At 67.2% G+C, this 223906-nt stretch carries 205 protein-coding genes, 9 tRNA genes, 1 other RNA gene and 1 pseudogene (2 of these 216 running past the window's edge); 91 read left to right on the top strand and 125 right to left on the bottom strand.

Annotated elements, in window-relative coordinates; all coding sequences use genetic code 11:
- From EJE94_RS13360 to EJE94_RS13345, 4 genes are all read right to left on the bottom strand, one after another.
- On the bottom strand, positions 1-101 hold the beginning of the coding sequence (locus EJE94_RS13360; RefSeq protein ID WP_121242901.1) for an MFS transporter. 1606 nt of this gene lie to the left of the window's left edge; only the first 101 of its 1707 coding nucleotides appear in the window; the start codon lies at positions 99-101; its stop codon lies off the left edge, out of view.
- Positions 98-1339: an amidohydrolase family protein gene (locus EJE94_RS13355; protein ID WP_121242899.1), complete on the bottom strand. Its 1242-nt coding sequence runs from the start codon at positions 1337-1339 to the stop codon at positions 98-100. Before EJE94_RS13355 ends, EJE94_RS13360 begins: the two co-directional genes overlap by 4 nt.
- Positions 1339-3480: a bifunctional acyl-ACP--phospholipid O-acyltransferase/long-chain-fatty-acid--ACP ligase gene (gene aas, locus EJE94_RS13350; RefSeq protein WP_370685666.1), complete on the bottom strand. Its 2142-nt coding sequence runs from the start codon at positions 3478-3480 to the stop codon at positions 1339-1341. The genes EJE94_RS13355 and aas overlap by 1 nt, the downstream gene beginning before the upstream one ends.
- 100 nt (positions 3481-3580) lie before the next feature.
- A complete protein-coding gene (locus EJE94_RS13345; protein WP_121242895.1) occupies positions 3581-3892 on the bottom strand; it encodes an ArsR/SmtB family transcription factor in 312 nt (103 codons plus the stop codon).
- A gap of 116 nt (positions 3893-4008) precedes the next feature.
- On the opposite strand from EJE94_RS13345, the gene EJE94_RS13340 reads away from it, so the two are divergent.
- Positions 4009-5784 (top strand): SulP family inorganic anion transporter, encoded by a 1776-nt coding sequence (locus EJE94_RS13340; protein WP_121242893.1) that lies wholly within the window; start codon positions 4009-4011, stop codon positions 5782-5784.
- A gap of 8 nt (positions 5785-5792) precedes the next feature.
- On the opposite strand, the gene EJE94_RS13335 is transcribed toward EJE94_RS13340, so the two are convergent.
- Positions 5793-7571 carry a SpoIIE family protein phosphatase gene (locus EJE94_RS13335; RefSeq protein ID WP_121242892.1) on the bottom strand — a complete coding sequence of 593 codons (1779 nt, stop codon included), beginning with the start codon at positions 7569-7571 and terminating at the stop codon, positions 5793-5795.
- 298 nt (positions 7572-7869) lie between these two features.
- Here EJE94_RS13335 and EJE94_RS13330 point away from each other — a divergent pair, with 298 nt between their 5' ends.
- Positions 7870-8151, top strand: a complete 282-nt coding sequence (locus tag EJE94_RS13330; protein WP_121242888.1) for a hypothetical protein — start codon at positions 7870-7872, stop codon at positions 8149-8151.
- On the opposite strand, the gene EJE94_RS13325 is transcribed toward EJE94_RS13330, so the two are convergent.
- The 4 genes from EJE94_RS13325 to EJE94_RS13310 all read right to left on the bottom strand — a co-directional run bounded on the left by EJE94_RS13325 (position 8152) and on the right by EJE94_RS13310 (position 11282).
- Positions 8152-8868, bottom strand: coding sequence for a M15 family metallopeptidase (locus EJE94_RS13325; protein ID WP_121242886.1), 717 nt, complete (start codon positions 8866-8868; stop codon positions 8152-8154).
- A gap of 78 nt (positions 8869-8946) precedes the next feature.
- Positions 8947-9023: transfer RNA gene (locus tag EJE94_RS13320), tRNA-Met, on the bottom strand.
- A gap of 65 nt (positions 9024-9088) precedes the next feature.
- On the bottom strand, positions 9089-11167 hold the full coding sequence (locus tag EJE94_RS13315) for a transporter-like protein (RefSeq protein WP_121242884.1): 2079 nt from the start codon (positions 11165-11167) through the stop codon (positions 9089-9091).
- A gap of 39 nt (positions 11168-11206) precedes the next feature.
- Positions 11207-11282 (bottom strand) — tRNA-Thr (locus tag EJE94_RS13310).
- Positions 11283-11349: 67 nt separating this feature from the next.
- Here EJE94_RS13310 and EJE94_RS13305 point away from each other — a divergent pair.
- The 4 genes from EJE94_RS13305 to EJE94_RS13290 all read left to right on the top strand — a co-directional run bounded on the left by EJE94_RS13305 (position 11350) and on the right by EJE94_RS13290 (position 13920).
- Complete coding sequence (locus EJE94_RS13305) at positions 11350-12885, top strand: sensor histidine kinase (RefSeq protein WP_121242882.1); 1536 nt, start codon at positions 11350-11352, stop codon at positions 12883-12885.
- A gap of 14 nt (positions 12886-12899) precedes the next feature.
- Entirely contained in the window at positions 12900-13541 is a 642-nt protein-coding gene (locus EJE94_RS13300; protein WP_121242880.1) for a response regulator, read from the top strand.
- A 57-nt stretch (positions 13542-13598) separates the two neighbouring features.
- Positions 13599-13675: transfer RNA gene (locus EJE94_RS13295), tRNA-Arg, on the top strand.
- A gap of 56 nt (positions 13676-13731) precedes the next feature.
- Positions 13732-13920, top strand: coding sequence for a hypothetical protein (locus EJE94_RS13290; RefSeq protein WP_121242878.1), 189 nt, complete (start codon positions 13732-13734; stop codon positions 13918-13920).
- Here the strand turns inward: EJE94_RS13290 and EJE94_RS13285 are convergent, their stop codons facing one another.
- From EJE94_RS13285 to EJE94_RS13280, 3 genes are read right to left on the bottom strand one after another with little or no spacing between them, the layout of a single operon-like run.
- On the bottom strand, positions 13921-14718 hold the full coding sequence (locus EJE94_RS13285) for an inositol monophosphatase family protein (protein ID WP_207855974.1): 798 nt from the start codon (positions 14716-14718) through the stop codon (positions 13921-13923). It abuts the gene before it with no gap.
- Positions 14715-15650: a hypothetical protein gene (locus EJE94_RS14790; protein WP_207855973.1), complete on the bottom strand. Its 936-nt coding sequence runs from the start codon at positions 15648-15650 to the stop codon at positions 14715-14717. Before EJE94_RS14790 ends, EJE94_RS13285 begins: the two co-directional genes overlap by 4 nt.
- A 16-nt stretch (positions 15651-15666) precedes the next feature.
- Complete coding sequence (locus EJE94_RS13280) at positions 15667-16938, bottom strand: O-acetylhomoserine aminocarboxypropyltransferase/cysteine synthase family protein (protein WP_121242876.1); 1272 nt, start codon at positions 16936-16938, stop codon at positions 15667-15669.
- 206 nt (positions 16939-17144) lie between these two features.
- On the opposite strand from EJE94_RS13280, the gene EJE94_RS13275 reads away from it, so the two are divergent.
- Complete coding sequence (locus EJE94_RS13275; protein WP_147435840.1) at positions 17145-17897, top strand: secretin N-terminal domain-containing protein; 753 nt, start codon at positions 17145-17147, stop codon at positions 17895-17897.
- Positions 17898-17907: 10 nt separating this feature from the next.
- On the opposite strand, the gene EJE94_RS13270 is transcribed toward EJE94_RS13275, so the two are convergent.
- A complete protein-coding gene (locus EJE94_RS13270; protein WP_121242872.1) occupies positions 17908-18372 on the bottom strand; it encodes a tetratricopeptide repeat protein in 465 nt (154 codons plus the stop codon).
- Between the two features lie 114 nt (positions 18373-18486).
- Here EJE94_RS13270 and EJE94_RS13265 point away from each other — a divergent pair, with 114 nt between their 5' ends.
- Both EJE94_RS13265 and yoaA read left to right on the top strand, forming a co-directional pair.
- Complete coding sequence (locus EJE94_RS13265) at positions 18487-19206, top strand: transposase (protein WP_121242870.1); 720 nt, start codon at positions 18487-18489, stop codon at positions 19204-19206.
- 6 nt (positions 19207-19212) lie between these two features.
- Positions 19213-21150: a DNA repair helicase YoaA gene (yoaA, locus tag EJE94_RS13260; protein ID WP_243642618.1), complete on the top strand. Its 1938-nt coding sequence runs from the start codon at positions 19213-19215 to the stop codon at positions 21148-21150.
- Here the strand turns inward: yoaA and EJE94_RS15005 are convergent.
- Complete coding sequence (locus tag EJE94_RS15005) at positions 21140-24064, bottom strand: HD domain-containing phosphohydrolase (RefSeq protein ID WP_121242868.1); 2925 nt, start codon at positions 24062-24064, stop codon at positions 21140-21142. The genes yoaA and EJE94_RS15005 overlap by 11 nt on opposite strands.
- An 89-nt stretch (positions 24065-24153) precedes the next feature.
- Between EJE94_RS15005 and EJE94_RS13250 the strand changes: the two genes are divergently transcribed.
- The 5 genes from EJE94_RS13250 to moaE are packed head-to-tail and all read left to right on the top strand — an operon-like array spanning position 24154 to position 27697.
- Positions 24154-25281, top strand: coding sequence for a hypothetical protein (locus tag EJE94_RS13250; protein WP_121242866.1), 1128 nt, complete (start codon positions 24154-24156; stop codon positions 25279-25281).
- A complete protein-coding gene (gene mobB, locus EJE94_RS13245; RefSeq protein ID WP_121242864.1) occupies positions 25278-25772 on the top strand; it encodes a molybdopterin-guanine dinucleotide biosynthesis protein B in 495 nt (164 codons plus the stop codon). The genes EJE94_RS13250 and mobB overlap by 4 nt, the downstream gene beginning before the upstream one ends.
- Positions 25769-26983 (top strand): molybdopterin molybdotransferase MoeA, encoded by a 1215-nt coding sequence (locus EJE94_RS13240; RefSeq protein WP_121242862.1) that lies wholly within the window; start codon positions 25769-25771, stop codon positions 26981-26983. The genes mobB and EJE94_RS13240 overlap by 4 nt, the downstream gene beginning before the upstream one ends.
- Positions 26980-27228, top strand: coding sequence for a molybdopterin converting factor subunit 1 (gene moaD, locus EJE94_RS13235; protein ID WP_121242860.1), 249 nt, complete (start codon positions 26980-26982; stop codon positions 27226-27228). Before EJE94_RS13240 ends, moaD begins: the two co-directional genes overlap by 4 nt.
- A gap of 4 nt (positions 27229-27232) precedes the next feature.
- Positions 27233-27697: a molybdopterin synthase catalytic subunit MoaE gene (gene moaE / locus EJE94_RS13230; protein ID WP_121242858.1), complete on the top strand. Its 465-nt coding sequence runs from the start codon at positions 27233-27235 to the stop codon at positions 27695-27697.
- Positions 27698-27879: 182 nt separating this feature from the next.
- Here the strand turns inward: moaE and EJE94_RS13225 are convergent, their stop codons facing one another.
- The 3 genes from EJE94_RS13225 to EJE94_RS13215 all read right to left on the bottom strand — a co-directional run bounded on the left by EJE94_RS13225 (position 27880) and on the right by EJE94_RS13215 (position 33317).
- On the bottom strand, positions 27880-28389 hold the full coding sequence (locus tag EJE94_RS13225) for a phasin family protein (RefSeq protein ID WP_121242856.1): 510 nt from the start codon (positions 28387-28389) through the stop codon (positions 27880-27882).
- Between the two features lie 123 nt (positions 28390-28512).
- Complete coding sequence (locus EJE94_RS13220; RefSeq protein WP_121242854.1) at positions 28513-29418, bottom strand: diguanylate cyclase domain-containing protein; 906 nt, start codon at positions 29416-29418, stop codon at positions 28513-28515.
- Complete coding sequence (locus EJE94_RS13215; protein ID WP_121242851.1) at positions 29415-33317, bottom strand: PAS domain-containing protein; 3903 nt, start codon at positions 33315-33317, stop codon at positions 29415-29417. The genes EJE94_RS13220 and EJE94_RS13215 overlap by 4 nt, the downstream gene beginning before the upstream one ends.
- A 133-nt stretch (positions 33318-33450) precedes the next feature.
- Here EJE94_RS13215 and clpB point away from each other — a divergent pair, with 133 nt between their 5' ends.
- The 3 genes from clpB to EJE94_RS13200 all read left to right on the top strand — a co-directional run bounded on the left by clpB (position 33451) and on the right by EJE94_RS13200 (position 37490).
- Positions 33451-36057 carry an ATP-dependent chaperone ClpB gene (clpB, locus tag EJE94_RS13210; protein ID WP_121242849.1) on the top strand — a complete coding sequence of 869 codons (2607 nt, stop codon included), beginning with the start codon at positions 33451-33453 and terminating at the stop codon, positions 36055-36057.
- 98 nt (positions 36058-36155) lie between these two features.
- Positions 36156-36998 carry a TlpA family protein disulfide reductase gene (locus EJE94_RS13205; RefSeq protein WP_165904843.1) on the top strand — a complete coding sequence of 281 codons (843 nt, stop codon included), beginning with the start codon at positions 36156-36158 and terminating at the stop codon, positions 36996-36998.
- 33 nt (positions 36999-37031) lie between these two features.
- On the top strand, positions 37032-37490 hold the full coding sequence (locus tag EJE94_RS13200) for a c-type cytochrome (protein WP_121242845.1): 459 nt from the start codon (positions 37032-37034) through the stop codon (positions 37488-37490).
- Between the two features lie 100 nt (positions 37491-37590).
- Here the strand turns inward: EJE94_RS13200 and EJE94_RS13195 are convergent, their stop codons facing one another.
- The 18 genes and pseudogenes from EJE94_RS13195 to EJE94_RS13110 all read right to left on the bottom strand — a co-directional run bounded on the left by EJE94_RS13195 (position 37591) and on the right by EJE94_RS13110 (position 57118).
- Entirely contained in the window at positions 37591-38217 is a 627-nt protein-coding gene (locus EJE94_RS13195; protein WP_124962465.1) for a cytochrome b/b6 domain-containing protein, read from the bottom strand.
- A 4-nt stretch (positions 38218-38221) separates the two neighbouring features.
- Positions 38222-39865 (bottom strand): tetrathionate reductase family octaheme c-type cytochrome, encoded by a 1644-nt coding sequence (locus EJE94_RS13190; RefSeq protein WP_121242182.1) that lies wholly within the window; start codon positions 39863-39865, stop codon positions 38222-38224.
- A gap of 26 nt (positions 39866-39891) precedes the next feature.
- Complete coding sequence (locus EJE94_RS13185) at positions 39892-40437, bottom strand: DUF302 domain-containing protein (RefSeq protein WP_121242181.1); 546 nt, start codon at positions 40435-40437, stop codon at positions 39892-39894.
- Between the two features lie 132 nt (positions 40438-40569).
- A complete protein-coding gene (locus EJE94_RS13180; protein WP_121242180.1) occupies positions 40570-41160 on the bottom strand; it encodes a DNA-3-methyladenine glycosylase I in 591 nt (196 codons plus the stop codon).
- On the bottom strand, positions 41139-41525 hold the full coding sequence (locus EJE94_RS13175) for a DsrE family protein (RefSeq protein WP_121242179.1): 387 nt from the start codon (positions 41523-41525) through the stop codon (positions 41139-41141). Before EJE94_RS13175 ends, EJE94_RS13180 begins: the two co-directional genes overlap by 22 nt.
- On the bottom strand, positions 41522-41953 hold the full coding sequence (locus tag EJE94_RS13170) for a glycine cleavage system protein H (RefSeq protein WP_121242178.1): 432 nt from the start codon (positions 41951-41953) through the stop codon (positions 41522-41524). The genes EJE94_RS13175 and EJE94_RS13170 overlap by 4 nt, the downstream gene beginning before the upstream one ends.
- A complete protein-coding gene (locus EJE94_RS13165; RefSeq protein ID WP_121242177.1) occupies positions 41953-42471 on the bottom strand; it encodes a superoxide dismutase family protein in 519 nt (172 codons plus the stop codon). Before EJE94_RS13165 ends, EJE94_RS13170 begins: the two co-directional genes overlap by 1 nt.
- A 23-nt stretch (positions 42472-42494) precedes the next feature.
- Positions 42495-42590, bottom strand: a tRNA-Sec gene (locus EJE94_RS13160).
- A gap of 8 nt (positions 42591-42598) precedes the next feature.
- The gene (gene selB, locus EJE94_RS13155; RefSeq protein WP_121242176.1) at positions 42599-44515 is read right to left on the bottom strand and encodes a selenocysteine-specific translation elongation factor; all 1917 of its coding nucleotides are present in this window, start codon (positions 44513-44515) and stop codon (positions 42599-42601) included.
- 10 nt (positions 44516-44525) lie between these two features.
- Positions 44526-45932: an L-seryl-tRNA(Sec) selenium transferase gene (gene selA / locus EJE94_RS13150; RefSeq protein ID WP_121242175.1), complete on the bottom strand. Its 1407-nt coding sequence runs from the start codon at positions 45930-45932 to the stop codon at positions 44526-44528.
- A 60-nt stretch (positions 45933-45992) separates the two neighbouring features.
- Entirely contained in the window at positions 45993-48152 is a 2160-nt protein-coding gene (locus EJE94_RS13145) for a xanthine dehydrogenase family protein molybdopterin-binding subunit (RefSeq protein ID WP_121242264.1), read from the bottom strand.
- 10 nt (positions 48153-48162) lie between these two features.
- On the bottom strand, positions 48163-48636 hold the full coding sequence (locus EJE94_RS13140) for a (2Fe-2S)-binding protein (RefSeq protein WP_121242174.1): 474 nt from the start codon (positions 48634-48636) through the stop codon (positions 48163-48165).
- 65 nt (positions 48637-48701) lie between these two features.
- The gene (fdhE, locus tag EJE94_RS13135) at positions 48702-49643 is read right to left on the bottom strand and encodes a formate dehydrogenase accessory protein FdhE (RefSeq protein ID WP_121242173.1); all 942 of its coding nucleotides are present in this window, start codon (positions 49641-49643) and stop codon (positions 48702-48704) included.
- 63 nt (positions 49644-49706) lie between these two features.
- Entirely contained in the window at positions 49707-50327 is a 621-nt protein-coding gene (locus tag EJE94_RS13130; protein ID WP_121242172.1) for a formate dehydrogenase subunit gamma, read from the bottom strand.
- Positions 50324-51211 (bottom strand): formate dehydrogenase subunit beta, encoded by an 888-nt coding sequence (gene fdxH, locus EJE94_RS13125; protein ID WP_165904842.1) that lies wholly within the window; start codon positions 51209-51211, stop codon positions 50324-50326. The genes EJE94_RS13130 and fdxH overlap by 4 nt, the downstream gene beginning before the upstream one ends.
- Before the next feature lie 9 nt (positions 51212-51220).
- Positions 51221-53683, bottom strand: a pseudogene (gene fdnG / locus EJE94_RS13120) (formate dehydrogenase-N subunit alpha); the annotation flags it as partial.
- Positions 53684-53695: 12 nt separating this feature from the next.
- Positions 53696-54283 carry a molybdopterin-binding domain-containing protein gene (locus EJE94_RS15045; RefSeq protein ID WP_121242169.1) on the bottom strand — a complete coding sequence of 196 codons (588 nt, stop codon included), beginning with the start codon at positions 54281-54283 and terminating at the stop codon, positions 53696-53698.
- Between the two features lie 147 nt (positions 54284-54430).
- Positions 54431-57118 (bottom strand): bifunctional acetate--CoA ligase family protein/GNAT family N-acetyltransferase, encoded by a 2688-nt coding sequence (locus tag EJE94_RS13110; RefSeq protein WP_121242168.1) that lies wholly within the window; start codon positions 57116-57118, stop codon positions 54431-54433.
- Positions 57119-57279: 161 nt separating this feature from the next.
- Between EJE94_RS13110 and EJE94_RS13105 the strand changes: the two genes are divergently transcribed.
- The gene (locus EJE94_RS13105) at positions 57280-57843 is read left to right on the top strand and encodes a class I SAM-dependent methyltransferase (protein ID WP_121242167.1); all 564 of its coding nucleotides are present in this window, start codon (positions 57280-57282) and stop codon (positions 57841-57843) included.
- Here EJE94_RS13105 and EJE94_RS13100 read toward each other — a convergent pair.
- The 3 genes from EJE94_RS13100 to mnmH all read right to left on the bottom strand — a co-directional run bounded on the left by EJE94_RS13100 (position 57827) and on the right by mnmH (position 61374).
- The gene (locus tag EJE94_RS13100) at positions 57827-59293 is read right to left on the bottom strand and encodes an MBL fold metallo-hydrolase RNA specificity domain-containing protein (protein WP_121242166.1); all 1467 of its coding nucleotides are present in this window, start codon (positions 59291-59293) and stop codon (positions 57827-57829) included. The two genes, EJE94_RS13105 and EJE94_RS13100, sit on opposite strands and share 17 nt — an antisense overlap.
- Positions 59294-59685: 392 nt before the next feature.
- Positions 59686-60213, bottom strand: coding sequence for a hypothetical protein (locus tag EJE94_RS13095; RefSeq protein WP_165904841.1), 528 nt, complete (start codon positions 60211-60213; stop codon positions 59686-59688).
- 72 nt (positions 60214-60285) lie between these two features.
- Positions 60286-61374 (bottom strand): tRNA 2-selenouridine(34) synthase MnmH, encoded by a 1089-nt coding sequence (gene mnmH, locus EJE94_RS13090; RefSeq protein ID WP_243642617.1) that lies wholly within the window; start codon positions 61372-61374, stop codon positions 60286-60288.
- Between mnmH and selD the strand changes: the two genes are divergently transcribed.
- The gene (selD, locus tag EJE94_RS13085) at positions 61367-62401 is read left to right on the top strand and encodes a selenide, water dikinase SelD (protein WP_121242164.1); all 1035 of its coding nucleotides are present in this window, start codon (positions 61367-61369) and stop codon (positions 62399-62401) included. The two genes, mnmH and selD, sit on opposite strands and share 8 nt — an antisense overlap.
- On the opposite strand, the gene EJE94_RS13080 is transcribed toward selD, so the two are convergent.
- Positions 62388-63020 carry an arylesterase gene (locus EJE94_RS13080; RefSeq protein WP_121242263.1) on the bottom strand — a complete coding sequence of 211 codons (633 nt, stop codon included), beginning with the start codon at positions 63018-63020 and terminating at the stop codon, positions 62388-62390. The genes selD and EJE94_RS13080 overlap by 14 nt on opposite strands.
- Here EJE94_RS13080 and EJE94_RS13075 point away from each other — a divergent pair.
- Genes EJE94_RS13075 through EJE94_RS13065 form a run of 3 tightly spaced genes read left to right on the top strand, consistent with a single transcriptional unit; the run spans position 63019 to position 64843 of the window.
- Positions 63019-63687: an ABC transporter ATP-binding protein gene (locus EJE94_RS13075; RefSeq protein ID WP_243642616.1), complete on the top strand. Its 669-nt coding sequence runs from the start codon at positions 63019-63021 to the stop codon at positions 63685-63687. The two genes, EJE94_RS13080 and EJE94_RS13075, sit on opposite strands and share 2 nt — an antisense overlap.
- A 23-nt stretch (positions 63688-63710) precedes the next feature.
- Positions 63711-63911, top strand: a complete 201-nt coding sequence (locus tag EJE94_RS13070) for a hypothetical protein (protein ID WP_121242162.1) — start codon at positions 63711-63713, stop codon at positions 63909-63911.
- Positions 63911-64843, top strand: coding sequence for a hypothetical protein (locus EJE94_RS13065; RefSeq protein WP_121242161.1), 933 nt, complete (start codon positions 63911-63913; stop codon positions 64841-64843). Before EJE94_RS13070 ends, EJE94_RS13065 begins: the two co-directional genes overlap by 1 nt.
- Here EJE94_RS13065 and hpnE read toward each other — a convergent pair.
- The 3 genes from hpnE to hpnC all read right to left on the bottom strand — a co-directional run bounded on the left by hpnE (position 64828) and on the right by hpnC (position 67851).
- The gene (gene hpnE / locus EJE94_RS13060) at positions 64828-66120 is read right to left on the bottom strand and encodes a hydroxysqualene dehydroxylase HpnE (protein ID WP_121242160.1); all 1293 of its coding nucleotides are present in this window, start codon (positions 66118-66120) and stop codon (positions 64828-64830) included. The two genes, EJE94_RS13065 and hpnE, sit on opposite strands and share 16 nt — an antisense overlap.
- A gap of 70 nt (positions 66121-66190) precedes the next feature.
- Entirely contained in the window at positions 66191-67024 is an 834-nt protein-coding gene (hpnD, locus tag EJE94_RS13055) for a presqualene diphosphate synthase HpnD (RefSeq protein WP_121242159.1), read from the bottom strand.
- Complete coding sequence (gene hpnC / locus EJE94_RS13050; RefSeq protein WP_121242158.1) at positions 67021-67851, bottom strand: squalene synthase HpnC; 831 nt, start codon at positions 67849-67851, stop codon at positions 67021-67023. Before hpnC ends, hpnD begins: the two co-directional genes overlap by 4 nt.
- A gap of 36 nt (positions 67852-67887) precedes the next feature.
- Between hpnC and EJE94_RS13045 the strand changes: the two genes are divergently transcribed.
- From EJE94_RS13045 to EJE94_RS13015, 7 genes are all read left to right on the top strand, one after another.
- Positions 67888-67972: transfer RNA gene (locus EJE94_RS13045), tRNA-Leu, on the top strand.
- 43 nt (positions 67973-68015) lie between these two features.
- The gene (gene tig / locus EJE94_RS13040) at positions 68016-69329 is read left to right on the top strand and encodes a trigger factor (RefSeq protein ID WP_121242157.1); all 1314 of its coding nucleotides are present in this window, start codon (positions 68016-68018) and stop codon (positions 69327-69329) included.
- 8 nt (positions 69330-69337) lie between these two features.
- Entirely contained in the window at positions 69338-69976 is a 639-nt protein-coding gene (clpP, locus tag EJE94_RS13035) for an ATP-dependent Clp endopeptidase proteolytic subunit ClpP (protein ID WP_121242262.1), read from the top strand.
- Between the two features lie 126 nt (positions 69977-70102).
- A complete protein-coding gene (gene clpX / locus EJE94_RS13030; protein WP_121242156.1) occupies positions 70103-71392 on the top strand; it encodes an ATP-dependent Clp protease ATP-binding subunit ClpX in 1290 nt (429 codons plus the stop codon).
- A 186-nt stretch (positions 71393-71578) separates the two neighbouring features.
- A complete protein-coding gene (gene lon / locus EJE94_RS13025) occupies positions 71579-73918 on the top strand; it encodes an endopeptidase La (RefSeq protein WP_370685665.1) in 2340 nt (779 codons plus the stop codon).
- Positions 73919-73982: 64 nt separating this feature from the next.
- Positions 73983-74058 (top strand) — tRNA-Val (locus EJE94_RS13020).
- Positions 74059-74116: 58 nt separating this feature from the next.
- Positions 74117-76018 carry a SurA N-terminal domain-containing protein gene (locus EJE94_RS13015; RefSeq protein ID WP_121242155.1) on the top strand — a complete coding sequence of 634 codons (1902 nt, stop codon included), beginning with the start codon at positions 74117-74119 and terminating at the stop codon, positions 76016-76018.
- 199 nt (positions 76019-76217) lie between these two features.
- Here EJE94_RS13015 and fabI read toward each other — a convergent pair whose 3' ends face one another.
- Positions 76218-77018 carry an enoyl-ACP reductase FabI gene (gene fabI / locus EJE94_RS13010; protein ID WP_121242154.1) on the bottom strand — a complete coding sequence of 267 codons (801 nt, stop codon included), beginning with the start codon at positions 77016-77018 and terminating at the stop codon, positions 76218-76220.
- Between the two features lie 59 nt (positions 77019-77077).
- Between fabI and EJE94_RS13005 the strand changes: the two genes are divergently transcribed.
- The 4 genes from EJE94_RS13005 to EJE94_RS12990 are packed head-to-tail and all read left to right on the top strand — an operon-like array spanning position 77078 to position 83425.
- Positions 77078-79192: an ABC transporter substrate-binding protein gene (locus tag EJE94_RS13005; protein ID WP_121242152.1), complete on the top strand. Its 2115-nt coding sequence runs from the start codon at positions 77078-77080 to the stop codon at positions 79190-79192.
- Positions 79192-80169, top strand: coding sequence for an ABC transporter permease (locus tag EJE94_RS13000; protein WP_121242150.1), 978 nt, complete (start codon positions 79192-79194; stop codon positions 80167-80169). The genes EJE94_RS13005 and EJE94_RS13000 overlap by 1 nt, the downstream gene beginning before the upstream one ends.
- Positions 80166-81506 (top strand): ABC transporter permease, encoded by a 1341-nt coding sequence (locus EJE94_RS12995; protein ID WP_121242148.1) that lies wholly within the window; start codon positions 80166-80168, stop codon positions 81504-81506. The genes EJE94_RS13000 and EJE94_RS12995 overlap by 4 nt, the downstream gene beginning before the upstream one ends.
- Positions 81503-83425, top strand: coding sequence for an ABC transporter ATP-binding protein (locus tag EJE94_RS12990; protein WP_121242146.1), 1923 nt, complete (start codon positions 81503-81505; stop codon positions 83423-83425). The genes EJE94_RS12995 and EJE94_RS12990 overlap by 4 nt, the downstream gene beginning before the upstream one ends.
- A gap of 12 nt (positions 83426-83437) precedes the next feature.
- Here the strand turns inward: EJE94_RS12990 and EJE94_RS12985 are convergent, their stop codons facing one another.
- A complete protein-coding gene (locus EJE94_RS12985; protein ID WP_121242144.1) occupies positions 83438-84478 on the bottom strand; it encodes a M48 family metallopeptidase in 1041 nt (346 codons plus the stop codon).
- A 142-nt stretch (positions 84479-84620) separates the two neighbouring features.
- Here EJE94_RS12985 and EJE94_RS12980 point away from each other — a divergent pair, with 142 nt between their 5' ends.
- Complete coding sequence (locus tag EJE94_RS12980; RefSeq protein WP_121242142.1) at positions 84621-86987, top strand: DUF3141 domain-containing protein; 2367 nt, start codon at positions 84621-84623, stop codon at positions 86985-86987.
- A gap of 10 nt (positions 86988-86997) precedes the next feature.
- A complete protein-coding gene (locus tag EJE94_RS12975; RefSeq protein ID WP_124962463.1) occupies positions 86998-87456 on the top strand; it encodes a DUF4124 domain-containing protein in 459 nt (152 codons plus the stop codon).
- A 55-nt stretch (positions 87457-87511) separates the two neighbouring features.
- On the opposite strand, the gene EJE94_RS12970 is transcribed toward EJE94_RS12975, so the two are convergent.
- Both EJE94_RS12970 and gloB read right to left on the bottom strand, forming a co-directional pair.
- Complete coding sequence (locus EJE94_RS12970) at positions 87512-88894, bottom strand: transglycosylase SLT domain-containing protein (RefSeq protein WP_121242138.1); 1383 nt, start codon at positions 88892-88894, stop codon at positions 87512-87514.
- Between the two features lie 62 nt (positions 88895-88956).
- Entirely contained in the window at positions 88957-89724 is a 768-nt protein-coding gene (gene gloB, locus EJE94_RS12965; RefSeq protein ID WP_306307960.1) for a hydroxyacylglutathione hydrolase, read from the bottom strand.
- Positions 89725-89739: 15 nt separating this feature from the next.
- On the opposite strand from gloB, the gene EJE94_RS12960 reads away from it, so the two are divergent.
- From EJE94_RS12960 to EJE94_RS12945, 4 genes are read left to right on the top strand one after another with little or no spacing between them, the layout of a single operon-like run.
- The gene (locus tag EJE94_RS12960; protein ID WP_121242135.1) at positions 89740-90471 is read left to right on the top strand and encodes a class I SAM-dependent methyltransferase; all 732 of its coding nucleotides are present in this window, start codon (positions 89740-89742) and stop codon (positions 90469-90471) included.
- Complete coding sequence (rnhA, locus tag EJE94_RS12955; RefSeq protein ID WP_121242133.1) at positions 90468-90920, top strand: ribonuclease HI; 453 nt, start codon at positions 90468-90470, stop codon at positions 90918-90920. The genes EJE94_RS12960 and rnhA overlap by 4 nt, the downstream gene beginning before the upstream one ends.
- Before the next feature lie 4 nt (positions 90921-90924).
- On the top strand, positions 90925-91623 hold the full coding sequence (gene dnaQ / locus EJE94_RS12950) for a DNA polymerase III subunit epsilon (RefSeq protein WP_121242130.1): 699 nt from the start codon (positions 90925-90927) through the stop codon (positions 91621-91623).
- Complete coding sequence (locus EJE94_RS12945; RefSeq protein ID WP_243642615.1) at positions 91605-92258, top strand: HEAT repeat domain-containing protein; 654 nt, start codon at positions 91605-91607, stop codon at positions 92256-92258. The genes dnaQ and EJE94_RS12945 overlap by 19 nt, the downstream gene beginning before the upstream one ends.
- Before the next feature lie 38 nt (positions 92259-92296).
- Here the strand turns inward: EJE94_RS12945 and EJE94_RS12940 are convergent, their stop codons facing one another.
- From EJE94_RS12940 to EJE94_RS12925, 4 genes are all read right to left on the bottom strand, one after another.
- On the bottom strand, positions 92297-92623 hold the full coding sequence (locus tag EJE94_RS12940) for a DUF3301 domain-containing protein (protein WP_121242128.1): 327 nt from the start codon (positions 92621-92623) through the stop codon (positions 92297-92299).
- Positions 92624-92629: 6 nt separating this feature from the next.
- On the bottom strand, positions 92630-92857 hold the full coding sequence (locus EJE94_RS12935) for a hypothetical protein (protein ID WP_121242126.1): 228 nt from the start codon (positions 92855-92857) through the stop codon (positions 92630-92632).
- Between the two features lie 172 nt (positions 92858-93029).
- Positions 93030-93917, bottom strand: a complete 888-nt coding sequence (locus EJE94_RS12930; RefSeq protein ID WP_121242125.1) for an AEC family transporter — start codon at positions 93915-93917, stop codon at positions 93030-93032.
- A gap of 38 nt (positions 93918-93955) precedes the next feature.
- Entirely contained in the window at positions 93956-95455 is a 1500-nt protein-coding gene (locus tag EJE94_RS12925; protein ID WP_121242122.1) for a CoA-acylating methylmalonate-semialdehyde dehydrogenase, read from the bottom strand.
- 107 nt (positions 95456-95562) lie between these two features.
- Here EJE94_RS12925 and EJE94_RS12920 point away from each other — a divergent pair, with 107 nt between their 5' ends.
- The 6 genes from EJE94_RS12920 (at position 95563) to EJE94_RS12895 (ending at position 102501) form a co-directional block, all read left to right on the top strand.
- Complete coding sequence (locus EJE94_RS12920) at positions 95563-96342, top strand: IclR family transcriptional regulator (protein ID WP_124962462.1); 780 nt, start codon at positions 95563-95565, stop codon at positions 96340-96342.
- Between the two features lie 108 nt (positions 96343-96450).
- Positions 96451-97602: a TRAP transporter substrate-binding protein gene (locus EJE94_RS12915; RefSeq protein WP_121242118.1), complete on the top strand. Its 1152-nt coding sequence runs from the start codon at positions 96451-96453 to the stop codon at positions 97600-97602.
- A 61-nt stretch (positions 97603-97663) separates the two neighbouring features.
- On the top strand, positions 97664-98305 hold the full coding sequence (locus EJE94_RS12910) for a TRAP transporter small permease subunit (protein ID WP_121242116.1): 642 nt from the start codon (positions 97664-97666) through the stop codon (positions 98303-98305).
- Complete coding sequence (locus EJE94_RS12905) at positions 98302-100308, top strand: TRAP transporter large permease (protein WP_243642614.1); 2007 nt, start codon at positions 98302-98304, stop codon at positions 100306-100308. The genes EJE94_RS12910 and EJE94_RS12905 overlap by 4 nt, the downstream gene beginning before the upstream one ends.
- Before the next feature lie 31 nt (positions 100309-100339).
- Complete coding sequence (locus EJE94_RS14775) at positions 100340-101512, top strand: YjbE family putative metal transport protein (protein ID WP_121242114.1); 1173 nt, start codon at positions 100340-100342, stop codon at positions 101510-101512.
- Positions 101513-101520: 8 nt separating this feature from the next.
- A complete protein-coding gene (locus EJE94_RS12895; RefSeq protein WP_121242257.1) occupies positions 101521-102501 on the top strand; it encodes a 2-hydroxyacid dehydrogenase in 981 nt (326 codons plus the stop codon).
- Positions 102502-102549: 48 nt separating this feature from the next.
- On the opposite strand, the gene ssb is transcribed toward EJE94_RS12895, so the two are convergent.
- Both ssb and EJE94_RS12885 read right to left on the bottom strand, forming a co-directional pair.
- Positions 102550-103017, bottom strand: a complete 468-nt coding sequence (ssb, locus tag EJE94_RS12890; protein ID WP_121242112.1) for a single-stranded DNA-binding protein — start codon at positions 103015-103017, stop codon at positions 102550-102552.
- A gap of 24 nt (positions 103018-103041) precedes the next feature.
- The gene (locus EJE94_RS12885; RefSeq protein ID WP_243642613.1) at positions 103042-104226 is read right to left on the bottom strand and encodes an MFS transporter; all 1185 of its coding nucleotides are present in this window, start codon (positions 104224-104226) and stop codon (positions 103042-103044) included.
- Between the two features lie 92 nt (positions 104227-104318).
- Between EJE94_RS12885 and uvrA the strand changes: the two genes are divergently transcribed.
- Together uvrA and EJE94_RS12875 are read left to right on the top strand one after the other, a co-directional pair.
- Complete coding sequence (uvrA, locus tag EJE94_RS12880; protein ID WP_121242109.1) at positions 104319-107201, top strand: excinuclease ABC subunit UvrA; 2883 nt, start codon at positions 104319-104321, stop codon at positions 107199-107201.
- Positions 107198-107536, top strand: a complete 339-nt coding sequence (locus tag EJE94_RS12875) for a hypothetical protein (RefSeq protein ID WP_121242107.1) — start codon at positions 107198-107200, stop codon at positions 107534-107536. Before uvrA ends, EJE94_RS12875 begins: the two co-directional genes overlap by 4 nt.
- Positions 107537-107633: 97 nt before the next feature.
- On the opposite strand, the gene EJE94_RS12870 is transcribed toward EJE94_RS12875, so the two are convergent.
- Positions 107634-108044 carry a tetratricopeptide repeat protein gene (locus tag EJE94_RS12870; protein WP_121242105.1) on the bottom strand — a complete coding sequence of 137 codons (411 nt, stop codon included), beginning with the start codon at positions 108042-108044 and terminating at the stop codon, positions 107634-107636.
- A 462-nt stretch (positions 108045-108506) separates the two neighbouring features.
- Positions 108507-108581 (bottom strand) — tRNA-Val (locus EJE94_RS12865).
- 109 nt (positions 108582-108690) lie between these two features.
- Here EJE94_RS12865 and gltX point away from each other — a divergent pair.
- Positions 108691-110082 (top strand): glutamate--tRNA ligase, encoded by a 1392-nt coding sequence (gene gltX / locus EJE94_RS12860; protein WP_121242103.1) that lies wholly within the window; start codon positions 108691-108693, stop codon positions 110080-110082.
- 52 nt (positions 110083-110134) lie between these two features.
- Entirely contained in the window at positions 110135-110977 is an 843-nt protein-coding gene (locus EJE94_RS12855) for a M48 family metalloprotease (RefSeq protein WP_121242101.1), read from the top strand.
- 47 nt (positions 110978-111024) lie between these two features.
- Here the strand turns inward: EJE94_RS12855 and EJE94_RS12850 are convergent, their stop codons facing one another.
- The 3 genes from EJE94_RS12850 to lysS all read right to left on the bottom strand — a co-directional run bounded on the left by EJE94_RS12850 (position 111025) and on the right by lysS (position 115232).
- The gene (locus tag EJE94_RS12850; protein ID WP_207855970.1) at positions 111025-111753 is read right to left on the bottom strand and encodes an outer membrane lipoprotein; all 729 of its coding nucleotides are present in this window, start codon (positions 111751-111753) and stop codon (positions 111025-111027) included.
- A gap of 105 nt (positions 111754-111858) precedes the next feature.
- Positions 111859-113727 (bottom strand): bifunctional tRNA (5-methylaminomethyl-2-thiouridine)(34)-methyltransferase MnmC2/FAD-dependent 5-carboxymethylaminomethyl-2-thiouridine(34) oxidoreductase MnmC1, encoded by a 1869-nt coding sequence (mnmC, locus tag EJE94_RS12845; RefSeq protein WP_121242099.1) that lies wholly within the window; start codon positions 113725-113727, stop codon positions 111859-111861.
- Positions 113724-115232: a lysine--tRNA ligase gene (gene lysS, locus EJE94_RS12840; protein ID WP_121242097.1), complete on the bottom strand. Its 1509-nt coding sequence runs from the start codon at positions 115230-115232 to the stop codon at positions 113724-113726. Before lysS ends, mnmC begins: the two co-directional genes overlap by 4 nt.
- A 135-nt stretch (positions 115233-115367) precedes the next feature.
- On the opposite strand from lysS, the gene EJE94_RS12835 reads away from it, so the two are divergent.
- Positions 115368-116951 (top strand): peptide chain release factor 3, encoded by a 1584-nt coding sequence (locus EJE94_RS12835; RefSeq protein ID WP_121242095.1) that lies wholly within the window; start codon positions 115368-115370, stop codon positions 116949-116951.
- 2 nt (positions 116952-116953) lie between these two features.
- Here EJE94_RS12835 and EJE94_RS12830 read toward each other — a convergent pair whose 3' ends face one another.
- The 6 genes from EJE94_RS12830 to EJE94_RS12805 form a co-directional block, all read right to left on the bottom strand.
- Positions 116954-117280: a hypothetical protein gene (locus EJE94_RS12830; RefSeq protein WP_121242093.1), complete on the bottom strand. Its 327-nt coding sequence runs from the start codon at positions 117278-117280 to the stop codon at positions 116954-116956.
- A 46-nt stretch (positions 117281-117326) separates the two neighbouring features.
- The gene (modC, locus tag EJE94_RS12825; protein WP_243642612.1) at positions 117327-118409 is read right to left on the bottom strand and encodes a molybdenum ABC transporter ATP-binding protein; all 1083 of its coding nucleotides are present in this window, start codon (positions 118407-118409) and stop codon (positions 117327-117329) included.
- Positions 118406-119086: a molybdate ABC transporter permease subunit gene (gene modB, locus EJE94_RS12820; protein WP_121242089.1), complete on the bottom strand. Its 681-nt coding sequence runs from the start codon at positions 119084-119086 to the stop codon at positions 118406-118408. The genes modC and modB overlap by 4 nt, the downstream gene beginning before the upstream one ends.
- Positions 119087-119090: 4 nt before the next feature.
- Positions 119091-119855, bottom strand: a complete 765-nt coding sequence (modA, locus tag EJE94_RS12815) for a molybdate ABC transporter substrate-binding protein (protein WP_243642611.1) — start codon at positions 119853-119855, stop codon at positions 119091-119093.
- An 89-nt stretch (positions 119856-119944) separates the two neighbouring features.
- Positions 119945-120310: a winged helix-turn-helix domain-containing protein gene (locus tag EJE94_RS12810; protein WP_165904840.1), complete on the bottom strand. Its 366-nt coding sequence runs from the start codon at positions 120308-120310 to the stop codon at positions 119945-119947.
- 197 nt (positions 120311-120507) lie between these two features.
- The gene (locus tag EJE94_RS12805; protein ID WP_121242087.1) at positions 120508-121506 is read right to left on the bottom strand and encodes a catalase family peroxidase; all 999 of its coding nucleotides are present in this window, start codon (positions 121504-121506) and stop codon (positions 120508-120510) included.
- Positions 121507-121732: 226 nt separating this feature from the next.
- Here EJE94_RS12805 and EJE94_RS12800 point away from each other — a divergent pair, with 226 nt between their 5' ends.
- The 3 genes from EJE94_RS12800 to EJE94_RS12790 are packed head-to-tail and all read left to right on the top strand — an operon-like array spanning position 121733 to position 125829.
- A complete protein-coding gene (locus EJE94_RS12800) occupies positions 121733-123250 on the top strand; it encodes a DUF4118 domain-containing protein (protein WP_121242085.1) in 1518 nt (505 codons plus the stop codon).
- Positions 123247-123936: a response regulator gene (locus EJE94_RS12795; RefSeq protein WP_121242083.1), complete on the top strand. Its 690-nt coding sequence runs from the start codon at positions 123247-123249 to the stop codon at positions 123934-123936. The genes EJE94_RS12800 and EJE94_RS12795 overlap by 4 nt, the downstream gene beginning before the upstream one ends.
- Positions 123937-123951: 15 nt before the next feature.
- Entirely contained in the window at positions 123952-125829 is a 1878-nt protein-coding gene (locus EJE94_RS12790) for a potassium transporter Kup (RefSeq protein ID WP_121242081.1), read from the top strand.
- Positions 125830-125899: 70 nt separating this feature from the next.
- On the opposite strand, the gene prfB is transcribed toward EJE94_RS12790, so the two are convergent.
- The 5 genes from prfB to EJE94_RS12765 form a co-directional block, all read right to left on the bottom strand.
- A protein-coding gene (prfB, locus tag EJE94_RS12785; protein WP_121242078.1) for a peptide chain release factor 2 occupies positions 125900-127004 on the bottom strand; the annotation gives its coding sequence in 2 pieces (ribosomal slippage) (positions 125900-126922 and positions 126924-127004; 1104 coding nt in all).
- 105 nt (positions 127005-127109) lie between these two features.
- Positions 127110-127457, bottom strand: coding sequence for a hypothetical protein (locus EJE94_RS12780; protein WP_121242076.1), 348 nt, complete (start codon positions 127455-127457; stop codon positions 127110-127112).
- Between the two features lie 99 nt (positions 127458-127556).
- Positions 127557-130223, bottom strand: coding sequence for a cation-translocating P-type ATPase (locus EJE94_RS12775; protein WP_121242074.1), 2667 nt, complete (start codon positions 130221-130223; stop codon positions 127557-127559).
- Between the two features lie 24 nt (positions 130224-130247).
- Positions 130248-131939 (bottom strand): single-stranded-DNA-specific exonuclease RecJ, encoded by a 1692-nt coding sequence (gene recJ / locus EJE94_RS12770; RefSeq protein WP_121242072.1) that lies wholly within the window; start codon positions 131937-131939, stop codon positions 130248-130250.
- 118 nt (positions 131940-132057) lie between these two features.
- On the bottom strand, positions 132058-133059 hold the full coding sequence (locus EJE94_RS12765; RefSeq protein WP_121242070.1) for a hypothetical protein: 1002 nt from the start codon (positions 133057-133059) through the stop codon (positions 132058-132060).
- A 107-nt stretch (positions 133060-133166) separates the two neighbouring features.
- On the opposite strand from EJE94_RS12765, the gene EJE94_RS12760 reads away from it, so the two are divergent.
- Together EJE94_RS12760 and lolD are read left to right on the top strand one after the other, a co-directional pair.
- Positions 133167-134429, top strand: a complete 1263-nt coding sequence (locus tag EJE94_RS12760; RefSeq protein ID WP_121242068.1) for a lipoprotein-releasing ABC transporter permease subunit — start codon at positions 133167-133169, stop codon at positions 134427-134429.
- Positions 134422-135099 carry a lipoprotein-releasing ABC transporter ATP-binding protein LolD gene (gene lolD / locus EJE94_RS12755; protein WP_121242066.1) on the top strand — a complete coding sequence of 226 codons (678 nt, stop codon included), beginning with the start codon at positions 134422-134424 and terminating at the stop codon, positions 135097-135099. The genes EJE94_RS12760 and lolD overlap by 8 nt, the downstream gene beginning before the upstream one ends.
- A 16-nt stretch (positions 135100-135115) precedes the next feature.
- On the opposite strand, the gene EJE94_RS12750 is transcribed toward lolD, so the two are convergent.
- Together EJE94_RS12750 and EJE94_RS12745 are read right to left on the bottom strand one after the other, a co-directional pair.
- A complete protein-coding gene (locus tag EJE94_RS12750) occupies positions 135116-136741 on the bottom strand; it encodes a mechanosensitive ion channel family protein (protein ID WP_121242064.1) in 1626 nt (541 codons plus the stop codon).
- A gap of 49 nt (positions 136742-136790) precedes the next feature.
- Positions 136791-137330 (bottom strand): DUF2062 domain-containing protein, encoded by a 540-nt coding sequence (locus EJE94_RS12745; protein ID WP_121242062.1) that lies wholly within the window; start codon positions 137328-137330, stop codon positions 136791-136793.
- A 49-nt stretch (positions 137331-137379) separates the two neighbouring features.
- Here EJE94_RS12745 and EJE94_RS12740 point away from each other — a divergent pair, with 49 nt between their 5' ends.
- The 7 genes from EJE94_RS12740 (at position 137380) to recR (ending at position 144113) form a co-directional block, all read left to right on the top strand.
- Positions 137380-139722 carry a DNA internalization-related competence protein ComEC/Rec2 gene (locus EJE94_RS12740; RefSeq protein WP_121242060.1) on the top strand — a complete coding sequence of 781 codons (2343 nt, stop codon included), beginning with the start codon at positions 137380-137382 and terminating at the stop codon, positions 139720-139722.
- 3 nt (positions 139723-139725) lie between these two features.
- Positions 139726-140607, top strand: coding sequence for an alpha/beta fold hydrolase (locus tag EJE94_RS12735; RefSeq protein WP_207855969.1), 882 nt, complete (start codon positions 139726-139728; stop codon positions 140605-140607).
- Positions 140608-140618: 11 nt separating this feature from the next.
- Positions 140619-140717, top strand: an RNA gene (ffs, locus tag EJE94_RS12730) — signal recognition particle sRNA small type.
- A gap of 137 nt (positions 140718-140854) precedes the next feature.
- Entirely contained in the window at positions 140855-141469 is a 615-nt protein-coding gene (locus tag EJE94_RS12720; protein WP_133372256.1) for a Spy/CpxP family protein refolding chaperone, read from the top strand.
- Between the two features lie 94 nt (positions 141470-141563).
- Positions 141564-143174, top strand: a complete 1611-nt coding sequence (dnaX, locus tag EJE94_RS12715) for a DNA polymerase III subunit gamma/tau (protein ID WP_121242053.1) — start codon at positions 141564-141566, stop codon at positions 143172-143174.
- A gap of 11 nt (positions 143175-143185) precedes the next feature.
- On the top strand, positions 143186-143512 hold the full coding sequence (locus EJE94_RS12710) for a YbaB/EbfC family nucleoid-associated protein (RefSeq protein ID WP_121242051.1): 327 nt from the start codon (positions 143186-143188) through the stop codon (positions 143510-143512).
- Positions 143513-143516: 4 nt separating this feature from the next.
- Entirely contained in the window at positions 143517-144113 is a 597-nt protein-coding gene (gene recR, locus EJE94_RS12705) for a recombination mediator RecR (RefSeq protein WP_121242049.1), read from the top strand.
- Here the strand turns inward: recR and EJE94_RS14675 are convergent.
- Positions 144107-144277, bottom strand: a complete 171-nt coding sequence (locus EJE94_RS14675) for a hypothetical protein (RefSeq protein ID WP_165904838.1) — start codon at positions 144275-144277, stop codon at positions 144107-144109. The two genes, recR and EJE94_RS14675, sit on opposite strands and share 7 nt — an antisense overlap.
- A gap of 120 nt (positions 144278-144397) precedes the next feature.
- On the opposite strand from EJE94_RS14675, the gene petA reads away from it, so the two are divergent.
- The 5 genes from petA to EJE94_RS12680 all read left to right on the top strand — a co-directional run bounded on the left by petA (position 144398) and on the right by EJE94_RS12680 (position 148183).
- Complete coding sequence (gene petA, locus EJE94_RS12700; protein ID WP_121242047.1) at positions 144398-144988, top strand: ubiquinol-cytochrome c reductase iron-sulfur subunit; 591 nt, start codon at positions 144398-144400, stop codon at positions 144986-144988.
- A 3-nt stretch (positions 144989-144991) separates the two neighbouring features.
- Positions 144992-146293 carry a cytochrome b gene (locus EJE94_RS12695; protein WP_121242045.1) on the top strand — a complete coding sequence of 434 codons (1302 nt, stop codon included), beginning with the start codon at positions 144992-144994 and terminating at the stop codon, positions 146291-146293.
- Complete coding sequence (locus EJE94_RS12690) at positions 146290-147000, top strand: cytochrome c1 (RefSeq protein WP_121242043.1); 711 nt, start codon at positions 146290-146292, stop codon at positions 146998-147000. The genes EJE94_RS12695 and EJE94_RS12690 overlap by 4 nt, the downstream gene beginning before the upstream one ends.
- 102 nt (positions 147001-147102) lie before the next feature.
- Positions 147103-147699: a glutathione S-transferase N-terminal domain-containing protein gene (locus EJE94_RS12685; protein WP_121242252.1), complete on the top strand. Its 597-nt coding sequence runs from the start codon at positions 147103-147105 to the stop codon at positions 147697-147699.
- A gap of 52 nt (positions 147700-147751) precedes the next feature.
- Complete coding sequence (locus tag EJE94_RS12680; protein ID WP_121242041.1) at positions 147752-148183, top strand: ClpXP protease specificity-enhancing factor; 432 nt, start codon at positions 147752-147754, stop codon at positions 148181-148183.
- A gap of 2 nt (positions 148184-148185) precedes the next feature.
- Here EJE94_RS12680 and EJE94_RS12675 read toward each other — a convergent pair whose 3' ends face one another.
- From EJE94_RS12675 to EJE94_RS12660, 4 genes are all read right to left on the bottom strand, one after another.
- Positions 148186-150501, bottom strand: a complete 2316-nt coding sequence (locus EJE94_RS12675) for a GAF domain-containing protein (protein WP_121242039.1) — start codon at positions 150499-150501, stop codon at positions 148186-148188.
- Positions 150502-150510: 9 nt separating this feature from the next.
- Positions 150511-151188, bottom strand: coding sequence for a coiled-coil domain-containing protein (locus EJE94_RS12670; RefSeq protein WP_124962461.1), 678 nt, complete (start codon positions 151186-151188; stop codon positions 150511-150513).
- An 89-nt stretch (positions 151189-151277) separates the two neighbouring features.
- Positions 151278-153278 (bottom strand): acyl CoA:acetate/3-ketoacid CoA transferase, encoded by a 2001-nt coding sequence (locus tag EJE94_RS12665; RefSeq protein WP_121242035.1) that lies wholly within the window; start codon positions 153276-153278, stop codon positions 151278-151280.
- 27 nt (positions 153279-153305) lie between these two features.
- Positions 153306-153381 (bottom strand) — tRNA-Arg (locus EJE94_RS12660).
- A gap of 104 nt (positions 153382-153485) precedes the next feature.
- Between EJE94_RS12660 and EJE94_RS14670 the strand changes: the two genes are divergently transcribed.
- The 6 genes from EJE94_RS14670 (at position 153486) to dnaB (ending at position 156878) form a co-directional block, all read left to right on the top strand.
- Positions 153486-153662, top strand: a complete 177-nt coding sequence (locus EJE94_RS14670) for a hypothetical protein (protein WP_165904837.1) — start codon at positions 153486-153488, stop codon at positions 153660-153662.
- Positions 153663-153805: 143 nt separating this feature from the next.
- Positions 153806-154201: a 30S ribosomal protein S6 gene (gene rpsF / locus EJE94_RS12655; protein ID WP_121242032.1), complete on the top strand. Its 396-nt coding sequence runs from the start codon at positions 153806-153808 to the stop codon at positions 154199-154201.
- Positions 154198-154566, top strand: a complete 369-nt coding sequence (gene priB, locus EJE94_RS12650) for a primosomal replication protein N (protein ID WP_243642610.1) — start codon at positions 154198-154200, stop codon at positions 154564-154566. Before rpsF ends, priB begins: the two co-directional genes overlap by 4 nt.
- The gene (rpsR, locus tag EJE94_RS12645) at positions 154520-154798 is read left to right on the top strand and encodes a 30S ribosomal protein S18 (protein WP_121242030.1); all 279 of its coding nucleotides are present in this window, start codon (positions 154520-154522) and stop codon (positions 154796-154798) included. Before priB ends, rpsR begins: the two co-directional genes overlap by 47 nt.
- Positions 154799-154810: 12 nt before the next feature.
- Positions 154811-155260 carry a 50S ribosomal protein L9 gene (rplI, locus tag EJE94_RS12640; RefSeq protein ID WP_121242028.1) on the top strand — a complete coding sequence of 150 codons (450 nt, stop codon included), beginning with the start codon at positions 154811-154813 and terminating at the stop codon, positions 155258-155260.
- Positions 155261-155477: 217 nt separating this feature from the next.
- A complete protein-coding gene (gene dnaB, locus EJE94_RS12635; RefSeq protein ID WP_165904836.1) occupies positions 155478-156878 on the top strand; it encodes a replicative DNA helicase in 1401 nt (466 codons plus the stop codon).
- A gap of 194 nt (positions 156879-157072) precedes the next feature.
- Here the strand turns inward: dnaB and EJE94_RS12630 are convergent, their stop codons facing one another.
- The 21 genes from EJE94_RS12630 to EJE94_RS12530 all read right to left on the bottom strand — a co-directional run bounded on the left by EJE94_RS12630 (position 157073) and on the right by EJE94_RS12530 (position 175775).
- Positions 157073-158554, bottom strand: coding sequence for a PhoH family protein (locus EJE94_RS12630; RefSeq protein WP_207855968.1), 1482 nt, complete (start codon positions 158552-158554; stop codon positions 157073-157075).
- Between the two features lie 101 nt (positions 158555-158655).
- Positions 158656-159126 carry a peroxiredoxin gene (locus EJE94_RS12625; RefSeq protein WP_121242022.1) on the bottom strand — a complete coding sequence of 157 codons (471 nt, stop codon included), beginning with the start codon at positions 159124-159126 and terminating at the stop codon, positions 158656-158658.
- A complete protein-coding gene (locus EJE94_RS12620; RefSeq protein ID WP_121242020.1) occupies positions 159123-160058 on the bottom strand; it encodes a lysylphosphatidylglycerol synthase transmembrane domain-containing protein in 936 nt (311 codons plus the stop codon). The genes EJE94_RS12625 and EJE94_RS12620 overlap by 4 nt, the downstream gene beginning before the upstream one ends.
- A complete protein-coding gene (locus EJE94_RS12615) occupies positions 160055-161029 on the bottom strand; it encodes a glycosyltransferase family 2 protein (RefSeq protein WP_121242018.1) in 975 nt (324 codons plus the stop codon). Before EJE94_RS12615 ends, EJE94_RS12620 begins: the two co-directional genes overlap by 4 nt.
- Before the next feature lie 280 nt (positions 161030-161309).
- Positions 161310-161618 carry a HigA family addiction module antitoxin gene (locus EJE94_RS12610; protein WP_121242016.1) on the bottom strand — a complete coding sequence of 103 codons (309 nt, stop codon included), beginning with the start codon at positions 161616-161618 and terminating at the stop codon, positions 161310-161312.
- An 11-nt stretch (positions 161619-161629) separates the two neighbouring features.
- Entirely contained in the window at positions 161630-161899 is a 270-nt protein-coding gene (locus tag EJE94_RS12605; RefSeq protein ID WP_121242014.1) for a type II toxin-antitoxin system RelE/ParE family toxin, read from the bottom strand.
- Between the two features lie 31 nt (positions 161900-161930).
- Positions 161931-162392 carry a PGDYG domain-containing protein gene (locus EJE94_RS12600; protein WP_121242012.1) on the bottom strand — a complete coding sequence of 154 codons (462 nt, stop codon included), beginning with the start codon at positions 162390-162392 and terminating at the stop codon, positions 161931-161933.
- Between the two features lie 9 nt (positions 162393-162401).
- Entirely contained in the window at positions 162402-164303 is a 1902-nt protein-coding gene (locus tag EJE94_RS12595; protein ID WP_121242010.1) for a B12-binding domain-containing radical SAM protein, read from the bottom strand.
- A complete protein-coding gene (locus EJE94_RS12590; RefSeq protein WP_124962460.1) occupies positions 164300-164851 on the bottom strand; it encodes a hypothetical protein in 552 nt (183 codons plus the stop codon). Before EJE94_RS12590 ends, EJE94_RS12595 begins: the two co-directional genes overlap by 4 nt.
- Positions 164848-165960: a sialidase family protein gene (locus tag EJE94_RS12585; protein WP_165904835.1), complete on the bottom strand. Its 1113-nt coding sequence runs from the start codon at positions 165958-165960 to the stop codon at positions 164848-164850. The genes EJE94_RS12590 and EJE94_RS12585 overlap by 4 nt, the downstream gene beginning before the upstream one ends.
- Positions 165957-167579 (bottom strand): ArnT family glycosyltransferase, encoded by a 1623-nt coding sequence (locus EJE94_RS12580; RefSeq protein WP_121242004.1) that lies wholly within the window; start codon positions 167577-167579, stop codon positions 165957-165959. The genes EJE94_RS12585 and EJE94_RS12580 overlap by 4 nt, the downstream gene beginning before the upstream one ends.
- A 79-nt stretch (positions 167580-167658) precedes the next feature.
- Positions 167659-168570 carry a polysaccharide deacetylase family protein gene (locus EJE94_RS12575; protein ID WP_121242002.1) on the bottom strand — a complete coding sequence of 304 codons (912 nt, stop codon included), beginning with the start codon at positions 168568-168570 and terminating at the stop codon, positions 167659-167661.
- 151 nt (positions 168571-168721) lie between these two features.
- The gene (locus tag EJE94_RS12570) at positions 168722-169765 is read right to left on the bottom strand and encodes a bifunctional UDP-4-keto-pentose/UDP-xylose synthase (RefSeq protein WP_121242000.1); all 1044 of its coding nucleotides are present in this window, start codon (positions 169763-169765) and stop codon (positions 168722-168724) included.
- A 16-nt stretch (positions 169766-169781) separates the two neighbouring features.
- On the bottom strand, positions 169782-170699 hold the full coding sequence (locus EJE94_RS12565) for a formyltransferase (protein WP_207855967.1): 918 nt from the start codon (positions 170697-170699) through the stop codon (positions 169782-169784).
- Positions 170696-171634, bottom strand: a complete 939-nt coding sequence (locus EJE94_RS12560; RefSeq protein ID WP_121241997.1) for a glycosyltransferase — start codon at positions 171632-171634, stop codon at positions 170696-170698. The genes EJE94_RS12565 and EJE94_RS12560 overlap by 4 nt, the downstream gene beginning before the upstream one ends.
- Before the next feature lie 16 nt (positions 171635-171650).
- A complete protein-coding gene (locus EJE94_RS12555) occupies positions 171651-171986 on the bottom strand; it encodes a type II toxin-antitoxin system PemK/MazF family toxin (protein ID WP_121241995.1) in 336 nt (111 codons plus the stop codon).
- Complete coding sequence (locus EJE94_RS12550; protein ID WP_121242250.1) at positions 171983-172165, bottom strand: antitoxin MazE family protein; 183 nt, start codon at positions 172163-172165, stop codon at positions 171983-171985. The genes EJE94_RS12555 and EJE94_RS12550 overlap by 4 nt, the downstream gene beginning before the upstream one ends.
- Before the next feature lie 115 nt (positions 172166-172280).
- Entirely contained in the window at positions 172281-173402 is a 1122-nt protein-coding gene (locus EJE94_RS12545; RefSeq protein WP_121241993.1) for a DegT/DnrJ/EryC1/StrS family aminotransferase, read from the bottom strand.
- The gene (locus EJE94_RS12540; protein WP_121241991.1) at positions 173399-173770 is read right to left on the bottom strand and encodes an SMR family transporter; all 372 of its coding nucleotides are present in this window, start codon (positions 173768-173770) and stop codon (positions 173399-173401) included. Before EJE94_RS12540 ends, EJE94_RS12545 begins: the two co-directional genes overlap by 4 nt.
- A complete protein-coding gene (locus EJE94_RS12535; protein ID WP_121241989.1) occupies positions 173767-175407 on the bottom strand; it encodes a phospholipid carrier-dependent glycosyltransferase in 1641 nt (546 codons plus the stop codon). The genes EJE94_RS12540 and EJE94_RS12535 overlap by 4 nt, the downstream gene beginning before the upstream one ends.
- Positions 175404-175775, bottom strand: coding sequence for an Mth938-like domain-containing protein (locus EJE94_RS12530; RefSeq protein WP_121242249.1), 372 nt, complete (start codon positions 175773-175775; stop codon positions 175404-175406). Before EJE94_RS12530 ends, EJE94_RS12535 begins: the two co-directional genes overlap by 4 nt.
- Positions 175776-175876: 101 nt before the next feature.
- Between EJE94_RS12530 and EJE94_RS12525 the strand changes: the two genes are divergently transcribed.
- The 5 genes from EJE94_RS12525 to EJE94_RS12505 all read left to right on the top strand — a co-directional run bounded on the left by EJE94_RS12525 (position 175877) and on the right by EJE94_RS12505 (position 181835).
- Positions 175877-177103, top strand: coding sequence for a pyridoxal phosphate-dependent aminotransferase (locus EJE94_RS12525; RefSeq protein ID WP_121241987.1), 1227 nt, complete (start codon positions 175877-175879; stop codon positions 177101-177103).
- Between the two features lie 16 nt (positions 177104-177119).
- Positions 177120-178430: a homoserine dehydrogenase gene (locus tag EJE94_RS12520; protein WP_121241985.1), complete on the top strand. Its 1311-nt coding sequence runs from the start codon at positions 177120-177122 to the stop codon at positions 178428-178430.
- 175 nt (positions 178431-178605) lie between these two features.
- Positions 178606-179733 (top strand): hypothetical protein, encoded by a 1128-nt coding sequence (locus EJE94_RS12515; protein WP_165904834.1) that lies wholly within the window; start codon positions 178606-178608, stop codon positions 179731-179733.
- A 39-nt stretch (positions 179734-179772) separates the two neighbouring features.
- On the top strand, positions 179773-181206 hold the full coding sequence (gene thrC / locus EJE94_RS12510) for a threonine synthase (RefSeq protein WP_121241981.1): 1434 nt from the start codon (positions 179773-179775) through the stop codon (positions 181204-181206).
- Positions 181203-181835: an SAM-dependent methyltransferase gene (locus EJE94_RS12505; protein WP_207855964.1), complete on the top strand. Its 633-nt coding sequence runs from the start codon at positions 181203-181205 to the stop codon at positions 181833-181835. Before thrC ends, EJE94_RS12505 begins: the two co-directional genes overlap by 4 nt.
- Here EJE94_RS12505 and EJE94_RS14665 read toward each other — a convergent pair.
- The 9 genes from EJE94_RS14665 to EJE94_RS14985 form a co-directional block, all read right to left on the bottom strand.
- The gene (locus tag EJE94_RS14665) at positions 181832-181969 is read right to left on the bottom strand and encodes a hypothetical protein (protein ID WP_165904833.1); all 138 of its coding nucleotides are present in this window, start codon (positions 181967-181969) and stop codon (positions 181832-181834) included. The genes EJE94_RS12505 and EJE94_RS14665 overlap by 4 nt on opposite strands.
- Before the next feature lie 178 nt (positions 181970-182147).
- Positions 182148-182822, bottom strand: coding sequence for a hypothetical protein (locus tag EJE94_RS12500; protein WP_121241979.1), 675 nt, complete (start codon positions 182820-182822; stop codon positions 182148-182150).
- A gap of 16 nt (positions 182823-182838) precedes the next feature.
- The gene (locus EJE94_RS12495) at positions 182839-184419 is read right to left on the bottom strand and encodes a phospholipase D family protein (protein ID WP_121241977.1); all 1581 of its coding nucleotides are present in this window, start codon (positions 184417-184419) and stop codon (positions 182839-182841) included.
- Between the two features lie 18 nt (positions 184420-184437).
- Positions 184438-184528 (bottom strand) — tRNA-Ser (locus EJE94_RS12490).
- Positions 184529-184584: 56 nt separating this feature from the next.
- Positions 184585-185433, bottom strand: a complete 849-nt coding sequence (nadC, locus tag EJE94_RS12485) for a carboxylating nicotinate-nucleotide diphosphorylase (protein WP_243642609.1) — start codon at positions 185431-185433, stop codon at positions 184585-184587.
- A 109-nt stretch (positions 185434-185542) separates the two neighbouring features.
- Positions 185543-186478, bottom strand: coding sequence for an exopolyphosphatase (locus EJE94_RS12480; RefSeq protein ID WP_121241973.1), 936 nt, complete (start codon positions 186476-186478; stop codon positions 185543-185545).
- Between the two features lie 32 nt (positions 186479-186510).
- Positions 186511-187380: a DMT family transporter gene (locus EJE94_RS12475; RefSeq protein WP_121241971.1), complete on the bottom strand. Its 870-nt coding sequence runs from the start codon at positions 187378-187380 to the stop codon at positions 186511-186513.
- Positions 187381-187390: 10 nt separating this feature from the next.
- The gene (locus EJE94_RS12470; RefSeq protein ID WP_121241969.1) at positions 187391-188866 is read right to left on the bottom strand and encodes an NAD(P)H-hydrate dehydratase; all 1476 of its coding nucleotides are present in this window, start codon (positions 188864-188866) and stop codon (positions 187391-187393) included.
- Positions 188863-192468 carry an EAL domain-containing protein gene (locus EJE94_RS14985; RefSeq protein WP_121241967.1) on the bottom strand — a complete coding sequence of 1202 codons (3606 nt, stop codon included), beginning with the start codon at positions 192466-192468 and terminating at the stop codon, positions 188863-188865. Before EJE94_RS14985 ends, EJE94_RS12470 begins: the two co-directional genes overlap by 4 nt.
- 177 nt (positions 192469-192645) lie before the next feature.
- Between EJE94_RS14985 and EJE94_RS12460 the strand changes: the two genes are divergently transcribed.
- Positions 192646-193830, top strand: coding sequence for a M20 aminoacylase family protein (locus tag EJE94_RS12460; protein ID WP_121241965.1), 1185 nt, complete (start codon positions 192646-192648; stop codon positions 193828-193830).
- Here the strand turns inward: EJE94_RS12460 and EJE94_RS12455 are convergent.
- The 5 genes from EJE94_RS12455 to EJE94_RS12435 form a co-directional block, all read right to left on the bottom strand.
- Positions 193820-194575 (bottom strand): fused MFS/spermidine synthase, encoded by a 756-nt coding sequence (locus EJE94_RS12455; protein ID WP_121241963.1) that lies wholly within the window; start codon positions 194573-194575, stop codon positions 193820-193822. The two genes, EJE94_RS12460 and EJE94_RS12455, sit on opposite strands and share 11 nt — an antisense overlap.
- Positions 194572-195441: an Hsp33 family molecular chaperone HslO gene (gene hslO / locus EJE94_RS12450; protein ID WP_306307958.1), complete on the bottom strand. Its 870-nt coding sequence runs from the start codon at positions 195439-195441 to the stop codon at positions 194572-194574. The genes EJE94_RS12455 and hslO overlap by 4 nt, the downstream gene beginning before the upstream one ends.
- A gap of 150 nt (positions 195442-195591) precedes the next feature.
- Positions 195592-195945 carry an ArsC family reductase gene (locus EJE94_RS12445; RefSeq protein WP_207855962.1) on the bottom strand — a complete coding sequence of 118 codons (354 nt, stop codon included), beginning with the start codon at positions 195943-195945 and terminating at the stop codon, positions 195592-195594.
- A gap of 25 nt (positions 195946-195970) precedes the next feature.
- A complete protein-coding gene (locus EJE94_RS12440) occupies positions 195971-197179 on the bottom strand; it encodes an MFS transporter (RefSeq protein WP_121241957.1) in 1209 nt (402 codons plus the stop codon).
- A gap of 16 nt (positions 197180-197195) precedes the next feature.
- Entirely contained in the window at positions 197196-198095 is a 900-nt protein-coding gene (locus EJE94_RS12435) for a helix-turn-helix domain-containing protein (RefSeq protein WP_121241955.1), read from the bottom strand.
- Positions 198096-198261: 166 nt separating this feature from the next.
- Between EJE94_RS12435 and EJE94_RS12430 the strand changes: the two genes are divergently transcribed.
- From EJE94_RS12430 to EJE94_RS12420, 3 genes are read left to right on the top strand one after another with little or no spacing between them, the layout of a single operon-like run.
- A complete protein-coding gene (locus EJE94_RS12430; protein WP_121241953.1) occupies positions 198262-199425 on the top strand; it encodes a cytochrome P450 in 1164 nt (387 codons plus the stop codon).
- A 39-nt stretch (positions 199426-199464) separates the two neighbouring features.
- A complete protein-coding gene (locus EJE94_RS12425; protein ID WP_121241951.1) occupies positions 199465-199788 on the top strand; it encodes a 2Fe-2S iron-sulfur cluster-binding protein in 324 nt (107 codons plus the stop codon).
- Complete coding sequence (locus EJE94_RS12420; protein ID WP_207855961.1) at positions 199785-201002, top strand: NAD(P)/FAD-dependent oxidoreductase; 1218 nt, start codon at positions 199785-199787, stop codon at positions 201000-201002. Before EJE94_RS12425 ends, EJE94_RS12420 begins: the two co-directional genes overlap by 4 nt.
- Here the strand turns inward: EJE94_RS12420 and EJE94_RS12415 are convergent, their stop codons facing one another.
- The 11 genes from EJE94_RS12415 to EJE94_RS12365 form a co-directional block, all read right to left on the bottom strand.
- Positions 201003-202238, bottom strand: a complete 1236-nt coding sequence (locus EJE94_RS12415; protein ID WP_207855960.1) for an MFS transporter — start codon at positions 202236-202238, stop codon at positions 201003-201005. It lies immediately after the preceding gene.
- A 13-nt stretch (positions 202239-202251) separates the two neighbouring features.
- Positions 202252-203085: a class III extradiol dioxygenase family protein gene (locus EJE94_RS12410; RefSeq protein WP_121241946.1), complete on the bottom strand. Its 834-nt coding sequence runs from the start codon at positions 203083-203085 to the stop codon at positions 202252-202254.
- Positions 203086-203167: 82 nt separating this feature from the next.
- Entirely contained in the window at positions 203168-203521 is a 354-nt protein-coding gene (locus EJE94_RS12405; protein ID WP_121241944.1) for a protocatechuate 4,5-dioxygenase subunit alpha, read from the bottom strand.
- Between the two features lie 10 nt (positions 203522-203531).
- Positions 203532-204485, bottom strand: a complete 954-nt coding sequence (locus tag EJE94_RS12400) for a Gfo/Idh/MocA family oxidoreductase (RefSeq protein WP_121241942.1) — start codon at positions 204483-204485, stop codon at positions 203532-203534.
- A complete protein-coding gene (locus EJE94_RS12395; RefSeq protein ID WP_121242246.1) occupies positions 204482-205336 on the bottom strand; it encodes a class III extradiol dioxygenase subunit beta in 855 nt (284 codons plus the stop codon). Before EJE94_RS12395 ends, EJE94_RS12400 begins: the two co-directional genes overlap by 4 nt.
- A gap of 359 nt (positions 205337-205695) precedes the next feature.
- Positions 205696-206148, bottom strand: coding sequence for a protocatechuate 4,5-dioxygenase subunit alpha (gene ligA / locus EJE94_RS12390; protein WP_121242245.1), 453 nt, complete (start codon positions 206146-206148; stop codon positions 205696-205698).
- 2 nt (positions 206149-206150) lie between these two features.
- Positions 206151-207065 (bottom strand): amidohydrolase family protein, encoded by a 915-nt coding sequence (locus tag EJE94_RS12385; RefSeq protein ID WP_121241940.1) that lies wholly within the window; start codon positions 207063-207065, stop codon positions 206151-206153.
- 3 nt (positions 207066-207068) lie between these two features.
- Positions 207069-207752, bottom strand: coding sequence for a 4-carboxy-4-hydroxy-2-oxoadipate aldolase/oxaloacetate decarboxylase (gene ligK / locus EJE94_RS12380; RefSeq protein WP_121241938.1), 684 nt, complete (start codon positions 207750-207752; stop codon positions 207069-207071).
- Position 207753: 1 nt separating this feature from the next.
- On the bottom strand, positions 207754-208782 hold the full coding sequence (locus tag EJE94_RS12375; RefSeq protein ID WP_121241936.1) for an amidohydrolase family protein: 1029 nt from the start codon (positions 208780-208782) through the stop codon (positions 207754-207756).
- Between the two features lie 25 nt (positions 208783-208807).
- Positions 208808-209497, bottom strand: a complete 690-nt coding sequence (locus EJE94_RS12370) for a substrate-binding domain-containing protein (RefSeq protein ID WP_207855959.1) — start codon at positions 209495-209497, stop codon at positions 208808-208810.
- Positions 209498-209571: 74 nt separating this feature from the next.
- Complete coding sequence (locus EJE94_RS12365) at positions 209572-210489, bottom strand: LysR family transcriptional regulator (protein ID WP_121241934.1); 918 nt, start codon at positions 210487-210489, stop codon at positions 209572-209574.
- A 146-nt stretch (positions 210490-210635) separates the two neighbouring features.
- Here EJE94_RS12365 and EJE94_RS12360 point away from each other — a divergent pair, with 146 nt between their 5' ends.
- From EJE94_RS12360 to EJE94_RS12345, 4 genes are all read left to right on the top strand, one after another.
- Positions 210636-211184: a TRAP transporter small permease gene (locus EJE94_RS12360; RefSeq protein WP_121241932.1), complete on the top strand. Its 549-nt coding sequence runs from the start codon at positions 210636-210638 to the stop codon at positions 211182-211184.
- Positions 211185-211284: 100 nt separating this feature from the next.
- On the top strand, positions 211285-212610 hold the full coding sequence (locus EJE94_RS12355) for a TRAP transporter large permease (protein WP_121241930.1): 1326 nt from the start codon (positions 211285-211287) through the stop codon (positions 212608-212610).
- A 26-nt stretch (positions 212611-212636) separates the two neighbouring features.
- On the top strand, positions 212637-213674 hold the full coding sequence (locus EJE94_RS12350) for a TRAP transporter substrate-binding protein (protein WP_121241928.1): 1038 nt from the start codon (positions 212637-212639) through the stop codon (positions 213672-213674).
- Between the two features lie 286 nt (positions 213675-213960).
- Complete coding sequence (locus EJE94_RS12345; RefSeq protein ID WP_121241926.1) at positions 213961-214734, top strand: HD-GYP domain-containing protein; 774 nt, start codon at positions 213961-213963, stop codon at positions 214732-214734.
- Positions 214735-214792: 58 nt separating this feature from the next.
- Here the strand turns inward: EJE94_RS12345 and EJE94_RS12340 are convergent, their stop codons facing one another.
- Genes EJE94_RS12340 through EJE94_RS12330 form a run of 3 tightly spaced genes read right to left on the bottom strand, consistent with a single transcriptional unit; the run spans position 214793 to position 216725 of the window.
- The gene (locus EJE94_RS12340) at positions 214793-215524 is read right to left on the bottom strand and encodes a hypothetical protein (protein ID WP_121241924.1); all 732 of its coding nucleotides are present in this window, start codon (positions 215522-215524) and stop codon (positions 214793-214795) included.
- Between the two features lie 17 nt (positions 215525-215541).
- On the bottom strand, positions 215542-216369 hold the full coding sequence (locus EJE94_RS12335; protein WP_121241922.1) for an FTR1 family iron permease: 828 nt from the start codon (positions 216367-216369) through the stop codon (positions 215542-215544).
- 5 nt (positions 216370-216374) lie between these two features.
- Entirely contained in the window at positions 216375-216725 is a 351-nt protein-coding gene (locus tag EJE94_RS12330; RefSeq protein WP_121241920.1) for a cupredoxin domain-containing protein, read from the bottom strand.
- A gap of 452 nt (positions 216726-217177) precedes the next feature.
- On the opposite strand from EJE94_RS12330, the gene EJE94_RS12325 reads away from it, so the two are divergent.
- On the top strand, positions 217178-218155 hold the full coding sequence (locus tag EJE94_RS12325) for an MBL fold metallo-hydrolase (protein ID WP_165904832.1): 978 nt from the start codon (positions 217178-217180) through the stop codon (positions 218153-218155).
- Between the two features lie 29 nt (positions 218156-218184).
- Positions 218185-219213: a fumarylacetoacetate hydrolase family protein gene (locus EJE94_RS12320; RefSeq protein WP_121241916.1), complete on the top strand. Its 1029-nt coding sequence runs from the start codon at positions 218185-218187 to the stop codon at positions 219211-219213.
- 31 nt (positions 219214-219244) lie between these two features.
- Here the strand turns inward: EJE94_RS12320 and EJE94_RS12315 are convergent, their stop codons facing one another.
- The gene (locus EJE94_RS12315) at positions 219245-220255 is read right to left on the bottom strand and encodes a helix-turn-helix domain-containing protein (protein WP_121242243.1); all 1011 of its coding nucleotides are present in this window, start codon (positions 220253-220255) and stop codon (positions 219245-219247) included.
- Positions 220256-220493: 238 nt separating this feature from the next.
- Between EJE94_RS12315 and EJE94_RS12310 the strand changes: the two genes are divergently transcribed.
- The 3 genes from EJE94_RS12310 to EJE94_RS12300 all read left to right on the top strand — a co-directional run.
- A complete protein-coding gene (locus tag EJE94_RS12310; RefSeq protein ID WP_165904831.1) occupies positions 220494-222335 on the top strand; it encodes an arylsulfatase in 1842 nt (613 codons plus the stop codon).
- Positions 222336-222383: 48 nt separating this feature from the next.
- On the top strand, positions 222384-223385 hold the full coding sequence (locus EJE94_RS12305) for a transporter (protein ID WP_165904830.1): 1002 nt from the start codon (positions 222384-222386) through the stop codon (positions 223383-223385).
- A 61-nt stretch (positions 223386-223446) separates the two neighbouring features.
- Positions 223447-223906, top strand: partial view of a tetratricopeptide repeat protein gene (locus EJE94_RS12300; RefSeq protein WP_207855958.1) — the 5' portion only. 1865 nt of this gene lie beyond the right edge of the window; the window shows 460 of its 2325 coding nt (coding positions 1-460); it begins with the start codon at positions 223447-223449; its stop codon lies beyond the right edge, outside the window.

The following is a 223906-nucleotide window of genomic DNA, read 5'->3' as shown; positions in this document are numbered from 1 at the left end:
ATGGCGTTCTTCAGCACGTTGTCGTTGAGTGCGCCGAGGAACTGGGTGACGAAGAGGGGCAGGAAGCGGCGGGCGCGGAGGAGGCGGGTCTGGGAGCTCATGCGAGTTCCGGGGCGAAGAAACGACGGGTTTCGAAAATGCCGACGGGCAGGCTGCGGCCGCCGGCCTTGAGGTGGCGCTTGAGCACGAAGTCGAACAGCAGCGGGTTGTGGCCGTGGAGTTCGTCGAGCACGGGCACGACCTCGTCGGACAGCATGCCGGCGCGGGCGAACTCGGCCGGTGCGAACAGCGGCATCACGCCCGGCAGCGGGTAGTCGGAGCCGTTGAGCAGGCGCCCGTGCCAGTCGTCGTGCTCGACGATGGTACGCACCACTTCGAGCGGACGGTTGCGCTGGGTGATGGCGGAGATGTCGGCGAACAGGCGGCCGCGATGCGAGGCATCGGCCATCATGCGCGAGAACAGTTCGAGGCTCGCCACGCGCTTGCCGCCGCGGTCAAGGTCGGCATCCTCGCCGATGGAGGCGCAGTGGGCGAGCACCACGCGCACGCCGATGTCGAGCGCGCGGCGCAGCTTGAGCGGGTTGCCGAACTCGGGCCGGCCGGCGCCATGCACGGCCTTCTCCTCGCCGGCGTGGCTGATCAGCGGCAGGTCGAGTTTTGCCATCGTGCGGTAGAACGCATCGCAGCGCGGCGATGCCGGATCGATGCCCATCGCCGGCGGCAGCCACTTCACCGCCCGCGCGCCCTCGGCCTTGGCGCGCTCGAGGGCGGCAACGGCGTCGGGGCGATGGGGATGGATGGAGGCGACCCACTCGAAACGCTGCGGATACTTGCGCGCGAGGTCGCGGGTGTAGTCGTTGGGCACGTAGAAGGCGCTGCGCTCGGGCAGCGCGGTGCCGGCCTCGTCGTGGGCGCGGTCGAAGGCGAACAGCATGAGCTTGACGCCGGGGCGCATGCCTTCGAGCAGGTTGTGCATGCGCTCGACGTAGCTCTGGTCCACGCGGCCGGGGGCGTCGTGGGCGCAGCCGGCATTGAGGTAGAACAGGCGCTGGGCGAACTGCACCGGATGCAGCAGGCTGTTCATTTCCTCGGCGACGACGATGCCGCTGCCGGAGTCGCCGGTGCCGGCGATGTGGGCGTGGCAGTCCCAGACGCGGGCGGGATCGATGCCGTCCCAGGCGGCGCGGACCAGCGGGTGGTCGGCGAGCTCCGGCGGCAGGCTGGCATGGCAGGGGTTCCACACCCGCGGCACGGCGCGGGCGGCCGAGTAGAGGCCGGCGGCGAGCGCGCCGGCGCCGAGGCTGGCGAGCAGCAGGCGGCGCTTGCGATCGATGGCCATCAGGCGCTTTCGGCCAGACGCTTGAGCGTCACGTAATCGATCTTGCCCGTGCCCAGCAGCGGCAGCGCCTCGAGGAAGACGATCTTGCGCGGCACCGCCAGTTCCGGATAGCCGAGTTCGCGCGCCTTGTGTTGCAGCATCTCGCGCACCAGCGCCGCGTCGGTCGAGAACAGGACAAGCGCCTCGCCCTTGGCGGCGTCGGGCTGGCTCGAGGCGGCATGCGGTTTGTCGGGCGAGGCCGCGGCGGCGAGCTTTTCCACCGACTCGAGGCTGACCATCTCGCCGGCGACCTTGGCGAAGCGCTTGACGCGGCCGACGATGCGGACGAAGCCGTCGGCGTCGATATCGACGATGTCGCCGGTCTCGTACCAGCCTTCGCCCTCGCTCGATGAGGGCGGCTGCAGCACGCCGGGCTGCTCGAACTTGAGATAGCCGGCCATGAGGTTGGGGCCGCGCACGTGCAGCAGGCCGCCGCGTTCTATGCCGGGAACCGGCACCAGGCGCGGCTCGATGCCGGGAAGGAACTGGCCGACCGTGCCCGTGCGGTAGGCCATGGGCGTGTTCACCGCCAGCACCGGCGCGGTCTCGGTGGCGCCGTAGCCTTCGAAGATGCGCTGGCCGAATTTCTCGAACCAGAGGTTGCGCACGGGCTCGGCCAGCTTCTCGGCCCCGGCGATGACGTAGCGCAGGCGGAAGAAATCGTAGGGGTGGGCGAACTTGCCGTAGTTGGCGAGGAAGGTGCTGGTGCCGAACAGCACGGTGCAGCCGCGGTCGTAGGCCAGCTCGGGAATCACGCGGTAATGCAGCGGCGAGGGATAGAGGAAGAGACTTGCGCCGTTCAGCACGGGCAGCAGCGAGCCGGCGGTGAGGCCGAAGGAATGGAAGATCGGCAGGGCGTTCAGCACCTTGTCGTCGGGCGAGAAGTCGATGACCGCGCGCACCTGGGCGATGTTGGCGAGCAGCGCGCGGTGCGGCAGCACCACGCCCTTGGGCTTGCCCTCGGAGCCGGAGGTGAACAGCACCACCGCGGCGTCCTCGGGCGAGGTCGGCGCTTCGAAGGCGCGCGGGAACCAGAGGGCGTAGCCCATGAGCCAGAGCTTGTCGGCCAGCGTCACGGCTTCCCGCAGGTCCTCGAGGTAGACGAGGCGGACCCCCTTGAGGCCGGCGAGCTTGTCGGCCAGCTTCGCCTGCTCGACGAAGCCGCGCGAAGTGACGATGACCTTGACGGTGGCGGCGGTGCAGGCCGCCTGCATGCCCTCGGTGCCGGCGGTGTAGTTGAGCATGGCGGGCACGCGGCGGCGGGCCGAGAGGCCGAAGACCAGGGCCAGCGTCGGCGCGAGGTTGGGCAGCAGCAGGCCGATGCGCTCGCCGGATTTCACTTCCGGCGCCGCGCGCAGGATCAGGCGCGTGAGCATCAGCGCCATTTTCAGCAGGTCCTGGTAGCTGTACTCGATCTGCTTCATGTCCTCGACCAGCCGGTGGCCGCGGCCGTGGATCTCGACTGCATCGCACAGCGCCGAGTAGAGGGTCTGCTGCGGCCGCGAGGTGAACAGCATGTCCTGCATCAGGCGGCGCATGGCCTCGCCGGCCAATCGGCGGCGCTGCTTGGCGGTCGCGGCTGTCGGCATGTCGATGCGCGTCGGCGGCAGGACGGTGATGGTGATTCGGGGGAACAGCCGGCGCGGTGCCTTGCCGGAGACGCGGGCGAAATAGGTGCGGGCGGTGCCGTCGAGACGCACCGGGACGATGGTGGCGGCGGTCTTCGCCGCGACGAAGGCCGGGCCCTCGTACACCTTCATCAGGCTGCCGGTGACGGTGATGCGGCCTTCGGGAAAGATCATGACGGGGCGGCCCGATTCGAGCAGGCGGATGACTTTCTTCATGGCCATCGGACTGGTCGGGTCGACCGCCAGATAATCGACCTGGGAGAGGATCAGGCGGAAGTACCAGGAACGGGCGATGCCGGTATGGACGACGAAGACCGGATCGACCGGCAGGTAGAGGCCGAGCAGCAGGCCGTCGAGGAAGGACTCGTGGTTGGCGACGATCAGCAGCCGTTGGGCGGACAGGGCCTGCAGGTCGCCCTTGATGCGGACGCTGAAGAGCATCGACGCCAGTCCGCGCAGGATGAAATGGATCAGGGCACGCATCAAAACTTTCTCCCAGGCTGCATCTCTCTAACTTTCGTCATAATCACGCAACTACTTATATCGACGGGTGTCTCAAAAAAACGAACGCCAATCACGTCGTTTCGGAAATGTACTCGATAACGTTGCCGAAAACCGCGAGCAGCCAGTCCCGGTCGATCCAGAACCACACTTCCTTGCCGATCTTCTCCGAACGCAGCACGCCGGACTCGCGCAGCACCTTGAGGTGGTGGGAGACGGTGGAGCGGGTGAGGGTGGAGACCTCGGCGATCTGGCCGACGTTGAGTCGTTCGCCGGGCTCGAACAGCAGCAGGATGCGCTGGCGGTGCTCGTCGCCGAGGGCCGTGAACACCTTGGACATGGCGCGCCAGCGGGCGGGAATGGCGCGGCGGTAGTCTTTTCTCATGTCGATAATCTTAGTTGCGTCGTTTTGTCATGTCAACGCCTTATTGCCGGGGCATGGCAGGCGCAGACCGCGGTGGTATGCTCGCCGCAGCTATCGGAATGACAGGAGGCGTTCGCATGGATTCGCCGCTGCTCCCTCCCGAGCAGGGCCGCGTGCCGCGCCCGCAGCGCGTCGGCGACGGCTGGTCGCGCTGGGTGCCGGGGATGCAGGTGCTGCGCGCTTACGAGGCGGCATGGCTTCGCCACGACATCGTCGCGGGGCTGGTGCTGGCGGCGATGCTGGTGCCGGCGGGCATCGCCTATGCGGTGGCTTCGGGCGTGCCCGGCATCTACGGCCTCTACGCCACCATCGTTCCGCTCCTCGCCTATGCGGTGTTCGGGCCGAGCCGCATCATGGTGCTGGGGCCGGACTCGGCGCTGGCGGCGGTGATCCTCGCCGTCGTGCTGCCTCTCTCCGGCGGCGATCCGCTGCGTGCCATCGCGCTGGCCAGCATGATGGCCGTCGTTTCGGGCACGATCTGCATCGTCGCCGGCCTCGTCAGGCTGGGCTTCGTCACCGAACTGCTGTCGAAGCCGATCCGCTACGGCTACATGAACGGCATCGCGCTGACGGTGCTGATCAGCCAGCTGCCGAAGTTGTTCGGTTTCTCGATCAAGAGCGACGGGCCGATCGAGAGCATCGTCGGCATCGGCGTGGCGATCGCCGAGGGGCGGACGCACTGGGCGACACTTCTTGTCGGCGCCGCCACGCTGGCCTTGATATTCACTTTCAAGAACCTGCCGCGCGTCCCGGGCGTGCTCGTCGCGGTGATCGCCGCCACGGCGATCGTCGGCATATTCGAACTGGGGCAGGCCGGGGTGAAGGTGTTGGGCAGCCTGCCGCAGGGCCTGCCGGCCTTCGCCATTCCCTGGATCACGAAGGAAGACATCGGCCCGGTGCTGCTCGGCGGTTGCGCCACGGCGCTGGTCGCCTTCGCCGACACCAGCGTGCTGTCGCGCGTCTATGCGGCCCGCTCGCGCACCTACGTGAACCCCAACCAGGAGATGGTGGGCCTGGGCGCGGCGAATCTCGCGGCCGGCTTCTTCCAGGGTTTCCCCATCAGCAGCAGCTCCTCGCGCACGCCGGTGGCCGAGGCGGCGGGCGCCAAGACGCAGCTGACGGGGGTCGTCGGCGCGCTGGCCGTCGCCCTGCTGCTCGTCGCGGCGCCGGATCTCCTCAAGAATCTGCCGACCAGCGCCCTGGCGGCGGTGGTGATCGCGGCGGCGATCGGCCTCATCGAGATCACGGATCTCAAGCGCATCTACCGCATCCAGCGCTGGGAGTGCTGGCTGTCCATCGTCTGCACCATCGGCGTCTTCGTCCTCGGCGCGATTCCGGGCATCGGCCTGGCCATCATCATCGCCGTGATCGAATTCCTCTGGGACGGCTGGCGGCCGCATTCGGCCGTGCTCGGCCGGGCCGAGGGCGTCAAGGGCTACCACGACATCAAGCGCTATCCGCAGGCGCGCCTCGTTCCGGGGTTGGTGCTGTTCCGCTGGGACGCGCCCCTGTTCTTCGCCAATGCCGAGCTGTTCCACAACCGGGTGCTCGACGCCATCGCCACGTCGCCGACGCCGGTGAAGTGGGTCGTGGTGGCGGCGGAGCCGGTGACCAGCGTCGACGTCACGGCTGCCGATGTCCTCGCCGAGCTCGACGAGTTGCTGCAATCGGCCGGGATCGAACTGTGCTTCGCCGAGATGAAGGACCCGGTCAAGGACAAGCTCAAACGCTTCGGCCTGTTCTCGCGGCTCGGCGACGACTCCTTCTTCCCCACGATCGGCGTCGGCGTCAACAGCTATCTCGAAAAGTACGCCGTAGACTGGGTCGACTGGGAGGACCAGCCGCCGCGCTGAGGCTGTGCTCAGGCCGTGCGCCGCAGGACCAGCAGCGTGACGTCGTCCTGGCGCCCGTCCGCGCGATAGGCATCCACGTCGGCGACCACCGCGCGGCAGATCGACTCCGCCGGCTGCGACGCCGCGTCCTGCAGCAGTGTCGCCAGACGGGCTTCGCCGTAGAGCGTCCCGCCGGCATCGTGGGCCTCGGTGACACCGTCGGTGTACAGGACGAGTGCATCGCCGGGTTCCAGGCGTGACTCGCCCATCTCGTAGCGCGCTTCCGCGAACACGCCGAACAGGCCGCCATGCGACGGCAGGCGGGCGACCTCGCCATCGCTGCGGACCAGGCAGGGCGGCGGATGGCCGGCGCCGGCATAGCGCAGTGCGCCGCTCGCCAGGTCGTAGTGCGCGAGGAACAGGGTCACGAACATGCCTTGCTCGTTCTCGGCGACCAGCGCCTGGTTGGCGGCCTCGAGCACCTGGGCCGGCGATAGCCCCGGCCGGCCGAGATTGCGCAGGGTGGTGCGCGCCACCGCCATGAACATCGCCGCCGGCACGCCCTTGCCGCAGACGTCGGCGATGAGCAGCACCAGCGTGTTCTCGTCGAGCAGGAAGAAGTCGTAGAAGTCCCCGCTCATGGACAGGGCCGGGTTGCATATCGCGTAGAGCTCGAATTCGGAATGGTCGGGAAACGGCGGAAAGACATGGGGCAGCAGGGATCGCTGGATTTCCAGCGCCACCTTGAGTTCGCTTTCCACCGCCTGCCGCGCCGCGGCTTCGCGGATGCGGGCCGCGGTCGCCGCATCGAGCTCGTCGAGCATGCGGTTGAACACCGTCGCGAACCGGCCGATTTCGTCGTGGCCGGAGACGTCCTGAGCCCGTGCCGCGAGGTTTCCGCCGGCCACCTGCCGCGCGGTCTCGCCGAGGCGGACGAGCGGCCGCGTGATGCGCACCGTGGTCAGCAGCAGTATCAGCAGCACCAGCACCGCGCCGGCCAGCGACACCAGCAGCTGGCGCTGCAGGCGTTGATTGACCTGGGCCAGCACCTTTTCTTCCTCGACCAGGGCCATGAGCGACCATCCGGTGGACGCGATCGGCGCGTACACCAGCCAGCTCATGCCCTCGCCGTCGTTGGGATCGAGCAGCCGCACCACGCCGCTCCTGCCCGACGCCATGTCCGTTGCGGCAGCCGCCAGTTCCGGCAGATCGAGCTTTGCGGCGACGCCGGCCACGCTTTCGTGCATGACCATGTCCGGCCGCGGGTGGGAAAGGAAGACACCGCGACGGCTCGCGAGCGCGACGAAGCCGTTCGGCACTTCGACCCGGGACATGTCCGCGCGCAGCCTTTCGAGCGAGACATCCACCGTCAGCACTGCCCTGAACTGTCCTTGTCGCGACAGGGGCACGCCATAAGTGACCATCAGCACGTTGCCGGCGCCCTTGTCGAAATAGGGCTCCACCCATACCGGCGATCCGGCTTCGCGCGGCAGGCGGAACCAGTCCCAGCTTGTGTAGTCGTAGGCATCGCGTCCGATGTCCAGTCGGCGCAGCGAGGTTTCGCCGCCGGGGCGATAGAGGTAGGGGGCCACACGCCGGAGTCCGGGGTCGAAGGCGATCGCGGAGCCGTAGATGAGTTCGCTTTGTGCCAGCGTGCCCTGCAGTATCCGGTCGAGCGCGGCCTGGTCGTCGGGTGCGACGCCGTCGAGCTGCCAGGCGGACGAACGGGCCGCCTGGGCCAGCACCGAAAACTCGCCGTCGATGCGCGCTGCCCGGTGCCGGGTCAGTTCGCGCAGATATACCGCCATGTCGGCGATCGCCTCGGCCTTGCCGACCAGGTATTCCTGGGTCAGCAGGACGCCATGGATCGCCAGCAGTGGCAGGCCGATGGCGAGGATCAGCTTCGCACGGAGCGAATGGAGGCGGAGGGAGATCAGCGTTGCACCTCAGGTCGCGTTTCAGGGCAGAACGGCAGTATCTCCGAATACTGAACGAAGTGTGCGGACACCGGCATCGGCATATCATTGCGCACCGCCGGGATGGCTCCCGCCGACCGGATTCAAATGCGACAGGAATGGACATGACCCGCAGACTGAGGCATCGCCGATGAACCGGCCCGACGAACCCGGCCCGCTCGGAAAGCTGCTCGGCGTGGTCGCCGGTGCGGCGCTGCTCGTCCTGGGCGTGATGTTCTCGGTGGTACTGCTCGCAGTCCTCGCCGTCGCCGGACTCGCGGCCTGGGGCTACTTCTGGTGGAAGACGCGGAAACTGCGCAGAACCTTGCGCGAACGGCCGCCGGGAGGACAAGTGATCGAGGGCGAGGCGGTGATCGTCGAGGAACACCACGCGGCCGAGTACATCACCCTGCCGCGCAGTCGGGACGAGTGATCACCGGGCCCGGCCGAAAATGGCCGCGCGCTCGCCCCGCGCCCACGCCCACATCTGGTCGCCGAGCGAAAAGTGCCACCACTCGTTGGCGTGCCGGTTGAACCCGGCCGAGGTCATCACGTCGTGCAGCAGCGTCCGCCGCTCGTGAAAGCCATGTAGCTCCGGCGTGGTCGCGCCGGCATAGTGGTCGGGATAGGCGCGCTCCGTCGTCTCGTCGATTGGGCAGCCCATGTCGACCTCGTGCCCCGCTGCGTCCTGCAGCGTCAGGTCGACGGCCGCGCCGGTGCTGTGCGGCGGTGGGGTGCGCGGATCGTCGCTGGGGATGCCCCAGAACTCGAACACCGTGGCCGCCAGCGCCGCGTGGAGTTCGGGTTCCCGCACCTCCAGTTCGGCCGGGTTGCGACACGGCGCCAGTGAACGACCGGCCCGTTCGGCCTGGAGGCCGAACTCCCGCCAGACCATGAATGCCTGCACCGGCAGCGGCCGGTAGGCGTCGAACAGCTTCAGCCGCCAGCCCGGCCTGCGCGCGTGCAGCGCGTCGGCGGCCTGCAGCAGCGCCGCGAGGACGCGCCGCCGCAGCATCCAGGGCGATGCGTCGCCATAGGGCGCGCCGAGCAGGACGTAAGGGTGGGGCCGGGTGAAGGCGAAGGGCTCAGCCGGGATGCCGACCAGCGGATCCTTGCATTCCTCGATGGGGATGGAGCGGTAGCTTTGCATCGACAGGGGGAACTGTTCCGCTATGCCAAAGCAATAAGGCCAACCACCGCTAAGTGATTGGCCTTATTGTCTTTTTGTTGGTTGCGGGGGCAAGATTTGAACTTGCGACCTTCGGGTTATGAGCCCGACGAGCTGCCAGACTGCTCCACCCCGCGTCAGAGAACGGCATTCTAAAGCGAGGGCGAAGATGCGTCAACAAGGATCGCCCGAAATGTGGCGGTCAGCGCCGGGGTTTCCCGGTCTGCGCAGCGGCGGCCGCTTCGCCGGTTCGCAGCGGAAGCAGGAACAGCGCCGGACGCGACTTGAACAGCAGCCACAGCCGCCGCAGCAGTTCGCGCGTCTGGGTGAATTCGACGCCGCGGGCGCGCAGCGCCATCCACAGCGCCAGGGCGAAGCTCACGGCGAGATTGGTGAAGCCGATCAAGGCGACGCCCAGCCCGGCCCAGAGCAGGGTGCGCAGCGGCAGGGCGTAGTCGAAGGCCTGCCAGGCATAGCCGAGGTTGGCGGAGGCGAAGGCGATGTGGCGGATGTCGACGGGCAGGCCGAGGATCTGGCCGATGGTGCCGGTGGAGCCGAGCATGCAGCCGAAGAGGAAATTGCCCATGAGGCCGCCGAGATGGTTCTCGAGATAGCTGCCCGCCGCCTCGGCGCGGTCGCTGCCGAACATGGCGCGCAGCCAGCGCAAGCGGGCCACGCGGGCGCCGATCTGGGCATAGCTCGCCTTGTTGTCGAAGTAGCCCGAGATCAGGCCCGACAGGAAGAGGAAGACGCCGGCCACGGCGGCATGCGGAATGGCCCAGCCGAGTGGGTCGAGGTCGTCGAGCAGGTGCGCGGCCTTGCCCGGGTCGATGATCGGCGAGCCGGCGGCCCGGTTGAGGGCGTAGGCGATCAGCAGTGCGGCGGGCATCGCCAGCATCACGTTGCCGAGAATCGCCGCGAGCTGGCTGCGCGTCACCGCGGCGACGAGTTCGACCACGCGGTCCAACTCGGCGACGCGCCCCTGGCTCGCGCTGCCGAGGTAGCCGGCGATGGTCTGCGCCGTCATCGCCGGCTGTTTGGTGGCGACGGTCAGGTGCAGCATGTAGATGACGACGAAGCCGAGGCCGTAGTCGAGGCTGTAGAGCAGGGCGTAGCCGGCCGGCGCGAGGTCGAGCTTGCTGCTGAATATCTTCAGCAGCGCCATCGCGGCGATGATCACGCCGGCGCCGGCGGCCGCGCGCCACATGCCTGCGTACTGTGCCGGCGTCTCGGCGATGTAGTGCTCGCCGGTCTTGGCGGCATTGTCGGTGACGCGCAGCGCCAGCATCTCGATGCCCGAGCGGATGTGATGGGTGGGGCTGTTGCGCCGCGAATCCATGCGCAGGGCGTCGCGCGCCACCGTGCTCCAGGCGGCGAGCACGCCCGCTTCGCGCCCGGCGCCGCCGGCGTCGCCAAGCAGCCGGCTCAGCTGCTCGATACGGTCGAGGGTCTGGCGCGAGCGCTGCAGCACGTAGGTGAGATGAAGGCTGGTGCCGCGTCGCAGAGCGATGCGGTGGGCGTCGTCGAGGGCTTCGCGCGACTGGTCGAGCATGACTTCGAGATCCTTGATCTCGCCCTCGAGATCGCGGGGTTCGACCTGGTGGCGCCGCCAGGCGTCGGCGAAATACTGGGCGGCTGCCGCGGTGGCATGGAAGCGCACCGTATGGCGGGCGAAGCTCGGACCGAGGCGATCAAGCTCGGGCTCGGAACCGAGCGCTCCGATGCGGTAGGCCAGTACCAGCAGGGCGTCGAGGATCTCGCCGGTGACGTACTGGAACGCGGGCTTGAACTCCGCCAGCTCGGCCGGAGAGGCCGGCGCGAGCGAGCGCCAGAAGCGCTGGGTCAGCTCGGGGGGGATCGCTTGCAGCCAGAGCCAGTCGTCGGGACGGTGGAAGATGCGGTGCAGGCAGCCGCGGAAATCGCTGTCGTCCGGCACCTCGGGCAGCAGGCGGCTGGAAACGATGCGGCCGAGCTCGCTGAAGAAGCCCGTCGCCGGCAGGATGCCGCTGTCGGCGAAGAAGCGCAGCAGCCGTCGGCTGGTCAACAGGATCTGCAGCTGGCCGTGCGCGGCCTTGGCGAGCGCGCGGTCGGCCTCGAAGTGCTCGACCACGAAGACGTAGTTGGCCAGCGCACTCTCGAGGTTCCTGCTGCGCCGTGGTCGCACCGCGTCGAACAGCGCGACGAAGAGGTCGAGGGCGCGATCGGGGTCGGCCGCTGCCGCGGCGGCGTCGGTGAATCCGCGCAGGGCCGATAGCAGCGCCTGGGTCGTGGCGGGGGTCATGTGCGGCCCTTCGTGGCGGGTGCGGATCCTTGATCGGGATGGTGCCGACAGTCTGAATCGAACAGACGACCTACCGCTTACAAGGCGGTTGCTCTACCAGCTGAGCTATGCCGGCCCTTTGTCACAACAGCGGCGAAGTATATCGGATCAAGCTGCGGCCTCGATTTAGAATCGGCCATTCCATGACGCACACTTCGCACGATGCCTCCGTCAGTCTGCTGGTGATCGCGGCCGCCGACGAACGTGTCGCGGCCGTGTCCGGACGGCTGGCGCAGTCCGGCATGGCAGTCCGGGTGATGCGTGCCGCGACGCCGACGGCGCTGCGCGCCGCGCTGCGCATGCAGACCTGGGATGGCTGCCTTTATCTTTACGGCGAGACGACGCTGAGCGCGGCGGCGGTGCTGAAGGCGATGCACCAGCAGAACCTCGACATTCCCTGCGTGATCGTGGCGGCTCCCGCGGACGAAAAGGCGGCGATCCGTGCCATGAAGGCCGGCGCCCACGACGTGGTGTCGAGCGACCGCCTCGACCGTCTGGCACCCGCGCTGGAGCGCGAGATCCGCGAGGCCCGCCATCGGGCCGAGCACCGCGCCGCGCTCGAGATGCTCAAGGACAGCGAGGCGCGCTTCCGCGCCATGGCGTCGAGCCTGCCCGGCATGGTCTTCCAGCTGCTGCGCGACGGTGGCGGCGAGTTTCGATTCCTCTTCGTCGGCGACGGCTGCCACCGCCTGCTCGGCATCAAGCAGCACGAGATCGTCTATTCGGCGCGGCGCTTCTTCGACGCCTTCGAGGCCGCCGACCGGCGCCGGCTCGAGGATGCCATCGCCGCTTCGGTGCACTCGGGCGTGCCGCTGGAGTGGGAGGGAAGGCTCAAGGGCCGTGCCCGTGGCCGCTGGATCAGCCTCTCCGCGACGTCGCGCCACCTTGGCCACGTCGACAATGGCGACACGGTGTGGCAGGGCATCGCCTCCGATGTTTCGGAAAGCAAGGAGATCGAGGCCCAGCTGCGCCGCTCGCGCGAACAGCTGTCGGAGTTGTCGTCGCACCTCGAGGTGGTGCGCGAGGAGGAACGCGAACGCATCGCCCGCGACATCCACGACGAGATCGGCAGCCTGCTCGTCGCGATCAAGATCGAAACCAACCTGCTGACCGCCAAACTGCCCGCGACGCCCGCCGGCCTGCGCGACAAGGCGCAGGCGATCGGCACGCTGCTCGACCAGGCCATGGCGACGGCCAGCCGCGTCTCGCGCGAACTGCGGCCGGGCATCCTCAAGGAGTTCGGCCTGGCCGAGGCGGTACGCTGCCAGGCCGACGACTTCGCCAAGCGCTTCGGCATCACCTGCCGTGTCCACTGCGACGACGAGGGCATCGAGCCCGACGCCGACACCTCGCTGGCGCTGTTCCGCATCGTGCAGGAGGCGCTGACCAACATCGCCAAGCACGCCTACGCCTCGCTGGTGGTGCTGCGCATGCGCCGCGAAAACGGTAGTATCTCCCTCGAAATTCGCGACAACGGCCGCGGCATTTCCGAAGGCGATCTCGCCAAGCCCAAGTCCTTCGGCCTGCGCGGCATCCGCGAACGCGTGCACAGCCTGGCCGGTGCCTTCAACGTTGCGAGCGGGGAAAGCGGCGGCACCCATATCGCGCTGCAGGTGCCCGAGCGGCGCGGGGCCGAGCCGTCCCGTGACGAGGAAGAGTTGCAGCGCAATCTGTTCTGATACCCGAAAGACCCATGGCCACCAAGATTCACGTTCTCATCGCCGACGATCACGCCATCGTTCGTCAGGGCCTCAAGCAGATCCTGTCGGAGACCGACGACCTCGTCGTCGCCGGCGAGGCGGACGACGGTGCGGATGCGCTGCAACTGGCGCGGCAGCAGCAGTGGGACGTCTTCCTGCTCGACGTCACCATGCCCAACCGCAACGGCATCGACACCCTCAAGCAGCTCAAGAAGGAATTCCCGCGGCTGCCGGTGCTGATGCTCTCGATGCACCCCGAAGAGCAGTACGCGGTGCGCGCCATCAAGGCCGGCGCCTCGGGCTACCTGACCAAGCAGAGCGCGCCGGAACTGCTGGTCACGGCGATCCGCCAGGTGGCGCAGGGCAAGAAATACCTGAGCCCGACGGTGGCGATGCAGCTCGCCGACGCCATCGCCAGCGACAGCGAGAAGCCGCTGCACGAACTGCTCACCGACCGCGAGTTCGAGGTCTTCCGCCTGATCGCCGTCGGCCGGCCGCTGACCCAGATCGCCGACGAACTCAATCTCGCCGTCGCCACCATCAGCACCTTCCGCGCCCGCATCATCGAGAAGACCGGCCTGCGCAGCAACGCCGAGATGATCCGCTACGGCCTCGAGCACGGCCTCGTCGAGTAGCGACGGCACGGCGCGCGGCATGAAAAAGTTCTGTTATACTTCGCGCCCTCAAGCAAGGCGCCCGTAGCTCATCTGGATAGAGTACTTGGCTACGAACCAAGGGGTAGGGAGTTCGAATCTCTCCGGGCGCGCCAACAAATTCAAGGGCTTAGATCGAAAGATCTAGGCCCTTGCCACATACGGGGTCGCCATGCGCGCGCTAGTCGTGGGTCTGCTGTCAATGCCGATTCTGAGCGCCTGCTCGGCCATCATCGTGGCGGCCGACGTCGCCGTCTCGGCCGGCGTCGCGGTGGTGGGAACCGCCGCGGATCTGACCGTCGCGGGGGTCAAGGCCGTGGCGGGCAGCGGTGGCACCGCAGAGGAAAAGAAGAAGAACTGATCAGCCGCTGCGCAGGTAGCGGCACCATTCTTCGAACAGGCCCCTGTCGGCGGCGCATACCGCCGAGCGCGGCGCCAGCGTCGGTGGCGCCGGGGTGCCATCGAGCGTGTCGGAGAAGCCGCCGGCCTCGGCCAGCACCAGGCTGCCCGCCGCGTAGTCCCAGAGCCGTTGCCGGCCATGCAGGTAGAGATGGAAACGGCCGGCCGCAACCCAGCACCAGTCCAAGGCCACCGAACCGATAGAGCGTTGCGAGGAATAGGGCGGGGTCGCCGCGATGCGGGTGGCGAGCTGCGGCGGCAGGCGCTTGAAGTCGATGCAGGCCGTGGTCTTGGCGATGGGGATGCCGGCCGGCCTGGCGTGCAGGGCCTCGCCGTTCAGCGTGGCGCCGCCGCCGAGGGTGGCGGCGAAGGATTCGTCGTGCATGGGGTCGTAAACGATGCCGGCGACGATGCGGCCTCCCTGCAACAGGGCCAGCGAGACGCCGAACAGCGGGATGCCGGCGGCGAAATTGCTGGTGCCGTCGAGCGGATCGAGTACCCAGATGCCGGAACCACTGCTGTCGTCCAGCAGGCGTTGCTGCTCGCCTGCCTCCATCTCTTCGCCGAGAAAGCCGATTCCGGGGTGGCGTGCCGCCAGCGCCGACTTTACGCGATCCTGCATCGCCAGGTCGGCCTCGGTGATCCAGCTGCCGTCGGCCTTCTCGTGGCGGGAGGTGCGGCGGAAGCGCGCAACGAGTTCGTCGCGCGCGGCTTCGCGGATCAGGGTCTCGAGAGGGGCGAGCTCGACCGGGGCCGTCACGCCAGCATCGGCACGAAGACCTTGGGGTGCCGGCGCAGCAGGGCGTAGTCGTGCGTGGCGAGGACGTTGCCCAGATGATCCAGGTTGCGCTGGATCGCATCGTCGTAGGGGCTGGCGCCGTCGAAATGGTGATTCATGAAGCGGCGGACGTTGCCGAAGTCCTCGTCGAGGCGCTTGGCGATGAAACCGCTGTAGAAGCCCGGCGTCTTCTGCAGCAGCGTCTCGCGATCGGGATAGGGGCTGTCGTCGGTGCCCGCGAGACCGATGGCGCTGAACTCGAGGAAGAGGAAATCGCGGCACTTCTCCAGGTAGCAGCGGTCGGCCATTTGGCTGAGGAGGTCCGCCGTCGCAATCATGCTGGCAAGCTTCTGGTGCAGGGCGGGCCATTCGGCGGGAATCCTGAAGATCAGCTTGGTCGGCATGATCAGCTCGGCCTTGTGGGCCAGCGCGGCCAGCGAGGTTCCGCTGAGGTAGTTCTGCAGGAACTCGACGCCGCGCTCCTCGTGCACCGGCGTCAGCGACGCGCCCCAGAGATCCGCCTCATGGCTGCGGCGGAGCAGACCGATGTCGTGGTAGAGGGCAAGGATGATGCCGAACAGGGCGTGGGTGCGGTCGATGCGCGGCTCCGCCTCCGGTCCGCTCATGCTGGCCTCGCCTGCAAGCAGGCGAGCCATGGTCAGCCCCGTCTCGAGCGCGTGGCGCAGGTCGTGGTAGAGGGTGTCGCAGCGCAACAGCCCGGGATAGTCGCCGCGGAAGGCGCGCACGAGGTCGTCGATGGCGCGCGTCAGCAATCCCGGATCGGGACAGCCGCCGGGCATGCCGTCGAGGATGGCGCGGATCGCCCCCTCCACTGCGCGCGGCGACTCGAGGTCGACGCGGCCCGTCGGGTCGCGTTGCGACAGTTCGGCGAGGGTGGGGCTGCTCAGATTCATGAGGTGACGGTTGCGTTCAGGCGGCCTTGAGCGCCTGGTCGAGGTCGGCGATGAGGTCGTCGATGTGCTCGATGCCGATCGACAGGCGGATCATGTCTTCCGACACGCCGGCCTTGGCCATTTCCTCCGGGCCGAGCTGGCGGTGGGTGGTCGTGGCCGGGTGGCAGGCCAGCGTCTTGCAGTCGCCGATGTTGACGAGGCGCGTCACCAGACTGAGCGCATCCTGGAACTTGCCGCCGGCCTCGCGGCCACCTTTGACGCCGAAGTTGAGGATGCCGGAGGCTTTCCCGCCCATGTACTTCTGCACCAGCGGGAAGTCCTTGTGGTCCTTGAGGCCGGCGTAATTGACCCAGCTGACCTTCGGGTGGGACTTGAGGAACTCGGCGATCTTCACCGCGTTGTCGCAGATGCGGTCCATGCGCAACGCCAGCGTCTCGACGCCTTGCAGGATGAGGAAGGCGTTGAAGGGCGAGATCGCCGCGCCCATGTTGCGCAGCGGCACCACGCGCGCGCGGCCGATGTAGGCGGCCGGGCCGAGCGCTTCGGTATAGACGACGCCGTGGTAGGAGACGTCGGGCTCGTTGAGGCGCTTGAACTTGGCCTTGTGCTCGGCCCAGGGGAACTTGCCGGAATCGACGATCATGCCGCCGATGGAATTGCCGTGGCCGCCGAGATACTTGGTCAGCGCGTGCACCACGATGTCGGCGCCGTGCTCGAAGGGACGGCAGAGGTAGGGCGAGGGCACGGTGTTGTCTACGATCAGCGGCACGCCGTGCCTGTGCGCGACTTCGGCCAGCTTCTCGAAGTCGGTGACGTTGCCCAGCGGGTTGCCTACGGATTCACAGAAGATCGCCTTGGTCCTGCCGTCGATCAGCTTCTCGAAGGCGCCCGGGTCGCGGTAGTCGGCGAAGCGCACCTCGATGCCGTATTGCGGCAGGGTGTGCGCGAAGAGATTGTAGGTGCCGCCGTAGAGCGTCGAGGCCGAGACGATGTTGTCGCCGGCTTCGGAAATCGTCTGGATCGAGTAGGTCACCGCCGCCATGCCCGAGGCCAGCGCGAGGCCGGCGACGCCGCCCTCCATCGCCGCGACGCGCTTCTCGAGCACGTCCTGCGTCGGGTTCATGATGCGGGTATAGATATTCCCCGCGACTTTCAGGTCGAACAGATCGGCGCCGTGCTGGGTACTGTCGAAGGCGTAGGAGGTGGTCTGGTAGATCGGAACCGCCACGGCCTTGGTGGTCGGATCGGGGCTGAAGCCGCCATGGACTGCAATGGTTTCAAGTTTCATAAGCTTTTTCTTATTTTCCTGTAGGGGAAGACATTTCAATATAGGTCATCGCCCTGACGCTTGTCTTGCATGGTTCCGACTGGCGGCGGCGTTGTGCCGATCGATGGTCGGCGGCGGTCGCTGCGTGCCAGACGCCAGCATTGGGGCGCATGCTATCGTTAAAAAATGGAGGGAATATGAAGCGAGCCGCCTTAATTGCCATCCTTGTGACATTCGTCACGACCGCCTGGGCGCAGGCACTCGATGTCATCTCGCTGCGCCATCGCACGGCGGAGCAACTCCTGCCGCAATTGCAGCCGCTGCTCGAGCCGGGCGGCATGCTGACGGGGACGGGCGACAAGCTGTTCCTGCGCGCCTCGCCCCGCAACCAGGCCGAGATCCGCCAGGCGCTCGACGCGCTCGACCGGCCGCTGCGGCGGCTGATGATCACCGTGCGCCACGGCGGCGCGGCCGAGGGCGAAAAAGTCGGCGTCGGCGGCACGGTGGTTCTCGCGCCGGGCGACAGCAGCGTGCGCGCCCGCGCCGGCGAGCGTCACACCAGCAGCCGCGAAAGCATCTCGCAGCAGGTGCAGACGGTGGAAGGCGGCCGCGCCTTCATCAACGTCGGCCGCGAGCTTGCGATCCCCTTCCGCGAGGTCGTGCTGACACCGGCCGGTGCGGTAGTGTCGCGCGGCATGACCTGGTACGACGTTGGCACCGGCTTCGAGGCCGAGCCGCGCGTCGCCGGCGAAACCGTCACCCTCGACATCAGCCCCCGCCATGACACGCAAGGCCCGGTCCCGGGCAGCGCCAACGTGCGCCGGCTGTCGACCACCGTCTCTGGGCGCTTGGGCGAATGGATCAGCCTCGGCGGCACCAGCCGCGAAAGCGCCGGCCAGAGCGTCGGCACGGTGCACTACGGCACCCGCAGCGGCCGGGAAACGCAGGAGGTCTGGCTGAAGGTCGACGAGATCAGGTAGCCCGCAGCGGCTACCGGGGCGGCTTCGCCTTGTGGTCGGCGATGGCCTTCTTCAGGTCGTCGTACTCCGGGCAGCCGAAGCGGCAGAGCCCGTCCAGGATCTTCAGGTGCTCCTCGGCCTTGGCGACGTTGCCGGCCATGAGGTAGGCTTCGCCGATGTATTCGTGCGCGCCGCGGTGCTTCGGGTCCAGGCGCAATGCCTCGCGGTAGTTCTTGAAGGCCAGGTCGAGATTGCCCGACTTGCGGTAGGCGAAGGCGAGATAGTTGTAGGCGCCGGCGTTTCCCGGCTCCTTGGCCACGACCCGGCCGAAGGCGTCGATCGCGGACTTCCAGTCCCGAGCCTCGGCCGCCCGCTTGCCGGCGGCGTAATCGGCGCTTTCGATCGCTGTCGGCGGGCTGCTCCAGCTGTCGCCGTCGGCAAACGCCGGCGCCGCGTTCAAAGCCAGGGCGAGAAACAGAGCGGTCAGCAGTTGCATGAGCCTTCTCCTGTTCGTTGCGGGTGAGGACAGTATGAACGTTCTTAAACGGGGACAGACCACGTTTTCCTGATATTCTTTCGGTCGTTCCGTTCCCCTTCAACCTACCCCCCCATGCCGCGCCGCGCCCGCATCGCCCTTCCTGGCGTTCCCCTGCACCTGATCCAGCGCGGCAACAACCGGCAGGCCTGCTTCTTCGCCGAGGACGACTGCCGGTTCTATCTCGACTGGCTGGCCGAGCACGCGCCGCGCAGTGGCTGCCAGGTGCATGCCTGGGTGCTGATGACCAACCATGTGCATCTGCTGCTGACGCCCGAGGCGGAGGACAGCGCCGGGCGGCTGATGAAGGCGCTGGGGCAGCGCTACGTGCAGTACGTCAATCGCACTTATCGCCGTTCCGGTTCGCTGTGGGAGGGACGCTTCCGTTCCTGCATCGCCGGCGAAGAGTCTTACGTGCTGGGCTGCCAGCGTTACATCGAACTCAACCCGGTGCGCGCCGGCATGGTCGAGCATCCGGCGGAATACCCGTGGTCGAGCTACCGGGCCAATGCGCGCGGCGAGGCGGGGCGGGTGCCGCTGACTCCGCATCCGCTGTATCTCGCGCTGGGTCGCGACGACGGCGAGCGTCGCGCCGCCTACCGCGAGCTGTTCCGTTACGAACTGGAGCCGGGGCTGGTCGACGAGATCCGCCGGGCCACCAACGGCAATTTTGCGCTCGGCAGCACTGCCTTCCAGCAGCAGGTGACGGCGATGCTCGGGCGGCGCGCGAGTCGCGGTGCGCCGGGACGGCGCAGGCACGGCGCGGACCCTGAATCCGGCGACCTCTTCGGGTAGAAAAACGTGGTCTGTCCCCATTTAGAGGAAGTCTTCGCCGCGGAGGGTCCGCTGGCCACGGCGATTCCCGGCTACCGCGTGCGGCCGCAGCAGCTGGAGATGGCGCAGCGCATCGAGGCGGCGATCCGCGACAACCGGGTGCTGGTGGCGGAGGCGGGCACCGGCACGGGCAAGACCTTCGCCTATCTGGTGCCGGCGCTGCGCTCGGGCGGCAAGGTGATCGTGTCGACCGGCACCAAGACGCTGCAGGACCAGCTCTTCAACCGCGACCTGCCGATGGTGCGCGACGCCCTCGGGCTGCCGATGAGCATCGCGCTGCTCAAGGGCCGCGCCAACTATGTCTGCCACTACCACCTCGATCGCGCGGCGAGCGAGGGGCGCTTCGCCAACCCGGCGGAGGTCGGCCACATCCGCACCATCGCCAAATTCGCCAGGGCGACGAAAACCGGCGACAAGGCCGAGCTCTCGGCCGTGCCCGAGGATTCGGGCGCCTGGGCGCTGGCCACCTCGACGCGCGAGAACTGCCTCGGCCAGGACTGCCCGCATCATGCGGAGTGCTTCGTACTGGCGGCGCGGCGCGAGGCGATGGTGGCCGACGTCGTCGTCGTCAATCACCATCTCTTCTTCGCCGACGTGATGCTCAAGGACGAGGGCATGGCCGAGCTGCTGCCGGCCTGCAACACGGTGATCTTCGACGAGGCGCACCAGATCCCCGACGTCGCCGGGCTGTTCTTCGGCGAGGCGGTCGGCTCGGGCCAGCTGATCGACCTCGCGCGCGACACGCGCATGGAGGCCATCGCGGGCGCCAAGGACTACGCGCCGCTGCAGGAGGCCACGCGGCTGCTGGAGAAGGCGGCGAAGGACCTGCGCCTGGCGCTGCCGCGCGAGGGGGCGCGGCTTTCGGCCGCGCAGCTCGCCGACCGCAGGCATTTCGTCGAGGCGCTGGCGGCGCTGGAGAAGGAACTCGCCGACTTCGCCCGCCATCTCGAGTCGCAGGCGGTCCGCTCGGAGGGCCTGGCCAACTGCCTCGCGCGCACCCACGAGCTGACGCTGCGGCTCAAGCACTGGCAGGCCACGGACGAGGACCCCGAGAACCCCAACATCCGCTGGGCCGACGCCGGCCAGTACGCGATCACCCTCAACCTCACGCCGCTGTCGGTGGCGAAGATATTCAGGCGGCAACTCGAGGGCCATCCGCGCGCCTGGATCTTCACCTCGGCGACGCTGGCGGTCGGCAGCGACTTCAGCCACTACCGCGGCGAACTTGGGCTCGACGACGCCGACAGCGGCTGCTGGGGCAGCCCCTTCGACTACGAGGCCCATGCGCTGCTCTACAGCCCGCAGCACCTGCCCGACCCCAACGATCCGCACTACAACGAGGCCGTGGTCGAAGCGGTGTGGCCGGCGATCCAGGCGTCGGGCGGCCGCGCCTTCGTGCTGTGCACCTCGCTGCGCGCGATGCGCCGCATCCACGAGTTGCTGAAGGAGCGCATCGACTTCGACGGCGCCGACATGCCGGTGCTGCTGCAGGGCGAAGGCTCGAAGACCGAGCTGCTCGAGCGCTTCCGCCGGCTCGGCAATGCCGTGCTGGTGGCGAGCCAGAGCTTCTGGGAGGGCGTGGACGTGCGCGGCGAGGCGCTGTCGCTGGTGGTGATCGACAAGCTGCCCTTCGCGCCGCCCGACGACCCGGTGCTGGCCGCGCGCATCGAGCACCTGAAGCAGCAGGGCCGCAACGCCTTCTTCGAGTACCAGTTGCCGCGCGCGGTGATCAGCATGAAGCAGGGCGCCGGCCGGCTGATCCGCGACGAGACGGACCGCGGCGTGTTGATGATCTGCGACCCGCGCCTGGTCGGGAAGTCCTACGGCAAGCGTGTCTGGCGCTCACTGCCGCCGATGCGGCGCACGCGCGAGATCGGCGACGTCGAGGCCTTCTTCAAGGATTGAGCGGCGTGTCGCCGGCGCCGAGGTAGGGCGCGATGTCGACCGCGTCGATCTGATCCGGCCGCAGGAATTTCTCCGCGTATTCGCGGTAGACGCCGGCGCGCAGGAAGAGGTCGAAGAGATCGGGGTCGATGTGCTGCTTGCGCTTCATGTCGGCCATGATCGCGATCGCCTGCGACAGCGTCTTGCCCTTCTTGTAGGGACGATCGATGGCGGTCAGCGCCTCGAAGATGTCGGCGATGGCCAGCATGCGCGCCATCGGGCTCATCTGCTCGCGCGTCAGGCCGCGCGGATAGCCGCTGCCGTCCATCTTCTCGTGGTGGCCGCCGGCGATTTCCGGCACCTGCCGCAGGTGTTTGGGGAAGGGCAGCTGCGAGAGCATGACCAGCGTCTGCACGATGTGCTCGTTGATCTTGTAGCGTTCCTCCTCGCTCAGCGTGCCGCGCTCGACCGCCAGGTTGTGGAGCTCGCCGCGATCGTAGAGCAGGCGCGGCACCTTCATGCGGAAACCCCAGCGCGGGTCCTCGCCGATGCGATCCTGCGGCTGCCGCTCGATGGCATGGTCGGGCCGGTCCGCCAGCAGCGGCTCGATCGCCGGCGGCGCGGCGGGCGGGGTGCGCGCCTTGCGCTCCCTCTCCTCGTGCGAGAGGCCGATGCGGTCGTCGAGCGTGCGCGTCCAGGTGCGCGCGGCGATGGCCGCGAGGCGCGCGACGGCGTCGGACGCGAGGAATTCGCCGCCCTCGTTGCAGGCGGCGAGGAAGGCGAAGTCGTCGTCGAGCGCCTGGTGCTCGGCCGCCATGCGGTCCCGCGCCGCCGGGGCATCCGCGCCGGATGCGATCGCCTCGAGGCAGGCGATCTCGGCGTCGCGCTTGAGGACCTCGAAGCGCATGCGCACCTCGTGGATGCGGTCGCTGATGGTCTCCAGCTTGGTCGCCTTGTCGACCACGTAGTCCGGGGTGGTCACCTTGCCGCAGTCGTGCAGCCAGGCGGCGACATGCAGGGCCTCCCAGCCCTTGTCGTCGAGGCGGAAATCGGCGAAGGGACCGCGGGTCTCGGCGCAGGCGGCGGCTGCCAGCATCTTGGCCAGTTCGGGCACCCGCGCGCAGTGGCCGCCGGTGTAGGGGCTCTTGGCGTCGATCGCGCCGGCGAGGAGCTCGATCAGGGCCTGGAACAGTTCCTTCTGCGCCTTGATCAGCTCGCGCGCTTCGAGCGAGGTCGCGGCCGAGCCGGACAACGCGCTGACGAAGGAGAGCTGATCGTCGCCGATCGGCGCGTGGCGCAGCAGCAGCATCACGCCTACCAGGTGACGCTGGCGGTTCAACAGCGGCACGGCGACGGCGTGGCGCGCGGTGGTTTCCTGCAACACGCCGTCGAGCCCAACGCCAGCGATGTCCGCGGCTTCGAGCACGCCGACCTGCGCCGCGCCGGAGCGCACTGCGCGGCCGATCAGCGGGCCGGCATCGGCGCGCGACAGTGGCAGCAGCGTGTCCATGAGACTGGTGCCGTCGGCGCGCGCTGCCGCCACCGGGATGAGGCCGTCGCGGTCGCTGAGGTAGAGGACGGCGGCGTCGGCAGTGGCGGCGGCCAGGGTTTCGCCGAGCAGCATGGGCAGCAGCCGTTCGAAGTTCTCCTCGGCGGCGACGGCCTGGCTCAGGTCGAGGAAGCGGCGGATGGCGCGCCGCATCGCATCCATGGTGAGGCCGAGCGCATTGACTTCCGCGATCGGCGAATCGGCCTGGACCGCATGCGAAAAATCGAAGCGCCGGATCGCCTCGGCCTCGCCGGCGAGGGCGCGCAGCGGCCGCGAGACGATGCGGGCGAAGCCCCAGGCGATGGGGATCGCCAGCAGCATGACGAGGCCGGCGACGAGCAGCGTCGTCCGGCGGAGTTCGAAGGCGGCGGCGAGCAGCTCGCGGTCGGGAATCGCCGTCACCAGGCAGAGGGGCGGCGCCCCTTCGACTAGCACGGGAATCAGGGTCACGCGCCAGTCGCCGTCCGCCAGCTCCAGGTGCAGCGTGCGCGGCTCCCTGCCCGTCATGCGCTCGATTTCCGGGCCGAGTCCGGCGACCGCCGGCAGGCCCAGGTCCTGCATGTGCATCAGGCGGGCCGTGCCGTCGGCCGCGACGGCCACGGGGCGCTCGATGCCGTCGTGGGCGATCACCAGGCCGCGCGGGCTTACCAGCATCACGCGGCTGCCCGGAGTCACCTTTTGCCGGGCGAGGCTCGCATTCATCGTCTCCAGCAGGATGTCGCTGGCGGCCACCGCGCGGCCGTTGGGCGAGCGCATCGCCAGCGTCGTGCCGACCTTCTGGGTGGAAAAGAAGAGATAGGGCGGGCTGATCACCCGGCCCCGCGCCGACGCCATGGCCTTGGCGAACCACTCGCGGCTGCGCGGATCGTAGCTCGCGGCATAGTCCGGACGATCGTCGTCGCGCAGGACCTCGAGCGTCGGGCCAAGGTAGAGGAAGCGGCCGCGTCCCGCGCTGCGCTCGATGCTCTGCAGCAGGTAGGCGGCGTCGTCCGGCGCGTCGGTGGCGCTGCGCGCGGCGGCATCGTGCAGCCGCCGCAGCAGAAAGACGTCGCCCGTGTCGTAGCCGACATAGAGCGCGGACACGGCATCCGAGTTGCTCAGCATCTCGCGCATCAGGGCCAGCCGCTGCCGGCGTTGCGCCAGGGTCGTGGCATCGCCCAGGGCGTCGAAGGCGAGCATGGACACGGCCATTTCGGCAGGGCCGACGATGCGCTGCAGTTCGCCCAGGGTTTCGCGGCCGATGCGCTGCGTGAGTTCGACGGCGCTGGCCTCCAGCAACTCGCGCGCCGCCTTGTAGCCAAAGGCCCCGATGAGCCCGCCGGCGAGCAGGATCAGCAGCAGGGACAGGGTCGCGATGTAGAGGTGCAGGGGGAACTGGCGTTTCATGGCAAGGCGCTGCAAGCCGTGGATGTCCCGGTCGGCAGCCCCATCTTAGCCGAGACCGAAGCCGCGGGCGCGGGTTAAACTTGGCCGCGATGATCACATCCTCCTTCCTTCCCGAGGCCCTGCTGGCCGAGCGTCCGCATCTGTTCTCCGCTGCCGCGGTGCCGGTCGCGGCCGCCGATCTCGCCCGCATGGCCGAGCTGATCGCCGCCGTCGAGCGCGTGGTGGCGCTGCCGCAGTGGCGCGAACGTGCGGCAAATATCGGCACCCCAGGGGTACTTCCTGCGGGGCGCGGTGGCGACACGGCGGCAGGCGTCTTCATGGGCTACGACTTCCACCTTACCGACGCCGGGCCGCAACTCATCGAGATCAACACCAACGCCGGCGGCGGCCTGCTGGCCGTGGCGCAGGCCGGTGGCGACGAGGTGCTCGATGCCTACGTCGCGATGTTCCGCGCCGAGTGCGGGGCGAAGGCGCTCAAGGCGCTGGCCATCGTCGACGAGCGACCGGAGACGCAGTACCTCTATCCCGAGTTCCTCGCCTTCCGCGAGCTGTTCGCGCGCCACGGCATCGCGGCCGTGATCTGCGATCCGACCGACCTGCTGCTCTGCCACGGCAGCCTGTGGCACGAGGAGACGCGCCTCGACCTCGTGTACAACCGCGTCACCGACTTCGCGCTGGCGCAGGACGCCAACGTCGTGCTGAAGGAAGCCTGGTTGCAGGGTGCCGCGGCGGTGACGCCGAATCCTCGCCACCACGCGCTCTACGCCGACAAGAGGAATCTCGTCGCGCTGACCGACGATGGCCTGCTCGCGGGCTGGGGCGTCGATGCCGACACCCGCCGCGTGCTCGCCGCCGGCATCCCGCGCACCGAGATCGTCGAAGCCGCGCGCGGCGAAGACTTCTGGGTGCGGCGCAAGCAGCTGTTCTTCAAGCCGGCCGCCGGCTTCGGCTCGCGCGCGGCCTACCGCGGCGACAAGCTGACCAAGCGCGTGTTCGAGGAGATCCTCGCCGGCGACTACGTCGCCCAGGCGCTGGCACTGCCGTCCGCGGTGGCCGTCGAGGTCGATGGCGAAATGACCGAACTCAAGGCCGACATCCGCAACTACGCCTATCGTGGCGCCGTGCAGTTCGTCGCCGCCCGGCTCTACCAGGGACAGACCACGAATTTCCGCACGCCCGGCGGTGGTTTTGCCCGGGTGGTCGAGGCTTCGCGATGAAAGTTTTCGGCTTTGCGGGCTACTCCAACGCGGGCAAGACCACGCTGATCGAGGCGCTGATCGCGCGCTTCGTCGCGCGGGGGCTGCGTGTCTCGCTCATCAAGCACGCCCATCACGGCTTCGACATCGACCGTCCGGGCAAGGATTCCTTTCGCCACCGCGAGGCGGGGGCGGCCGAGGTGATGCTGGTCTGCGACAAGCGCTGGGCGATCATGCACGAGCTGCGCGACGAGCCGGAACCCGACCTCGAGCAGCAGCTCGCCCGGCTCGCCCCCTGCGACCTGGTGCTGATCGAGGGCTACAAGAGCAATGCCGTGCCCAAGATCGAGGTGCATCGGCCCGCCAACGGCAAACCCTTCATCTGGCCCGAAAATCCGAGTATCGTCGCCGTCGCCAGCGACGTGGCCGTGGCCGGGCCGCTGCCCTGGCTCGATCTCAACGACCGCGCGGCGATCGCCGCCTTCGTCCTCAACGCCACCGGACTGTCATGAACAAGAACCTGCTGAGTTTCGACGAAGCCCTGGAGCGCCTGCTCGCCGCGGCGCGGCCGGTCGCCGAAATCGAGCAGGTGCCGCTGCTCGAAGCCGACGGTCGCGTGCTCGCCGCGCCCCTGGTCGCCACGCTCGACGTGCCGCCGCTCGACAACAGCGCGATGGACGGCTACGCGCTGCGCTGTTCCGACGTGCTGGCCGCCGGCGCGCGGCTGGCGGTGACGCAGCGCATTCCCGCCGGCAGCGTCGGCCACCGCCTCGAGCCGGGCACCGCCGCCCGCATCTTCACCGGCGCGCCCGTACCCGAAGGCGCCGACGCCGTGGTGATGCAGGAACGCTGCGAACGACACGGCGACGACGTCGTCGTCAACCACGTGCCGCGCGAGGGCGAGAACATCCGCGGCCGCGGCGAGGACATCGCCGCCGGCAGCACCATCCTCGCCGCGGGCACGCGCCTCACGCCGCAGGCGCTGGGGCTGGCCGCCTCGATCGGCTTGCCGCTGGCGCCGACTTTCCGCCGTTTGCGCATCGCGCTGTTCTTCACCGGGGACGAACTGGCCATGCCGGGCGAGCCGCTGAAGCCCGGCGCGATCTACAACTCCAACCGTTACGTGCTGCGCGCCGCGCTCGAGCGGCTCGGCTGCGCCGTCACCGACCTCGGCATCGTGCCCGATACGCTGGTGGCCACGCGCGAGGCGTTGCGGCGGGCGGCCGCCGTGTCGGATCTCATCGTCACCTCGGGCGGCGTCTCGGTCGGCGAGGAGGACCACGTCAAGCCCGCGGTCGAGGCCGAGGGCGAACTCGGCCTGTGGAAGCTGGCGATCAAGCCGGGCAAGCCGCTGGCCTTCGGCCGCATCGCCACGGACGGCGGCGGTGCCGACTTCATCGGCCTGCCGGGCAATCCGGTGTCGAGCTTCGTCACCTTCCTCATCCTGGTGCGGCCCTTCATCCTCAAGCGCATGGGCGCGACAGAGTGCCTGCCGCAGCGCATCGCGTTGACGGCAGGCTTCGACTGGCCGCGGCCGGATGCGCGGCGCGAGTTCCTGCGCGTCAGGCTGGCCGCGGACGGCCGCCTCGAACTCTTCCCCAACCAGGGCTCCGGCGTGCTGACATCGACGGTCTGGGCCGGCGGCCTGGTCGACAATCCGGCCGCGCATGCGGTGCGACCCGGCGACACGGTGCAGTACATCCCCTACGGAGACATCCTGTGAAGGTGCTCTATTTCGCCAGCCTGCGCGAGGCTCTCGGTACTGGCGGCGAGGATCTCGCGCTGCCGGCGGGCATTGCCACCGTCGGGGCGCTGCGCGACCACTTCGCCGCGCGCGGCGGCGCCTGGGCCGCGCTGACGCAGACGAAGAACCTGCGCTGCGCCGTCAATCAGCGCATGGTCGGCTTCGATGCCGCGGTGAGCGACGGCGACGAAGTGGCGTTCTTCCCGCCGGTGACCGGAGGCTGATGCCATGACGGTTTCCGTCCAGCAGGCCGACTTCGACGTCGGCGCGGAAATTGCGGCGCTCGGCGGAGACGGCATCGGCGCGGTCGCGAGTTTCGTCGGCCTGGTGCGTGCCGACAAGGTCAGTGCGAACGATGCGGACGCGGTGCGGGCGATGACGCTCGAACACTATCCGGCCATGACGCAAAGCGCGCTCGAGGACATCGTGGCGCAGGCGCGCGCCCGCTGGGACCTGCTCGGCGTGCGGGTGATCCACCGCGTCGGCCGCCTGCTGCCGGGGGATCGCATCGTCTTCGTCGGCGTGGCCTCGAGCCATCGCCACGACGCCTTCGCCGCCTGCGAGTTCATCATGGACTACCTGAAGACCCGGGCACCGTTCTGGAAACGCGAGGAAACTGCCGGCGGCGCGCGCTGGGTCGATGCGCGCGAGTCGGACGACGCCGCGCTGGGCCGCTGGAGCAAAGGCGAATAAACCGCGGCAGCTTCGCCGCCGGGTCCCGCCAGGGGACTTCCTCCGGTCGCCGCCCCAAGGCGAAGCGGTGGGCCCGCAAAGCGGGCATCCGTGACGAAACTTGCCCGAAGCGCCCCATAACGATCGAGCGGAGCGAGCACGCGGGCTCCCCCGCCGGAGGGCGGGGGCGGGGGGTGGGAACCTTACTTCTTCTTGCCGCCCTTGGCCGCGTCGTTCATGGTGGTGAACGAGGCCGCCGAGGCCTTGGCGATCTGGTCGAAGGCGCTGTTGGCCGTGGCCATCGCCTGCTGCATGTTCTCCATCACGTTGGCGTTCTGGCCGGGCAGGGCCTTGAAGAAGGACTGGAAGGCTTCCATCAGGTCGTGGCTGCCCGAGGCCAACTGCTCGGTCAGCATGCGCGAGAACTCGGTGCGGGCCTCGTTGCCAACCTCGGCGATCCGTTGTGCGGTTTCCATCATGCGCTGCGCCGTTTCCTGCGCGTACTGGGTGCGCAGGCCGAGAACCTCCTGCGGCACCTTGGCCGTGCCCTGCGCCTTGGCATTCTCGACGCTGCTCTGGAACAGCTCGCGCGCCAGCTCCGACTGCAAGGCCATGATTTTCTGAGAATTTTCTATTGAAAGCTGGGCCAGTCGCATGGCTGCTTCCATGTTCTTGCGGTGCAATTCACTGAACTGCTCGACTTTATTGCTCATAACTCCCTCCCGTCTTGGCCGTTTCCAAAATTGGAACTTAGCACCGATCACTTACGGCGCTCTGACCCATGTCAAGCATTTTGCCACTTTGAAGCGGCTGGCGGTGGCGCGAACGCCGTTCGCTCAACTGCAGACCCGGTTGCGTCCGAGCGTCTTGGCATCGTATAGCTTGCGGTCGGCGGCCGCAATGAGTTCGGCGACGTCGGCCCGCTCGTCGGGGACGCGGCCGGCCACGCCGGCCGACAGGGTGACGATGCTGCTGTCGTCACCGGTCGCCTGGGGTATGCGCTGTTCGGCCAGGGCCTCGCGCATGCGCTCGGCGATCCGGACGGCACCGGCGGGGTCGGTTTCCGGCAGGATGACCGCGAATTCCTCGCCGCCGTAGCGGGCGACCAGGTCGCCGGGACGCGAGAGATTGGCGGCGAGCGTGGCGGCGATCGTGATGAGGCAGATGTCGCCTGCGCCGTGGCCGAAATGATCGTTGAAGGCCTTGAAGTGATCGACGTCGATCATGATCAGCGACAGCGGCAGGCCGCTGCGCTGGCAGCGGCGCCATTCGGCGGCGAGTTTCTCGTCGAAGCGGCGGCGGTTGGAGATGTCGGTCAGGCTGTCGATGTTGGCCAGCGACTCGAGCAGGTCCGCCTTCAGCTTGAGCGCCAGGTGGTTGCGCACGCGCGCCCGCACCACGGGCAGGTTGAAGGGCTTGGCGATGTAGTCGACGGCCCCCAGCATCAGGCCGCGCTCCTCGTCGGCGACATCGTCCTTGGCCGTGACGAAGACGACCGGGATGTGGCGCGTGGCGGGATTGGCCTTGAGCCGGCGGCAGACCTCGAAACCATCCATCGCCGGCATCATCACGTCGAGCAGCACCAGGTCCGGCTGGGGCCAGGCCTGGGCGACGGCGAGCGCGTCGCGGCCGTTGGTGGCCACCTTGATCCGGTATTGCCTGCGCAGGGCCTCCGCCAGCACCTGGATGTTGGTGGGGACGTCGTCGACGATCAGGATGGAGGCTGGCGTGGTTTGGCTCATGGCTTCGCCTCCAGCGCCTGCTGCAGCTCCTGCAGCAACTGGCATGCGCGCGCGTAGTCGTAGCGCATGAGGGCGCTCTCGAATTGTCCGAACGGCGCCAGCGCCGGTGCGGGGATGATCCCGCGCAGGGAGGCGAGTTCCTCGACCGGGATGAATTCATGTTCGGCCAGCCGTTCCTCGAGCCGGCGCAGCCGCTCGCCGAGGCGGGACAGCTGCTCCGCCGTCGGCGGCGCGCCCGCCTCGCCGGGCAGGGCGTCGCGGCGGATCCAGCGTCGCAGCATCTCGATCAGCGTTACGGGGTCGAGCGGCTTGGCCAAGTGATCGTTCATGCCCGCGGCGATGCAGTCGTCGCGATCCTTGACCATGGCCGAGGCGGTGAGGGCGATGATCGGCAGCCGGGCCCAGGCCGGGTTCCGGCGAATGCGGCGGGTGGCGGCCAGGCCATCCATCTCCGGCATCTGCAGATCCATCAGGATCAGGTCGAACTCCGACCGTTCCAGCTGCTCGAGCGCTTCGCCGCCATGACCGGCGACGGTGCAGGCGATTCCGGCTTTGTCGAGGAAGCCCTTGGCGACCTGCCGATTGACCGGGTTGTCCTCGACCAGCAGCACGCGTGCGCCGGCCACCGGCCCGGCGATGGCCGCCAGGTCGACGTTGCCGGCGGCGTTTCTCGGCAGCGGCGACACGGTGACGCCGGGCGTATCGAAGCAGATCTGCACGCGGAAGGTACTGCCCTGGCCGGGGATACTCGCGACCGTGATGTCGCCATGCATGAGATGCACTAGGCTGCGACTGATCGACAGGCCCAGGCCGGTGCCGCCGAAGCGGCGGGTGATCGATCCGTCGGCCTGGACGAAAGGCTGGAACAGGTGACGCAGCTGATCCGGCGCGATGCCGATGCCGCTGTCCGTCACCGAAAGTTCGAGCCGGGCGCATTCGCCATCGCGTCCCTGCAGGCGTGCACCGATACCCACGCTGCCGCTGCCGGTGAATTTGACGGCGTTGCCGACCAGGTTGTTCAGTATCTGGCCGAGCCGTACCGGATCGCCGAGGAGCCGCAGCGGCACGTCGGCGGCGATGTCGAGCGTGAGCGCCACGCCCTTGGCCTCGGCGCCGCTGCGATAGAGTTCGAGCGTGCTTTCGAGCACTTCGTCGAGCCGGAATTCGGTGCGCTCGATCTGCATCCGCCCGGCCTCGATCTTCGAGTAGTCGAGGATGTCGTTGAGGATGGCCAGCAGCGACCGCGAGGCGCCGAAGATCTTGCGCAGGTAGTCCTGCATCCCGGGGTCGCGCGCCTCGTCCAGGCCGAGCTGCGACAGGCCGATGATCGCGTTCATCGGCGTGCGGATCTCGTGGCTGACGTTGGCGAGGAAGTCGCTCTTGGTGCGGTTGGCCGCTTCGGCACCCTCCTTGGCCAGTTCCAGCTCGGTGACGTCGACGCGGAAGCTGACGATGAAATTGTCCGGCGTCCTGTGCTCGATCACCTTGAGGAAGCGCCCGTTGTCGAGTTGCTGCACCGGACTGATGTCGCTGCGGCCGTGCGCGGCCAGGCGCTCCGCCACCCAGGCATCGATGCGGCCGATGGCGTCGGGGTAGAGGCCGCGCTCGGCGCCGCCGCGGATGATCTGCTCGAAGCGGGCGCCCTCGACGATCAGGTCGGCGGAGCTGTCGTAGATCTCGCGGTACTTCTCGTTGCAGAACACCAGGCGATCGTCGGCGTCGTAGAGCGCGAAGCCCTCGTCGATGGCGTCGATGGCGGTGCGCAGGATCTGTTCGCTCTGGCGCTGCGCTTGCTCGGCGCGGATGCGGGCGGTGATGTCGGCGGCATAGATCACCGCGCGGTCGATCTCGCCCCGTTCGTTGCCGAAGGGGAAGATCGAGACGTCGAAGGCGTAAGCGCCGCGGCGGTCGCTGAAGGCGACCGGCCGGCCGCCATCGATCGCCGCCGCGATCCGCTGCATGCGCCTGGCACCGCGATCCTCCGGCACGATGTCGCGCAGGCTCTTCCCTTCCATGGTGCTGCGCGTGAGGCCGAGGCGGCGGCAGGCCGTTTCGTTGGCGAGCAGCACCGTGCCGTCGCGATGTACGATGATGAAGCTCTCCTGCACCGAGTCCAGCGCCGCCAGCAGGTTGCGCTGCACCTCGCCCAGCGTGCGCTGCGTGTCCACCCGCTCGGTGATGTCCTGTACCGTGCCGAGCGCGCTGACCGCCTGGCCGTCGGCCGCGAAGGTCAGTTCCGCCCGCTCGTGCACCCAGCGCGTCCGTCCCTCGGCGACGATGCGGTGCACGATGTCGTAGGGCGCGCCGGCGATGGCCTTCTGCCAGCGGTCGAGCACGCTCTCGCGATCGTCCGGATGCAGCACGGCGACGAAATCGTCGAGCGTCAGCGTCTTGCCCGGCGGCACGCCGAAGATGCGGTAGGTCTCGTCCGACCAGCGCAGTTCGTTGCCGGGAATGTCGAGCGACCAGCTGCCGACATGGGCGACCTCCTGCGCCTTCTTGAGGTCGCGGGCGGTGCGCTCGCGTTCCTGTTCCGCCGCCACCTGCGCGCTGATGTCGGTATGGGTGCCGATGAGGCGTACGGGCCTGCCGTCGCCATCGCGCTCGATGACCATGCCGCGGTCGAGAATCCACAGATAGTGGCCGTCCTTGTGACGCACGCGGTGGCGGCTCTCGTAGACCGGGGCGCGGCCCTCGATGTGATCCGCCACGGTGGCCAGGGTCTCATCGAGGTCGTCGGGGTGGACGCGCGACTTCCATTCATCGAGGCCGTCGCCGATCTCCTCGTCGGCATGGCCGAGCATGGCCTTCCAGCGGTGGGAGAAGAAGACCCGATCGCTGCGCACGTCCCAGTCCCAGACGCCCTGGGCCGAGCCCTCGAGGGCGAATTCCCAGCGCTGTTCCGACTGCGTCAGCGCGGTCAGGGCCCGTTCCGACTCGCGGCGGCGGCGCTGGGCGACGACGAGCAGATAGGCGACCAGCAGGGTGGCGATGGCGAGGAGGTTGCCGCGGATCGCCAGGAGGCGATGCCAGACCGCCAGGACCTCGTCGGCCCGGCGGGAGACGATCACAGACAGGCCGGTATCGAGCACACCGCGGAAGACGGCGTAGCGGTCCGCGCCGTCGATCGGCGAGACATGCCGGCTCCTTGCGGTGGCCTGCATCGAGTCCACGTAGGTGCGGAAGGCGCCGGAATTGGCGTCGATGGCCGGCACGTCCTGCAGCGGCAGGCTATGCAGCACGTCGCCGTGCGTATTGACCAGCGCCGCGCTGCCGCTGTCGCCGCTGGGCAGGATGCCGCGCAGCAGGGTGTCGAAGTAACGTGGGTCGATGGTCGCCGCAGCCACGCCGGTGAAGTTCCCGCGTTCGTCGTAGGTGGCGCGCGAGAGGACGATGACGCGGGCGCCGGTGACGCCGATGAAGGGGCGCGAAATGAAATAGCGGTTGCGTTCGACGCTGTCGCGGGGCAGGGTGAAGTATTCGCGGGAGGAGGCGTCGAGGTGCTTGATCGCGTGATCGGTCACGGCGTCGACGTGGCCGCTCGCGTCGATGCTCAGCAGCACGCGGATCTCGGGAAAGGGGCGCATGCGCGCGGCCATCGCCTGCTCGAGGTCGACCAGCCGGGCGGCGCCGGGTCTGGCGGGCAGGGCGCGTCGATCCTCGCCGACCTGCTGCAGCACCAAGTCGATCAGGCGCAGCGACGACAGCAGCTGGGATTCGGCGCTGCGCGCCTGGTCGTCGAGGTGGCGGTATTCCTCGCGGCTGATCCTTTGGTACTGGTCGACGGTATCCCAGGCCAGGAAGATCACGACGGAGACCAGCAGCAGCGTCGACACCGCCCACAGCGGGGGCTGCCGGCGGGCAAGAGTGGCCGGCGGAGTCTGGGGGGACGTGGTCACGGGCGGGCTTCTGGACTGGCGTCGGGGGTAGCGCCAAACATATCACTTTCGGCCTAGGCGGGGGCGTCGATGGCTTGAAATTGCCCACCATCGCCCAACCTAGGTGAAAACGCTAACGCGGAAAGGGTTTTCCATGCGCTTCGACAAATTCACCACCAAGTTCCAGCAGGCCGTCGCCGACGCCCAGAGCCTCGCCATCGGCCACGACAACCAGATGATCGAGCCGCAGCACCTGCTGCTGGCGCTGCTCAACCAGGACGACGGCGGCACCGCCTCGCTGCTCGCCCGGGCGGGCGTCAATGTCGCGCCGCTGAAGAAGGCGCTCGACGCCGCCATCGACCGCCTGCCGCAAGTGGAGGGCACCGGCGGCGAGGTCACCATCGGCCGCGACCTGGGCAACCTGCTCAACCTCGCCGACAAGGAGGCGCAGAAGGCGGGCGACGCCTTCATCGCCTCCGAGATGTTCCTGCTGGCGCTGACCCAGGACAAGGGCGAGACCGGGCGCCTGCTCAAGGAGCACGGCCTGTCGCGCCCCGCGCTGGAGCAGGCCATCGCTGCCGTGCGCGGCGGCCAGAACGTCGGTTCGCAGGAGGCGGAAGGCCAGCGCGAGGCGCTCAAGAAGTACTGCCTCGACCTCACCGACCGGGCCCGCCAGGGCAAGCTCGACCCCGTGATCGGCCGCGACGACGAGATCCGCCGGGCCATCCAGATCCTGCAGCGCCGCACCAAGAACAACCCGGTGCTGATCGGCGAGCCCGGCGTGGGCAAGACCGCCATCGTCGAGGGCCTCGCGCAGCGCATCGTCAACGGCGAGGTGCCGGAGACGCTGAAGGACAAGAAGGTTCTCGTGCTGGACATGGCGGGCCTGCTGGCCGGCGCCAAGTACCGCGGCGAGTTCGAGGAGCGGCTGAAGGCCGTGTTGAAGGAGGTTGCCCTCGACGAGGGCCGCATCATCCTCTTCATCGACGAGCTGCACACCATGGTCGGCGCCGGCAAGGCCGAGGGTGCCATCGACGCGGGCAACATGCTGAAGCCCGCGCTGGCGCGCGGCGAACTGCACTGCATCGGCGCCACCACGCTGAACGAGTACCGCAAGTACATCGAGAAGGACGCCGCGCTCGAGCGCCGCTTCCAGAAGGTGCTGGTGGACGAACCCAGCGTCGAGGCGACCATCGCCATCCTGCGCGGCCTGCAGGAAAAATACGAAATCCACCACGGCGTGGACATCACCGACCCGGCCATCGTCGCCGCGGCAGAGTTGAGCCACCGCTACATCACCGACCGCTTCCTGCCGGACAAGGCCATCGACCTCATCGACGAGGCGGCGTCCCGCATCAAGATGGAGATCGACTCCAAGCCGGAGGCGATGGACAAGCTCGACCGCCGCCTGATCCAGCTGAAGATCGAGCGCGAGGCGGTGCGCAAGGAAAAGGACGAGGCTTCGAAGAAGCGCTTCGAGCTGATCGAGGAGGAGATCGCCAAGCTGGCGAAGGAATATTCCGACCTCGAAGAAATCTGGAAGGCCGAGAAGGCGCAGGTGCAGGGCACGCAGCACATCAAGGAAGAGATCGAGAAGCTGCGGACGCAGATTGCCGACCTGCAGCGCAAGGGCCAGTACGACAAGCTGGCCGAACTGCAATACGGCAGGCTGCCGCAGCTCGAAGCCCAACTGACGGCCGCCGAAAAAATTTCCGAAGGAACGCAGAGCGCCGGCGCCGGCGATGCGGCGAAGCCCAACAAGCTGCTGCGCACCCAGGTCGGCGCCGAGGAGATCGCCGAGGTGGTGTCGCGCGCTACCGGCATTCCCGTCTCGAAGATGATGCAGGGCGAGCGCGAAAAACTGCTGAAAATGGAAGACAAGCTGCACGGCCGCGTGGTCGGGCAGGACGAGGCCGTGCGCCTGGTGGCCGACGCCATCCGCCGCTCGCGCGCCGGGCTTTCCGACGAAAACCGTCCCTACGGCTCCTTCCTCTTCCTCGGCCCGACGGGCGTGGGCAAGACCGAGCTGTGCAAGACCCTGGCCGAGTTCCTGTTCGACTCGGAGGAACACCTGATCCGCATCGACATGAGCGAGTTCATGGAGAAGCACTCGGTGGCGCGGCTGATCGGCGCGCCGCCCGGCTATGTCGGCTACGAGGAGGGCGGCTACCTGACCGAGCAGGTGCGCAGGAAGCCCTACAGCGTGATCCTCTTCGACGAGGTGGAGAAGGCGCACCCGGACGTGTTCAACGTGCTGCTGCAGGTGCTCGATGATGGCCGCATGACCGACGGCCAGGGCCGCACCGTGGACTTCAAGAACACGGTAATCGTGATGACCTCGAACCTCGGTTCGCAGATGATCCAGCAGATGAGCGGCGACGACTACCAGGTCATCAAGCTGGCCGTGATGGGCGAGGTGAAGACCCATTTCCGCCCCGAGTTCGTGAACCGCATCGACGAGATCGTGGTGTTCCACGCGCTCGACGAGAAGCACATCGCCAGCATCGCGAAGATCCAGCTCGGCTATCTCGAGAAGCGCCTGGTGCGCATGGACATGACGCTGAGCGTGGACGACGCGGCGCTGGCGAACATCGCCGCGGCCGGCTTCGACCCGGTGTTCGGCGCGCGGCCGCTGAAGCGGGCGATCCAGGAGCGCATCGAGAACCCGCTGGCGCGGGCCATCCTCGAAGGCCGCTTCGCCGCCAAGGACCACATCAAGGTCACGGCAAAGGCCGGCAGGATCGAGTTCGCCAAAGGCTAGGCGTTGCCGTTGCCGGGGGGCTTGTCCGGGGGCGCCCGCGTAGAATGCAGTCTTCACGAACGCCGCATCCACCCCTTGCCGCAAGGCCCTCACCGATCATGAGATTCGCCCGCCTGCTGACCGGCCTCGTCTTCGCCACCGTGGTGCCAGCGCCGACTTTCGCGGCCGCGCCGACCCTGCCGCCGCAACTCGATGCCGATGGCCAGGCCGAGTATCGTGCCTTCCTCGAGGCGCCGGCGCATCGCGCCTTCGCCGTCGCCCCTGGCAGCGCCTTCGGCTGGTCGGCCGAGAAGGGTGCCGCTACCGAGGCCGAGGCCGAGGCGCTGGCGCGTTGCCAGACCAATACCCGGCAGAAGTGCGTGCCCTACGCCGTCGACAGCCAGACGGTGTTCGATGCCAAATCCTGGCCGAAGCTGTGGGGGCCGTATGCGACGGCCGAGCAGGCGAAGCGTGCGCCGGTCGGCCGCGAGGTCGGCCAGCGTTTTCCCGATCTGGCCTTCGCCGCGGCGGGCGGCGCGAAGAAGAGCGTCAGCGGGCTGCGCGGCAAGGTGACCATCCTGCACTTCTGGGGCTCGTGGTGCGGCCCCTGCCGGCGCGAGATGCCCGACCTGCAGAAGCTCTACGAGCGCATCCATTCCCGCAGCGATGTCGCGCTGGTGCTGCTGCAGACGCGCGAGCGCTTCGACGTGTCGCAACGCTGGGCCAGCGGCCAGAACATCAAGTTGCCGCTGTTCGATTCCGGCTCGACCGGCGAGGGCGACGACCACTTCCAGATCGCCGGCGGCGCGAAGATCCGCGACCGCGAGATCGCCGCGCGTTTCCCGACCACCTACGTCGTCGACAAGAACGGCGTGGTGGTGTTCGCCAACGTCGGCCCGGTGCACGACTGGCGCCAGTACGAGCCCTTCATCCTCGACGCGGCGGCACGATCGGGCAAGTAGGGCGCTGCAAACCATCCGCAAGGAGGCGTGACCATGAAGACACCGAAGACATCGCTGGTTGCCGTGCTGCTGGCGCTGGCCGTGCCACCGGCCGTGGCCGGCGGCTCGCTGGCGGACTACGATCCGCCGCTGACCCCCGAACTGCGCGAACGGCTGGCGCAGGCGGATCTGGCGGCGGGGGCGCGATTTTTCGAGCGCAAGTGTTCGCAGTGCCACGACGGCACCAGGGACGGCGCCCACGCCAAGGGGCCCCTCCTGTGGAACGTGTTTGGGCGCAAGGCCGGCACGATCGCGGGCTTTGTGTTTTCAGACGCGATGCGCAAGTCGGGTCACACCTGGAACTTCGCGACGCTCGACTATTACCTGGCCGATACCGAGGTCGCCGTTCCGGGCAAGGCCATGGACTTCGTCGGCATCCCGGACGCGAAGCTGCGCGCCGCGGTGGTCGCCTACGTGCGCACCCTGAACGACGCGCCACCGCCGCTGCCCTAGGGCGGCGGACAACAAGGCGAAAAAAACGGCCCCGGGGGTTTCCCGGGGCCGCTTCGAGCATCCGGGGGCCAGAGTCCCCGGAAGTGCCGTCCTCCTCTTGTTATTTCTTCTCCTCGGCCTCAACCTCTTCCCAGCCGGTGATCATGGCCTTGATGTGGGCGAGCGGGGTGTGGCCGGTGGTGGTCAGATAGACGTGGGCGATCAGGAACAGCAGCATCATGAACGCGGCGATGGTGTGGAAGAACGCCACCCATTCCAGGCTCAGGTACTTGTCCCAGCCCCAGGCGTGCCACTTGTCGAAGAAGATGTAGAACCAGCCGGTGAACCAGATCAGCGGGCCGATGAACAGCATCACCCCGAGATAGGCCAGCCGCTGCAGCGGGTTGTGCTTCTTCAGCGTGGTCAGGCGGAACGGATGCGGCGCATTGACGAAGATGCCGAACAGGTAGTACTTGGCCATGGCATCGACCTTCGCCAGCGTCGGGATGTACTGCTTCCATTCGCCGGTGGTGAAGTGCCAGAAGATGGCGAACACCCACAGCCCGACCAGCGACCAGGCGGCGATGGTGTGGTAATTCACCGCCTTCTCGAAGCCGAAGTTGGCGTAGCTGCCGTGCACCTCGAAACCGGTAATGAGCAGGAAGATGATCAGTCCCGCCTGCGACCAGTGCCAGATGCGCTCGAAGATCTTGAAGACGTAGAGTTTCTGCATTGCGTGTGCGGACATGTTCTTACCCTTTCCGGCCGAGGTAGGTGCGCAGGCCGCCATGAATCAGCACGCCGGCGAGCGTCGCGGCGGCGAGCAGCCAGCCGATGATGTCGAGCATGCCGTTGGCGTCGCGACGCGGCATGTAGACACCCTTGATCGAAGCCAGCCGGCCGTTCTTGGCGTGGCACTGGGTGCAGGTCAGGGCATCGGCCTTCGGCGCGACCATGTGGGTGATCGGCCAGCTCATCTCGGTGGAGACGAAGTCGAACTTGCCGCTGAAGGGCTGTCCGGCCGCCGCGGCGCCCGCCTTGAGGGCGGCGTCCCACTTGTAGTTGGCCCAGAAGCCGCTGTCGTCCTTTTCGCCGTAACCGACGGCGGTGTGGGGCACCAGCAGCGACTTGGTTTCGAGGTCGTAGGGCTGCTTGCCGCGGAACACCTTGAGCGGCCAGATGCGCGACTGGCCGTCGGTCGGGCTGCCACCGTACTCGTTGATCTTGGTCACGCCCTGCGTATTGACCGGGTCGCCGAGCAGGGTGTATTTCACCTTGCCGTTGAGCCAGGCGTACTCGGGCACGACGTCGCTCTCGTAGGTGAAGTTGCCCTTGATCGAGTCGTACTTGTCGTGGTGACCCGAGGCATCCGGGATCTTCATCCGCTTGCCGTCGGGCGTCAGCTTGCCGGCGGTGGACCAGTCCCAGGTCATCTTGGTCGGCTGGGCGCGGGCGAACTGCGGCACGTGGCAGGTCTGGCAGGCGATCTTGTCGGTGTGGCTGTTGAGACGCTCCTTGGCCTTGTGCGGTGCGCTGCCGTGGCAGGACTGGCAAGAAGCAGGGTTGCCCTTGTTTTCCTTGCCGCGCATGTGGGCCGCGTCCTCGGCCTTGCCGGTCGGGGTGTAGCGGCTGCCCGGGATGTTGTGGCCTTGCGTCGCGTGGCAGGTGGCGCAGCTGAAGTTCAGGCCCTTGGCGTCCATGTGCACGTCGAGGTACTTCGCCGGCTTCTTCAACGAACTGTCGAGGTCGCCGTGCTTGACCGCGTCGCCGCCGCCGCCGAAGAAGTGGCAGGCGCCGCAGGTGTCGCGGCTGGTCTTGCCGACGGCCTGCGCGATCTTGGGCAGGTCGACCGCCTTGGCGATCTTGCCCGAGCCCGGCGGGAACTCGATGTCCTTGTAGGTCGGGTGACCGGCAAGGCCCGGCAGCTTCTTGTAGGCACCGGTGGTGTCATGGCAAACCAGGCAGTCGACATTCGTCTCGGACGTGTAGTCGAAGGTCTTGGCGTTTTCCATGCCGTAGCCGACGTGGCAGGACGAGCAGAACTTCTCGTTCGAGGCCGTCGCCGTACAGAAGTTGTTGATGACGTTTTTCTTGCCGAGCTTCTGGTTGTTCTCCGGGTTGACCCACTCCCAGGTCCAGTGCTTGGTCTTGTGGATCTGCTTGGCCGCCTCGGTGTGGCAGGAGAGGCAGGCCTTGGTGACTTCGGGGCCGGACTTGAAGCTCTGCTGCAGTTCCTTGAACTTGCTGTGGTCGGCCGTGCTGCTGAGCATCTTGGCCGGCGCGGCGGGGGCCGCTGCCGCTGCCGGCGCTGCCGGAGCAGCGGCCGGGGGCTCGGAGGCGCCGGCGGCAAGGCTCAGCCCCGCCAGGGCCGCCAGAAGGATATGCGTGATTCTCATGGTGAACTCCTCTGTGTGGTCGGGGATCAGCAACCGCTACCGCCGCCGCCACCGCCGCCACCGCCGCCAGCCGCCTTGGGATAGATGATCTGCGGCGTGGGCTTGGACGGATCCATGATGATGAACTTCGCCTGGTCGGCGGCCACCTTGCTCATGATGTCGCCCACCAAGGGGCCGAACATGGGACCCAGCAGGCCGGCGTTCATGGCGCCGATGTAGGTCTTGCCGTCGTTCTTCTTGTAGACGGAGATCTTGCAGGGCATCAGGATGGAGAGGAAGCGCACGCTGTCCTCGTTGAGGATCGGGCCGGAGTACTTGGTCGAGCAGGCCTCGACCATCATCACCGGCAGTGCGTTGCCGCCGTCGGCCTTGACCGCGGCTGCGGGGTTGCGCAGGCCCGAGAGCGACCAGCCGTTGCCGGCGGCTTCGATGTTGTGCTGGATGCGCGCCACCGTCTCCTCGACGCCGAAAGGACTGAGGTGTTCGTGGAACATCATTCCACCCATCATGTTCCAGCCGAGCACGCCTGTGAATACGATGCCTAATACGAAGCTACCGACGATCTTGAGCATGGCAAATCTCCCCTAGTGAATCTAGTAAATAAGAACGTGCTTATTCTCTTATAAGTCCGGACACGGATGTTGACCATTATCAAACAAACCTGCCTTCTTTTCTGGTCCATAAGTAGGACCGGCAGGGCTTACTTATGGGCTATGGCGGACCGGCGCATGCCGGAAACAGCCCGCCAGATGGTCGTTGACGAGGCCGACCGCCTGCATTAGCGCGTAGCAGATGGTCGAACCGACGAATTTGAAGCCGCGGTGCCTCAGATCCTTGGACAGGGCATCGGATACCGCGGAGGTCGCCGGCAGGTCGCCCATCGATTGCCAGACATTGCGGACCGGCCGGCCATCGACGAAGCCCCAGAGATAGGCGTCGAAGCTGCCGAATTCCCGCTGCACCTCGAGGAAAGCGCGGGCGTTGGCGATGGCGGCGGCGATCTTGAGGCGGTTGCGCACGATGCCGGGGTCGGCCAGCAGCCGCGCGACGTCGGCATCGTCGTAGCGCGCCACGCGTGCCGGATCGAAACCGTCGAAGGCCTTGCGGTAGTTGTCGCGCTTTCTCAGGATGGTGAGCCAGGACAGCCCGGCCTGGGCGCCTTCGAGGATGAGGAACTCGAAAAGGACGCGCTCGTCGTGCTGCGGCACGCCCCATTCCTCGTCGTGGTAGGCGACGTAGAGCGGATCGTCGCCGCACCAGGGGCAGCGCGGCTTCAGAAGACCAGCGTCGCCCATTCGGGATCCAGGGTGCGCAGGACGAAGTCGGTGGCGCTGGCCGTGGCGGCATACTCGGGAATGTAGGCTTCGCCCTCACGGATGTTGGCCTGCAGCGCCATGGCGCAGCCGATGAAGCGCACGCCGAGGTTGGCGGCCTCGCGCATGAAGGCGTAGATGGACTTGCTGCCGCCGGCCGCCGCGAACAGCCGCTCGGCCTCGCCGGCGACGAGCAGGCGGGTGGCACGGCCGCTGAAGTGGATCTCGACCTCGCAGTCGAGCGCTGCCGCCGCCGTGGCGTGCACGAAGGGCGTCGCGCAGAGCTCGGGCCGCTCGGGCGTCGCGGCCCAGAGCAGGATGGCGAGCCGGGTGCGGTGGGTGCTCATGTGATCTCCGCGTCGGGTTCCATCGCCAGCACGTGGTGGCGGTAGGTCGCGCCATCGACCAGCGCGGTGCGTTCCCGTTCCCAGTCGCGGGCGTGGCCCCGCACCATCCAGCCGCGGCCGTAGGGGTCGCGGTTGATCAGCGCCGGTTTCTCCTCGGCGTCTTCGTTGGCTTGCGTCAGCACGAAGGAAACCGGTGCATGCACCGCCAGCACGGTCTTGGCGCACTCGACCGTGCCCAGGCCACGGCCGTTGTCGACTTCGGCGCCGCGCGGCTTGGCGGTGAAGGCGATGATCTCCCCGGCATGGAAGATGCCGAGGCTGGTGGCGCCGATCACGACGTCGTCCCCATCCACGCGCACCCACATGTCGTGGCGGGTGTCGTAGAGGAGACCGTCGGGAACGGCGCCACGGAAGACCTCACGCGCCATCAGCGCAGCCGGATGGTGCCGCAGGCGACGCGCTTGCCGGAATTGCCCGCCGGCTGCGAGCGGTAATCGTCGGGATCGGCGTGGATCACGACGCTGCGCCCGAGGATGCCGCTGGAACCTTCCGCCAGCGACAGCTGGCTCAGCTCGGCGACGAGATTGGCGTTGCCGGAAGCGTCGGCGACGAGATTGGGCATGTCGCCGGCGTGGTGCTCGCTGCCTTGATGGCCGTGCGCCTTGCCTGCCGGGTTGAAATGGCCCTTCGCGCTGCTGGCGTCGGGCGCGCTGCAGTCGCCGGATTCATGGATGTGGAAGCCGTGATCACCCGGCGTCAGGCCGCTGACGCGGGCCTCGACGCGCAGCTTGTCGTCGTGGGCGACGAAGGTCACGCTGCCGGCGACCTGGCTGCCGGATCTCGGCTCGAGCGTGGCCTGGGCGGCCGGGCCGCCACCTGTCGTGCCGGCGCAGGCGTTCAGAAGCAGGGCCGCGGTGGCGGCGGAAAGCATCGTTGTGGTTTTCATGGTCTCTCTCCTTCAGGGGTGATTGGCGGAAGAGAGAGGGAGTCGAACCCACCCGGGACCGCATGGCGGCCCCTGCCGGTTTTGAAGACCGGCCGTCCCACCGGGGAACGTTCTCTTCCGTTGTTCTTCATCGGGTTTGCCACTCCGGTGCCGCGCCGGCCTGTCTCAGGGCATGCTCGTCGCGGACGCGGCGAGTGTAGCCGATGCGGTCGAAGAACTCGAGGATGTGGATCGCCACCTTGCGGCCGCCGCCGATGGCGTCGCGCAGGTCGGCGGCGCGCGCGCTGCCGTGCTCGGCGCAAAGCCGGGCGACGATGGCCGCGAGCTCGGCCACGGCCTCGGCCGTGAAGTAGTGGTCGTGCGCCACGGGGTAGAGCTCGCCGGCGCGCGCCACGCGGCGGAACAGCTGGCGCACGGTGTCCTCGGCGGTGCCGGAGGCCTTCGCCACGTCGCGCACGCGCGGCGGGCCGCAGGGCGCGGCATCGAGCAGCGGCTTGAGCACGGCGAACAGGTCGCGGTCGGCGGGCGAGACGCTGGCCTGATGCGACGGCAGGTGCAGCCAGGCGCCGCTGCCGCGGATGGCGTCCTCGCGCAGCAGTTCCGCCACCAGCGCGTCGAAGGCCGGGCGCGGCAGCGGCGCCAGCGTCATGCGCCGCAGTCGTTCGCGCTCGACGCCGACCATGTCGGGTGTCCGTTCATGGTCGCGGGCGAGGGCGTCGAGCAGCCGCCCGCGCAGCGTCTGCCAGGCCGCCGCATCGAAGCCGGCGCGGCCGCTGCCGTCGGCGACCACGCGCAGGCCCGCGCCGCGCCAGAGCGCCTCGGCCGCAGCGTCGGCCAGATTCCAGTTGCCGGCGAAGCGCGCAAGGTCGACGCCGGCGGGCGACTGCGCGGCGAGCAGGGCCAGCGTGGCCGCCGGATCGTCGTCGCGCATGGCGGCGAGCAGCGCCAGCCGCTCGGGCTTGCGCTTGTGCCGCGATGGCGGAAAGACGTCGAGTGCGCGTCCCCCGGCGACCGTGCGCTGCGCGCCGGCATCGCGCAGGACGAAGCGGTCGCCGTGTACCGCCAGTGTCTCGCGTTCGAGGATGATCTCGGCGAGGGCGTTCCCGCCCGGCGCGAGTTCGTCGCCTTCGAGCAGCGCCACGCGGCCGAGGATGTCGGCCGCGCCCAGATGCAGATGCACCGCCGTCCAGTGCTTCAGCGCGGGCTGGCCGGCGGGAACGCGCAACTCGGCGTGAAAGCGCGTCAGGGGCCGGGCGGCCGCCGGTTCGACGACCCACATGCCGCGCTCGATGTCCTTCTTCTCGAAGTCGCCGGCCAGCGCCAGCGCGCAGCGCTCGCCCGCCCGCCCGGCTTGCGCGGGCCGGTCCTGCACGTGCAGGCTGCGCACGCGCGCCTTGAGCCCGGGGGGCGAAATCGTCACCGTGTCGCCGACGCCGACTTTTCCCGAGAATGCCGTGCCGGTGACGACCGTGCCGACGCCGGCAAGACTGAAGCAGCGGTCGATGGCGAGGCGGAAGCGCCCCTCGGCGGCGCGCGCATGATGGGTCGCGGCGGCCGCTTCGAGGTGCGCGCGCAGCGCGGGCACGCCTTCGCCGTTGCGGCCGGACAGCACGAAGATCGGGCTGCCCGCCAGCGCCGTGCCGTCCAGCAGCGCCTCGATTTCGCCGCGCGCCGCGGCGAGTCGCGCGGTATCGACGGCATCGCATTTGGTCAGCGCCACCGCGCCGTGGGCGAGGCCGAGCAGGTCGATCAGTTCCAGGTGCTCGCGGGTCTGCGGCATCGGCCCGTCGTCGGCCGCGATCACCAGCAGCACGAAGTCGATGCCGGTGGCACCGGCCAGCATGTTGTGGATCAGCTTCTCGTGGCCGGGCACGTCGATGAAGCCGAGCACCGAACCGTCGGCCAGCGGCGCGTAGGCGTAGCCGAGGTCGAGCGTGATGCCGCGCGCCTTCTCCTCGGGCAGGCGGTCGGCATCCACGCCGGTGAGCGCCTTCACCAGCGTGGTCTTGCCGTGGTCGATGTGGCCCGCCGTGCCGACGATCATTTGCCGACGATCATGGGTTGCGCTCCAGTCCTGCCAGCGCCGCGGCGAACTCGCCTTCTTCCTGCGGCTGGAGGCAGCGCAGGTCGAGCAGCAGCGCGCCGTCCTCGATGCGGCCGATCGCGGGCCGGGCGAGACCGCGCAGGCCTTCCTCGATGCGATTGAGCACGCCGCTGCGCCTGCCCTGGGGCCGCACGGCGAAACCGGCCGAGGGCAGGCGGTCCACGGGCAGCGAACCCGAGCCGATCTGCGATTTCAGCGCCACGATTTCGACGGCGACCGGCAATCCGGCCAGCGCCGTTTTCAGCACTGGCAGCAGGCGTACGGCGGCGGCGCGGATGTCGGCCTCGGGCCGCGTGAGTTGGCGCAGCGCGGTCAGCCGCAGGTGCAGGCGGTCGGGGTCGCGGTAAAGCCGCAGCACGGCCTCGAGCGCGGCCAGCGTGAGCTTGCCGACGCGCAGGGCGCGCTTGAGTGGATTCCTCTTGATCTTCGCGATCAGCTCCTTGCTGCCGACCAGCAGCCCGGCCTGCGGGCCGCCGAGCAGCTTGTCGCCGGAGAAGGTCACCAGGTCGGCGCCGGCGGCGATGGCTTCGCGCGGCGTCGGTTCGTGGGGCAGGCCCCATTGCGCAAGGTCGGTCAGCGTGCCGGAGCCGAGATCGACCACGAAGGGCAGGCCGTGGCGGTGCGCGAGTGCGGCCAGCTCGCTTTCCGGCACGGCGTGGGTGAAGCCCTGGATCGCGTAGTTGCTGGTGTGCACCTTCATCAGCATTGCCGTACGCGTCGGCGCTTCCTCGACGGCGGCGGCGAAGTCCTTGAGGTGGGTGCGGTTGGTGGTGCCGACCTCGACCAGCTTCGCCCCGGCACGGCTCATCACGTCCGGAATGCGGAAGGCGCCGCCGATTTCCACCAGTTCGCCGCGCGAGACGACCACGCGCTTTCTCTGCGCCAGGGTGTTGAGCAGCAGGAACACGGCGGCGGCATTGTTGTTCACCACCGTCGCGGCTTCGGCGCCCGTCAGTTCGCGGAGCAGTTCGGCGACCACGTCGTCGCGGTCGCCGCGCCCGCCGGAATCGAGGTCGTATTCGAGGGCGCAAGGCGAGCGGGCCGCCGCGACCAGCGCCTGCACGGCCTCTTCGGGCAGCGGTGCGCGGCCGAGGTTGGTGTGCAGCACGGTGCCGGTGAGATTGAACACTGGCCGCAGCTTCGGCGTCGCCTTCGCCGTCACGCCGGCGCCGACTTTTTCGACGAGCCGGTCTTCGCCGGGAAGCGGCGCGCCGCCTTTCACCGCTTCGCGCGTCGCCGCCAGCATCGCCCGCACTTCCGTGGTGACGAGGCTGCGGCCGTGGGATTCGATCAGTGAGGCGATCGCGGGGTGGGCAAGCAGGCGATCGACGGATGGCAGGCGGTGCAGTTCGCTCATGGTTTCACCCGTACCGGGCAGAAACGAAGATGGGTTGATTCTATCGTGGCCAGCGGGGCGTCATGCCTTGCGCAGATCGTGATGCTTCAGCGGCAGGGAACGGATGCGCTTGCCGGTGGCGGCGAAGACGGCGTTGCAGACGGCCGGCGCCAGCGGCAGGATCGCCGGCTCGCCGTGCCCGCCCCAGAAGCCGCCGCTCGGGACCAGAACGGTTTCCACCTTCGGCATTTCCGCGATCTGCGGCAGGCGGAAGTTCTTGAAGTTCGTCTCGACGATGCGTCCGTTCCTGACATTGTTATCCTGGTAGAGAATCGGTCCGAGTCCGTAGATGACGTTGCTCTCCGCCTGCGCGCGGCAGTTGTCGGGGTTCACCACGTGCCCGGAATCGATGGCGACGACGATGCGCAGCACCTTGACCTCGCCCGCCGCGTCGATCGTGAGTTCCGCCACCGTGGCGGCGAAGCTGCCGAAGCCTTCGACCACGGCAACGCCGCGGAACGCGCCTGCGGGCAGGGTGGCGCCCCAGCCTGCGGCCTTCGCGACGGCCTCGAGCACGCGGCGGTTCTTGTCGCCCGGGCTCATCATGGCGAGGCGATACTCGACCGGGTCCCTGCCCGCAGCGGACGCCAGTTCGTCGATGAAGCACTCGCGGTAGAAGCCGTTCTGCTGTCCGGGCGCGCGCCAGAAGCCGACGGGCACGTGGCCGTTGCGCTGGGCGTAGTCGACCTGCTGGTTCGGCACGGCGTAGGGCATGTCGCTGAAGGTGCGCACCGCCGTGAAGTCGATGCCGTCCTTGCCGAGGGCCTGCGGCATCAGGACCTTGAGGATCGAAGGGCAGGCGATCTTCGTGTGCATGGCGACGATGTTGCCGCGGGCGTCGAGGCCCGCCTTCATGCGCACGATGCTGGCGGGCCGGTAGAAGCCGTGCTGCATGTCCTCCTCGCGCGACCACATCAGCTTCACCGGCGTGCCTGCCATCGCCCGGGCGATCTTCACGCCCTGGATGACGAAGTCCTGCGGTCCGCCGCGGCGACCGAAGCCCCCGCCGAGCATCATCTTGTGCACCTCGATCTTCTCCAGCGGCAGGCCGGAGGCCTCGGCCGCGGCCGCCATCGAGGCCTCGCCGTTCTGCGTCGATGTCCACACTTCGAGGGTGCCGTCCGGCTTGAACCAGGCGGTGCAGGTCATCGGCTCCAGCGTGGCATGGTTGAGGTAGGGCGACCGGTACTCTGCCTCGATCACCTTCGCCGCCGTGGCCAGGGCCGCGTGCGCATCGCCGGACTTCTTCGCCTGCGGCAGGTCGGGGGCGGCGAGACCGTCGCGCAGCATGGCGTCTATCGTCTCGTTGCTCGCCCTGCCGTGGTCGCCGACGTCCCACTCGATGCCGAGCTTGCCGAGCGCCTCGTCGGCCCGCCACCAGCTGTCGGCGACGACCGCGACGAAATCGTTCTCGCGTACGATTTTTTTCACCCCGCGCATTTTTTCGGCCACGCGCGCATCGACGCGCGCGACCTTGCCGCCGAACACCGGGCATTGCGCGATCGATGCATGCAGCATGCCGGGCAGCGTGACGTCGACGCCGAAGACGGGCCGGCCCAGGACCTTGTCGGGGATGTCGAGGCGCCGAATCGACTTGCCGGCGATCTTCCAGTCCTTCGGGTCGCGCAGCACCACCTCGGCTGGCGGCGACAGCCTGGCGGCGTCGGCGGCCACCTCGCCGTAGCGCAGCGTGCGGCCGCTCGGGCGGTGGGTGATCACGCCAGCAGCGGCCGCGCATTCCGTGGCGGGAACCTGCCAGCGCGCGGCCGCCGCCCGCGTCAGCATGTCGCGGGCACTGGCGCCCGCCTTGCGTACGTAGTCCTGCGACGAGCGCACGCCCATGCTGCCGCCGGTCGACATCGAACCCCAGATGCGGTTGCGCCGGATATGCTCGTTGGGCGAGGCGAACTCGGTGCTGACCCTGGCCCAGTCGCAGTCGAGTTCCTCGGCGACGAGCTGGGCGAGCGCGGTCTGCGTGCCCTGTCCCATCTCGGAACGGGCGATGCGGATGACGACCCGGTCGTCCGGGTGGATCACGATCCAGGCGTTGACCTCGGGCACGGCCTTGCCCGGCGTCGCCGCGGCATTGCTTGCGGCGGGGAAACTGAACTCGAGGGCGAAGCCGCCGCCGATCGCGGCGGAGGCCTTGAGGAATTCGCGGCGGGAGAGGGCGGCAGTCATGGCGCTCTCCTCACGCCTTCTTCGCGGCGGGCCGGCCGGCGAGGGCATGGATCGCCTCGCGCACCCGGGCGTAGGTACCGCAGCGGCAAAGGTTGGTCATGGTCGCGTCGATATCGGCATCGGAAGGTGAGGGATTCTTCGCCAGCAGCGCGGCGGCCGACATGATCATGCCGGTCTGGCAGTAGCCGCACTGGGGCACCTGGTGGTCGATCCAGGCCTGCTGGATGCGATGCAGGCCCGCCGCACCCTTTGGCGACAGCCCCTCGATGGTGACGATGGCCTTGCCGACGGCCTTGGATGCGGGCAGGGAACAGGCGCGTACCGCCTGGCCGTCGATATGCACCGTGCAGGCGCCGCAGACGTTGATGCCGCAGCCATACTTGGTTCCGAGCAGGCCGAGGTGGTCGCGCAGCACCCACAGCAGCGGCATCTCGGGCTCGACATCGACCCGGCGGATGGTGCCGTTGATCTTGAGTTCAAGCATCTGGTCCCCTCTGTCGAAAAGCCCGGCCTGACCGGTACGGTATAGGCACCCGGTACGACAGGCTGCTAGCCGCCCGGCACCAGCAGCAGGTTGGGGCCGGCGCGGGCGTAGCCCGCTTCGTCGACCAGGATGTCCAGCGCCAGCGTGGCGAGGTCGTCGGCGACCGGATCGACGCCGCCCTTCTCCTGATAGACGACCTTCAGGTAACTCTTGCAGGAATCGCAGGTCTCGGCGCGCACGGCTCCCGGCCGCTTCACCGCGTCGCCCGCGAGTTCGCGGTAGGCGATGCCTTCGGTGGCATCGCAGGCCGCACACTTGACGCGCACCAGGTTCCACTCGGTGTTGCACAGCGCGCAGTGCAGATAGCGCAGGTTGGCCACCGTGTTTTCGCCGGCGCCGGCGTTGCGCACGACCGAGGCGACCGGCAGGAAGCCGCAGCAGGGGCAGACGCCGGGCACGTCGAGCGCGGCGATGCCGCGCGAGGCGCCGAGCTGTGCGGCGGCGCCGGTCCATAGCACCTGCAGCGCCGCGCCGACGTAGGGCAGCAGCGCGGCGTCCGCGCCGTAGAGCTCGGTATGCAGCACGCGTTCGGCCGGCGCCTCGAGGTCGGCGGGTGGCAGGGCCGCGAGGCGGGCGAGGTCGCCGCGGGCGGATTCCGGCGCGGCCGGAGTGACGGTCTCCACCAGCTGGCGCAGCACGGCGTGCCAGGCGGCATCGCGCGGCCACGACTGGGCGGGCAGGGGCGGCATGCGGTGCTCGCGGGCGCGCGCCAGTGCCGCCGCATCGGGCAGCGGCAGGGCCGGCAGCGACTGCAGCGCGGCATGCTGGGCGCGGGTAAGCGTCGCCAGGAATTTCAGCCAGTCGGCCAGAACATGGCCGTCGGCGAGTTGTTCGAAGCGCCGGGCGCGGGTGGCGAAGACGCTGCCGGCGTCGGGGGCGATGACCGCAGGCGGCTCGGCTGCGGACTTGATCTGAATCGTGGGTGTCGTTTGGATGCTTGGCGTCATGTCGAAAAACGGCCCGCGAACACTGCTTCGAGTGCCCGCGGGCCGCGCGGATGTGGATGAAGGCTACTTGCCCGTGACCTGGCGATACCAGGCGCGATGGTGCTGCTTGGCCCAGGCGCGCGTGACCGTACCGTACCACATGGCGCGGACGGTGCCCTTCACCCAGATCGCGGCGTAGATATGCACCATGATCAGCGCGATCATCACGGCGGCGGTGGCGGCGTGGATCACGGCGCCGAAGCGCACCAGTTCGACCGGGAAGCCGAAGTAGGCGCGCCACAGCAGGACGCCCGACACCATGAGCAGCAGCATGCACAGGGCGAGCGCCCAGAACATCATCTTCTGGCCGCCGTTGTACTTGCCCTGTTCCGGCATGTCGTGGTCATTGCCATCGACCATTTCCTTCGCTCGCGACAGCCATTCCCTGTCCGTCGGCGTCATCACGTTCAACGACCTGAAGCGGAAGAAGATGGACAGGAACGACAACGCCATCAGCACCCCGAGGAAGGGGTGCAGGATGCGCGCCCAGACGCCGCCGCCGAACAGCTGCGTCATCGGCCAGAATGCCGGATGGAAGAAGGCGAGTCCGGAGATGGCGAGCAGGATGAAGCTGATGCCCACCACCCAGTGGTTCGCCCGCTCCTGCGCCGTGTAGCGCTTGAGGTCCTTCGGGTTGCGGATCATTGTGCATCCTCCTTCTCAAGCTCGTCTTCCAGTTCCTTCGACACCTCGTTCGGCCCCTTGGTGACGTAGTGGAACAGGCTGCCCAGCGCCACGGCCGCCAGCGCGACGTTGGCGAGCGGCTTGGCGAAGCCTTTCCACAGCGAGACCAGCGGGCTGATGCCGGGATCGTTGGGCAGGCCCTTGTAGAGCTCCGGCCGGTCGGCGTGGTGCAGCACGTACATGACGTGCGTGCCGCCGACGCCTTGCGGATCGTAGAGCCCGGCCTTGTCGTAGCCGCGCGACTTGAGGTCGCCGATGCGCTTGTCGGCGTAGTCCTTCATCTGCTCCTTCGAGCCGAACTGGATCGCGCCGGTCGGGCAGACCTTGGCACAGGCCGGTGCCTGGCCCACGGCCACCCGGTCGGAACACAGCGAGCACTTGTAGGCCTTGCTGTCCTCCTTGGAGATGCGCGGGATGTTGAAGGGGCAGCCGGTGATGCAGTAGCCGCAGCCGATGCAGTTTTCCTGGTGGAAATCGACGATGCCGTTGGCGTACTGGATGATGGCGCCGGGGGCCGGGCAGGCCTTGAGGCAGCCCGGGTCGGCGCAGTGCATGCAGCCGTCCTTGCGGATCAGCCACTCCAGCCTGCCTTTCTCTTCCACTTCGGCGTAGCGCATCACGGTCCACGACTTGGCGGTCAGGTCGGCCGGGTTGTCATAGACCCCCGAGTTCGTCCCCACCTCGTCGCGGATGTCGTTCCACTCCATGCACGCCGCCTGGCAGGCCTTGCAGCCGATGCAGGTGGACACGTCGATCAGCTTCGCCACTTCCGTTGTTTCGCGCACCGCCGGCGGCGGCGTGGTCGTGGCCGAGCGGCGGGCGATATCTAGCGATTGCAGTGCCATGATCTCTCCTTATGCCTTCTCGATGTTGACCAGGAACGCCTTGAACTCCGGCGTCTGCGAATTGGCGTCACCCACGAACGGCGTCAGCGTGTTCGTGATGTAGCCCGGCTTGGCGACTCCCTTGAAGCCCCAGTGCAGCGGGATGCCGACGGTATGCACCTTCTTGCCGTCGACGTCGAGCGCCTTGATGCGCTTGGTCACCACCGCGACGGCCTTGATGAAGCCGCGGTTGCTGCGCACCTTCACCTTGTCGCCGTTGGCTATGCCCTTCTCCTTGGCCAGTTCCTCGCCGATCTCGACGAACTGCTCGGGCTGCAGCACGGCGTTGATCCTGGCGTGCTTGGTCCAGAAGTGGAAGTGCTCGACCAGGCGATAGGTCGTCGCGACGTAGGGGAAGTCCTTGGCCTTGCCGAACACCTCCATGTCGCCCTTGTACACCCGCGCCGCCGGATTGCTGACGGCCTTGGGGTTGTTGGGGTGGAAGGGGTTCCGGTCGAGCGGGGTCTCGAAGGGTTCGTAGTGTTCGGGGAACGGGCCTTCCGCCAGGGCCGGCGCGAACAGGCGGGCAACGCCCTCGGCGGTCATGATGAAGGGCATCACGTTCTCGTCGGGCGCCGCATCCGGCCGCATGTCGGGCACGTCGTTGCCGCCCCACGCGGTGCCGCTCCACTTGATCACCGCCCGTTTCGGATCCCAGGGCTTGCCCGAGACGTCGCAGGAGGCGCGGTTGTAGAGGATGCGCCGGTTGGCCGGCCAGGCGTAGCCCCAGTTCAGCGTCTGGCCGAGGCCGGACGGATCGCTGTTGTCGCGCCGCGCCGTGAGGTTGCCCGCCTGCGACCAGCAGCCGCCGTAGATCCAGTTGCCGCAGGCGGTCGAGCCGTCGTCGCGCAACTGGGCGAAGCCGGCCAGTTGCTCGCCGGGCTTGGCCAGGACCTTGGTCTTGTCCTTGGGATCGAGCACTTCGCCCAGCGCCTTGCCGGAGATCTCCATGAGGAGTTCCTCGGGCGAAGGCTTCGCCGCGATGCGGTGCGGCCAGGTCAGGTTGAGGATGGGCTCGGGCAGCTTGCCGCCATCCTTGGCGTACATCTCCTTGAGCTTGAGGAACAGGCCGGCCATGATCTCGATGTCGCCCTTCGATTCGCCCGGACCGTCGGCGGCCTTCCAGTGCCACTGGATGACGCGGCCGGAGTTGGTGAAGGAGCCGCTTTCCTCGGCGAAAAGATTGGCCGGCAGGCGGAACACCTCGGTCTGGATCTTCGCCGGGTCGGCCTCGTTGAACTCGCCGTGCGGCTTCCAGAACTCGGACGTGTCGGTCGCCAGCGGGTCGATGACCACCAGGTACTTCAGCTTCGCCATGGCGTCGCCGACCTTCTTCTTGTTCGACACCGAGGCCAGCGGGTTGAAGCCCTGGCAGAGGAAGCCGTTCATCTTGCCCTGGTGCATCCGTTCGAAGATCGCCAGCACGTCGTAGGCTGCGTCCTTCTTCGGCAGCCAGTCGTAGGCGTAGTCGTTCTTGTCGGTCGCCGCCGCGCCGTACCAGGCCTTCATCAGGCTGGTGGCCCACTTCGAGAAGTTCTGGCCGTAGTTCATCTGGTTCGGCCGCAGCGTCTTCGGCGTGCGTTTGTCGACGAACTCGGCCCAGTTCTTGTCGGCGTCGGTCGGCGCGGCCAGGTAGCCGGGCAGCACTTCCGAGTAGAGGCACATGTCGGTGATGCCCTGCACGTTGGCGTGGCCGCGCAGCGCGTTGATGCCGCCGCCGGCCATGCCCATGTTGCCGAGCAGTAGCTGGATCATGGCCATGGTGCGGATGTTCTGCGAACCCACCGAGTGCTGTGTCCACCCCAGGGCGTAGCAGATGGTCATGGTCTTGTTGGGCGCCGCGGTTTCGGCGATGTGCTCGCAGACCTTGAGGAAGGCATCCTTCGGCGTGCCGGTGACCTTGCTGACCAGTTCCGGCGTGTAGCGGCTGTAATGCTGCTTCATGAGCTGGAAGGCGCAGCGCGGGTCCTGCAGCGTCGGGTCGACCTTGGCGTAGCCGTCCTTGTCCGTCTGGTACTTCCAGGTGTCCTTGGCGTAGCTGCGCTTCTCCGGGTTGTAGCCGGAGAAGAAACCATCCTCGAACTTGTAGCCCTCGTCGATCAGGAAGCTGGCGTTGGTATAGGCCTTGACGTAGTCGTGGTGGATCTTGTCATTGGTCAGCAGGTAGTTGATGACGCCGCCAAGGAAGGCGATGTCGCTGCCGGAACGGATCGGCGCGTAGTAGTCGGAGACGGCGGCGGAACGCGTGAAGCGCGGGTCGACCACGACCAGCTTGGCCTTGCGGTCCTTCTTCGCTTCGATCACCCACTTGAAGCCGCAGGGATGCGCTTCGGCCGCATTGCCGCCCATGACCAGGACGAGGTCGGCATTCTTGATGTCGACCCAGTGGTTCGTCATCGAACCACGCCCAAATGTCGGACCCAGACTGGATACCGTGGGGGCGTGTCAGATGCGGGCTTGCGTGTCGAGCGCTACGGCTCCCAGGCCGCGAAGGATCTTGACGGTGAGATAACCGGCTTCGTTGCCGGCGGCGGAGGAAGCCAGGAAGCCCGTGGTGTTCCAGCGGTTGACCGTCACGCCCTCGGCATTCTTCTCGACGAGATTGGCGTCGCGGTCCTTCTTCATGTGGGTGGCGATGCGGCTGATCGCGTCATCCCACGAAATGCGCTTCCACTCGCTGCTGCCGGGCTCGCGCACTTCCGGCCACTTGAGCCGGTTGGGGCTCTTGACCATGTCGAGCAGGCCGGCGCCTTTCGGGCACAGCGTGCCGCGATTCACCGGATTGTCCGGGTCGCCCTCGATGTGGATGATGTCCGCTTTCGCGTTCTTGGACTTGTCGCCCGTGGTGTAGATCAGCACCCCGCAGCTCACCGAGCAGTAGGGGCACATGTTGCGGGTTTCCGTGGCGCGGGCGAGCTTGAAGCTGCGCACCTCCGCCAGGGCCGGCGCGGGCGAGAATCCCATCAGGGCAATGCTCGAACCGCTGAGTCCGGCGCCGCAGACCTTGAAGAACTGCCGCCGTGTGACTTGCATGACTCCTCCTTTTATATCAGGCGGTTAGCCTGCTATGGGCGCAGCCGGAGCACGGCCGCTCGGAGGATGGTACCTTCAGTCATCAAGCATTTCAATGTATGGATGGATAAATAATTTGGTATATCTGCTATGCGAAAAATGCCGTGATCAGTCGAGCGTCAGCACGCCGCGCTTCAGTCCCGAATCCTCGGGGTGGGGCGACATGACGAAGCCCAGGCTCTGCACGAAGGCGAGCATGCGGCCGTTCTCCGAGAGGAAGTCGCCGTTCATGTACTTGAGGCCGCGGCTGCGCGCCGTCTCGATCAGCACGCCCATCAGCCGCCGCGCCAGGCCCTTGCCCTGCCAATCGTCGGCGACGACGATGGCGAACTCGCAGGATTCGCCGTCCGGGTTGGTGGCGTAGCGGCAGACGCCGATCTCGACTTCCTCGCCATCTTTCTCGGCCACGGCGATGAAGGCCATCTCGCGATCGTAGTCGATCTGCGTCAGGCGGATCAGCTGCGACTGGCCGAGTTCGCGAATGGTGTTCATGAAGCGGAAATACTTGGTTTCCGCCGACAGCTTGCGCACGAAGTCGCTTTCGATATCGGCGTCCTCGGGCTTGATCGGGCGGATGGTCACCGTCCTGCCGTCCTTCTGGTAGCTGGTGACCAGGTGCGAGGGGTAGGGGTGGATCGCCATGTGATCGTAGCGGCTGGCGGTCAGCGGGATGTTCTCGATGGCGATGCGGGCATCGACCGCCACGGCGCCCTGCTCGTCGACGATCAGCGGGTTGATGTCGAGTTCGCTGATCCACGGCAGTTCGCAGACCATCTCCGAGACGCGCAGCAACACGGCCTCGAGCGCCTCCTGGTTCACCGCCGGCATGTTGCGGAACTCGCCCAGCCGCGCCATGTCGCGCGCCGACTCGAGCAGGTCGCGCACGAGAAAGCCGTTGAGGGGCGGCAGCGCCACCGCGCGGCGGCTGCGCCCGGTCTCGACGTCGGTGCCGCCGCGGCTGAAGACGATGGTCGGCCCGAAGATCTCGTCCTTGACCATGCCCACCATCAGCTCGCGGCCGTTGGCCTTCTGGATCATCGGCTCGATGGCGACGCCGTGGAGGATCGCGTCGGGGCGATTCTTCTTCACGTCGTCGAGGATCTCGTTGTAGGCGTCGCGCACGGCGGCCAGCGAGTTGAGGTTGAGTCGCACGCCGCCGGAGTCGGTCTTGTGGGTGATCTGCGGCGAGTCGATCTTCATCACCACCGGCAGGCCGATCTCCTCGGCCAGCACCATGGCCTCCGAGGGCGAGCGCGCCACCACCGTCTGGGCGATGGGGATGCGGAAGGCGGCGAGCAGCGCCTTCGACTCCATCTCGTTGAGCATCTTGCGGCCTTCGGATAGCGCGGTCTCGATCACCAGCTTGGCCGACTCGAGTCGCGGCGGCACGTGGTCGGCAATGGCGGCCGGCGTCTGCATCAGCAGCTGCTGGTTGCGGTAGTAGGCCGAGATGTGCGAGAACAGTTCGACCGCCGGCTCGGGCGTGCGGAAGGTCGGGATGCCGGCGCCCTTGAACAGCAGCCGCGCCTCGTGCACCTGCGCCTCGCCCATCCAGCAGGTCACCAGGGGCTTGTCGGTCTTGACGGCGATGTCGAGCAGCGTGCGCGCCACCTGCGTCGGATCGGTCATCGCCTGCGGCGTCAGGATCGCCAGCACGCCGTCGACGCCGTCGTCCTCGATGCAGGCCGTCAGCGCGGCGGCGTAGCGCTGGGGATCGGCGTCGCCGATGATGTCGAGCGGATTGGCCTTGGACCAGGTTGGCGGCAGCAACTCGGTGAGCTTCTTGGTGGTGGCGTCGGAAAGCCTGGCCAGCGGGATGCCGATGTCCGCGGCGTGGTCGGCCGCCATCGCGCCGGGGCCGCCGCCGTTGGTGATGATGGCCAGGCGGTTGCCGCGCGGGCGGAAGTGCGAGAACAGCGCCGAGGCGGCGGCGTACATCTGGCCGACGTTGCCCAGGCGCACCACGCCGGCGCGGCGCAGCGCCGCGTCGAAGACGTCGTCGGCGCCGACCAGCGAGCCGGTGTGCGACAGCGCGGCTTTTTCGCCCGCCGCGTGCTTGCCGACCTTGATCAGCAGCACTGGCTTGCAGCGCGCGGCGGCGCGCAGCGCGCTCATGAAGCGGCGCGGATTCTTGATGCCCTCGATGTAGAGGAAGATGTTCTCGGTCTTCGGGTCGGAGACCAGGTAGTCGAGGATCTCGCCGAAATCGACGTCGGACGATCCGCCCAGCGATACCACGGTGGAGAAGCCGACGTTGTTCGGTTGCGCCCAGTCGAGGATCGCAGTGCACAGCGCGCCGGACTGCGAGACGAGGCCGATGGTGCCGGGATTGGCGCCGCCGTGGGCGAAGGTGAGGTTGACGCCCGCGCCCGGGCGCATGATGCCGAGGCAGTTGGGGCCGATCAGGCGCACGCGGTGTCGGCGCGCGGTCTCGATCACGGCGCGCTCGAGCGAGGCGCCGCGCGGCCCGGCCTCGGAGAAACCGCCGCTGATCACGATGACGTTGCGCGTGCCGGCGCGGCCGCAGGCCTCGACGATGGCGGGCACGGTCTCGGGCAGGGTGCAGATCACGGCGAGGTCGAGCCGCTGCGGGATGCTCTCGACCGAGTCGTAGCTCTTCATGCCGAACACGGTCTCGTGCTTGGGATTGACGCAGAAGAGCTTGCCCTTGTAGGCGCCGTCCAGCATGTTGCGCACGAGGACCGTGCCGACGGTGCAGGGAGTCTCCGAGGCGCCGACGATGGCGATCGACTTCGGCTCGAAGAGCGAGGTGAGGTAGTGCTGTTCGTAGTTCATGGTTCGCCCTATGGTTGATCTGGGCAGTTTGCTGCAACGCAGCATAGCACAGGGACGCCAATCCGGCTATGCGGAAATCGGTCAAAACGAAGTTTCAGCGAAGGCTAACGTCGGCTTCATCGACGTTAATCGAAGCGGCCGTAGCTACAATCCACGGCCATATGAGCGAAACGTCCTTCCAGCCGCAGGCTCCCGCCACCGCCCCTTCCGCCTGGGTCCGCCGCTTCGCGCCGCTGATTCCGGCAAGCGGCGAGGTGCTCGACCTCGCCTGCGGCGGCGGCCGCCACACCCGGCTGCTGCACGAACTCGGCTACGGCGTCGAGGCCGTGGATCGCGACGCGGCGGCGCTGGCCGAACTGTCCGGACTGCCCGGCGTGACGACGCGCGCGGCCGACCTCGAGGGCGGCCCCTGGCCCTATCGCGGCCGCGCCTTCGCCGGCATCGTCGTCACCAACTACCTCTGGCGGCCGCTGCTGCCCGCGCTGCTCGACGCGCTGGGCGAGGAGGGCGTGCTGATCTACGAGACCTTCATGCTCGGCAACGAGCGCTTCGGCAAGCCGAGCAACCCGCAATTCCTGTTGCGCCCGGGCGAACTGCTCGAGATGGTTCAAGGAACACACTTCTCGGTGATCGCCTTCGAGCAGGGCGAGGTCGCCTCGCCGCGGCCCGCCGTGATCCAGCGCATCTGCGCACGGCGCGGCGGGCCGCTCAGGCTGCCGCCGTAGTCGCCGCCAGTTCGACGCGACTTCCCGCTTCCGGCGCCTCGGCGGCCCAGCCCAGCTTTTCCTCGATCAGCGTCGCGAATTCGGTGGCGGTCTCCGCTTCGCCGTGCACGACGAAGGTCTGCCGCGGCGGTGCGGTGAAGTTGCCCAGCCAGCCGAGCAGCGCGGCCTGGTCGGCGTGCGCCGAGAGGCCGCCGATGGTGTAGATGCGCGAGCGCACCATCACCTCGTCGCCGAAGATGCGCACCATGCGCGCGCCATCCACCAGCCGCCGGCCTAGCGAACCCTCGGCCTGGAAGCCGGTGATGAGCACGCCCGACTCGGCGCGCGGCAGGTTGTGGCGCAGGTGGTGCTTGACGCGGCCGGCGTCGCACATGCCGCTGGCCGAGACGATGATGGCGCCGCGCACCTCGTTGAGCGCCATCGAGTCCTCGACGTTTTCGGTGTAGCGGATGTTCGGCCGGTGGCTGCGGCTCTGCGCCTGCCAGGCGGCGAGGCTGCGCGCCTCGATGTCGGTCAGCGCCTGGTGGCGCTGCGTCACCTCCGTTGCCGCCACGGCCATCGGCGAGTCGACGTAGATCTCGATGTCGCGGCGGATCAGGCCGCGGCGCAGCAGGTCGCCCAGCGCGTAGAGCACCTCCTGCGTGCGCCCGACGGCGAAGGCCGGCACGATCAGGTTGCCCTGGCCGCCGGCCGATTTCGCCCCGATGGTCTCGTCGATGGCGCGCACCAGTTCCTGCTCGCTCTCCTCGAAGGTCTTGTGCAGGCGGTTGCCGTAGGTCGATTCGACCAGCAGGGTGTCGGCTTCGGCGATCGGTGTCGGGTCGCGCACGATCGGCCGCCCCGGCTGGCCGAGATCGCCCGAGAACACCAGCTTGCGCGTGGCGCCGCGCTCCTCGACCCACAACTCGATGATGGAGGCGCCGAGGATGTGCCCGGCATCGCGCAGGCGGCAGCGCATGCCGCGCGCCGGCTCGAACTCGGTGTCGTAGTCGATGCGCTTGAGCTGGCGCAGGCAGTCGTGGGCCTGGGCCACGGTGTAGAGCGGCGCGCTTTCCTGCGCCGAGCGGCGGTAGCTGCCGTCGCGCGCGTCGGCGTGGCGGGCGCGGTGGCGATGGCGGTTCTCGCGCTCGGTTTCCTTCTCCTGGATGTAGCCCGAGTCGGGCAGCATCACCGCGAGCAGGTCGCAGGTCGCCGGCGTGGCGTAGATCGGCCCGCGGTAGCCCAGCGCCACCAGCCGCGGCAGCAGGCCCGAGTGGTCGATGTGGGCATGGCTCAGCAGCACGAAGTCGATGCGGCGCGGATCGAAGGCCAGCGCCGCGCGGTTCTTGCCGCGCGCCTCGCGCCCGCCCTGGAACATGCCGCAATCGACGAGGAAGCGGCTGGTCGCGGATTCCACCAGATAGCAGGAGCCGGTGACCTCGCGCGCCGCGCCGAGAAAGCTGATGTGCATGATGTCGCTGCGGCGACGCGGCCGCAGCCTCTGTCGTTGGTGCTGTCATTGTCCGGCAGCGGCGGGGCGGGGGCAAGGTGCCGTGCTATCGGCCGCCTAGGAAAAGTCGGCGCTGGCGGGACGGTGATTGCGTTGGGCGCGGCGGCGTGGCATGCCGGGCCGACGCCTCATGCGCTCCCGCCCTGCGGGTTCCCTTGCGCCGGAGCGCCCGCCAGCCGGGCTCGAAACTCGCGGCTGCGCCGCTCAGACAACGAGCCCGGACTTCCCCGGCGGCCGCCCCGTCGCCGCGGCGTTCGCGAAATCGGCGCCGACCCGGCATGCCGCGCCGTTTTGCGGTGACTGCTACGTTTGAGGTATCGGATCCTTGTTGGCCGAGAGGTTAGGCCTCGGTATCAAGATGAATGATTCCACCATAGGGTTGCACCCTGGGCTTCGACATGGAACGCGCGGACGCGAATAGTTCTTCCATGCCAGTCCATGAACAAATCTTTGGGTGACGCAGCATCCTTGGTTTCTGCGTTGACGAAATCCACCTCCAATGACACCGAATGTTCTTCGCTTGGAACTTGAAGTCGAATCACCTCAATTGCTCGGCCTTCGGGGGCACCTTGGAATCTCTTCAGATTTGTGACGGGGTTCGACACCACTCTTATCCAAGGCAGAACACCTTCGGATTGGACAACGAGATCCACCATCAGGAGGCCGGAAAATAATTCTGCTTCGCCATTTGCTCGTAGGTGATAGTAAGCCGCGGGGTGGAAAGTGAAGTGAGGATTGGAAATTGCCACGTTTCCGTGGGCAGCCTTCAGATCAATTGCCTGACGGTAGACGACCCCACCTATTTCGACTTGGCTTCCCAAAGCGGGGACTTGAAATGTCTTGTCAAGAAGTCCGACAGATACCGAGCCGTCGTCAAGCAAGCTCACCCATGCGAATGACCGCAAGCTCCCAGCCTGTTCTGTCAATAGGCGGATATCTCTTGCCATCCGTTCTCAGGCTGACTGGTGGCCTTGCGAAGCGAGGATGCGCTCGGCGATGGCCTTGACGCCTTGCGGCGAGAGGTCGTCGGTGGCGAAGCTGGCGGCGGCGTCGTAGCCGGTGTAGTTCTTGCCCTGCGACTTCTGGTAGAGGGGGTCGTAGTGGTGTTCGAGCAGTTCGCCGAACAGCGCCGGGAACTCGCCGGCGTTGGCCATGGCTTGCCAGCGCTCGATGGTTTCGTTGCTCTGCAGGCCCTTGAGGTGGACGATCTTGTCGGTCAGCAGGGCCGGGTTGGCGAGGAAGTAGTCGTAGTCGCGCAGCAGGAAATTCACGCGCGCGGCGGTGGTGGCTTCGATGCGCAGGCAGGGGGCGGCGCGGATGGCGCCGATGAGGGCGTCGGGCAGGTGCAGCACGCCGATGCGGCGGCTCTCGGCTTCGACGTAGACGGGGCGGGCGGGGTCGAAGGCGCTCAGTGTCGTGTAGAGCTGGGTCTCGAACATGCGCTGCGCGGGTTGCGGCGTGTCGGGCAGGGCGCCGAGCACCGAGCCCTTGTGGGCGGCGAGCGCTTCGAGGTGCAGCACCTGGGCGCCCATTTCGGCCAGGGCTTCGAGCACGCGGCTCTTGGCGTTGCCGGTGGCGCCGGAGACGACGCGGTAGTCGAAGCGCTGCGGCAGGGTGGCGAGTTCCTCGACGACATGGCGCCGCCAGGTCTTGTAGCCGCCGTCGAGGCGGTGGGCGTCCCAGCCGATCTCGCGCAGGATGTAGGTGAAGGCGCCGGAGCGCTTGCCGCCGCGCCAGCAATAGACCAGCGGCCGCCATTCCCTCGGCTTGTCGAGGAAGCGCGCTTCGATGTGCTCGCCGATGTGGCGGCTGACGATGGCGGCGCCGATCTTCTTGGCCTCGAAGGCCGAGACCTGCTTGTAGATGGTGCCGACGCGGGCGCGTTCCTCGTTGTCGAGCACGGGGCAGTTGATCGCGCGCGGCAGACGGTCGTCTTCGTACTCGGCGGGCGAGCGGACGTCGATGATCTCGTCGAACTCGGCGAGTTGTGCTAGCGTGGCGAGCCCTTTTTGGCGTTTTTCCGACATAGTCTCGATGGACAAGATCAAACTGACCCAATTCTCACACGGCGGCGGCTGCGGCTGCAAAATCGCTCCTGCCGTACTCGCGCGCCTGATCGCCGAGTCGCCGCTGAAGACCATCCCTGCCGACCTGCTGGTCGGCGTCGAAACCTCGGACGATGCGGCGGTCTATCGCCTCAACGACGAGCAGGCCATCATCGCCACCACCGACTTCTTCACCCCCATCGTCGACGATCCGTGGGACTTCGGCCGCATCGCCGCGACCAACGCGCTGTCCGACGTCTATGCCATGGGCGGCAAGCCGATCTTCGCGCTGGCCGTGGTCGGCATGCCGCTGGACAAGCTGCCCGAGGAGGCGATCCGCCTGATCCTCGCCGGGGGCGAGTCGATCTGCGCCGAGGCCGGCATTCCCATCGCCGGCGGCCATTCGATCGACGTGCTCGAGCCGATCTACGGCCTCGTCGGCCTCGGCGTGGTGCATCCGAAGAAGGTGAAGCGCAACAGCGCGGCCAGGGCTGGCGACGCGCTGATCCTCGGCAAGCCGCTGGGCATCGGCGTGCTCTCGGCGGCGCTGAAGAAGGGGCTGCTGACGGGCCACGGCTACGGCGAGATGATTCGCTGGACCACCAAGATCAACGTCACCGGCGCCGCGCTTTCCGACATGGATGCCGTGCATGCGGTGACCGACGTCACCGGCTTCGGCTTGGCCGGCCACCTGCTCGAGATCTGCCGCGGCTCGAAGCTGGCGGCGACGGTCGAATTCGACAAGCTGCCGTTGATTCCCGAGGCGGTGCAGCACGTGCAGGCCGGCATCGCCACCGGCGCCTCGACGCGCAACTGGGCCGGCTACGGCCACGACGTGAAGATCAATGGTGAAGAATGGCGGCAGAAGATGGTCACCGACCCGCAGACCAGCGGCGGCCTGCTCGTCGCCTGCGCGGCCGAAGCGGCCGATGCGGTGCTGGCGGCCTTCCGCGCCGACGGCTTCGCCGAGGCGGCGGTGATCGGCCGGCTCGCCGAGGGCGAGGCCCGGGTTACCGTTGTTTGAGTAAAGGCTTCAGCGCCGGCCAGACGTGGTCGAGGATCTTCGGCTGCGCGGCCGCGACCGGGTGCAGGCCGTCGGGCTGGAAGTTGGCGCGATCAGAGGCGACGGGTTCGAGCAGGAAGGGCAGCAGCGGCAGCTTTTCCTGTTTCGCCACCATGGCGAAGGCGTGGTCGAATTCCTCCGTGTAGGCGGCGCCGTAGTTCGGCGGCAGGCGCATGCCGACCAGCAGCACGCGCGCCTTTTGGGCCTTGCAGGCGCGGGCCATCGCCACCAGATTCTCCCGTAGCTGCTTCACCGGCAGGCCGCGCAGGCCATCGTTGGCGCCGAGCGCGATGACCACGACGGCGGGCCGGGTCCGTTCCAGTGCGGCGGGCAGGCGGGTGCGGCCGCCGGCGCTGGTCTCGCCGCTGATGCTGGCGTTGACGACGCTGTAGGGGCTCTTCCCGGCCTGCAGGCGCTGGGTCAGCAAGGAGGGCCAGGCCTGGCCGTTGGCGAGGCCGTGGCCGGCGGAGAGGCTGTCGCCGAAGACGAGGATCGTCGGGGAATTCGCCGCGGCGCCGGCTTCTGCGAGGGCGGGGGCGGCACAGGAAAACATGAGGGAAGCGAGCAGAATACGCAGCATGGAACAGATGATCGAAGTGGAAACCCTGGGCAAGGTAGTGGAGAGCGGCGCCGGCCCGCTGACGATTCTGCACGAGATTTCCTTCGCGGTGGCGCCGGGCGAGGCGGTGGCCATCGTCGGCGCCTCGGGCTCGGGCAAGTCCACGCTGCTCGGCCTGCTGGCCGGGCTGGACCTGCCCTCGCACGGCACGGTGCGACTGGCCGGGCTGGATCTCGCCGGGCTCGACGAGGACGGCCGCGCGGCCTTGCGCGGGCGCCTGCTCGGCTTCGTCTTCCAGTCCTTCCAGCTGCTGCCGGCGCTGACCGCGCTGGAGAATGCCATGCTGCCGCTCGAGCTGGCCGGGCTGGCCGAGGCGCGCGGCAACGCGACCGCGATGCTCGAGCGCGTCGGCCTCGGCCATCGCCTGCACCACTACCCCAAGCACCTGTCCGGCGGCGAGCAGCAGCGCGTCGCGCTGGCCCGCGCCTTCGGCGTCAGGCCGAAGCTCCTGCTGGCCGACGAGCCGACCGGCAACCTCGACGCCGACACCGGCGGCGAGATCATCGACCTGATGTTCGAGATGAACCGCGAGGCCGGCACCACCCTGGTGCTGGTCACCCACGACGAAGCATTGGCGCATCGCTGCGGCCGCACCATCCGGCTGGCCGGCGGGCGCCTCGTTTCCTGAACCTTGTCTGAACGGAGGAGTCCATGGGCCAGATCGATCCGCATGTCTACATTCAACAGGTTGCGCGCAGGATGGCGGACCCCGCCGCCTTGCAGGATCGCAAGGAGATCGAGACCATGCTCGACGAGGTCGAGTACCTCTACGACATCCTCGATCCCGAGATGCAGGACGGCGTCGAGCAATTGATCGCCCAGCTGCGGGCCAGGCTCGAAAAGGCCGTCTGATGCCGGTCCGCCGCTATGCCCTGCGGCGGCTCAATCCCTATCGCGGCGTCACCCGCGTGATCGAACTCGCCGAGGCGCGGGCGGTATCGACCGACGGCGCCAACTGGGAACTGCAGGTGCTCACCGAGCGCCCGGTCGGCTGGGGCAGCCTCAACCTCGGCCGCGTCGAGACGCTCTACTACCGCTACGGCGTCTGGTCGGCCGAGGAGGGTGTGGCGCGCTATCCGATGCATCCGGCGCTGGAACGGCAGCGCCTGCACCGCGCAGCCGAGCGGCTGGTCGAGGCGCTGGGCGCTGCGCCCGCCGACGAGGCCGAGGAGCGCGGCGATCGTTTCGAATGCTGGCTGCTCGATGCCGCGGAGCAGCGGCCGCTGGCGCTGATCGCGGCCGTCGCCACGGCGGAAGCGATTCCTGCGCATGTTTCCTCTCGTTGGTGCGCCGCACCGGGCGATGCCGAGAGCCTCGCAGGACTGGGGCACGAGCGGGCCGAGGCGCTGGAGAGGGCGGTGGCGCGACGCTCCGGCACCCACGCCTGGTTCCAGCGGATGGACGATGGCAGCGGGCGAAAAGTGCCGCCTCCGGCGTCCAACCAGTCAGGCTTCGCGAGTGAAGGCAATGCCGACTGCCGTCGGCGCGTTGTCGGCGCTGGCGCCACGGTGACGCTGGGCGCCAAGGCCTTTCCCGAATTGCTGCTCGACGAAGCGTGGCCCGATGCCGAGACGGCGGCGGCCGTGGCCGCTTACGTGGAGTGGCTGGCGCCGCGGCTGCTGATGCTGCCGCTGGCGCAGGCGACGCGGGTACGGCTGGAGCGGGCCGCGGCGGCGCAGGCCGATGCGGTCGCGCACTTCTTCCGCCTCTATCCGGCTGTCGCCGACACCCGGCTGATGAACGCGCTGCGGGTGCAGGCGCGGCTGAATCAGTCGGCGGCCTGAAGCAGGGCGCGGGCGGCGGCGACGCCGCTCCTCGCCGCGCCCTCGAGGGTCGCGGGGTAGTCGCCGGCGACGTAATCCCCTGCCAGACAGAGGCCCGCCAGCGGCGTTACGGTCGGCGGCCGCGCGATGCCCGGTGTGCAGGCGAAGGTCGCGCGCTTTTCGGTGATGATGCGGCTCCAGCGCGGCGCCGGCAGGCCGGGCACGACGCGGGCGATCTCGCCATGGATCGCGGCGGCTAGCGCGTCGTGGTCCAGCGTCTCGTGGCGGCCGTGGGCGGAGATCACGGCGGAGATAAGTCCCGGCTGGCCGTAGAGCAGGCCGCGATCGAACAGCCACTGCGCCGCGCCCCCGGCCACACCCACCATGGCGCAGGGCAGGCGCACGTTCTCCGGGTAGGCGAGGTAGGCGCTGACGATGGGTTCATAGGCGAAGCCGGCGACCTGCCCGACGCTGGCCGCCATCTGCGGCAGGCCGGCGACGAGCTTGTCCAGGTGCTGCGGGGCGACGGCGACGACGAGCTGGTCGAAGGGGCCGCTCATTGACCCATTTGCGTCGAGGCGGAAGCCGGCGGCATCGCGGCCGATCGCGCCGATGCGCGTCTCGCGCCGCACCGCGCCGCCGCGGGCGGCGACGAAGGCGGCGGCGGGCTCCGGAAAGAGTCGCGAGAAATCGACCTGCGGCAGCAGGAAGTCGGAGGCGCCGCGGTCGGCGGCGAGGCTGTCGCGCAGCACGTTGGCGAAGACCTGCATCGAGGCGCGCGCGGTCGGCGTGTTGAGCGCGGCGACGCAGAGCGGTTCCCACAGGTAGCGGACCAGCCGCTCGGGTTGTCGTGTGTCGCGAAAATAGTCGGCGACGGGCAGGTCCTGCGAAAGTCGGAAGCGACGGCGCTTCAGCCCCTGCATGAAACGGATCGCGGCGAACTTTTCCGGCCACGACAGGCCGCGTGCGCCGAGCAGCGCCCAGGCCAGGTGCAGCGGTGCCGGCAGGCGCGGAGCCGTGATCAGCAATTCGCCCGGATATTCGAGGCGGAGCGGCTGGCGGCGCAGCAGGCGCGAAGGCGCGGCGCCGACGAGTTCCATCAGCCGCAGCGTCTCGCTGTAGGCGCCGACGAAAATGTGGGCGCCGTTGTCGACCGTGAGTCCTTCGAGGTCGACCGCGCGGGCGCGACCGCCGAGGGTGCGCGAGGCTTCGAAGACCGTCACCTGCCGGCCGGCGGCGGCGAGTTCCGCCGCCGCGGCCATGCCGGCGTAGCCGGCGCCGACGATCGCAACAGTCACGCCCCCACCCCCCAGCCCCCGCCCGCCCGGCGGGGGAGACTGTTGGCGCGCTTCGCGCGAAACTGGATGCTCACGCCGTGATCCAGGTCTTGAACGCGAGCCAGAGCTTGCGCGCCGGCGGCAGCGAGGTGCGCTGCTTCAGGACACGGTAGCCGTCGGCGGCGATCTCCTCGAGCAGGGTGCGGTAGATCGCGGCCATCATGAGCCCGGCGCGTTGCGACTTGCGGTCGGCGGGCGGCAGCTGTTCCATGGCCTTGCCGTAGTAGCCGCGGGCGCGTTCGCCCTGGAAGGCCATCAGCGCCGCGAAGGCTTCGCTCTCGCGGCCTTGCAGAATGTCGGTTTCGCTGACGCCGAAACGGGCCATCTCGTCCAGCGGCAGGTAGATGCGGCCGCGGCGCGCGTCCTCGCCGACGTCGCGGATGATGTTGGTGAGCTGGAAGGCCAGGCCGAGGTCGTGGGCGTATTTGAGGGTGCGGCGATCGCCGTAGCCGAAGATCTCGGCGGCGAGCAGGCCGACGACGCTGGCGACGCGATAGCAGTAGAGGTGCAGCGCCTTGAAGTCGGGATAGCGCGCCTGCTCGAGGTCCATCTCCATGCCGTCGATGATTTCCTGCAGCTGTTCCGTCGGCAGATTGAACTTGCGCCGCGCCAGCGCGAGCGCCTGGGTCACCGGGTGGCTCGGCTTGCCTTCGTCCAGCGCCGCGACCTCGGCTCGCCACCAGGCCAGTTTGGCGCGGGCGACCATGGGGTCGGAACATTCGTCGACGGCGTCGTCGACCTCGCGGCAGAAGGCGTAGAGCGCGGTGATGGCCTGGCGCCGCTCGCGCGGCAGGAAGCGGAAGCTGTAGTAGAAGCTGGAGCCGCTGGCGGCCGCGCGGTCTTCGCAATATTGGTCCGGCGTCATAGTGCTCGCCACATGACTCGCGGCCAGTCGAAGGCGTCCAGCATCGGACGACGTGAAAACACGTCGTAGCCGACAGCCTCGATTTTTTCGAGGATGCGCAGGCCGCCGGCGACGATGGCGCGGATTTCGAGCCCGATGCGGCCGGGCAGGGCGCGGCCCAGCGGCGCCCCGTCGAGCATCAGGGCGCGGGCGCGATCGACCTGGAAGCGCATCAGCGCCAAGAAGTCGGCGCTGGCGGTACGGCGGAGGACTGTCTCGTCGGCGACGCCGAAGCGCGCCATTTCGTCTTGCGGCAGGTAGATGCGCGGCACCGGCTTGGCGGCATCGATGCCGACGTCCTGCCAGTGGTTGATGAGCTGCAGCGCCGAGCAGATGGCGTCCGAGTTCTTGAGATTCTCGGGCGTGGCGGCGCCGAAGAGGTGCAGCAGCAGGCGGCCGACCGGGTCCGCCGAGCGGCGACAGTAGTCGAGGAGTTGGGCGTAGTCGGCGTAGCGCGTCTTGACCACGTCCTGGGAAAAGGCGTCGAGCAGGTCGCGGAAGAGCTGCAGCGGCAGGCGGTACTCGGCGATGACCGGGCGCAGGCGCCGGAACACGGGGTGCGCGGTCGCGGTGCCGGCGGCGATGGCATCGAGTTCGCGGCGATAGCCGTCGAGCAGCGCGAGGCGCTCGGCGGCGGGCAGGTCGCCCTCGTCGGCGAAGTCGTCGGCGCTGCGGGCGAAGGCGTAGATGGCGGCGACCGGCTGGCGCAGCCGGGCGGGCAGCAGCACCGATGCGACCGGGAAATTCTCGTAGTGGGTACGGTGCAGGTCTAGGGAAGCGGCGGCCATGAGCCCGGCCAGTATATCGGGTAAAATTGTTGGTTCGCGAAGGTGGCGGAATTGGTAGACGCACTGGATTTAGGTTCCAGCGCCGCGAGGCGTAAGGGTTCGAGTCCCTTCCTTCGCACCACTCGCCAACCCGTCCAATTCAGCAATCCAATCAAGGACCTTTCATGGAAACGACCCAAGCTGCCGCCCCGGCCCCCAGCTCGCTCGAGCGCCGCATCGACATGGCGGTGCCACTGGCCGAGATCGACAAGGAAGTCGAGAAGCGCCTCAAGCACATCGCCAAGACTGCCAAGATGGCCGGCTTCCGCCCCGGCAAGATGCCGATGAAGCTGGTCGCCCAGACCTACGGCGGACAGGCCCGTTCCGAGGCGATCGGCGCCGCGGTCGAGCGCGCCTTCGGCGAGAAGGTGCGCGAGCAGAAGCTGAACGTCGCCGGCTACCCGCGCATCGAGCCGAAGAACGCCCCCAACGACCAGCAGTTCGAGTTTACGGCGATCTTCGAGGTCTATCCCGAAATCACCCTCGGCGACATCTCCGGCAAGGAGATCGAGAAGGCCACGCTGACCGTCAGCGATGCCGAGGTGGACAAGACCATCGATGTGCTGCGCGCCCAGCGCACCGCCTATCTGCCGGTCGAGCGGGCCTCGGCCAAGGGCGACCGCATGGTCATCGATTTCGTCGGCCGCAAGAACGGCGAGGAATTCCAGGGCGGCAAGGCCGAGAACTTCACCGTCGAAGTCGGCGGCGGCCGCATGTTGCCGGACTTCGAAACGGCGATCGAGGGCCTGGCTCCGGCGGCGCAGAAGACCTTCGACGTCAAGTTCCCCGAGGATTACAACGTCGCCGAGCTCAACGGCCAGACGGTGCAGTTCGACGTTGCCGTGCGCGCCGTGCTCGGTCCCGTGCTGCCCGAGCTCGATGCCGACTTCGCCAAGGCGCTGGGCGTCGCCGACGGCGATCTGGTCAAGATGCGCCAGGAAGTGCGCGCCAACCTCGAGCGCGAGGTGAAGAAGCGCCTGCAGGCCCGCGTCAAGAACCAGGTGATGGATGCGCTGCTCGCGGTCAATCCGATCGACGTGCCGCAGGCGCTGGTGGAGATGGAATCGCAGCAGATGGCCGAGGCGGCGAAGGCGGATCTCGAGAAGCGCGGCGCAGCGATGAAGAACATGCCGGTCGAGCCGAGCTGGTTCACCGAACAGGCTACGCGCCGCGTCAAGCTGGGTCTGGTGCTGGCCGAACTGGTCAAGAGCAAGGACCTGCATGCCAGGCCGGAACAGGTCAAGGCCGTGGTCGAGGATTTCGCCGAGACCTTCGAGGACCCGAAGGAAGTCGTGCGCTGGTACTACTCGCAGCCGCAACGCCTGGCCGAGGCCGAGGCCCTGGCCATGGAAAACAACGTCGTCGAGTGGGCTTTGGCCAATGCCAAGGTGAGCGAGAAGGCCGTGGGCTTTGACGAGTTGATGGGTAATCAGGCATGATCCGACGCATGAACGCCAACGAAATGCAGCGCCAGGACGATCCGCAAATGCTCGGCATGATCCCGATGGTCATCGAGACCAGCGGCCGCGGCGAGCGCGCCTACGACATCTACTCGCGCCTGCTCAAGGAGCGGGTGATCTTCCTCGTCGGCCCGGTCAACGACATGACCGCCAACCTGGTGGTGGCGCAGTTGCTGTTCCTCGAGTCGGAGAATCCGGACAAGGACATCTACCTCTACATCAACTCGCCGGGCGGTTCCGTCACGGCGGGCATGGCCATCTACGACACCATGCAGTTCATCAAGCCGGACGTGTCCACGCTGTGCATCGGCCAGGCCGCCTCGATGGGCGCCTTCCTGCTGGCGGCGGGCGAGAAGGGCAAGCGCTACTGCCTGCCCAATTCGCGCGTGATGATCCACCAGCCGATGGGCGGCTTCCAGGGCCAGGCCTCGGACATCGAGATCCACGCCAAGGAAATCCTCTTCCTCAAGCAGAAGCTCAACGACATGCTGGCCAAACACACCGGCCAGCCGATCGAGCGCATCGAAAAAGACACCGACCGCGACAATTTCCTCTCGGCCGAAGCCGCGGCGGAATACGGCTTGGTCGACAAGGTACTGAGCAGCCGCGCCGAAGCTGCGACCTAAAATGGCCCCCCACGCTCGCAAGACCGGCTCGCTGCCCCCCACGGGGGGGCGTCGCCGCCCTTGGGGCGGCCCGGCGGGCGGCTAGAGCAGCGAGCGCCAATACCGGATCCCACGGAGAACACGACGATGGCAGACAAAAAGGCAGGTAGCGGCGGCGGCAGTGAAAAACTGCTGTATTGCTCCTTCTGCGGCAAGAGCCAGCACGAGGTCAAGAAGCTGATCGCCGGTCCGTCGGTGTTCATCTGCGACGAGTGCATCGACCTCTGCAACGACATCATCCGCGACGAGATCACCGCCGAGCCTGGAAGCGGCAAGGCCACCGGCGACCTGCCGACGCCGCCGGAAATCCGCGGCCTCCTCGATTCCTATGTCATCGGCCAGGAGCAGGCGAAGAAGATCCTCGCCGTCGCCGTCTACAACCACTACAAGCGCCTGCGCCACAAGGAGAAGAAGTCCGGCGGCGACGAGGTGGAACTGGCCAAGAGCAACATCCTGCTCATCGGCCCCACCGGCTCGGGCAAGACGCTGCTGGCGCAGACCCTGGCGCGCATGCTCAACGTGCCCTTCGTCATGGCTGACGCCACGACCCTGACCGAGGCCGGCTACGTCGGCGAGGACGTCGAGAACATCATTCAGAAGCTGCTGCAGAAGTGCGACTACGAAGTCGAGAAGGCGCAGCAGGGCATCGTCTACATCGACGAGATCGACAAGATCTCGCGCAAGTCCGACAATCCCTCGATCACCCGCGACGTTTCGGGCGAGGGCGTGCAGCAGGCGCTGCTCAAGCTGATCGAAGGCACCGTGGCCAGCGTGCCGCCGCAGGGCGGTCGCAAGCACCCGAACCAGGACTTCGTCCAGCTCGACACCACCAACATCCTCTTCATCTGCGGCGGCGCCTTCGACGGCCTGGAGAAAGTCATCCGCAACCGCTCCGAGAAGGGCGGCATGGGCTTCTCCGCCGAGGTCAAGAGCAAGGAAAACAAGAAGGCGATCGGCGAGGTGCTGCGCGGCGTCGAGCCCGAGGACCTGATCAAGTACGGCCTCATCCCCGAGCTGATCGGCCGCCTGCCGGTGGTCGCGACCCTCGAGGAGCTCAAGGAGGACGCGCTGGTGCAGATCCTCATCGAGCCCAAGAACGCGCTGATCAAGCAATACCAGAAACTTTTCTCGATGGAAGGTGCCGAACTCGAGGTAAGGCCCGCCGCCCTGCAGGCGATCGCCCGCAAGGCGCTCAAGCGCAAGACCGGTGCCCGCGGCCTGCGTTCCATCCTCGAGGCGGCCCTGCTCGACACCATGTACGAGCTGCCGGCCCTGGACAACGTGACCAAGGTCGTCATCGACGAGAGTACCATCGAGTCTGCCGGCCAGCCGCTGCTGATCTACGCCGACCAGCCCAAGGTCTCGGGCTCCAACTGATCCCCGCCGCCCGGGCGGCTGGCGGAGCGATGCCGGCCCCGGGTTGATCGCCGGCAAACCGTCCCCATGTTCAGGGGGCAGTCTCACTATAAGGACATGACCATGTCAGGCGAACTTGACACCCTCCCCCTAGAGAAATCGACCCTGCCGTTGCTGCCGCTGCGCGACGTGGTGGTCTTCCCGCACATGGTGATCCCGCTGTTCGTCGGGCGCCCGAAGTCGATCAAGGCGCTCGAAATCGCCATGGAAACGGACAAGAGCATCCTGCTGGTGGCGCAGAAGTCCGCCGCCAAGGATGAGCCCGAGCCCAGCGATCTCTATCCGATCGGCTGCGTCGCCAACATCCTGCAGATGCTCAAGCTGCCCGACGGCACCGTCAAGGTGCTGGTCGAGGGCACGCAGCGCGCCACCATCCTGCGCGTCGAGGACCAGCGCGCGCTGTTCGTCGCCGACATCGAGCCGATCCCGGTCGATGATCGCGCCAACCACGAGGTCGAGGCCATGCGCCGCGCCATCCTGGCGCAATTCGACCAGTACGTGAAGCTCAACAAGAAGATTCCGCCCGAGATCCTGACTTCGCTGTCGGGCATCGAGGAAGCCGGGCGCCTGGCCGACACCATCGCCGCCCACCTGCCGATGAAGCTCGAGCTCAAGCAGGAAATCCTCGAAATCATCGATGTCGGCGGCCGCCTCGAGAAGCTGCTGTCGCAGCTCGAGACCGAGCTCGACATCCTCCAGGTCGAGAAGCGCATCCGTGGCCGCGTCAAGCGCCAGATGGAGAAGAGCCAGCGCGAGTACTACCTCAACGAACAGGTCAAGGCCATCCAGAAGGAGCTTGGCGAGGGCGAGGAGGGCGCCGACCTCGACGAGATGGAGAAGAAGATCCAGACGGCCGGCATGAGCAAGGAGGCGCTGACCAAGGCGCAGTCCGAGTTCAAGAAGCTGAAGATGATGTCGCCGATGTCGGCCGAGGCCACCGTCGTGCGTACCTTCATCGACACCCTGGTCGGCCTGCCGTGGAAGAAGAAGTCGCGCATTTCCAAGGACCTGGGCGCCGCCGAGAAGATCCTCGATCGCGACCACTACGGTCTGGAGCGGGTCAAGGAACGCATCGTCGAGTACCTGGCCGTGCAGCAGCGCGTCGAGAAGGTCAAGGCGCCCATCCTCTGCCTGGTCGGCCCCCCCGGCGTCGGCAAGACCTCGCTCGGCCAGTCCATCGCCAAGGCCACCAACCGCAAGTTCATCCGCATGGCGCTGGGCGGCGTGCGCGACGAGGCCGAGATCCGCGGCCACCGCCGCACCTACATCGGCTCGATGCCCGGCAAGATCCTGCAGAACATGAGCAAGGTCGGCGTCAAGAACCCCCTGTTCCTGCTCGACGAGGTGGACAAGCTGGGCATGGATTTTCGTGGCGATCCCGCCTCTGCCTTGCTGGAAGTGCTCGACCCCGAGCAGAACCACACCTTCCAGGACCACTACATCGAGGTCGATTTCGACCTGTCGGACGTGATGTTCGTCGCCACCGCCAACTCGCTCAACATCCCGGCGGCATTGCTCGACCGTCTCGAGGTGATCCGCCTGGCCGGGTACACGGAAGACGAGAAGATCAACATCGCCGAACGCTACCTGCTGCAGAAACAGATGAAGGCCAACGGCGTGAAGCGCGACGAGCTGACCGTCACGCCCGAGGCCGTGCGCGACATCGTGCGCTACTACACCCGCGAAGCCGGCGTGCGTGCGCTCGAGCGCGAGATCTCCAAGATCTGCCGCAAGGTGGTCAAGGCGCTGGTGATGAAGTCGCGCAAGAACAAGATCATCGTCAACGGCAAGAACCTCGACAAGTATCTCGGCGTGCGCCGCTACAGCTTCGGCATGGCCGAGAAGGACAATCAGGTCGGCCAGGTCACCGGTCTGGCCTGGACCGAGGTCGGCGGCGAACTGCTGACGGTCGAGGCGGTGGCGGTGCCCGGCAAGGGCAAGACGGTCACCACCGGCAAGCTCGGCGAGGTGATGACGGAATCCATCCAGGCCGCGCTGACCGTGGTGCGCCGGCGCAGCAAGGCGCTGGGCATCGCCGAGGACTTCTACCAGAAGAACGACTTGCACATCCACCTGCCCGAAGGCGCCACGCCCAAGGATGGTCCCTCCGCCGGCATCGCCATGTGCACGGCCATGGTCTCGGTGCTGACCGGCATCCCGGTGCGCGCCGACGTGGCCATGACCGGCGAGATCACGCTGCGCGGCGAGGTGCTGCCGATCGGCGGGCTCAAGGAGAAACTGCTCGCCGCGGTGCGCGGCGGCATCCGCATGGCGCTGATCCCGGAAGAGAACGTCAAGGATCTCGCCGAGATGCCCGACACGATCAAGAACAAGATCGAGATCGTGCCGGTGAAGTGGATCGACAAGGTGCTCGAGCTGGCGCTGGAGCGCATGCCGGAACCCCTGCCGGACACCCCCGCGGTGGATGCGCCGGCAGTCGCGGCGACGGGCGCGGAGGCCGCAACCAGCGGCGTGCTGACGCACTGAAACCCGGGAGGGCAACGGGCGGCCGGAACTGCTAAAATCCGGCCGCCCGTTGCCTTGCTCGCCAGGGCGCTTAGCTCAGTTGGTAGAGCGTCGCCCTTACAAGGCGAATGTCGGCGGTTCGAGCCCGTCAGCGCCCACCAGATCTTCAGCAAAAGGCGAACTTGAGTTCGCCTTTTTCGTTTCAAGGAATTTTCTCCGATGCTTGATGTCATTCGCAACAACAAGAAGGTCGCCCAGATCATCCTTGCGCTGATCATCCTGCCCTTCGCGTTCTGGGGAGTGGATTCCTACGTCCGCGACAGGGGCCGCGGCGTGGACGTCGCCAAGGTCGGCGGCAGCGGCATCTCGCAGCAGGAGTTCCAGCAGGCGTTGCGCGAACAGCAGGAGCGCCTGCGGCCGATGCTCGGCAACGCCAATCCGGCGCTGCTCGACAGCCCCGAACTGCGCCGCGCCGTGCTCGACACCCTGGTGAACCAGCGCCTGCTGACGCTGAACGCGCGTGAGTCCAAGCTGACCGTCAGCGATGCGCAACTGGCCGAGTTCATATCGAGCGTGCCGCAACTCCAGGTCAACGGCAAGTTCTCGAAGGAACGCTACGAGGCGGTGGTCGCCGCACAGGGCATGAGCAAGGACATGTTCGAGGCGCGGCTGCGCCAGGATCTTGCCATGCAGCAGGCAATGGCAGCCGTTGCGGATGCCGTTCTGCCGGGACGTGCCGCCGCGGGGCGCTGGCTCACGGCGCAATTGGAGGAGCGCGAGATCGCCGAGGTTTTGTTGCGTCCCGACCAATACACGATCCAGGTCAAGCTCGCGCCCGATGCGATCAAGGCCTACTACGAGGCGAACCGTAAGCAGTTCGAAACCCCCGAGCAGGTCAAGGTGGAATTCGTCGCGCTCAACCAGGACAAGCTGGCGGAGCAGGTCACGGTCAGCGACGAGGAAATGAAGAAGGCCTATCAGACGCAGGCGAACCGCTACAAGCAGGCGGAGACGCGGCGCGCCAGCCATATCCTGATCACCGCGGCGAAGACCGCGCCCGAGGCCGAGGTCAAGGCCGCCCAGGCCAAGGCCGAGGGCCTGCTGGCGCAACTGAAGAAGGCGCCCGGCGACTTCGAGAAGCTGGCCAGGGAGAATTCGCAGGATCCGGGATCCGCAGCCAAGGGCGGCGACCTCGACTGGTTCGGCCGCGGCATGATGGTCAAGCCCTTCGAGGACGCCGCGTTCGCCCTCAAGGAGAATCAGGTTTCCGAGCTGGTGCGCTCCGACTTCGGCTTCCACATCATCAAACTCACGGGCATCCGTGCCGAACGCGCGAGGACCTTCGACGAGGTCAAGGGCGAACTCGCCGACGAACTCAAGCGGCAGCTTGCCGCGAAGAAATATGCCGAGTCGGCCGAAGGCTTCACCAACACCGTCTACGAGCAGTCGGACAGCCTCAAGCCCGTGATCGAGAAATACCACCTGACGCTGCGGCAGAGCGACTGGATCGTCAAGGGCGGCGCCGCCGTGCCCCCGTTCACCAACGCCAAGCTGATGGCCGCGGTGTTCGCCGACGATGCCGTGAAGAACAAGCGCAACACGGAGGCCATCGAGGTCGCGCCCAACACGCTGGTGTCGGCTCGGGTGATCGAACACAAGCCGGCGCAGCAGCCGGCGCTCGAGGCCGTGCAGCCGATCATCGAGAAGATTCTCATGCGGCAGGAGGCGGCCAAGCTTGCCGCCAAGGATGGCGCCGACAAGCTGGCCCGTCTGCAGAAGGGAGAAAGCGTCAACCTGTCCTGGGGCGCCAGCCGCGGCATCACCCGTGCCCATGCGCCGGAAGTTGCCCCCGACGCGGTGGCCGAGGTCTTCAAGACGGATGTCGCCAAGATGCCGGCCTACGCCGGAACCCAGATCCCCGGTGGTTCCTATGCCCTTTACCGCATCGCTGCGGTGAAGAAATTCGCCGGTGGCGCGGACGAACCGCCGGCGGCACGTGCGCTGCGCCAGAAGTACGCGCAGACGGTGGCCGAGCAGGAGATGATGGCGTGGATGGATGCGCTCAAGGAGCGCCATGCGGTGACGGTCAACAAGGCGGTGTTCGAAGCCAAGGAGAAGTAAGCTTCCCACCCCCGACCCCCGCCCCATGAGGCGGGGGAGCCCGCCAGCTCGCTGCGCTCGTGGGTTACTGGGTGCCCGTTCAGGTTGATGTACGGTTTGCGGCTTCGCCGCGTGCCGCCTTTCCTTGGGACGGCCCGGCGGAAAGGCTCCAAAAAAAAGCGCGAGGAATCGCGCCCTTTTTGTTGTCGGCTGACGCGCGTCAGGCCGGCATCGGCTCGGCGTTGCCCAGCGCGGTGGTGTTGAGGCCGCCGTCGACGTACATGATTTCGCCGGTGATACCGCTGGCGAGGTCGGAGAGCAGGAAGGCGACGGCGTTGCCGACTTCCTCGATGGTGACGTTGCGGCGCAGCGGCGCGTGGTGCGAGTTGTAGGCCAGCAGCTTGCCGAAGTTGCCGATGCCCGAGGCGGCGAGGGTCTTGATCGGGCCGGCCGAGACGGCGTTGGCGCGGATGCCCTGCGGGCCGAGGCAGAAGGCGAGGTAGCGGGTCGCGGCCTCGAGGCTGGCCTTGGCCAGGCCCATGGTGTTGTAGTTCGGCATGGTGCGTTCGGCGCCGAGGTAGGTCAGCGCCACCAGCGCAGGATTGTTGCCCTTCAGCAGCAACGGCCGCGCCGCCTTGGCCAGCGCCGGATAGCTGTAGGAGGAGATGTCGTGGGCGATGCGGAACGATTCGCGCGAAATGCCGTCGAGGAAGTCGCCTTCGATCGCTTCGTTGGGCGCGTAGGCGATCGAATGCACGAGGCCGTCGAGGCCTTCCCAGCCCTTGCCGAGTTCGGCGAACAGGTCGTTGATCTGGGCGTCGTCGGCGACGTCGAGCGGGAAGATCAGGTTGCTGCCGAGTTCCTCGGAGAACTTGGCGATGCGTTCCTTGAAGCGCTCGTTCTGGTAGGTGAAGGCCAGTCGCGCGCCCTCGCGGTGGCAGGCCTTGGCGATGCCGTAAGCGATCGATCGGTTCGAGATCAGTCCGGTGATCAGGATACGTTTGCCGGCGAGAAAGCCCATTGTGTTTTCCCCATGCGAATGACCGGGGGATTATAGCCGATCGGCTAAACTCCCCTTCCATGCGCCTCGTCGGTTACATGTTGTTGCTTTCAGTGCTGCTCGCCGCCTGCGGCCCGGTCTGGAACGACCCCTACCCGGCAGCCGATCGCGGCCGCAACATCCTCTACACGGCCTTCACCGAGCGGCCCAAGCATCTCGACCCCGTGCAGTCATACAGCGAGGACGAGGTCGCTTTCACGGCGCAGATCTACGAGCCGCCGCTGCAGTACCACTACCTCAAGCGGCCCTACGAACTGATTCCCGGCACGGCACTCGAGGTGCCGAAGGCGCGCTATCTCGATGGGCAGGGGTATCCGCTGCCCGACGACGCCGACGCGGCCAGGATCGCCTTCACCGACTACGTCATCCGCATCCGCCCCGGCATCGTCTATCAGCCCCACCCGGCCTTCGCCGAACAGCCGGCCGACATCTCGCGCTTCCATACCCTGGCCGACTTCCCCAATCGCGGCACGCGCGAGCTGACGGCCGACGATTTCGTGTACGAAATCAAGCGCTTGGCGCATCCGCGGCTGCATTCGCCGATCCTCGGCCTGATGGAGGAGTACATCGTCGGCCTGGGCGATTTCGCCAAGTCCCTTAAGCAGTCGGCGCCCGCGAACGGCGGGTGGCTCGACCTGCGCCGGCATCCACTTTCCGGCGTCGAGGTCATCGACAAATACAGTTACCGCATTCGCATCAAGGGCAAGTACCCGCAGTTCCTCTACTGGCTGGCCATGCCCTTTTTCGCGCCCGTGCCGTGGGAGGCCGACCGCTTCCACAGCCAGCCCGGCATGGCCGAGAAGAACCTCACGCTCGACTGGTACCCGATCGGCACCGGCCCCTACATGCTGACCGAGAACGATCCGAACGCGCGCATGGTGCTGGAGCGGAACCCCGGCTACCGGGGCGAGGCCTACCCCTGCGAGGGCGAGTCGGGTGATCGCGAGGCGGGCCTGCTCGCCGATTGCGGCAAGACGCTGCCCTTCATCGACAAGGTGGTGTTCACGCGCGAGAAGGAGCAGATCCCCTACTGGAACAAGTTCCTGCAGGGCTATTACGACGCTTCGGGCATTTCCTCGGATTCATTCGACCAGGCCGTGCAGGTCGCCAGTGGCGGCGAGATCACGCTGACCGAGGGCATGCGCGCGCAGGGCATCTCGCTCACCACCTCGGTGGCGACCTCGACCATGTACATGGGCTTCAATATGCACGACCCGCTGGTCGGGGGTGACAGCGAGGCCGCGCGCAAGCTGCGCCAGGCGATCTCGATCGCCATCGACCAGGAAGAGTTCATCTCGATCTTCCAGAATGGCCGCGGCCTCGCGGCGCAGAGCCCGATTCCGCCGGGCATCTTCGGCTACGTCGAGGGCCGCGCCGGCATCAATCCCGACATGTACGACTGGGTGGACGGCAAGCCTCGGCGCAAGTCGGTCGAGGTGGCGAAGCGGCTGCTGGCCGAGGCCGGCTGGCCCGACGGCCGCAACGCAAAAAGCGGCGAGCCGCTGGTGATCAACCTCGACACCACCGCCACCGGTGTCGGCGCCAAGTCCCGCATCGACTGGCTCAACAAGCAGTTCCTGAAGATCGGCGTGCAGCTCGTCGTGCGCAGCACCGACTACAACCGCTTCCAGGAGAAGGTGAGGAAGGGGGCGGTACAACTCTTCTACTTCGGCTGGAACGCCGACTACCCCGACCCCGAGAACTTCCTCTTCCTGCTCTATGGGCCGCAGGGCAAGGTGAAATTCTCCGGCGAGAACGCCGCCAACTACGCCAACGCCGAGTACGACCGCCTCTTTGACGAGATGCGCGCGATGGAGAACGGCCCGCGGCGCCAGGCCATCATCGACCGCATGCTGACCATCCTGCGCCATGACGCGCCCTGGGTCTGGGGCTTCCACCCCAAGGACTACACCCTGCGCCACGCCTGGCTCACCAACCGCAAGCCCTCCAAGGTCGGCCACAACACGCTCAAGTACCAGCACATCGACGCGGCTACGCGCGAGCGCCTGCGCGCCGAGTGGAACCGGCCGGTGCTGTGGCCGCTGCTGCTCGTGGCCCTGCTGCTCGCGGGCATTGCGGCGCCGGCCATCATTGGCCATCGCAGGCGCGAGCGGATGTCGGGAGTTGCGGACTGATGCTTGCGTACATCATCCGCCGCCTGCTCTACGCGCTGCCGATCCTGATCGGGGTGAACCTCATCACCTTCGCGCTGTTTTTCGTCGTCAATTCTCCCGACGACATGGCGCGCATGCAGCTCGGCGTCAAGCGCGTCACGCCCGAGGCGATCGAAAAGTGGAAAGCCGAGCGCGGCTACGACCGGCCGCTACTCTGGAACGCCCAGGCCCCGGGCGTGGCGGCGGCGACCGAGACCATCTTCTTCCAGAAGTCGGTGAAGATGTTCGCCTTCGACTTCGGCCGCGCCGACGACGGTCGCGACATCGCGCGGGAGATCGCGACGCGCATGGCGCCGTCGCTGGCGGTGGCGTTGCCGGTGTTCGCGCTCGGACTGTTCGCCGCCGTCACCTTCGCGCTGCTGCTGGTGTACTTCCGCGCCAGCTATCTCGATTTCTGGGGCGTGGTGTTCTGCGTGGCGATGATGTCGGTCTCGGGCCTCTTCTACATCATCGGTGGCCAGTGGCTGGTGTCGAAGGTCTGGCACCTGGTGCCGATCTCGGGCTACGCCGGCGGGGCCGATGCGGCGAAGTTCCTCGTCCTGCCGGTGATCATCAGCGTGATCGGCGGCATCGGCTCCAGCACCCGCTGGTACCGCACGCTGTTCCTCGAGGAGATCACCAAGGATTACGTACGCACGGCGCGCGCCAAGGGGCTGTCGGAACGGGCGGTGCTGTTCGGTCACGTGCTGCGCAACGCGCTGATCCCGATTCTCACCGGCGTGGTGGTGCTGATCCCGCTGCTGTTCATGGGCAGCCTGCTGATCGAGTCCTTCTTCGGCATTCCTGGCCTGGGCAGCTACACCATCGACGCCATCAACGCCCAGGATTTCGCCGTGGTGCGGGCCATGGTTTTCATCGGTTCGCTGCTCTACATCGTCGGCCTGCTGCTGACCGACATTTCCTACACGCTCGTGGACCCGCGAGTGAGGTTGCAATGAAGATCGTCCCGCTCTGGTCCGACGCGCTGCTGATCCTGCTGCTGGCCCTGGTCGTTGCCGGCGCCTGGTGGTCGCGCAAGCAGGCGCATCTCAAGGACGCCTGGCGAAAAGTCGGCGCCAGCGGCACGGCGATGGCGGCGGCGACGGTGCTGGCGGCTTTCGTCGTCGTCGGCGTGCTCGATTCGCTGCACTACCGCCCGGCGCTTCCCGCCAAAGGTGACGGCCCGGTGCAGTACTCGAACGAGGTGCTCTCGGTGCTGGACGCGCTGTTGCTGCCCTTGAAGTCGCGTTCCGAGAAGACCTATTCGGCGCCGCTCGCGACGCACCTGTTCGCCAAGGAATCGCTGGATGGGGAGGGCAGGGACTTCCCGCGTCTCAAGCACGGCGGCGTCCATCTGGGCCAGGATCTCGCGGCGCAGGACGGCGACATCGCGATGCGCGTTCTCACGGGCCTGGGCCTCGGCGTCGCGCTGTGGCTGCCGTTGTGGTTTTGGGTGCGCAAGCGAAAGATCGGCGCCGGCGATACGGCGATGGGATCGGTGCTCGGCACGGCGTTCGTCATGTTGCTGGTCGCCGGGCCCGTCGCTCTGCTTTCCGCCGGCTACCATGTGCTCGGTACCGACAAGGTGGGCCAGGACGTGCTTTACCTCACGCTGAAGAGCATCCGCACCGGGCTGCTGATCGGCACGCTGACCACCCTCATCATGCTGCCGGCCGCCGTGCTGCTCGGCATCCTCGCCGGCTACGTCGGCGGCTGGGTGGATGACCTGATCCAGTATCTCTACACGGTGCTCAACTCGATTCCGGGCGTGCTGCTGATCGCGGCCGCAGTGCTGATGATGCAGGTGATCATCGACACCCACCCCGAGTGGTTCGCCACTTCGGCCGAACGCGCCGACGCGCGGCTGCTGGCGCTGTGCCTGATCCTCGGCGTCACCAGCTGGACGGGGCTGGCGCGGCTGCTGCGCGGCGAAACGCTGAAGCTCAGGGAGATGGACTACGTGCAGGCGGCGCGCGCGTTCGGCGTCGGCCGGCTGGCGATCATGCTGCGCCACATCCTGCCCAACCTCATGCACATCGTGCTGATCGCGCTGGTGATGGACTTCTCCGGGCTGGTGCTGGCGGAGGCGGTGCTGTCGTATGTCGGCATCGGCGTCGATCCCAACACCATCAGCTTCGGCACCATGATCAACGCCGCGCGCATGGAGCTGGCGCGCGAGCCGATGGTCTGGTGGTCGCTGGCGGCGGCCTTCGCCTTCATGTTCGCGCTGGTGCTGGCGGCCAACCTGTTCGCCGACGCGGTGCGGGATGCCTTCGATCCGAGGGCCGTGAAATGAGCCTGCTCTCGGTGCGCGACCTCTCTGTATCCATCGCTGCTGGCAAGCCGGTGGACGGCGTGTCGTTCGACATCGCGCCGGGCGCGACCTTCGCGCTGCTCGGCGAGTCGGGCTGCGGCAAGTCGATGACGGCGCTGGCGCTGATGCGGCTGCTGCCCGAGACGGCGCGCATCGCGGGCGGTTCGGTGCGCTTCGGCGACACTGAACTGACGCAAGTGCCGGAGCGCGCCATGCGCGGTCTGCGCGGCGGCGGCATGGCGATGATCTTCCAGGAGCCGGGCACCAGCCTCAACCCGGTGATGACCGTCGGGCGGCAGATCGAGGAGGCGATCGAATTGCATGGCGGCAAGGGCAAGGCGGTCGAGCTGCTGGACGCCGTCGGCATTCCCGACGCGGCGCGCCGCGTGCGCGAATACCCGTTCCAACTCTCGGGCGGGATGAAGCAGCGGGCGATGATCGCGATGGCGCTGGCCGGCGATCCGCAACTGCTGATCGCCGACGAGCCGACCACGGCGCTCGACGTCACCATCCAGGCCCAAGTGCTCGACGTGCTGCGCGATTTGCAGCGCGAGCGCGGCATGGCGATGCTGCTGATCAGCCACGACCTCGGTGTGGTGGCCCGCATGGCCGACCATGTCGGCGTGATGTACGCAGGGCAGCTGGTCGAGGTCGCGCCGCGCGAGGGCTTTTTCAGCGCTCCGGCGCATCCCTATTCCCGCGCGCTGTTCGCCGCGCTGCCAGATGCCGCGCGGCGCGGCGGCGAACTGGCGAGCATTCCCGGCAGCGTGCCGCCGCTCGCCACGCGTTTTTCCGGCTGCCGCTTCGCCGAGCGCTGTGCCGAGGTGCTGCCCGCCTGCCGCGAGGCGCCGCCGGCGTGGCGCGATCTCGGCGAGGGACAGCGGGTGCGCTGCATCCGCGTCGAGGCGGAAAAGTCGGCGCCGGCGACACGGCGAGCGGAGGAGGGAGCACTTGCCGCCGCGGAACCCCTGCTGACGGTTGCCGATCTGGCCGTGCATTTCCCGATCCGTCGCGGCATCCTGCAGCGCACCGTGGGGCATGTGCGCGCGGTCGACGGCGTCTCTCTCGATCTGCCGGCGGGGCGTACGCTGGCGCTGGTCGGCGAATCCGGCTGCGGCAAGACCACGGCCGGCAAGGCGCTGCTGCATCTGATCCCGCCGACGGCGGGCAGCGTGCGCTTCGCCGGGCGCGCGATCGCCGACCTCGCCGCGCGCGACATGCAGATGGTGTTCCAGGATCCGTACGGTTCGCTCAATCCGCGGCTGCGCATCGGCGAGATCATCGCCGAGGGCATGCGCGCGCTGGCGGTGCCCGGCGACCATGGCGCGCGCATCGGCGAGCTGCTGGTGCAGGTCGGGCTGGCTGCCGAAATGGCCGGTCGCTGGCCCCACGAGTTTTCCGGCGGCCAGCGCCAGCGCATCGCCATCGCCCGCGCGCTGGCGGTGAATCCGAAGCTGCTGGTGCTCGACGAGCCGACCAGCGCGCTCGACGTCTCGGTGCAGGCGCAGATCCTCAACCTGCTGCGCGAGCTGCAGGCGCGGCTCGGCCTCGCCTATCTCTTCATCACCCACAACATCGCGGTGGTGGACTACATCGCGCACGAGGTGGCGGTGATGTATCTCGGCCGCATCGTCGAACGCGGGCAGGTGCAGGAGGTCCTCAGGGCGCCGCGCCACCCCTATACCCAGGCGCTGCTCTCCGCGGTGCCGCGCGTCGATGCGCAGGGGCAGGAGCGCCTGGTCCTGCAGGGCGACATGCCGTCGCCGGCGAATCCCCCCACGGGCTGCCATTTCCACCCGCGCTGCCCGCGCGCGACCGCGGAGTGCGCGGCGAGCTATCCGCAGGAGACGCGCCTGTCGGCGACGCACGGCGTGCGCTGCGTCCTCGCGGGCGCGGCCTGAGCGCTCAGGCGCTTATTGCTTCATCTCGGGTAGCAGCGGCCGTCCGGCGGCACGCTTCTCCGCGACCTCCCGGGCGGCGGCCTCGATGCCGGTGAAGCGGCTGGCCGTGTCGGGGTGGGTGGAGCCGTGGGCGATGGCCTGCGGCTGTTCCACCGCCATGCGGCGCCAGAAGTCCGCGGCCTGCTCTACCGGGAAACCCGCCTTGGCGACGAAGTAGGTGCCGACGTAGTCGGCCTCGGACTCGAAGTCCTGGCTGTAGACCATCCCGCCGAGGTCGCCGCCGAGCTGGCTGATATCGACGCCGATGGCGATGGACACGGCGATGCCGAGCAGGGTGCCGATCATGCGGTTGCCCATCTGCGCCTGGACGTGCTTTTGGGTGTTGTGGGCGAGTTCGTGGCCGAGCACCAGTGCCAGTTCGTCGTCGGTGGCGGCGAAGCGCATCATGCCGCTCGTCACCAGGATGCGGCCGCCGTCGGCAGCCGCATTGACGGAATCGTTGGTGACCAGGTCGATCGGATAGGCACAGGTCAGTTGCGGACTGATGGTGACGACCTTGTCGATGCCGGCGCGCCGTATCCGCAGCTGCAGGGGCTCCCCGGCCCGGGTCTTCATCGCGAGTTCCCGACCGGCCTTTTTGTTGTCCGCGGTGGAAGTGTCGCGGTTGCCGATCGCCACGATGAGGTCCCCCGGCATCAGTCCGGCGCGCGCGGCGGGCGAGTCGGGAAAGACAGTCAGGATGACGTCGTGCGGATGCCTGCCGTAGAGTTTTTCGAAGATCGGCCGGTATTCCTGGGGCATGGAGTCGGCATCGCGGGAGATCACGCCATAAGCCGCCTGCACGGCTTCGCCGCAGGCATCGGTATTGGCGCTGAGGACGCGCCAGCCGACCGCGTTGAGGCGCGCCGTGCGCTTGAAGTTCTCGCGCAGGGCGAGTTCGAGTTGCTTGTCGCGTTCGACCTGGGTGGCCTTCTGGTCGACGGGCGGCAGGCGGCTCATGGGCGCGCAGCCGGCGAGAACAAGTGCGATGATCGCGGCGAAATGAATCTTCATTGGCTCACCAAGGGGTCTTGAAGGTTTCAACGCCCGGACGTGAATTGCTGATGACGCGCAATATACCTTTAGCCGGTTCTGAGCTATATTTGTCAATGGTGCAGTGCAACACCGGCTATCGACGGTAACCAGGGGTGCGGCAATGAAAAACGGTCAAGAGCAGCTCGTTCGCAGTACCGAAGTCAATCGCAAGGTGGGCACCTTGCTGGCGCATCGCCTGCAAACCGCCCAGCAACGTCTGCGGGATCGACTCGCCGATGCCTGGGCGGAGAAATCCGCCAGCGTCGCCAAAACACCCGGGGACATGGGGTCGCTGGCGGCCGGGTGGACGGGCTATGTCACCGATCTGGCGGAACGCTCGCTGTTGTTCTGGGACACCCTCTACCAGCGCGGCAACCAGTTCGTCGAGCACAAGCGCGCGGGGCAGCCGCCGGTCCTGCACTTCGACTACGAGACGGTGCTCGATGCGCGTACCTTGGCGCGGCCGGTCAACTATGCGCTGTTGCGCATCATCCCGCCCAAGGGCGTCAAGGTCGATCCGAAGCGCCGGCCCTACATGATCATCGATCCGCGCGCCGGGCACGGGCCGGGCATCGGCGGCTTCAAGGACGACTCGCAGGTCGGCGTCGCGCTGCGCGAGGGGCATCCGGTCTATTTCGTGATCTTCTTCCCGCGCCCCGAACCGGGGCAGACGCTGCTCGATGTCTGCGAAGCCGAGTCGGTCTTCGTCAAGAAGGTGCGGGAACTCCATCCGGACAGCCCCAAGCCGGTCATCGTCGGCAACTGCCAGGGAGGCTGGGCGGCGATGATGCTGGCGGCCGCCGGCCCGGAGGACACCGGCCCGATCGTCATCAACGGCGCCCCCATGTCCTACTGGAGCGGCGCCTGGGAGGAGGGCGAGAACGACAATCCGATGCGCTATTCGGGCGGGCTGCTCGGCGGTACCTGGCTGTCGTCCTTCATTTCCGACCAGTCCGACGGCATCTTCGACGGCGCCTGGCTGGTGCAGAACTTCGAGAACCTCAATCCGGCCAACACGTTCTGGAAGAAGTACTACCACCTCTTCGCCAACGTCGATACCGAGCCGCCGCGCTTCCTCGAGTTCGAGCGCTGGTGGGGCGGCTTCTTCCTGATGAATCGAGAGGAGATCGAGTGGATCACCCAGAATCTCTTCGTCGGCAACAAGCTGTGGGGCGGTGGCATCAAAGCGAAATCCGGGCGCAACCTCGATCTGCGCGAGATCCGTTCGCCGATCGTGCTTTTCGCCTCGATGGGCGACAACATCACGCCGCCCGAACAGGCCTTCAACTGGGTCGCCGATGTCTATGGCTCCACCGAAGAGATCAAGGCCCGTGGCCAGGTCATCGTCGGGCTGCTGCATGAGGACGTCGGCCACCTCGGCATTTTCGTCTCCGGCGGCGTGGCGCGAAAGGAACACGCGCAGATCGTCTCGGTGCTGAAATCGATCGAGGCGCTGCCGCCCGGTCTCTATGGCATGAACATCATGACGGTGGAAAGCAAGGGCGGCGGCAAGAGCTACGAGGTGGAATTCGTCGAACGCCGGCTCGAAGACATCGTAGCCAGGCTCAATCGCTTCCAGCGCACGGACGAGAAGCCGTTCGAGGCGGCGGCCGCGGTGTCGGAATTCAACCAGCATGCCTACGAACTGTTCGCGCAGCCGATGGTGCAGGCCATGTCCAGCGAATTCACCGCCGAAATGGCCCGAACCTTCCATCCGCTGCGAGCCCAGCGCTGGGCGATTTCGGAGCTCAACCCGTGGCTGGGCTGGCTGGCGCCGGCGGCGGCGATGATCCGCTCGCAGCGCCATCCGCTCGACGCCAGCCATCCCTGGCGCCAGCTCGAGGCGATGGGATCCGACCTGATTGCGGCGTCGCTCGACTTCTATCGTGATGTCAATAACGCGGTCAGCGAAGCGACGTTCTTCGAGGTCTATGGCAACCTCTTCGCGCTGCGCCAGGCCGACGGGCAGGGCGCTTCCCCGGACGAGCCGGTGATCGAGGCGCGGCAGCTGCCGGTGGTGCAGGCAGCCCTGGCGCAGATCGCCGAAGGCGGCTTCGCCGAGGCCGCCGCCCGCGTCGGCTTCCTGCTGCATCGGCACGGCGAGCCGATGCCGCTGTCGCGGCTGGAAATGCGGGCCAGCCTCGCCAGGAAATATCGCGACCTGCTGCCGGATAACCCGCCCGCAGAATTGCGCCGCATCCGTGGCATACAGGAAATCATCGTGCGCTTCGAGCCGGAAAAGGCTCTGGCGACGCTGCCGGGCCTGGTCGCCGATCCGCAGGAGCGCCAGCGTCTGCTGGCGCTGATGGACGCAGTGGTCAGCGATCCCGAGTTGCTGGCCTCCGATCCCACCGCCGAGCAACGGTTGGCGCTCGAGCGTGTACGCAGCGTGCTGAAAATCCCGAAGGCAGCGCTGCCGAAGTCGCCGCGTGTACGTACTTCGGCAAAGTCAGTCCAGAAGAAGGGCGCGGGTTCGGCCAAGCGATGACTGCGCCGCGATGCTGAGGAAAGTGCCGCCGCGACACAGCTGCGCGGTGCTGGCGCTGCTGGCGGGTCTGGTCGCAGGCCCGACCGGGGCCGAAACGATCTACAAGTGCAGGAGCGAGTCCGGTACGGTCGGCTATTCCGCGACGCCCTGTCGTCCGGGCACCCGATTCGAACAGGAACTAGACCATGAGGTGCCGGAGCCGTCGGCCCCTGTGGCATTACCTCAGGCTCCGCCAGCCGCGGGAACGGATGTCGTGCCCGTGTCCGCCGACGGCTGGCCGCGCCGGCCGAGCATGGAAGAGGAACGTTTGCGGGCAGCAGAAGCCGCGGAGCAGGCGCGGCAGGATGCCGAGCGCGACAGGCAGGCGGAAAAGGATCCGGCGAGTTCTCTGAAATGCATCGAGTTGCGGCGACGCATCGGGCGCGGCGGACTGACGCTGGGCCATGCCCAGTCCGAGGGCTGCCTCTGATACCGCGGGGCTCGCCTGGCGCCGCAGCGGCAATGGGCCGCGTCGGCGTGCGCGATCAGCGCTTCTTGCCCTTCGCTGCCGGACGCGGCTTGCCGACCGGCTTGGCCGAGGCGGATTTCTTGGGCGTCTTCGCGCCTTTCCCCGGCTTGGCTCCCTTCGCCGCCTTCTTGCCGCGCTTGGGTGCCGGAGCATCCGCCTGGGCCTGTGGCAGCTTGCCCGCCACGGCTTCGGCCGCCGCCTGCGCGCCCTTGCCTGGCACCAGCAGGCTGAAGCCCGGCCCGACCTTGACGCGCGGCGTGATGCCGTTGAGCTGCTTGAGGCGGGCCGTGGTCAGGCCGAAGCGGGCGGCGACGCTGTCGAGGCGCTCGCCCTGCTTCAAAGTGTAGGTCTGCCAGCTCGACAGGGGCTTGTCCTCGGCCTCGTAGCGCTCGAGGTTGCGGCGGAAAGCGTCTACCTTGTCGGCGGGAACCACCAGCGGGCTGCGGTTGTCGCCGGGGACGACCGGCCGGTGGTAGGCGGGATTGAGCGCGATGAACTCTTCGATCGGCGTCTCGGCCAGCTTGGCGGCGAGTGAGATGTCCATGTCGTTGCCGATGTCGACGGTGCCGAAGTAGGGTTTGTTCGGTATCTGATCGAGACGGAAACCGAACAGCTCGGGCTGGGCGATGATGTTCTTGATCGCCTGCAGCTTCGGCACGTAGTAGCGCGTTTCGGCCGGCATGGTGAGATGGGCATAGTCGGTTGGCAGTCCTTTCGCCTGGTTCTTGCCGACGGCTCGGGCGACGGCATGCTCGCCCCAGTTGTACGAGGCCAGCGCCAGATGCCAGTCGCCGTGCATCTCGTAAATGTTCTGCAGGTACTCGAGCGCGGCGCTGGTCGAGGCGATGATGTCGCGACGCTGGTCCATCCAGTAGTTCTGCTTGAGGTTGTAGCTCCTGCCGGTCGAGGGGATGAACTGCCACATGCCCAGTGCGCGGGCCGGCGAGCGTGCCAGCGGGTTGAAGGAACTCTCGACGATCGGCAGCAGCGCCAGCTCGGTGGGCATGCCGCGCTTCTCGGTTTCCTCGACGATGTGATGCAGATACTTGCGGCTGCGTTCGAACACGCGTTTCAGCAGTTCGGGGCGGTTGAGGTACCAGGCCTGGCGTTCGGCCACCAGCGGGCTGTGCAGGTCGGGCATGCCGAAGCCGTTGCGCACGCGCTGCCACAGGTCGTCCGGCGGCGTGGTGAGGTCGATGGTGGGCATCGGCGGCAGCTCGTCCTTGACTTCCTGCGACGGATCGCGGGTGAAGGTGAGCGTGCTGGCCGAGGGTTCGGTGCCGGCGCGCGACAGCTCCGGCGACAGTTGCAACAGCGACTCGTTCGGCGCAACGACTTCGGCTCGCGCCGCGAGCGCGAACAGGCAAAGGCAGGCCGTCAGGACGAGGCGAAGTGACATTGGCAAAGCGGGGGCGGGAGGGAGCCGGGGGGCCGCGAATGGTAGCAAATTTGCCGGCGGTTTCAGAAACCGTTTTTCCACTCGCGGATCGCCGCGAAGACCTCGACGGCATCGCGCGGCGGCGAACCACGGCGCCCGCGCGCCGCGGCGATGACGGCGGGGGCGTCCCAGCGCAGGAAGGGGTTGGTCGCCAGTTCCTCGGCCAGGGTCGAGGGGACCGTGGGCCGGCCTTCGCCGCGCAGTTTCGCCACCGCAGCCGAGCGCTCCAGCAGGGCCGCGCTGTCGGGCTCGACGGCACGGGCGAAGCGCAGGTTGGCCTGGGTGTATTCGTGGGCGCAATACACGGCGGTGTCCCCGGGCAGGGCGGCCAGGCGGGCGAGCGAGGCCTGCATCTCGGCCATGGTGCCCTCGAAGACGCGGCCGCAGCCGGCGCCGAACAGCACGTCGCCACAGAACAGCAGGCCTCGGCGATAATAGGCGACATGTCCTCGCGTATGGCCCGGCACGGCGATCACCTCGAAGTCGATGCCGAGCTCCGGCACTACGATGCGCTGGCCGTCGCCGAGCGGATGCGTCACACCGGCGACCGCTTCCAGCGACGGTCCGAATACCGGAACGGCAGTATCGGACGTCAGGGCGGCGATGCCATCGGTGTGATCGCCGTGGCGGTGGGTGATGAGGATGGCGCAGAGCTTCGCGCCGGTCTGCTCGAGGTAGCGCCGCACCGGTGCGGCCTCGCCGGGATCGACCACCGCGACGGTGTCGCCCGAGCGGATGGTCCAGATGTAGTTGTCCTCGAAGGCGGGCAGGGGATGGATTGCAATGCTCATGGCGCATTCTAACCAATGACGATCAGCGGTTTCGCCGACTGGCTGGAGACGCCGCAGGGTCGCTACGTGCTCGACTGGGAGCTGGCCAGGCACGACCAGATCGTCGCCGACATCTTTGGTTTCAACGCGATACAGCTGGGCCTGCCCCAGCTCGATTACCTGCGCGCCAACCGCATGCCGTTCCGCTTCAGCAGTGACGATCGTGCGGATGTCAGTCCCGTCGCGGTGCGCGCCACGCCGCTGCAGCTGCCCTTCGCCACCAACAGCATCGACCTCGTGGTGCTGCCGCATGCGCTGGAGTTCGAGGACAATCCGCACCAGGTGCTGCGCGAGGTCGAGCGCGTGCTGGTGCCCGAAGGCAGCGTCGTGGTCACCGGCTTCAATCCGTTCAGCCTCTGGGGCGCGCGCCGCCGCCTGGCGCGGCGGACGCTACCACCGCCCTGGCGCGGCCAGTACATCAGCGTGCCGCGCCTGAAAGACTGGTTCGCGCTGCTCGGCTTCGAGACGCGGGCCGGCGCCTTCGGCTGCTACGCGCCGCCCGCCCGTCAGGAAAAGTGGCTGCGCCGCTGGGATTTCATGGAAAGAGCCGGCGACCGCTGGTGGCCCTTCGCCGGCGGGGTCTATGTGCTGCAGGCGATCAAGCGCGTCCACGGCATGCGCCTGATCATGCCGACGTGGACCGACCGCAAGGCGCGCGCCCGGGCGCTGGTGGCGCCGGTGACGCAGAAGAAGGCGGATTCGCAATGAACGAGCGCGACGAGACCATCGACATCTATACCGACGGTGCCTGCAGCGGCAATCCCGGTCCGGGGGGCTGGGGGGCGATCCTCCGCTACAACGGTACCGAGAAGGAACTGTTCGGCGGCGAGGCGGCGACGACCAACAACCGCATGGAGATGACCGCGGTGATCGAGGCGCTGCGCGCGCTCAAGCGGCCGCTGGAGGTGCGCGTACATACCGACTCGCAGTACGTGCAGAAGGGCATCAGCGAATGGATCCACGGCTGGAAGAAGCGCGGCTGGAAGACGGCCGACCGGAAGCCGGTGAAGAACGAGGACCTCTGGCGCACGCTCGATGCGCTGGCGGCGCAGCATCGCATCGAGTGGCACTGGGTCAGGGGCCATGCCGGCCATGCCGAGAACGAGCGGGCCGACGAGCTGGCGCGGCGCGGCGTCGAGCAGGTGAGAGAGGGGTAGTGTAATGACCAGACAAATCATGCTCGACACCGAGACCACGGGACTCGACCCGGCACTCGGCCACCGCATCATCGAAATCGGCTGCGTCGAGATGTTCGGGCGCCGTCTCACCGGCCAGCGCCTTCATCGCTACATCAATCCGCAACGCGAGATCGACGCCGGCGCGATGCAGGTGCATGGCATCACCAACGAGCGCGTCGCCAATGAACCGGTGTTCGGCGCCATCGCCGCCGAGCTGATCGACTTCATCCGCGGCGCCGAGCTGGTGATCCACAACGCCGCCTTCGACGTCGGTTTCCTCAATCACGAGTTCTCGCTCCTCGGGCTGGAGCCGGTGACCGGCATCTGCGACGGCGTGATCGACACCCTGAAGATGGCGCGCGAGATGCGCCCGGGCCGCAAGAACAATCTCGACGCGCTGTGCAAGGATTTCGGCGTCGACAATTCGGGCCGCCAGTTGCACGGCGCGCTGCTCGACGCCGAGCTGCTGGCCGAGGTGTACCTCGCGATGACGCGCGGCCAGGAAAGCCTGGTCATGGATCTCGAACCCGCCACCGCGGCCGCCGGAGCCGCGGTGGCGGGCGAGCGGCCGCCCTTGCGGGTGTTGCGGGCCGGCGCCGAGGAGCTGGCCGAGCATGATCGCGTGCTCGCCGAGATCGCCAAGGAAAGCAAGGGAATGTGCCTGTGGCAGACTCCGGCCTGAACCCGGGCAGGATTCCGGACGCGCTGCTGCTGGTCGTGGCGTCCTGTCCGCATTGTCCGGCGGTGCTCGCCAGCCTCGCGGCGATGGCCAAGGACGGCATGCTCGGCCGCCTCGAGGTCGTCAACGTGGCCGTGCATCCCGAAGTGGCGGAAGCGCTGGGTGCGCGTTCCCTGCCCTGGGTGCGCATCGGCCCATTCGAACTCACGGGGTTGCGCAGCCGGCCCGAGCTCGAGGAATGGGCGCGGCGGGCGGGCAGCGCAGACGGCATGGCCGACTATTTCCACACCTTGCTCAAGGACGGCGAACTGGCCAGGGTGCGCGCCATGATCGAGGCGCAGCCGGAACTGCTGGTCGAATTGCTGCCCATCGTCGCCAATCCCGAGGCCGGCATCAGTGTCCGCATCGGCGCCAGCGCGACCTTCGAGGGACTCGCCGGCAGCGCCGCGCTGCAGGCGCTGGTGCCACGCCTCGCCGAGCTGGCGGCTCACGACGACGCCCGCATTCGCGCCGATGCCTGTTTCTATCTCGGCCTGAGTCGGGATGCGGCAGCGCGGCCGGCGCTCGCCGTCTGTGTCAATGATGCCGATGCCGGGGTCCGCGAGATCGCGGCGGAGGCGCTCGACGAACTGGGGTGAGTCACGGCTGGCGTTGCGTGGCCGGCGCCGTGCGACGCTCAGTCGCCTTGCTCGCCGACGAGTCGCATGCCGACATTGATCAGCATCACGTCGTGTCCGAGCAGCGTGACGCCGCCGCGGCGGCGATTGTCACCGGTGTCGCTGTATTCGAAGGTGTAGACGCGCTGCAGCAGCAGGCGGCCGTCATTGTCGCGGGCCGGCTTCAGGCTGGTGATGGAAACGGTGTCGTCGAGCAGTTGCAGGCCGTCTGTCAGGCAGGCTCTGCGGGCGGCCGCGACAGCGGCGTCGCGCGCCTTGAGGCCGTCGAGCCAGAACCAGCCCGCTATCACCAGCACGACGAGGCCGGCGATCTCGAAGGCCGGCATCGCCGCTCAGCGATCGGCGTTGAGGATCAGCCGGGCCTTGCTTTGGGCTTCCGCCTTGTTGATGGCGGAAACGCGCTGGCCGAAGGCGTCGCGCTCGGCCGTGCCACGCTTGGTGGCTTCGATGCTCTTGATGCAGCGCCAGCGCTTGCCACCCTTGGTGGTGATCTGGCGCATCTCGGATTTCGGATGGTGGGTGCCGCAGTGATAGCAGTAGGCGGTATCGGTGGTCGTCATGCGAACCTTTGCAGGATGTGTCGGGTGCAACGTATTCGTATGGTGGGCGTCGCGGAGGTCTCTTCCGTTCGGCCCGGCCGTGTCAAGCTAAGCGACTGATTATACAGTACGCCGCGGGCCGGCGCCAATAGCGCCCCGTCCTGGCGCCTTGCCGACGATGCTTGTTCGGGGGCTATTTCAGCACGAGCACCAGGGCCAGCGGCACGAATACCAGGGCGCCGAGGTTGCCGATCATCACCATCGAAGCGACCTTGGCGGGCTCCTGGCCGTAGCGCTCGGCGAAGACGAAGTTGAGCACGGCCGGCGGCAGCGCACCGAAGACCAGCAACATGTCCGCGTCCGCCGGCGCCAGTTCGAGGCTGCGCCCGAACGCCCACGCCAGCGCCATCCCCATTGTCGGGCATGCCACCGCGCCGACCAGGCCGATGCGCAGATCCGCGAGCTTCGACGTGGCCAGCCTCACGCCGAGCGAGAACAGCAGCAGCGGTATCGATACATCGCCGAGCAGCTTGATGGCCATGTACAGCGGCGGCCAGATTTCGATGCCGGCGAGCTTGGCCGCGACGGCCGCCAGTGCGGCGACGATCACCGGGGTGCGCCAGAGATTCCACAGGCGGGCATGGTGATCGAGCAACCAGGTGCCAAGGACGTAGTGCAGGGTGTTCTCGACGAAGAACAGCACCACTGCAGCCGGCAGTGCCGCCTCGCCGAAGGCCAGTACCATCAGCGGCAGGCCCATGTTGCCGGCGTTGACGAACATCATCGGCGGTACGAACGTCTTCGGCTGTTCGCCCAACATGCGCGCCAGCGCCCAAGCGATCAGGCCGGAGCCGAACATCACCGCCAGTGCCGCCTGCGCCAGCTGGGCGTAGGCGGACAACTCGATGCTCTTCGAGGTCAGGGCCGCGAACACCAGCGCCGGCACGAAGACCTCCATGTTCAGTTCGTTGGCGAATGACATGTCGATGCCGCCCCGCGACCGGCGATAGCGGGCATACCACCAGCCGACGGCGATGATGGCGAAGACGGGAAAGACGATGGCGAGGATGCGCAGCAGCATGCGGCAGAGGCAACCGAAAGGCCGGCGGCGGAGCCGGCTCAGTGCGTCGGCATGACGAAGCTGGCTGCGCTCGCCATGTCCTGCGGCCAGCGGCCGGTCGCCGTCTTGAGGCGGGTGTAGAAATGGACGCCTTCCGGGCCATGGATCGCATGGTCGCCGAAGAGCGAACGCTTCCAGCCACCGAAGCTGTGAAAGGCCATCGGCACCGGGATCGGCACATTGACGCCGACCATGCCGACCTCGATGCGCCGCACGAACTCCCGGGCCGCATTGCCGCTGCGCGTGAATAGCGCGACGCCGTTGCCGTATTCGTGGGCGTTGATCAGGGCGACGGCCGCCTCGAAGTCGGGCACGCGGACGACGCACAGCACCGGGCCGAAGATCTCCTCCCGATAGATGCGCATCTGCGGCGTGACGCGGTCGAACAGGCAGCCGCCGAGGAAGTAGCCGTCGCCATGGCCTTCCACCCGCAGGCCGCGGCCGTCGACCACCAGCTGCGCGCCTTCGGCGACGCCGAGGTCGACATAGCCCGTGACCTTCTCCAGGTGCTGGCGGGTCACCAATGGTCCCATTTCCATCGCCGGCTCGGTGCCGGGTCCGACCCTGAGCGCGCGGGCGCGCCTCGCCAGTGCGGCAACCAGTTCATCGCCGACGTCGCCGACCGCCACCGCGACCGAGATCGCCATGCAGCGCTCGCCGGCGGAGCCGTAGGCCGCGCCGACCAGGGCATCGACGGCCGGGTCGAGATCGGCGTCGGGCATCACCACCATGTGGTTCTTGGCGCCGCCGAGGGCCTGCACGCGCTTGCCGTGTGCCGTGCCGGTGGCGTAGATGTATTCGGCGATCGGCGTCGAGCCGACGAAGCTGATGGCGGCCACGCGCGGATCGGTGAGCAGGGTATCGACCGCCTCCTTGTCGCCATGGACGACGTTGAACACCCCCTTCGGCAGGTTGGCCTGCGCCAGCAGCTCGGCGATGAACAGGCTGGCCGAGGGGTCGCGTTCCGAGGGCTTGAGCACGAAGGTATTGCCGCAGGCGAGGGCGACGGGAAACATCCACATCGGCACCATGACCGGGAAATTGAAGGGGGTGATGCCGGCGCAGACGCCGACCGGCTGGCGCAGCGACCAGCTGTCGATGCCGCCGCCGATCTGGTCGGAGAATTCCCCCTTCAAAAGATGGGGGATGCCGCAGGCGAACTCGACCACTTCCATGCCGCGGATGATCTCGCCCTTGGCATCGGCCAGCACCTTGCCGTGCTCGGCGGTGACGATCGCCGCCAGCTCGTCGATGTGCCGCTCCAGCAACTCGCGGAACTTGAACAGGATGCGCGCACGCCGCAGCGGCGAGGTGTTGGCCCATTCCGCCAACGCGGCCGCGGCGGCGGCGATGGCGGCGCCGGTGGTAACCGCACTGGCGAGAGGGACGCGCGCGCCCAGGCGGCCGGTCGCCGGATTGAAGACATCGCCCCAGCGCGCGCCCGCGTCGCGGGTCGGGCGGCCGTTGATGAAATGTCGCAGCTCGATCACTGGATTCATAAATATGAACGTTGTACTTTATTCTGAACAGTCCTATCATAGGCCGGCGTTTTTTAGGTGTCAATCAAATCCACGGTGGCTGCGGCGAGGTAACCGAAACTGTGTACATGACGACACGTGACTTGCCGAAGGCGGCGGTGCCCTCCGTGCTCAAGGCCGTGCGCCTGCTGGATGAGCTCGCTGCCTCGCGCGAGGCGCTGACGCTGGGCGAGCTTGCCGTCCGCCTCGATTTGCCGAAGAGCTCCACACTCGGCTTGTGCACCAGCCTGACGGTCTCCGGCCTGCTGCGCCGCTTCGATGATGGCTCCTATCACCTCGGCAGCCACCTGGTGGACCTCGCGCATGCCTACCTGTCGCGCACCGACCTCACCCGGGAATTCGAGCAGGCACTCGATACGCTGAAGGTGTTCGACGAGGAAGGTGCCGTATTGGCCGTGCGCGATGGTAGCGATGTCGTTTACGTCGCCTGCCGCAACGGCAGCCTGCCGGTCGGCGTCACCTATCGCATCGGCATGCGCCTGCCGGTCAGTTGCACGGCGACAGGCAAGGCGCTGATCAGCACGCTCGACGACCAGGAGATCAAGCAGCTGTTCCGCGGCCGGCGCCTGCCGCGCCTGACCAGTAAGAGTTGTCGCAGTTTCGCGGCGCTGCTCGACGAGGTCCACGCGGTGCGTGAGCAGGGCTACGCCACGGACAACGAGGAGACGCGTGACGGCATGTGCTGCATCGGTGTGCCGATCGGCGACCCGGCGGGCGGGCCGGCGCTTGCCGCCGTGGCCGTGAGCATGCTGAAGGGAACCGGAACACCGCGCAAGCGGGAGCAGGCGGTCGGCACATTGCAGGAGCTGGCGCGGATGCTCGCCCATCCCCTGAAGTTGTTGCGATGACGGCCGGCAAGGCAAAAGAGGATCAAGCGCCCCTGCGCGGCAACGGTGCAGGGGCGATTGCAGCCCGCAGTAGCCATTTTTGCAGTACATCAAAGGAGGAGTGACAACATGGAGAAGAAAGTCAAAACCCCGGAGGCCGATGTCGCCAAGCAGGCTTCGCGCCGCAAATTTCTGACCAAGGCCGCGACGGCCGGTGCCGGTGTCGCCGCTGCCGGCTTCCCGATGATCGCGGTGGCGCAGTCGCCGATCACCATGCGTTGGCAGTCGACTTGGCCGGCCAAGGACATCTTTCACGAGTACGCCATGGACTTCGCCGGCAAGGTGAATGGCATGTCCGGCGGGCGCCTCAAGATCGAGGTGCTGCCCGCCGGCGCCGTGGTCAAGGCCTTCGACCTGCTCGACGCGGTGTCGAAGGGCACCCTCGACGGCGGCCACGGCGTGGTCGCCTACTGGTACGGCAAGAACTCGGCCGTGGCGCTGTGGGGATCGGGCCCGGCCTACGGCATGGACCCCAACATGGTGCTGGCCTGGCACAACTACGGCGGTGGCAAGCAACTGCTCGACGAGATCTACAAGGGCCTCAACCTCGACGTGCAGTCCTTCCTCTACGGCCCGATGCCGACCCAGCCGCTGGGCTGGTTCAAGAAGCCGATCACCAAGGCCGAGGACCTCAAGGGCATCAAGTACCGCACCGTCGGCCTTTCGGTGGATATCTTCAAGGACATGGGCGCGGCCGTCAATCCGCTGCCGGGCGGCGAAATCGTGCCGGCCATGGACCGCGGCCTGCTCGATGCGGCCGAATTCAACAATGCCAGTTCGGATCGCCTGCTCGGCTTCCCCGACGTTTCGAAGGTCTGCATGCTGCAGAGCTTCCACCAGTGCTCGGAGCAGTTCGAGATCCTCTTCAACAAGAAGAAGTACGATGCGCTGCCGGCCGAGCTCAAGGTCATCATCAATCACGCCGTCGAGGCTTCCTCGGCCGACATGTCGTGGAAGGCGATCGACCGCTACTCCAAGGACTACCTCGAGATGGCCGAGAAGCAGGGCGTCAAGTTCTACAAGACGCCGGATGCGGTGCTCAGGCGCCAGCTCGAGGCGTGGGACAAGATCGTCGCGGAGAAGAGCGCGGAAAATCCGGCCTTCAAGAAGGTCAGCGACTCCATGCGCACCTTCGCCCAGCGTGCCTGCCGCTGGCAGAACGACACCAACGTCGATTACAAGATGGCATACAACCACTTCTTCGCCAAGAAGAAGGGCTGATTCCGCCACGCTCGCAGCAACCGCCCGGCGATGCCGGGCGGTGTCATTCGCCGAGGTTTCCATGCAGAAACTCATGCTCTTCGTCGACAGGGTGAGTACCTTCGTCGGCCAGTTCTTCGGTTGGGCCATCGTCGCCCTCACCGCGCTCATCAGCTGGGAGGTGTTCTCCCGCTACGCCCTGAATACTCCCCATGCCTGGGTGCTCGATGCCCAGATCATGCTCTACGGCATCCTGTTCATGATGGCGGGGGCCTATACGCTCTCCAAGGAGGGACACGTCCGTGGCGACGTGCTCTACGGCTTTTTCGAGCCGCGCACCCAGGCCGCGATCGACATCGTGCTCTACGGCGTCTTCTTCCTGCCGGGCATCTTCGGCCTCACCTATGCCGGCTGGTGGTACGGCGCCGATTCGTGGGCGATCCGCGAGCAGACCTTCAGCCCCGAGCCGCTGCCGCTCTATCCCTTCAAGTTCGTCGTGCCGGTCGCCGGCTTCTTCCTGATGTTGCAGGGGATCGTCGAGATCATGCGTTGCGTCGTCTGTCTCAAGACCGGGGCGTGGCCCTCGCGCGAGCAGGACGTCGAGGAAGTCGATGTCGACAAGCTCAAGGCCATGGTGCAAGTGAAGGACGAGGACATCGCGGCGCTCGACAAGTACGTGGTGCAGCAGGAAACCGCCCATGACAACGAAGGGGCCGCCAAATGAAAGTGAGGAAGGAACTGTGGTTCGGCCTCATCCTGATGGTGGCGATCCTCGTCCCCGTCGCCGTCTTCATGCCGTGGGGAAACATGAGCAACGGTCACCTCGGCCTACTCATGCTCGCGCTGGTGGTCGTGGCGATCATGCTCGGCTTCCCCACCGCCTTCACGCTGATGGGCATGGGCGTGTTCTTCGCCTGGCTCGCCTACCGCAGCGTCAATCCCGACCTCGCGGTGCTGCAGACGCTCGACCTCATGGTGCAGCGCGCCTACGCGGTGATGACCAACGACGTGCTGATTTCCATCCCGCTCTTCGTCTTCATGGGCTATCTGGTCGAGCGCGCCAACCTGATCTCCAGGCTGTTCCGCTCGCTCGAGCTGGCTCTTGCCCGCGTGCCCGGCTCGCTGGCGGTGGCGACGCTGGTGACCTGTGCCATCTTCGCCACCGCCACCGGCATCGTCGGTGCGGTGGTGACGCTGATGGGCCTGCTCGCCCTGCCGGCCATGCTGCGCTCGGGCTACGATATCCGCCTCTCGGCCGGTGCGATCACCGCGGGCGGCTGCCTCGGCATCCTGATCCCGCCGTCGGTGATGCTCATCGTCTATGGTGCGACCGCCGGCGTCTCGGTGGTGCAGCTCTATGCCGGCGCCTTCTTCCCCGGCATCATGCTGGCCGGCCTGTACATCCTCTACGTGATGATCGTGGCCAAGATCAAGCCGGAGCTGGCGCCGCCGATGCCGATGGCGGAGCGGCACATCGACCTGCCGGCGTCGACCGCCAAGCTGCGCGAATGCATCAGCCATCGCGCGCTGCCGGGCCTGCTGGGCGCGCTGAAGGGCTCGCGCAACCATGGCGTGGCAACCGCGGAGATCCTGCGGCAGCTCTTCGTCACCTTGTTGCCGGCCCTGGCCTTCGTCGCGGTCATGGCGCTCGGCTACCGCGGGGTGACGGCACCGGTCGTCGTCGACGACACCAGCGGGCTGCAGGAGATGGGCCTGGTACAGGAAGCCGATTCTTCGTCAGGGCCCGGCGGCCTGGAGGAACCCAAGGCGGAAGGGGTCAGCGAGCCGAAAGCGGAGGGCGTGGAGGAACCGAAGGCGGAAGGTGTGCAGGAGCCACCCCAGACCGACGGCGTGAAGGAACCTCCGGCCCGGGGCGTGCAGGAACCGCCGGGTGCCGCGGCCGCGACGCCCGCACCGGCTACGACGGCCAAGGCCGAAACTGCGGCGAAGCCGGCGGTCGAAGGCGAAGCCCGCCCGGCACCCGCCTGGTTCTGGATCACCCTCGGCGTCGGAACCGCGCTGCTCGCCGGCTTTTACGCGATCTTCACCTTCGTCCGGCTCGAAATCTTCAAGATGCTGCTCAGCTCCTTCTTCCCCCTGGCGCTGATGATCCTCGCCGTGCTCGGCTCGATCGTGCTCGGCCTGGCGACGCCGACGGAGGCGGCCGCGGTCGGTGCGGCGGGCGGCTTCATCCTCGCCGCGGCCTACAGGCGGCTCAATCTGGGCGTGGTCAGGGAATCGGTCTTCCTCACCGCCAAGACCTCGGCGATGGTGTGCTGGCTGTTCGTCGGTTCGTCGATCTTCTCGGCAGCCTTCGCCCTGCTCGGCGGCCAGGCGCTGGTGGAGCAGTGGGTGCTTTCGCTGGAAATGACGCCTGTGCAGTTCATGCTGCTCAGCCAGTTCATCATCTTCATCCTCGGCTGGCCGCTGGAATGGACGGAGATCATCGTCATCTTCATGCCGATCTTCATCCCGCTGCTGTCGCATTTCCATATCGACCCGCTGTTCTTCGGACTGCTGGTGGCGCTCAACCTGCAGACGGCATTCCTCTCGCCGCCGGTGGCCATGGCGGCCTTCTACCTCAAGGGTGTGGCGCCGCCGCATGTGACGCTGAACCAGATCTTCGCCGGCATGATGCCCTTCATGGCCATCCAGGTGCTCGCGCTGGCACTGCTCTATATGTTCCCGGGCATCGGCCTGTGGCTGCCGCAGGTGTTGTACAAGTGATGCGGCAAAGGGCGGCACTTACGGAGGCCTGATGGAATTCGGCTCGCCCGCCTTCTGGGTGGCATTGCTGCAGATCATCGGCGCCGACATCGTCCTCTCGGGCGACAATGCGGTGGTGATTGCCCTGGCCACCCGCTCGCTGCCGCAACAGCAGCAGCGGGTCGCGATCTTCTGGGGAACCTTCGCCGCTGTCGCGATGCGGGTGACGCTGACGGTGGTCGCCGTTGCCCTGCTCAAGCTGCCGGCGCTCAAACTCGTCGGCGCCCTGATGTTGCTGTGGATCGCCGTGCAGCTGCTGCTGCCGGAGGAGGAAAGCTCGGGCGAGGGCATGGTCACGGGCAGCCTCGGTGCGGCGATACGCACCATCCTGCTCGCCGATCTGGTGATGAGCGTCGACAACATCATCGCCATCGCCGCGGCGGCCAAGGGCAGCATCCTGCTGCTGGTGATCGGCCTCGCCGTCAGCATCCCGCTGGTGATCTTCACCAGCACCATCCTGCTCAAGGTGATGGAACGCTACCCTGTCATCATCACGGCCGGCGCGGCGCTGCTCGGCTGGGTCGCCGGCGAGATGGCGGTGCATGACCCGCTGGTCGCCGACTGGGTCAAGAGTGATGCCCACTGGCTGCTCACCGCCGCACCGGTGGGCTGCGCCGTGGTGGTGGTGGCCGTCGGCAAGTTCCTTGCGTTCCGCGCCGAGGCGGGCGAGGAGAAGCGGCCGCTGGCGGAAGTCGCCGAGGCGGAAGCGGCGGCAGGCGCCGCGAAGGAGACAAGCATGCACAAACTGTTACTGCCGATCGACGGTTCGGCCGCGTCGCTGCGCGCCGTCGAGCGCCTGCTCGAACTGCGCGCCTGGTACCGCGAGCCGCTCGAGATCCACCTCCTCAATGTGCAACGCTCGCTGCACAAGGACGTCGGCCAGTTCGTCGCAGCCGAGGACGTCAGAGGGTTCTTCCGCGACGAGAGCGAGAAGGAGCTGGCCGAGGCGCGGGCGCGGCTCGATCGCGCCGGCGTGCCCTACCGGCACCACGCCGTAGTCGGCGACCTCGCCGCCGAGGCCATCGCCCACTTCGCGCGCGAGCACGGCATCGGCCAGATACTGATGTGCACCCACGGCCGCTCGGCGGTGGCCGACCTGCTGCTCGGCTCGGTGGCCAAGGGCGTGCTCCAGCACAGCGACGTGCCGGTGATCCTTGTCAGATAGGGTTGGCCATGAAGCCGAAGATACTGGTGTGCCGCGCGGTATTTCCCGAGGTGATCGAGCACCTCGCCGCGCAATTCGACGTCGACTACAACGATCGCGATGCGCCGCTGCCGCCCGCCGAACTGGCCGCGCGGCTTGCCGACAAGGTCGGTGCGCTGACGCTGCTGTCCGACCGCATCGACGCCGCGACGCTGGCCGCCGCTCCCGCGCTCAAGGCCGTGTGCAACGTCGCCGTCGGCCACAACAATTTCGACCTGGCCGCGATCACCGCGGCCGGCGTGATGGCCACCAACACGCCGGGGGTGCTCAACGACACGACGGCGGACACCGCCTGGGCGCTGATCCTGGCCTCGGCTCGCCGCATCGTCGGCGCCGACAAATGGGTCCGTGCCGGCCAGTGGCAGGGCTGGAAATTCCATGACGACTGGCTCGGAACCGACGTGCACCATGCGACGCTGGGCATCCTCGGCATGGGGCGCATCGGCCAGGCCGTGGCCCGGCGCGCGGCCGGCTTCGAGATGCGCGTGATCTACCATAACCGCCATCCGCTCCCCGCCGCGGACGAACAGGCCTGCAAGGCTAACTGGGTGAGCAAGGAGGAACTGTTGCGCGAGGCCGATTTCCTCGTGCTGCTGCTGCCCTATTCACCGGCTGTGCATCACATCGTCGGTGCGGCGGAGCTGGCGGCGATGAAGCCGACGGCCCATCTCATCAACGTCGCCCGCGGCGGCATCGTCGACGACGGCGCGCTGATCGATGCGCTGCAGGGCAGGCGCATCGCCGGTGCCGCCATGGACGTGTTCGAGAACGAACCCGCGCTCGATCCGCGCTTCCTCGGCCTCGACAACGTGGTGCTGACGCCCCACATCGGCTCGTCGACCCGCGCCACGCGCCTGGCCATGGCCAGGCTGGCGGCCGACAACCTGATCGCGGCACTGCAGGGGCGGCGCCCGCCCAATCTGCTCAATCCGGAGGTCTGGCGCGGTTGAGCGCCCGATCCGGGTGACCGCCCAATCGTTTCCGGCTACGGCGGCCGGTCAGAACGGAATGTCGTCCTCGAAGTCGTTGAAGTTGGAACCCGCGGGCTGTGCCGCCGGCTTGCCGCCCTGTGCCGGCGTGCCACGGCTGCCGCCGGTCTCGCGCGCGGGCGTGTCGCCACCGCCCATGCCTTCGCGACGACCGAGCATCTGCATGGTGTCGGCGACGATCTCCGTGGTGTAGCGGTCCTGGCCGTCCTGGCCCTGCCATTTGCGCGTCTTCAGCGAGCCCTCGATGTAGACCTGCGAGCCCTTCTTCAGGTACTGGCCGGCGATCTCGGCCAGTTTGCGGAAGAAGACGACGCGGTGCCACTCGGTGGCCTCCTTCTTCTCGCCGCTGCCCTTGTCCTTCCAGGTGTCCGTGGTCGCGATGGTGACGTTGGTCACCGCTTCGCCATTCGGCATGTAACGCACTTCCGGGTCCTTGCCCAGATTACCCACCAGAATCACCTTATTCACCGATGCCATTGCCGTCCCTCCTCCAGGAATCCATCATGTTCGCCGCTTCGGCGCGACCAGCCCCGCCGATGCCACCAGCCACACCAAGGCCAAGCCCGCGCAGAACAGGCTGACCGCGCTCGCGCCATGGTGCTGCGCCAGCCAGCCGCCGAGCGCGCCGCCGAGAAACAGGCCGAGCGACTGCAGGGTATTGTAAATGCCCAGCGCCGTTCCCTTTGCGTGCGGCGGCGCGATACGCGAAATCCACGACGGTTGCGTCGCCTCGAGCACGTTGAAGGCGACGAAGAACAGCGTCAGCCACAACGCCAGCGGCCACAGGCCGGCCCCGTAAAAATGCAGTCCGAGCTGCACCAGCAGCAGCAGCGCGATGGCGGCAAGGAAGATCGGCTTCATGGCATTGCGCTTCTCGGCCACGATGATCGCCGGCACCATGATGACGAAGGACACCAGCACCGCCGGCAGGTAGACCTTCCAGTGCTCGGCCGTCGCCAGGCCGCCGCTGGCGGCGAGCGCCGCCGGCACGGTGACCCACATCGCCGTCTGCATCACGTGCAGGGCGAAGACGCCGATGTTGAGCCGCATCAGCTGGCCGTCCCGCAGCACCTGCCCCATGCCGCCGATGGCGCGCGGCACGGGCGGGGCCGCCGGGACCACGAACAGCACCAGCCCGATGGCGGCCAGCGACAGCAGGCCGGTGAGCCAGAAGATGCCGGCGAGACCGACGGCCGCGTAGAGCAGCGGCGCGGCCACCAGCGAGCCGGCGAAGACCAGGCCGATGGAGGATCCGATCATCGCCATGACCTTGGTGCGGTGGTGCTCGCGCGTGAGGTCGGCGGCCAGCGCGGTCACCGCCGCCGAGATGGCGCCGGCGCCCTGCAGCACGCGGCCGGCGATCATCGTCGGCATGTCCTGGGCCAGCGCGGCGACGGCGCTGCCGACGGCGAACATCAGCAGGCCGGCGACGATCACGGGCTTCCTGCCCCAGCGGTCGGAGGCCGCGCCGAAGGGAATCTGGAACAGCGCCTGGGTCAGGCCGTAGGCGCCCAGCGCGATGCCGACCAGCGTCAGGTTGTCGCCACCGGCGAGTTCCCTGGCGCCGACGGCAAAGACGGGCAGGATCAGGAACAGCCCCAGCATGCGCAGGCCGAAGATGGCGGCGAGCGAAGCGCCGGCACGGCGCTCGGCGGGGCTCATCGGGTCCGAGCTGGGGGAACGCATGGGGGTGGGGAGGCGGGGCCGGATGGCTTTGGAAAAACGGGTCGCGTATATTAGCAGGTCGCCCAACCCCACCTGCAGGCCATTCCCGCCCCATGGAAGAGATCAAGATTCGCGGCGCCAGAACGCACAATCTCAAGAACATCAACCTGGACCTGCCGCGCAACAAGCTCACGGTGATCACCGGCCTGTCGGGCTCGGGCAAGAGCTCGCTGGCCTTCGACACGCTCTACGCCGAGGGCCAGCGCCGCTATGTCGAGTCGCTCTCGGCCTACGCCCGCCAGTTCCTGCAATTGATGGAGAAGCCCGACGTCGACCTGATTGAGGGCCTCTCCCCGGCCATTTCCATCGAGCAGAAGGCGACCAGCCACAACCCGCGTTCGACCGTCGGCACCGTCACCGAGATCCACGACTATCTGCGCCTGCTCTATGCCCGCGCCGGCACGCCGCACTGCCCCGAGCACGACCAGCCGCTGGCGGCGCAAAGCGTGTCGCAGATGGTCGATCATGTGCTGGCCCTGCCCGAGGACACCAAGCTGATGATCCTCGCGCCGGTGATCGCCAACCGCAAGGGCGAGCAGCTCGACCTGTTCTCCGAGCTCAAGGCGCAGGGCTTCGTGCGCCTGCGCGTGGACGGCAAGGTCTACGACATCGACAACCTGCCCAAGCTGGCCAAGACCTCCAAGCATTCCATCGACGTCGTGGTCGATCGCCTCAAGGTCCGCGCCGACGCGCGCCAGCGCCTGGCCGAGAGTTTCGAGACCGCGCTGACCCACGCCGAGGGGCGTGCGCTGGCCGTCGAGATGGACAGCGGTGGCGAGCACCTGTTCTCGTCCAAGTTCGCCTGTCCGGTCTGTTCCTACGCCCTGCAGGAACTGGAACCGCGCCTGTTCTCCTTCAACAACCCGATGGGCGCCTGCCCCAGGTGCGACGGCCTCGGCAGCATCCAGTTCTTCGACCCGGCGCGTGTGGTGGCCTACCCGCACCTTTCGCTCGCCGCCGGCGCCATCAAGGGCTGGGACCGCCGCAACCAGTTCTACTTCCAGATGATCGAGTCGCTGGCCGGGCATTACGGCTTCGACACCAGTGTGCCCTTCGAGAACCTGCCGCAAAACGTGCAGGACATCGTGCTGCAGGGCTCGGGCCGCGAGGAGATCCGCTTCAAGTACCTCAACGAGAAGGGCACGCGCTTCGAGCGCGCGCACGCCTTCGAGGGCATCGTGCCCAGCCTCGAGCGGCGCTACCGCGAGACGGACTCGGTGATGGTGCGCGAGGAGCTGGCGAAGTATCTCAACGCCATGCCCTGCCCCGAGTGCGCCGGCACCCGCCTGCGGCGCGAGGCGCGCCACGTCTTCATCGGCGCCAAGACGATCTCGGAAATCAGCCACCTGTCGCTGATCAACTGCCGCGACTTCTTCAACCTGCTGCAGATGGAAGGCCACAAGGCCCAGGTGGCGGAGAAGATCGTCAAGGAAATCACCGCACGGCTGTCCTTCCTCATCAACGTCGGCCTCGACTACCTCTCGCTCGACCGCTCGGCCGAGACGCTCTCGGGCGGCGAGGCGCAGCGCATCCGCCTCGCCTCGCAGATCGGCTCGGGCCTCACCGGCGTCATGTACGTGCTCGACGAGCCGAGCATCGGCCTGCACCAGCGCGACAACACGCGGCTGCTGGAAACGCTGAAGCGGCTGCGCGACATCGGCAACACCGTCATCGTCGTCGAGCACGACCAGGAGGCCATCGAGGCCGCCGACTACGTCGTCGACATGGGGCCGGGCGCCGGCGAGCACGGCGGGCGCATCGTCGCCGAGGGCACGCCGGCCGAGGTCGAGGCCAACCCCGAATCGCTGACCGGCGCCTATCTTTCGGGCCGCCGCCGCATCGAGGTGCCGCGCAAGCGCACGCCGGTCGATGCGGCGCGCCAGCTGAAAATCCTCGGCGCCACCGGCAACAACCTCAAGCACGTCGACCTCGAGATTCCCGTCGGCCTGTTTTCCTGCATCACCGGCGTCTCCGGCTCGGGCAAGAGCACGCTGATCAACGACACCCTCTATGCCCTGTGCGCGCGCCATCTTTACGGTTCGTCGCTGGAACCGGCGGCGCACACCGGCATCGAGGGGCTGGAGTTCTTCGACAAGGTCATCAACGTCGACCAGTCGCCGATCGGTCGCACGCCGCGCTCCAACCCGGCCACCTACACCGGGCTGCTGACCCCGATCCGTGAGCTCTTCGCCGGCGTGCCCGCTTCGCGCGAGCGCGGCTACGGCCCCGGCCGCTTCAGCTTCAACGTCAAGGGCGGCCGCTGCGAGGCCTGCCAGGGCGACGGCATGATCAAGGTGGAGATGCACTTCCTGCCCGATATCTACGTGCCCTGCGACGTCTGCCACGGCAAGCGCTACAACCGCGAGACGCTGGAGATCCGCTACAAGGGCAAGACCATCTACGAGATCCTGCAGATGACCGTCGAGCAGGCGCGCGAGTTCTTCGACGCCGTGCCGGTGGTGGCGAGGAAGCTGCAGACGCTGATCGACGTCGGCCTCACCTACATCCAGCTCGGCCAGAGCGCCACCACGCTGTCCGGCGGCGAGGCGCAGCGCGTCAAGCTGGCGCTGGAACTGTCCAAGCGCGACACCGGCCGCACCCTCTACATCCTCGACGAGCCGACCACCGGCCTGCACTTCGCCGACATCGAGCTGCTGCTTACCGTGCTGCACCGCCTGCGCGACCACGGCAACACCATCGTGGTGATCGAGCACAACCTCGACGTCATCAAGACCGCCGACTGGGTCGTCGACCTCGGTCCCGAAGGCGGCGACGGCGGCGGCCGGATACTGGCCGCCGGCACGCCGGAGGCCGTGGCGCAGGTCGCGGGCAGCTACACCGGGCGCTACCTCGGTCCGACTTTGGGTCAGGCAGCCGTCATGTCGGCACCACAAGTTTCCGGCAAGAAGCCGGCCCGAACAAAGAAGAAGGCATGAGCGGATTCGAGGACTTCGCCGGGCAGGCACAGCAACTCGAGCGCGAGATCGCGCGCTGGGGCCTGGTGTTGGGCATCGACTGGGACGATTCGGCGCAGGTGGCGCAACTCGCGCGCGAGGCGATCGAATGCCACATGGATCGCGAGAATCCCGAATGCACTTCGAAGGATCCGAAGACGCGCGCCCGCATCGAGTTGTTCGGGCTGGCGCAGCTGATGTTGACCGTCATGACCGAGAGCGCCAACGAGGGCATCCACACTCACGGCGGGCCGGCCTGGAAGGCGCTGGGCCGGGCGCTCTACGAGGAGAGTGCGAACAGGGGAGAGCGGGCATGAGGCCTGCTCGCTAAGCGAATGTCCCCGGTTTTAGGGTGTCTGCGCAATCCGGGGAATGCGACACGTGGCGTTCTGGCCCGCCACGCCTGTGCGCAGTCTAGTCGCCGATCAGATTCGGATCGGGCATTCCCCCGGCCGACAGCGCCGCTTTGCGGGCATTGGCGGCGTGTCGCTTGAAGCCGATCTGCGTCAGAATTTTCGCAATTCCCGCCCAGCCTTTTGTGAGACCAGACCCCGCCTGTGTGGCCAGGTGGTAACTGGCCGTCGCGGCGAGTTCGCAGCTCGTTGCCAATCTGGAGGAGCGACGTGCTGCGACCTTGGCAAAGCTCCTGAAGACCCGGATGGCATCGTCCGGGCGCCCCTTCATGTAGAGGGTCAGCCCAAGGAACTGCCAGGCGACGATGTCGTCTGGAACAGCCGCCAGCATGCTGCGGGCTACCGTTTCCATCATCTCGAGATTGCCGTTCTGGCAGCAGATTGCAAGTAGGTCGATCATGGCTTGTGTCATGTCCTGCCTCCCTGGTGGAGTTTGATCACGGGGCGTCCCCAGAAGCTGCGCGGTGGCTTGTTCCGGCGTTCCCTGCGGCCCCTCCGCTACGCATCCGCTTGCACGTGTTCATAGAGAGAGCGAACCTACCGGTAGTTCGTCGGAGCGTTGTAACAGGCTGTAACAAGCGCCCTACGGTAACGCCGAGTACCGGCTCGTCTGCCGGCGGTCGGAAGAATGCCTAGCGGAGAGCGTGTTGCATCATTGCGAACTATTCCGCTTGCGGCTAGTGTCGCCAAATAACGACAGGTCCCTGGAATTCGCAATAGGCTGATGGCCGGACGAGGCCGGGGCGCCGCCGGGGCAGTCCGCCGCTGAAGCTTCGTCGCCTCGGTCCGTTCGGTATTCCGGACATGGCCCGTACAAAATGAAAAGGGACCAGGCCGTGTTGTCCCAGTCCCTCGATTTCTACGGGTGTTCAATTGGTGGGCGGTACTGGGTTCGAACCAGTGACCCCTGCCGTGTGAAGGCAGTGCTCTACCGCTGAGCTAACCGCCCGCCGAAAGGACGCGCATTACACCACAGGGCAGCGCGGGCCGTCAAATCGACCATTGACGGCCGGGGCTGTCGCGTAGAATGCGCGTCTCCCTACACCCAGCCTTTCGTCATGACGGTCCGTACCCGCTTCGCTCCCAGCCCGACCGGCTATCTCCACATCGGCGGCGCCCGCACCGCGCTGTTTTCCTGGGCCTACGCCCGTCGCCACGGCGGCACCTTCATCCTGCGCATCGAGGACACCGACATCGAGCGTTCGACGCCCGAGGCGGTGCAGGCCATCATCGACGGCATGCAGTGGCTCGATCTCGCCCACGACGAAGGCCCGTTCTACCAGATGCAGCGGATGTACCGCTACAAGGAAGTGATCGAACAGATGCTGGCGGCCGGCAGCGCCTACCACTGCTACATGTCGCCCGAGGAACTCGACCACATCCGCGAGGCGCAGCGCGCCCGCGGTGAAAAGCCGCGCTACGACGGGCGTTGGCGGCCCGAGTCGGGCAAGGCGCTGCCGACGCCGCCCTCGGGCGTGCAGCCGGTTGTCCGCTTCAAGAACCCGCAGCAGGGTGCCGTGGCATGGGACGACCTGGTCAAGGGCCGCATCGAGTTCGCCAACGACGAACTCGACGACTTCATCATCGCCCGCGCCGATGGCACGCCGACCTATAATTTTTGCGTCGTGGTCGACGATTGGGACATGCGGATCACCCACGTCATCCGCGGCGACGACCATGTAAACAACACGCCGCGCCAGATCAACGTGCTCAAGGCGCTAGGCGCCGAAGTGCCTGAATACGCCCACGTCTCCATGATCCTCGGCGACGACGGCCAGAAGCTGTCGAAGCGCCACGGCGCGGTGTCGGTGATGCAGTACGACGAGGATGGCTACCTGCCCGAGGCGGTGATCAATTATCTGGCGCGCCTGGGCTGGTCGCATGGCGACGAGGAGGTCTTCTCGCGCGAACAGTTCGTGCAATGGTTCGATCTCGCCCACATCACGCCCTCGGCGGCGCAGTTCAACACCGAGAAGCTCAACTGGCTCAACGCCCACTACATCAAGGCGGCCGACGACGGTCGCCTCGCCGGCGAGATCCGCAAGCGCCTGGCGGCACAGGACGTGACTGTCGGCGACCATCCCGATCCGGCGCAAGTCGCCGCGCTCTACAAGGAGCGCGTCGCCACGCTCAACGAACTCGCCGACGCCGCGCACCCCTTCTACGTCGCTACGCATCCTGCTGCCGAGTTGCGGGCCCAGCATTTCACCGAGCCGGCACTTGCGGCACTGCGGGAATTGCGCGGGCGGCTGGCGGCGGCGGAATGGCAGCGCGCCGCGCTCAGTCAGGTGCTCAAGGACACGCTGGCCGCGACCGGCCTCAAGATGCCGCAGGTGGCGATTCCCTTGCGCGTGGCCCTGCTCGGCCAGCCGCAGTCGCCGGCGATCGACGCGGTGCTCGAGGTATTGGGACGCGAGGACGTGCTGGGCCGGCTCGACGCCGTGCTTTGAGGGGGCGGCGCGCGCATTGACATCGCCGGGCGCGCGGCACATCCTAAGCACCATGTCGTTGCGCTCCGCTACCGCCATCGTTTCAGCCTGCGTGCTGGCCGGCTGCGCGGCCACCTCGCCGCAGAGCGGCCGCCAGCAGGTCGTCGTGCCCACGTCGGTGAGCGAGGTCTATTCCGAGGTCGACCTGCAGATGAAACTGGCGACGGCGTCGCCACCGACCGAGGAGCAGAGCGAGGATCAGTGCCTGCAACTCGAATACCAGCGACAGATCCGCAAGCTGATGGAACGAATCGTGGTGACGGCCAGGCGTCTCTATCCCGATCTTGAGGAACGCGGCGTCAAATTCCGCTTCGAGGTGGCGCCCAGCGCCGAGGCCGGCGTCCTTTCGAACGCCGGCGGCATGATCGTCGTGCTGCAGGGAACGCATGACATTCACTTGCCCGACTCGGTGCTGGCCTATGTCATAGCCCGCGAGATGGGCCATGTCATCGGCCGCCATCACGACGAGAACTCGGCGGCGACGGTGATGTTCTCGGTGCTGACGCAGGTGCTGTTTCCGGCGGCGGCGCTGGTGAAAGGGCTATCGCTCGTATTGCCGACCACGGCGGCCGGAACGGCGGTGACCGCTTCGGCTGTTTCCTATCTCGGCGCCACGGCCTTTCGTACCACCTATCGGTCGGATCAATTGCGCGAAGCGGAGGAGATCGCTCTCACGCTGCTGGCCGAGTCGGGATGGGACGTGTTCGACATCGCCGGCGAGGCCGAGGCGGTCATCGTCAAGGTGGGTGGGGTGACGTGGCTGGAAGAGCTGGGGCAGTCGCTCGCCCGGCTCGATCAGGCGGCCTGCGGTCCGCGCCGCCGGACCTTCAAAGTTCAACCCGCTCCTGCGGGCTGAACGCTGCCTGTTCTTCGGCGCGGCCGTCGCCGGCCGCGCATTGCGCGTCAGGCGCGCGAGGCCAGCGAGCCGTTTTCGATGCGCACGCGGTCGCCGCTGCGCCAGGCCGGAGCCGTGTCCTGGTGGAAGACGCGGGTCGTGCCATCCTCGAGGCGGACCGTGATCTGGTAGTCGACGACTTTCTTCTGCGACTTCTCGATCTGGTGCCCGGCGAAGGCGCCGCCGATGGCACCGGCGACCGTGGCGAGATCGCGGCCGCGGCCGTTACCGACCTGATTGCCGAGCACGCCGCCGACCACGCCGCCGGCGACGGCACCGAGGCCGGAGCCTTCGCCTTCCTTGGCGATTTCACGCACCGACTCGATGGTGCCGCAATCGCGGCAGATCGGCGGCGCCTGGTCGTAGATCGGCGCGGCGGTGCGGATCTGCGACGGAGCCCGCTCCGAGCGATATACCTCGATGTCGGAATCGTTGCGGGCGACGCGCACCGGCTTCGGCGCGGCGGCCTTCGGCGCGGCAGCGACGTGAGCCGGCGCGTTATTCACATTGACCGCGACCGTCGGCGTCGGGGCCGCGGCGGGCGGGGCGATGCCGGCCGGCGTCGGCATGGCCGACTGGGCCATGGCTGCCAGCTGCGGGTGGGCGGTGGCATCGGCGGTCTTCTGGCCGAAGGGGAGCACGCCGGTCAGCACGCCCACGCCGGCGAGCGACAGGGCGGTGACGGAGGCGGCAGCGATCATCAGGGCCGGATGAAGGGTGGGGCGATTGTTTTCCATGGTGTCCTCTTTCAAGAAGTTGTTTCCTGGCTGGCACGGACTATAACGAGCCAGCGCCGGCCACGAGGACGGATGCAATGAAGTGTTACATCTGGCGGAGGTTTGTTACAAACGGCGCCGCGGTGGCTTCGCCTGAAAGCGCGCGGGGTCGCTGGCGGCGGCCAGGTCGGCCTCGAGCGGCAGCGGCTCGCCGGCAATGCGGCTGGCCAGCAGTTCCGCCGCCAGCGTTGCCCAGACCAGACCGCGTGCGCCGAAGCCCGAGAGCACATGGAGCCCGTCGGCGGGCAGGTCCGCCGAAGGCGGCAGCGCACCGGCCAGGGGCAGGCGATCGGGTGACATCGGGCGGAAGCTGGTGCGGCCGGCGAGCAGCGCGGGGTCGAGCCCCTTGCCGAAGCCGGGGAGGATCATGTCGAGCCGCTGCAGGTTCTCGAGATGGTCGTCGATGCGCGGCTCCGTCGCCTCGTCGCGCGCCATCGTTGCGCCGGCGCAGCGGATGCCGTCGACCGCCGGCGTGACATAGCCGAGGCGGCAGGCGACGACATCGAGTTGTGGCGTCGCCGCTTCCGGCAGCAGGGATACCGTGCCGCGTCCCGGCCACACCGGCAGCATTCGTTCCGGCACGAGCCGTGCGACCCGCGCGCCGGCGGCGAGCACGACCTGCGCCGCCTCGACGATGACATCGCCATTCCCGCCGCGCAAGCGCCAGACGTCGTTCTGGCGCTCGATGCCGGCGACCATCGTGCCGAAGCGGGTGGCGACGCGGCCGGGATGGCGGGCGAGATTGGCGGCGCAGAAGCTCGGCGGCGCGATCCAGGCGCCGCCGGGGAACCACCAGCCCCCGGCCTCGACCGGCCAACCGGCGAGCCGTGCGGCCTCGTCGCGCTCGACGAAGCGGGCGAAATCCGCCGGCGGCGCCTGCTCGGCGATGGCACGGCGCTGGGTCTCTTCATGTTTCGGATCGCGGGCGAGATGCAGCACGCCGCAGCGCGACCAGCGCAGCGGCAGCCCCTCGGCCTGCAAAGCCGACAGGTGGCGCGCCGCGTGCAGGTAGCCGGCGCGCAGCCAGCGCGAGAGGCGGTTGTCGTCGAGCGATGGCAGGGGGCGGATGATGCCGACGGGATTGCCCGAGGCGCCTGTCGCGGGGCCGGCGGCCGCATCGATGAGCGTCACCTCGAAGGCGCGCGCGGCGAGACGCTCGGCGATCGCGGTGCCGGCGATGCCGGCGCCGATCACGGCGACGCGGCGGTCCTGAAACGCCGACTCCGGCGGGACGGCGCCGGATAGCCGGCCGGACAGCATCTGGCGTTTGCCGGAGAACCCCGGCCGCTTCTCGAGAGAAAACTCGGCACTGGCGAGACGGCGCCGCACGTCGCCGGCGACCGCCCAGGTGGCGAGCGTCGCGCCGGGTGCGGCGAGACGGCGCAACTCGGCGATTACCGCGTCGGACCAGAGCTCTGGATTCTTCGCCGGCGAGAAGCCGTCGAGGAAGAAGGCGTCGGCGCAGGCGACGATCTGCGGCAGCAGCTCGAGCGCATCGCCGAAGGCCAGGGTCAGCGTGACGGGGCCGAAGTGCAGCCGGTGCAGGCCGGGCATGAGCAGCGGCCACTGCGTGCGCAGCTCGGCGGCGAGCGGCGCCAGTTCCGGCCACGCTTCATGCAGCCGCGCGAGGTCATCGGTGCGAAAAGGATGCTTCTCTACGGAAACGAAGTGCAGTCGCGTCGGCCGGTTCGGATCGTCGTGCCAGGCCTGCCAGGCGGCGAGGAAATTCAGGCCGAGGCCGAAGCCGGTTTCGAGGATGGTGAATTGCTCGCGCCCGGCCCAGCGCGCCGGCAGGTCGTTGCCGCCGAGAAAGACGTGGCGGGCCTGCTGGAGTCCGCCGGCGGCGGAGTGGTATACGTCGCCGTAGGCGGGAGCGTAGGGAATGCCGTTGCCGTCGAACGCGAGTTCGGCGGCAACGAGCGGGGTGGTGCTCACTCCGGTCGCATCTGGGGAAACAAGATGACGTCGCGGATGGCCGGCGAGTCGGTGAGCAGCATCACCAGGCGGTCGATGCCGATGCCGCAGCCGCCGGTGGGCGGCAGGCCGAATTCCAGCGCGCGGATGTAGTCGGCGTCGTAGAACATCGCCTCCTCGTCGCCGGCTTCCTTGGCCTTGGCCTGATCGAGGAAGCGCGCGGCCTGGTCCTCGGGATCGTTGAGCTCGGAGAAGCCGTTGGCGATCTCGCGGCCGACGATGAACAGCTCGAAGCGCTCGGTGATCTCCGGGTTGGTGTCGGAGCGACGCGCCAGCGGCGAGACCTCGGCCGGGTAGTCGATGATGAAGGTCGGCTCCCACAGCTCGGCTTCGGTGGTCTCCTCGAACAGCAGCAGCTGCAGGGTGCCGAGGCCGGCGTCGGGACGGACATCGACCTTGAGCTCGCCCAGCTTCTGCCGTACCCAGCCGGCGTCGGTCAGGTGCGCGACGGCATAGCCCGGGTGGTGGTAGTGGATCGCCTCGACGATGGTCATGCGGCGGAAGGGCTTGGACAGGTCGAGGATGCGGCCCTGGTAGTCGAAGGTCTCGGCGCCCAGCGCCTCGCGCGCGGCGTGGCGGATCACGCCCTCGGTGAAGTTCATCAGGCCCTTGTACTCGGCATAGGCCTCGTAGAACTCCATCATGGTGAACTCGGGGTTGTGGCGCGGCGACAGGCCTTCGTTCCTGAAGTTGCGGTTGATCTCGAACACCTTCTCGAAGCCGCCGACCACCAAACGCTTCAAATACAGCTCCGGCGCGATGCGCAGGAACAGCCCCATGTCGAGCGCGTTGTGGTGGGTGGTGAAGGGCTTGGCCGCGGCGCCGCCGGGGATGGGGTGCATCATCGGCGTCTCGACCTCGAGGAAGTTGTGCGCGGTCATGTAGCCGCGGATCGAGGCGATCATGCGGCTGCGGGCGACGAAGGTGAAGCGCGATTCCTCGTTGGTGATGAGGTCGAGGTAGCGTTGGCGGTATTTGGCCTCCTGGTCGCTCAGGCCGTGGAACTTCTCCGGCAGCGGCCGCAGGCACTTCGACAGCAGGCGGATCTCCGAGCACTGCACGGTGAGCTCGCCGGTCTTGGTCTTGAACAGGGTGCCGACCGCACCGACGATGTCGCCGAGGTCCCATTTCTTGAAGTCGTCATGCACCTCGGCGCCGACGCCGTCGTTGGAGACGTAGAGCTGGATGCGGCCCGACAGGTCCTGGATGGTGGCGAAGCTGGCCTTGCCCATCACGCGCTTGAGCATCACGCGGCCGGCGACCTTGACTTCGACCTTGTTCGCTTCGAGTTCCTCGCGCGTCTTCTCGCCATAGACCTCGTCGAGCTTGCCAGCAGTGTTCTCGCGGGAGAAGTCATTGGGGTAGGCGCGGCCGCTCTTGCGCCATTCGGCGAGCTTGGCGCGGCGCTCGGCGATGATGTGGTTTTCGTCCTGTTGCGGGGCGGGGGCTTGATCCTGGGTGCTCATGGCGATTTGGGTATGTGGCGAAGCGAAAAAGGTCTGGAAAACAGCGAATTGTCGCCTATCCGGGCAGGGTTCGCAAAGAAGCTTGCGCCCGGCTTCCGTATAATCGCGCCCCTTCATGCCCATTGCGTTCCTGCCGTGACCACGCTCAGAGAAGAAATCGACCGCCGCCGCACCTTCGCCATCATCTCCCACCCGGATGCCGGCAAGACCACGCTGACCGAAAAGCTGCTGTGGTTCGGCGGCGCCATCCAGGTCGCCGGCGAAGTCCGCGCGAGGAAAGCGAGCCGCCACGCGACTTCCGACTGGATGGAGCTGGAGAAGCAGCGCGGCATCTCGGTGACCTCGTCGGTGATGCAGTTCCCCTACCGCGACTGCATGATCAACCTGCTCGACACGCCGGGCCACGAGGATTTCTCGGAGGACACCTACCGCACGCTGACCGCCGTCGATTCGGCGGTGATGGTGATCGACTCGGTGAAAGGCGTGGAGGAGCGCACCATCAAGCTGCTCGACGTCTGCCGCCTGCGCGACACGCCCATCCTCACCTTCATCAACAAGCTCGACCGCGAGGGCCGCTCGCCGGTCGACCTGCTCGACGAGATCGAGGACGTGCTGAAGATCCAGTGTGCGCCCATCACCTGGCCGATCGGCATGGGCAAGGGCTTCCGCGGCGTCTATCACTTGGTCGAGGACACCATCGCCTTCTTCGATCCGACTCAGCCTTCCGAAAAGGGTGCGACCTCCGAGGTGATCCAAGGCCTCGACAACCCGCGCCTCGACGAGCTGCTCGGCAGCCAGGCCGACGAGCTGCGCCTCGACGTCGAGCTGGTGCGCGGCGCTTCGCACAGCTTCGATCGCGACGCCTATCTCTCCGGCAAGCAGTGCCCGGTATTCTTCGGCTCGGCGGTGAACAACTTCGGCGTGCGTTCGCTGCTCGATGCCGTGGTCGACATGTCGCCGACGCCGCTGGCGCGCGCCACGGAGACTCGCCAGGTCGATCCGCACGAGGAGAAGTTCTCCGGTTTCGTCTTCAAGATCCAGGCCAACATGGACCCGAAGCACCGCGACCGCATCGCTTTCCTGCGCGTTTGCTCGGGCCGCTTCGAGCGCGGCATGAAGGTGAAGCAGGTGGCCGGCGGCAAGACCCTCGCCATCAACAACGCCATCACCTTCATGGCCCGCGACCGCAGCACCACCGACGAGGCCTATGCCGGCGACATCATCGGCATCCCCAACCACGGCACCATCCGGCTGGGCGAGACCTTCACCGAGGGCGAGAACCTGCGCTTCACCGGCATCCCCTCGTTCGCGCCGGAGTTCTTCCAGCGCGCCATCCTGCGCAATCCGCTGAAAATGAAGCAGTTGCAGAAGGGCCTGCAGCAGTTGGCGGAGGAGGGCGCGACGCAATTGTTCCGGCCGAGCGTTTCAAACGAGTTGATCCTCGGCGCCGTCGGCACCCTGCAGTTCGACGTGGTGGCCTACCGTCTGAAGGACGAATACGACGTCGATGCCGTCTTCGAATCCTGCCCCATCAACACCGCGCGCTGGATCAAGTGTTCGGACGAGGATTTCCGCAAGCTCTCCGACCTCTATCCGAACAACGTCGGCACCGACGGCGCCGGCGATCGCGTGTACCTCGCATCAAGCCGCGTCAATCTGCAGCTGGCGCAGGAACGCTTCCCGAATGTCCAGTTCTCGGAGACGCGCGAAGTCCACTGAGATCAACCGAGGATCATGATTTTCAGCCTTTGCAGAAGGCTGAGTCCGGCCCACCAAAGAACGCCGTCGTTGCGGAATCGGGTGCCGTCGGTGGTCAAGGCAAGCTTTCTGGCACCGAACTCGGTCGGGCCGGAGTCGGCAATGAAGTCGGCTTTCATGAGGTATGTGGCGATCGCTGGCTGCACCTGTTGCCCGTCGAGGGTCCAGCGAGTGCCATAGCCATCCGCGTCGCCGGGCAGCATCAGGATCGGCTTATCGCCGCCCATGAGCCGAAGGACCTTGAGCGTCTCGGCCCGGTTGGGGATTGCGGTCGTTGCGGGGGCGGCCATAGCGCCAATTATGTCGCCTTCGGCGGATGTCTGCGTGTTCTCCGGCTCAAGCTATCAGCGCCACAGCCTTGATTTGGGCATAAACCTGGCGGCCCGGTACGAGGCCGAGCGCATCCACCGACCGCCGCGTCACCCGCGCCAGCACCGGCGTCGCGCCGAGCTTGAGCTTGACCAGCACCTGCGCCGGGTGGGCTTCCTCCCGCAGCTCGATGACTTCGGCGGGAATGATGTTGAGGATGCTGGAATCCGTCGCCCGGTTCAGGGCGATGCTGACATCCCGGGCGAGGATGCGCACCCGCACCGCATGGCCTGGTGCGTGGCCACCTTCTCTAACCCAGAAGTCGGTACCGGAGCAATCCACCCGCGCCAGTTGCCACCGCTCGTCGCGCTCGGCGATCGTCCCTTCCAGCACGACCCCGGCATCCTCGCCGAGACGGATCGGCAGATCGAGTCGCGCCAGCGTCTCGACCATCGGCCCGGCGGCGACCGCACCCCCTGCCTCCAGCACGACCAGATGATCCGCTAGCCGCGCCACTTCGTCCGGGGCGTGGCTGACGTAAAGCACCGGGATTTCCAGTTCGTCGTGCAGCCTTTCCAGGTAGGGCAGGATCTCCTGCTTGCGCGCCAGGTCCAGTGCCGCCAGGGGCTCGTCGAGCAGCAGCAGGCGCGGGCTGGTCAGCAAGGCCCGGGCGATCGCGACGCGCTGGCGCTCGCCGCCGGACAGTCCCTCGGGCTTGCGGTCCAGCAGGTGACCGATGCCCAACAGGCCGATGGCCCGGTCCAGCGACACCTTGCGTTCGGCCACGGGCACCCGCTTCATGCCGTAATCCAGATTGCCCCGCACCGTCAGATGGGGGAAGAGGCTCGCCTCCTGGAAGACGTAGCCGAGCGGACGTCGATGCGTCGGCTGGAAATGCGATCCCTCTTGCCAGGTTTCGCCATTTACCGTGAGGTGCCCCGCGGGCACCCGCAGCAGCCCGGCGACGCAGCGCAGGAGCGTGGTCTTGCCCGACCCCGAGGGGCCGAAGACGGCGGTCACGCCGCGTCCCGGCAGCTCGAGGTCGACGTCGAAGGCGAAGCCGGGGTAGTCCAGCTTGAAGCGGGCGCGGATGCCCGCCGGGCTGCTCATTTCCGCCCCCGCCATGTCGGGTTGAAGACATGGAGCGCGAGCAGGGTCAGGAAGGAGAACAGCACCATCGATCCGGCCAGCCAGTGCGCCTCGACATACTCCAGGGCCTCGACGTGGTCGTAGATCTGCACCGACACGACGCGCGTCACCTCGGGGATGTTGCCGCCGATCATCAGCACCAGGCCGAACTCGCCGACGGTGTGGGCGAAGCCGAGGATGCCCGCGGTGATGAATCCGGATCGCGCCAGCGGCACCAGCACCGTCCAGAAGGCGTCCCATGGCCCGGCGCGCAGGGTGGCCGCGACTTCCAGCGGGCGCGACCCGACGGACTCGATGGCATTCTGGATCGGCTGCACCACGAAGGGCATGGAGTAGATCACCGACCCCACGACGAGGCCCCAGAAGGTGAACGGCAGCAAGCCGAGGCCGATGAATTGCGTCAGCTGGCCGATCGGTCCGTGCGGCCCCATCGCCACCAGCAGGTAGAAGCCCAGCACGGTCGGCGGCAGCACCAGGGGCATGGCTACCACGGCGCCGAGCGGCGCCTTCCACCACGAGCGCGTATTGGCCAGCCACCAGGCGATGGGCGTGCCGATGACGAACAGCAGAACCGTGGTGGCGGCCGCCAGTCGCAGCGTCAGCCAGATTGCCCCCAGATCGGTCGCCGGGAATCCCATCGCGTCAGAAGCGATAACCGTAGGACTTGATGATCGCCCGGGCCTTGTCGCCCTTCAGGTAGTTCATCAATGCCGCCGCTGCCGGATTGTCCTTGCCCGACGTCAGGACGACCGCATCCTGACGGATCGGCGCATGCATCGTGTCCGGGACGATCCAGGCCGATCCACCCGTTACCTTGCCGTCCTTCATGACCTGGGACAGGGCGACGAAGCCGAGATCGGCATTGCCGCTCATGACGAACTGGTGGGTCTGGCCGATGTTCTCGCCCTGCACGAACTTGCCGCTCACGGCATCGAGCAGATTCATCGCGGTCAGGACTTCGACGGCAGCCCTGCCGTAGGGCGCCAGCTTCGGGTTGGCGATGGCCAGCTTGTCGAAGCCGCCGCGCCGCAGAACCTCGCCCCTGGCATCGACGAGGTTCGGGGCGCTCGACCACAGGACCAGGCTGCCGATGGCGTAGGTGAAACGCGATCCCGGGGCCGTCGCTCCTTCCTGTTCGAGCCTGGCCGGCGTCTCGTCATCGGCCGACAGGAAAACCTGGAACGGCGCGCCGTTCCTGATCTGGGCGTAGAACTTGCCCGAGGAACCGAAGGAGAGTTTGGCCTGGTGGCCGGTGTCCCTGGCGAATTCGGCGGCGATCGCATTCATCGGGGCGGTGAAGTTGGCGGCGACGGCGACGCTGACGTCATCGGCATGGGCGGCAAAGGTCGTCAGCAATCCGCTTGCGAGGCATGCGAGGCGCGTTCTTGCGCGGCACATCTTCGTCATGGTCTCCACGGATGGTGCGAAATGCACGATATGTCTCGAATGCTATAACGTGTCATCCGTAATGACAATAATGTCCTATCGAAGCGCGATTACTTGATCAGGTTTTCCAGCGCCATGAGTTCTTTGCCCGCAGCCTTGTTGATGCGGGCTTCGAGTGCGTCGTAGCGTCGCACGAGTTGAATCCCCAGCTCCGTCAGGCTGGCCCCGCCCCCGCCTTTGCCGCCCTTGGCGGTTTCGACCACGGGGCGTCCCAGGCCTTGATTGAGGGTAGCCACCAGCAGCCAGGCACGCTTGTAGGTGAGGGCCATCGCCTTGGCCGCTGCGCTGATGGACTGAAGTTCGCCGATGGCGCGGAGCAGTTCGATCTTGCCGGGGCCGATAGCAGCTGTTGCGCCGAGTTGCAGCCGGGGGCGAATGATGACGACGGGACCGGCGGAATTCCGTGGGGATTTCATCTCGTCAATTTACCGGAAGCGGTCGCTTTGCGGAAAGCCGTCTCCATGCGACCAGGCGCAGCCATTCATGACGCAGCGGGCGGCACGGCGGCGCCAATGGGGAATCTCGGGCCGTCGTTTTCGCCGGACCAAGCAAACGATGCCATTGGCCGGACGTGCGCCAACGGCATCGACGCATTTGCGCGGAGGCGGGTCCGTTACTTTTCGCCGAGACGCTTGGCGAACGAGACGGCGTAAGCGGGCGAACGGAACAGCAGGATCGGGTCGTTGGTCGGGGCGATGCCGTCGGCCATGACGAGGGGATCGAAGTTGATCTTCTCGCATTCCGCCCCCTTCTGCGGCGAGGCGGAGGAAATCGTCAGGGTGCCGGCGTTCACCTGCTTGCGGCCCTCGGGCCACGTCACCGTGGGATTGTCCTCCGTGTCGCCCGCGACGCCGATGGTCAGCATCATGTTCCAGCGGACCGGCCCGTGCTTGGCGCGTTCGATCAGGGCCTGCTCGAGGAAATTCGGGGGCGACGACTTCAGTTCATCGTCCGACAGGCGCTTCTCGCCGTCCTGCGGCACGAAACGCCAGCGCACCGGGGTGGTCTTCTTCGCCCGGTCGATGAACTTGAATGTGTGGATGCCCCAGTACGCGCTGTTGGCGTAGCTCGTCGGCGGGTTGTTGTTGGCGAGGAAGTCCGCCTGCGCCAGGTTGTCGGGATGGCTGGCCTTGAAGGCCTTGATCTTCTCGGGATCGGGTTTGCCGGTGGCCGGGTCGGGCTTGGTGGCGATCATCAGGTCGAGAAAGGTCCGCGGTTGCGCCGCGCCGAATATGGGCGTGTTGAGCATCGTCATGTGCTGCAGGCCGCCGTCGGGCAGCTTGAACTGCAGGGCCATGCCGCGGCCGCTCTTCGCCGTGTCGGGCGCCTTGGGGTTGCCGCCGGAAAGCGAAAAGCGCGCGACGACCGGGACCGGCTTGCCCGAAAACAGCTTGGAGCTCGAATAGGCGGCGCCCTCGGTCGTGCCGACGAACTCGCCCACGGCGCAGGTGCCCTTGATGTGGTTGCGGCGTTCGCCCGGCGTCACGCCGAAGGTGCCCTCGATGGCCGCCACCACCTGGTCGGCGGCCACCTCGCCGTCGGCCGCCATGGTCAGCGGCGAGCCCAGCACCAGCGCGCCGGCCAGCAGCCAGCTCTTTCGATTGTTCTGCATGTTGATTCCTCTCGTTGTTGTGGGGGGGGGTGCTAACAGCGTATACGGAACGGGCCCCGTATTTATTCCCTGCCCGTGAAGATATTTTGATCGCCACAGCTGCGGTGCGGGCTGGCGTCCTTGCGTCATGCTCGCCTCAGCCTCGTGACCAGGCGAAATTTTTACGCCGTTTATATACGCCATGTAGGACACTTCCGGCATCACATTTCGGTTCGGCCTGCCGCTCATGAATTCGATATTGCCATCGGGCTGGCGTAACGCCCGGTATCTCCTTGCTACAGCACTCTGTGTCCTGATGACACTCGGCACGCTCCCACTGCGGGAGTTGCTGGATGTCGCCAACATCGTGATGCTGTTTCTGCTGACCGTGTTCGTCGCCGCCGTATGGCTGGGCCGCGGGCCGTCCGTCCTGGCGGCATTCTTGAGCGTCGCGCTGTTCGACTTCTTCTTCGTTCCGCCCCACTTGTCGTTCGCGGTCACCGATGCACAGTACGTAGTGACGTTCGCAGTCATGCTGGCCGTGGGTCTGATTACCTCCCATCTGGGTGCTCGGCTCTCGGAGCAGACGGAGCAGGCACAAGCGCGGGAGCGCGATACCCGTGTTCTGTACGAACTGGCAAAGGATCTTGGCGGCGCCCTGTCAGTTGGGCAAGTCGCCGAAGTAACGAAGCGCTTCCTTGGCGGGGTCGATCTCGATGTCACGGTACTGGCGGCTGACGTCTTTGATGGCGAGACCACGTTCCAGGAATACGGTCGCCATCTGACCGAACTGGAGCGAAACTTCGCGCGTTCGGCCAACGAACGCCAGGCGATTGTCGAGACCGATTCCCTGGCCGGCACGGGGGTGGCCATCGTATTCCTGCCGCTGCGTGCCCCGACGCATGTTCGCGGGGTTCTGGCGGTGGCGCCGAGGACAGACGATGCCGAGAGCGTCCGATCCCATCGGCCCTTGCTTGAAGCTGTCGCATCGCTCGTCGCCCTCACCATCGAACGGCTTCACTATGCCGAGGCAGTTCGGCATGGAGAATTGGAGGTGGCCGCGGAAAGACTTCGCACGTCCATCCTCTCGTCTTTGTCTCACGACCTGCGTACGCCCCTGACCAGCCTTGTCGGACTTGCCGACACCCTGGTGCAAGAGCAACCGCCGTTGCCAGAGAGAGTTATCGAAACTGCCGGCATTATCCGAGACCAGGCCCACTCGATGCATCACTTGCTGTCTAACCTGCTTGAAATGGCGCGATTGCAGGCAGGCAACATCATGCTCAACCGGGAGTGGCAACCGTTCGAGGAGATAGTCGGCTCCAGCACGCGGCTGCTCTCCATCCCTCTTGCCAAGCGAAAGCTCGAGATCGACCTGCCCCGCGATCTACCCCTAGTGTATTTCGACGCCGTCCTTCTGGAACGTGTCGTCTGCAATCTCCTGGAGAACGCCGCAAAGTATTCCCGGGATGGGGCGCGAATCCAGTTGATCGCCCGCGTTTCCGAAAACGGGTTCGACGTCGCCGTGTGCAATGACGGCCGGGGCTTCCCGGAAGATCGGGTCGATCAGGTCTTCGAACTATTCGTGCGGGGCGAGCGTGAACCCGCCGTAGCGGGAACAGGCATGGGCCTGGCAATCTGCAAGGCCATCATTGCCGCCCATGGCGGCACGATTACGGCCGAGAATCGCCCGGGTGGCGCTTGCGTACGCTTCACCCTTCCACTCGGCACCCCTCCGGTCATGGAGGAGGAGGCCCCGTCATGAGCGAGACGAAGCCACGGGTGCTCGTTGTCGAGGATGAGCCGCAGATTCGCCGCTTTGTTTGCGATGCCGTGCGGCGGGATGGTTGCACCTTCAGCGAGGCAGGCACTGCCCGACAGGGACTGGACGAAGCGGCCGGCGGCAAGATCGATCTGGTGATTCTCGATCTTGGTCTGCCCGACATGAACGGCATCGAATTCATCCGTGACCTGCGTACATGGTCGCATGTGCCGATCCTCATTCTCTCCGCCAGAACAGCAGAGCAGGACAAGGTCGCCGCACTCGACGCCGGCGCGGACGACTATCTTTCCAAGCCGTTCGGTGTCGGAGAACTGCTCGCACGGGTCCGTGCCCTGATCAGACGACATGGGCAAAGCGGCGAAGCCAGGCCCCACCACAGATTCGGCGATGTGGTGGTGGATCTCTCCCGACGTGTCGTCAGCCGGAACGGCGTGGAGATTCACCTGACGCAGATCGAGTATCGCCTGCTTGCGGTCATGCTCGCCAACAGCGGCAAGGTCATGACCCATAGGCACCTGATGCAGGAGGTATGGGGACCAGGGCATGCCGACCAGGGGCATTACCTTCGAGTCTACGTTGGCCGTTTGCGCCAGAAGCTTGAGACCGACCCCGCCCAGCCGCAGCACTTTCTGACCGAGACCGGCGTCGGCTACCGATTTCAATCCTGAACCAAGAGGTAACTCATGTCCGCAAACACTACGGAAAGCCGTGTGGCCGCGCTATCGCTGGCGGCCCTGGGCGTTGTCTATGGCGACATCGGAACCAGTCCGCTGTATGCACTGAAGGAAGTCTTCGGCGGGGCGCACCACCCGGTGCCGATCACGCCTGACAACGTGCTGGGCATCCTTTCCCTGATCTTCTGGTCGCTGATGGTGGTGGTCAGCCTCAAGTACGTGCTGTTCATCACGCGCGCGGACAACAAAGGGGAGGGCGGCATCATGGCCTTGATGGCGCTCGCCTTGCGTCCGATGGAGCAGGGATCGCTACGCCGCAAGGCGATCATCGTGCTCGGTCTTTTCGGAGCTGCACTGTTCTATGGCGACGGTGTCATTACCCCGGCAATTTCCGTCCTGTCGGCGGTCGAGGGCCTGGAGGTCGCCACGCCGGCACTCAAGCCTTATGTGTTGCCGATTTCGCTGGTGATCCTGGTGATCCTGTTCGCGGTTCAGCGGCACGGCACGGCGGCGGTCGGCACGTTGTTCGGCCCGATCATGGTGCTGTGGTTCGTTACGCTGGGAGCGCTCGGCATTATCAGCATCGCTCACGACCCCGGGGTGCTGCGTGCGCTCGGTCCGTGGCACGCCATCCGCTTCTTCGAGGCCAATCCCGTCCTCGGGTTCTTTGCCCTGGGTGCCGCCGTGCTCGCACTGACGGGTGCCGAAGCGCTCTATGCGGACATGGGGCATTTCGGCCGCAAGCCGATTCAGCTTGCCTGGTTCGGCCTGGTCCTGCCGGCGCTCTTGCTTAACTACTTCGGCCAGGGTGCATTGCTGTTGCGCGATCCGCAGGCGATCGCCAACCCGTTCTACCTGTTGGCACCCGACTGGCTGCTGTATCCGATGGTCGCACTGGCCGCCGTGGCTACGGTGATCGCCTCGCAGGCAGTGATCTCCGGCGCCTTCTCGATCACGCAGCAGGCCATCCAGCTCGGCTTCTCGCCGCGCATGGAAATCAGCCATACGTCCGATCAGCAGATCGGCCAGATCTACCTGGGGAGCATCAACTGGACGCTGCTGGTGGCGGTGATCGCGCTGGTTGTCGGTTTCGGCAGTTCCTCGAATCTGGCGGCGGCCTATGGCATTGCCGTTACGGGCACCATGTTCATCACCGACCTGCTGGCATTCGTCGTTGCGAGGTATGTCTGGGGCTGGTCGTTCTGGCGGGCATTTCTCGGCGCGCTGCCCTTCGCCATCATCGATCTGGCGTTCTTCTCCGCCAACTCGGTCAAGATCGCCGATGGCGGCTGGTTCCCCTTGATATTTGGCCTTGGCGTCTACCTACTGCTTTCAACCTGGAAGCGGGGTCGCGACTTGCTCAGTGCACGTCTGGCGGCCGATGCGATGGATATGAAGTCGTTCGTGTCCGGGATCGATGGGGCGGTAGCTCGTGTCCCAGGTACGGCGGTTTTCCTGACGCCAAATCTCGATAACGTGCCGCATGCGATGCTGCACAGCCTCAAGCATTACAAGGCGATGCACGAACGGGTCGTACTCGTTTCCGTGAACATTCTCGACTCTCCCCATTTCACGGAAGCCAAGCGGGTCACGGTAACCCGTCTGCAGAACCAGTTTTGGCAGGTCCGCGTGTTGTACGGATTCATGGAACAGCCGGTGTTACCTGAGGCGCTCAACCAGTGTGCCGAGGACGGCCTGGTTCTCGATCCCATGGATACATCCTTCTTCCTCGGTCGGGAAACGCTGATTCCGCGACTGAACTCGGAGATGTGTTTCTGGCGCGAGAAGATTTTCGTCGGGATGTTCCGCAATGCGGGCAGTGCCGCCAGTTTCTTCGGCCTTCCGGCCAACCGCGTGGTCGAACTGGGTACTCAAGTCGTTCTATAGGGCTGGCGGGTCGCTCAATAGCGGAAGCGAATGTCCTGGGTTGAACGAATGTCGTCCGCCCGAAGACGCACTACACGCCCTGCTTGAGGCTGGCCTCGATGAAGGCGTCGAGGTCGCCGTCGAGCACCTTCTGGGTGTTGGAAATCTCGACGTTGGTGCGCAGGTCCTTGATGCGGGAATTGTCGAGCACATAGCTGCGGATCTGGTGGCCCCAGCCGACGTCGGTCTTGCCGGCTTCCAGCTTGTCGGCCTCGGCCTGGCGCTTGCGCAGTTCAAGTTCGTAGAGGCGCGATTTCAGCATGGCCATGGCCTCGGCGCGGTTGCGATGCTGCGAGCGGTCGTTCTGGCACTGCACGACGATGCCGGTGGGGGCGTGGGTGATGCGGATGGCCGAATCGGTCTTGTTGATGTGCTGGCCGCCGGCGCCGGAGGCGCGGAAGGTATCGACGCGCAGGTCGGCGGGATTGATCTCGACCTCGATGGAGTCGTCGATTTCAGGATAGACGTAGAGGCTGGCGAAGGAGGTGTGGCGGCCACCCGAGGAATCGAAGGGCGACTTTCGCACCAGGCGATGCACGCCGGTCTCCGTACGCAGGTGGCCGTAGGCGTAGTCGCCCTCGACCTTGAGCGACGCGCTGCGGATGCCGGCGACGTCGCCGTCGGTCTGTTCCAGAATCTCGGTCTTGAAGCCCTTGCGCTCGCAGTATTTGAGGTACTGGCGCAGCAGCATCGACGCCCAGTCGCAGGCCTCGGTGCCACCGGCGCCGGCCTGGATGTCGATGAAGCAGTTGTTGGGGTCGGCCGGATTGGCGAACATGCGGCGGAATTCGAGCGTACCGACGCGTTCGTCGAGGCCGGCGAGGTCGCTTTCGATCGAGATCAGCGTGTCGTCGTCATCCTCGCCGCGGGCGAGGTCGAGCAGGTCCTGCGCGTCGATCAGTTGCTGCGCGATATCGCGCAGCGTGACAACGACGTTTTCGAGGGACTTCTTTTCCTTGCCCAGGGACTGGGCGCGCGGGGCGTCGTCCCAAACCTTGGGGTCTTCGAGTTCGCGCGAGAGTTCTTCGAGTTTCGATGCCTTGGCATCGTAGTCAAAGATACCTCCGCAGTTCGGTCTCGCGACGCTTCAGATCGGCGAGACGGTTGGCGATGGCGTTGAGGCGTTCGGCTTCCATGGGGGGTCTTTTCTTCGATTCGTCGATAAGGCGGCATTTTAATCTTCGGCGTCCTGCCAGCGCCGACTTTCTTGGGCTATCCCGTGGATTGCGCCGCCACCCTCTTCAATACTGGGCCGGCTTGGACTTCGATTTCGACTTCTTCTTGCCGGACGATTTCTTGCTCGACTTCTTCGTCCCCTTCGCGGAGGACTTCTTGCCGGCCTTGGTTCCTTTCTTCTTCGCAGTCGGTGCCTTGCCATTGCTGGCCTTCGTCGCCGGGGCATCCGTTGCGGTGCGCGCGGTCGCGGCGGAAGGGGAGGCCGGCTGCGCGGCGGGCGCTTGCGGTGCCGCGGCCGTCTGGAGGACGATGGGTTGGGGCGGCTGAACGGCCGGGGTGGCGGCCGTGGTCAGGGTGGCGGTGGCAGCAAGGCAGCTGCCGGCGAAGAGGGCGAGAAGCTTGGATGGGTTCATCGTTTGGCCAAGGTATGGAGAGGTTGAGAAAAAGCCCAAATCCTAAGCCTGCGCCAAGGCTCGAAACGTCGGGACAGAGGCCGGAAAATGGCGCGAATTTCAATCTGACATTCGCCTGACGATGGCCTTGCGCGCTTCCTCGAGGACGCCCAGCGCCAGCGCGAACGGCAGCGCGAACAGCCAGACCTCGGCCGCCAGCGGCGCCGTGCCGAACAGGCGGTTGCCCCAGGGGGTGTAGACGATGGCCAGCAGCAGCAGGAACTCGAAAGCGAGGCCGGCGAAAAGCAGCCGGTTCTCGAACAGGGGGAAACGCCACGCCGGCAGCAGCGGATGGCGGCAGACGAAGATGTTGACCATCTGCGTTAGCACGATGCCGGCGAAGCAGGCTGTGGTGGCCTGGAGATAGATGGGATCGGCGGGGGCGAACGTCTGACCGTAGTGCCAGCCTGCCGCGTCGAGGACGAAGAAAAAGGTGGCCATTGCCGCCAGCGCTTCGAGCGGGCCGAGGAAGCCGTAGGCGCGGGCGAACATCGGCCAAGTAAAAAGATGTTCATCGCGTCGTCGCGGCGGGCGGCGCATGAGATCGCTGTGTGGTGGTTCGGCGCCGAGCGCGAGCGCCGGTATGGTGTCCGTCCCCAAATCGATGGCGAGAACCAGGATAGCTGTCAGCGGCAATGGGATGCGGAACAGCACGAAGGCGAGAAAGGGTACCAACTCGGCAAAGTTGTGCGTGAAGATGTAGGTGATGAACTTGCGGATGTTCTCGAACACCGCGCGGCCTTCCTCGATGGCGTTGACGATGGTGCCGAAGTGATCGTCGAGCAGCACGATGTCGGCAGCCTCGCGGGCGACATCGGTGCCGGAGAGGCCCATGGCGATGCCGATGTCGGCCGTTTTCAGCGCCGGCGCGTCATTGACGCCGTCGCCGGTCACCGCGACGATCTCGCCCTTGCGCTGCAGGGCCTGGACGATGAGCATCTTCTGCTCGGCGCTGACGCGGGCGAAGAGGATCTCCGGCGCGTCGAGCGCGAGTTGCAGGCTGGCCGGATCCATCCGCCGCACCTCGTCTCCGGTCAGTACGGTCGGCGCGGACGTACGCACCACGTCCACTTCCCTGGCCAGCGCCACCGCCGTGTGCGGATGGTCGCCGGTGACCATGATCACGCGGATGCCGGCCTCGTGGCAGCGATTCACGGCCTCATGCACGTCGGGGCGCGGCGGGTCTTCGAGGCCGATCAGGCCGCACAGCTCGAGGCCGTCCTCGCTCGGTTCGCCGGCCCCGGCCGCGAGCGGCTTCCACGCCAGCGCCAGCACGCGCAGGCCGCGGTCGGCCATGTCGTTCTGGGCGCGGCGCAGGGTTTCCTGTGCTTGCGCGTCGAAGGGGCGCGAGACGTCGCCTTCGAGCCATGTCGAGCACAGCGGCAGGACGGTTTCGGGGGCGCCCTTGCACCAGAGGAATTCGCTGCCCGCCGTTTCGCGGGTGATGACCGACATGCGCCGCCGCTCGGCGTCGAAGGGGATTTCCCCGGCGCGGCTGCCGAGTTCGGGAATTTCGCCGGCGAACTGCCAGAGGGCGATTTCCATGGGGTCGCCGCTGGGCGCGCCGTTGGGAAACTTGAGGCTGTGGCAGAAGCGGGCGACGGCGCGCAGGTGCAGGTCGTAGGCGCGCGGCCAGCGTTCAGCGGCGAGGCGATGGCAGCCGGCGACGAAGAGTTCGCGCACCGTCATGCGGTTCTGGGTCAGCGTGCCGGTCTTGTCGGTGAGGATGACCGTTGCGCTGCCCAGCGTTTCGACTGCCGGCAGGTGGCGCACCAGGGCATTGCGCCGGGCCATGCGCTGCGTCGCCAGGGCCAGGGAGAGGGTCACCGTCGGCAGCATGCCCTCAGGCACGTTGGCGACGATGATGCCGATGGCGAACATGAAGTTCGCCCAGAAGGGCAGGCCGATGGCCTGACCGATGGCGAAGAACACCAGGCCGAGGGTAAGCGCCAGCAGGGCCACGAGGCGCGAGACGCGGCGGATCTCCTTCTGCAGCGGTGACTCGACTTCGCCGGCCGTCTGGGTCAGGTGGGCGATGCGGCCGAACTCGGTGCGCATGCCGGTGGCGAATACCACGGCGCTGCACTCGCCCGAGACGATCAGGGTGCCGGCGAGCACCAGGGCCCGCGCCGCGAGCGGATCGGGGATCGCATCGCTGATGGCGTCGGCGCTGCGGGCCTTGGGCCGAGACTCGCCGGTCAGCGTAGCGAGGTTGACGCGCAGCCCCCAGCTCTCGATCAGGCGGCAGTCCGCCGGCACCTTGGCGCCTTCGGCCAGCAGCACGATGTCGCCCGGCACCAGTTCGGCCGCCGGCACTTCCAGGGTAAGGCCGTCGCGCCGCACCTGTACCTGCTGCGGCAGCAGCTGGCTCAGCGCGGCCAGCGCCGCTTCCGCGCGCCAGGCCTGCCAGAAGGAAAAGCAGCCATTGACGACGATGACGCCGACGATGGCCAGTCCCAGTTCCGCCATGCCCTGGCCCGGGCCGAAATGCTCGGCAACGAGCGCCAGCGCCGCCGCCAGCCAGAGGATGAGCGCGAAGAAGTGGGTGAACTCGCGGGCGAGCGTCAGCCACACAGGATCGCGGGCCGCGGGCTCGACCCGGTTGGGGCCGAATTCTGCCAGCCGCCGCCGGGCCTCGGCGGCGCTCAGCCCCTGCGGTCCGCTGCCCAGCGCGGCCAGCGCGGCGTCCGGCGACTGCTCGGCGATGTGCGGGACGGGCGGGTTCATGGGCGCAGTTCGCCGACTTGCGAGCTAGGCTGGTTCGAAGTGCTCGATCACCAGCTGCAGGCTCTCGATGCCCATGTATTCGTTGGCGTCGATGCGGAAGGCGGCGCGGATGCGCGCTGGCGCAGGCTCGGCGCAGTTGAAGCGGATCGCCTCGTAGCGGGCCTTGCCCTTCCTCAACGCCAGTTTGAGGTGTTTGTCCTTGAGCAGCTTCTGGCTGGCCACCTCGAACTCGTCGGCGAACATCGGCGCGGGAAAGCCCTGGCCCCAGATCTCGTTGCGCAGCAGCTGGGCGCTGGCCAGCGAGAGGTAGCCGGTCTCGAGCGGGCCGTCGGTTTCCAGCGTGCGCGAAAGCTGCGCCGGCGTCAGCAGGCCGCGGGCGATCTCTTCGAACAGTTGCTCGAACTCGGTCAGCCTGTCCTCGAGCAGCGTCACCCCGGCGGCGGCGGCATGGCCGCCGAAGCGCAGCAACAGGTCGGGTGCGCGCTTGGCGACGAGGTCGAGCGCGTCGCGCAGGTGCAGGCCGGGGATGGAGCGGCCCGAACCCTTCACCTGTTCATCGTCGCCGCGGGCGAAGGCGAAGGTCGGGCGGTGCAGCCTTTCCTTGACGCGGCCGGCGAGGATGCCGACCACGCCCTGGTGCCAGTCCGGGTCGAACAGCGTCAGGCTGGCGCGGCTGGCGGCGTCGATGCTCTCGATGAAGGTCTCGGCGCCGGCCTGCATGCCGGCCTCGATGCTGCGGCGCTCGCGGTTGAGGGTGTCGAGCTCGGTGGCGATGTTCATGGCGCGGCCGGCGTCGTCGGTGATCAGGCACTCGATGCCCAGCGCCATGTCGGCCAGGCGCCCGGCGGCGTTGAGGCGCGGGCCGAGGGCGAAGCCGAGGTCGAAGGTGCTGGCCTGGCGCGGGTCGCGGCCGGCCACGGCGAAGAGGGCGCGCACGCCCGGCTGCATTTTTCCGTCGCGCATGCGATTGATGCCCTGCGCGACCAGCACGCGGTTGTTGCGGTCGAGCGGCACCACGTCGGCGACGGTGCCGAGGGCGACGAGGTCGAGCAGGGCGGCGAGGTTGGGCTCGGGCTTGTCCTTGAAGGCGCCGCGGCCGCGCAGCTCCGCGCGCAGCGCCAGCATCACGTAGAACATCACGCCGACGCCGGCGATGGCGCGGCTGGCGAAGCTGCAGCCGGGCTGGTTGGGATTGACGATGACCGCGGCGGCGGGCAGCTCGGGCCCCGGCAGGTGGTGGTCGGTGATCAGCGTGGCGATGCCCAGACGATTGGCTTCGGCCACGCCCTCTCGGCTTCCGATGCCGTTGTCGACGGTGACGATGATGTCGGGCTTCTGCTGCGCGGCGAGTCTTGCCACCTCGGGCGAGAGGCCGTAGCCGAGCTTGAAGCGATCCGGCACCAGGTAGTCGACATTGGCGCCGAACAGCCGTAGCGCGCGGATGCCGACGGCGCAGGCGGTGGCGCCGTCGCAGTCGTAGTCGGCGACGATCAGCAGTTTCTTGTTCTGCACGATGGCGTCGGCCAGCAGTCGCGCCGCCTCGGCGGCACCCTTGAGCGTGTCCGGCGGCAGCAGGGCGGCGAGGCGGGTATCGAGCTCATCCGCCGCGGCTACGCCGCGCGCGGCGTAGAGCCGCGCCAGCAGCGGATGCACGCCGGCCTGCTCGAGCGTCAGGCGGGCGCGGGTGGGGACGGGGCGGAGGGCGATGCGGGTCATGCTGCCGCCGGGCCGTCCCAAGGCAGCATGCGCCCCCCCGTGGGGGGCAGCGTCCGCAAGGGATACCGTCCCCGGCAACGCCGGGGACATAAACGAAGTGAGCGTGGGGGGCTCTTTGTCATGGCGCGATGACATCCAGCAGCGACCGCGGCCGGCGCCAGAAGCGCAGCGCGTCGCCGCGCGTGAGTTCGAGATCCAGCGTGGTTTCGTCGCCGAGCGCGGTGAGGATGAGTTTCTTCACGCGTCCGCCGCGCAGGGCGGCGGCGAGCGGGGCGAGGCGCTCGCGGTCGAGGGTGACCATGGCGTCGCGCCAGGCCTGGGCATCGAGCTGCTGGGCCGGGGGCTGCAGGCGCCCCTCGATCAGCAGCGTGCTGCCGGCGGCCGGCAGGGCGTCGCTGGCGGGCTGCCAGGACACGCCGGCATGGCGGGCCAGGCCGCGCGCCAGCGTGCCGCCACCGCCGACTTTTTGGTAGGCCGCGCGGGTGGTCGCGGGCAGGCGGCCGGTGCCCCAGAACCAGAGCGTGTTGATGGTGGGCAGGCCGGCATCCTCGCGGCGGCGGTTGAGATCGAGCGCGTGCAGCGCGATCTGCACCTCGTTGGCGAGACGGACCCAGCGCGCGGCGTCCGCTCCGCGCGGCAGCAGTGCGGCGGCGCCGCGGCCGACCACCGCGGCGAGCGGCGGGACGTCGATGTCGGCCGGCGCGGCGAGTTCGATGTAGCCGTGGCCCGAGTGCCGCAGGGAAAAGCGGCCGACCGCCGCAAAAGTCGGCGTCAGCGCCACGGTGATTGCGGCGATCTCGTCGGCCTGCAGCTCGAGTCGAGCGGGGTCGGCCAGCGTCGGGTGGCCGTGCTCGAAGGCGAGGTGGGCGGGGTCGGCGCAGATCCAGTCGGCATTTCCCGGCTGGCCATCCTCGCCGAGCAGGCGCAGTGCGGCGGCAGGCACGGCTGCGTCATGGCCGAAGCGGCGCGACAGCCAGTCTTCGAAGGTGAGCGGGGAAGAATGACTGTGACGCCCGCGACCGAGCAGCCAGGACAGCACCGGCAGCTCGAGATCGAACATCACGTCGGGCAGCGCCCTGGCCGGCCAGAGCAGGCCGGGCAGCGCCAGATGGACTTGCATGGGGCCATGTTAACATGTGCCCCCACGCTCACTGCCGTTCGCTGCCCCCACGGGGGGCGTCGCCTTCCCCGGGGGCGGCCCTTCGCAAGGCTACATGCACCCCGACCATGCTTCCCTTCCGCTACGAGCTCTTCATCGGCCTGCGCTACACCCGCGCCAAGAAACGCCTGACGGGCCGCAACCATTTCATCTCCTTCATCTCGCTGATCTCCATGCTGGGCATCGCGCTCGGCGTGGCGGCGCTGATCGTGGTGCTGTCGGTGATGAACGGCTTCCAGAAGGAACTGCGCACGCGCATCCTCGGCGTCGCCTCCCACGTCCAGATAACGGCCGCCAGCGGCGAACTCGCGAACTGGCAGGTGCCCTTGCAGGCGGCGCAGCGCCACCCACGCGTCGAGGCCGCGGCGCCGTTCGTCCAGGCGCAGGCGATGCTCGCCTTCGACAGCCAGGTGCGCGGCGCGATGATCCGCGGCGTGTTGCCCGAGGCCGAGGACAAAGTCGCCGACTTCGCCCGCCACATGAAGATCGGTCGCCTCGATGCGCTCAAGGAGGGGGAGTTCGGCATCATTCTCGGCAGCGAGCTGGCGCGCGCGCTGCAGGTCTATGCCGGCGACAAGGTGGCGCTGATCGCGCCGCAGGGCCTGGTGACGCCGGCCGCCGTGCTGCCGCGCATGAAGCAATTCACCGTGGTCGGCATCTTCGAGGCCGGCATGTACGAGTACGACTCGGGCCTGGCGCTGATCCACATGGCCGATGCGCAGAAGCTCTATCGCATGGGCGACAACGTCTCCGGCGTGCGGCTCAAGGTCGACGATCTCTTCGCCGCGCCGCGCATCGCCCGCGAGCTGCTGCGCTACGTCGGTGCCGACGCTTTCATCTCCGACTGGACGCGCAGCCACGCCAACTTCTTCCGCGCGGTGCAGATCGAGAAGAACATGATGTTCCTGATCCTGCTGCTGATCGTCGCCGTCGCCGCCTTCAACATCGTGTCGACCCTGGTGATGATGGTGCAGGACAAGCAGCCGGACATCGCCATCCTGCGCACTCTCGGCGCGAGCCCGGGCAGCGTGATGGCGATCTTCATCGTCCAGGGCACGCTGATCGGCGTCATCGGCCTGGCCATGGGCGTGGCCGGCGGCGTGGCGCTGGCGCTCAACATCGACGTCGTGGTGCCGGCACTGGAGCGGGTGTTGGGCATCCATTTCCTCGCCAAGGACGTCTATTACATTTCCGACCTGCCATCGGACCTGCAGTGGCGCGACGTCGGCGTGATCAGTGGCGTCTCCTTCCTGCTGACGCTGCTGGCGACGCTCTACCCGAGCTGGCGGGCCTCGCGCGTCAATCCCGCAGAGGCCTTGCGCTATGAGTAATCCCGTTCTGGCCTGTACCGGCCTGTCCAAGCTTTTCCGCCAGGGCGATGCAGAACTGCCGGTGCTCGCCGGCATCGACCTGAAAGTCGGTGCCGGCGAGACGGTGGCCATCGTCGGTGCCAGCGGCTCGGGCAAGAGCACGTTGCTGCACCTGCTCGGCGGGCTCGATGCGCCGTCGGCCGGCACGGTCGAGTTGCTGGGGCGCGACCTGTTCAGGGCGAGTGAGGTCGAGCGCGGCCACTTGCGCAACGGGACGCTGGGTTTCGTCTATCAGTTCCATCACCTGCTGCCCGAATTCACTGCGGTCGAGAACGTGGCGATGCCGCTGCTGATCCGGCGCATGCCGCGGGCCGAGGCCGAGGCGCGGGCGGCGGCGGTGCTCGGCGAGGTCGGGCTGGGCCAGCGCTTGCAGCATCGGCCGGGTGAGCTGTCGGGTGGCGAGCGCCAGCGCACTGCCGTGGCGCGGGCATTGGTAACGCGGCCGGCGTGCGTGCTGGCCGACGAGCCGACCGGCAACCTCGATCGCCGTACGGCGGAGGGGGTCTTCGAACTGATGCTTGCCCTCAATCGGGAACGCGGCGCGAGCCTGGTGATCGTGACCCACGACATGGAACTCGCGGCGCGGGCCGATCGCGTCCTGCGCCTGCAGGACGGACGGCTCGCCGAATAGGCGCGTCGCCGCGCCGTCAATCCTTCCGTGCGGGTGCCCGGTACCAGTCTTCCGGCTTGACCACCTTGGCCTCCGCGCCATCGGTCATGTAATGCGGTGACATGATCTGGACGCCGTGCTCGTTGAAGACGTCCTGGATGTTGGCATGCAGCGTGGTGAGCACCTCGGCGCGCGAGCTGGCCGTGGTCGGGATGGCCTGCGCCACGAGGCGGTATTCGGGGTAGAAATCCGACAAGGCCGTCTGGAACACGCGCGGCGCCGGGTCCGCGAGGACGCCCGGGGTGCGCCTGGCGGCCTCGATCAGCATCGCCTCGATCTGCCGCCAGGGCGTGTCGTAGCCGATGGTCACCGTGGTGTCGACGATATAGCCGGCTCCCTTGACGGCGCGCGAATAGTTGCGGGTCACGTTGGAGGTGATCACCGAGTTGGGCAGGATCAGTTCCTCGCCCAGGCCGGTCCGGATGCGCGTCGTGAAGGCTCCCATCGCCGTCACGGTCCCCTCGTGTTCGGCGACGCGGACGTACTCGCCGGGGCGGATGGTGCGCGTGTAGGTCAGGATCAATCCGGAGAGGGCCTGCCCGATCACGCTGGTCGAGCCGAGCGAGACCATCAGGCCGAGGAGCACCGACAGGCCCTTGAATGCCTCGGTCTGCGCTCCCGGCAGGTAGGGGTAGGCCATGACGACCGCGAACAGCCAGACGACGATGCTGAACAGGCGGCGTGTCGTCGGCAGGGTGTCCGGGCTCAGCCACTCGAGTTCCGAGACGCGAGCCATGCGCTCGAGGAAGCCGCCGAGAAAGCCGATGAAGAAGCGGGCAAGCACGAAAATGGCGACGGCGGTGACGAGGCCGGGAATCGCATCCACCATGCCCTTGGCCAAGCCCTGGATCAGGGTCAGCAGATAGGTGTTGAGGCCCTCGCCCCAGGGGCGGGTGTAGGGGAAGCGCGAAAGCACGAAACTCAGCCATTCGTAGACCAGCAGCGCGATGATGAGCCAGCGCAGCAGGACCAGCAGGCGCAGAGCGAAGGGGATCAGGTACTGTTCTTCGAATATCCGGGTACCGCTGAGCGGACGCCTATGGACAGCCACTGCCGCAAATTTCTGCAGCGTCCTTCCCAGCCAGCCGCCGGAGCGAAGCAGCGGCCAGAGCAGCAGCGCGAAGACCAGCGTGGCGGCTGCCGACCAGGTCAGCGCCTTCAGCATCGCCTCGGTGCTCCTCGCTTCGCGGGTTTCGCCCACGACTTGTGCAAGCAGGTGTGCGGCCCGTTGGGCGGCAGCCTCGGCGCTCTCCTGCAGGCCGGCGTTGGCATCGTCTGTCGTGACGATGAAGGCCAGCTTGTTGTCGATCATCACCAACTGCCCCTCGGGGTTCGGCCTGACCTCCACTTTCAGGGGGCCGCCTTCGCGCAAGGCCGCGTCGATGAAGGTGCGTGCCCTCTCGGCGCGTGCGGTGGGCGAAGCCCCCAGGAAGGGGACGCGAAAGATGATGATTGCCCGGTTGAAGACTACGAGGGGTGCGATCGGGCCGGTGTAGGCGGCTTCACCGCTCGCGGGCTTTGCATCAGCCGCGGCGAGGACCGAAGAGGTACCGGCGATGAGCGCCAGCAGGACGAACAACAGCGTGCGTACGCTATGACCCATTTCGAATCTCCGAGGAATCCTTGTTCGGGGCGAGTGACACGATACCAAATCACTCGGGCCGTCGCTGTGTGCGATGCCGCCAGGCGCGCACCAGGTAGATGCGGTAGGCCAGCCGCATCGCCAGATAGCCGGCGACGGACAGCAGCGCGGCGAGCAGCACCAGTCCCACGGCCAGCGGCTTGCCGAGTTGCAACATCCAGCTGACCAGCGCCTCCACCCAGCCGAAGAGGCTGCCGGCGTAGTCGGGAGGCGCGACGAAGACCTCGCCTTCGCCGGGCAGTACCCACTTGCCCAGCTCGAACGCCACGACATAGAGCGGCACGATGGTCAGGGGATTGGTGTAGAGGGTGGTGAACAGCGCCAGCGGCAGATTGACGCGGAAGACCAGTGCGCAGATCGCCGCGCCCAGCATCTGGAACGGCCCGGGAATCAGGCCGCAGAACAGCCCGACGGCGACGGCTCCGGCGGCCGAATGCCGGTTGAGGTGCCACAGCCGCGGATGGAGCAGGGTATCCGCGAACGGCGCCAGCCACTTGTTGTCGTGGACGGCGGTATGGTCCGGCAGGTACTTGCGAAGGTGCTTGCGCATGCCTCGATTCTAGAGGTCGGGTCGCCGAATTGGGGTCTAATCACGAGTCATGCGCACCGTCGTCCTCGCCTTCGCCGCCGGCATAGGCTGGCTGCAATGGCAGCCGGCGTTGCCATCGGCGTTTCAGCTCGCCGTCTCGGCCATGATCGGCATCCCGTTGCTGGCGACGCTGCGGCTGCCGCGCTGGCGCGTACTCGGCGCGGTCGCGGCCTTCCTGCTCGGCATCGCATGGGCCGGCTGGCTCGCGGGCGAGCGCCTAGCCGAGTCACTACCCACGTCGCTGGAGGGACGGGACATCGAGGTCGTCGGTGTCGTCGCCGGCCTGCCGCAGCGTTACGACAACGGCTGGCGTTTCGACTTTGATATCGAGCAGGCGCCGGCAGCATTGCCGGCACGCGTTTCCCTGGCCTGGTATCGCGGGCTGCGTCGCGAGGAGGATGACGACAATCACGTCGCCCCCGAAATTCGCGCCGGCGAGCGCTGGCGGCTCAAGGTGCGGCTCAAGCGGCCGCACGGCAATCTCAATCCGCACGGCTTCGACTACGAGGCCTGGCTGTTCGAGCGCGGCATCCGTGCCACCGGCTACGTCCGCCCGGGCGACGGCAATGTCGGTCTCGATTCCCTGGTGGCGCGGCCGGCTTATGTCGTCGAGCGCCTGCGTCAGCTCGCGCGCGAACGCTTCGCCCGCGTCCTTGGCGACCCGCAGCAGGGCGGGGCGATTTACGGCGGGGTGCTGACGGCGCTGGCCATCGGCGACCAGCGCGCGATCGATGCGGAACTCTGGCGCGTCTTCGGCCGCACCGGAACCACCCACCTGATGTCGATCTCTGGCCTGCACGTCACCATGGTCGCCGGGCTCGGGTGGTGGCTGGCGTCATGGCTGTGGCGCCGCTCGGCACGGCTGCCGTTATGGCTGCCCGCGCAGAAGGCGGCAGCGGCGGCGGGATTTCTCGTCGCCTTGCTCTACTGCCTGCTCTCCGGCTTCGCCGTGCCGGCGCAGCGCACGCTCTACATGCTCGGCGTGGTGGCCGTCGCGCTGTGGTCCGGGCGCAGCGTGAGCGGCAGCCGCGTGCTGGCGTCGGCGTTGCTGCTGGTCCTGTTGCTCGACCCCTGGGCCGTGCTGGCGGCGGGCTTCTGGCTGTCCTTCGGCGCTGTCGGGCTGCTGTTCTACATCGGCGGCGGCCGCCTCGCGGGCGGTCACTGGCTCGCGATCTGGCTGCGTGCGCAATGGGCCATCACCCTCGGCATGATCCCCGCGCTGCTGGCCCTGTTCCAGCAGTTTTCGCTGGTCTCGCCGCTGGCCAATGCCGTCGCCATCCCGGTGGTGAGCCTAGTCGTGGCGCCGCTGGCGCTGGTCGGGGCACTGCCACTGACCGATCCGCTGCTGTGGCTTTCCCATGCGGTGCTGGCGGCGCTGATGGGCCTGCTGCAATGGCTTGCGGTGTCCGACTGGGCCGTGTGGCAACAGCACGCGCCACCGGCGTGGGCGGTGCTCGCCGGTACCGCCGGCGTGGCCTGGCTGCTGCTGCCGCGGGGCTTTCCCGCGCGCTGGCTTGGGCTGGTCGCGCTGCTGCCGCTGTTCCTGGTGCCGCCCGAGCGGCCGCCGGCGGGCGAGGCGAGTGTCGTCGTCCTCGACGTCGGCCAGGGCCTCGCGGTCCATGTGCAGACCGCGGGCCACGACCTGCTGTTCGATAGCGGGCCCGCCTTTTCGCCCGATGCCAACAGCGGCAACCGCATCATCGTGCCCTATCTGCGCGCGAATGGCGTGCGGCGACTGGACGCGATGGTCGTGAGTCACGCCGACCGCGATCACTCGGGAGGCGCACGTTCGGTGGCCGAGGAACTGCCGGTCGGGCGCCTGTTGACCTCGCTGCCCGACGGGCACGACCTGCTGGCGCTGCCGCTGGTGCAGCAGCCCTGCCGTGACGGCGCGGGCTGGGAGTGGGATGGTGTGCGGTTCGATTTGATCCATCCGGCGGCGGGCGATGCCGAGCGCTACCGCAAGAGCAACGACCTGTCCTGCGTGCTCAGGGTGACGGCGGCGGGACGTTCGGCCCTGCTGACCTCCGACATCGAGGCGCGCGCCGAAGCGGCGTTGCTGGCACGCCACGGCGAGCGGCTGGCCGCCGAGGTGCTGCTGGTGCCGCACCACGGCAGCCGCACCTCGTCGTCTCCGGATTTCGTCGCGGCCGTCGGCGCGAGGGAGACGATCTTTCCGGTGGGCTATCGCAACCGCTTCGGCCATCCCAAGGCCGAGGTCGTGGCGCGCTATGAAGGTACGCGGCAGTGGCGCTCTGACCGCGACGGCGCGCTGTCCGTGCGCCTGGGCGCCGCCGGCGTTACCATCATGGCCGAACGCGCCGAGCGGCGGCGCTACTGGCATGGGAGCTGAGAAATGCAGATGACACGGCGCAAGGTGAAGTGCCTGAGCCGGGCCGGATTCCACGACATGGCCTACGTCGAGTGGGGCGATCCGGGCAATCCGCGCGTCCTCGTCTGCGTCCATGGCCTGACGCGCTGCGGGCGCGACTTCGACTTCCTCGCGCAGGCGCTTGCCGCGGACTATCGCGTCGTCTGCCCCGATGTCGTCGGGCGCGGTGCCAGCAGTTGGCTGGCCGACAAGTCGCTCTACGGCATCCCCCAGTATTGCGCCGACATGACGGTGCTGCTGGCGCGGCTCGATGTCGAGACCGTGGACTGGCTCGGTACCTCGATGGGCGGACTCATCGGCATGACGCTGGCGGCCCAGCAGGACCCGCCGGTGGCCCGCCTGATCCTCAACGACGTCGGGCCGGTGCTGTCGGCTGCCGCCATCGCCCGCATCGGCGAGTATGTCGGCAAGATGCCGCACTTCCCCGATCCCCTGGCTGGCGAAGCGTGGCTGCGCGCGGTGCTGGCACCGTTCGGCGCGCTGGAAGATGCGCAGTGGCGTCATCTCGCCGAGCATTCCCTGCGGCGCGATTCGGACGGACAGTGGCAACTGCACTACGACCCGGGCATCGCCGAGCCATTCCGCGCCGCGATGGCGGCGGAGGGCGGGGCGCAGGACGTGACGCTGTGGCCCGTCTACGACGCGATCCGTTGCCCGACGCTGGTCGTCCGTGGCACGCAATCGGACCTGCTTTCGGCAGCGACCGCGGCCGAGATGGCGGCGCGGGGGCCGCGGGCACGGACCGTGGAGGTTTCCGGCGTCGGTCATGCGCCGGTGTTCACCGACGAGTTCCAGATCGGCATCGTTCGCGACTTTCTCGGCTCAGGTCCGGGGTCTCTGGGGTAGAATGCTCGCGTGGCGGGTCTCCCCGCATTGCGGGGTGGTGAACCTGGTCAGGTCCGGAAGGAAGCAGCCACAGCCATTAAACGCAAGTGCCGGGGGTCAGGCTCGCCACCCCTTTCTCCCGTGTTTCGCCAGGTCGAAACATCCCCTTACAAACTCTCGTCGCGTTGCAACAATGCGCTTACAGCGCGGCGCTCAAATGCGTCCATCGCCAGTCATTATCTGGGCGAGCATTCGACAGGAGATTGCAATGGAATCGAGCAAAAGCATTTTCATGAGCATCGTCGCCGCCGGCATTCTCGGCACGACCGCGGTCGCCTGGGCCCAACCGGGCATGGGTGGCATGGGCGGCATGGGCGGCATGGGCGGCATGGGCGGCATGGGCGGCGGCCCCGGCGGCTGCAACATGGGGCCGATGGCCCAAGGCGGCATGGGCGGCATGGGTGGCCAGGGGATGCGCCGCAGCGGCATGAAGTTCGATCCAGCCGCGCGCGCCGACCAGCATCTGACCTGGCTCAAGGCCGAGCTCAAGCCGACCGGGCAGCAGGAGCCGCTGTGGAACGCCTTCGCCGAAAAGGCCAAGGCGGAAGCGGGCAAGGGCATGGCCGCGATGCGTGACAAAGCGCAGGACGAGAAACTGACGGCGCCCGAGCGCATGGCGCAGATGAACGCGATCATGAAGGAGCGGCTGGCTGCGCACGAGGCGGTCACCGAGTCGTTCAAGCGTCTCTACGACAGCCTGACGCCCGAGCAGAAGAAGACGGCCGATACGCACATGGCCCGCATGGGCACCATGGGTGGTCCCCGCGGAGGGCGCGGCGGCCCGCCGCCGGCGAAGCCTGCCCAGCCTGGCCCGCAGGGATGAGCGCCTAGTCGCCACAGCTCAGTCGAGTTTGAACGGCTAATGGCCAAGGGCGCCCCGGTGGGGCGCCCTTTTTCGTTTGTTAGAATCCGTGGTCATGAGCTACCAGGTTCTCGCCCGCAAGTGGCGCCCGAAGTCTTTCGCGACGCTGGTCGGGCAGGAGCACGTCGTGCGGGCGCTGACCCACGCGCTCGAGCAGAAGCGACTGCACCACGCCTATCTGTTCACGGGGACGCGCGGGGTCGGCAAGACCACGCTGGCGCGCATTCTCGCCAAGGCGCTCAACTGCGAAGCCGGCATCTCTGCGACTCCCTGCGGCACCTGTTCCTCCTGCCAGGAGATCGACGGCGGACGTTTCGTCGACCTGATCGAGGTCGATGCCGCGACGAACACCAAGGTCGACCAGATGCGCGACCTGCTCGACAACGCGGTGTACGCGCCGACGCGCGGCCGCTTCAAGGTCTTCGTCATCGACGAAGTGCACATGCTGTCGACCTCGGCCTTCAACGCCATGCTGAAGACGCTGGAGGAGCCACCCGAGCATATCAAGTTCATCCTCGCCACCACCGACCCGCAGAAGATCCCGGTGACGGTGCTGAGTCGCTGCCTGCAGTTCAACCTCAAGCAGATGCCGCCAGGCCACATCGTCGAGCATCTGACCCGTATCCTCGAGGCCGAGCAGGTCGCTTTCGAACCGGCCGCGCTGCGCCACATCGCCAAGGCGGCCGCCGGTTCGATGCGCGATGCGCTTTCCCTGCTCGACCAGGCCATCGCGCACGGCGCCGGGCGCATCGAGGAGGCGGCGGTACGCGACATGCTCGGCACCGTCGGCGAGGATTACCTCTACACCATCCTCGATGGCCTCGTCGCCGGTGATTCCCCGGCGATGCTGGCGGTGGCCGACGGCATGGACTCAAGGAGCCTTTCCTTCGATTCGGCGCTGCAAGAGCTGGCGACGTTGTTTCATCGCATCGCCCTTGCCCAGTTCGCGCCTCAGGCGATCATCGACGAGGCCGAGCGCCAGCGCCTGGCGCCCTATGCAGCCGCATTCGACCGCGAGTTCCTGCAGCTTTGTTACCAGATCGCCATTCACGGCCGCGACGACCTGCCGCTGGCCCCCGACGAGTTCGCCGGCTTCACCATGACGCTGCTGCGGCTCGCCGCGTTCCGTCCGGAGATGCCGGCGCTGCTCGGCAGCGCGGCCGCCTCTGCACCGCAGACGGCGCGCACGGCGCCGCCGCGGCCCGCTGCTCCGGTTCAACCCGCTATCCCTGCCACCGCGGCGCCCGCACCGGCTGCGCCCGCGCGCGCCGCGCCGGCAGCCTCCGATTCGGATGATTGGCACGCCATCGCCGATCGTCTGCCGCTGACCGGCATGGCCAGGCAACTGGCGCAGCACTGCGAGCTGGCGGAACTGGCCGAGTCGCAGATCACCCTGCGCCTGCCGCCTGCGCACAAGGGCCTGCTGATGAACAAGGGCCAGCAGGAGAAGTTGCAGGCCGAGTTGCAGAAGCATTTCGGCCGGCCGCTCAGGCTCGATATCGTTCTGGCGGACGTGCAGGGCGAGACGCCGGCGGCCCGGACCGCCAGCGAGAGGCGCGAGCGGCAGGAACGCGCCATCGCGGCGATCGAGCAGGACCCCTTCGTGCGCGAGGTGGTGGACCTGTTCGACGCCAGCATCGACGAATCGACGATCAAACCCGTTTGAAGGAGTAGGCAATGTTCAACAAGGGCGGCATAGCCGGATTGATGAAGCAGGCCCAGCAGATGCAGGCCAACATGGCGAAGGCGCAGGAGGAACTGGCGCTGCTGGAGGTCGAGGGCCAATCCGGCGCCGGCATGGTCAAGGTGGTGATGACCTGCAAGCACGACGTCAAGCGCGTCACCATCGACCCCTCGGTGATGGACGACAAGGAAATGCTCGAGGACCTGATCGCCGCGGCGCTCAACGACGCCAATCGCCGCGCCGAGCAGACCATGCAGGAGAAGATGAGCGGCTTCACCGCCGGCCTCAATCTGCCGCCCGGCATGAAGCTGCCGTTCTAGGGCAGTGACGCTTCCGTCCAGCCTCGACGAGTTGATCGAGGCGCTGCGCTGTCTGCCGGGCGTCGGCCCCAAGTCGGCGCAGCGCATGGCCTACCATCTGCTGCAGCGCGACCGCCGCGGCGCCGATCGCCTCGCGAGTGCGCTCCATCGCGCGCTCGACACGCTGCGGCGCTGCGCGCGCTGCAACACCTTCACCGAGGACGAGGTCTGCGATCGCTGCGCCTCGCCCAAGCGCGATCCTTCGCTGCTTTGCGTAGTCGAGATGCCGGTCGACCTCAACACCATGGAGCAGACCCATGCCTTCAATGGCCTCTACTACGTGCTGCTCGGCCGGCTCAGCCCGCTCGACGGCATCGGCCCGAAGGAACTGGCCTTCGAGCGACTGTTGGCGCGGGCCACCGACGGCGTGGTCAAGGAAGTGATCCTCGCCACCAATTTCACTAACGAGGGCGAGGCCACCGCGCACTACCTATCGGAGATGCTGCATGCCCGCGGCGTCAAGGTCAGCCGCATCGCGCGTGGCCTGCCGGTCGGCGGCGAGATCGAATACACCGACGCGGCGACAGTTGCCCAGGCGCTGATCGAGCGCAGGGATTACTGATTTCGGCGCTGGAGGGGGTTCTGCTCCTCCAACCCGGCACGCGGAAATGGATCGCCCCGGGGCTTGGTGAATCCACCGATGCCGTGGTGGGCGAACCCGGTCATACGCCGGCCGATATCCAAAAAACGCACCAGGATGGTGCATTTCCGGACCTGCAAGTCCATCTCACTCCATTAGCCGAGGCTAATCCGGGCTTTAATTTGCTCGAGCGACTCGCTATAATCGTGTGCTTTGCGGGTTCTTCCCGTCCAATTTTCCCTCATTCCACCTTCAGGAAAATCACCATGAGCTGTGACGAAAAAGTGGATTGCGGCCGGCGCCGACTCATCGTCGCCACTGCCGCAGTCGGCGGCGTGGCGGGTGCGGCGGCGGCAGTGCCGTTCCTGGCGAGCTTCGCCCCTTCCGAGCGGGCCAAGGCCGCCGGCGCGCCGGTCGAAGCCGACATCAGCAAGCTTGCCCCGGGCGAGATGATGACCGTCGAATGGCGCGGCAAGCCCGTCTGGATCATCCGTCGCACCAAGGAAATGCTCGACGGCCTGAAGAAACTCGATGCCAAGCTGGCCGATCCCAAGTCGAACAAGCCGATGCAGCCCGAGTACGCCAAGAACGAGTACCGCTCGATCAAGCCGGAATACCTCGTCGCCGTCGGCATCTGCACCCACCTCGGCTGCTCGCCTTCCGAGAAGTTCAATCCGGCGACCGCGGTGGAACCTGACTGGCAGGGTGGTTTTCTCTGCCCCTGCCACGGCTCCACCTTTGACCTCGCCGGCCGCGTCTATACCGGCAAGCCGGCGCCGGACAACCTCGAAATTCCGCCGCACAAGTATCTGAGCGACGCCAAGATCGTCATCGGCGACGACAGCAAGGGAGCCTAAGGCATGGGTGCCAGCAACTACGAAAAATTCAAGACCGACGGCTCGCTCGCCGGCAACGTGCTGGAGTGGGTCGATGCCCGCTTCCCGCTGACCGCCAGCTGGAAGGCCCACCTGTCGGAATACTACGCGCCGAAGAACTTCAACTTCTGGTACTTCTTCGGCTCCCTGGCGCTGCTGGTGCTGGTGCTGCAGATCGTCACCGGCATCTTCCTGACCATGCACTACAAGCCGGACGCCTCGCTCAACGCCTCGGGCGTGCCGGTGGCCTTCGCCGCCGTCGAGTACATCATGCGCGACGTGCCCTGGGGCTGGCTGATCCGCTACATGCACTCGACCGGGGCCTCGGCCTTCTTCATCGTCGTGTACTTGCACATGTACCGCGGCCTGATCTACGGTTCCTACCGCAAGCCGCGCGAGCTGATCTGGGTCTTCGGCGTGCTGATCTTCCTGGCGCTGATGGCCGAGGCCTTCATGGGCTACCTGCTGCCCTGGGGCCAGATGTCCTACTGGGGCGCGCAGGTGATCGTCAACCTGTTCGGCGCCATCCCGCTGATCGGCGAGCCGCTCTCCATCTGGATCCGCGGCGACTTCGTGGTCGGCGACGCGACGCTCAACCGCTTCTTCTCCTTCCACGTCATCGCCGTGCCCTTCGTGCTGGTCGGCCTCGTCGCCGCCCACATCCTGGCGCTGCACGAAGTCGGTTCCAACAACCCGGACGGCGTCGAGATCAAGAAGAAGAAGGACGAGAAGGGCATCCCGCTCGACGGCATTCCCTTCCACCCGTACTACACGGTGAAGGACATCGTCGGCGTCGTGGTCTTCCTCGCCGTGTTCTCGATCATCCTCTTCTTCATGCCCGAAGGCGGCGGCTACTTCCTCGAGTACAACAACTTCATCCCGGCCGACCCGCTGGTGACGCCGCCGCACATCGCGCCGGTGTGGTACTTCACGCCGTACTACTCGCTGCTGCGTGCGATCACTTATCCGCTGTTCGGCATCGACGCCAAGTTCTGGGGCGTGGTGGCGATGGGCGCGGGCGTGGTGATCTTCGCTTTCCTGCCCTGGCTCGACCGCAGCCCGTCGAAGTCGATCCGCTACCGCGGCCCGATCTTCAAGGGCTTCCTCGCGGTCTGGCTGGTCTGTTTCTTCATCCTCGGCTACCTCGGCGTTCTGGCGCCGACGCCGGGCCGGACGCTGGTGTCGCAGATCTGCACCTTCATCTACTTCGCCTTCTTCCTGCTGATGCCGATCTATACCAAGCTGGACAAGTGCCAGCCCGAACCGGATAGGGTGACCTTCAAATGAAAAAGCTGTTCCTCGCTCTGCTGTGCGCCCCGCTGCTGGCCTTCGCCAGCGGCGCCGAACTGCACCTCGACAAGGCGCCGGACAAGGCCAACGATCTGCCCGCACTGCAGCGCGGCGCCAAGATCTTCGTCAATTACTGCCTGAACTGCCACTCGGCTTCCTACCTGCGCTACAACCGCCTGCAGGACATCGGCCTGACCGAAGAGCAGATCCGCGGCAGCCTGCTGTTTACCGCCGACAAGGTGGGCGAGTCGATGACCATCGCGATGCAGCGCGCCGACGGCAAGGCCTGGTTCGGTGCGCCGCCGCCCGACCTGACCGTGATCGCCCGTGCCCGCTCCTCCGAGTTCGGCTCCGGCGCCGACTGGCTCTACACCTACCTGCGCGGCTTCTATCGCGACGAGTCCCGCCCGACCGGCTGGAACAACGTCGTTTTCGCCAACGTCGGCATGCCCCACGTGCTGTGGGAACTGCAGGGCGAGCAGGTGCTGGGCGCCGACCACAAGCTGCAGCTGGCCAAGCCCGGCAAGTTGAAGCCTGCGGAATATGACGCCGCCGTCGCCGACCTGGTCGCCTACCTCAATTGGATGGGTGAGCCGATGGCCGAGTTCCGCAAGAACCTCGGCGTCATCGTGCTGATCGCCCTGGCCGTCCTTTTCGTGTTCGCCTATGCACTCAAGCGCGAATACTGGAAAGACATTCATTAACCCGTGTCGAACCGGATGCAATCTATGGGGCATCGTGATATGAATCCGCCACCCGTGCGCAAAGTGGTGCGTGATGCCGACTATTCCTGGGGTACGAGTACCATGATGAACCTGTACTCGGGCACCACGTGCCCGTTCAGCCATCGCTGCCGCATCGTCCTGTACGAGAAGCAGATGGACTTCCAGGTGATCGACGTCGACCTGTTCAACAAACCGGAAGATATCGCGGTCATCAACCCCTACAACCGCGTGCCGGTGCTGGTGGATCGCGACCTCGTGCTGTATGAGGCCAACATCATCAACGAGTACATCGACGAGCGCTTCCCGCATCCGCAGCTGATGCCGCCGGATCCGCAGACGCGCGCCAAGGCGCGGCAACTGCTCTATACCATGGAGCACGAGCTGTTCAGCCATATCGACCCGCTGGAGAAGAACCTCAAGTCGGCCGACAAGGCGCGCGCCCACGTGCGCGACCGCCTGACCGAACTGTCGCCGGTGTTCAACAAGCAGAAGTTCATGCTCGGCGACGACTTCTCCATGCTCGACGTGGCCATCGCGCCGCTGCTTTGGCGCCTCGGCCACTATGGCATCGAGTTGCCCAAGGTGGCCGCGCCGCTGGCCAAGTACGCCGAGCGCATCTTCTCGCGCCAGGGTTTCATCGACGCGCTGACGCCTTCCGAGAAGGTCATGCGCCGCTGATGTATCGTGCCGCGGCGCTGGCGCCGTAGCGCCAGCGCCGACTTTCCCACGCATGGTTACGACCAAACCCTACCTGATCCGCGCCATCTACGAGTGGTGCGCCGACCAGGGTTACACCCCCTATCTCGCCGTCGCCGTCGATGCGCGCACCCGCGTGCCCCGCGAGTACGTCAAGGACGGCCAGATTGTCCTCAACGTCGCGGCCGATGCGACCGGGCAGCTGCAGATGGGCAACGAGGAAATCACCTTCCAGGCACGCTTCAACGGCGTCGCCTTCCCCGTGAGTGTGCCGGTCGCGGCCGTCGCCGCGATCTATGCCCGCGAGAATGGCCAGGGCATGGCCTTCGAGGCGGGCGAAGGGCTCTTGATCGAGGCGAGCGAAGAAGGTGACGGCGATGTGCCTGTCGCGGCCGAGGACGGCGCCGCGGCGGAACCGCCCGCGGCCCCACCCGCGGGCAGGCCGCACCTGACCCGCATCAAGTAGCGCTACTTGCTCTCCAGCACCCAGATGCCGTCCCAGGCGCCATCGGGTGAGGTGGGCGGATTCTGCTTCAGGTAGTCGCAGCGCTCGACATAGAGCCTGGCCGCCTTGTCCTTTTCGTTGAGCGCCAGGACTTCCTTGAACTCGGCGGCGGCATCGTTCCACTTCTGTTGGCGGTACTTGACCAGGCCGGCCTTGAAGTGGCGCAGGGCGTCGATCATGTTGGGGTAGGACTCCTCGCCGTGATAGTCGAGGATTTCGTAGATCGCCACCGGCTGCGTCTTGCCCTTGACCACCACCAGGTCCAGCTCGCGGCTGAAATAGGTGCCCTTGAGCGCCTTGTAGGTGAACTCGCTGACCAGGATGTGGGTGCCGTACTGCTTGCAGGCCGACTCGAGGCGGGCGGCGAGGTTCACGCCGTCGCCGATGATGGTGTAGTCCATGCGCTTCTTCGAACCGATGTTGCCGGACACGACGGTATCGGTGTTGAGGCCGATGCCGATGTCCACCGGCAGCTTGCCCTCGGCGACGCGGCCGTGGTTCCAGCGCGTCAGCTCGCGCATCATGGCGATGGCGGCGCGCACCGAGCGGTCGGCATCGTCGTCGTGGCCGACGGGAATGCCGAAGGCCGCCATGATGGCGTCGCCGATGAACTTGTCGAGCATGCCTTCCTCGCGCTGGATGCAGTCGACCATCAGCGTGAAGTATTCGTTGAGCAGCGCCACCGTGCCCTGGGCGCCAAGCTGCTCGGTGATGGTGGTGAAGCTGCGCACGTCCGAGAACAGGATCGTCGCCTTCACGCTCTGCCCGCCCAGCGCCTCGGCGCCGCTGGCCAGCATCTTGTCGGCGATGCCCGGGTCCATGTAGCGCGACATGGTCGACTTGAGGCGCTTCTCGTTGGAGATGTCCTCGATCATCAGCATCGAGCCGAGACGCTTCTTCTCCATCGACAGCAGCGGCAGCACGGTGAGGTTGGTCGACAGCCTGTCCTCGCCGACGACCAGTTCGCCATCCACCACGAGTTCCACGGCCTGCGTCTCGGCGACGCGCTTGAGTTTCTCCAGCACCCAGGCATTGGCGCCGGCGAAGAACTCGGCCGACGGCTTGTTGAGGATCTGCGCCGGCTGCACGCGCAGGATGCGCTGGCCGGCGGCATTGCAGGTGACGATCTTCTCGGCTTCGTCGAGCGTGATGACGCCGTTGGACATCGACTCGAGCATGGACTCGTTGTAGTTCTTCATCGCCTGGACGTCGGCGAAGAGCTTGGCGTTCTCGAGCGCGATGGAAATCTGCGCCGTGAAGGCGCGCAGGCGCGATTCGTCCTCGCTGGTGAAGGGGCCGCCGCGCTTGTTGAGCACCTGCGTCACGCCGATAACCTTGCCGTGCTTGTTGATGATGGGAACGCAGAGGATGGAGCGGGTGAAGAAGCCGGTCTGCCTGTCGAAGGCCGGGTTGAAGCGCAGGTCGGCGTAGGCGTAGGGGATGTTGATGGCCTTGGCCTGGGTGAATACCGCGCCGGCGATGCCGACGTGGTTCGGCAGGCGGATCTGCACCGACTCCAGGCCCTGGCCGACCTCCGACCAGAGCTGGTTGGTCTTCTCGTCGTTGAGGAACAGCGTCGAGCGCTCGGCGTTGAGCAGGCGCGTCGCCTCGCCCATCACCTTCTGCAGCAGCGAGCCGAGCTTGATGTCGGCGGTGACCTCGGAGACGACGTCGATGAATTCCATTTCCTGGCGACGGATCGCCTGCATGCGCTCGATGAACTGGGCCGATTGCAGCGCCAGCGTGCCCTGGCTGGTCATGGCCTCGAGCAGGTGCAGGTCCTGCTTGGTGAACTTGCCGCTCTTCTTGTTCAGCGTTTGCGCCACGCCGATGATCTCGCCCTTGACGGTCTTGATCGGCACGCAGAGGATGTTGTGGGTGGTGAAGCCGGTCTGCTCGTCGATGCTGCGGTTGAAGCGGGCGTCGGCATAGGCATCGTGGATGATCAGTGCTTCGCCCGCGGTATAGACGTAACCGGCGACGCCGCTGGTGTTGAGGATGCGGATCTCGCGCTGGATGTTGCCCTGGGCGACGCGCGAATAGAGTTCGTTGGTGTCGGGGTCGTTGAGGAAGAGCGAGCCGCGCTCGGCGTTGAGCTCGCTGGTCGTCATCTCGACCAGCGCCTTGAGCACCTCGTCCAGGGTTTCGTAGCCGGCCATGCGGCGCGTGACCTCGAGCAGCAGCTCGAGGTGGCGCAGCCGGCGGCGCTGTTCCGTGCCGCTGCCGTCGGGCCTGTCGGCGGGGGTCTTCTTGCGCGGTGGCGTGGCGGATTGGTCCATGGCGGCGGGTCAGTGACTAAGGGAGGAGGATTGCTGCGACGATTCAAGGGCATCGCGCAGGGTACGAATCGTCGCGCGCAGTTCCTCGGTCTGGTTGGCGAAAAAGGTGTGCTCCTGGTGCACGGCGTTCTTCTTGTCGATCTGCGCCAGTTCGAGCGCCTCGCGCAGCGTGGCCGCGGTGGCATGCAGCTGGACGATCTCGCCCTGGGCGGCCGCGATGGCATTGCGCACCTCGACCTCCTTCTCCGTACGCAGCTTTTCCAGCTCGTCGCGCAGCGTCCCGGCGGTGGCCTTGAGCTGCAGCATCTCCTGGTGGGCGTTGGCGCGCTCCTGTTGCACGGCTTGCGCGTGCTCCTGTTGCGCCCGCTCCAGGGCATCGCGGAGGGTGGCCGCGGTGGCCTTGAGCTGGGCGATCTCCTGGGCCGCGGTCAGGCGTTCCTGCTGCAAGGCATTTTCGCGTTCGGCGTGGCTGCGCTCGAGTTCATCGCGCAGCGAGGTGACGGTGGTCCTGAGCTGCGCTACTTCGGTCGCGCTGGCCATGGCGGCGCGCAGTGTCGCGTCGTGGATTTCGGCGTGGGCCTTCTCAAGCTCGCCGCGCAGGTTGATGGCGGTACGCTTCAGGTCGCGCAACTCGGCCTGCACCAGCTCGAGCTCGTTCACTCCATCCTGGTCTTCGGAACCGGACAAGTGCATCTCCCTGTCAATTATTGCCCTGACGACGTTGTGACTTTACCAGACTCGGTGACATGGACGTGGCCTTGGCGGCCCCGTTCGGCCTAGGGCAATGCGTCGCCGAGATGACGCTCGGCCTCGCCGGCGCTGTCGTAGATGTGCGGCGGCACCTGGCTGCGCGACAGCGCCTCGCCCAGTTTCATGCGCAGGAAGGTGCTCGAGGTGTAGCGCGTCACGTCGTGGTAATGGCGGTCGACGATGCCCTTGACCATGGCGATGTATTCGTCGACCAGTTCCGGCGCGATGCTGAAGCGGTCGTAGTTCACGATGGCGTAGACCTTGTGGCCAACCGGTACGAGGCGGGAATCGACGGCCTGGCGGATGTGCTCGATGTCGTCGCGGCTGCGGATGGAGAGCCCCTCGAAATTGACGAAGAAGACGTTCTTCGCCGCGTCGTAGGCCAGTCGCTCGGCCAGCGGCATCTCCAGCATGCCGGCGCGGATGCCCATCGGCTCGTCGGTGAAGATGCGGCCGTCCATGAGCGTGGGCTCGCCGCGCATGATCGGCGTGAACTCCATACGTTCGAGGATGTCGCGCCGCAGGTCGATGCCGGGGGCGATCTCGATCAGTTCCAGCCCCTCGGGGATGAGGCGGAAGACGCAGCGCTCGGTGATGTAGAGCACCGGCTTGTTGCGGCGCACGGCCTCGGCACCGCTGAAGGTGCGGTGCTCGACCTCGTTCACGAACTTGACGCCGCGGCCTTCATCGACGATGCGCAGGCGGCCGCCGGCAATCGCGACTTCCAGGTTGCCCGTGGTGAAGGTGCCGACGAACACCACCTTCTTGGCGTTCTGCGAGATGTTGATGAAGCCGCCGGCGCCGGCCAGACGCGGGCCGAACTTGGAGACGTTGAGATTGCCTTCGCGGTCGGCCTGGGCCAGGCCGAGAAAGGCGAGATCGAGTCCGCCGCCGTCGTAGAAGTCGAACTGGCTCGGCTGGTCGATGATGGCCTGGGTGTTGGTCGCCGCACCGAAATCGAGGCCGCCGGCGGGGATGCCGCCGACCACGCCGGGCTCGGCCGTCATCGTCAGCAGATCGATGATGTGCTCCTCGGCGGCCACCGCGGCGATGCCCTCGGGCATGCCGATGCCGAGATTGACCACGGCGTTGGCGCGCAGCTCGAGCGCGGCACGGCGGGCGATGATCTTGCGCTCGCTCATCGCCATCGGTGCGATCGCCGACATCGGCACGCGGATCTCCCCTGAAAAGGCCGGGTTGTACTGCTCGCGGAAGGTCTGCATGTGGTACTCGGGCTTCTCGGCCACGACCACGCAATCGACCAGCATGCCGGGGACTTTGACCTGGCGCGAATTAAGGGTGTTGCGCTCGGCGACGCGCTCGACCTGGACGATGACGATGCCGCCGGAGTTTTTCGCCGCCATCGCCGCCGCCTGCGACTCCAGCGTCAGCGCCTCCTTCTCCATGGTGATGTTGCCGTCGGGATCGGCCGTGGTGCCGCGGATCAGCGCGACGTGGATGGGAAAGGCCTTGTAGAACAGGTATTCCTCGCCGTCGATCTCCATGACGCGTACCAGATCGGCGGTGGTCCTCTCGTTGAGCTTGCCGCCACCGAAGCGCGGATCGACGAAGGTGCCCAGGCCGACGCGGGTCAGGGTGCCGGGCTTTCCGGCGGCGATGTCGCGGAACAGGTGGGAGATCACGCCCTGCGGCAGGTTCCACGCCTCGATGCGGTTCGACACCGCGAGCTGCTGCAGCTTGGGCACCAGGCCCCAGTGGCCGCCGATGACGCGCGCCACCAGGCCGTCATGGCCGAAGTGGTTGAGGCCGCGCTCCTTGCCGTCGCCCTGGCCGGCGGCATAGACGAGGGTCAGGTCGCGCGGGTGGCCGATGCCATGCTCGTCCTGTTCCCGGCTCTCGAGGAAACGCTGTTCCAGCGCGACCGCGAGGTTCTCGGCGAAGCCGATTCCGACGAAGCCGCAGGTGGCGACGGTGTCGCCGTCGCGGATAAGGCGCACGGCGTCGCGGGCGGAAACGACCTTGCCGCTGTCGGCGGCGCGTAGCGCGTTGGCGGGATGGTCGGGCATGGTGCACAGTCTCCGGTGGAGGAAAACTGGCGCCCAAGTCAGGAATCGAACCTGAGACCTACCGCTTAGGAGGCGGTCGCTCTATCCACTGAGCTACGAGGGCGCGAGGCCCGGATTCTAGCGCCCTTCTCGGGCCGTCATGGCACGGCGCGATTGACGAGCACGGGGATTTGCAAGATGCTTCCGGTCGAGAAGTGCCGGGGTGCCATGAACGACAGTCGTGCCGACGAACAGGGCGGTCAGAACCCGACCGCGTTGCGGCCACGCCGGGGGTGGGCGTGGTTGCTGCTGCTCGTCGCGAGCCTGGCCGCGGCGGCGATCTTTGCCGGGTACGGCCAGCCTGAACTGTTGCTCGAGGCCGTGAATCTGCGCTATTGCGGTTGATTGCGGGCGCCATTCACGCGGCCGTTCAGGTAAATGGGTTCTTGCCATAAGTCCATGATCCGGCGTAAAATCGCCGGCTTTCCCTTGCCCTACCCGTTGCGCATGCGGGAGGGCTCCGAGCCACTGACCCAAAAGGAGATTGCATGCGACATTACGAAGTGGTTTTCATCGTCCATCCGGACCAGTCCGAGCAGGTGCCGGCGATGATCGAGCGTTACAAGACGCTGGTCACCGCGCGCTCCGGCGCCATCCACCGCCTCGAGGACTGGGGCCGTCGCCAGCTGGCCTACCCGATCCAGAAGGTGCACAAGGCCCATTACGTGCTGATGAACATCGAGTGCGACAACGAGACGCTGGCCGAGCTCGAGAACGCCTTCAAGTTCAACGACGCCGTGCTGCGCCATCTGACCGTCAAGATGAGCAAGCCCGTGACCACGCCCTCGCCGATGATGAAGGAAGAGAAGTCGAGGTCGCTGACCGCACCGGCGCAGCCCCAGGCCGAGGCGCAGCCCCAGGCCGAGGTGCCCGCGGCCGCGTGAGCGGCACCGGCGCGGCGGCCAACCTGACGCGGCTGTCGGGAAGGCTGCTCGAACGCGGCGTCCTGCGCTACACCCCGGCCGGCGTTCCGGCCATCGACTTCCGCCTCGGGCACGAATCCGAGCAGGTCGAGGCGGGAAATCCCCGCAAGGTCGAGTGCGAGATGAGCTGCGTGGCGCTGGGAACCGTGGCGACTGCGCTTTCGCAGTGGAGTTCGGGCAGCGAGCTTGACGTGAGCGGATTCCTCGCCGCGAAGAGCCTCAAAAACCGCTGCCCCGTGCTGCATGTGATTACGATCGAATTTGTTGAAGGAAACGAAAATGGCTTTCAAACCGAAGAGCAAGACCGGCGTCAAGAAAAAGGATGACAAGGGCCGCGGCCTGTTCAAGCGCCGCAAGTTCTGCCGCTTCAGCGCGGAGAAGATCGAGGAGATCGACTACAAGGACGTCGACATCCTCAAGGACTTCATCACCGAGAACGGCAAGATCATGCCGGCGCGCATCACCGGCACCAAGTCCGGCTATCAGCGCCAGCTGTCCACGGCCATCAAGCGCGCCCGCTTCCTGGCGCTGATGCCCTACACCGACCTGCACGAATAAGAGGAGACCGCCATGCAAGTGATTCTGATGGAAAAAGTGGTCAACCTCGGCGGCCTCGGCGACATCGTCAAGGTCAAGGACGGCTACGCCCGCAACTTCCTGATCCCGCAGGGCAAGGCCAAGCGCGCGACGGAAGAGAACAAGAAGGTGTTCGAGGCGCGCCGCGCCGAGCTGGAGAAGGCCCAGGCCGAGATTCTCGCCGCCGCCCAGGCGCAGGTCGCCAAGCTCGAGGGCGTGTCGGTGCAGGTCGCCCGCAAGGCCGGCGTCGATGGTCGCCTGTTCGGCTCTGTCGGCAATGCCGACATCGCCGACGCGCTCAAGGCCCAGGGCATCGAGATCGAGAAATCGATGGTGCGCCTGCCCGAAGGTCCGTTCAAGCAGGTCGGCGACAACCAGGTCGAGATCGCGCTGCACCACGACGTGGTCGCGACCATCACCGTCTCGGTGGTCGGCGAGCAGTAATCCCGCCCGCTGGCAGGAAAGCAAGGGCCGCCGGCGGTGACGCCGGCGGCCCTTGCTTTTTGCACGGTTATTCAGTGGCTTGGCGATATCCACCGGCTGTCCACAAGCGCTGCACAGCTTATCCACTGCTTATCCCGGGGATTTCCACAGGCTTGTTCTATCGCGTCCGGGCCGCGGTATCGGTAGACTGGCGGCTTCCTCAAGGAGTCGAATGTTCATGGCCCAGGCGCGCGCCTTCATCAATTCCCCGGTCCCGCAGGATCCCCAGGTCGCGGCGCTCAAGCTGCCGCCGCATTCGGTCGAGGCCGAGCAGTCGCTGATCGGCGGCCTGCTGCTCGACAACAGCGCCTGGGACCGCATCGGCGATCTCGTCGCCGATTCCGACTTCTACCGCGACGACCATCGCCGCATCTTCCGCCACATCTCGCGCCTGATCGAGGTCGGCCGCCCGGCCGACGTGGTCACCGTGTTCGAGGCCATCGAGAAATCCAACGAGGTCGAGCAGACCGGCGGCATCGCCTACCTCGGCGAGATCGCCAACAACACGCCGTCGGCCGCCAACATCCGCCGCTACGCCGAGATCGTCCACGAGCGCGCCGTGCTGCGCAAGCTGGTCACCGTCGGTGACGAGATCGCCGCCAGCGCCCTCAATCCGGCCGGGCGCGACGCCAAGATCCTGCTCGACGAAGCCGAGGCCAAGGTCTTCGAGATCGCCGAGGCCGGCGCCAAGTCGATCCAGGGCTTCCGCGACGTCACCGGCCTGCTTGGCGAGGTGGTGGAAAAGATCCAGGAACTCTACGACCGCGAGAATCCGTCCGACGTCACCGGCGTGCCGACCGGCTTCGTCGATCTCGACAAGTTGACTTCGGGTCTGCAGGGCGGCGACATGATCGTCATCGCCGGTCGCCCGTCGATGGGCAAGACCGCGTTCGCGCTCAACATCGCCGAGCATGTCGGCGTCGAACTGCGCCTGCCGGTGGCGATCTTCTCGCTGGAAATGTCGGGGCCGCAGATCGCCATGCGCATGCTCTCCTCGATCGGCCGCATCGACCAGCAGCGCATCCGCAACGGCAAGCTCACCGACGAAGAGTGGGACAAGATGACCGGCGCGCTGGGCAAGCTGCACGATGCGCCGATCGAGATCGACGAGACCGGTGCCATCAACGCCACCGACCTGCGCGCCCGCGCCCGGCGCCTGGCGCGCAAATATGGCGGCAAGCTGGGCCTGATCGTCATCGACTACCTGCAGCTGATGACCTCGGTGAAGGACAACGAGAACCGCGCCACCGAGATCTCGGAGATCTCGCGCTCGATCAAGGCGCTGGCCAAGGAACTGAACGTGCCGATCCTCGCGTTGTCGCAGCTCTCGCGCAAGGTCGAGGAGCGCAACGAGAAGCGCCCGCTGATGAGCGACCTGCGCGAATCCGGCGCCATCGAGCAGGATGCCGACATCATCATGATGATGTACCGCGAGGAATACTACAAGCCGGACACCCAGGACAAGGGCATCGCCGAGGTGGGCATCGGCAAGCATCGCAACGGCCCGACCGGAACCGTCAAGCTCACCTTCCTCGGCGAATACACCAAGTTCGAAAACTTTGCTTCCGGCTCGTATTGAGCCGGAAGCAAAGTTTTGGCGCAGGCTAACTTCGCGCAGCGAACGTTAAGCCGCGAAGCGGCGGCCGAAGCCAAAACACTTGACGGCTCGTATTGAGCCGGAAGCAAAGTTTCAGCGCAGGCTAACTTCGCGCAGCGAACGTTAAGCCGCGAGGCGGCGGCCGTAGCTAGAATTTCTCCGCCGGCAATTACTGATCAGAGCACCTCGGCCGCGTGATCGGCCAGGCGCGAGCGCTCGCCGCGCTGCAGCGTGACGTGGCCCGAGTGCGGCCAGCCCTTGAAACGATCCACCACGTAGGTCAGGCCCGACGAGCCCTCGGTCAGGTAGGGGGTGTCGATCTGCGCGATGTTGCCGAGGCACACCACCTTGGTGCCGGGGCCGGCGCGGGTGATCAGCGTCTTCATCTGTTTGGGCGTGAGGTTCTGCGCCTCGTCGATGATGAGGAACTTGTTGATGAAGGTGCGCCCGCGCATGAAGTTGAGCGACTTGACCTTGACCCGGCTGCGGATCAGGTCCATCGTCGCCTGTCGCCCCCAGTCGCCGCCGTAGTTGCCGGAGAAGCTGCCGCCGGGCGAGTGCGCCGACTTGTCGCCCTTGTCGCCGGCGGTCTCGGCCGGCTTGTTGAGGACATCGAGGTTGTCTTCGATCGCGCCCATCCACGGCGTCATCTTCTCCTCCTCGGTGCCAGGCAGGAAGCCGATGTCCTCACCCACCGGCACGGTGACGCGGGTGACGATGATCTCGGAATAGCGCTTGGTCTCGAGCGTCTGCGTCAATGCCGAAGCCAGCGTCAGCAGCGTCTTGCCGGTGCCGGCCTGGCCGAGCAGGGTGATGAAGTCGATCTCCGGGTCCATCAGCAGGTTGAGGGCGAAGTTCTGCTCGCGGTTGCGGGCCATGATGCCCCAGACGGCGTTCTTCTGGTGGCTGTAGTCGGTCAGCGTCGAGATGACGGCGCTCTTGCCGGCCCCTTCGCGCACGATGGCGTGGAAGGGTTTGTCGGTCTTGGGGCCGGCTTCGAGATAGACGAATTCGTTGACCAGCATGTCGCGGCAGAGCGGGCCGTTGACCTTGTACAGCGTGCGGCCGTCCTGCTTCCAGGACTTCATGTCCTGGCCGTGGCTGTCCCAGAAATCCGGCGGCAGTTCCTGCGTGCCCGAGAACAGCAGGTCGGTGTCCTCGAGCACCTTGTCGTTGAAGTAGTCCTGCGATTCGAGGCCCAGCGCGCGGGCCTTGATGCGCATGTTGATGTCCTTCGACACGAGGATGACCGGGCGCTTGGGAAAGCGCTCCTGCAGGTTCATCATCACGCCGAGGATCTGGTTGTCGCCCTTGGTGGTCGGCAGCGACGACGGGATGTGGCCGTTCATCGCCTCGGTCTGCAGGAAGAGGCGGCCCGAGGCGAGCTCGCGCGAGGGGCCGTAGAGGGGGATGCCTTCCTTGATCTGGGGCTCGGAGGCGGAGACGATCTCGTCGAGCGAGCGGCTGGCCTGGCGGGCGTTGCGCGCGACTTCCGACATGCCCTTCTTGTGGGCATCGAGCTCCTCGAGGGTCATCATCGGCACGAAGATGTCGTGCTCCTCGAAGCGGTAGAGGCTCGTCGGATCGTGCATCAGCACGTTGGTGTCGAGCACGAAGAGCTTGGTGGTGGCCGACTTGCTGGCGCGTTTGGCGTTCATGGAGATCCTTGGCGGAGGGGACGAGGAAAACGATGCCATGCCGGCGTCGCTCGCGGGCATGGAAGAGGGTTGGGATTTGGCTCTTCTTCGCGGATTTGTCATCAAAGTGCCTGCACGGCCGCCAGCACTTCGGCGGCATGGCCGTCGGCCTTGACCCCGCGCCATTCCCGGGCCAGCCGCCCCTCCTTGTCGATCAGGAAGGTTGAGCGCTGGATTCCCATGACCTGCTTGCCGTACATGTTCTTCATCCTGATGACGTCGAACATGCGGCAGGCCGCTTCGTCGGCATCGACCAGCAGGTCGAAGGGCAGGCACTGCCTGGTCCTGAAGTTCTCGTGCGAGCGCAGCGAGTCGCGCGAGATGCCGAACACGGCGCAGCCGAGGCGGGCGAATTCGTCGTGGAGGTCGCGGAACTGCTGGGCCTCGACGGTGCAGCCGGGCGTGCTGTCCTTGGGATAGAAATACAGCACGACGGGGCGACCGCGGTGGTCGGAAAGGCGGAAGCCGCCGCCGGTGGCGGGCAGGCTGAAGTCGGGGACGGCCAGGCCGAGGGCCGATGGCGTATTGCTCATTGCGAATTCTCCGGAGAGGACTTTTTGGATAGTAGCAGCGACAGCGCGCCGACGGCACCCTGCACCGCGGCGAAGATGCCGTAGAGCAGCGCGGCGGCGACGGCCAGTTCGGTCGAGGCGCCGAAATGGCCGAGGGTGACTGCGGCGGCGGCCTCGCGCGTGCCCCAGCCGCCGACGCTGACCGGCAGCGCGGCGAGGACGAACACCGGTCCGGCGACGATGACGTACAGCCACAGCGGCAGGTCGAGGCCGACGGCCCGGCCGGCGAGCGCGAAGGCGAGGATGGAAAAACCCTGCACCCCCGCCGACCAGGCGAATTGCGCCACGAGATGGCGCAGCGGGGCGGGGCGGTCATGCAGGGCCACCAGCGCGCGCTCAAGCGGTCCCGGCAGATGCACATGCCAGGCGCGGCTGGCCAGCCAGGCGAAAGTCGGCGCTGCCAGCACGGCGAGTGCCAGGGCCAGGGTAAGCAGCGGCGGCAGCGGCAGCAGCGCGGGCGGCAGCAGGCCGGCCATTTGCGCGCCGGCCGTCGCGGCCAGCGAGAGCACCACGAGAACCCACAGCCCGCTCATGCGGTCGAGCGCGACGCTGGCGGCGCTCGCCGCCAGCGGATGGCCGAGGCGCTGCAGCTGCAGCGTGCGCAGGGCGTCGCCCCCGAGGGTAGCGCCTGGCAGCACGGTATTGGCGGCGATGCCGCGAAAGTAGGCGGCGAGCAGCGCGCTGCGCGGCGCGGTCAGCCCCAGCCAGGCGGCCAGCGCGTGCCAGCGCAGCGCGCTGGTGAGGCTCGCGGCGATGGAGGAGAGCAGGGCGGCGGCGAGCCAGGCCGGGCTGGCGTTGGCGAAGGCGGCGACGATGCGCGCCGGTCCGGCGAAGTAGAGCACCAGGGCGAGCAGGCCGATGCTGGCAAGCCCGCGAAGCAGGGTTTTCGTCACAGTTCTGGCGGTTCCCGCAGCCGGTACTGGTCGCGTCCTTCAGGCTCGTGATAGATGCGGATGAGAATTTCGCCGAGCAGGCCGATGGCGATCAATTGCACGCCCATCAACGCCAGCATGATGCCGAGCAGCAGCAGCGGCCGGCCGCCGATCGACTCGCCGAGCAGCTTGAGCACGCCGAGGTAGCCGAGGATGCCCGCGCCCGGCACCAGCATCCACAGGCCGACGCCGCCGAAGGCGTGCAGCGGGCGGTGCAGGTAGCGCAGCATGAACTTCATCAGCAGCAGGTCGAGAAGCACGCGGAAGGTGCGGTCGATGCCGTACTTGGACTGGCCGCGCGTGCGCGCGTGGTGGCGCACCGGCACTTCCATGATCTTCGCCCCGGCCTCGAAGGCCAGCACCGGCACGAAGCGGTGCAGCTCGCCGTAGAGGCGGATGCGCTTCACCAGTTCGCTGCGGTAGGCCTTGAGCGCGCAGCCGTAGTCGTGCAGCGATACGCCGGTGGCCCAGGAGATCAGGCGGTTGGCGAGCATCGAGGGCAGCTTGCGCGACAGCGCCTTGTCCTGCCGGTCCTTGCGCCAGCCCGAGATCATGCTGATGTCGCTGCGTGACTCGAGCGTGCGGATCAGGTCGGGAATGTCCAGCGGGTCGTTCTGCAGGTCGCCGTCAAGCGTCACCGTGTAGCGGCCGCCGACGGCGTCGAAGCCGGCCTGCAGCGCCGCAGTTTGGCCGTAGTTGCGCATCAGGTAGCGCGGCTTGAGCCACGGTGTCTTTGCCGCGAGCCCAGCCAGCACCCTCGCCGAATCGTCGCGCGAGCCGTCGTCGACGCAGATCAGCTCGAAGGAAAAGCCGGAAGGCTGCATCGCCTCACCGACGCGGGCGACGAGTTCGGGCAGGTTGTCTTCCTCGTTGTAGACGGGGATGACGATGGAGACGTCGCAGGTCGAGGCTTGGGTCGGCGATTGGGTCATGTTGTTTCGATCAGGTATTCGGGGTGAAGCTTGGCGGGGCAACGTCAATGCACAGCGGCGCTGCGCGGTTGCATCGCGCAGCGGCCCCTGGAACGAATTGTTTGGGCAATCGGGGGGCAATCGGGCGGGGGGCAATCGGGGACAGACCACGAATATCCGAAGTCGATTGTCGCCGTCCCGCCAGCGCCGACATTTTGGGAAGGATGCGATTCGGCAGTGTCATGGCTGGGATTTTCGGGGACGGATCATAGGCGGTGAGGTGGGGCAGCCTCTGAGTTTGCTACGTCGCGGTCTCTTCGAGTTTTAGCGGCTCGATCTTGGCGACGATCTTTTTCAGCGCCTTTTCTGACGCGGCCAAATCATATTGTGCCTGAATGTGCAGCCACGACTCGGCGCTGCCACCCAGCGCCGCAGCGAGGCGCACCGCCATGTCGGCGCTGACGCCGTTCCTGCCGTTGAGTACGTTAGAGAGCGTAACGCGGGTAACGCCGATGCGCCTGGCAAAATCGGTCACCGTGATGCCTGTGCCAGTGAAGACGCCGTCCCGCAGGACTTCGCCCGGATGGGGTGGGTTGTACATGCGCGTCATCTGAAATTCTCCTAATGGTAGTCCCGGTAATCCACCAGCACGGCGTCCTCGCCTTCAAAGGAAAACGTGAGGCGCCAGTTGCCGTTGACCCACACCGACCAGTGTCCCGTGGTCAGCACATGCAGCCGCCAGCCCGGCATGGCCATGTCGTCCGGCGATTTTGCGCCATCGAGTTTGGCCAGTTGCAGGCGCAGGCGAGTCGCATGAGCCGGCTGGATACCTGCCTTGCTGCCGGTCCGGAAATATTGCTCCAGTCCCTTGTGCCTGAAGGTGCGGATCATCGCGCCAGTGTAAATAGCCTATTGACAGTAGTCAACCTGGCGGTGGTGTCGATCCAATCCTGCCGGTCAGTGCGCGATACACCCGCTCGAAACGCGCATTCTCGACGATGCCGTAATCCCCGGGGGCATATTGCAGCAGCCAGTCGTTCGCCTGACCACGCAGCAGGTCGCCGCCGGCGCGGCGGGCGATGGTGAAGGGTTCGGGCATCTGCCGGGCGAGGACGGGGATCGGCCGCGCCTGGTAGCGCCCGACGTCGCCGTGCCCGAGCGGCGGCACGGCTTGGTACTTCTCGTCGAAGCGGCCGCGCGAAACGCTCCAGCGGTCCCCCGTTGATCCTGTGATCAGGGCGTCGCCGGCCAGGTAGCGGTTGGGGCCTTCGCGGCTGATGAGTTCGCCGTCGTGGGTCGCGAAGACGACATCGACCAGCTCGTGCTTTACGTAGCGGTGCGCGGCGGGGTCGGTGGAAAGGTCGATGTCGGCGAGTTCGAGCATGGCGGGTCGTCAGGCGAGGGCACGTTCGATGAAGTGGCGCGGCACGCGGGTGCGGGGGACTTTCGCGCCGAACCAGCTGCGCACGTCGGCATCGAGGCCGATGCCGTGCATGTAGTTGTAGAGCGCCTTGTTCAGCGCGACGCCGAGGGCCGCGTGATCGACACCGGTTGGATCGATGAAGCCGACGTCGTTTTTCGCGAAGGTGATTTTGGGCAGCGGCTTGAGGGTGACGCCGAAGCGCTCGGGGTGCCGGCCGACCGGGGAATGCACCGTGCACGTGAAGCGGTGGAAGAAGCCGGACTGGATGCAGCCGGCCTCGAACAGCTGGCGCACGTATTCGAGCGCATCGACCGTGTCCTGCACGGTCTGCGTCGGGAAGCCGTACATCAGGTAGGCGTGGACGAGGATGCCGGCGTCGGTGAAGGCGCGCGTCACCCGTGCCACCTGTTCGACCGAGACGCCTTTCTGCATCAGGTCGAGCAGGCGGTCGGAGGCGACCTCGAGGCCGCCCGAGATGGCGATGCAGCCGCTGTCGGCCAGCCGCCGGCAGAGTTCGGGGGTGAAGGACTTCTCGAAGCGGATGTTGCCCCACCAGGAGATTGCGCGGTTTCGCTTCTGCAATTCGTCGGCCAGCGCCGCCAGCGCCTTGGGCGGCGCGGCCTCATCGACGAAATGGAAGCCGCTCTGGCCGGTCTCGGCGATCACCGCCTCGATGCGATCGACCAGCGTGGCGGCGGCCGCCGCCTCGTAGCGCGCGATGTAGTCGAGGGAGACGTCGCAGAAGCTGCACTTCTTCCAGTAGCAGCCGTGGGCGACGGTCAGCTTGTTCCAGCGCCCGTCGGACCACAGGCGGTGCATGGGGTTGAGCATGTCGAGGATCGACAGGTAGTGGTCGAGCGGCAGGCCGTCCCACGTCGGCGTGCCGGCCTCGGCGAAGGGGATGTCGGGTTCGCCTGCGTCGAAGTAGCGCACGCCCTCGGCCGCGCGCACGAAGGTTCGCTGCAGCTGCTCGCGCGGGCGTTCGCCGCGCAGGTGTTCGAGCAGCGACAGGATCGGACGCTCGCCGTCGTCGAGGCAGACATAGTCGAAATGGTCGAACACGCGCGGCTCGGACAGCTCGCGCAGCTCGGTGTTGACGAAGCCGCCGCCGAGCACCGTGACGACCGCCGGGTCGTGCGCCTTGATCGCCTGGGCGATGCGGAAGGCGCCGTAGACGTTGCCGGGGAAGGGCGCCGACACCAGGACGACCTGCGGCGCATGCTTCGCAATGGCCGCCAGCGTCAGATCTCGCAGGGTTCTGTCGACGAGGTTCCCGGGCGCAGCCAGCGCCGCGGTGAGCGGCTCGAACGTGGCCTGGCTCTGCGCCAGCGACTCGGCGTAGCGCACGAACTCGAAGCGCGGATCGACGGCATCGCGCAGCACGTCGGCGACGTCGTTGAGGTAGAGGGTGGCGAAGTGGCGGGCGCGGTCCTGCACGCCGAGGGCGCCGAAGGCCCAGGCTAGCGGATCGCCGCCGTCGGGATCGATGTAGGCGTCGAGCGACTGGAAGCGCGGCCCCTCGGGCAGGAAGCTGCGGCCGCAGATGCGATGCGCGAGCGTGGGGTCGCGTCCCTGCAGGAAGGCCACGGCCGGGCCGATGGTGGCGAGGTAGCGCTCGAACTGGTGGTCGAACGCCTTCACGACGGGCGTGCGCTTCTGCTTCGGCAACGCCGCGATGCACTCGCGCATCTGCCGCAGCCCCTCGGGCGAGAACAGGCGCAGGACGAGCGCGAGGGCGAGGTCTTCCTGTGTCGCGGCGATGCCTCGCGAGCGCAGGAAGCCGGTCAGGTAGGCCGTCGCCGGATAGGGCGTGTTGAGCTGGGTCATCGGCGGGATGACGGACAGCACGCGCATGGCTTGCGTATCGCTCACCGGCGCGGGCCGCGGACCGCGGCGATCAGGGCGGCCGCGACCAGCAGCGGATCGAACAGCGCGTCCCAGAGATTGTCCGACTCGGGCAGGCCTGCGGCGAACGCGGCGAGATCGACGGCGAGCAGCCAGAGCCAGAGCGGCTGGCCGCGGCGCCAGGCGAGCAGCGCCGCCGCGCCGAGCGCGGCGGCTACCGGCCAGGCGGCGTAGCCGAGACGGTAGGGATCGAAGTCGCCGAGACCCAGCGCCAGCGGATAGAAGACGAGGCCGAAGAGGGCCAGCGCGGCCGCCGGGCCGCGGCCGACGTTCGCGGGGCGGCCGGCGAGCGCGAGGACGAGCAGTTGCAGGGTGGTGACGCTGGGGTCGCCCCACAGTGCGCGCGACGCCATCGCGGCCGAGACGCCGTCGGCGATCGGGATGAATGCGGCGACAGCTGCGCCAGCTGCAATGATCCGGTGGAAGTGCGACGGCGCGCGCGCGGCAAGCGTCCAGAAGATCCAGGCGACCAGCAGCGCCTGGGCGGCGAGACCGAACGCAGCCTGCACAGTCACGGGCCGGCCTCGAGCCACGCCGGCGAGAACGCCAGGTGCTTGATGGTCTTGCGCTGCCAGGTGTAGGCGAGATGGATGGTGCCGTCGCGCCCCTGCAGCAGGGCGGGATAGGAGAATTCGCCGCCGGGGCTGTCCTCCACGATCTTTGGTGCCGACCACGTCGCGCCTGCGTCGCGCGAGAGGGACAAGGCGAGTTTGTCGCGGTTCGCCGTCTGCGGGTTCCAGGCGAGCAGCAGGCGACCGTCGGCGAGATGCAGCAGAGCGACCGAGGCATTGGGGTTGGCCAGCGCGGTGGCGCGGGCCGCCTGCCAGGTCGCGCCGGCGTCCTGGGTCGTGGCCAGCGGGATGCGGTTGGCGGGGCCGGCGTCGCGCATCATGGCCACGGCACGGCCGCCATCGAGCGCGGCCACGGCCGGTTGCAGGGTGCGCGCGGCGCCGGGCAGGCGCGCCTTGTCGAGCACGCGGCCCTGGGCATCGAGACGGAGCCACTCGGCGCGCTTGGCGGCGAACTCATGGTAGGCCGGCAGCCCCCAGCCGCCGTCGGCCAGCGGCATTGGCGGCGTTCGTACCAAGGTGGAAAGATTCCAGAATGGCGAAGTGATCAGGCGGGAGGCCTCGCTCCAGTTTCTGCCGCCGTCGGTGGAGGCGACGTGGTTGATCGCGCTGCCGGCCCAGCCGCCATAGCCGACGCTGACGAACCACAGATGCAAGCGCCCCCGGTCATCGCTTGCCAGCACCGGGTTGCCGAGCTTGCGCACCAGCCGCGCGGTGTCGCGCTGCGCCTGCGCGCGCGTGACGATGGGGCGCGTCTCGCTCCATTGCCGGCCGTCGAACGTGGCCAGGAAAATCGCGACGTCGCGCGCACCCTCCGCGCTGCCGGCGAACCACGCGGCGGCGATGCGGCCGTCGGGCAGTTCGGCAAGCGTCGCGGCATGGGCGCTGGGTTGAGGGTTGGCGAGGAGTCGCTCGGAGAACGCGGGCGACGGGACCTGGGCGGCCGGAGCCGCGGCGGCAGGCGTGGTGAAACGCGCTGCGGTCGGCGGCTGCAGGCGCGGCCAAGCCGCGGCGAGTGCGACGGCCAGGGCGAGCGGCGCCAGCCATTGCTTCAACGCTTCACCTCGAGGATGTGGACTGTCGATTCGAGCGGCGCCGGCGAGCGCGTGGCCCAGGCCGCCTTCCAGTCCTCGGCGGTGGCGCCCTGGCGGGCGAAGCGGATGCCCGAGCCGGCGGAGGTCAGCGCCGTGTAGCGGAACAGCGGCACTGGCGTCACGCCGAGCGCCTGCGTCTGGGCGCCGAGCGCAGCCGTGTCCTCGTCGCGAACGGCGATCAGCGTGCCCGGCGCTACGTCATTGGCGGTCAGCCGGCTGGCCTGGTGCAGGGCGCGGCCGGAGAGGGCGGGCAGCAGCGCGGGTTGCGGCCCCATGAACAGCGTGACCGGGCGGCCGCGGCTGAGTTCGATGACCTGGGCCGGCACGGCATTGACGCCGAGGGCCGGAAAGGCGAGGCCCCAGCCGACGCTCCACAGCAGTGCCGCCGAAATGATCAGCGCACCGGCATGGGCTCTGCTGCGCCACCAACACCAGAGGAAATAGGCGGTGACCGGCGCCAGCAGCCACCAGAGGCCGCCCTTGTCCCAGCGCCAGAGCAGCAGGCAGAGCGCGATGGCGACGAGCGCAGGCGGCAGGCTGCCCAGCCGCCGTGCCCACGCCGGTGTGGTGCCGGCCTGCAGCGCCAGGGCGCAGGCGAGGGCGAGCGGCAGCAGCGAGGCGATCAGGTAGCGGTCGAAGACGTGGATGAAGAAGAAGGGCAGCAGCGACAGGCCGAGCCAGAGGGCGAGGAAGCGGGCATGGGCTTCGTGGCGGTGCGACCACAAGGCGTGCAGGGCGACGAAGCTCCACGGCAGGGCGAGGGTGACGATGCCGATCGCGGCGTTGGGCGAGATGTTCCAGAGGCCGCGCGCCTCGAGCTCGTGTTCGGCGGCGGCGGCGAGCTGGGCGCCGTGGCGGCTCTTCACGTCGAGGGTCCAGGCGACCGGCAGGGCGAGCGCGACGGCGGCGAAGGCGAACTGCTGCGGCAGGCGCGTCAGCAGCGGCTGCCACAATTCGCGCCGGGCGAGCAGCAACGCCAGCAGGGCGGCACCGAAGATGACGACGGCGGTGGGGCCCTTGGTCAGCAGGGCCGCGGCGAGGAGCGCGGCGGCGCCGAGCAGGGCGGACCAGCGCGGCTTCTCGAGCCACGACCAGTAGAGACAGAAGGCGGCGATGGCGAGTGCGGCGACCGGCATGTCGAGCATCAGCCGGCGCGATTCGGAGGCGATGCCGCTCGTGCCGAGCAGCACGCCTGCCGTCAGCAGGCCGGCCCAGCGTGCCTCGGCATCGCCGGTGAAATGCGGTGCGTGGCTCGTCGCGAGCCGGCGGCCGAGCCATGCGGCGCAGCCGAGCAGCAGCAGGGCGAAGGCGACGGTGACGGCGCGTCCGGCGGCGAGCGAGGGGCCGAAGGTCTCGAAGCTGGCGCGGCCGAGCCAGTAGATGAAGGGCGGCTTCTTCAGGCGCGGCTCGCCATCGATGAAGGGAATCCACCAGGCATCGCGCTCCATCATTTCGAGCGGGATGCGCAGGCCGAGCAGGTACTCGTCCTTGCCGGTCAGCCCGGTGGGCGCCCAGATGCCGAGGGCGAGAACGCCTGCCGCGAGCAGAAGGAGGAGCAGGGTGCCGAAGCCCGACCTCACGCCGGGCCGCCCCAAGTGAGGGCGCGCCCCCCTGTGGGGGGCAGCGAGCCGCCTTTGCGAGCGTGGGGGGCCAATATTGTCACGCGAGGAATTCCGGCCCCTGCAGCATCAGCGTGCCCGAGCGGCCGGGAATCTCGCCGCGCAGCACCTCGTGGCGCGGCAGGGAGGGCAAATCGAGCGTGGCGGCGAGGTCGCGCAGGGCGACCAGTTCGTAGCCCTGTTCGCGCCAGGCCGTGAGCAGGCGCTCGAACACGGGCAGGAGCTTCATGCCTTCGAGTTCGGCATGGAGGGTGTAGACGTGGCTGCCGTGGGCGGGCGGCCTCGCGGTCAGTGCCAGCAGCTTCTCGTGGACGTTGTCTTCCGTGGTGCCGTCGATGCCGATCAGTTCGTCCAGCGTCGGCAGGGTGGTCGGCAGCTGCGGGCAGAGCACGATCTCGCCGTTCTGCACCGGCATGAAGGGGTGCGTGCCGCGGGTGTCGGAGGCGTGGCTGAAGCCGAGGCGCTGGGTCAGGCGCATGGCCTGCGCGTTCATCTGCCAGCCGGCGGCGCCGTGCACTTTCGCCGGTGTGCCGAAGACTTCGGCGTAACGATCGGCGGCGAGCTGCATCTGCTCTCCGGTCCAGGCGGCGTCGGCGTGTTCGACGTTGTCCTGCCACTTGACGTGGTCCCAGCAGTGGATGCCGGTCTCGAAGCCGTCGTCATGGACGCCGCGCAGCATGTCGGCGCAGCGTTTGCCGATGTCGGGGCCCGGCAGCAGCGTGCCGTACATCAGGGTCTTGAGGCCGTAGTGGGCGACGACCGAGGTGCGCGACACCTTCTTCATGAAGCCGGGCCGGAAGGCGCGCTTGATGGCGCGGCCGGTGTGGTCGGGGCCGAGCGAGAAGAGGAAGGTGGCGCCGGCGCGGTTGCGCCGCAGGACGTCCACGAGACGCGGCACGCCCTCGAGCGTGCCGCGGTAGGTGTCGACGTCTACCTTGAGGGCGAGCTTCATGCCCTCGCCGGGCCGCCCCAAGAGGGCATGCGCCCCCCCGTGGGGGGCAGCGAACGACAAGGCCGCAGGCCGCAGGACAGCCGCAGGCTGGTCCCGCGAAGCGGGATTCGGCTTTGCCGAACAATGTGAGCGTGGGGGGCCATGAATTGCATCAGTCCATCAGCTTGCGCGCTTCGGCGACGTCTCCGCGATAGGCCTCGAAAATACCGCGCAGGGCGTCCTCGAACGTGACCTTGGGCGCCCAGTCGAGGTCGGCCATGGTGTTGTCGATCTTCGGCACGCGATGCTGCGTGTCCTGGTAGCCCTTGCCGTAGTACTCGCCCGAGGTGGTTTCCAGCACCTTCACCTTGGCGACGCTCTCGGCGTATTCCGGATACTGCTTGGCCAGGTCGAGCATCAGCGCCGCCAGATCGCGGATCGAGTAGTTGTTCTTCGGGTTGCCGATGTTGTAGATCTTGCCGTTGGCGATGCCGTCCTTGTTGTCGATGATTTTCATCAGGGCGTCGATGCCGTCGGAGACATAGGTGAAGGAGCGCTTCTGGGCGCCGCCGTCGACCAGCTTGATCGGCTCGCCGCGCACGATGTGGCCGAGGAACTGGGTGATCACGCGCGAGCTGCCTTCCTTCGGCGTATGGATGGAGTCGAGGCCGGGGCCGATCCAGTTGAAGGGGCGGAACAGCGTGTACTGCAGGCCTTCCTGCTGGCCGTAGGCGTGGATGACGCGGTCCATCATCTGCTTGGCGCAGGAGTAGATCCAGCGCGGCTTGTTGATGGGGCCGAGGATCAGCTCGGAATTCTCCGGGTCGAACTCGGGGTCGCGGCACATGCCGTAGACCTCGGAGGTCGAGGGGAAGATCACGCGCTTCTTGTATTTCACCGCCTGGCGGATGATCGGCAGGTTGGCCTCGAAGTCGAGCTCGAAGACGCGCAGCGGCTCCTTGACGTAGGTGGCCGGGGTGGCGATGGCGACCAGCGGCAGGATCACGTCGCACTTCTTGACGTGGTATTCGATCCATTCCTTGTTGACCATGATGTCGCCTTCGAAGAAATGGAAGCGCGGGTTGGCCATCAGGTCGGTGACGCGCTCGGAGTTCATGTCCATGCCGTACACCTCCCAGTCGGTGGTGTCGAGGATGCGCTGCGACAGGTGGTGGCCGATGAAGCCGTTGACGCCGAGGATGAGGACTTTTTTCATGGTGGTCGGGCTCAAGTCAGGAGAAGGGAGTGGTGGCGCAGACGTGCGCCGAACTGGGTGTCGAGGACGGGCTTGCCGTCGACGACCGCGTCGAACAGCTGCAGTACGCAGCCATCGCTGCAGTCGGCGAGAACGCGATCGTCCTCGATGTAGAGCTTGGGCGAGGCGCCGCGCGGGCGCAGCGCCGGCCGCCGCAGCGAGGTGCCGACGACGACGCGATGGCCCTCGATGTCGAAGAACGCCCCGGGATAGGGGGGGCGACGGCGCGGATCAGGTTGTGGATGGCGATCGAGGACTGCGCCCAGTCAATCTGGCCGTCCTCGGGCTTGCGTCCGCCGAAGTAGCTGCCCTGCGCGAGATCCTGCGGCCGGTGCTCGGCGGTGCCCGCCAGCAGCGCGGGCAACGCGCCGACCAGCGCCATCTCGGCGGCGACGGCGACCTTGGCGAAGACTTCGCCGGCGGTGTCGTCGGGCAGGATGGGCACGGCCTGCTGCGCCACGATGTCGCCGGCGTCGGGCTTCGCGACCATGCGGTGCAGGGTCGCGCCGGTCTCGGTCTCGCCGTGCAGCACCGCCCAGTTGATCGGCACGCGGCCGCGGTACTTGGGCAGCAGCGAGCCGTGCATGTTGTAGGCGCCGCGCTTGGCGAGCTGCAGCAGCGAGGGCTTCAGCATCTGCCGGTAGTAGAAGGAGAAAATGAATTCGGGGGCCACTGCCGCGATCCGCATGAGCGTTTCGGGTGCGTTGGGGTCGAGCGGGGTGACCGTCGGGATGCCGTAGCGCGCGGCGGTCGCGGCGACGCTGTCGAACCATATCGTTTCGGTCGGGCTGTCCTGATGGGTCACCACCAGGGCGACATCGACGCCGCCGGCCAGCAGTGCCTTGAGGCAGCGCACGCCGACGCTGTGGTAGGCGAAGACGATGGCCTTCGTCATTCCTTCTTCTCCAGCACGGCGTCGATGATGTAGCGCGGCCGGCGGCGCACTTCCTGATAGACGCGGCCGACGTATTCGCCGAGCAGGCCGACGGCGAAGAGCAGGATGCCGATGAGGAAGAACGCGATGCCGAACAGGGTGAACAGGCCTTCCGCCTCGGGGCCGAGCACCAGGCGGCGCACGGCGAGGAAGACGACGAAAATCGCCGAGAGGATCGAGAGCACGATGCCGGCCATCGACACCATCTGCAGCGGCACCACCGAGAAACCGGTCATCAGGTCGAAGTTGAGGCGGATCAGGCTGTAGAGCGAATACTTCGACTCGCCGGCCTCGCGCTCGTCGTGCTCGACCACGACCTCGGTCGGGTTGCGGGCGAAGGTGTAGCCCAGCGCCGGCAGGAAGGTGTTGACTTCGCGGCACTCGTTGATGGCGGCGACGATGCCCTTGCTGTAGGCGCGCAGCATGCAGCCCTGGTCGGTCATCTTGATGCGGGTGATGCGTTCGCGCAGCCGGTTCATGGCGCGGGAAGCCCAGTGGCGCCAGAGGCTGTCGTTGCGCTGCTTGCGGATCGAGCCGACGTAGTCGTAGCCCTCGTCCATCTTGGCCAGCAGCTTGGCGATCTCCTCGGGCGGGTTCTGCAGGTCGGCGTCGAGGGTGACGATCTTGTCGCCGCGACAGTGCTCGAAGGCGGCCATGATGGCGCGGTGCTGGCCGAAGTTGCCGTTGAAGAGGATGACGCGGGTGACGTCGGGGCGCGCCTGGTACTGCTCGCGCAGCATGGCGGCGGAGCGGTCGCGGCTGCCGTCGTTCACGAACACGACCTCGTAGCCGCGGCCGAGCGCGTCGAGCGCCGGATAGAGCCGCGCGAACAGCGACGGCAGGCCGTCCTCTTCGTTGTAGACCGGGATGACGATGGAGACTTCGGGTGTCGGCATGTGGGAATAAAGTGATTCAGGCAATGCCCATGAACAGGGCGAGCGCCCGATTGACCTTGAGCATCGTCGCATCGTCGAGGCGGCCGAAGCTGGGACCGATCTTGTCGTGCAGCACGGTCATGACCTTGTCTATCTGAATCTGCGAATCGAGCTTCAAGCCGTTTTCCGGTGTCGGGTTGATGGTGAGGCGAAACAAAGGAGCGTCGCGCAGATCGGAGCTTACGAGGCAGAGCATGACCGTGGGATGGGTTTCGTTGAACAGATCGGACTGGATCACGAGCGCGGGGCGTGGTTTGCCGAAATTGTCCTGGACTGCGACCGTGACCAGGTCGCCGCGTCTCGGCGGGCTCACTCGTTCCAGGCTCCGCCGGCGTCGATGAAGGCGGCGGTGGCGGCTTCGGCAGCGTCGTGCGCCAGGGCGGCAGACTGGCGCCGGCACTCATCGGCGAACCCCGGCGCGCGGGTATCCGGCACCCAGAGCTGTATCGGGCGCAGGCCGGCCGCGCGCAGGCGATCCCGGTATTGCTTCATGCGCGGGGCTGGGTTGGCGGCGGCGTGGGCGGGCATCGACGAACTCCGTTTGCTTGTAACATGTTACGAAGAATAGCACTTCCGCGAGGGGACGCCAAGTTGTTCTCGGCCCATGCTAACGGCGGCATGCAGGCAACGCGTCCGCGATCGCGGCGCAGACACGGTCGATATCGACATCGCTCATTGCCGGAAACAGCGGCAGCGTGATGGTTCTGGCGCCGACCCGCTCTGCCGCGGGGAAGTCGCCGGCCTGCCAGCCGAGGCTGCGATAGAGCGAGAACAGGTGCAGCGCGGGGTAATGCACGCCGACGCCGATGCCCCGTTCCTTCATGGCGGCGACGAAGGCGCCGCGGTCGATGCCGTCGGGCAGCAGCGGCTGGAACATGTGCCAGTTGGTGTTTTCGAAGTCGGCCGGCGGCAGTTCGAGACCGAGCGATGTGTCCAGCCTTTCGAAGTAGCGGCGGGCGAGCGCGCGGCGGCGTTCGGTGAATTCGGCCAGGTGCTTGAGCTGCCCGAGGCCAATGGCGGCAGCGATGTCGGTGAGGTTGGACTTGCCGCCGAGGACGTCGACGTCCATGCCGCCGTCGGGGAAGCGTTTCACCCCCTGCAGCCGCAGGCGCTCGCACAGCGCCGGGTCGACGTCGGCCGGCAGCACCAGCGCGCCGCCCTCGCCGGTGGTGAGGTTCTTGTTGGCGTGGAAGCTGAAGGAGACGAAGTCTCCGGTCGTTCCGATGGGACTGCCGCGCCACGAGGCGCCGAAGGACTGGGCGGCGTCCTCGATCACTCGCAGTTTGTGTTTCGCGGCGATGGCGTAGAGCCGGTCGCGGTCGACCGGCAGGCCGGCGAGATCGACCGGAATCACGGCCCGGGTCTCGGCGGTGATGGCGGCTTCCAGTTGGTCGAGGTCGATGTTGCGCGTGACGGGGTCAATGTCGACGAACAGCGGCGTCGCGCCGACCTCGAGAATCACGTTGGCGGTGGCGACCCAGGTCAGCGGCGTGGTGATCACCGTATCGCCAGCGCCGACTTTCGCCAGGCGCAGCGCGACTTCCAGCGTGGCCGTGCCGGAGCTGAAGGCGCGCACCGGGCGGCCGCCGCAGTAGGCGGAGAGCGCGGCCTCGAAGGCCTGCACCTTGGGACCGCTGGTGATCCAGCCCGAACGCAGCACGTTCGCCACCTCGGCGATGGTTTCCTCGTCGATGCTGGGGCGGGTGAAGGGAAGAAAGGGCGCAGTCATGCCCGGGCGACGATCCAGACGCCGACGATGATGAAGCCGATGCCGACCAGCTTCTGCGCGGTGATGGCCTCGCCGAAAAGGTAGTAGGCGAGCACGGCATTGACCACGTAGCCGATCGACAGCATCGGGTAGGCGATGCTGACCGGCACGCGCGACAGCGCCATGATCCAGATGACGACGCTCACCACATAGCAGGTCAGGCCGCCGATGATGTATGGGTTGGCGGCGATCTTGAGGCCGATCGGCACGACGTTGTCCAGGTGGAAGTCGAAGTGGCCGACGGCGTTGGTGCCGCTCTTGAGGAAGAGCTGCGCCGCGGCGTTGAGCAGCACGCCGGCGAGGATCAGCGAAAAGGAGACGACGGTCATGGCTTCACCACGAAAACGCGACGGGTGTCGCGGGCGATCTCGCGCATCGGCAGGTTCTGGGTGACGAAGCGTTGATAGACGTCGGGCGGCATCATCGCCATCGCCTTCGGCGCTGCGTTCCAGGCGGTGACGAACTCGGCGAAGGTCGGCATGAATTTCTGCGGTTCCCACTCGATGCCGTATTTGAGTTCGTCGGTATGCTCGACCATCTGCACCGTGCGCTTGAGGTAGAAGGGAATGGTCTGGTCGTACATGCCGACGCTGTAGAACGTCATGTCGGGCGTCAGTTCCGGCCTGATCTTCTGGCTGATGTGCCAGGTCGAGGTGGCGGGGGCGATGCTGTCCATGCCGAGGATGCCGACCTGGCAGGCGAAATGGCCGCCCAGGCCCAGCGCGATGGCGGCCGCCAGGCGCCGTTCCCGCCGCGCCAGCCAGTGGGCCAGGACCGAGGCGGCGGCGAGGCCGAGCCCGGCAGCGATCATCCACGGCACCCAGGCCTCGAACATCGCGACCGGCATCTGCTCGTCGCCGAACACCACCATGAACGGCGCCGCGGTGACGATGGCGAGGCCGACGGGTGCCCATAGCAGCGCCTGCCACTTGAGCACCGCCGGGCTTGCCTGCATCCACCAGGCACCGATCAGCGCGGCCAGCGCGGGGAAGATCGGCAGGATGTAGGGGACGAGCTTCGAGCTCGAGACCGAGAAGAAACCGAAGACCATGACGCACCAGAGCAGCAGGAAACGCTGCGGCTGGAAGCGCAGTGCCGCCTCGCGCTTCGCCGCGTTGCGCAATGCGCCGAACAGGGCCAGTGTCCAGGGCATCAGTCCGACCAGCAGTATCGGTACGAAGTACCACATCGGCGCGTAGCGTCGATGCACCTTGGTGAGGAAGCGCTGGAAGTGCTCGTGGATGAAAAAGAAATTGAAGAATTCGGGATTGGCCAGCGATACGGCGACGAACCATGGTGCGGCGATGAGGAAGAACAGCGCCAGGCCGCTGGCGAGATGCAGTTTCTTCAACAAGCCCCAGTCCCGCTGCCAGATGATGTAGGCGACCAGTGTGGCGCCCGGCAGCACCAGGCCGACGAGGCCCTTGGTGAGAACGGCGAGGGCGAGGAGCGCATAGGCGGCCCACATCCAGTTCCGCGTCTGCCGCGGCGTGGCGCCATCGCGCTGGGCGAGGACGAAGGCGAAGACGGCCGAGGCGAGAAAGACGCTGAGGCTCATGTCGAGCACGGCGGTGTGGCCGAGCATGACGTAGAGGAAGCTGCCGCCCAGCACGGAGGCCGCGACCCAGCCCGCCGCGGTGCCGAACAGCAGGGCCGCGACCCAGGCCGAGAACAGAATGCCGAGGAAGCCGGTGAGCGCCGGCCAGATGCGCACCGTCCAGTGGTGCTCGCCGAAGGCGCTGAAGGCGGCGGCGGTGGCCCAGTACTGCAGCGGCGGCTTCTCGAAATACTTGATGCCGTTGAGGCGCGGCGTCAGCCAGTCGCCGGTCGCGACCATCTCGCGCGGGATCTCGCCGTAGCGGCCCTCGTCGGGCTTGACCAGCTTGCGGTACTCGAGCGTGCCGAACCAGAGCGCGGCGAACAGCACCGCGACCAGCCACAGGGCGAACGGACGACGGCCGGTCATTCGACGATGAGCGCGGCGACCACGGTGCGGCCTTCGGCGACGAGCACGTTGTAGGTGCGGCAGGCGGCCGGCGTGTCCATGACCTCGACGCCGCGTCCCGCCTCGATCAGTGGCCGCAGCAGCGCCGGCGCGGGAAAGCGCTGGCGGGCGCCGGTGCCGAGCAGGGTGACGTCGCAGGGGAGGGCGGCGAGCGCGGCGAAGTGGCCGGCGTCGAGGCCCTCGAAGGCGTCCGGCCCCCAGGCCGCGTCGATGCCGTCCGGGCCCAGCAGGCAGGTGCGCGTCAGCCGGGTGCCGCCGATGGCGACATAACCCGGCCCGTGGGCGGTGATCGCGCGGGCGGCGAAACGGACGTTGGATTGAAGTTTCATGCGTTCGATGGGGTGCGGAGGCATGCTCCGCCTCGGCTGCAGGGCAATTTGCGGTAGGATTATACCTTTTGCGCCGCAGCAACCGGCCCAGGTATACCGCCATGCAACCCGTCCTCAAGTCCGCCAAGCTCGCCAACGTCTGTTACGACATCCGCGGACCGGTGCTGGCACGCGCCAAGCAGATGGAGGAAGACGGCCAGCGCATCATCAAGCTCAACATCGGCAATCCCGCGCCCTTCGGCTTCATCGCGCCGGAAGAGATCATCCAGGACATCATCCACAATCTCCCGGCCGCCTCGGGCTATACCGACTCCAAGGGCCTGTTCGCCGCGCGCAAGGCGATCATGCACTACACGCAGGTGAAGAAGATCGTCGGCGTCCAGGTCGACGACATCATCATCGGCAACGGCGTCTCCGAACTCATCACCATGTCGATGAACGCCCTGCTCGACTCGGGCGACGAGGTGCTGGTACCGGCCCCCGACTACCCGCTGTGGACCGCCGCGGTGAGCCTGTCGGGCGGCACGCCGCGCCACTACCTTTGCGACGAGGGCGCCGGCTGGCTGCCCGACATCGCCGACATCCGCGGCAAGATCACACCCAACACCCGCGCCATCGTCGTCATCAACCCCAACAATCCGACCGGCGCGCTCTACCCGGACGACCTGCTGCGCGAGATCATCCAGGTCGCGCGCGAGCACCAGCTGATCATCTACGCCGACGAGATCTACGACAAGGTCCTCTACGACGGCAACACCCATACCTCGATCGCCAGCCTGGCCGAGGACGTGCTGATGATCACCTTCAACGGCCTGTCGAAGAACTACCGTGCCGCAGGCTTTCGCGCCGGCTGGCTGGTCATCTCGGGCGAGAAGCACCATGCCCGCGACTACATCGAAGGCCTCAACATGCTGGCCTCGATGCGCCTGTGTGCCAATGTCCCCGCGCAGTACGGCATCCAGACTGCGCTCGGCGGCTACCAGAGCATCAACGACCTGGTGCTGCCGACCGGCCGCCTCGGCCGCCAGCGCGACCTCGCCTGGCAGCTGCTGACGCAGATCCCCGGCGTCACCTGCCACAAGCCGCAGGCCGCGATGTACCTGTTCCCGCGGCTCGACCCGAAGATGTACCCGATCGCCAACGACCAGCACTTCATCCTCGACCTGCTCGAGCAGGAGAAAGTGCTGCTGGTGCAGGGCTCGGGCTTCAACTGGCCGACCACCGACCACTTCCGCGTGGTGTTCCTGCCCAACGCCGACGACCTCACCGAGGCCATCGGCCGCATCGCGCGCTTCCTCGATCACTACAAGAAACGCCACGCAACCTGAGAAACTGAGAAACAGCATGAAACCCATCAACGTAGGCCTCCTCGGCATCGGCACCGTCGGCGGCGGCACCTGGACGGTGCTCAATCGCAACGCCGAGGAAATCACCCGTCGCGCCGGGCGCCCGATCCAGATCAGCGTCGTCGCCGACAAAAACCTCGAACTGGCGCAGCAGGTCACCGGCGGCCAATGCAGGGTCACCGACGATGCCTTCGCCGTGGTCGCCGACCCCGAAGTCGATATCGTCGTCGAGCTGATCGGCGGCTACGGCGTGGCCAAGGACCTGGTGCTCAAGGCCATCGAGAACGGCAAGCACGTCGTCACCGCCAACAAGGCGCTGCTGGCCGTGCATGGCAACGAGATCTTCGCCGCCGCGCAGAAGAAGGGCGTCATGGTCGCCTTCGAGGCGGCGGTGGCCGGCGGCATTCCCATCATCAAGGCGCTGCGCGAGGGCCTCACCGCCAACCGCATCCAGTGGATCGCCGGCATCATCAACGGCACCACCAACTTCATCCTCTCCGAGATGCGCGACAAGGGCCTGGCCTTCGACGTCGTGCTCAAGGAGGCGCAGCGTCTGGGCTATGCCGAGGCCGACCCGACCTTCGACATCGAGGGCGTCGATGCCGCGCACAAGCTGACCATCATGTCGGCTATCGCCTTCGGCATCCCCATGCAGTTCGACAAGGCCTATGTCGAGGGCATCAGCAAGCTCGACGCCTCCGACATCAAGTACGCCGAACAGCTCGGCTATCGCATCAAGCTGCTCGGCATCACCAAGCGCACGCCCGACGGCGTCGAGCTGCGCGTGCATCCGACGCTGATCCCGGCAAGGCGCCTGATCGCCAACGTCGAGGGCGCGATGAACGCCGTGCTGGTGCAGGGCGACGCCGTCGGCTCGACTCTGTATTACGGCAAGGGCGCCGGCGCCGAGCCGACAGCCAGCGCGGTGATCGCCGACCTCGTCGACGTCACCCGCATGCACACCGCCGACCCCGAGAACCGCGTGCCGCACCTGGCCTTCCAGCCGGGCCAGCTCGCGGATATCCAGGTGCTGCCGATCGGCGAGGTCACCACCAGCTACTACCTGCGCATGCGCGTCCAGGACAAGCCGGGCGTGCTCGCCGACATCACGCGCATCCTTGCCGACCAGCAGATCTCCATCGACGCCATGATCCAGCGCGAGCCGGCCGAGGGCGAGCAGCAGACCGACATCATCATGCTGACCCATCTCGCGCGCGAAAAGCAGGTCGATGCGGCGATTCACCTGATCGAAACGCTGCCGGTGGTGACGGGCAAGCTGATCAAGCTGCGCCTCGAAAGCCTGAGCTAGTCGTGGCCCGCCCCCCTTCGCCCCCCTCTCGGAGGGTTCGATGCGGCTCGCTTACGCTCGATAGTGCGGGCGGCTCCGTAGTGCTGGCGGAGCGGGTTGCGCCTTCGGCGCGTGCCGCGTTTGCTTGGGGCGGCCCGGCGCAAACGCTGCGCCGCTTTCCACGTTAAGCGTCGCCTTGCCGATGCTGGTCTATCTCGGCATCTGTGCCGTTCTCGCCTTCCTCTCGGCGGGCGCCGCCGCATTGCGCGGCGTGCCGCCAGCGCCGACTTTTCACATCGCCTTCGCCGTCGGCGCCATGCCGCTGGTGTTCGGCGCCATCATCCACTTCGTGCCTGTGCTTACCCGCTCCGCCGGGGCGGGTGCTGTCGTGCGCAACCTGCCGCTGGCGGTGCAATCGGCCGGCATCGTCGTCGTGCTCGGATTGGCGGGCAGCCTGCCGGCCTGGAGCCTGCACGCCGCCGCGACGGTGACGGCCGGCGCGGCGCTGGCGCTGGCGGCGTGGATCGTCGGCCGCCTGCGTACCACGCTCGGCCAGCCGCACCCCGGTGCCCGCTGGTACGTGGCGGCGCTGGCCGCGCTGCTGGTCGCCGTCGGCCTGGTGCCGTTTTGGCTGGCCCGGCCGGAACTGCGCGGCGCGCTGCGCCTCGTCCATCTGCACCTCAACACGCTCGGCTTCATCGGCCTGGCGGCGCTGGGCACGCTGCCCGTGCTGCTGCCCACCGCGCTCGGCGGGCAGGGTCGCGGCGACACCACGGCCGGCATGCGGCTGGCCCGCGACCTGCCGCTGGCGGTCGCCGGGGTAGCGCTGGCTGCGGTTGGCACCGTGACGGAATGGCCGCTGGCCGCCGCCGGCGCGGTGCTGCTGGCCGCGGTCGTACTGCGCCACCTGGGCGCCTGGCAGGATGCCTACGGCAGCGGCCCGATCGTCCGTGACGGCGCCGCGGCACCGCTGGCGGCGGCCGCCCTCGGCTTCGCGCTGCTGCTGGCACACGGCGTCGCCCACGGCACCGGCTCCGCGGCGGCGCGCCCCGCCATCGCCGCCTTCGCCGCCGGCTTCCTGCTGCCGCTGGTTTCCGGGGCGCTGACGCAGTTGCTGCCGGTGTGGCGCCATCCCGGCGCGGATTCGCCGCAGCGGCGGGACATGCGCCGCTTCCTGGCCAGCGGCGGCACCTTGCGCGCCGTGTTGTTCCTGGGTGCCGGCGTCCTGCTGGCCTTCGACAGGAATGCCGGCTTCGCCTTGCTCGCGGTGGCGCTCGGCACCTTCGCCGGCGCGCTGCTGCGGGCCTTCGCCCACCGCGCGTGATACCCTTCGCAACCCCGCAAACCTGCCACAGCGATCACCATGCGTTACCTCTCCACCCGCGGCACCGCCGGGCCGTCGCCCGCCTTCTCCGACATCCTCCTCGGCGGCCTCGCCCCCGATGGCGGCCTCTATCTGCCTGAAAGCTACCCGCAGGTCAGCGCGGCCGAGCTTGCCGAATGGCGCGAACTGCCGTATTCGGCGCTGGCGCTGAAGATATTGCAGAAGTTCGTCGACGACATTCCGGCCTGCGACCTGAAGTCGCTCGCCGACCGCACCTATTCGGCCAATGTCTACAAGCATTGCCGGCCGGGTCGCGATGCCACCGACATCACGCCGCTGACCACGGTCGAGCCCGGCTTCTTTCTGCTCGAACTCTCCAATGGCCCGACGCTCGCCTTCAAGGACATGGCGATGCAGCTGCTCGGCAACCTGTTCGAGTACGTGCTGGCCAAGCGCAAGGAAAGCATCAACATCCTCGGCGCCACCTCGGGCGACACCGGCTCGGCGGCCGAATACGCGATGCGCGGCAAGCAGGGCGTGCGCGTCTTCATGCTCTCGCCCAATGGCCTGATGTCGGCCTTCCAGCGCGCGCAGATGTATTCGCTGCAGGACCCGAACATTTTCAACATCGCCATCGAGGGCATGTTCGACGACTGCCAGGACATCGTGAAGGCCGTCTCCAACGACGCCGCCTTCAAGGCGCAATACAAGATCGGCGCCGTCAACTCGATCAACTGGGCGCGGGTTCTGGCGCAGATCGTCTATTACTTCAAGGGATATTTTGCGGCGACAAGCAGTAATGACGAGAAAGTGTCATTCGCCGTGCCCTCGGGCAACTTCGGCAACATCTGCGCCGGCCACGTCGCGCGCATGATGGGCCTGCCGATCGCGCGGCTGGTGCTGGCGACCAACGAGAACGACGTGCTCGACGAGTTCTTCCGCAGCGGCGTCTATCGCCCGCGCGGCACCGCCGACACCTGGGTCACGTCGAGTCCCTCGATGGACATTTCCAAGGCCTCGAACTTCGAACGCTTCATCTTCGACCTGGTCGGCCGCGACCCGTCCGTGGTGCGCGAGCTGTGGTCGAAAGTCGATGCCGGTGGCAGCTTCGACCTGCGCGGCACGCCACATATGGCGAAGCTGCCGGGGTTCGGCTTCGTCTCGGGCAAGAGCGTCCATGCCGACCGCCTTGCCACCATCCGCGATTTGTGGGAACAGCACCAGCTGATGATCGACACCCACACGGCCGATGCCGTCAAGGTCGCGCGCGAGCATCGCGAGGCGGGCATCCCGATGATCGTGCTCGAGACCGCACAGCCGGTGAAGTTCGCCGAGACCATCCAGGAGGCCCTGGGCCGTGATCCGGTACGGCCCAGGGACTTCGACGGCATCGAGAACCTGCCGCAGCGCGTCGAGGTGATGAAGGCGGATGCGCAAGCGGTCAAGGACTTCGTCGTTCGCCACTGCTCGTGAAGATCGACCAGGAAGCGGTCTGGTCCGGCCGCTACGCCGGGGCAGGCGAGGACTACCTTTTCGGCACGGCGCCCAACAAGTTCCTCGCGTCGCAGAAAGACCGCTTGCAGCCGGGCTGGACTGCACTGGCGGTCGCCGACGGCGAAGGGCGCAACAGCGTCTTTCTCGCCGAAGAGGGCCTTGCCGTCACGGCCGTGGAGATATCGCCCGTCGGCCTGCACAAGGCGAGGCGCCTCGCCACCAGCCGCCAGGTCTCGGTCGATTTCGTCCTCGCCGACGTGCTGCGCTGGGAGGCTCCGGTCCCTTTCGACCTGGTGGTGGCGATCTTCGTGCAGTTCGTCGGCCCGGCCGAGCGCGAGCTGCTCTTCGGGCGCATCAAGGCGGCCGTCAAGCCGGGTGGCCTGCTGCTGATGCAGGGCTATACGCCGAAGCAGCTCGAATACCGCACCGGCGGACCGTCGGCGGTCGAAAACCTGTATACGGCCGAACTGCTACGCGCGGCGTTCGGCGACTGGGAAGTCCTGGATTTGCACGAGCACGAGGACCTGCTCGAAGAGGGCGCCGGCCACAAGGGCCGTTCGGCCCTTATCGACTTTGTAGCCCGGCGGCCTGGCGGCCCGAAAGCCTAGAGGTAGATGACGGCGGGGAAGACGGTCACTGCCAGCACCAGCACCAGCCATTCGACATTGTAGCGGGCGAGCACGCCGGTGAAGTGCAGGATGAGCACCGCGATGGCGACGATGTAATAAAGAATGAACAGCATACGATCAAACTCCCCTTGGCCGGTCGGAGCGATTCAAGCCTGCGGACTGAGTGCCGCAGGACATTTACCCAGCGGCATATTACCAGACGGCGCCAGATCGTAACGGCGGAATATGGCGGGAAAAGTCATGCTGGCTGCCTGAAGCGCCATCCCGCTGCTGCCGCGGGACGCTTCGGCGCTAGGGGGCGTCGGGGTTGGCGCGCGGCGCCGTCAAGGGTTCGCGCAGCCGGGCGAAGTCGCGCGGGGCCACGTACTGCAGCACTTCCTTGCCCTTGCGATCCAGGATCACGTCGAGACCCTTGGCCGGGTAGAGAAAATGCTCCACGTGCTCGCCGTCGCGCAGGCGCTCGGCCGGCTGGCCGAAGCGCTCGAGGATGGTCGCCTCCTCGAGGTGGGCCGAGGGAACGAAGGCGATCGCCCGGATCGGCGCACGGTCGGCGAACTCGCGATCCGCGGCGGCCAGCGTCGCCTTGCGCGTGATGCTTTCCATGTGCTCGGTCTTGGCGGCGCGGGTGCGCATGCGTTCGACGGCGTCCTGCGCCACCTCCAGCGTCACGACCATCTTGCCGGTGAAAAAGCCGAGCGAAACCGTTTCGAAATAGGCCTCGAGCGAGCCGGCCTCGCCCGGCGCCGTGACGATTGCGACCTGCGGCTCCGGGCCGAAGCGGGCGCGGGCGTCGGCGAGGGTGCCGCGCCCCAGCGTCAGTCCGAACACCCGGGAGGTACCGTCGGGCTGGACCTCGATCTGCCAGGGCAGATCTGCGGCGGCGGGCGCAGGTCGGTCCGGCGCGGCCAGAATCAGCAACAACACCAGGACGGTGGTGGCGGCGAGGATGGCGAGCGCGGTCTTCACGGGATGGGCTGCGGGCCTAGAGTTGCGATTCGATCGGCAACAGGCCGAGGAACCACAAGGAAAACCGGCGCCATTCGCTCACCCCGGGTTCTTCGGCATGGCGCCGCTCGCCTTCGGCGGTCTTCTCGACCCAGACGATGCGGGCGTCGCCGGAAGCCTCGACGCTGCGTTCGAGCCGCCAGGCGATGCTGTCCAGGTTCCGTTCCAGGGTGCCGCCGAGTTCCTCGGCAAGTGGCGCGCTTTCGCAGACCACGCCGATCTCCGTGTTGAGTTCGATGGAACGCGGGTCCAGATTCAGCGAGCCGATGAATACGGATTTACGGTCGAAGACGAAGGTCTTGGCGTGCAGGGAGGCGCGCGAGCCGCTCAGGCTGCCCTTCCGTTCCGTCGCCCGCCCGTGTTCGATCGCTTCGGGCTTGAGCTCGTACAGCCGGATGCCGCCTTCGAGCAACGCGTCGCGGTAGCGCTGGTAGCCGGCGTGCACGATGCCGACGTCGGTCGCGGCAAGTGAGTTGGTTAGGACGGTCACGCGCACGCCGCGGGCCACCAGTGCGCGCAACCAGGTCACGCCGGCCTCGCCGGGGACGAAGTAGGGCGAGACGATCAGCAGCGACTCGCGTATCGACGAGCGGAAACGGCCGAGTTGCGGCAGCAGTCGCCCCTCGGTCGCCGCGGGCGGCCGGGCGATCTTGTCCGGATCATCGAACAGCACATGGGCCTTGCCCCAGAACATGCCTTCGCTGCCTGCCGCGAGCCTGACGGCCAGATCGGCCTTGGCCGCGGTCACGTAGCGACTGTCGCGCTGTTCCTCGACGAAGACCTTCAATTTCGCGCGCAGTGCGACGAGGCCGGCGCTGTCCGCCTCGTTTCCCGTCAATGCGGCGACCGGGAACACGACCTGGGAATTCCAGAAGCGATCGAATGCCGCCGAAACGTCCTTGACCCCGGCACCGATGGTCAGCACGTCGAGATCGCCGAAGGCGACTTCGCCGTGGGCGCCAAAGTATTCGTCACCGATGTTGCGCCCGCCGAGGATCGCCACCTGGTTGTCGGCGATGACGGCCTTGTTGTGCATGCGCCGGTTCACCCGCGGCAAGTCGCCGATCGCACTCAGGCTGCGGAAACTGCGCGAGGCGACCGGATTGAACAGGCGGATCTCGATGTTGGGATGGGCCGTCAGGCTCAGCAGCACCTCGTCCTTCGGCTTCACGCCGACGTCGTCGAGGAGGACGCGCACCCGCACGCCGCGATCCGCCGCGCGCAGCAGGGCGTTGGCGAAGTGGCGGCCGGTCAGGTCGTCGTGCCAGATGTAGTACTGAACGTCGAGCGAGCGCTGTGCCGCCTCGGCCAGCACGAGGCGTGCGAGCAGGGCGTCGACGCCGCTGCGCAGCAGGCGGAAGCCGCTTTCGTCCGGGTGTGCCTGCCGCAAGGAAACGCTGGCCTGGCCGAGGCGCGTGGTCTCGGTATCGGTCAGCGCGCGGGATTCCTTGCGCTCGATGTCGGTGGGGAGGCCGGCGCAGCCGCTGACGAGCAGCAGCACCGTGCCGACGGCGACGCACTGCCCGAGCAGGCGCCGGAAGCATTCGGGTAATGGCATGCCCGCAGGCCGTGTCTGTGGCGGAGAGGGAGGGATTCGAACCCTCGTTAGGTTATTCACCTAAACACGCTTTCCAGGCGTGCGACTTAAACCGCTCATCCACCTCTCCGCGGTGGTCTCGCCCCAGGGGCGAGAGAGGCGCGGATTCTAGCAAAGAATGCGTTGTTACTGCTCGACATGACGCAGCGACAGATCGATGGCGCGGACGTCCTTGGTCAGGGCACCGATCGAAATACGATCGACGCCGGTTTCGGCGATCGCCCGCACCGTCTCGAGGTTGACGCCGCCCGAAGCCTCGAGCTGGGCACGTCCGGCGGTGAGTCCGACGGCCTGGCGCATCTGCGCCAGGTTCATGTTGTCGAGCAGGATCAGGGCGGCGCCGGCGTCGAGCGCTTCGGCCAGCTGCTCCAGCGTCTCCACCTCGACCTGGATGAAGACGCCATCGCACGCCAGGGTTCGCGCCCGGGTGAACGCCGCCGTGATGCCGCCGGCGGCCATGATGTGGTTCTCCTTGATCAGGATGCCGTCGTAGAGACCGAGGCGGTGGTTGGTGCCGCCGCCGCAACGCACCGCGTACTTCTGCGCGATGCGCAGGCCCGGCAGGGTCTTGCGGGTATCGACGATGCGGGCGCCGGTGCCGGCGACGGCATCGACATAGCGGCGGGTGATCGTCGCGGTGCCGGAGAGCAGCTGCAGGAAGTTGAGCGCCGTGCGCTCGGCGGTGAGCAGGGCGCGGGTGTCGGCGTCGATTTCGCACAGCACCTGGCCGGCGGCGATGCGCTCGCCGTCGTCGGCGGACCAGGAGATGCGCACGTCGGGGTCGAGGTGGCGGAAGCTCGACTCGAACCAGTCGCAGCCCGCGAGCACCGCATCCTCGCGGCTCACCACGGTGCCGGCGGCGCGGCGGCCGACGGTAGCGAGCAGCGCCGTGAGGTCGCCGCCGCCGATGTCCTCGGCCAGCGCCGCGAGCACGTTGCGTTCGATCTCGGCGGCGATTTGCAGCGGGAAATCCACTATGCCTCCGCCGGGCCGCCCCATGGGGGCATGCGCCCCCCCGTGGGGGACAACGAACGAAGGCGGGGCCCTCGCCGTGTTGGAAGGTGAGCGTGGGGGGGCATTGCTGTCAGCCGTCGGTGTTGATTCTCGCGATGATCTCGGCGAGTCTGGCCGCCGCCTCGTCGTTGCCGACCTGGCAGGTGCCGGCGTTCTCGTGGCCGCCGCCGCCGTACTCGAGCATGAGTTCGCCGATGTTGGTCATCGACGTGCGGTTGAGGATGGACTTGCCCGTGGCGAAGACGGTGTTCTGCTTCTGCAGGCCCCACATGACGTGGATGGAGATGTTGGCCTCGGGGAAGAGGGCGTAGATCACGAAGCGGTTGGTGGCGTAGATGGTCTCCTCGTTGCGCAGGTCGAGCACGACGAGGTTCTTGTGCACCGTGGCGCAGCGCCTGATCTGGTCCCTGGCCCTGGCGTCGTGCTCGAAATAGAGGTCTACGCGCTCCTTGACGTCGGGCAGGGCGAGAATGTCGGCGATGCCGTGGTCGCGGCAGTACTTGATCAGATCCATCATCAGCTGGTAGTTGCTGATGCGGAAGTCGCGGAAGCGGCCGAGGCCGGTGCGCGCGTCCATCAGGAAGTTGAGCAGCACCCAGCCCTTCGGGTTGAGCACGTCCTCGCGCGTGAATTGCGCCGAGTCGCCCTTGTCGACGGCGAGCATCATTTCGGTGAACGCGGCGGGGAAGCGGTTCATGGCGCCGTAGTGCTCATACACCACGCGTGCCGCGGAGGGCGCGTCGGGATAGATGATGTGCTCGGGACGCTCGCCGGGGTTGCGGATGGTCTCGGAGGAATGGTGATCGAAGGCGAGGTGCACGCCCGGCACGTAGGGCAGGTTGGTGGTGATGTCGCGACTGCTGATCTCGACCTTGCCGTCCTGCATGTCCTTGGGATGGACGAACTTGATGTCGTCGATCAGGTCGAGCTGGTTGAGCAGCACGGCGCAGACGAGGCCGTCGAAGTCGCTGCGGGTGACCAGACGGTATTTTTTCCCCTCGTTCATCTTTCCCTCCGGGCGAACCGATGGCTCATATCCTACCGTGTTCCGGGGCGCGCGTGCCAGGCGAGCAGAATGCCCGAGCCGGCGATGACGGCCATGCCGGCGAAGCTGAGGGCATCGGGCAGGGCGTCGTAGACGAGCCAGCCAAGCAGCGTCGCCCAGATCAGTTGCACATAGCCGAGCGGCGCCAGCGTCGAGGCCGTGGCATGGCGGTAGGCGGCGATCAGCAGGAAATGGCCGGTGCCGCCGAAGATGCCGAGCGAGGCGATCATCAGCGCCTCGAGCCAAGTGGGGGTCGGTCCGCCCCAGATCCAGGGCAGGGCCAGGCTCATGGCGACGGTGCCGACCAGCGCCGTGTAGAAGAGCATGGTCACGGTGTCTTCGGTCGGCGAGAGCTGGCGCGTCTGGATCTGGTAGAGCGCGTAACAGGCGGCCCCCGTCAGGCAAAGTGCGATGCCCTGGCCGACCAGCGCGCCGCCGGGGCGGGCGATCAGCAGCATGCCGGCGAAGCCCGCGGCCACTGCACTCCAGCGCACTGCGCCGACCTTCTCGCCGAGCATCGGCCCGGCCAGCAGTGCGACGAACAGCGGGGTGATGAACAGCAGGGCGGTGGTCTCGGCCAGCGGCATGATGCGGAAGGCCGCCATGGCGAAGCCGGTGACGCCTACCAGCAGCAGGGCGCGCACCACTTGCAGCGCGGGGCGCGTGGTGGCCAGAAGTCGGCTGCGGCGGGACGGCGCGAGGAAGACCACCATCAGCAGGAAATGGAAGGTGTAGCGCGCCCACACCAGAAGCGGCACCGAGAAGGTCTGCGACAGGTGTTTGCTGGTGGCGTCGAGCAGGGCGAAGCAGAGCAGTGCCGCCAGCATCAGGGCGATGCCGCGGACGGGCGCGCTATCGGTCATCGGCGGGACATCAATGCGTGGCGGCGATCCAGCGGTTGAAAATGTCACGGGCCGCGTCGATCAGGTCGCCGGCGACGATGCCGATGTTGCCGCCAAGCCGTTCGGCCAGTTCGTCGGCGGCTGCGCCGTGCAGATGCACGGCTGCGAGCAGTGCCGAATCGGCTGGCCAACCCTGCGCAAGCAGTGCGACGGCGATACCCGTGAGGACGTCGCCGCTGCCGGCCGTGGCGAGCCCGGCGTTGCCTGTGGTATTGATCCACCAGCGTCCCGAGTCTTGGTCGGGTGGCGCCGCGATCACGCTGCCGCAGCCCTTGAGCACGACATGCGCGCGCGTGAGCCGGGCCAGATCGAGTGCGTGGCCGAGGCGGTCGGCCTGCACCGCGTCGGTGGTCGTCGCGAGCAGGCGTGCCGCTTCGGCCGGATGGGGCGTCAGCAGCGTCGGCGCGCGGCGGCGGGCGAGTTGCTTGAACAGCACCGGATGGGCGGCAAGCAGATTCAATGCGTCGGCGTCGAAAACCACCGGCAGATCCGTGGCGAGCGCTTGGCGCAGCAACGCGAGCGCCGCATCGGACTGGCCGAGGCCGGGGCCGACGGCGAGCGCCGTCGCGAGCCGCAGTGCGTCGTCCGGCGTGCGCAGCATCAGTTCGGGCTGCGCCGGATCGACGGCGAGGCGTTCGATCATGCCCACATAGACACGACCGCTTCCGAGCTTGAGCGCGGCATGGCCGGCCAGCAACGCGGCACCGGCCATGCCGGGGGCGCCGCCGAGGATGGCGGCGGAGCCGTAGCTGCCCTTGTGGCTGTCATGGCGGCGCGGTCGCAGCCGGGAGGCGAAGAGTTCGGGCGCCACGGTCGCCCCGCTCGCCGCAATCTGCAGTTCGAGTTCGTGCACGCTGATTTCGCCGCAGTGGTCGGGACCCGCGCCGGTGAGCAGGCCGGGCTTCAGCCCGATGAAGCTGGCGGTATGGTCGGCATGCACCGCGCAGCCGAGGATGCGGCCGGTCTCCGAATCGAGGCCGCTGGGAATGTCGAGCGCCAGCACCGGGCAGGCGAGGGCGTTGAGACGGGCGACGAGATCGGCGTGGCGGCCCTCGAGCGGGCGGGTGAGTCCGATGCCGAACAGCGCGTCGATGGCCAGGCCGAAGGCCCGGTCGGGGATGCCGTCTAGGCAACGACCGCCGGCAGCGAGCCAGGTGGCATGGGCGGCAGCCGCGTCGGTCGGCAGCCGCGCGGCGTCCCCCGCGAAAACCACGACCGGCGCGAAGCTGCGCGCCTGCAGCAGGCGTGCGACGACGAAGCCGTCGCCGCCGTTGTTGCCGGGGCCGCAGACGATCAGGGGCGGTGACGTCGCACCGGCCAGCAGCGCGGCCGCGACCTCGGCGGCGGCCGCACCGGCACGTTCCATCAGCGTATCGCCGGCGTGGCGGCGCTCCATCTCGCGCAACTCGTTCAGGCGCAGGATCGCCTGGGTGGCCGGGGTCTTCATGGCGCGGTCTCGCTTTCGGTAGTGCCGCGCTGCAGGCGCTGGAGCGTGGTGACGAGTCGGGCGCTGAGCTCGCGCAGCGCCGGTACGTGGCTGCGGGCCGCGATGCCGTTGCCGAGGTCGCCATGGATGCGGCAACCCAATTCATGTACCTCGCGATGGAGCGCGTCGACCTCGGCGAAGAGCGGCGAGCGGCCATAGCGTTTGCGGCCGCGCTGCTCCAGCCAGTGGCCGAACTCGCAGCGGGTCGGGTCGTGGATTTCCTTGACCGGCGTTTGCAGCCGGCGGCCCTCGGTGGCGCCGATCAGGTCATTGATCCAGCAGCGGTGCTCGAACTCGGCCAGCACCAGCGGAAAATCCAGGTTGCCGACGCCGCGTTCGCCCCAGGACATCCAGCTCTCCGGGTGGCGGTAGCCGGCGATCCATGGCAGTACGTCGCCGGCGAGCAGGGGACGGGAGACGACATAGCCCTGGCCGCTGTCGCAGCCCATGCGCGCCAGCAGCTCGCCCTGCTCGACGGTCTCGATGCCCTCGGCCACCAGTTCGCACTGGAAGGCGTTGGCCAAACCGACGATGGCATCGACGATGGCGAGGCCGGCGCGCGAACCGAGCATGCCATTGACGAAGCTGCGGTCGATCTTGAGGATGTCGGCCGGCAGGCGCTGCAGGTAGGCGAGGGAGGAATAGCCGGTGCCGAAATCGTCGAGGGCGAAGCGCACGTCGAGCTTGTGGCACTGCTTGATCAGCGTCGTCATGCGGTCGATGTCGTCGATCGCGGCGGTTTCCAGTATCTCGAGTGCGAGGCTGCCGGCCGGTCGGTCGGGGAACTCGGCGAGCAGCGCCTCCAATTTCGGCATGAAGCGCGGGTCGAGGAACTGGCGCGCGGCGACATTGACGCTGATCGCCAGCGGCACCCCCTCTTCCCTCCAGCGCCGCTGCTGGGCCAGCGCTTCGCGCAGCGCCCAGGTGCCGATCGAGCAGATGAGGTCGTCGTGCTCGATGTCGGCCAGGAAACTGGCGGGCGCCAGCAGGCCCTTCTCCGGGTGCCGCCAGCGCAGCAGCGCCTCGACGCCCTCGACGTGCTGCTCGCGCAGGTTGACGCGAGGCTGGTAGTGCAGTTCCAGCTCCCGCTGCTCTATGGCGAGCCGCAGGCGGTCGCGTTGCAGCACGCGCTCGTGATGGACGGTGGCGAAATCGGCGTCGAACAGGTGATAGCGGTTGCGGCCGTCCTGCTTGGCGCGGTACATGGCCTGGTCGGCGTGGCGCAACAGAGTATCGGCGTCGCCGTCGTCGAGCGGAAACAGCGTGACACCGATGCTGGTCGAGATGTGCGCGGCGTGGCCCGAGAGGTCGTAGGGCGTCGCCACCGTGCGCAGCACGCGCTGCACGGCGACCTCGAGCTCGTCGACATCCTTGATGTCGGCGAGCAGCAGCACGAACTCGTCGCCGCCGAGGCGGGCCACGGTGTCGCCCGAGCGTACGGTGGCGCACAGCCGGCGGGCGACTTCGCGCAGCAGCGCGTCGCCGGAGGAGTGGCCGAGCGTGTCGTTGACGACCTTGAAGCCGTCCAGGTCGAGGAAGCAGATGCCCAGCAGGCGGTCGCGCCGCTGCGTCTGCGATAGCGCCTGGGTGAGACGGTCGGCGAGGAGGCCGCGGTTGGGCAGGCCGGTCAGGCTGTCGAAGCTGGCGAGCTTCTCGAGGTGGGCCTGGGCGTCCTTGAGCGAGGTGATGTCGCTGAAGGTCCCGCAGAAATTGATGATCTGCCCGTGCCGGTCCTTGACGCTGGAAATCTGCAGCATCTCGGCGATGATGCGGCCGTCGCGGGTGCGGTTCCAGATTTCGCCGCTCCAGATGCCATGCTCGAGCAGGTGCGCCCACATCTCGCGATAGAACTGGGCGTCGTGCCGGCCCGATTTCAGCAGGGACATGCTTTGCCCGATGGCCTCGTCGCGCGAATAGCCGGTGAGGCGGGTGAAGCTGGGACTGATGTCGACGATGTGGCCGAACGTGTCGGTGACGACGATGCCTTCGAGCGCGTTCTGGAAGACGCTCGAGGCCAGGCGTATGCGCTCGCCGATGGCCGAACGGTGGATGGCCATTCCGGCCAGCGCGGCGTAGGTGTGCAGCAGCGGCCGCAGTGCGGTCGGCGCGCGCGGCGGCGACGACACCAGCGCCACCAGCTGGCCGAGGATCGCGTCGTCGCTGCCGCGTATCGTTTCGATCAGGGTGGTGCGATCGATCACCCCCAGTGCGTCGGCAAAGGCCGCGGTATCGCCGACCAGCGATGCCGCGATCGGGACGTCGCCCCAGTGGCGCTGGAGCGCGGCATCGACCTGATCCGCCGCCGCGAGGACGTAGGTGGCGTCCTGCCGCAAGAAGATCGCGACCCCGGCATCGCTGGCGATCTCCTGCTGGCACATCTGCGCCACGATGCGCAGGATCTGCGGCAAGGGGACCTCTTCGGCCAGCAGGTCGAGTACCCGGTTTTCGTTGGCGAGCTGGCGTTCGGCGTAATGACGGTTCGCGACTTCGGCGGTCAGGGCATCGCCGCGCTCGGCGACGAGTGCCATCTGATGGCCGAGACTGCGATTGAGGCGGGCGAAGCGATGCGTGAAGTAGCCGGCCAGGGCGATGATCGCCAGCAGTACCAGGAATATCTGGCGGTCGTACTTGCGGGCGATGTCGCCGAGGCTGAAGCTCTCGGGCGTGTTGTAGGGCTCCGCGCGCAGCGCCTTCATCATGTCGTGCACGGCGTTGTAGGACAGCGGCACCGCCCAGCCGTGGTAGCCGCCGGCTCTGGCGACGTCGCTGCCGAAGGGCAGGCTGAGCAGGGCGACGGTGACACGGTTGGCGAGCTGCTCGTCGACATGCGGCATGGTGGCGAAGGCCCACTCCGGATAGAGCGCGGTGGACAGCCAGAACGGGAAGCGCGGGTTGTGCTTGAGGCCTATGCCGCGGAAGTCCTCGAGGCGGATCTTGCCGGCGGCGGCGAGCGATTCGAGCACCCCGGCGCGGACGAAGCCGGCATCGGCGATGCCCTGCGCCACGGCCTCGACCACCTTGTCCTGCGGCAGGCCGACGAAGACCGGGGTGAATTCGTCGGGCGTGATCCCGGCCTGTATCAGTTCGTAAGCCTGCATCTGGTAGGCCCCGAAACCGTTGCGGGCGGTACCGGCGATGCGCCGGCCCTTGAGATCGGCCGGGGTCTTGATGTCCGTGCGGCTGCTGCGGGTAAATATCAGGCCGCCGAACTCCTTCAGCGGCTGGTCCTTGTAGCTCAGCAGCAGCGTGGCGTTGCGGGCGACCTGATAGCGCGCCTCGAGGACGATGTAGTTCTCGGGGTTGGTCAGGATGAAATCGACGCGGCGCTGGGCCACTGCGTTCTCGGTTTCGTCCAGCAACAAGGGCAGCAGGCGGAACTGGTGTCCCGGCAGCGAGCGCGTCAGATAATCGACGGTCGGCTGCCATTCCTGTTGTGCGCGGTCCTTGCCGCGGTGGGCAAGGACGCCAAGGGTGAATTGGGGAAGGGACTCGGCCGTCGCGGCGGCGGCCGCGGACGTCGGCGCGTGCAGGGGGGCAAGCAGGGCCAGCAGCGCAGCCAGCATCAGGGAACGCCAGCGTCGCAAGCGTTCCCATGGTCCGCGGCGCGGCCCGCCTTGTTCTGGGTGCTGCACGGCGCCCCCTTTGTCCTTGTTTTCGGTCGATTCTAGCGGAAATCGGGCAGCGCCCCGGTGCGCGGGGAGCCTGCCGGCGCTAAGATTATGCGCTCAACGGAGATCCCCATGACCATCGATTCCCTGTTGCCGGAACTGGCCGCGCGCATCGCGACGATACGCCGCGACATCCACGCCCACCCCGAACTGGCCTTCCACGAGAAGCGCACCGCCGATGTCGTCGCCGCCTACCTCGAGGCCGCCGGCATCGAGGTGCATCGCGGCCTCGCGCGCACCGGCGTGGTCGCCAGGCTGTCCTGCGGCAGCGGCAGCCGCGCCATCGGCCTGCGCGCCGACATGGACGCGCTGCCGCTGGCCGAGCTCAACGGCTTCCCGCACCGCTCGAAGCACGAGGGGAAGATGCACGCCTGCGGCCACGACGGCCACACGGCGATGTTGCTCGGCGCGGCCGAGGCGCTGGTCGCGCTGCGCGATGCCGGCGGTTTCGACGGCACCGTCTACCTGATCTTCCAGCCGGCCGAAGAGCACGAGGGCGGCGGCAAGCACATGGTGGAGGAGGGACTGTTCGAACGCTTCCCGATGGAAATGGTCTTCGGCCTGCACAACTGGCCCGGACTGGCGGCGGGCAGCTTCGCCGTGATGGAAGGCCCGGTGATGGCCGGCGCCGACCGCTTCGAGATCACCGTCAGCGGCCGCGGCGCCCACGCCGCGATGCCGCACCAGGGCACCGACACGGTCCTGGCCGGGGCGGCACTGGTGCAGGCGCTGCAGGCCCTGGTCAGCCGCAGCGTCGATCCGCTGGAGCCGGCGGTGGTCAGCGTGACGCGCTTCCATGCCGGCCACGCCGACAACGTGCTGCCGGAACAGGCGGTGCTCGGCGGTACCGTGCGGACCTTCCGCCCCGAACTGCAGGATGCGCTCGAGGAGGGCATGCGCCGCATCTGCACCGGCATCGAGACGACCCACCGCGTGCAGGCGAGCCTCAAGTACGAGCGCGGCTACCCGCCGACCATCAACGCGCACGATCCGACCTTAATCTGCCGCGAGGTCGCGCGGCAGGTCGCTGGCGCAGATGGATTGCACGAGCACCTCAAGCCGAGCATGGGTGCGGAGGACTTCGCCTACCTGTCGCAGGTGGTGCCCGGCTGCTATGTCTGGCTCGGCAACGGCCCGGGCGAGGGCGGCTGCATGTTGCACAGCCCGCATTACGACTTCAACGACGAGATCATCGGCACCGGCATTCGCTACTGGCTGCGTCTCGTCGAAACGGTGTTGCCTCCGGTTAAAGGCTGAGGATTCCGCCAGGGCAGGATTTCGAGCGGGCGAGCCTTGTTACCGTCGGCAGCAGGTTGAGGCCGGTCTCGCGCTTGAGGGCCAGCGCGTTTTCCTTGAGTTCCTCGAGCGGCAGGGAGAGCGGTTCGCCGCTGGCGGCGCAGGCTACGGCGTTGCCGCTGTCGCACGACGGGAAAGCCAGCGCACGGTCGTCGAAGGCCTGGCGCAGGCGCGCCACCGAGTCGCGGAAATCCTTGCGCTTCGACAGCAGGTTGGTCACCAGCAGGCCATCGTCGGACAGCCGGGCGCGGGCGGCGGCATAGAAAGGCAAGGTGTCGAGCATGCCGGTGCGGGCGTCCTCGTCGTAGCCGTCGACGAGGATCAGGTCGTAGCGCTTCTTCGCCTTCGCCACGAACTCGGCGCCCTCGGCGATCACGATATTGAAGCGCGCATCCTCCTCCGGCAGCCTGAAATACTGTCGCGCCGCGGCGACCACCGCCGGCTCGATCTCCACGACCGTGATGCGCGCGGCGGGACGGTGGCGGTGCAGGAATTTGGTCAGCGAGCCGGCGCCGAGGCCGATCAGCAGCGCGCTGCGCGGCCAGTCGGCATCGGGGTGCAGCAGCAGGCAGGCCATCATCTCCCGCGTGTAGTCGAGCTCGAGCGCCCACGGCCGTGCGACGCGCATCGCGCCCTGCACCCAGTCCGAGCTGAAGTGCAGGTAGCGGACGCCCGCTTCCTCGCTGATGTGGATATCGACGCTCAATGCAGTGTGTGCGGCGCGGCGGGCGGTTCGTCGAACAGGTGTTCGAGCACTTCGCGGCCGAAGCGGTATTCGTGGTTGCAGATGTCGTCGTGGATGGAGATGGCGCCGGTGTCGGCGAGCGCCGCCTCGACCTCGTCGCGGCCCAGCGCGCGCAGCATGTCGATCACCTTCTCTTCGTCGCGCGGGCAGTGGTAGCTCACTGGCTGGGCATCGAACAGGCGCAGCGTCTCCTCGGGAAAGACGCGCGTCAGCAGCGTCTCCGGCGGCAGCGCCAGATCAACGGGCTTGAGGGTGGCGGCGAGATGCTGGACGCGGTTCCAGCCGTCGGGGTCGCGCTTGTCGGCATTGGGCAGCTTCTGCAGGAATAGCGCGCAGGCGTGGTGTTCGTCTGCCGCCAGCCAAAGCCGTGCCGGCGCCTGCTCCGACTGCGCGAGGTAGTGCTCGAAGATCGCGGCGAGGTTGTCGCCTTCGAGCGGCACGTAGCTTTGGTAAGGGTGCTCGGCGGCGGCGTTGGTTTGCAAGGTAAGTACCAGTTGGCCCGTGCCGAGCAAGTCCCTGTCGGAAAAGGTCGGCTCCAGCGGTACGGCGTCCGCGATCTTGGCCAGGCCGCGCAGCCGCAGTTGCTCGTCGCATTCCATCACCAGGAGCCGCACTGCCCCCTCGCCGCGCAGGTGGAAACTCAGCCGCCCCGGCTGCTTGAGGTTACAGCCGATGATGGTGGTGACGGCGGCGAGCTCGCCGAGGAGCCGCCGTACCGGCGCCTCGTAGTCGCGCACCGCCTGCAGCTGGTGCCAGGCCGGGCCGAGCTGCACCAGCGCGCCGCGGATGTCGAGGTCCTCGAAGAGGAAGCGGTGTACGGTATCCACTATTTCCGTGAAACAACGGAACTTGGCGCTGGGTCAGACATCGAGCGCAGCGAGCGAGTCAGTCGCCTCCCCCGCGAGGGGGAGGGTGGGAGGGGGCGCGCCTTCTTGCAGATTTTCGCGAGTTTCATCATCGGTGCGTGGCGTTCCAGATCATGAGCGCTTGACGAAGCTGCCGAAGGTGACCGGGTCGAAGCCGACCAGCAACTGGCCGCTGTCGGTCTCGACCACGGGGCGCTTGATCAGGCTGGGAAACTCGACCATCAGCGCGACGGCCTTGCTCTGCGTCTGGATGTCCTGCTGCTCGGGCGTGAGCTTGCGCCAAGTGGTGCCCTTGTTGTTGACCAGCGTCTTCCAGCCGATCGCGCGGCACCACAGCACGAGCCGGTCGCGCGGCACGCCGGTCTTCTTGTAGTCGTGGAATTCGTAGGCGACACCATGCTCCTCGCACCAGGCGAAGGCCTTCTTCATGCTGTCGCAGTTCTTGATGCCGTAGATGCTGACCATGGCCATGCTCCGCAAAGGGGGCGAATCATACCGCGCCGCCGCGCCGGCGCCAGCGCATGGCCCAGACGAGTCCTCCCGTTCCCAGGGTACCGAAGGCGAGGAGCCAGGCCAGCCGGCTCGTATTGCCGCCGGCCAGATCGAGCGTGGCACCGAACACCAGCGGCGCGACGAAGCCGGCGCCGAAGCCGAGCATGGAATACAGCGCCATCGCCGCGCCGCGTTGCGATGGCGGCGTCGCCGCCACCAGTCCGGCGGTGAGGGCGGCCGAATCGGCCATGACGGCGACGAAATGCAGCGACAGGGCGGCCAGCATCAGGCCCCAGGGCAGGGCGGCCGAGGCCCCGGCGAGCCAGCAGAGTGCGCCCGAGGCGGCCATGACGCCGCCGATCCAGCGCAGGCGGCCGGCCTTTCCGGCCATCTCGTTGCCGAGGATGCTCGCCGGCAGGCCGAGCAGGTTGATCAGCGCCGCCGCTTCGGTGGGCGAGAGCCAGGGCTGTGCCTGCGATGCCGCATAGGCGAAGGCGATGAAGGCGACCATCCAGGAGCGCAAGCCGAAGAGTTCCCAGCAGTGCACCGCATAGCCGACGATGTAGCCGCGGATCTCGCGCAGAGCCAGCACGGGGCCGAAACGCGGCCACCACGGGGCGTGGCGGGCGCCCTCGCGACGGTGGGGTGCGAGGCCGAGGAAGGCGATCAGTGCGGCCAGCGTCGGGCCGGCAGCGAGCAGGGAGATCGCTACCTGCCACGGCAGCCGCTGGCCGAGCGTGCCGGCCGCCAGCAGCGAGAGCGTGGTGCCGATGCCGAAGGTGGCGGTGTAAAAGGCGATGTAGCGCGACTGGCGTGGCCCTTCGACGCGATCGGTGAGGGCCTTGAGGCCCGGCATGTAGGTGCCTGCCAGCCCCGCGCCGGCCAGCGCCTGCAGCAGCGCACCGGTCGCCGCGCCATGGGCGGCCAGGCCGAAGGCGGCGGTGCCGAGCGCGGCGAGCAGGCAGGAGAAGATGAAGACGACGCGGGCATCGATGCGGTCGGTGATGCCCGAGAGCAGCGGCACGGCCAGCATGTAGCCAAAGAAGAAGGCACCGCCGACGGCGCCGGCCGCCGCCTCGCTCATCTGCCATTCGCCGCGCAGGGTCGGCAGGAAGGCGGGATAGGCGGCGAAGCCGGCCATGCTCAGCGCCTCGGCGAGGCAGAGAAGAAAGACGATGCGGCCGGTGCGGCGGGGTTCTGCTGTCATGGTGTGCGGCGAATTGTCAGCCTTCGCCGCGCTGGCGGCGGAAGGTCGAGGGGGCGACGCCCGTGCGCTTCTTGAAGAAGCGGCAGAAATAGGCCGGGTCGGCGAAGCCCAGCTCGTAGGCGAGCTGCGATACCGGCGCGGCGATGTAGTAGAGCTTGCGTCGTGCCTCCAGCAGCAGCCGGTCCTGCACCACGTCGAAGGCCGATTTCCCGGCCAGCGCGTGGCAGAGACGGTTGAGCCGGCTCTCGGTGACGTTGAGGACGGCGGCATAGCGCGGCACCGGCCAGTGCTCGGCGAAGTGCGCTTCCACCAGGCCGCGGAAGCGGGCGAACAGGTCGGCGCGGCCGGGCGTGCTGCCGGAGAGCGGCGCCGCCGACAGCTGGCGCGCGACCAGCAGCAGCACGGCGCGTACCAGCCAGTCGAACATCTGGTCGCGGCCACCGCGCGGAAAGCGGAACTCGTCGAATATCTGTTCGAGCAGCGCCGCGACGCGCTGCGCCACACCATCCTTGCGGCCGAGGTCCACCAGGTGCGGCCCCGACATCAGCGGCTCGAACAGCGCACGCTGGGGAGCGTCGGCGCCGCTCAGCAGTGCGTCTGCGAGGGTCAGCACGCAGCCCTGCGTTCCCGGCAGGAACCGGAAGGCATGGACGACGGTGGGCGGAATCACGAGCGCGGCCGGGGGGCGCATGTCGAAGGTGGCATCGTCGAGGTGCACCGTGGCGCCGCCGCCGAACAGGCACAGCATCTGGAACAGGCCGCGATGGGCGTGGGAATCTATCTCCCAGCCGTAGCGCTGGCTGCGTGCGGCGATTTCCTCGATATGCACGAACTCGAGGTCGCTGATCGCGCCCTGCTCGCCGTAGAGCGTGAAGATCGGGACCTCGGGGGGCCGCGGGCGCTGGGGGCGGGTCATTGGAATTGTGCAGTGCGATTGCAGTGATTGGCCTATCAGAGCGGCTTCGGTGCAGGAAAAGTACAAGCTTTTCGCATCATTGTCCATCGCCGATCGTTGAGGTGTCGACTAATCTTGGATCGTGCCGGCGGCTGTGCCGACCGACCCCCCCCCAACGGAGGCGACCATGTTCAGCTTCGATCCCTATTCCCCCGCCGTCGACGCGGACCCGTTTCCCTTCTACAAGGCCCTGCGCGACGAACACCCGTGCTTCTGGAGCAAGGAAGCCAATATGTGGGTGCTGTCGCGCTACGCCGACCTCGTCACGGCGCTCAACGACTGGCAGACCTTCTCCTCGGCCAAGGGCAACCTGATGACCGAGCTGCCCAATCGGGCCGGGGCGACGCTGGGCACCACCGATCCCCCGCGCCACGATCGCCTGCGCGGCCTGATCCAGCATGCCTTCATGAAGCGCAACCTGGAGAGCCTGGCCGAGCCGGTCCGCGCCGCTGCCGCCGAGGTCGCCGCGCCGCTCGCCGGAGAAAAGCAGTTCGACTTCATCGAGGACTTCTCGGCCAAGTTCACGGTGAAGGTACTGTTCGCCGTACTCGGCCTGCCGCTCGGCGACGAAGCGCAGGTGCGCGAGAAGGCCGTGATGATGGTGCAGTCCGATCCCAGGACCCGCGCCAAGGGTCCCGAGCACATCGCCGCCTACAACTGGATGCAGGAATACGCCGCCGGCGTCATCGCCGAGCGCCGCAGGAACCCGCAGAACGACCTGATCTCGCATTTCTCCATGGCCGAGATCGACGGCGACCGCCTCGACGAGCGCGAGGTGCTGCTGACCACGACCACGCTGATCATGGCCGGCGTCGAATCGCTCGGCGGCTTCCTCGGCATGTTCGCGCTCAACATGGCCGACCATGCCGATGCGCGCCGCCAGATCGTCGCCAACCCGGCGCTGCTGCCCGACGCCGTCGAGGAGTCGCTGCGTTTCAACACCTCGGCCCAGCGCTTCCGCCGCTGCCTGACCAGGGACCATGCGCTGCACGGCCAGACCATGAAGCAGGGCGACTTCGTCTGCCTTGCCTACGGTTCCGGCAATCGCGACGAGCGCCAGTTCCCCGACCCCGACCGCTACGACATCGCGCGCAAGCCCAAGGGCCACCTCGGCTTCGGCGGCAGTGTGCATGCCTGCCTCGGCACCGCGATCGCGCGCATGTCGGTCAAGGTCGCCTTCGAGGAATTCCACAAGGTCGTGCCCGACTACCGCCGCGTGCAGGAGCAGCTGCCGTGGATGCCGTCGTCCACCTTCCGCAGCCCGCTGCGTCTCGAGCTGGCCCGGGTCTAGAATATTCGGACAGATCGTTTCCCCGCGAAGAGAGAATCCATGCCCAAAGTCACCTATATCGAACCCGGCGGCGACGAAGTGCAGATCGACGTTCCCGTCGGCTGGAGCGTCATGCAGGCCGCCATGAGCAACGGCGTCGAGGGCATCGAGGCCGAGTGCGGCGGCTCCTGCGCCTGCGCCACCTGCCATTGCTACGTCGAGGGCGAACTTGCCGCCGCCGTGCCTGCAGCCGCCGAAGGCGAGCTGGCCATGCTCGGCAACGTGGTCTCCGAGCGCAAGTCCAACAGCCGCCTGTCCTGCCAGATCAAGATGACGCCCGAACTCGAGGGCCTCGTCGTGCGCTTCCCGGACGCGCAATCGTGAGCGCCGGCATGGTCATCGTCGGCGCCGGCCTGGCCGGCCTCACGGTGGCCGAAACCCTGCGCGCCGAAGGCTACGCGGGACCGATCACCCTGCTCGGCGACGAGCCGCACGGCCCCTACCACCGTCCGCCGCTGTCCAAGGGCTACCTGCTCGGCGAGACGCAGGAGGCGCAGCTGGTGATGCGCGCGCCGGAACTGCTGGCGAAGAAAAACATCACGCTGAAAGTCGGCACTGGCGTGACGGCGATCGACCGCGCGGCGCAGCGGATTTCCCTCGCCGACGGATCGACCCTCGATTACGACGGCCTCGCGCTGTGCACCGGCTCGCGCCTGCGGCCGCTGCCGCTGGCCGGCGCCGACGCGCGGGGCGTGTTCGGCCTGCGCTCCCTAGCCGATTCCAGGGCCATCGCCGCCGCGCTGGAAACCGCGCGCAACGTGGTGGTGATCGGCGGCGGCTTCATCGGTCTCGAGGTCGCGTCCGCCGCACGCAAGAAGGACAAGGCGGTGACTGTGCTGGAAGCCGCCGACCGCCTGATGGCGCGCGTGGTGGCACCGCTGATCTCGCGGTTCTACCTCGATCTGCACAGCGGCCACGGCGTCGATGTCGTGCTCGGTGCCATGGTGTCGGAGTTGGTGGTCGCCGATGGCCACATCGCCGCAGTGAAGACGAAGGACGGCCGCGAGTTCCCTGCCGACCTGCTGGTGGTCGGCATCGGCATCCTGCCCAATGCCGAGATCGCCCAGGCCGCAGGCGTCGAATGCAGCGGCGGCATCGTGGTGGATGCCTGCTCGCGCACCTCGGATCCGGCCATCGTCGCCGCCGGCGACTGCACGGCGCGCAGGATGGCCGACGGGACGTTCCGCCGGCTGGAATCGGTGCAGAACGCCGTGGAGCAGGGCAAGTCGGCCGCAGCTGCGCTGCTCGGCAGGGACCGCGAATTCAACGCAGCGCCGTGGTTCTGGTCCGACCAGTACGACGTCAAGCTGCAGATGGTGGGCCTCACCGCGGGCTTCGACCAGGTGGTGACGCGCGGCGAGCCGAAGGGCAACAAGTTCTCGACCTTCTACTACAAGGGTGGCAAGTTGATCGCCATCGACTCGCTCAACCAGCCCGCAGAGCACCTGACGGGCCGCAAGCTGCTGGACAAGGGCGTTTCGCCGACGCCGGAGCAGGCGGCGGACATCGCTTTTGCCCTCGCCGGCCTGCTCGGCTGATCAGTCCACTTGGCGGCGCAATGCCCTGAGGCGTGGCGCCAGCCAGATCAGCGCCGCGACCAGCAGCACCGCCTCGATCATCACGGTCGCCACCGGCCCGAGGCGGTGCGCGATCAGTCCGGCGAAGAGGCCGCCCACCGCATCCATGCCGAAGCGCAGCGCGGCGAACAGCGAGATGACGCGGCCGCGCAGGGTGTCCGGCGTCAGGCTCTGCAGCAGCGCGTTGGTCGAGACGTTGGTCATGGCGATGCCGGCACCGAGCAGGAACATCATCGGCAGCGCCAGTTCCATGCGCTGAACGAGGCACAGGCCAGCCAGGCCGGCGCCGCCGATGATCCAGCCCATCCACACCAGGCGCGCGATGCGTTCCAGCGGGCGGTGGCCGGCGAGCAGCGCCGTCGCCGACACCGCGCCGGCCCCGGCGGCGCCGAGCAGCCAGCCGAGGGTGCTGGCATCGCCGAGGAATATCTCCTTGGCGAAGATCGGCATCAGCACGATGGCGGACGATGCCGTGGCGTTGAGGATCGCCAGCGAAACCAGCACGGTGCGTATCGGCGGCGTCGCCCAGGCGAAAGCGAAGCCCGCGCGCAACGCCGCTGCCATCGAGGTGGCCCGGGCGGCGTGCTGCCGCGTGTCGCCGAGGTCCATCGTCAGCACCGCCGCGACCAGGGCGAGGTAGGACAGGGCGTTGAGCGCGAAGCAGATGGCCTCGGAGGTCAGCCCCAGCAGCAGGCCGGCGACCGGCGGGCCGACGAAGCGGCCGGCGGTAAACACCGAGGCGTTGAGGGCCACCGCGCTTTGCAGGTCGCGGCGGTCGGCGACGAGATTGGCGAGCAGCGACTGCCGCAGCGGCGTGTCGAAGCTGTTGAGCACGCCCTGCACGGCGGCCAGCGCGACGAGGTGCCAGGGCTGCAGTGCGCCGGCGAAGGCCAGGCCGGCGAGGGCCAGGGCCTGCACCATGTTCAGGCCCTGTACCGCGAGCAGCATGCGGCGGCGGTCGTGGCGGTCGATCCACACCCCGGCCAGCGGCGAGATCAGCAGTTGCGGCGCCTGCGACAGGAAGGCGGTGAGGCCAAGCAGGGCGGCCGAGCCGGTGAGGCGGTAGACCACCCAGCTCATCGCCACCGTCTGGATCCAGCTTCCCAGCACCGACACCGCCTGGCCGGCGAAATAGCGGCGGAAATTGCGGTGGCGCAGCGCCGGTGCGTGGCGGGCCCAGCCGCGGGGCTCGCTCAACGCCCGGTCGGGCTCAGGCATTCTCCATCAGCATCAGGCCGGACGCCGTGTTGGAGATGGGGATGTGGTAGTTGGAATGCAGCGTGGTGACGTCGCCGAGCAGCGCGCCGCGCGCGGCCAGCCACATCACCAGTTCCACGCCCTGGGTGCCGGTGAGCTCGACCAGGTCGAGGATGGAGTAGCGCGTCGCCCACAGCGGATCGCTGGCCAGCTTCTCCATGAACATCTGGTCGAATTCCTTGTTGATGAAGCCGGCGCGCTGGCCGTCGAGCTGGTGCGAGAGGCCGCCAGTGCCGAGCACCACCACGCGGGCGTCGGCGTCCCAGGCCTCGACGGCGCGGCCGACGGCCTGGCCCAGCTTGTAGCAGCGCGCGGCCGAGGGCAGCGGGAACTGCACGGTGTTGATGCAGATCGGCACCGTGCGTACGGGGCAGCTACCGGGCCACAGCAGTTCCAGCGGCACGGTGAAGGCGTGATCGACCAGCATCTCCTGGCAGGTGGTGAGGTCGAATTCCTCGCCGACCAGCGACTCGATCAAATGCCACGACAGGTCGAGGTCGCCCTTGTAGGGCGGCAGGGTCGGGATGCCCCAGCCCTCGTCGGCGTTCTGGTATTCGGGGGCCGCGCCGACGGCGAAGGTCGGCATCTTGTCGAGGAAGAAGTTGAGGCCGTGGTCGTTGTAGAAGACGATGGCGATGTCGGGCTTTACCTTCGCCAGCCAGTCGCGCACGGGCGGGAAGCCGTCGAAGAAGGGTTTCCAGTAGGGGTCCTGCTGCTTCTTCCTGTGGATCGCGCCGCCGATCGCGGGCACGTGGGAGGTGGTGACGGCACCGATGATCTTCGCCATGGCTATGCCTCCGTAGGGCCGCCCCAAGGGGGCATGCGCCCCCCCGTGGGGGGCAGCGAACGACTGTGAGCGTGGGGGGCCATTATTCTCCTGCCTTGACGAGCTTGGCCCTGAATTCGTCCTTGCTCACGCCCGTCTGCTGGGCGCCGATGTCCTGCATGTCGAGGCCGAAGATGCCGGCGAACTTGGCCAGGTAATAGGCGTTGCCGCCGGCCGCGATCAGTTGCAGCACGTTGCGGTTACGGATCGCCTCGCGCTGCTCTTCGTTGAGGCCGTATTGCGCGCAGTAGGCGTCCTCGTCGCGCAGAAACTCCTCGCGGTTCGCTGCCGAGTTGAAGGAAAAGCACATCTTGTTGAGGGCGTAGCCCTTGCGTGCCTGGGTGCCGTCGAAGGGGACGGTGCCGGGAATCTCGCGCTTCTGCCGGGTGGTGTTCATGATCGGCCGCCTATGCCTTGAGCTGCTGCTCGAGCTGATGCAGCGTGCGGTAGCACGGCAGCACCTGGGCGACGCTGGCGTTGGGCTCGCGGCCCTCGCGGATGGCGGCGAAGAACTCGCGGTCCTGCAGTTCGATGCCGTTCATCGAGACGTCGACCTGCGAGACGTCGATCTTCTCCTCCTTGCTGTTGACGAGGTCGTCGTAGCGCGCGATGTACGTGCCGTTGTCGCAGATGTAGCGGAAGAAGGTGCCGAGCGGGCCGTCGTTGTTGAAGGACAGCGACAGGGTGCAGATGGCGCCGGTGCTGCACTTCAACTGGATCGACATGTCCATGGCGATGCCCAGCGTCGGGTGGATCGGGCCCTGGATGGCGTTGGCGGCGACGATCTCGCCGCCGGTCTGCCAGGCGAAGAGGTCGACGGTATGCGCGGCGTGGTGCCACAGGAGATGGTCGGTCCAGGAGCGCGGCTGGCCCAGTGCGTTCATGTTGCTGCGGCGGAAGAAGTAGGTCTGCACGTCCATCTGCTGGATTGCCAGCTCGCCGGCGGCGAGCTTCTTGTGCAGCCACTGGTGGCTCGGGTTGAAGCGGCGCGTGTGGCCGCACATCGCGATCCGCCCGGTCTTGTGTTGGAGAGCCGCCACGGCCTCCGCGTCGGCGAGGCTGTCGGCCAGCGGGATCTCGACCTGCACATGCTTGCCGGCCATCATGCAAGCGATTGCCTGCGCCGCGTGCATCTGCGTCGGCGTGCACAGGATCACGGCATCCACTTCCTTCAGCGCCAGGCTGTCGGCGAGGTCGGTGGTCACGTGGGCAATGCCGAACTTCGCCGCGACCTCCTTCGTCTTGTCGAGCTCGCGGCTGACCAGAGACACGACTTCGACGCCGTCGATCTTCTGGGTCGCTTCGAGGTGCTTGATGCCGAAGGCGCCGGCTCCGGCCAGCGCGACCTTGATGTTCTTCATGTGTTCTCCAGGATCAGGTGGCCCACCGCGGTGTTGGAGGCGGGGACGTGGTAGAAGCGGTGCGCGACGCGCGGCGTGCCGGGTCCTGCCGCGTCGCCCATGGCGCCGCGCGCGATCAGCCACATCACCAGCTCGATGCCCTCCGAACCGGCCTCGCGCACGTAGTCGATGTGCGGCATCTGCGCCAGGCTTTCGGGGTCGGCGATCAGCCGGTCGAGGAAGGCGGTATCCCACTCGCGGTTGATGAGGCCGGCGCGCGGCCCCTGCAGCTGATGGCTCATGCCGCCGGTGCCCCAGACCTGAACCTTGAGCGGACGGTCGAAGCTCTCGACGGCCCTGCGGATCGCGCGGCCGAGGTTGTAGCAGCGTCGGCCCGAAGGCACCGGGTACTGCACGACGTTGACGGCGAAGGGGATCACCGCGCAGGGCCAGGCTTCGGTCTGGCCGAACATCAGCGACAGCGGCACGGTGAGGCCATGGTCGACCTCCATGCGGTTGACGATGGTGAGGTCGAAGTCGTCCTGGATCACCGACTGCGCGATGTGCGCAGCGAGTTCCGGGTGGCCCCTGACCACCGGCACCGGGCGCCGGCCCCAGCCCTCGTCGGCGGGCTTGAACACGGCTCCGCAGCCGATGGCGAAGGTCGGGATGATCTCGAGGCTGAAGGCGGTGGCGTGGTCGTTGTAGACGAGGAAGATGACGTCGGGCGTGTTGTCCTTCATCCACTGCCGCGACTTCTCGTAGCCGGAGAACAGGGGCTGCCAGTAGGGTTCGCCGGTCTTGCCGAGGTCCATCGCCACGCCGATGGCGGGCACGTGCGAGGTGTAGACCGATGCGGTGATGCGTGCCATGTCAGTCTTCCTCTCCGCCACGCGGTGGGTGCGACGGATGAAATGCGGTGTTTGCTGGGGGCCTGAGCGTGCCTATGGCGGCGGGTGGCCGACGCTGCTCATGTCCTCCGGGCCGGGCTGCGCCCGCCCCTCCTCCTTTACTTCGCTGCGTCGGCCACCCGCCGCCATAGGCAGGACCCGCCTTTGCGTTGGGCTCGTCAAATAGCCACGGCGGCACCTGATCGGGACGGTGGGGTGCCCTGCGCAGCGAAGTAAAGGGGGAGGCGGTGGCCAAAGGCCGACGCCGGAGGACATGAGCGGAGCAGAGCACCCCGCCGTCCCGATTACGCACCACTCCGAATTCTGTGGCGAGTTTCATCCTATGCCTCCTCACCGCGCACGACCCTGCCCGCCTTGCCCTGCGGCTGGCGGTGCGGCTGGGCGTCGCCGTTCTCGCCGAAGTGGCGGTTGCCTTCGATCGAGCGGCCGCCGCGCAGCATCATGTCGCGGTACTCCTCCTCGCTCATGCCGGTCATGCTGCCGGCCATCTGTTGGTAGGTCTTGCCGTCGGTGGCGCCGATGCGCGCGAGGAAGTAGATGTTGCCGCCGAGCGCGATGCAGCGGTTGAGGTCGCGTGCCATCACCGCCTGCTTCTGTTCCTCCGTCATCGCCCATTCGTCGAGATAGGCGCGCTCGTTCGCCTTGAAGCGCGCGCGGTTCTCCGGCTTCATCAGCGAGACGCAGAACTGGTTGAGCCAGTAGCCCAGGCGCGACTGCTCGGCGTCGAAGATGGTCGTGCCGGGCACGTCCTTGTAGGGTTTTTCGAGAGCCACGGTCAGCACTCCTCCGGCCAGTAGAGGCGCATCGGGTTGTCCACCAGCAGCTTGCGCTGCAGGTCGGGCGTGGTGGCGATGTGCGGGATGAAGTCCACCAGCAGGCCGTCGTCGGGCATGTGGTCCTTGAGGTTGGGGTGCGGCCAGTCGGTGCCCCAGAGCACGCGGTCGGGGAAGGTCTCGACCAGGCGGCGGGCGAAGGGCACGACGTCGCGGTAGGCGGCCTGCTCGCCGTTCAACGCCGGCGGACCCGACACGGACAGGCGTTCGGGGCAGCTGACCTTGGACCAGACGTTCGGGTGCTCGCGCAGCAGCCTGATGAGCAGTTCGAACTCGGGGCCGGCTACGGGCTGCTTTACGTCGGGGCGGCCCATGTGGTCGACCACCACGGTGGTCGGCAGCGCGGTGAAGAAATCCCACAGCTCGGGCAGGTCGGCCGCCTCGAAGTAGACCACGACGTGCCAGCCGAGCGGCGCGATGCGACCGGCGATCTCCAGCAGCTCGTCCCTGGGGGTGAAGTCGACCAGGCGCTTGACGAAGTTGAAGCGCACGCCACGGACGCCGGCAGTGTGCAGCTCACCCAGTTCGGCGTTGGTGACGCTGCGGCGCACGGTGGCGACGCCGCGTGCGCGTCCCTGACTCGCGCGGCAGGCATCGACCAGCGCACGGTTGTCGGCGCCGTGGCAGGTCGCCTGGACGATGACGTTGCGGGCGAAGCCGAGGTGGTCGCGCAGCGCGAACAGCTGTTCCTTCGATGCGTCGCAGGGCGTGTACTTGCGCTCGGCCGCGTAGGGGAAGACGGCGCCGGGGCCGAAGACGTGGCAGTGGGCGTCGACACTGCCCGGCGGCAGCTTGAAGCGGGGCCTGGTCGGACCTGCGTACCAGTCGAGCCAGCCGGGAGTCTTGGTGAATTCCATGGTTCAGTCGATGTACTTGAGGCCGGCCTTCTCGAGCGGCTCGCGCATGTTGTACATGTCCAGGCCGAGCACGCCGGCGGCGAACTTCTCGCGCTTGGCGACCTCGTTGGCCTCGCGCTTCGTGGCGGCATCGAGCGTCGCCGCGGCCATCGCGCGCGGCACGCAGACCACACCATCGTCGTCGGCGACGATGACGTCGCCGGGATGGACGAGCGCCCCGGCGCAGACCACGGGGATGTTCACCGAGCCCAGCGTCGCCTTGATGGTGCCCTTGGCGCTGATGCATTTGCTCCACACCGGGAAGTCCATCTCGGCCAGCGTCTTGATGTCGCGCACGCCGGCGTCGATGATCAGCGCGCGGGCACCGCGGGCCTTGAACGAAGTGGCCAGCAGGTCGCCGAAATAGCCGTCGCTGCAGGGCGCGCTGATTGCGGCGACGACGATGTCGCCGGGGCGGATCTGCTCGGCGACGACGTGCATCATCCAGTTGTCGCCCGGATGCAGCAGCACGGTGACCGCGGTGCCCGACACCTGCGCACCGGCGTAGATCGGCCGCATGGTGGGCTGCAGCAGGCCGACGCGGCCCATGGCCTCGTGCACGGTGGCTGTTCCGAAGCGCGCGAGCGCGGTGGCGACGGCCGCGTCGGTGCGCTGGATGTTGCGATAGACGACGCCCAGTTCGTACATCTCATTTCCCCTTTTTCTTCAGCGCGGCATCCAGCCGCGGATAGACGCGGCGCGCATTGCCTTCGTAGACCTTGTGGCGATCCTCGGGGCTGAGGTTCAGCGTCGCCTCGATGTAGCGCTTGGTGTCGTCGAAATTGTGGCCGGTCTCGGGATCGATGCCCTTCACGGCGCCGATCATCTCCGAGGCGAACAGGATGTTGTCCACCGGGATGACCTTGGTCAGCAGGTCGATGCCCGGCTGGTGGTAGACGCAGGTGTCGAAGAACACGTTGTTCAGCAGGTGGTCCTTCAGCAGCGGCTTCTTCAGCTCCTGTGCCAGGCCGCGGTAGCGGCCCCAGTGGTAGGGTGCGGCGCCGCCGCCGTGGGGGATGATGAACTTGAGGTCCGGAAAATCCTTGAACAGGTCGCCCTGGATCAGCTGCATGAAGGCCGTGGTGTCGGCGTTGATATAGTGCGCGCCGGTGGTGTGGAAGCAGGCGTTGCACGAGGTCGAGACGTGGACCATCGCCGGGATGCCGTGCTCGACCATCTTCTCGTAGATCGGGTACCAGTGGCGGTCGGTCAGCGGCGGCGAGGTCCAGTGGCCGCCCGAGGGGTCGGGGTTGAGGTTGATGGCGACGAAGCCGTATTCCTTCACGCACTTCTCGAGCTCGGGGATGCACGTCGCAGGACTCACGCCGGGGCTCTGCGGCAGCATCGCCGCGCCGATGAAGTTGTCGGGAAAGAGCCGCGAGACGCGGAAGCAGAGCTCGTTGCAGATCGCCGCCCAGGTTGAACTGACGTTGAAGTCGCCGATGTGGTGGGCCATGAAGCTCGCGCGCGGCGAAAACACGGTGAGGTCGGAGCCGCGTTCCTGCATCTTCCTGAGCTGGTTGGTCTCGATGGTCTCGCGCAGCTCGTCGTCGCTGATATTCAGTTCCGCGACCCTGGGCATCGCCGCCGTATCCTTGATGCCGGCGATCTGGCGGTTGCGCCACTCCTCCAGCGCCTTGGGCGCCGTGGTGTAGTGGCCGTGGATGTCGATGATCATCGATGGGCTCCTGAATGAGGGGTAGTCAGCCCGGTTCCATGCCGTGGCGGCGCTTGGCATCCGCGGCGGCGGGCGAGGCCATGAAGGCGATCAGGTCGCGCCCCGCCGCAGGCTGGGAAGAGGCGACGCAGAGGCCGGCCGTGAAGGTGCTGATGATTTCGCAGCCGGGCGGCATGGTGCCGAGGACCGCGATGCCGGGCGCATGCATCATTTCGCTGAACTGCTGGAAGCCGAGTTCGACCGCGCCGTCGGCCGCCAGCCTGGCGACCGGCACGCCCGGCGGCGCCTGCACCACGCGATCGCGCACGGCCTCGACAACGCCCCAGCGCTCGAACAGCTTCAGCAGTTCCGTGCCGCTCGGCCCGGTCGAATAGCCTATCGTACGCGCGGACAGCACGGCGCGCCGCAGCGCGTCTTCCGAGCCGATGTCCGGTTGCGGGCCGCCTGCGCGCACCGCGATCGCCACCGGCGAGCGCACCAGGTCGGCCCGGCTGTCCGGAACAACGCGCCCGGCGGCGACCAGCTTGTCGATCGCATCGGCCGCGAGAACAACCACGTCGAACGGCTCGCCGGCCTGCACCCGTTTGGCCGCATCCACGCCGCCCACCGACTCGAAGGCGACTTCGACATCGTTTTGCTGCCGATATGCGCCGGCCAGCTCGGCCAGCACCTGGCGAGTCGCCATCGACGAGATGCCGACGATTCTGGTGGTCATTCGAGTGCCGTGGGTATTGTCACGGCGTCATTCTCGCGGCTCGGCCGGAGCGTGCCTAGCCGCCACGCGCACTACTAGCTATCGCGTTTTGTTATGGCGCCGCCGGCAGCGGCCAGGATCAGCTCGCGCAGAAGCTTCAGCACATGCTTGGTCAGGGGCGTCGAGGGCTTGTGCGCCGACACCGCCAGGCACAGCGTGCTGGTCAGGTGGGGCTCCGTCAGGGGACGCAGGACGAAGGCTTCGGGTTGCGTGCACGCGGCCAGCGCGGTCTGCGTCAGCACCGCATGGCCATAGCCGGCGCGCACCAGTTCGAGGATGGACTGGACGCTCGAGACCTCGAGGGCCACGTTCAACTTGTGACCGGAAAGGGCGGCCTGGGTTTCCAGCAGCTTGCGGATGGCGTGGCTGCGCTCGGGCAGGATCAGCGGAAGGTCCGCCAGTTGGCTGAAGGTCACCGGCGCCTTCTTCCTGGCGCCGCCTGCCGGGCTGACCAGGCCGAGCGGTTCGTCCAGCACCGGCATGATGTCGAGGGCGGGATTCGGTTCCGGATTGTGCAGCAGTCCCAGATCGACCCGGCCGGTCGAGATCCATTCGACCAGGTGCGCCGACAGTCCCTCGACGATGGCCAGCCGGGCCTTGGGCAGACTGGCGCGGAAACCCTCCACCAGGGGCAGAGTGAGTATCCGCCCCATGCTCGGCGGCAGGCCGACGACGATGCGTCCGGCCGGCTCGCCGCGCGTGCTTTCGATGTCCTCGCGCACGCGCGCCATGAGCTGCAGGATGCCCACGCTGTGGTCGAACAGGCGCTGGCCGGCCTCGGTCAGCAAGACGCCGCGGCCATTGCGCATCAGCAGGGAAACGCGGAGGTCGGTTTCCAGCAGCCGTACCTGCCGCGACAGGGCGGGCTGGGCGATGTTGAGGATCAGCGCGGCCTTGCTGAAGCTGCCGAGTTCGGCGACATGCACGAAATATTCGAGTTGCTTGAGATTCATCGGGTGAGGCGGCTTGCCATAACAAAACGCGATAGCTAATAGTACCCACAATCGCTTTGCCCCGTTGGCCGACCCTGCCAGAATGGCGCAGCGTCGGCTGAGGGCCCGTCGATGCGCGTTCCGCCCCGCCCCAAGAAGGACCTCGCATGCAAGAACCGCAACCGGTAACACCCTATGCCCTGCATGACAGCTTCGGACCGCTGGGCAGGTTCATCCATTTCCTGGCGCGGCTGATGGCGATCATCGGCGGCGTCATTTTCGTCGGCCTGGTCATCATGTCGGTGGTTTCCATCGTCGGCCGCAAGACCGTCGGCTTCATCGTGCCGGGTGACGTCGAAGTGCTGCAGATGCTCGCGGCCTGCGCCGCCGCCTCCTTCTTCCCGTACTGTCACCTGCGTCATGGCGACATCAAGGTCGATTTCTTCACCCACAACCTGCCGCAGAAGACGCTGTGGCGCATGGACGCCTTCGGCTCGCTGCTGGTCGGCCTGTTCGGCGCCTTGATCGCCTGGCGTTCATGGGCCGGCGCGATGATGGTGAAGGAGGCCGGCGAGACCTCGATGATCCTGGCCTGGCCGGTGTGGATCCCGCAGGCCTTCATGGTGCCGGGCTTCCTCGTACTGGCGGCGGCCGGCTTCTACATGTGCGGGCACCAGCTGCGCATGGCGGCCAATGCCGACAAGGGGGCCGCATGAGCAGGGAGCAGGGGCCCCGCGCAGCGGGGATGCGACCGCCCGCAAATGCGGCCGGCTGCGGACGCCTGGGCGGTTGCGATTGCGGCTCGGGGGCGGCGGCATGAGCGGCATGGCGATGGGCTTCGCGATGTTCGGCATCCTCATGGCGCTGCTGGTGGTGCGCATCCCCATCGGCATCGCCATGTTCATGGTCGGCGCCGGCGGCTATGTCTACATCGTCGGCGACACTTTGCCGCTGCTCAACTCGCTGAAGAACCTGGCCTACGCGCGGCTTTCCAATTACGACCTGGTGGTGATCCCGCTGTTCCTGCTGATGGGCCAGTTCGCCACCCACGGCGGCCTGTCGAAGGCGCTGTTCCGCTTCGTCTCGGCCTTCCTCGGCCACCGCAAGGGCGGCGTCGCCATCGCCGCCATCGGCGCCTGCGCCGGCTTCGGCGCGATCTGCGGCTCCTCGCTCGCGACTGCCGCGACCATGGGTCAGGTGACACTGCCCGAGCTCAAGCGCTACGGCTACTCCGGCGCGCTGTCCACCGGTGCGCTGGCGGCCGGCGGCACGCTGGGCATCATGATCCCGCCCTCGGTGCCGCTGGTGATCTACGCCATCCTGACGCAGGAATCGATCGGCAAGCTGTTCATGGCCGCCGTGCTGCCCGGCATCATCGCCATGCTCGGCTACATGATCGTGGTGCGCATCATCGTCACCCTCAACCCGGCTGCCGGGCCGGCCGGCCCGGCGACAAATTGGCAGGAAAAGCTCATGAGCTTCATCGCCGTGCTGCCGGTGCTGCTGGTCTTCGTCATCGTCATCGTCGGCATCTACGGCGGCTGGGCGAACCCGACGGAGGCCGCGGCGGTCGGCGCCGCCGCCTGCGGCATCCTCGCCGTGATCACCGGCGGCATGCGCTTCGAGGGCCTGATGGAGAGCATCGTCGGCACGGCGCAGACCACCGCGATGATCTTCCTGGTGCTGCTCGGCGCCGACATGCTCAACACCGCGCTGGCGGTGTCGCAGATGCCCACCGAGCTGGCGACCTGGGTCAGGAACAGCGGCATGTCGCCGATGCTGGTGATGGTGATGATCCTGCTCATCTACGTGCTGCTCGGCTGCGTGATGGACTCGCTGGCGATGATCCTGCTCACCATCCCGATCTTCTACCCGATGGTGATGGGCCTCGACTTCTATGGCATGCCGCCGACCGACAAGTCGATCTGGTTCGGCATCCTCGCGCTGATGGTGGTCGAGATCGGCCTGGTGCACCCGCCGGTCGGCATGAACGTCTACATCATCAACCGGCTGGCGAAGGATGTGCCGCTGGTGGAGACCTTCAAGGGGGTGATGCCCTTCCTGCTCTCCGATTTCATGCGCATCGCGCTGCTGCTGTTCTTCCCCATCATCTCGCTGTACCTGGTGCACACATTCCAATAAACGACTTCAACGGAGGAGACCCACAGATGAAAACCCGCAAACTCGCCGCACTCATGACCGCGGCTGCCACCAGCCTCTTCGCCGGCGCCGCAATGGCCCAGGAAGTCACCCTCAAGGTGCACCATTTCCTGGCGGCGAACTCCAACCAGCACATGAACCTGCTCACGCCCTGGTGCGACAAGATCGCCAAGGAATCGAACAACCGCCTCAAGTGCCAGATCTACCCGTCCATGCAGCTCGGCGGCACGCCGCCCCAGCTCTTCGACCAGGCGCGCGACGGCGTCGCCGATATGGTGTGGACCCTGCCGACCTACCAGGCCGGCCGTTTCACCAAGTCCGAGGCGTTCGAACTCCCCTTCCTGACCAAGAACGCCACCACCGCCAGCCCGGCGCTGTGGGAGTATGTGCAGAAGAACGCACTCGACGAGTTCAAGGGCACCAAGATCATCTTCATGCACATGCATGACGGCGCTACGCTCCACTTCGGCAAGGTGGGGCCGAAGACGCTCGAGGACCTGAAGGGTCTCAAGGTGCGCGCCCCGAGCCGCATCGGCGGCAAGGTGATCCAGGCGCTGGGCATGGTGCCGGTGCAGATGCCGGCGCCGCAGGTGCCGGAGTCGATCGCCAAGGGCGTGGTCGACGGTGCGATGATTCCCTGGGAAGTGATGACCCCGCTGAAGATGCAGGAAATCACCAAGTTCCACGTCGAGGTACCGGCCGGCAAGCCCAAGCCCTCGAACTCGATCTTTGTGCTGGTGATGAACCAGGCCAAGTACGACAGCCTGCCCGCCGACCTGAAGAAGGTCATCGACGCCAACAGCGGCCTCGAGACCTCGAAGTGGGCCGGCAAGGTCTTCGACGCGCCCGAGGGGCCGGCGCGCAAGCTCGCCCAGGAGCAGGGCGGCACCTTCATCACCATCAGTCCCGCGGAATACGAGCGCTGGCGCAAGGCGACCGACCAGGTCGACGACGAGTGGATGAAGGACGTCAACGCCAAGGGCGGCAACGGCAAGGCGCTCTACGACGAGGCGGTCAGCCTGCTGAAGAAGTACGGCAGCCTCTGATCCGGTCGCAGCACGGCAGGACGGGCCCGCGCAGTCGGGCCCGTTTTTTGTCCGGAATCCGCCGTGGCGAAGCGGCACGACGGCAGCGGGCTTCCTCGACGCGCAGTGCACGGACGACACCCTGCTGCTGGATCGCTTCGCCTGCGGCAAGCTTTGCCAGAAAGGCGATTGCATCAGCTTCAAGGCCGCCACCGTCACCCCTATTCTCAGCGCAGGATCGAGCCCGTGTCCGGCCGAGCGTCGCTCTGCGCAGGAACTTGTAAGCGTCATGGACAGTCGGAGAGGCATGGAAGAGTTCACCTCACCCTCGTCGGTACCGGATAGCTTCGCTGCTGCATGTTCGGAATGCGGTGCGGTTTCCCGCGAACGCCAATATGCCCGGATAGGCGACCGTCACACCTGCGAGCACTGCCTGCTGAATTCCCGCAAGCGTCGCGGCGGCCTGGATAGCGACCCGTATGAGCAGTTCGTCGAATCGCTAGCCGAAGCCATGGACTTGCGAGAGCGGGAAACCGGACTGCATTCGAAGCGGGTCGCGTCCCATACGCTGCTCCTGGCAGCGCACCACTACAAGAACATCGGCGACCTTCGAGAGGTGTACTGGGGCAGCCTTCTCCACGACATCGGCAAGATCGGCGTGCCGGATGCGGTGCTGCTGAAGCCGGGGAAGCTGTCGGACGATGAATGGCTGATCATGCGCAAGCATCCGCGCAATGGCCATGGCATCCTGCAGAAGCTGCCGTTTCTCTCGATGGCGGCGGACATCGTTCTCTGCCACGAGGAACGTTTCGACGGCTCGGGCTATCCAGCCGGTCTCAAGGGTGACGCAATTCCGCTGGCGGCCAGGCTCTTTGCCGTAATCGACACCCTCGATGCCATGACCTTTGATCGCCCTTACCGCAAGGCACTTCCGTTTGACGCAGCCAAGGCGGAAATCCTGCGCATGGCGGGCAGCCAATTCGATCCGAGGGCCGTGGAGACCTTTCTTCGTGAGGAGGCTGCATTGCGGGAAATGGCCGCGATGGAGTTTCCCGCCGCAGGCCAGGACGGCACGGGGTAGTCAATTGCCGCTTTGCAGAGGGCATCGCGATTGCTCTCTGACTCGGTTTCGGGGCGCATCAGAACTCGAATTCGACCTGGGCACGCAGCGTGTGATCGGCGGCGGCGCGGCCGGTGCCTACCAGCCACGCCGCGTTGTAGGCGATGGCCTGCCGCGGGCCGGTGCCGAGTTTGCCGAAGACCGCCGGCCCCATGCGGTGGGTGTGTTCGCTCGCCGGCGCCCATTCGTCCCAGCGACCCACTTCGCCCATGCCCTGCAGGCCGAATTCGAACTCCTTTTTCCAGCGATACTTGGCCTGCCACTGATAGCCGAGCTCGGCGGGGTCGCCATCGACCGAACGGTAATGGTGCTCGATCAGCAGGTTGCCGTTGAGTTGCACCTTGCCGAATTCCGTCTGCCCGAGAAGGCCGAGCTTCATCTCGTAGCCTTCGTCGCGATTCTTCGGCCGCTCCAACTCCACCAGCACGCCGAGATCGAGCGGGTACTTGCCGGTCTCGGTCAGCTGGAACTTGTTTTCCCACTCGAGAGCGTCGTAGAACGTCGCCGTGCCGGGCTCCTGCTTGTACTTGACGTAAAGCTCGGTGAACCAGTGTTCATTGACGCCGTAGCCGAAGCCGAGGCTCGCGGCGCTCTCGCGCTCGTCGGCGGTGCGCGCCGAGCCGATCTTGAAATCGATTTCGCGCTCGCCAGCCTCGACGGTCGGCGTATAGACATAGTCGGAAGGTCCGGCAAGGGCGCCTTGGCAGGCAAACACCACCCCTGCGACCACGAAAGCCGCATGCAGTTTCATGAGTCGGATCCCGTCGCTTAGCGGTAGTCGGGTGATCGAACCGGCGCGCGCACGTTGACCCGGAGCATCCCCGCCAGAATCAGTGCCGCGGCGGTGACGTAGAAAAGCACCTGGATGCCGGCGGGAGACGCCTCGTAGCCGACCAGCGAGTGCAGCAGGATGCCGATGGCGGAGTCCGTCGGCAAGACGGTGTGCAAGTCCCACAACGGTGCGGCGAGGCTCGGCAGCACGTCGGCCTGCATCAGCTGTCGCGCCATCTGGCTCGCCATCGTCGCGGCCAGCAGCAGGATCAATCCGCTCGTCGCGGTGAAGAACCAGGCGGCGGGGATGCGCAGCATGCCGGCATACAGTGCCAGTCCCACCGCCGCCCCGGCGGCAAGCCCCATTCCGCCGCCCGCGACCAGCGAACCGCTGCCGCCGCCGTCGGACAAAAGCCCCTGCATGAACAACACCGTCTCGGCGCCTTCGCGCAATACCGCCAGGGCCACCGCGATGGTCAGTGCCGTCATCGACAGCGTGCCGCTGCTCACGGCGCGGCCAAGTTGCCTGGCGTCGCATGCCATTTCGCGCCCATGGCGCGCCATCCAGATGTTGTGCCAGGCCAGCATGCCGACGGCGATCGCCAGAACCGCGGCGTTGAACATTTCATGGCCAAGGCCGTCGGCCAGCCCGGCGATTCGGTCCGTCAGGCCCGCCACCACCAGGGCGCCGAGGAAGCCGAGGGCGACACCGCTGCCGAGCCAGCGGCCTCGCCCCGCGACGCCGCGGGTGGCGGCGGCGAGGATGCCGAGGATCAGCGCTGCTTCGAGCGTCTCGCGGAATACGATCAATGCGGATGCGAACATCGCGCTCACTCCGCCACGACCACGCCGCGCGCGGTCTTGTCGTGGTACTCGCCATAGAAGGGATAACGTCCCGAGGCGAGGGGGCCGATGTAGATGGCCACCTTGCCCTTGGCGGGAACAATCTTCTCGCGGTTGAGTTCGTGGCTCTCGAACTCCTCGGCGGTGGCATCGTGATTCTCGACCAGGAGCTTGACTTTGCGATTGGCCGGCACACGCAGCTCTGCGGGCTCGAAGCGGTGGTCGCGAATTGCGACGGCGACCTCGACATCGTCGGCAGCACGAGCGGGGAAAGCGGCGGAAAGCAATAACACAAGGAACGCGGCGGATTGGGTAAGCCTGTTAGAAGTGCGGGGCATGACAGGATCTCCTGAGTGATTGTTAGCGAATGATAACGATTCGCATTAGCATGTCAACTGGCGTTATTCATCACCTGGCCAAATTCGGTACGGCACGGACCGCATTTGGCGGCGCAACGACGGATCCACGAGTTCCGTGCGTAGCCCCGGAATCATTCGGACTGCTTTGGCCGAACTACCGTGCGAAGGGAATCCTTATGGCCACAGTTCGACCATGCTTGCGCCTTTGCGGAATTCCGATCGACGATCCCGAGATGCAGCGGTAAAGTCGATTTCGTGGCCGCCGCAATCCGACGAGGTGCCTCGCTCCGATGTGCCGTGACAAAAGTCCATCAACTGCACACGCCTTCGGTCCGCCGCTACACGAACATGGAGGGGTTCAATGCCGCTTCACTCGGTTGCACCGTACCGCAGACGAAACGCGGTGGATTTCACATGAGTCGGGAGTCGCCATGAAACTTCAGCAAGTCAGTGCGAACTGCTTTGCGGTTCTTAACGAGAAGAATCGCGTGTGCGATGCGAACTCCGGGCTCATCAACCTGGGCGGCGGCGTCGTCATCGACACGCAGTCGGACCTGCCGCACGGGCGGAAGATGATCGAGCTGTTCGGCAAGGTCTGGCGCAGCATGCCCAAGCGCGTCGTCAACACGCACGAGGACGGCGACCATGTGTGGGGCAACCAGCTCTTCGAGGGGGCCGAGATCATCGCGCACCGGACGGTCAGGGAGCTGATGCCGCAAGTCGCCGATCCGAAGGAGACCCAGCAACTGCTCAAGGGGGCCGATCGCTTCCTCACGCGGATGCTGCTCAAGGCCCTGCACCCGGGCGTGCTGGCCGTCGCCAAACAGCTGCAGCAGGACTACGACTTCGACGGCATCAAGCTGGTGCTGCCGACGACGGTGTTCGAGGAGCGTCACGTCCTGCACCTCGACGGCACGGAAGTGCACCTTATCTACGTGGGGCCGTGCCACCAGATCGGTGACACGATCATCCATGTGCCCAAGGAAAGGGTCGTGTTCGCCGGCGACGTGATCTTCCGCGAGTGCACCCCCATGGGCTGGAACGGCACTTACGAAAAGTGGCTCAAGGTGCTCGATCTCATCATCGCGCTCGACCCGGAGGTCATCGTTCCCGGACACGGACCGGTCTGCGGGATCGAGGGCGTGAAGGAGATGAAGGCCTACCTCGAATACGTGCGCGAAGAATCGAGGCGTTGCTTCGGGCAGGGGCTGGGCGCCCTGGAGGCGTCGAAGAAGATCGACTTCGGCCCGTACGGCGGGTGGCGGGCTCCGGCGCGCCTGTACATGAACGTCGAGCGGGCCTACCGCGAGTTTCGCAACGAGGGCGCGGACGCACCCTGGGACCACGCGAAAGTCTTCGACGCGGTCCTTGCCGTGGCGAAGGCCAAAGGCATCGAGGTCGAATTCTGACCTGGCAGAAATGAACGAGGAACACCCCAATGAAGCTGATCCGTTTTTCCCAAGGTGACTCGAAGCCGCGCTTCGGCGTCGTCATCGCCGACTGCGCCATCGCGTTCGCGATCCTGCAGCAGCGCAGCGGGATCGCCCGGCCCGGCCTGGGAGACAGCCACGCCTATCTGACCGGCCTGCCCGAGACCGAGCGCGCGGCGCGCGAACTTGCGGCCTGGGGCGAGGCACATCTGGGCGCATGGCCCGCGGGCGAGCGGCCGCGCCTGCAGGACGTGCGACTGCACGAGCCGATCGAAGTCGTGGCGCTGTTCGACTTCGGGCTGACGCCGCGGCATCTCAGGAACTCTGCGGAAACCATGATGAAGTACGAAAAGGACAATCCGCAGACCGCCCCGATCCTGCAGGCCTTCGCCAAGGCCCTGCTGACCAGGCCTGCCGCGCCGCCGCCCGGTGTGCCCGAGCGCTTGTCCTACTACAAGTGCAACATGAACTCGATCGTCGGCGACGGCGTCACCATTCCCTGGCCGCTCTACACCTCGCGCCTGGACATCGAGCCCGAACTGGCCGTCGTCTACGGCAACGCGCGGCAGCCCGTGGCGGGCTTCTGCATCTTCAACGACGTCTCGGCCCGTGACGTACAGGCTCAGGAATTCATCGGCGGCTTTTGCCTGACGAAGGACATGGACAAGGGCAATCAGCTCGGCCCCTGGCTGGTCACGGCGGATGAGATAAGCGATCCGTACGATCTCGAGGTCGTTGTCTCGGTCGACGGGCAGGTCCGGTACCGGGGGACGACGGCCGACATCGCTCACAAGGCGGAGGATGTCTTCGCCTGGCTCGGATTCATCACGTCCATCAAGCCCGGATCGGTGATGGGGTTCGGCACCATTCCGGATTGCACCGGTCTCGACCACGATGACTTCATCGATCCGGGCGCCGAGATCGAGATCAGCTTCGAGCGGCTGGGGACACTGCGTTGCCGCTTCGCCGAGCCGACGCAGAAATTATTGGCCAGTCGATGGCCGTTGCGGCCATCTCTGCACAAATACCATGGCTGAAGCCTCGCCAGGGAATGCTGCCGGTCGATGCCTATGGCTGCTTGCCGGGTGACTCGGGCTTGTTCCTTAGCGTATCCGACGGTAGCTCGCCGAAACAGTCCCTGTAGGATCGGGAGAATTCACCGAAGTGCCAGAAGCCCCAGCGCAGCGCCTCGGCCGAGACGGTCGTCGATTCCGGATTCGCTGCGAGGAGTGCCTGCCGCACACGATGCAGCCTGAGCCGGGTCAGATAGGCCATCGGCGTCAAGCCGAGAACCTCCTTGAATGCGTATTGGAGGCTGCGCTCGCTCACCCCGGCGACCCGGCACAGGTCGGTCACGTAGATGCCGGAGCCGCCCAGCGACAGGGCGTGGTTCTCGGCGCTCTGCACGATGCGGGTCTGTGCCTGTCGCGTTCTGTCGCTGCGGGAAGGTTCGAAATCCCTGGCCACGTCCAGCGTCGCCAGCAGCATCTCGAACAACTCGACCTGGGCGGCGACCCGCCCGCTCATGCCCCCGTCGAACAGCGCGGGCTCGAGCACGGCAGCGTCGATGAGTCGCTTCCCCCAGTCGAAGAGCATGCGTGCCCCCTCTGCGCCGATCTGCAGTGTCTCGACCCCCTGCGGGATATGAAACGCCCCTTCGCGTTGGCGGGCGTTCAGATGGGCGCTGATGTCCTGCGGCGGCAGGAGGAAGGCGATGGCCTCCCAGCCGGCATCGACCACGAACCTGACCTCGGTTTCGGGCGCGACGGCCAGCATGAGGCCCGGCCGGACGGCCAAGCCATTGACGGTCCCCCTCGCTTGCGGGCCGAACGTGACATAGGCGAGCAAATCCTTGCGGACGCTGGTGGCGGTTCGCAGGCGAAGGTTGCTCGAATGGAACATCACCGTGGCAGTCTCCAGGTGGGCGATCACGCGCCGTGCCCTAAGCGGCTTCGACTGAAGCTGCACGGCATCCTGATCGATCAGCTCGATGCCGGCGTTGACGGTCGTGGGGTCGCTGATGTCGACGATCGTGACCGCAGGCTCGACGATGTCCCCTAAGTTTTTTATTATTCCCATGTTTTGCGGAATTCCGATAGACGGTCCCGACGACTGGCCCGAAACTCCGCAGGGTGGCCGTAAGGACGTGAAACCGTGCCATCCGGAGAGGGTCGAGGGAAGTCTATCAGTCGTGCGCGACACCCGCGACGCTGAACCGGCAAACGGATGCGGCTGGCCCAATGACGATCCGTCGACATGCGGCGATGGCGCGACCAATCAGGGTATTATTTCCAATTCATGGCTTAGGGAGTGGGCAATGGAGACCGTGCTCGCGCGCTTGACGTGCGCCACAGCAGGAAAATCGGGCAAGCGGCACGGGCTGCTGACCATGCTTGGCGTCGCCGGAATGTTTGCGGCGCTCGCCGCACCCGCCATCGTCTCGGCCGCAGACGCACCGCGCCGGCCGAACATCGTCATCATCCTCGGCGACGACCTCGGCTACGCCGACATGGGCTCCTTCGGCGGCGAGATCAAGACGCCCAACCTCGACTCGCTGGCGAAGGACGGCGTCCGATTCACGAACTTCTACACCCACGCCAGTTGCTCGCCCACGCGATCGATGCTGCTGAGCGGCGTCGACACGCACCTCAACGGCCTGGGCAACATGAACGAGTGGATCGCGCCCAATCAGGCGGGCGTGCCCGGCTACGAGGGCAACCTCAACCACCGGGTCGCAACGCTGCCGCAGCTGCTCAAGGGTGCCGGGTACCATACCTACATGGCCGGCAAGTGGCACCTGGGCAAGGCGCCTGACCAGATCCCGGCGGCGCGCGGCTTCGAGCGCGACTTCTCGCTGCTCGACGGCGGCGGCAGCTACTGGAACATGATGAACATCACCGCCACCGTGCCGCAGTCGCTCTACACCGAGGATGGCCGCTACCTGACCAAGCTGCCCGAGGACTACTACGCGACCAAGACTTACACCGACAAACTGATCGGCTTCATCGACGCCAACCGCGGCGACGGCAAGCCCTTCTTCGCCTACGTGGCCCACCAGGCGCCGCACGAGCCTTTCCACCTGCCGAAGGAGTGGCGCAATCGCCATGACCGCGAATATGACAAGGGCTGGGACGCGGTGCGCCAGGAGCGGCTGAAGCGGCAGGTCGAGATGGGCATCATGCCGGCCGGCACCGAGCTTGCTGAACGCATGTGGTTTGTGCCCGATCCGATCGTGCTTGCCCCCGCAAGCCGCTACATACTCGGCAAGAAGATGGAACTCTACGCCGGCATGGTGGAGAACATGGACCACCACGTCGGCCGGCTCATCGAACACCTGAAGAAAATCGGCGAGTACGAGAATACGATCTTCGTCGTGTTCGGCGACAACGGCGCCGAGGGCTCCGACCTTTTCGGGATGATCGCGGGTACCCCGGGTTCGCGCGACAACCTCTTCGCGGCGATCAACTGGTCGCAGACCCATCCCAATGCGTGGGGCGACCCGGAATCCTGGGTCGGCTATGGCCCGATGTGGGCCCAGGTGTCGATGACGCCGTTCAGCCAGTTCAAGGGCTGGCTGGCCGAGGGCGGCATCCGCAACGCGCTCATCGTCAGCGGACCAAACGTGAAGCGGCCCGCCGGCAGCATCAACCACGGGCTGATGCATGTGGCCGATCTGATGCCGACGCTGCTTGAAGTCGCCGGCACCAGCTATCCCAAGGCCAGCCAGCCTGACCTGCCGCCGCTGATCGGCAAGTCGTGGGGTCCGGTGCTCGCCGGCAAGGCGGACTCGGTGCGGACCGAGCAGGACTACCTCGCCTGGGAGGTCTTCGGCAGCCGCGCGGTGCGGCAGGGCGACTGGAAGCTGCGCTGGCAGATCAAGCCGTACGGCAAGAGCGACTGGGAACTGTTCAACGTCGCGGCGGACCCCGCCGAGCGCAAGGACCTCGCCGCACAGCATCCCGACAAGGTGAAGGCCATGCTCGCGGCCTGGGAAAGCTACGTCAAGGCCAACAACGTGATCCTGCCGAGCCGCGGGCCGTTCGATACCCTGGAAAAGGACATGCCGCAACGGGTTACGGTCTATCCGGGCTTCCCGCCGCTGATCTACCAGCGGCAGTTCGTGCCGCCGAAGGAAATGCTCGCCGAACCCAAGCCTTGAGCGATCGGGACGATGTCCAGACGACCAAATCACGAGAAAGGCGCAGCCATGATGAACTACGCAGTCCCCACGAAGAGCCCAAGCAACCGGGCGCACTGGGCCGCCGTCGCGGTGCTTGCCATGGCCGTACTCTGCCCGCAGCAGGCGCTGGCTCAGATGCCCGCGCGCTTCTACTGGAAGACGCTGTCGGACGGGAACGCCGTGCCGCTCATCGTCAATTCGATCAGCGGCAACACGAACCCGTTCGATGCCGGGCATACGGTAACGCCGGGAGCGAACTTCGACGCAACACTGGCCATGGGGGGGTATGCACACACCTTCACCCTGGCCGATCGCTCGGCCATGGCGGCGGTCATCCTGCCCATGGGCCGCATCTCGGGCGACGTCACCGTGGCGGGCAGGACGGCCAAGGAGTCGACCAGCGGCTTCGGCGACCCGATGCTCGAGTTCGATATCAACATCCTCGGCCCGAAGGCGCAGAAGAACATCCCGGATCTCCTGCGCTACGAGCCAGGATTCTCCATCGACCTGCTCGCCGACCTGGCGCTGCCGATCGGCGAGTACGACAACAGCAAGCAACTGAATATCGGCCAGAACCGCTGGTACGGACGCCTGGGCATGCCCATGATCTGGCAACTCGGCTCGTGGATTCCGCAGCAACGCACCACCCTGGAGTTCCTTCCCGCCGTATGGCTCTTCGGCAAGAACAACGACTTTGTCGGCCAGACGAAGGAAACCGATCCGATGTACCAGCTCGACGCCCACCTGACGCGCAACTTCGCCGAGCATCTATGGGGGGCGGTCGACGCCTCCTGGTACAGCGGCGGTCGTACGACCATCAATGGCGTCTCGGGGCCACGGCTCAACAACGTCGGCGTGGGACTCACGCTCGGCTACCAGATCAACGACAACGTGAGCCTCACCGTCGGCTACAAGTCGACCGTCAACGACAAGGCGCCCGACGACCTGCGCATGGACGGCTTCATGGTGTCGCTCGTGTTCGGCTGGCACCCGATGATCGAAGGCATGAAACGGCTGAAGAAAGAGTAGCGGGGCAATCCGCTCAAAGGGCTCGCTCGCGCCGCAAGGCAATGACCGGAGCCTGAGCACGATGCCGTCGATGCGTCGCCCCGGCTTCCCGATAATCGCTGCCGTGCTGGCGTCGTGGCTGGCGTCGTGGCTGGCGTGGGGCACGGCCGTAGGCGCCGAGCAGGGCGCCAGGCCGGCGGGTTCGAGCTACGTCGGCCGGCAGGTGTGCGCGGGCTGCCATGCCAAGGAGGCCCAGGCCTGGCGGGGATCGCACCACGACCTGGCCATGCAGGAGCCGACCGCGGCGACCGTGCTGGGCGACTTCGGCAACGCCACGTTCAGCCATCGCGGCGTGGTTTCGCGCTTTTTCAAGCGTGGCGACACCTTCTACGTCAATACCGATGGGGCCGACGGCAAGCCGGCCGATTTCCCCATCAAGTACGTCTTCGGCGTGACGCCGCTGCAGCAGTATCTGGTCGAGTTTCCCGGCGGGCGGCTGCAGGCGCTTTCGATCGCCTGGGACAGCCGGCCCAGCGCCGCGG

Origin of the sequence: Sulfurisoma sediminicola (genome assembly GCF_003865015.1) — a bacterium.
Lineage (GTDB): Bacteria > Pseudomonadota > Gammaproteobacteria > Burkholderiales > Rhodocyclaceae > Sulfurisoma > Sulfurisoma sediminicola.
Note: the sequence above shows the minus strand (reverse complement) of the source record. Positions and strands in the feature narration are given on the sequence as shown.

Excerpts from the sequence above, each read along its gene's own strand:
- rplI (WP_121242028.1), top strand. The coding sequence starts at position 154,811 with ATGCAAGTGATTCTGATGGAAAAAGTGGTCAACCTCGGCGGCCTCGGC.
- EJE94_RS12340 (WP_121241924.1), bottom strand. The coding sequence starts at position 215,524 with ATGAAACTGCATGCGGCTTTCGTGGTCGCAGGGGTGGTGTTTGCCTGC.
- EJE94_RS12370 (WP_207855959.1), bottom strand. The coding sequence starts at position 209,497 with ATGACCACCAGAATCGTCGGCATCTCGTCGATGGCGACTCGCCAGGTG.
- EJE94_RS12535 (WP_121241989.1), bottom strand. The coding sequence starts at position 175,407 with ATGACCGGCCGTCGTCCGTTCGCCCTGTGGCTGGTCGCGGTGCTGTTC.
- ligK (WP_121241938.1), bottom strand. The coding sequence starts at position 207,752 with ATGTACGAACTGGGCGTCGTCTATCGCAACATCCAGCGCACCGACGCG.
- EJE94_RS12870 (WP_121242105.1), bottom strand. The coding sequence starts at position 108,044 with ATGACACAAGCCATGATCGACCTACTTGCAATCTGCTGCCAGAACGGC.
- EJE94_RS13185 (WP_121242181.1), bottom strand. The coding sequence starts at position 40,437 with ATGCTCAAGATCGTCGGTAGCTTCGTATTAGGCATCGTATTCACAGGC.
- petA (WP_121242047.1), top strand. The coding sequence starts at position 144,398 with ATGAGCTGTGACGAAAAAGTGGATTGCGGCCGGCGCCGACTCATCGTC.
- EJE94_RS13270 (WP_121242872.1), bottom strand. The coding sequence starts at position 18,372 with ATGCAACTGCTGACCGCTCTGTTTCTCGCCCTGGCTTTGAACGCGGCG.
- rpsR (WP_121242030.1), top strand. The coding sequence starts at position 154,520 with ATGGCTTTCAAACCGAAGAGCAAGACCGGCGTCAAGAAAAAGGATGAC.
- EJE94_RS12460 (WP_121241965.1), top strand. The coding sequence starts at position 192,646 with ATGACCATCGATTCCCTGTTGCCGGAACTGGCCGCGCGCATCGCGACG.
- dnaX (WP_121242053.1), top strand. The coding sequence starts at position 141,564 with ATGAGCTACCAGGTTCTCGCCCGCAAGTGGCGCCCGAAGTCTTTCGCG.
- EJE94_RS12915 (WP_121242118.1), top strand. The coding sequence starts at position 96,451 with ATGGAGAAGAAAGTCAAAACCCCGGAGGCCGATGTCGCCAAGCAGGCT.
- EJE94_RS12305 (WP_165904830.1), top strand. The coding sequence starts at position 222,384 with ATGATGAACTACGCAGTCCCCACGAAGAGCCCAAGCAACCGGGCGCAC.
- EJE94_RS13220 (WP_121242854.1), bottom strand. The coding sequence starts at position 29,418 with ATGAGCCAAACCACGCCAGCCTCCATCCTGATCGTCGACGACGTCCCC.
- EJE94_RS12750 (WP_121242064.1), bottom strand. The coding sequence starts at position 136,741 with ATGGGTCATAGCGTACGCACGCTGTTGTTCGTCCTGCTGGCGCTCATC.
- EJE94_RS12385 (WP_121241940.1), bottom strand. The coding sequence starts at position 207,065 with ATGGAATTCACCAAGACTCCCGGCTGGCTCGACTGGTACGCAGGTCCG.
- EJE94_RS13000 (WP_121242150.1), top strand. The coding sequence starts at position 79,192 with ATGCTTGCGTACATCATCCGCCGCCTGCTCTACGCGCTGCCGATCCTG.
- EJE94_RS13200 (WP_121242845.1), top strand. The coding sequence starts at position 37,032 with ATGAAGACACCGAAGACATCGCTGGTTGCCGTGCTGCTGGCGCTGGCC.
- ssb (WP_121242112.1), bottom strand. The coding sequence starts at position 103,017 with ATGGCATCGGTGAATAAGGTGATTCTGGTGGGTAATCTGGGCAAGGAC.
- EJE94_RS12405 (WP_121241944.1), bottom strand. The coding sequence starts at position 203,521 with ATGAACACCACCCGGCAGAAGCGCGAGATTCCCGGCACCGTCCCCTTC.
- EJE94_RS12805 (WP_121242087.1), bottom strand. The coding sequence starts at position 121,506 with ATGCAGAACAATCGAAAGAGCTGGCTGCTGGCCGGCGCGCTGGTGCTG.
- clpX (WP_121242156.1), top strand. The coding sequence starts at position 70,103 with ATGGCAGACAAAAAGGCAGGTAGCGGCGGCGGCAGTGAAAAACTGCTG.
- rnhA (WP_121242133.1), top strand. The coding sequence starts at position 90,468 with ATGAACGAGCGCGACGAGACCATCGACATCTATACCGACGGTGCCTGC.
- EJE94_RS12355 (WP_121241930.1), top strand. The coding sequence starts at position 211,285 with ATGAGCGGCATGGCGATGGGCTTCGCGATGTTCGGCATCCTCATGGCG.
- dnaQ (WP_121242130.1), top strand. The coding sequence starts at position 90,925 with ATGACCAGACAAATCATGCTCGACACCGAGACCACGGGACTCGACCCG.
- EJE94_RS12940 (WP_121242128.1), bottom strand. The coding sequence starts at position 92,623 with ATGCCGGCCTTCGAGATCGCCGGCCTCGTCGTGCTGGTGATAGCGGGC.
- EJE94_RS12985 (WP_121242144.1), bottom strand. The coding sequence starts at position 84,478 with ATGAAGATTCATTTCGCCGCGATCATCGCACTTGTTCTCGCCGGCTGC.
- EJE94_RS12625 (WP_121242022.1), bottom strand. The coding sequence starts at position 159,126 with ATGAGCAATACGCCATCGGCCCTCGGCCTGGCCGTCCCCGACTTCAGC.
- EJE94_RS13345 (WP_121242895.1), bottom strand. The coding sequence starts at position 3,892 with ATGAGAAAAGACTACCGCCGCGCCATTCCCGCCCGCTGGCGCGCCATG.
- EJE94_RS12345 (WP_121241926.1), top strand. The coding sequence starts at position 213,961 with ATGGAAGAGTTCACCTCACCCTCGTCGGTACCGGATAGCTTCGCTGCT.
- EJE94_RS13225 (WP_121242856.1), bottom strand. The coding sequence starts at position 28,389 with ATGAGCAATAAAGTCGAGCAGTTCAGTGAATTGCACCGCAAGAACATG.
- EJE94_RS13300 (WP_121242880.1), top strand. The coding sequence starts at position 12,900 with ATGGCCACCAAGATTCACGTTCTCATCGCCGACGATCACGCCATCGTT.
- EJE94_RS12605 (WP_121242014.1), bottom strand. The coding sequence starts at position 161,899 with ATGATCCGCACCTTCAGGCACAAGGGACTGGAGCAATATTTCCGGACC.
- EJE94_RS12935 (WP_121242126.1), bottom strand. The coding sequence starts at position 92,857 with ATGACGACCACCGATACCGCCTACTGCTATCACTGCGGCACCCACCAT.
- EJE94_RS12990 (WP_121242146.1), top strand. The coding sequence starts at position 81,503 with ATGAGCCTGCTCTCGGTGCGCGACCTCTCTGTATCCATCGCTGCTGGC.
- EJE94_RS12685 (WP_121242252.1), top strand. The coding sequence starts at position 147,103 with ATGATGAACCTGTACTCGGGCACCACGTGCCCGTTCAGCCATCGCTGC.
- EJE94_RS12320 (WP_121241916.1), top strand. The coding sequence starts at position 218,185 with ATGAAGCTGATCCGTTTTTCCCAAGGTGACTCGAAGCCGCGCTTCGGC.
- EJE94_RS12445 (WP_207855962.1), bottom strand. The coding sequence starts at position 195,945 with ATGGTCAGCATCTACGGCATCAAGAACTGCGACAGCATGAAGAAGGCC.
- EJE94_RS12675 (WP_121242039.1), bottom strand. The coding sequence starts at position 150,501 with ATGGACCAATCCGCCACGCCACCGCGCAAGAAGACCCCCGCCGACAGG.
- EJE94_RS13070 (WP_121242162.1), top strand. The coding sequence starts at position 63,711 with ATGGGCCAGATCGATCCGCATGTCTACATTCAACAGGTTGCGCGCAGG.
- EJE94_RS13080 (WP_121242263.1), bottom strand. The coding sequence starts at position 63,020 with ATGCTGCGTATTCTGCTCGCTTCCCTCATGTTTTCCTGTGCCGCCCCC.
- EJE94_RS12970 (WP_121242138.1), bottom strand. The coding sequence starts at position 88,894 with ATGTCACTTCGCCTCGTCCTGACGGCCTGCCTTTGCCTGTTCGCGCTC.
- EJE94_RS12565 (WP_207855967.1), bottom strand. The coding sequence starts at position 170,699 with ATGACGAAGGCCATCGTCTTCGCCTACCACAGCGTCGGCGTGCGCTGC.
- EJE94_RS13240 (WP_121242862.1), top strand. The coding sequence starts at position 25,769 with ATGAACAAGAACCTGCTGAGTTTCGACGAAGCCCTGGAGCGCCTGCTC.
- EJE94_RS13140 (WP_121242174.1), bottom strand. The coding sequence starts at position 48,636 with ATGCTTGAACTCAAGATCAACGGCACCATCCGCCGGGTCGATGTCGAG.
- lolD (WP_121242066.1), top strand. The coding sequence starts at position 134,422 with ATGAGTAATCCCGTTCTGGCCTGTACCGGCCTGTCCAAGCTTTTCCGC.
- EJE94_RS12610 (WP_121242016.1), bottom strand. The coding sequence starts at position 161,618 with ATGACGCGCATGTACAACCCACCCCATCCGGGCGAAGTCCTGCGGGAC.
- rpsF (WP_121242032.1), top strand. The coding sequence starts at position 153,806 with ATGCGACATTACGAAGTGGTTTTCATCGTCCATCCGGACCAGTCCGAG.
- EJE94_RS12480 (WP_121241973.1), bottom strand. The coding sequence starts at position 186,478 with ATGAACGAGGGGAAAAAATACCGTCTGGTCACCCGCAGCGACTTCGAC.
- EJE94_RS13170 (WP_121242178.1), bottom strand. The coding sequence starts at position 41,953 with ATGGCGCGTGAGGTCTTCCGTGGCGCCGTTCCCGACGGTCTCCTCTAC.
- EJE94_RS13315 (WP_121242884.1), bottom strand. The coding sequence starts at position 11,167 with ATGACCCCCGCCACGACCCAGGCGCTGCTATCGGCCCTGCGCGGATTC.
- lon (WP_370685665.1), top strand. The coding sequence starts at position 71,579 with ATGGTGATCCCGCTGTTCGTCGGGCGCCCGAAGTCGATCAAGGCGCTC.
- lysS (WP_121242097.1), bottom strand. The coding sequence starts at position 115,232 with ATGAGCACCCAGGATCAAGCCCCCGCCCCGCAACAGGACGAAAACCAC.
- EJE94_RS12365 (WP_121241934.1), bottom strand. The coding sequence starts at position 210,489 with ATGAATCTCAAGCAACTCGAATATTTCGTGCATGTCGCCGAACTCGGC.
- EJE94_RS12615 (WP_121242018.1), bottom strand. The coding sequence starts at position 161,029 with ATGACCCAATCGCCGACCCAAGCCTCGACCTGCGACGTCTCCATCGTC.
- EJE94_RS13190 (WP_121242182.1), bottom strand. The coding sequence starts at position 39,865 with ATGAGAATCACGCATATCCTTCTGGCGGCCCTGGCGGGGCTGAGCCTT.
- EJE94_RS12520 (WP_121241985.1), top strand. The coding sequence starts at position 177,120 with ATGAAACCCATCAACGTAGGCCTCCTCGGCATCGGCACCGTCGGCGGC.
- EJE94_RS13330 (WP_121242888.1), top strand. The coding sequence starts at position 7,870 with ATGAACCGGCCCGACGAACCCGGCCCGCTCGGAAAGCTGCTCGGCGTG.
- clpB (WP_121242849.1), top strand. The coding sequence starts at position 33,451 with ATGCGCTTCGACAAATTCACCACCAAGTTCCAGCAGGCCGTCGCCGAC.
- EJE94_RS14790 (WP_207855973.1), bottom strand. The coding sequence starts at position 15,650 with ATGAATCTGAGCAGCCCCACCCTCGCCGAACTGTCGCAACGCGACCCG.
- EJE94_RS14775 (WP_121242114.1), top strand. The coding sequence starts at position 100,340 with ATGGAATTCGGCTCGCCCGCCTTCTGGGTGGCATTGCTGCAGATCATC.
- EJE94_RS12800 (WP_121242085.1), top strand. The coding sequence starts at position 121,733 with ATGAATTCGATATTGCCATCGGGCTGGCGTAACGCCCGGTATCTCCTT.
- dnaB (WP_165904836.1), top strand. The coding sequence starts at position 155,478 with ATGGCCCAGGCGCGCGCCTTCATCAATTCCCCGGTCCCGCAGGATCCC.
- EJE94_RS12575 (WP_121242002.1), bottom strand. The coding sequence starts at position 168,570 with ATGAAGCTCGCCCTCAAGGTAGACGTCGACACCTACCGCGGCACGCTC.
- EJE94_RS12475 (WP_121241971.1), bottom strand. The coding sequence starts at position 187,380 with ATGACCGATAGCGCGCCCGTCCGCGGCATCGCCCTGATGCTGGCGGCA.
- uvrA (WP_121242109.1), top strand. The coding sequence starts at position 104,319 with ATGGAAGAGATCAAGATTCGCGGCGCCAGAACGCACAATCTCAAGAAC.
- EJE94_RS12710 (WP_121242051.1), top strand. The coding sequence starts at position 143,186 with ATGTTCAACAAGGGCGGCATAGCCGGATTGATGAAGCAGGCCCAGCAG.
- EJE94_RS13340 (WP_121242893.1), top strand. The coding sequence starts at position 4,009 with ATGGATTCGCCGCTGCTCCCTCCCGAGCAGGGCCGCGTGCCGCGCCCG.
- gltX (WP_121242103.1), top strand. The coding sequence starts at position 108,691 with ATGACGGTCCGTACCCGCTTCGCTCCCAGCCCGACCGGCTATCTCCAC.
- EJE94_RS12570 (WP_121242000.1), bottom strand. The coding sequence starts at position 169,765 with ATGAAAAAAGTCCTCATCCTCGGCGTCAACGGCTTCATCGGCCACCAC.
- EJE94_RS12765 (WP_121242070.1), bottom strand. The coding sequence starts at position 133,059 with ATGCAAGTCCATCTGGCGCTGCCCGGCCTGCTCTGGCCGGCCAGGGCG.
- EJE94_RS12905 (WP_243642614.1), top strand. The coding sequence starts at position 98,302 with ATGAAAGTGAGGAAGGAACTGTGGTTCGGCCTCATCCTGATGGTGGCG.
- EJE94_RS13205 (WP_165904843.1), top strand. The coding sequence starts at position 36,156 with ATGAGATTCGCCCGCCTGCTGACCGGCCTCGTCTTCGCCACCGTGGTG.
- selA (WP_121242175.1), bottom strand. The coding sequence starts at position 45,932 with ATGAGCGAACTGCACCGCCTGCCATCCGTCGATCGCCTGCTTGCCCAC.
- EJE94_RS13130 (WP_121242172.1), bottom strand. The coding sequence starts at position 50,327 with ATGATCCGCAACCCGAAGGACCTCAAGCGCTACACGGCGCAGGAGCGG.
- modB (WP_121242089.1), bottom strand. The coding sequence starts at position 119,086 with ATGGGATTCCCGGCGACCGATCTGGGGGCAATCTGGCTGACGCTGCGA.
- hpnC (WP_121242158.1), bottom strand. The coding sequence starts at position 67,851 with ATGGCCGCCGCTTCCCTAGACCTGCACCGTACCCACTACGAGAATTTC.
- EJE94_RS14675 (WP_165904838.1), bottom strand. The coding sequence starts at position 144,277 with ATGGACTTGCAGGTCCGGAAATGCACCATCCTGGTGCGTTTTTTGGAT.
- EJE94_RS13005 (WP_121242152.1), top strand. The coding sequence starts at position 77,078 with ATGCGCCTCGTCGGTTACATGTTGTTGCTTTCAGTGCTGCTCGCCGCC.
- EJE94_RS14985 (WP_121241967.1), bottom strand. The coding sequence starts at position 192,468 with ATGCTGGCTGCGCTGCTGGCCCTGCTTGCCCCCCTGCACGCGCCGACG.
- EJE94_RS12545 (WP_121241993.1), bottom strand. The coding sequence starts at position 173,402 with ATGACTGCGCCCTTTCTTCCCTTCACCCGCCCCAGCATCGACGAGGAA.
- EJE94_RS13325 (WP_121242886.1), bottom strand. The coding sequence starts at position 8,868 with ATGCAAAGCTACCGCTCCATCCCCATCGAGGAATGCAAGGATCCGCTG.
- EJE94_RS13105 (WP_121242167.1), top strand. The coding sequence starts at position 57,280 with ATGAGCGAAACGTCCTTCCAGCCGCAGGCTCCCGCCACCGCCCCTTCC.
- EJE94_RS12400 (WP_121241942.1), bottom strand. The coding sequence starts at position 204,485 with ATGAAGAACATCAAGGTCGCGCTGGCCGGAGCCGGCGCCTTCGGCATC.
- EJE94_RS13100 (WP_121242166.1), bottom strand. The coding sequence starts at position 59,293 with ATGCACATCAGCTTTCTCGGCGCGGCGCGCGAGGTCACCGGCTCCTGC.
- EJE94_RS13075 (WP_243642616.1), top strand. The coding sequence starts at position 63,019 with ATGGAACAGATGATCGAAGTGGAAACCCTGGGCAAGGTAGTGGAGAGC.
- EJE94_RS12690 (WP_121242043.1), top strand. The coding sequence starts at position 146,290 with ATGAAAAAGCTGTTCCTCGCTCTGCTGTGCGCCCCGCTGCTGGCCTTC.
- tig (WP_121242157.1), top strand. The coding sequence starts at position 68,016 with ATGGAAACGACCCAAGCTGCCGCCCCGGCCCCCAGCTCGCTCGAGCGC.
- EJE94_RS12810 (WP_165904840.1), bottom strand. The coding sequence starts at position 120,310 with ATGAAATCCCCACGGAATTCCGCCGGTCCCGTCGTCATCATTCGCCCC.
- EJE94_RS12830 (WP_121242093.1), bottom strand. The coding sequence starts at position 117,280 with ATGGCCGCCCCCGCAACGACCGCAATCCCCAACCGGGCCGAGACGCTC.
- fdxH (WP_165904842.1), bottom strand. The coding sequence starts at position 51,211 with ATGGCACTGCAATCGCTAGATATCGCCCGCCGCTCGGCCACGACCACG.
- EJE94_RS12470 (WP_121241969.1), bottom strand. The coding sequence starts at position 188,866 with ATGAAGACCCCGGCCACCCAGGCGATCCTGCGCCTGAACGAGTTGCGC.
- EJE94_RS13265 (WP_121242870.1), top strand. The coding sequence starts at position 18,487 with ATGCCGCGCCGCGCCCGCATCGCCCTTCCTGGCGTTCCCCTGCACCTG.
- EJE94_RS12780 (WP_121242076.1), bottom strand. The coding sequence starts at position 127,457 with ATGAACCCATCCAAGCTTCTCGCCCTCTTCGCCGGCAGCTGCCTTGCT.
- EJE94_RS13250 (WP_121242866.1), top strand. The coding sequence starts at position 24,154 with ATGATCACATCCTCCTTCCTTCCCGAGGCCCTGCTGGCCGAGCGTCCG.
- EJE94_RS12960 (WP_121242135.1), top strand. The coding sequence starts at position 89,740 with ATGACGATCAGCGGTTTCGCCGACTGGCTGGAGACGCCGCAGGGTCGC.
- EJE94_RS12315 (WP_121242243.1), bottom strand. The coding sequence starts at position 220,255 with ATGGGAATAATAAAAAACTTAGGGGACATCGTCGAGCCTGCGGTCACG.
- modC (WP_243642612.1), bottom strand. The coding sequence starts at position 118,409 with ATGAGCAGCCCGGCGGGCATCCGCGCCCGCTTCAAGCTGGACTACCCC.
- EJE94_RS12630 (WP_207855968.1), bottom strand. The coding sequence starts at position 158,554 with ATGAACGCCAAACGCGCCAGCAAGTCGGCCACCACCAAGCTCTTCGTG.
- EJE94_RS12745 (WP_121242062.1), bottom strand. The coding sequence starts at position 137,330 with ATGCGCAAGCACCTTCGCAAGTACCTGCCGGACCATACCGCCGTCCAC.
- EJE94_RS12330 (WP_121241920.1), bottom strand. The coding sequence starts at position 216,725 with ATGCCCCGCACTTCTAACAGGCTTACCCAATCCGCCGCGTTCCTTGTG.
- EJE94_RS12975 (WP_124962463.1), top strand. The coding sequence starts at position 86,998 with ATGCTGAGGAAAGTGCCGCCGCGACACAGCTGCGCGGTGCTGGCGCTG.
- EJE94_RS13305 (WP_121242882.1), top strand. The coding sequence starts at position 11,350 with ATGACGCACACTTCGCACGATGCCTCCGTCAGTCTGCTGGTGATCGCG.
- EJE94_RS12925 (WP_121242122.1), bottom strand. The coding sequence starts at position 95,455 with ATGAATCCAGTGATCGAGCTGCGACATTTCATCAACGGCCGCCCGACC.
- thrC (WP_121241981.1), top strand. The coding sequence starts at position 179,773 with ATGCGTTACCTCTCCACCCGCGGCACCGCCGGGCCGTCGCCCGCCTTC.
- hpnD (WP_121242159.1), bottom strand. The coding sequence starts at position 67,024 with ATGACGCCGGACCAATATTGCGAAGACCGCGCGGCCGCCAGCGGCTCC.
- EJE94_RS12395 (WP_121242246.1), bottom strand. The coding sequence starts at position 205,336 with ATGGCACGCATCACCGCATCGGTCTACACCTCGCACGTGCCCGCCATC.
- EJE94_RS12350 (WP_121241928.1), top strand. The coding sequence starts at position 212,637 with ATGAAAACCCGCAAACTCGCCGCACTCATGACCGCGGCTGCCACCAGC.
- EJE94_RS13015 (WP_121242155.1), top strand. The coding sequence starts at position 74,117 with ATGCTTGATGTCATTCGCAACAACAAGAAGGTCGCCCAGATCATCCTT.
- EJE94_RS12795 (WP_121242083.1), top strand. The coding sequence starts at position 123,247 with ATGAGCGAGACGAAGCCACGGGTGCTCGTTGTCGAGGATGAGCCGCAG.
- EJE94_RS12540 (WP_121241991.1), bottom strand. The coding sequence starts at position 173,770 with ATGACCGTCGTCTCCTTTTCGCTGATCCTCGCCGGCGTGCTGCTCAAC.
- EJE94_RS12850 (WP_207855970.1), bottom strand. The coding sequence starts at position 111,753 with ATGGAAAACAATCGCCCCACCCTTCATCCGGCCCTGATGATCGCTGCC.
- EJE94_RS12980 (WP_121242142.1), top strand. The coding sequence starts at position 84,621 with ATGAAAAACGGTCAAGAGCAGCTCGTTCGCAGTACCGAAGTCAATCGC.
- EJE94_RS12885 (WP_243642613.1), bottom strand. The coding sequence starts at position 104,226 with ATGCGTTCCCCCAGCTCGGACCCGATGAGCCCCGCCGAGCGCCGTGCC.
- EJE94_RS12430 (WP_121241953.1), top strand. The coding sequence starts at position 198,262 with ATGTTCAGCTTCGATCCCTATTCCCCCGCCGTCGACGCGGACCCGTTT.
- EJE94_RS12875 (WP_121242107.1), top strand. The coding sequence starts at position 107,198 with ATGAGCGGATTCGAGGACTTCGCCGGGCAGGCACAGCAACTCGAGCGC.
- EJE94_RS13165 (WP_121242177.1), bottom strand. The coding sequence starts at position 42,471 with ATGAAAACCACAACGATGCTTTCCGCCGCCACCGCGGCCCTGCTTCTG.
- EJE94_RS12525 (WP_121241987.1), top strand. The coding sequence starts at position 175,877 with ATGCAACCCGTCCTCAAGTCCGCCAAGCTCGCCAACGTCTGTTACGAC.
- EJE94_RS12895 (WP_121242257.1), top strand. The coding sequence starts at position 101,521 with ATGAAGCCGAAGATACTGGTGTGCCGCGCGGTATTTCCCGAGGTGATC.
- clpP (WP_121242262.1), top strand. The coding sequence starts at position 69,338 with ATGAACGCCAACGAAATGCAGCGCCAGGACGATCCGCAAATGCTCGGC.
- EJE94_RS12855 (WP_121242101.1), top strand. The coding sequence starts at position 110,135 with ATGTCGTTGCGCTCCGCTACCGCCATCGTTTCAGCCTGCGTGCTGGCC.
- EJE94_RS12790 (WP_121242081.1), top strand. The coding sequence starts at position 123,952 with ATGTCCGCAAACACTACGGAAAGCCGTGTGGCCGCGCTATCGCTGGCG.
- EJE94_RS12360 (WP_121241932.1), top strand. The coding sequence starts at position 210,636 with ATGCAAGAACCGCAACCGGTAACACCCTATGCCCTGCATGACAGCTTC.
- mobB (WP_121242864.1), top strand. The coding sequence starts at position 25,278 with ATGAAAGTTTTCGGCTTTGCGGGCTACTCCAACGCGGGCAAGACCACG.
- EJE94_RS12695 (WP_121242045.1), top strand. The coding sequence starts at position 144,992 with ATGGGTGCCAGCAACTACGAAAAATTCAAGACCGACGGCTCGCTCGCC.
- EJE94_RS13180 (WP_121242180.1), bottom strand. The coding sequence starts at position 41,160 with ATGGGCGACGCTGGTCTTCTGAAGCCGCGCTGCCCCTGGTGCGGCGAC.
- EJE94_RS15005 (WP_121242868.1), bottom strand. The coding sequence starts at position 24,064 with ATGAAACGCCAGTTCCCCCTGCACCTCTACATCGCGACCCTGTCCCTG.
- EJE94_RS12440 (WP_121241957.1), bottom strand. The coding sequence starts at position 197,179 with ATGACAGCAGAACCCCGCCGCACCGGCCGCATCGTCTTTCTTCTCTGC.
- recJ (WP_121242072.1), bottom strand. The coding sequence starts at position 131,939 with ATGACCCGCATCGCCCTCCGCCCCGTCCCCACCCGCGCCCGCCTGACG.
- EJE94_RS13290 (WP_121242878.1), top strand. The coding sequence starts at position 13,732 with ATGCGCGCGCTAGTCGTGGGTCTGCTGTCAATGCCGATTCTGAGCGCC.
- moaE (WP_121242858.1), top strand. The coding sequence starts at position 27,233 with ATGACGGTTTCCGTCCAGCAGGCCGACTTCGACGTCGGCGCGGAAATT.
- EJE94_RS12325 (WP_165904832.1), top strand. The coding sequence starts at position 217,178 with ATGAAACTTCAGCAAGTCAGTGCGAACTGCTTTGCGGTTCTTAACGAG.
- EJE94_RS12560 (WP_121241997.1), bottom strand. The coding sequence starts at position 171,634 with ATGCCGACACCCGAAGTCTCCATCGTCATCCCGGTCTACAACGAAGAG.
- gloB (WP_306307960.1), bottom strand. The coding sequence starts at position 89,724 with ATGAGCATTGCAATCCATCCCCTGCCCGCCTTCGAGGACAACTACATC.
- EJE94_RS13195 (WP_124962465.1), bottom strand. The coding sequence starts at position 38,217 with ATGTCCGCACACGCAATGCAGAAACTCTACGTCTTCAAGATCTTCGAG.
- EJE94_RS12760 (WP_121242068.1), top strand. The coding sequence starts at position 133,167 with ATGCTTCCCTTCCGCTACGAGCTCTTCATCGGCCTGCGCTACACCCGC.
- selB (WP_121242176.1), bottom strand. The coding sequence starts at position 44,515 with ATGATCGTCGGCACGGCGGGCCACATCGACCACGGCAAGACCACGCTG.
- EJE94_RS12600 (WP_121242012.1), bottom strand. The coding sequence starts at position 162,392 with ATGCTCGAACTCGCCGACATCGACCTTTCCACCGACCCCGCCGCGCAC.
- EJE94_RS12680 (WP_121242041.1), top strand. The coding sequence starts at position 147,752 with ATGGTTACGACCAAACCCTACCTGATCCGCGCCATCTACGAGTGGTGC.
- fabI (WP_121242154.1), bottom strand. The coding sequence starts at position 77,018 with ATGGGCTTTCTCGCCGGCAAACGTATCCTGATCACCGGACTGATCTCG.
- EJE94_RS12530 (WP_121242249.1), bottom strand. The coding sequence starts at position 175,775 with ATGAAACTTCAATCCAACGTCCGTTTCGCCGCCCGCGCGATCACCGCC.
- EJE94_RS13355 (WP_121242899.1), bottom strand. The coding sequence starts at position 1,339 with ATGGCCATCGATCGCAAGCGCCGCCTGCTGCTCGCCAGCCTCGGCGCC.
- EJE94_RS12920 (WP_124962462.1), top strand. The coding sequence starts at position 95,563 with ATGACGACACGTGACTTGCCGAAGGCGGCGGTGCCCTCCGTGCTCAAG.
- EJE94_RS13065 (WP_121242161.1), top strand. The coding sequence starts at position 63,911 with ATGCCGGTCCGCCGCTATGCCCTGCGGCGGCTCAATCCCTATCGCGGC.
- EJE94_RS12425 (WP_121241951.1), top strand. The coding sequence starts at position 199,465 with ATGCCCAAAGTCACCTATATCGAACCCGGCGGCGACGAAGTGCAGATC.
- EJE94_RS13110 (WP_121242168.1), bottom strand. The coding sequence starts at position 57,118 with ATGAACTACGAACAGCACTACCTCACCTCGCTCTTCGAGCCGAAGTCG.
- EJE94_RS13335 (WP_121242892.1), bottom strand. The coding sequence starts at position 7,571 with ATGGCGGTATATCTGCGCGAACTGACCCGGCACCGGGCAGCGCGCATC.
- fdhE (WP_121242173.1), bottom strand. The coding sequence starts at position 49,643 with ATGACGCCAAGCATCCAAACGACACCCACGATTCAGATCAAGTCCGCA.
- EJE94_RS12930 (WP_121242125.1), bottom strand. The coding sequence starts at position 93,917 with ATGCTGCTGCGCATCCTCGCCATCGTCTTTCCCGTCTTCGCCATCATC.
- EJE94_RS13145 (WP_121242264.1), bottom strand. The coding sequence starts at position 48,152 with ATGACTGCCGCCCTCTCCCGCCGCGAATTCCTCAAGGCCTCCGCCGCG.
- EJE94_RS12310 (WP_165904831.1), top strand. The coding sequence starts at position 220,494 with ATGGAGACCGTGCTCGCGCGCTTGACGTGCGCCACAGCAGGAAAATCG.
- EJE94_RS12740 (WP_121242060.1), top strand. The coding sequence starts at position 137,380 with ATGCGCACCGTCGTCCTCGCCTTCGCCGCCGGCATAGGCTGGCTGCAA.
- selD (WP_121242164.1), top strand. The coding sequence starts at position 61,367 with ATGGACAAGATCAAACTGACCCAATTCTCACACGGCGGCGGCTGCGGC.
- EJE94_RS12410 (WP_121241946.1), bottom strand. The coding sequence starts at position 203,085 with ATGGCGAAGATCATCGGTGCCGTCACCACCTCCCACGTGCCCGCGATC.
- EJE94_RS12995 (WP_121242148.1), top strand. The coding sequence starts at position 80,166 with ATGAAGATCGTCCCGCTCTGGTCCGACGCGCTGCTGATCCTGCTGCTG.
- EJE94_RS12720 (WP_133372256.1), top strand. The coding sequence starts at position 140,855 with ATGGAATCGAGCAAAAGCATTTTCATGAGCATCGTCGCCGCCGGCATT.
- EJE94_RS12435 (WP_121241955.1), bottom strand. The coding sequence starts at position 198,095 with ATGACCCGCCCCCAGCGCCCGCGGCCCCCCGAGGTCCCGATCTTCACG.
- EJE94_RS12375 (WP_121241936.1), bottom strand. The coding sequence starts at position 208,782 with ATGATCATCGACATCCACGGCCACTACACCACGGCGCCCAAGGCGCTG.
- EJE94_RS15045 (WP_121242169.1), bottom strand. The coding sequence starts at position 54,283 with ATGCAAGTCACACGGCGGCAGTTCTTCAAGGTCTGCGGCGCCGGACTC.
- EJE94_RS14670 (WP_165904837.1), top strand. The coding sequence starts at position 153,486 with ATGAACGACAGTCGTGCCGACGAACAGGGCGGTCAGAACCCGACCGCG.
- EJE94_RS13280 (WP_121242876.1), bottom strand. The coding sequence starts at position 16,938 with ATGAAACTTGAAACCATTGCAGTCCATGGCGGCTTCAGCCCCGATCCG.
- modA (WP_243642611.1), bottom strand. The coding sequence starts at position 119,855 with ATGACGAAGATGTGCCGCGCAAGAACGCGCCTCGCATGCCTCGCAAGC.
- EJE94_RS12495 (WP_121241977.1), bottom strand. The coding sequence starts at position 184,419 with ATGCCATTACCCGAATGCTTCCGGCGCCTGCTCGGGCAGTGCGTCGCC.
- EJE94_RS12335 (WP_121241922.1), bottom strand. The coding sequence starts at position 216,369 with ATGTTCGCATCCGCATTGATCGTATTCCGCGAGACGCTCGAAGCAGCG.
- EJE94_RS13175 (WP_121242179.1), bottom strand. The coding sequence starts at position 41,525 with ATGAGCACCCACCGCACCCGGCTCGCCATCCTGCTCTGGGCCGCGACG.
- EJE94_RS12550 (WP_121242250.1), bottom strand. The coding sequence starts at position 172,165 with ATGAAGCAATACCGGGATCGCCTGCGCGCGGCCGGCCTGCGCCCGATA.
- EJE94_RS12910 (WP_121242116.1), top strand. The coding sequence starts at position 97,664 with ATGCAGAAACTCATGCTCTTCGTCGACAGGGTGAGTACCTTCGTCGGC.
- EJE94_RS12775 (WP_121242074.1), bottom strand. The coding sequence starts at position 130,223 with ATGAACCCGCCCGTCCCGCACATCGCCGAGCAGTCGCCGGACGCCGCG.
- EJE94_RS12735 (WP_207855969.1), top strand. The coding sequence starts at position 139,726 with ATGCAGATGACACGGCGCAAGGTGAAGTGCCTGAGCCGGGCCGGATTC.
- EJE94_RS14665 (WP_165904833.1), bottom strand. The coding sequence starts at position 181,969 with ATGCTGTTCATTCTTTATTACATCGTCGCCATCGCGGTGCTCATCCTG.
- EJE94_RS12665 (WP_121242035.1), bottom strand. The coding sequence starts at position 153,278 with ATGCCCGACCATCCCGCCAACGCGCTACGCGCCGCCGACAGCGGCAAG.